The sequence below is a fragment of the Citrobacter koseri ATCC BAA-895 genome, from assembly GCF_000018045.1.
Lineage (GTDB): Bacteria > Pseudomonadota > Gammaproteobacteria > Enterobacterales > Enterobacteriaceae > Citrobacter_B > Citrobacter_B koseri.
Genome location: NC_009792.1, coordinates 1441784 through 1672469, shown reverse-complemented (window position 1 = coordinate 1672469; position 230686 = coordinate 1441784). Strand labels below are relative to the sequence as shown.

The 230686-nt window shown below is 53.4% G+C and carries 221 protein-coding genes, 2 tRNA genes, 1 other RNA gene, 1 pseudogene, 2 riboswitches and 1 other annotated feature (2 of these 228 cut by a window edge); of the genes and pseudogenes, 118 read left to right on the top strand and 107 right to left on the bottom strand.

The window, feature by feature from the left end:
- The 3 genes from CKO_RS07460 to pfkB all read right to left on the bottom strand — a co-directional run.
- A protein-coding gene (locus CKO_RS07460) for a fructosamine kinase family protein (protein ID WP_024130386.1) crosses the window boundary here: on the bottom strand, positions 1–188 show its 5' portion. Its footprint begins 673 nt before the window's first position; only the first 188 of its 861 coding nucleotides appear in the window; it begins with the start codon at positions 186–188; its stop codon lies beyond the left edge, outside the window.
- 110 nt (positions 189–298) lie between these two features.
- Positions 299–586: a type V toxin-antitoxin system endoribonuclease antitoxin GhoS gene (locus CKO_RS07455; protein WP_012132615.1), complete on the bottom strand. Its 288-nt coding sequence runs from the start codon at positions 584–586 to the stop codon at positions 299–301.
- Positions 587–691: 105 nt separating this feature from the next.
- Entirely contained in the window at positions 692–1621 is a 930-nt protein-coding gene (pfkB, locus tag CKO_RS07450; RefSeq protein ID WP_012132614.1) for a 6-phosphofructokinase II, read from the bottom strand.
- A 287-nt stretch (positions 1622–1908) separates the two neighbouring features.
- On the opposite strand from pfkB, the gene CKO_RS07445 reads away from it, so the two are divergent.
- Positions 1909–2667: a DUF481 domain-containing protein gene (locus tag CKO_RS07445; protein ID WP_012132613.1), complete on the top strand. Its 759-nt coding sequence runs from the start codon at positions 1909–1911 to the stop codon at positions 2665–2667.
- Positions 2668–2856: 189 nt separating this feature from the next.
- On the opposite strand, the gene yniD is transcribed toward CKO_RS07445, so the two are convergent.
- Positions 2857–2964 carry a small membrane protein YniD gene (yniD, locus tag CKO_RS23295; RefSeq protein ID WP_096753848.1) on the bottom strand — a complete coding sequence of 36 codons (108 nt, stop codon included), beginning with the start codon at positions 2962–2964 and terminating at the stop codon, positions 2857–2859.
- 304 nt (positions 2965–3268) lie between these two features.
- Here yniD and thrS point away from each other — a divergent pair, with 304 nt between their 5' ends.
- The 16 genes from thrS (at position 3269) to selO (ending at position 16945) form a co-directional block, all read left to right on the top strand.
- Positions 3269–5197, top strand: coding sequence for a threonine--tRNA ligase (gene thrS / locus CKO_RS07440; protein WP_024130385.1), 1929 nt, complete (start codon positions 3269–3271; stop codon positions 5195–5197).
- Positions 5198–5200: 3 nt separating this feature from the next.
- Positions 5201–5743, top strand: coding sequence for a translation initiation factor IF-3 (gene infC, locus CKO_RS07435; RefSeq protein WP_047457361.1), 543 nt, complete (start codon positions 5201–5203; stop codon positions 5741–5743).
- 96 nt (positions 5744–5839) lie between these two features.
- Positions 5840–6037, top strand: a complete 198-nt coding sequence (gene rpmI / locus CKO_RS07430; RefSeq protein ID WP_001124225.1) for a 50S ribosomal protein L35 — start codon at positions 5840–5842, stop codon at positions 6035–6037.
- A 118-nt stretch (positions 6038–6155) separates the two neighbouring features.
- Positions 6156–6512, top strand: a complete 357-nt coding sequence (gene rplT, locus CKO_RS07425; RefSeq protein WP_000124850.1) for a 50S ribosomal protein L20 — start codon at positions 6156–6158, stop codon at positions 6510–6512.
- Between the two features lie 119 nt (positions 6513–6631).
- Positions 6632–6755: a sequence feature (Phe leader region), on the top strand.
- Entirely contained in the window at positions 6637–6681 is a 45-nt protein-coding gene (pheM, locus tag CKO_RS23290) for a pheST operon leader peptide PheM (protein WP_001386830.1), read from the top strand. It overlaps the preceding feature by 45 nt.
- 62 nt (positions 6756–6817) lie before the next feature.
- Entirely contained in the window at positions 6818–7801 is a 984-nt protein-coding gene (gene pheS, locus CKO_RS07420) for a phenylalanine--tRNA ligase subunit alpha (RefSeq protein ID WP_024130384.1), read from the top strand.
- A gap of 15 nt (positions 7802–7816) precedes the next feature.
- The gene (gene pheT, locus CKO_RS07415) at positions 7817–10204 is read left to right on the top strand and encodes a phenylalanine--tRNA ligase subunit beta (protein ID WP_012132607.1); all 2388 of its coding nucleotides are present in this window, start codon (positions 7817–7819) and stop codon (positions 10202–10204) included.
- Positions 10205–10208: 4 nt separating this feature from the next.
- Positions 10209–10508 carry an integration host factor subunit alpha gene (gene ihfA, locus CKO_RS07410; RefSeq protein WP_001229266.1) on the top strand — a complete coding sequence of 100 codons (300 nt, stop codon included), beginning with the start codon at positions 10209–10211 and terminating at the stop codon, positions 10506–10508.
- Between the two features lie 100 nt (positions 10509–10608).
- Positions 10609–11589: a vitamin B12 ABC transporter permease BtuC gene (btuC, locus tag CKO_RS07405; RefSeq protein WP_024130383.1), complete on the top strand. Its 981-nt coding sequence runs from the start codon at positions 10609–10611 to the stop codon at positions 11587–11589.
- Positions 11590–11618: 29 nt separating this feature from the next.
- Positions 11619–12497 (top strand): class A beta-lactamase, encoded by an 879-nt coding sequence (gene bla, locus CKO_RS07400; RefSeq protein ID WP_048902390.1) that lies wholly within the window; start codon positions 11619–11621, stop codon positions 12495–12497.
- A 47-nt stretch (positions 12498–12544) separates the two neighbouring features.
- Complete coding sequence (locus CKO_RS07395; RefSeq protein WP_024130381.1) at positions 12545–13096, top strand: glutathione peroxidase; 552 nt, start codon at positions 12545–12547, stop codon at positions 13094–13096.
- Positions 13096–13845, top strand: coding sequence for a vitamin B12 ABC transporter ATP-binding protein BtuD (gene btuD / locus CKO_RS07390; protein ID WP_012132603.1), 750 nt, complete (start codon positions 13096–13098; stop codon positions 13843–13845). The genes CKO_RS07395 and btuD overlap by 1 nt, the downstream gene beginning before the upstream one ends.
- A gap of 78 nt (positions 13846–13923) precedes the next feature.
- Positions 13924–14388 (top strand): C40 family peptidase, encoded by a 465-nt coding sequence (locus tag CKO_RS07385; protein ID WP_012132602.1) that lies wholly within the window; start codon positions 13924–13926, stop codon positions 14386–14388.
- A 172-nt stretch (positions 14389–14560) separates the two neighbouring features.
- The gene (locus CKO_RS23285; protein WP_153257548.1) at positions 14561–14731 is read left to right on the top strand and encodes a hypothetical protein; all 171 of its coding nucleotides are present in this window, start codon (positions 14561–14563) and stop codon (positions 14729–14731) included.
- Entirely contained in the window at positions 14728–15441 is a 714-nt protein-coding gene (locus CKO_RS07380) for an EAL domain-containing protein (protein ID WP_012132600.1), read from the top strand. Before CKO_RS23285 ends, CKO_RS07380 begins: the two co-directional genes overlap by 4 nt.
- A 61-nt stretch (positions 15442–15502) precedes the next feature.
- Positions 15503–16945, top strand: a complete 1443-nt coding sequence (gene selO, locus CKO_RS07375; protein ID WP_024130380.1) for a protein adenylyltransferase SelO — start codon at positions 15503–15505, stop codon at positions 16943–16945.
- 3 nt (positions 16946–16948) lie between these two features.
- Here selO and hemP read toward each other — a convergent pair whose 3' ends face one another.
- The 3 genes from hemP to ppsR form a co-directional block, all read right to left on the bottom strand.
- A complete protein-coding gene (hemP, locus tag CKO_RS07370; protein WP_012132598.1) occupies positions 16949–17140 on the bottom strand; it encodes a hemin uptake protein HemP in 192 nt (63 codons plus the stop codon).
- Between the two features lie 153 nt (positions 17141–17293).
- Positions 17294–18340, bottom strand: a complete 1047-nt coding sequence (aroH, locus tag CKO_RS07365) for a 3-deoxy-7-phosphoheptulonate synthase AroH (protein WP_012132596.1) — start codon at positions 18338–18340, stop codon at positions 17294–17296.
- 165 nt (positions 18341–18505) lie between these two features.
- Positions 18506–19339, bottom strand: a complete 834-nt coding sequence (gene ppsR, locus CKO_RS07360) for a posphoenolpyruvate synthetase regulatory kinase/phosphorylase PpsR (protein ID WP_012132595.1) — start codon at positions 19337–19339, stop codon at positions 18506–18508.
- Positions 19340–19674: 335 nt separating this feature from the next.
- Between ppsR and ppsA the strand changes: the two genes are divergently transcribed.
- A complete protein-coding gene (gene ppsA / locus CKO_RS07355; protein ID WP_012132593.1) occupies positions 19675–22053 on the top strand; it encodes a phosphoenolpyruvate synthase in 2379 nt (792 codons plus the stop codon).
- Positions 22054–22193: 140 nt separating this feature from the next.
- On the opposite strand, the gene rprA is transcribed toward ppsA, so the two are convergent.
- Positions 22194–22301: antisense sRNA RprA (gene rprA / locus CKO_RS22355), an RNA gene on the bottom strand.
- Between the two features lie 191 nt (positions 22302–22492).
- Positions 22493–23605, bottom strand: coding sequence for an AI-2E family transporter YdiK (gene ydiK / locus CKO_RS07350; RefSeq protein ID WP_012132592.1), 1113 nt, complete (start codon positions 23603–23605; stop codon positions 22493–22495).
- Between the two features lie 213 nt (positions 23606–23818).
- Between ydiK and ydiJ the strand changes: the two genes are divergently transcribed.
- The 3 genes from ydiJ (at position 23819) to CKO_RS07335 (ending at position 27570) form a co-directional block, all read left to right on the top strand.
- Complete coding sequence (gene ydiJ / locus CKO_RS07345) at positions 23819–26875, top strand: D-2-hydroxyglutarate dehydrogenase YdiJ (RefSeq protein WP_012132591.1); 3057 nt, start codon at positions 23819–23821, stop codon at positions 26873–26875.
- A complete protein-coding gene (gene menI, locus CKO_RS07340) occupies positions 26872–27282 on the top strand; it encodes a 1,4-dihydroxy-2-naphthoyl-CoA hydrolase (RefSeq protein WP_012132590.1) in 411 nt (136 codons plus the stop codon). Before ydiJ ends, menI begins: the two co-directional genes overlap by 4 nt.
- 99 nt (positions 27283–27381) lie before the next feature.
- Positions 27382–27570: a YdiH family protein gene (locus tag CKO_RS07335; RefSeq protein WP_024130379.1), complete on the top strand. Its 189-nt coding sequence runs from the start codon at positions 27382–27384 to the stop codon at positions 27568–27570.
- 91 nt (positions 27571–27661) lie between these two features.
- Here CKO_RS07335 and CKO_RS07330 read toward each other — a convergent pair whose 3' ends face one another.
- Positions 27662–28513 carry a Vmh family MBL fold metallo-hydrolase gene (locus CKO_RS07330; RefSeq protein ID WP_012132588.1) on the bottom strand — a complete coding sequence of 284 codons (852 nt, stop codon included), beginning with the start codon at positions 28511–28513 and terminating at the stop codon, positions 27662–27664.
- A 125-nt stretch (positions 28514–28638) separates the two neighbouring features.
- Here CKO_RS07330 and CKO_RS07325 point away from each other — a divergent pair, with 125 nt between their 5' ends.
- From CKO_RS07325 to ldtE, 8 genes are all read left to right on the top strand, one after another.
- The gene (locus CKO_RS07325; RefSeq protein ID WP_012132587.1) at positions 28639–29532 is read left to right on the top strand and encodes a LysR family transcriptional regulator; all 894 of its coding nucleotides are present in this window, start codon (positions 28639–28641) and stop codon (positions 29530–29532) included.
- Between the two features lie 562 nt (positions 29533–30094).
- On the top strand, positions 30095–30463 hold the full coding sequence (sufA, locus tag CKO_RS07320) for a Fe-S cluster assembly scaffold SufA (RefSeq protein ID WP_012132586.1): 369 nt from the start codon (positions 30095–30097) through the stop codon (positions 30461–30463).
- 8 nt (positions 30464–30471) lie between these two features.
- Positions 30472–31959 (top strand): Fe-S cluster assembly protein SufB, encoded by a 1488-nt coding sequence (gene sufB, locus CKO_RS07315; protein ID WP_012132585.1) that lies wholly within the window; start codon positions 30472–30474, stop codon positions 31957–31959.
- Positions 31960–31975: 16 nt separating this feature from the next.
- On the top strand, positions 31976–32722 hold the full coding sequence (gene sufC / locus CKO_RS07310; protein ID WP_012132584.1) for a Fe-S cluster assembly ATPase SufC: 747 nt from the start codon (positions 31976–31978) through the stop codon (positions 32720–32722).
- The gene (sufD, locus tag CKO_RS07305) at positions 32697–33968 is read left to right on the top strand and encodes a Fe-S cluster assembly protein SufD (RefSeq protein ID WP_012132583.1); all 1272 of its coding nucleotides are present in this window, start codon (positions 32697–32699) and stop codon (positions 33966–33968) included. Before sufC ends, sufD begins: the two co-directional genes overlap by 26 nt.
- On the top strand, positions 33965–35185 hold the full coding sequence (sufS, locus tag CKO_RS07300; RefSeq protein WP_012132582.1) for a cysteine desulfurase SufS: 1221 nt from the start codon (positions 33965–33967) through the stop codon (positions 35183–35185). The genes sufD and sufS overlap by 4 nt, the downstream gene beginning before the upstream one ends.
- Positions 35186–35197: 12 nt before the next feature.
- On the top strand, positions 35198–35614 hold the full coding sequence (gene sufE, locus CKO_RS07295; RefSeq protein WP_012132581.1) for a cysteine desulfuration protein SufE: 417 nt from the start codon (positions 35198–35200) through the stop codon (positions 35612–35614).
- Between the two features lie 101 nt (positions 35615–35715).
- On the top strand, positions 35716–36720 hold the full coding sequence (ldtE, locus tag CKO_RS07290; RefSeq protein ID WP_012132580.1) for a L,D-transpeptidase LdtE: 1005 nt from the start codon (positions 35716–35718) through the stop codon (positions 36718–36720).
- A gap of 68 nt (positions 36721–36788) precedes the next feature.
- Here the strand turns inward: ldtE and lpp are convergent, their stop codons facing one another.
- From lpp to CKO_RS07265, 5 genes are all read right to left on the bottom strand, one after another.
- Entirely contained in the window at positions 36789–37025 is a 237-nt protein-coding gene (gene lpp / locus CKO_RS07285; protein ID WP_001082307.1) for a murein lipoprotein Lpp, read from the bottom strand.
- 311 nt (positions 37026–37336) lie between these two features.
- Positions 37337–38749, bottom strand: a complete 1413-nt coding sequence (pykF, locus tag CKO_RS07280; RefSeq protein ID WP_012132579.1) for a pyruvate kinase PykF — start codon at positions 38747–38749, stop codon at positions 37337–37339.
- 7 nt (positions 38750–38756) lie between these two features.
- A complete protein-coding gene (gene ynhH / locus CKO_RS23600) occupies positions 38757–38951 on the bottom strand; it encodes a protein YnhH (protein ID WP_244264181.1) in 195 nt (64 codons plus the stop codon).
- A gap of 174 nt (positions 38952–39125) precedes the next feature.
- Complete coding sequence (locus tag CKO_RS07270) at positions 39126–40271, bottom strand: trans-sulfuration enzyme family protein (protein ID WP_012132577.1); 1146 nt, start codon at positions 40269–40271, stop codon at positions 39126–39128.
- Positions 40272–40280: 9 nt separating this feature from the next.
- A complete protein-coding gene (locus CKO_RS07265; RefSeq protein ID WP_012132576.1) occupies positions 40281–41651 on the bottom strand; it encodes a pyridoxal-phosphate dependent enzyme in 1371 nt (456 codons plus the stop codon).
- 423 nt (positions 41652–42074) lie between these two features.
- Here CKO_RS07265 and CKO_RS07260 point away from each other — a divergent pair, with 423 nt between their 5' ends.
- From CKO_RS07260 to ydhT, 10 genes are all read left to right on the top strand, one after another.
- A complete protein-coding gene (locus CKO_RS07260) occupies positions 42075–43097 on the top strand; it encodes a methionine ABC transporter ATP-binding protein (protein ID WP_012132574.1) in 1023 nt (340 codons plus the stop codon).
- Positions 43090–43758, top strand: coding sequence for a methionine ABC transporter permease (locus CKO_RS07255; protein WP_012132573.1), 669 nt, complete (start codon positions 43090–43092; stop codon positions 43756–43758). The genes CKO_RS07260 and CKO_RS07255 overlap by 8 nt, the downstream gene beginning before the upstream one ends.
- 21 nt (positions 43759–43779) lie before the next feature.
- Entirely contained in the window at positions 43780–44592 is an 813-nt protein-coding gene (locus CKO_RS07250) for a MetQ/NlpA family ABC transporter substrate-binding protein (RefSeq protein ID WP_012132572.1), read from the top strand.
- Positions 44593–44795: 203 nt separating this feature from the next.
- The gene (fumD, locus tag CKO_RS07245) at positions 44796–45005 is read left to right on the top strand and encodes a fumarate hydratase FumD (RefSeq protein WP_012132570.1); all 210 of its coding nucleotides are present in this window, start codon (positions 44796–44798) and stop codon (positions 45003–45005) included.
- Between the two features lie 407 nt (positions 45006–45412).
- On the top strand, positions 45413–46039 hold the full coding sequence (locus tag CKO_RS07240; RefSeq protein WP_012132569.1) for a ferredoxin-like protein: 627 nt from the start codon (positions 45413–45415) through the stop codon (positions 46037–46039).
- A 20-nt stretch (positions 46040–46059) separates the two neighbouring features.
- Positions 46060–48162 (top strand): aldehyde ferredoxin oxidoreductase, encoded by a 2103-nt coding sequence (locus CKO_RS07235; protein ID WP_024130378.1) that lies wholly within the window; start codon positions 46060–46062, stop codon positions 48160–48162.
- A gap of 10 nt (positions 48163–48172) precedes the next feature.
- On the top strand, positions 48173–48817 hold the full coding sequence (locus tag CKO_RS07230) for a YdhW family putative oxidoreductase system protein (protein ID WP_012132567.1): 645 nt from the start codon (positions 48173–48175) through the stop codon (positions 48815–48817).
- A 63-nt stretch (positions 48818–48880) separates the two neighbouring features.
- The gene (locus tag CKO_RS07225; RefSeq protein ID WP_071818897.1) at positions 48881–49549 is read left to right on the top strand and encodes a 4Fe-4S dicluster domain-containing protein; all 669 of its coding nucleotides are present in this window, start codon (positions 48881–48883) and stop codon (positions 49547–49549) included.
- Positions 49546–50331 (top strand): thiosulfate reductase cytochrome B subunit, encoded by a 786-nt coding sequence (gene phsC / locus CKO_RS07220; RefSeq protein WP_012132565.1) that lies wholly within the window; start codon positions 49546–49548, stop codon positions 50329–50331. Before CKO_RS07225 ends, phsC begins: the two co-directional genes overlap by 4 nt.
- A gap of 3 nt (positions 50332–50334) precedes the next feature.
- Positions 50335–51147: a protein YdhT gene (gene ydhT / locus CKO_RS07215; protein WP_012132564.1), complete on the top strand. Its 813-nt coding sequence runs from the start codon at positions 50335–50337 to the stop codon at positions 51145–51147.
- A 5-nt stretch (positions 51148–51152) separates the two neighbouring features.
- Here the strand turns inward: ydhT and CKO_RS07210 are convergent, their stop codons facing one another.
- The 4 genes from CKO_RS07210 to CKO_RS07195 are packed head-to-tail and all read right to left on the bottom strand — an operon-like array spanning position 51153 to position 54252.
- On the bottom strand, positions 51153–51830 hold the full coding sequence (locus CKO_RS07210) for an amino acid ABC transporter permease (RefSeq protein ID WP_012132563.1): 678 nt from the start codon (positions 51828–51830) through the stop codon (positions 51153–51155).
- A complete protein-coding gene (locus tag CKO_RS07205) occupies positions 51820–52599 on the bottom strand; it encodes an amino acid ABC transporter permease (RefSeq protein ID WP_012132562.1) in 780 nt (259 codons plus the stop codon). The genes CKO_RS07210 and CKO_RS07205 overlap by 11 nt, the downstream gene beginning before the upstream one ends.
- Positions 52599–53417 carry an amino acid ABC transporter ATP-binding protein gene (locus tag CKO_RS07200; RefSeq protein ID WP_012132561.1) on the bottom strand — a complete coding sequence of 273 codons (819 nt, stop codon included), beginning with the start codon at positions 53415–53417 and terminating at the stop codon, positions 52599–52601. The genes CKO_RS07205 and CKO_RS07200 overlap by 1 nt, the downstream gene beginning before the upstream one ends.
- Before the next feature lies 1 nt (position 53418).
- Positions 53419–54252, bottom strand: coding sequence for an ABC transporter substrate-binding protein (locus CKO_RS07195; protein ID WP_012132560.1), 834 nt, complete (start codon positions 54250–54252; stop codon positions 53419–53421).
- A gap of 304 nt (positions 54253–54556) precedes the next feature.
- Between CKO_RS07195 and CKO_RS07190 the strand changes: the two genes are divergently transcribed.
- Entirely contained in the window at positions 54557–54736 is a 180-nt protein-coding gene (locus CKO_RS07190) for a hypothetical protein (protein WP_024130375.1), read from the top strand.
- Positions 54737–54833: 97 nt separating this feature from the next.
- Here the strand turns inward: CKO_RS07190 and CKO_RS23280 are convergent, their stop codons facing one another.
- Both CKO_RS23280 and CKO_RS07185 read right to left on the bottom strand, forming a co-directional pair.
- A complete protein-coding gene (locus tag CKO_RS23280) occupies positions 54834–54974 on the bottom strand; it encodes a hypothetical protein (protein WP_012132556.1) in 141 nt (46 codons plus the stop codon).
- Positions 54975–55109: 135 nt separating this feature from the next.
- Entirely contained in the window at positions 55110–56012 is a 903-nt protein-coding gene (locus tag CKO_RS07185) for an endonuclease/exonuclease/phosphatase family protein (protein ID WP_012132554.1), read from the bottom strand.
- Positions 56013–56255: 243 nt separating this feature from the next.
- Here CKO_RS07185 and CKO_RS07180 point away from each other — a divergent pair, with 243 nt between their 5' ends.
- Positions 56256–57194 carry an alpha/beta hydrolase gene (locus tag CKO_RS07180; protein ID WP_024130374.1) on the top strand — a complete coding sequence of 313 codons (939 nt, stop codon included), beginning with the start codon at positions 56256–56258 and terminating at the stop codon, positions 57192–57194.
- Positions 57195–57266: 72 nt separating this feature from the next.
- On the opposite strand, the gene CKO_RS07175 is transcribed toward CKO_RS07180, so the two are convergent.
- The 4 genes from CKO_RS07175 to mdtK form a co-directional block, all read right to left on the bottom strand.
- Complete coding sequence (locus tag CKO_RS07175) at positions 57267–59567, bottom strand: TonB-dependent siderophore receptor (RefSeq protein WP_012132552.1); 2301 nt, start codon at positions 59565–59567, stop codon at positions 57267–57269.
- 298 nt (positions 59568–59865) lie between these two features.
- Positions 59866–59942, bottom strand: a tRNA-Val gene (locus CKO_RS07170).
- Between the two features lie 4 nt (positions 59943–59946).
- Positions 59947–60023 (bottom strand) — tRNA-Val (locus CKO_RS07165).
- 151 nt (positions 60024–60174) lie between these two features.
- Positions 60175–61548, bottom strand: coding sequence for a multidrug efflux MATE transporter MdtK (gene mdtK, locus CKO_RS07160; protein ID WP_012132551.1), 1374 nt, complete (start codon positions 61546–61548; stop codon positions 60175–60177).
- A 217-nt stretch (positions 61549–61765) separates the two neighbouring features.
- Between mdtK and CKO_RS07155 the strand changes: the two genes are divergently transcribed.
- Complete coding sequence (locus CKO_RS07155) at positions 61766–62407, top strand: riboflavin synthase (RefSeq protein WP_012132549.1); 642 nt, start codon at positions 61766–61768, stop codon at positions 62405–62407.
- 39 nt (positions 62408–62446) lie between these two features.
- Here CKO_RS07155 and cfa read toward each other — a convergent pair whose 3' ends face one another.
- Both cfa and punC read right to left on the bottom strand, forming a co-directional pair.
- A complete protein-coding gene (cfa, locus tag CKO_RS07150; RefSeq protein ID WP_012132548.1) occupies positions 62447–63595 on the bottom strand; it encodes a cyclopropane fatty acyl phospholipid synthase in 1149 nt (382 codons plus the stop codon).
- Between the two features lie 290 nt (positions 63596–63885).
- Positions 63886–65091 carry a purine nucleoside transporter PunC gene (punC, locus tag CKO_RS07145; protein WP_024130373.1) on the bottom strand — a complete coding sequence of 402 codons (1206 nt, stop codon included), beginning with the start codon at positions 65089–65091 and terminating at the stop codon, positions 63886–63888.
- Between the two features lie 112 nt (positions 65092–65203).
- Here punC and punR point away from each other — a divergent pair, with 112 nt between their 5' ends.
- Positions 65204–66136: a DNA-binding transcriptional activator PunR gene (gene punR / locus CKO_RS07140; protein WP_012132545.1), complete on the top strand. Its 933-nt coding sequence runs from the start codon at positions 65204–65206 to the stop codon at positions 66134–66136.
- On the opposite strand, the gene purR is transcribed toward punR, so the two are convergent.
- Positions 66133–67158, bottom strand: coding sequence for an HTH-type transcriptional repressor PurR (purR, locus tag CKO_RS07135; protein WP_012132544.1), 1026 nt, complete (start codon positions 67156–67158; stop codon positions 66133–66135). The two genes, punR and purR, sit on opposite strands and share 4 nt — an antisense overlap.
- 297 nt (positions 67159–67455) lie before the next feature.
- Here purR and cydH point away from each other — a divergent pair, with 297 nt between their 5' ends.
- A complete protein-coding gene (gene cydH, locus CKO_RS23275) occupies positions 67456–67545 on the top strand; it encodes a cytochrome bd-I accessory subunit CydH (protein WP_096753851.1) in 90 nt (29 codons plus the stop codon).
- Between the two features lie 174 nt (positions 67546–67719).
- Complete coding sequence (locus tag CKO_RS07130) at positions 67720–68886, top strand: MFS transporter (RefSeq protein WP_012132541.1); 1167 nt, start codon at positions 67720–67722, stop codon at positions 68884–68886.
- Positions 68887–68932: 46 nt separating this feature from the next.
- On the opposite strand, the gene sodB is transcribed toward CKO_RS07130, so the two are convergent.
- Together sodB and CKO_RS07120 are read right to left on the bottom strand one after the other, a co-directional pair.
- Positions 68933–69514: a superoxide dismutase [Fe] gene (sodB, locus tag CKO_RS07125; protein ID WP_012132540.1), complete on the bottom strand. Its 582-nt coding sequence runs from the start codon at positions 69512–69514 to the stop codon at positions 68933–68935.
- 125 nt (positions 69515–69639) lie between these two features.
- Positions 69640–70452 carry a C40 family peptidase gene (locus CKO_RS07120; RefSeq protein ID WP_024130372.1) on the bottom strand — a complete coding sequence of 271 codons (813 nt, stop codon included), beginning with the start codon at positions 70450–70452 and terminating at the stop codon, positions 69640–69642.
- A gap of 337 nt (positions 70453–70789) precedes the next feature.
- Between CKO_RS07120 and grxD the strand changes: the two genes are divergently transcribed.
- The gene (gene grxD / locus CKO_RS07115) at positions 70790–71137 is read left to right on the top strand and encodes a monothiol glutaredoxin 4 (RefSeq protein WP_012132537.1); all 348 of its coding nucleotides are present in this window, start codon (positions 70790–70792) and stop codon (positions 71135–71137) included.
- 110 nt (positions 71138–71247) lie between these two features.
- Here grxD and rnt read toward each other — a convergent pair whose 3' ends face one another.
- The 4 genes from rnt to CKO_RS07095 form a co-directional block, all read right to left on the bottom strand.
- Positions 71248–71895 (bottom strand): ribonuclease T, encoded by a 648-nt coding sequence (gene rnt, locus CKO_RS07110; protein ID WP_012132536.1) that lies wholly within the window; start codon positions 71893–71895, stop codon positions 71248–71250.
- Positions 71896–71997: 102 nt separating this feature from the next.
- Positions 71998–72405: a lactoylglutathione lyase gene (gloA, locus tag CKO_RS07105; protein WP_024130371.1), complete on the bottom strand. Its 408-nt coding sequence runs from the start codon at positions 72403–72405 to the stop codon at positions 71998–72000.
- An 88-nt stretch (positions 72406–72493) separates the two neighbouring features.
- The gene (nemA, locus tag CKO_RS07100; protein WP_012132534.1) at positions 72494–73591 is read right to left on the bottom strand and encodes an alkene reductase; all 1098 of its coding nucleotides are present in this window, start codon (positions 73589–73591) and stop codon (positions 72494–72496) included.
- A 58-nt stretch (positions 73592–73649) separates the two neighbouring features.
- Positions 73650–74249, bottom strand: coding sequence for a TetR/AcrR family transcriptional regulator (locus tag CKO_RS07095; RefSeq protein ID WP_012132533.1), 600 nt, complete (start codon positions 74247–74249; stop codon positions 73650–73652).
- 101 nt (positions 74250–74350) lie between these two features.
- Here CKO_RS07095 and CKO_RS07090 point away from each other — a divergent pair, with 101 nt between their 5' ends.
- The 3 genes from CKO_RS07090 to sodC all read left to right on the top strand — a co-directional run bounded on the left by CKO_RS07090 (position 74351) and on the right by sodC (position 76137).
- The gene (locus tag CKO_RS07090; protein ID WP_012132532.1) at positions 74351–74590 is read left to right on the top strand and encodes a DUF1289 domain-containing protein; all 240 of its coding nucleotides are present in this window, start codon (positions 74351–74353) and stop codon (positions 74588–74590) included.
- A gap of 49 nt (positions 74591–74639) precedes the next feature.
- Entirely contained in the window at positions 74640–75536 is an 897-nt protein-coding gene (locus tag CKO_RS07085) for an aldo/keto reductase (protein WP_012132531.1), read from the top strand.
- A 79-nt stretch (positions 75537–75615) separates the two neighbouring features.
- Positions 75616–76137: a superoxide dismutase [Cu-Zn] SodC gene (gene sodC, locus CKO_RS07080; RefSeq protein ID WP_012132530.1), complete on the top strand. Its 522-nt coding sequence runs from the start codon at positions 75616–75618 to the stop codon at positions 76135–76137.
- On the opposite strand, the pseudogene CKO_RS07075 reads toward sodC, so the two are convergent.
- The 3 genes and pseudogenes from CKO_RS07075 to CKO_RS07065 all read right to left on the bottom strand — a co-directional run bounded on the left by CKO_RS07075 (position 76113) and on the right by CKO_RS07065 (position 79252).
- Positions 76113–78153, bottom strand: a pseudogene (locus tag CKO_RS07075) (FUSC family protein). The gene sodC and the pseudogene CKO_RS07075 sit on opposite strands and share 25 nt — an antisense overlap.
- The gene (locus CKO_RS07070; protein ID WP_024130369.1) at positions 78153–79013 is read right to left on the bottom strand and encodes an efflux RND transporter periplasmic adaptor subunit; all 861 of its coding nucleotides are present in this window, start codon (positions 79011–79013) and stop codon (positions 78153–78155) included. The pseudogene CKO_RS07075 and the gene CKO_RS07070 overlap by 1 nt, the downstream one beginning before the upstream one ends.
- Before the next feature lie 2 nt (positions 79014–79015).
- On the bottom strand, positions 79016–79252 hold the full coding sequence (locus CKO_RS07065; RefSeq protein ID WP_012132527.1) for a DUF1656 domain-containing protein: 237 nt from the start codon (positions 79250–79252) through the stop codon (positions 79016–79018).
- A gap of 194 nt (positions 79253–79446) precedes the next feature.
- Here CKO_RS07065 and slyA point away from each other — a divergent pair, with 194 nt between their 5' ends.
- Positions 79447–79887 (top strand): transcriptional regulator SlyA, encoded by a 441-nt coding sequence (gene slyA, locus CKO_RS07060; protein ID WP_012132526.1) that lies wholly within the window; start codon positions 79447–79449, stop codon positions 79885–79887.
- Positions 79888–79935: 48 nt separating this feature from the next.
- Here slyA and slyB read toward each other — a convergent pair whose 3' ends face one another.
- On the bottom strand, positions 79936–80403 hold the full coding sequence (gene slyB / locus CKO_RS07055) for an outer membrane lipoprotein SlyB (protein ID WP_012132525.1): 468 nt from the start codon (positions 80401–80403) through the stop codon (positions 79936–79938).
- 283 nt (positions 80404–80686) lie between these two features.
- Between slyB and anmK the strand changes: the two genes are divergently transcribed.
- From anmK to pdxY, 5 genes are all read left to right on the top strand, one after another.
- A complete protein-coding gene (anmK, locus tag CKO_RS07050; protein ID WP_024130367.1) occupies positions 80687–81808 on the top strand; it encodes an anhydro-N-acetylmuramic acid kinase in 1122 nt (373 codons plus the stop codon).
- 86 nt (positions 81809–81894) lie between these two features.
- Positions 81895–82224 (top strand): C-type lysozyme inhibitor, encoded by a 330-nt coding sequence (gene mliC, locus CKO_RS07045; RefSeq protein ID WP_012132523.1) that lies wholly within the window; start codon positions 81895–81897, stop codon positions 82222–82224.
- A 58-nt stretch (positions 82225–82282) separates the two neighbouring features.
- A complete protein-coding gene (pdxH, locus tag CKO_RS07040; protein WP_012132522.1) occupies positions 82283–82939 on the top strand; it encodes a pyridoxamine 5'-phosphate oxidase in 657 nt (218 codons plus the stop codon).
- A gap of 126 nt (positions 82940–83065) precedes the next feature.
- The gene (gene tyrS, locus CKO_RS07035; RefSeq protein WP_024130365.1) at positions 83066–84340 is read left to right on the top strand and encodes a tyrosine--tRNA ligase; all 1275 of its coding nucleotides are present in this window, start codon (positions 83066–83068) and stop codon (positions 84338–84340) included.
- 61 nt (positions 84341–84401) lie between these two features.
- Entirely contained in the window at positions 84402–85262 is an 861-nt protein-coding gene (gene pdxY / locus CKO_RS07030) for a pyridoxal kinase PdxY (RefSeq protein WP_024130364.1), read from the top strand.
- 252 nt (positions 85263–85514) lie between these two features.
- Here pdxY and gstA read toward each other — a convergent pair whose 3' ends face one another.
- The 12 genes from gstA to blr form a co-directional block, all read right to left on the bottom strand.
- Positions 85515–86120 (bottom strand): glutathione transferase GstA, encoded by a 606-nt coding sequence (gene gstA / locus CKO_RS07025; RefSeq protein ID WP_024130363.1) that lies wholly within the window; start codon positions 86118–86120, stop codon positions 85515–85517.
- 104 nt (positions 86121–86224) lie between these two features.
- A complete protein-coding gene (dtpA, locus tag CKO_RS07020) occupies positions 86225–87730 on the bottom strand; it encodes a dipeptide/tripeptide permease DtpA (protein WP_024130362.1) in 1506 nt (501 codons plus the stop codon).
- Between the two features lie 611 nt (positions 87731–88341).
- The gene (gene nth, locus CKO_RS07015) at positions 88342–88977 is read right to left on the bottom strand and encodes an endonuclease III (protein WP_012132517.1); all 636 of its coding nucleotides are present in this window, start codon (positions 88975–88977) and stop codon (positions 88342–88344) included.
- Positions 88977–89669, bottom strand: coding sequence for an electron transport complex subunit E (locus CKO_RS07010; protein WP_012132516.1), 693 nt, complete (start codon positions 89667–89669; stop codon positions 88977–88979). Before CKO_RS07010 ends, nth begins: the two co-directional genes overlap by 1 nt.
- A 3-nt stretch (positions 89670–89672) precedes the next feature.
- On the bottom strand, positions 89673–90293 hold the full coding sequence (rsxG, locus tag CKO_RS07005) for an electron transport complex subunit RsxG (RefSeq protein ID WP_012132515.1): 621 nt from the start codon (positions 90291–90293) through the stop codon (positions 89673–89675).
- Between the two features lie 9 nt (positions 90294–90302).
- Entirely contained in the window at positions 90303–91355 is a 1053-nt protein-coding gene (rsxD, locus tag CKO_RS07000; protein ID WP_012132514.1) for an electron transport complex subunit RsxD, read from the bottom strand.
- Entirely contained in the window at positions 91356–93473 is a 2118-nt protein-coding gene (rsxC, locus tag CKO_RS06995; protein WP_012132513.1) for an electron transport complex subunit RsxC, read from the bottom strand.
- The gene (gene rsxB, locus CKO_RS06990; RefSeq protein WP_012132512.1) at positions 93466–94044 is read right to left on the bottom strand and encodes an electron transport complex subunit RsxB; all 579 of its coding nucleotides are present in this window, start codon (positions 94042–94044) and stop codon (positions 93466–93468) included. The genes rsxC and rsxB overlap by 8 nt, the downstream gene beginning before the upstream one ends.
- On the bottom strand, positions 94044–94625 hold the full coding sequence (gene rsxA / locus CKO_RS06985) for an electron transport complex subunit RsxA (RefSeq protein ID WP_005121199.1): 582 nt from the start codon (positions 94623–94625) through the stop codon (positions 94044–94046). The genes rsxB and rsxA overlap by 1 nt, the downstream gene beginning before the upstream one ends.
- Before the next feature lie 76 nt (positions 94626–94701).
- On the bottom strand, positions 94702–95142 hold the full coding sequence (locus tag CKO_RS06980) for a DUF2569 domain-containing protein (protein WP_012132511.1): 441 nt from the start codon (positions 95140–95142) through the stop codon (positions 94702–94704).
- 89 nt (positions 95143–95231) lie between these two features.
- Positions 95232–95447 (bottom strand): transcription modulator YdgT, encoded by a 216-nt coding sequence (gene ydgT / locus CKO_RS06975; RefSeq protein WP_024130361.1) that lies wholly within the window; start codon positions 95445–95447, stop codon positions 95232–95234.
- A 306-nt stretch (positions 95448–95753) separates the two neighbouring features.
- Complete coding sequence (gene blr, locus CKO_RS23510) at positions 95754–95879, bottom strand: division septum protein Blr (RefSeq protein WP_048902389.1); 126 nt, start codon at positions 95877–95879, stop codon at positions 95754–95756.
- Positions 95880–96124: 245 nt separating this feature from the next.
- Between blr and CKO_RS06965 the strand changes: the two genes are divergently transcribed.
- Positions 96125–97165, top strand: coding sequence for an oxidoreductase (locus CKO_RS06965; protein WP_024130359.1), 1041 nt, complete (start codon positions 96125–96127; stop codon positions 97163–97165).
- A 202-nt stretch (positions 97166–97367) separates the two neighbouring features.
- Here the strand turns inward: CKO_RS06965 and add are convergent, their stop codons facing one another.
- The 3 genes from add to malX all read right to left on the bottom strand — a co-directional run bounded on the left by add (position 97368) and on the right by malX (position 101245).
- On the bottom strand, positions 97368–98369 hold the full coding sequence (add, locus tag CKO_RS06960; protein ID WP_024130358.1) for an adenosine deaminase: 1002 nt from the start codon (positions 98367–98369) through the stop codon (positions 97368–97370).
- A 100-nt stretch (positions 98370–98469) separates the two neighbouring features.
- Complete coding sequence (locus CKO_RS06955) at positions 98470–99642, bottom strand: MalY/PatB family protein (RefSeq protein ID WP_012132502.1); 1173 nt, start codon at positions 99640–99642, stop codon at positions 98470–98472.
- Between the two features lie 10 nt (positions 99643–99652).
- Positions 99653–101245, bottom strand: a complete 1593-nt coding sequence (malX, locus tag CKO_RS06950) for a maltose/glucose-specific PTS transporter subunit IIBC (protein ID WP_012132501.1) — start codon at positions 101243–101245, stop codon at positions 99653–99655.
- 176 nt (positions 101246–101421) lie between these two features.
- Here malX and CKO_RS06945 point away from each other — a divergent pair, with 176 nt between their 5' ends.
- Positions 101422–102450 carry a Mal regulon transcriptional regulator MalI gene (locus CKO_RS06945; RefSeq protein WP_012132499.1) on the top strand — a complete coding sequence of 343 codons (1029 nt, stop codon included), beginning with the start codon at positions 101422–101424 and terminating at the stop codon, positions 102448–102450.
- A gap of 70 nt (positions 102451–102520) precedes the next feature.
- On the opposite strand, the gene CKO_RS06940 is transcribed toward CKO_RS06945, so the two are convergent.
- Together CKO_RS06940 and manA are read right to left on the bottom strand one after the other, a co-directional pair.
- Positions 102521–104029 carry a YdgA family protein gene (locus CKO_RS06940; RefSeq protein WP_012132498.1) on the bottom strand — a complete coding sequence of 503 codons (1509 nt, stop codon included), beginning with the start codon at positions 104027–104029 and terminating at the stop codon, positions 102521–102523.
- 102 nt (positions 104030–104131) lie between these two features.
- Entirely contained in the window at positions 104132–105307 is a 1176-nt protein-coding gene (gene manA, locus CKO_RS06935; RefSeq protein WP_012132497.1) for a mannose-6-phosphate isomerase, read from the bottom strand.
- A 261-nt stretch (positions 105308–105568) separates the two neighbouring features.
- On the opposite strand from manA, the gene fumB reads away from it, so the two are divergent.
- Together fumB and fumC are read left to right on the top strand one after the other, a co-directional pair.
- The gene (gene fumB, locus CKO_RS06930; RefSeq protein WP_012132495.1) at positions 105569–107215 is read left to right on the top strand and encodes a class I fumarate hydratase; all 1647 of its coding nucleotides are present in this window, start codon (positions 105569–105571) and stop codon (positions 107213–107215) included.
- 159 nt (positions 107216–107374) lie between these two features.
- Entirely contained in the window at positions 107375–108778 is a 1404-nt protein-coding gene (fumC, locus tag CKO_RS06925; protein WP_024130357.1) for a class II fumarate hydratase, read from the top strand.
- Here the strand turns inward: fumC and tus are convergent.
- The 3 genes from tus to rstA all read right to left on the bottom strand — a co-directional run bounded on the left by tus (position 108775) and on the right by rstA (position 111850).
- A complete protein-coding gene (gene tus, locus CKO_RS06920; RefSeq protein WP_012132493.1) occupies positions 108775–109704 on the bottom strand; it encodes a DNA replication terminus site-binding protein in 930 nt (309 codons plus the stop codon). The two genes, fumC and tus, sit on opposite strands and share 4 nt — an antisense overlap.
- A 97-nt stretch (positions 109705–109801) precedes the next feature.
- Entirely contained in the window at positions 109802–111103 is a 1302-nt protein-coding gene (gene rstB / locus CKO_RS06915) for a two-component system sensor histidine kinase RstB (RefSeq protein ID WP_012132492.1), read from the bottom strand.
- A gap of 12 nt (positions 111104–111115) precedes the next feature.
- On the bottom strand, positions 111116–111850 hold the full coding sequence (gene rstA, locus CKO_RS06910; RefSeq protein WP_024130356.1) for a two-component system response regulator RstA: 735 nt from the start codon (positions 111848–111850) through the stop codon (positions 111116–111118).
- A 127-nt stretch (positions 111851–111977) separates the two neighbouring features.
- Between rstA and CKO_RS06905 the strand changes: the two genes are divergently transcribed.
- Positions 111978–112313 carry a GlpM family protein gene (locus tag CKO_RS06905; RefSeq protein WP_012132490.1) on the top strand — a complete coding sequence of 112 codons (336 nt, stop codon included), beginning with the start codon at positions 111978–111980 and terminating at the stop codon, positions 112311–112313.
- On the opposite strand, the gene folM is transcribed toward CKO_RS06905, so the two are convergent.
- The 3 genes from folM to ydgH form a co-directional block, all read right to left on the bottom strand.
- Positions 112310–113032, bottom strand: a complete 723-nt coding sequence (gene folM / locus CKO_RS06900; protein ID WP_024130355.1) for a dihydromonapterin reductase — start codon at positions 113030–113032, stop codon at positions 112310–112312. The two genes, CKO_RS06905 and folM, sit on opposite strands and share 4 nt — an antisense overlap.
- Before the next feature lie 36 nt (positions 113033–113068).
- Positions 113069–114451, bottom strand: coding sequence for an amino acid permease (locus tag CKO_RS06895; protein WP_012132487.1), 1383 nt, complete (start codon positions 114449–114451; stop codon positions 113069–113071).
- A gap of 289 nt (positions 114452–114740) precedes the next feature.
- Positions 114741–115685: a DUF1471 family protein YdgH gene (gene ydgH, locus CKO_RS06890; RefSeq protein ID WP_012132486.1), complete on the bottom strand. Its 945-nt coding sequence runs from the start codon at positions 115683–115685 to the stop codon at positions 114741–114743.
- 525 nt (positions 115686–116210) lie between these two features.
- Between ydgH and pntA the strand changes: the two genes are divergently transcribed.
- Both pntA and pntB read left to right on the top strand, forming a co-directional pair.
- On the top strand, positions 116211–117740 hold the full coding sequence (gene pntA / locus CKO_RS06885) for a Re/Si-specific NAD(P)(+) transhydrogenase subunit alpha (protein ID WP_024130353.1): 1530 nt from the start codon (positions 116211–116213) through the stop codon (positions 117738–117740).
- Positions 117741–117750: 10 nt separating this feature from the next.
- Positions 117751–119139, top strand: a complete 1389-nt coding sequence (gene pntB / locus CKO_RS06880) for a Re/Si-specific NAD(P)(+) transhydrogenase subunit beta (RefSeq protein ID WP_012132483.1) — start codon at positions 117751–117753, stop codon at positions 119137–119139.
- 60 nt (positions 119140–119199) lie between these two features.
- On the opposite strand, the gene CKO_RS06875 is transcribed toward pntB, so the two are convergent.
- Entirely contained in the window at positions 119200–120234 is a 1035-nt protein-coding gene (locus CKO_RS06875) for an AI-2E family transporter (RefSeq protein ID WP_024130352.1), read from the bottom strand.
- Between the two features lie 136 nt (positions 120235–120370).
- On the opposite strand from CKO_RS06875, the gene CKO_RS23795 reads away from it, so the two are divergent.
- The 3 genes from CKO_RS23795 (at position 120371) to mdtI (ending at position 121334) form a co-directional block, all read left to right on the top strand.
- On the top strand, positions 120371–120544 hold the full coding sequence (locus tag CKO_RS23795) for a protein YdgV (RefSeq protein ID WP_012132481.1): 174 nt from the start codon (positions 120371–120373) through the stop codon (positions 120542–120544).
- A 111-nt stretch (positions 120545–120655) separates the two neighbouring features.
- Entirely contained in the window at positions 120656–121018 is a 363-nt protein-coding gene (mdtJ, locus tag CKO_RS06870; RefSeq protein WP_012132479.1) for a multidrug/spermidine efflux SMR transporter subunit MdtJ, read from the top strand.
- A complete protein-coding gene (gene mdtI / locus CKO_RS06865; RefSeq protein WP_012132478.1) occupies positions 121005–121334 on the top strand; it encodes a multidrug/spermidine efflux SMR transporter subunit MdtI in 330 nt (109 codons plus the stop codon). The genes mdtJ and mdtI overlap by 14 nt, the downstream gene beginning before the upstream one ends.
- Before the next feature lie 45 nt (positions 121335–121379).
- On the opposite strand, the gene CKO_RS06860 is transcribed toward mdtI, so the two are convergent.
- The 4 genes from CKO_RS06860 to CKO_RS06850 form a co-directional block, all read right to left on the bottom strand.
- Positions 121380–122198, bottom strand: coding sequence for a trypsin-like serine peptidase (locus tag CKO_RS06860; protein ID WP_012132477.1), 819 nt, complete (start codon positions 122196–122198; stop codon positions 121380–121382).
- A 101-nt stretch (positions 122199–122299) separates the two neighbouring features.
- Positions 122300–122380 carry a small membrane protein YdgU gene (ydgU, locus tag CKO_RS23855; protein WP_455549893.1) on the bottom strand — a complete coding sequence of 27 codons (81 nt, stop codon included), beginning with the start codon at positions 122378–122380 and terminating at the stop codon, positions 122300–122302.
- 88 nt (positions 122381–122468) lie between these two features.
- The gene (gene asr / locus CKO_RS06855) at positions 122469–122717 is read right to left on the bottom strand and encodes an acid resistance repetitive basic protein Asr (protein ID WP_012132474.1); all 249 of its coding nucleotides are present in this window, start codon (positions 122715–122717) and stop codon (positions 122469–122471) included.
- A 160-nt stretch (positions 122718–122877) separates the two neighbouring features.
- Positions 122878–124368, bottom strand: coding sequence for a carboxypeptidase M32 (locus tag CKO_RS06850; RefSeq protein WP_024130351.1), 1491 nt, complete (start codon positions 124366–124368; stop codon positions 122878–122880).
- A 175-nt stretch (positions 124369–124543) separates the two neighbouring features.
- Between CKO_RS06850 and CKO_RS06845 the strand changes: the two genes are divergently transcribed.
- Both CKO_RS06845 and CKO_RS23505 read left to right on the top strand, forming a co-directional pair.
- Complete coding sequence (locus CKO_RS06845; protein ID WP_012132472.1) at positions 124544–125233, top strand: CPBP family intramembrane glutamic endopeptidase; 690 nt, start codon at positions 124544–124546, stop codon at positions 125231–125233.
- A 130-nt stretch (positions 125234–125363) separates the two neighbouring features.
- Positions 125364–125459, top strand: coding sequence for a KPN_01571 family protein (locus tag CKO_RS23505; protein ID WP_233609019.1), 96 nt, complete (start codon positions 125364–125366; stop codon positions 125457–125459).
- A 58-nt stretch (positions 125460–125517) separates the two neighbouring features.
- Here CKO_RS23505 and CKO_RS06840 read toward each other — a convergent pair whose 3' ends face one another.
- Complete coding sequence (locus CKO_RS06840) at positions 125518–126771, bottom strand: MFS transporter (protein ID WP_012132469.1); 1254 nt, start codon at positions 126769–126771, stop codon at positions 125518–125520.
- 120 nt (positions 126772–126891) lie between these two features.
- Between CKO_RS06840 and CKO_RS06835 the strand changes: the two genes are divergently transcribed.
- The 3 genes from CKO_RS06835 to bioD all read left to right on the top strand — a co-directional run bounded on the left by CKO_RS06835 (position 126892) and on the right by bioD (position 129961).
- Positions 126892–127791, top strand: coding sequence for a LysR family transcriptional regulator (locus CKO_RS06835; protein WP_012132468.1), 900 nt, complete (start codon positions 126892–126894; stop codon positions 127789–127791).
- Positions 127792–127919: 128 nt separating this feature from the next.
- A complete protein-coding gene (mlc, locus tag CKO_RS06830; protein WP_012132466.1) occupies positions 127920–129140 on the top strand; it encodes a sugar metabolism global transcriptional regulator Mlc in 1221 nt (406 codons plus the stop codon).
- A gap of 125 nt (positions 129141–129265) precedes the next feature.
- Complete coding sequence (bioD, locus tag CKO_RS06825) at positions 129266–129961, top strand: dethiobiotin synthase (protein WP_024130350.1); 696 nt, start codon at positions 129266–129268, stop codon at positions 129959–129961.
- On the opposite strand, the gene clcB is transcribed toward bioD, so the two are convergent.
- The 11 genes from clcB to CKO_RS06770 all read right to left on the bottom strand — a co-directional run bounded on the left by clcB (position 129917) and on the right by CKO_RS06770 (position 142752).
- Positions 129917–131206: a voltage-gated ClC-type chloride channel ClcB gene (gene clcB, locus CKO_RS06820; RefSeq protein WP_048902388.1), complete on the bottom strand. Its 1290-nt coding sequence runs from the start codon at positions 131204–131206 to the stop codon at positions 129917–129919. The genes bioD and clcB overlap by 45 nt on opposite strands.
- A gap of 164 nt (positions 131207–131370) precedes the next feature.
- On the bottom strand, positions 131371–132519 hold the full coding sequence (osmV, locus tag CKO_RS06815) for an osmoprotectant ABC transporter ATP-binding protein OsmV (RefSeq protein ID WP_012132462.1): 1149 nt from the start codon (positions 132517–132519) through the stop codon (positions 131371–131373).
- Entirely contained in the window at positions 132519–133166 is a 648-nt protein-coding gene (gene osmW, locus CKO_RS06810) for an osmoprotectant ABC transporter permease OsmW (protein WP_012132461.1), read from the bottom strand. Before osmW ends, osmV begins: the two co-directional genes overlap by 1 nt.
- 9 nt (positions 133167–133175) lie before the next feature.
- Positions 133176–134078 carry an osmoprotectant ABC transporter substrate-binding protein OsmX gene (gene osmX, locus CKO_RS06805; protein WP_012132460.1) on the bottom strand — a complete coding sequence of 301 codons (903 nt, stop codon included), beginning with the start codon at positions 134076–134078 and terminating at the stop codon, positions 133176–133178.
- 27 nt (positions 134079–134105) lie between these two features.
- The gene (gene osmY, locus CKO_RS06800) at positions 134106–134816 is read right to left on the bottom strand and encodes an osmoprotectant ABC transporter permease OsmY (RefSeq protein ID WP_012132459.1); all 711 of its coding nucleotides are present in this window, start codon (positions 134814–134816) and stop codon (positions 134106–134108) included.
- Between the two features lie 305 nt (positions 134817–135121).
- Entirely contained in the window at positions 135122–135736 is a 615-nt protein-coding gene (dmsD, locus tag CKO_RS06795) for a Tat proofreading chaperone DmsD (protein ID WP_024130349.1), read from the bottom strand.
- 41 nt (positions 135737–135777) lie between these two features.
- Positions 135778–136635 carry a dimethyl sulfoxide reductase anchor subunit family protein gene (locus CKO_RS06790; RefSeq protein WP_012132457.1) on the bottom strand — a complete coding sequence of 286 codons (858 nt, stop codon included), beginning with the start codon at positions 136633–136635 and terminating at the stop codon, positions 135778–135780.
- Position 136636: 1 nt separating this feature from the next.
- On the bottom strand, positions 136637–137254 hold the full coding sequence (gene dmsB / locus CKO_RS06785) for a dimethylsulfoxide reductase iron-sulfur subunit DmsB (protein WP_012132456.1): 618 nt from the start codon (positions 137252–137254) through the stop codon (positions 136637–136639).
- 10 nt (positions 137255–137264) lie between these two features.
- The gene (gene ynfF / locus CKO_RS06780) at positions 137265–139700 is read right to left on the bottom strand and encodes a selenate/tellurate reductase subunit YnfF (RefSeq protein WP_012132455.1); all 2436 of its coding nucleotides are present in this window, start codon (positions 139698–139700) and stop codon (positions 137265–137267) included.
- Positions 139701–139842: 142 nt separating this feature from the next.
- Positions 139843–142272 (bottom strand): selenate/tellurate reductase subunit YnfE, encoded by a 2430-nt coding sequence (gene ynfE / locus CKO_RS06775; protein WP_012132454.1) that lies wholly within the window; start codon positions 142270–142272, stop codon positions 139843–139845.
- A 171-nt stretch (positions 142273–142443) separates the two neighbouring features.
- Positions 142444–142752 (bottom strand): DUF1161 domain-containing protein, encoded by a 309-nt coding sequence (locus CKO_RS06770; protein ID WP_012132453.1) that lies wholly within the window; start codon positions 142750–142752, stop codon positions 142444–142446.
- Positions 142753–142855: 103 nt separating this feature from the next.
- On the opposite strand from CKO_RS06770, the gene CKO_RS06765 reads away from it, so the two are divergent.
- On the top strand, positions 142856–143590 hold the full coding sequence (locus tag CKO_RS06765) for a YnfC family lipoprotein (RefSeq protein WP_024130347.1): 735 nt from the start codon (positions 142856–142858) through the stop codon (positions 143588–143590).
- Positions 143591–143594: 4 nt separating this feature from the next.
- Here CKO_RS06765 and speG read toward each other — a convergent pair whose 3' ends face one another.
- Together speG and CKO_RS06755 are read right to left on the bottom strand one after the other, a co-directional pair.
- Positions 143595–144155 (bottom strand): spermidine N1-acetyltransferase, encoded by a 561-nt coding sequence (gene speG, locus CKO_RS06760; protein WP_012132451.1) that lies wholly within the window; start codon positions 144153–144155, stop codon positions 143595–143597.
- A 34-nt stretch (positions 144156–144189) separates the two neighbouring features.
- Entirely contained in the window at positions 144190–144531 is a 342-nt protein-coding gene (locus CKO_RS06755) for a DUF1283 family protein (protein ID WP_012132450.1), read from the bottom strand.
- A gap of 145 nt (positions 144532–144676) precedes the next feature.
- Between CKO_RS06755 and CKO_RS06750 the strand changes: the two genes are divergently transcribed.
- The 5 genes from CKO_RS06750 to CKO_RS06730 all read left to right on the top strand — a co-directional run bounded on the left by CKO_RS06750 (position 144677) and on the right by CKO_RS06730 (position 150441).
- A complete protein-coding gene (locus tag CKO_RS06750; RefSeq protein ID WP_024130346.1) occupies positions 144677–145003 on the top strand; it encodes a YnfA family protein in 327 nt (108 codons plus the stop codon).
- A gap of 109 nt (positions 145004–145112) precedes the next feature.
- Positions 145113–146327, top strand: coding sequence for a starvation-sensing protein RspA (rspA, locus tag CKO_RS06745; RefSeq protein WP_012132448.1), 1215 nt, complete (start codon positions 145113–145115; stop codon positions 146325–146327).
- A 13-nt stretch (positions 146328–146340) separates the two neighbouring features.
- Positions 146341–147360: a Zn-dependent oxidoreductase gene (locus tag CKO_RS06740; protein ID WP_012132447.1), complete on the top strand. Its 1020-nt coding sequence runs from the start codon at positions 146341–146343 to the stop codon at positions 147358–147360.
- Positions 147361–147413: 53 nt separating this feature from the next.
- Positions 147414–148793 carry an MFS transporter gene (locus CKO_RS06735; protein ID WP_012132446.1) on the top strand — a complete coding sequence of 460 codons (1380 nt, stop codon included), beginning with the start codon at positions 147414–147416 and terminating at the stop codon, positions 148791–148793.
- Between the two features lie 175 nt (positions 148794–148968).
- The gene (locus CKO_RS06730; RefSeq protein WP_012132445.1) at positions 148969–150441 is read left to right on the top strand and encodes a mannitol dehydrogenase family protein; all 1473 of its coding nucleotides are present in this window, start codon (positions 148969–148971) and stop codon (positions 150439–150441) included.
- 107 nt (positions 150442–150548) lie between these two features.
- Here the strand turns inward: CKO_RS06730 and CKO_RS06725 are convergent, their stop codons facing one another.
- Together CKO_RS06725 and ydfG are read right to left on the bottom strand one after the other, a co-directional pair.
- Positions 150549–151235, bottom strand: a complete 687-nt coding sequence (locus tag CKO_RS06725) for a GntR family transcriptional regulator (protein WP_012132443.1) — start codon at positions 151233–151235, stop codon at positions 150549–150551.
- Positions 151236–151322: 87 nt separating this feature from the next.
- Positions 151323–152069 carry a bifunctional NADP-dependent 3-hydroxy acid dehydrogenase/3-hydroxypropionate dehydrogenase YdfG gene (gene ydfG / locus CKO_RS06720; RefSeq protein WP_024130344.1) on the bottom strand — a complete coding sequence of 249 codons (747 nt, stop codon included), beginning with the start codon at positions 152067–152069 and terminating at the stop codon, positions 151323–151325.
- Between the two features lie 137 nt (positions 152070–152206).
- Between ydfG and dcp the strand changes: the two genes are divergently transcribed.
- From dcp to CKO_RS06705, 3 genes are all read left to right on the top strand, one after another.
- On the top strand, positions 152207–154252 hold the full coding sequence (gene dcp / locus CKO_RS06715) for a peptidyl-dipeptidase Dcp (RefSeq protein WP_012132441.1): 2046 nt from the start codon (positions 152207–152209) through the stop codon (positions 154250–154252).
- Positions 154253–154452: 200 nt separating this feature from the next.
- A complete protein-coding gene (locus tag CKO_RS06710) occupies positions 154453–155631 on the top strand; it encodes a serine hydrolase domain-containing protein (RefSeq protein WP_012132439.1) in 1179 nt (392 codons plus the stop codon).
- 182 nt (positions 155632–155813) lie between these two features.
- Positions 155814–156704 carry a diguanylate cyclase gene (locus tag CKO_RS06705; RefSeq protein WP_024130343.1) on the top strand — a complete coding sequence of 297 codons (891 nt, stop codon included), beginning with the start codon at positions 155814–155816 and terminating at the stop codon, positions 156702–156704.
- Positions 156705–157036: 332 nt separating this feature from the next.
- Here CKO_RS06705 and mgtS read toward each other — a convergent pair whose 3' ends face one another.
- A complete protein-coding gene (gene mgtS / locus CKO_RS23270) occupies positions 157037–157132 on the bottom strand; it encodes a protein MgtS (RefSeq protein ID WP_000901367.1) in 96 nt (31 codons plus the stop codon).
- 329 nt (positions 157133–157461) lie between these two features.
- Between mgtS and CKO_RS06690 the strand changes: the two genes are divergently transcribed.
- The 6 genes from CKO_RS06690 to urtE all read left to right on the top strand — a co-directional run bounded on the left by CKO_RS06690 (position 157462) and on the right by urtE (position 164297).
- Positions 157462–158565 (top strand): cobalamin-independent methionine synthase II family protein, encoded by a 1104-nt coding sequence (locus tag CKO_RS06690; RefSeq protein ID WP_012132436.1) that lies wholly within the window; start codon positions 157462–157464, stop codon positions 158563–158565.
- Between the two features lie 263 nt (positions 158566–158828).
- Positions 158829–160100, top strand: coding sequence for an urea ABC transporter substrate-binding protein (gene urtA / locus CKO_RS06685; protein WP_012132435.1), 1272 nt, complete (start codon positions 158829–158831; stop codon positions 160098–160100).
- Positions 160101–160144: 44 nt separating this feature from the next.
- Positions 160145–161719, top strand: coding sequence for an urea ABC transporter permease subunit UrtB (gene urtB / locus CKO_RS06680; RefSeq protein WP_012132434.1), 1575 nt, complete (start codon positions 160145–160147; stop codon positions 161717–161719).
- Positions 161719–162792, top strand: coding sequence for an urea ABC transporter permease subunit UrtC (gene urtC / locus CKO_RS06675; RefSeq protein WP_012132433.1), 1074 nt, complete (start codon positions 161719–161721; stop codon positions 162790–162792). The genes urtB and urtC overlap by 1 nt, the downstream gene beginning before the upstream one ends.
- Positions 162792–163589 (top strand): urea ABC transporter ATP-binding protein UrtD, encoded by a 798-nt coding sequence (gene urtD / locus CKO_RS06670; RefSeq protein ID WP_024130341.1) that lies wholly within the window; start codon positions 162792–162794, stop codon positions 163587–163589. Before urtC ends, urtD begins: the two co-directional genes overlap by 1 nt.
- A gap of 9 nt (positions 163590–163598) precedes the next feature.
- Positions 163599–164297: an urea ABC transporter ATP-binding subunit UrtE gene (gene urtE / locus CKO_RS06665; protein ID WP_012132431.1), complete on the top strand. Its 699-nt coding sequence runs from the start codon at positions 163599–163601 to the stop codon at positions 164295–164297.
- Positions 164298–164343: 46 nt separating this feature from the next.
- Here the strand turns inward: urtE and ydeE are convergent, their stop codons facing one another.
- Positions 164344–165531 carry an efflux MFS transporter YdeE gene (gene ydeE, locus CKO_RS06660; RefSeq protein WP_012132430.1) on the bottom strand — a complete coding sequence of 396 codons (1188 nt, stop codon included), beginning with the start codon at positions 165529–165531 and terminating at the stop codon, positions 164344–164346.
- A 195-nt stretch (positions 165532–165726) separates the two neighbouring features.
- Between ydeE and eamA the strand changes: the two genes are divergently transcribed.
- Complete coding sequence (gene eamA, locus CKO_RS06655) at positions 165727–166626, top strand: O-acetylserine/cysteine exporter (RefSeq protein ID WP_012132428.1); 900 nt, start codon at positions 165727–165729, stop codon at positions 166624–166626.
- A 32-nt stretch (positions 166627–166658) separates the two neighbouring features.
- On the opposite strand, the gene marB is transcribed toward eamA, so the two are convergent.
- The 3 genes from marB to marR are packed head-to-tail and all read right to left on the bottom strand — an operon-like array spanning position 166659 to position 167744.
- Positions 166659–166877: a multiple antibiotic resistance protein MarB gene (gene marB, locus CKO_RS06650; RefSeq protein ID WP_024130340.1), complete on the bottom strand. Its 219-nt coding sequence runs from the start codon at positions 166875–166877 to the stop codon at positions 166659–166661.
- Positions 166878–166907: 30 nt separating this feature from the next.
- Complete coding sequence (marA, locus tag CKO_RS06645; RefSeq protein WP_024130339.1) at positions 166908–167291, bottom strand: MDR efflux pump AcrAB transcriptional activator MarA; 384 nt, start codon at positions 167289–167291, stop codon at positions 166908–166910.
- A gap of 18 nt (positions 167292–167309) precedes the next feature.
- On the bottom strand, positions 167310–167744 hold the full coding sequence (marR, locus tag CKO_RS06640) for a multiple antibiotic resistance transcriptional regulator MarR (protein WP_012132424.1): 435 nt from the start codon (positions 167742–167744) through the stop codon (positions 167310–167312).
- Between the two features lie 250 nt (positions 167745–167994).
- Between marR and CKO_RS06635 the strand changes: the two genes are divergently transcribed.
- On the top strand, positions 167995–168660 hold the full coding sequence (locus CKO_RS06635) for a MarC family NAAT transporter (protein ID WP_012132423.1): 666 nt from the start codon (positions 167995–167997) through the stop codon (positions 168658–168660).
- A 658-nt stretch (positions 168661–169318) separates the two neighbouring features.
- Here the strand turns inward: CKO_RS06635 and CKO_RS06630 are convergent.
- The 3 genes from CKO_RS06630 to ptrR form a co-directional block, all read right to left on the bottom strand.
- On the bottom strand, positions 169319–170512 hold the full coding sequence (locus CKO_RS06630; protein WP_012132421.1) for a sugar transporter: 1194 nt from the start codon (positions 170510–170512) through the stop codon (positions 169319–169321).
- A 164-nt stretch (positions 170513–170676) separates the two neighbouring features.
- On the bottom strand, positions 170677–171621 hold the full coding sequence (locus CKO_RS06625) for an L-lactate dehydrogenase (RefSeq protein WP_024130338.1): 945 nt from the start codon (positions 171619–171621) through the stop codon (positions 170677–170679).
- A gap of 81 nt (positions 171622–171702) precedes the next feature.
- Positions 171703–172569, bottom strand: coding sequence for a putrescine utilization regulator PtrR (gene ptrR, locus CKO_RS06620; protein WP_012132419.1), 867 nt, complete (start codon positions 172567–172569; stop codon positions 171703–171705).
- A gap of 104 nt (positions 172570–172673) precedes the next feature.
- Between ptrR and sad the strand changes: the two genes are divergently transcribed.
- The 5 genes from sad to CKO_RS06595 all read left to right on the top strand — a co-directional run bounded on the left by sad (position 172674) and on the right by CKO_RS06595 (position 178704).
- Positions 172674–174062, top strand: a complete 1389-nt coding sequence (gene sad / locus CKO_RS06615) for a succinate-semialdehyde dehydrogenase (RefSeq protein ID WP_012132418.1) — start codon at positions 172674–172676, stop codon at positions 174060–174062.
- Positions 174063–174164: 102 nt separating this feature from the next.
- On the top strand, positions 174165–175754 hold the full coding sequence (locus tag CKO_RS06610) for a methyl-accepting chemotaxis protein (RefSeq protein WP_012132417.1): 1590 nt from the start codon (positions 174165–174167) through the stop codon (positions 175752–175754).
- Between the two features lie 63 nt (positions 175755–175817).
- Positions 175818–176744: a glutaminase B gene (gene glsB, locus CKO_RS06605; protein WP_024130337.1), complete on the top strand. Its 927-nt coding sequence runs from the start codon at positions 175818–175820 to the stop codon at positions 176742–176744.
- Complete coding sequence (locus CKO_RS06600) at positions 176744–177103, top strand: DUF4186 domain-containing protein (RefSeq protein ID WP_012132415.1); 360 nt, start codon at positions 176744–176746, stop codon at positions 177101–177103. Before glsB ends, CKO_RS06600 begins: the two co-directional genes overlap by 1 nt.
- Before the next feature lie 149 nt (positions 177104–177252).
- Positions 177253–178704 (top strand): tagaturonate reductase, encoded by a 1452-nt coding sequence (locus tag CKO_RS06595; RefSeq protein ID WP_012132414.1) that lies wholly within the window; start codon positions 177253–177255, stop codon positions 178702–178704.
- Positions 178705–178863: 159 nt separating this feature from the next.
- On the opposite strand, the gene CKO_RS06590 is transcribed toward CKO_RS06595, so the two are convergent.
- Together CKO_RS06590 and CKO_RS06585 are read right to left on the bottom strand one after the other, a co-directional pair.
- The gene (locus CKO_RS06590; protein ID WP_024130336.1) at positions 178864–179190 is read right to left on the bottom strand and encodes a GFA family protein; all 327 of its coding nucleotides are present in this window, start codon (positions 179188–179190) and stop codon (positions 178864–178866) included.
- Between the two features lie 286 nt (positions 179191–179476).
- Positions 179477–180190: a GNAT family N-acetyltransferase gene (locus CKO_RS06585; protein WP_012132412.1), complete on the bottom strand. Its 714-nt coding sequence runs from the start codon at positions 180188–180190 to the stop codon at positions 179477–179479.
- A gap of 243 nt (positions 180191–180433) precedes the next feature.
- Here CKO_RS06585 and CKO_RS06580 point away from each other — a divergent pair, with 243 nt between their 5' ends.
- Positions 180434–180946 (top strand): GNAT family N-acetyltransferase, encoded by a 513-nt coding sequence (locus CKO_RS06580; RefSeq protein ID WP_012132411.1) that lies wholly within the window; start codon positions 180434–180436, stop codon positions 180944–180946.
- 358 nt (positions 180947–181304) lie between these two features.
- Here the strand turns inward: CKO_RS06580 and CKO_RS06575 are convergent, their stop codons facing one another.
- Positions 181305–182084, bottom strand: coding sequence for an HAD-IIB family hydrolase (locus CKO_RS06575; protein ID WP_012132410.1), 780 nt, complete (start codon positions 182082–182084; stop codon positions 181305–181307).
- 202 nt (positions 182085–182286) lie between these two features.
- Positions 182287–182361: riboswitch (Fluoride riboswitch) on the top strand.
- 236 nt (positions 182362–182597) lie between these two features.
- On the opposite strand from CKO_RS06575, the gene CKO_RS06570 reads away from it, so the two are divergent.
- Together CKO_RS06570 and eno are read left to right on the top strand one after the other, a co-directional pair.
- Positions 182598–183026, top strand: coding sequence for a universal stress protein (locus CKO_RS06570; protein ID WP_012132409.1), 429 nt, complete (start codon positions 182598–182600; stop codon positions 183024–183026).
- Between the two features lie 15 nt (positions 183027–183041).
- Entirely contained in the window at positions 183042–184328 is a 1287-nt protein-coding gene (gene eno / locus CKO_RS06565; RefSeq protein ID WP_012132408.1) for a phosphopyruvate hydratase, read from the top strand.
- Here eno and CKO_RS06560 read toward each other — a convergent pair.
- Both CKO_RS06560 and CKO_RS06555 read right to left on the bottom strand, forming a co-directional pair.
- Positions 184325–185860: a MutS-related protein gene (locus CKO_RS06560; RefSeq protein WP_012132407.1), complete on the bottom strand. Its 1536-nt coding sequence runs from the start codon at positions 185858–185860 to the stop codon at positions 184325–184327. The two genes, eno and CKO_RS06560, sit on opposite strands and share 4 nt — an antisense overlap.
- Positions 185857–187416 (bottom strand): MutS-related protein, encoded by a 1560-nt coding sequence (locus CKO_RS06555; RefSeq protein WP_012132406.1) that lies wholly within the window; start codon positions 187414–187416, stop codon positions 185857–185859. Before CKO_RS06555 ends, CKO_RS06560 begins: the two co-directional genes overlap by 4 nt.
- A gap of 50 nt (positions 187417–187466) precedes the next feature.
- Positions 187467–187529, bottom strand: a riboswitch (Fluoride riboswitch).
- A 75-nt stretch (positions 187530–187604) separates the two neighbouring features.
- On the opposite strand from CKO_RS06555, the gene CKO_RS06550 reads away from it, so the two are divergent.
- Positions 187605–188927 (top strand): glycoside hydrolase family 10-like protein, encoded by a 1323-nt coding sequence (locus CKO_RS06550; protein ID WP_024130333.1) that lies wholly within the window; start codon positions 187605–187607, stop codon positions 188925–188927.
- Positions 188928–188967: 40 nt separating this feature from the next.
- Here CKO_RS06550 and CKO_RS06545 read toward each other — a convergent pair whose 3' ends face one another.
- The 3 genes from CKO_RS06545 to CKO_RS06535 all read right to left on the bottom strand — a co-directional run bounded on the left by CKO_RS06545 (position 188968) and on the right by CKO_RS06535 (position 192691).
- A complete protein-coding gene (locus CKO_RS06545) occupies positions 188968–190236 on the bottom strand; it encodes a type II toxin-antitoxin system HipA family toxin (RefSeq protein ID WP_012132404.1) in 1269 nt (422 codons plus the stop codon).
- Positions 190229–190543 carry a helix-turn-helix domain-containing protein gene (locus tag CKO_RS06540; protein ID WP_024130332.1) on the bottom strand — a complete coding sequence of 105 codons (315 nt, stop codon included), beginning with the start codon at positions 190541–190543 and terminating at the stop codon, positions 190229–190231. Before CKO_RS06540 ends, CKO_RS06545 begins: the two co-directional genes overlap by 8 nt.
- Before the next feature lie 204 nt (positions 190544–190747).
- Positions 190748–192691, bottom strand: coding sequence for a methyl-accepting chemotaxis protein (locus CKO_RS06535; RefSeq protein WP_012132402.1), 1944 nt, complete (start codon positions 192689–192691; stop codon positions 190748–190750).
- Between the two features lie 726 nt (positions 192692–193417).
- Between CKO_RS06535 and CKO_RS06530 the strand changes: the two genes are divergently transcribed.
- Genes CKO_RS06530 through CKO_RS06500 form a run of 7 tightly spaced genes read left to right on the top strand, consistent with a single transcriptional unit; the run spans position 193418 to position 200345 of the window.
- Positions 193418–194284, top strand: coding sequence for a MurR/RpiR family transcriptional regulator (locus tag CKO_RS06530; RefSeq protein ID WP_012132399.1), 867 nt, complete (start codon positions 193418–193420; stop codon positions 194282–194284).
- A 14-nt stretch (positions 194285–194298) separates the two neighbouring features.
- Positions 194299–194886 carry a D-alanyl-D-alanine dipeptidase gene (gene ddpX / locus CKO_RS06525; RefSeq protein WP_012132398.1) on the top strand — a complete coding sequence of 196 codons (588 nt, stop codon included), beginning with the start codon at positions 194299–194301 and terminating at the stop codon, positions 194884–194886.
- 16 nt (positions 194887–194902) lie between these two features.
- Positions 194903–196465, top strand: a complete 1563-nt coding sequence (locus CKO_RS06520; protein WP_012132397.1) for an ABC transporter substrate-binding protein — start codon at positions 194903–194905, stop codon at positions 196463–196465.
- Between the two features lie 44 nt (positions 196466–196509).
- Positions 196510–197532: an ABC transporter permease gene (locus CKO_RS06515; RefSeq protein ID WP_012132396.1), complete on the top strand. Its 1023-nt coding sequence runs from the start codon at positions 196510–196512 to the stop codon at positions 197530–197532.
- The gene (gene ddpC, locus CKO_RS06510) at positions 197529–198425 is read left to right on the top strand and encodes a D,D-dipeptide ABC transporter permease (protein WP_012132395.1); all 897 of its coding nucleotides are present in this window, start codon (positions 197529–197531) and stop codon (positions 198423–198425) included. Before CKO_RS06515 ends, ddpC begins: the two co-directional genes overlap by 4 nt.
- On the top strand, positions 198422–199408 hold the full coding sequence (locus tag CKO_RS06505) for an ABC transporter ATP-binding protein (protein ID WP_012132394.1): 987 nt from the start codon (positions 198422–198424) through the stop codon (positions 199406–199408). The genes ddpC and CKO_RS06505 overlap by 4 nt, the downstream gene beginning before the upstream one ends.
- A complete protein-coding gene (locus CKO_RS06500; RefSeq protein ID WP_012132393.1) occupies positions 199401–200345 on the top strand; it encodes an oligopeptide/dipeptide ABC transporter ATP-binding protein in 945 nt (314 codons plus the stop codon). Before CKO_RS06505 ends, CKO_RS06500 begins: the two co-directional genes overlap by 8 nt.
- 100 nt (positions 200346–200445) lie before the next feature.
- Here CKO_RS06500 and osmC read toward each other — a convergent pair whose 3' ends face one another.
- The gene (osmC, locus tag CKO_RS06495) at positions 200446–200877 is read right to left on the bottom strand and encodes a peroxiredoxin OsmC (protein WP_012132392.1); all 432 of its coding nucleotides are present in this window, start codon (positions 200875–200877) and stop codon (positions 200446–200448) included.
- 169 nt (positions 200878–201046) lie between these two features.
- On the opposite strand from osmC, the gene sra reads away from it, so the two are divergent.
- Both sra and maeA read left to right on the top strand, forming a co-directional pair.
- Positions 201047–201190 (top strand): stationary-phase-induced ribosome-associated protein, encoded by a 144-nt coding sequence (sra, locus tag CKO_RS06490; RefSeq protein ID WP_024130331.1) that lies wholly within the window; start codon positions 201047–201049, stop codon positions 201188–201190.
- Positions 201191–201363: 173 nt separating this feature from the next.
- Positions 201364–203061 carry a malate dehydrogenase gene (gene maeA / locus CKO_RS06485; protein WP_012132390.1) on the top strand — a complete coding sequence of 566 codons (1698 nt, stop codon included), beginning with the start codon at positions 201364–201366 and terminating at the stop codon, positions 203059–203061.
- Between the two features lie 136 nt (positions 203062–203197).
- On the opposite strand, the gene fdnI is transcribed toward maeA, so the two are convergent.
- Genes fdnI through fdnG form a run of 3 tightly spaced genes read right to left on the bottom strand, consistent with a single transcriptional unit; the run spans position 203198 to position 207792 of the window.
- Positions 203198–203854, bottom strand: a complete 657-nt coding sequence (fdnI, locus tag CKO_RS06480; protein ID WP_012132388.1) for a formate dehydrogenase-N subunit gamma — start codon at positions 203852–203854, stop codon at positions 203198–203200.
- Positions 203847–204731, bottom strand: a complete 885-nt coding sequence (gene fdxH, locus CKO_RS06475; protein ID WP_012132387.1) for a formate dehydrogenase subunit beta — start codon at positions 204729–204731, stop codon at positions 203847–203849. Before fdxH ends, fdnI begins: the two co-directional genes overlap by 8 nt.
- Positions 204732–204744: 13 nt before the next feature.
- Positions 204745–207792 (bottom strand): formate dehydrogenase-N subunit alpha, encoded by a 3048-nt coding sequence (gene fdnG, locus CKO_RS06470; protein ID WP_155116395.1) that lies wholly within the window; start codon positions 207790–207792, stop codon positions 204745–204747.
- Positions 207793–208026: 234 nt separating this feature from the next.
- Between fdnG and yddG the strand changes: the two genes are divergently transcribed.
- From yddG to CKO_RS06450, 3 genes are all read left to right on the top strand, one after another.
- Positions 208027–208908, top strand: a complete 882-nt coding sequence (gene yddG / locus CKO_RS06460) for an aromatic amino acid efflux DMT transporter YddG (protein ID WP_012132385.1) — start codon at positions 208027–208029, stop codon at positions 208906–208908.
- Between the two features lie 568 nt (positions 208909–209476).
- Positions 209477–210550 (top strand): porin OmpD, encoded by a 1074-nt coding sequence (ompD, locus tag CKO_RS06455; protein WP_012132382.1) that lies wholly within the window; start codon positions 209477–209479, stop codon positions 210548–210550.
- Positions 210551–210695: 145 nt separating this feature from the next.
- Positions 210696–211076 (top strand): GFA family protein, encoded by a 381-nt coding sequence (locus tag CKO_RS06450; RefSeq protein WP_077956901.1) that lies wholly within the window; start codon positions 210696–210698, stop codon positions 211074–211076.
- Position 211077: 1 nt separating this feature from the next.
- On the opposite strand, the gene CKO_RS06445 is transcribed toward CKO_RS06450, so the two are convergent.
- Complete coding sequence (locus tag CKO_RS06445) at positions 211078–212565, bottom strand: MFS transporter (protein WP_012132380.1); 1488 nt, start codon at positions 212563–212565, stop codon at positions 211078–211080.
- Positions 212566–212683: 118 nt separating this feature from the next.
- On the opposite strand from CKO_RS06445, the gene CKO_RS06440 reads away from it, so the two are divergent.
- The 6 genes from CKO_RS06440 to narI all read left to right on the top strand — a co-directional run bounded on the left by CKO_RS06440 (position 212684) and on the right by narI (position 221650).
- Positions 212684–213262, top strand: a complete 579-nt coding sequence (locus CKO_RS06440; RefSeq protein WP_012132379.1) for a TetR family transcriptional regulator — start codon at positions 212684–212686, stop codon at positions 213260–213262.
- 215 nt (positions 213263–213477) lie between these two features.
- Positions 213478–214872 (top strand): NarK family nitrate/nitrite MFS transporter, encoded by a 1395-nt coding sequence (locus CKO_RS06435; protein WP_012132378.1) that lies wholly within the window; start codon positions 213478–213480, stop codon positions 214870–214872.
- A gap of 124 nt (positions 214873–214996) precedes the next feature.
- On the top strand, positions 214997–218737 hold the full coding sequence (locus CKO_RS06430) for a nitrate reductase subunit alpha (protein WP_012132377.1): 3741 nt from the start codon (positions 214997–214999) through the stop codon (positions 218735–218737).
- The gene (narH, locus tag CKO_RS06425) at positions 218734–220278 is read left to right on the top strand and encodes a nitrate reductase subunit beta (RefSeq protein WP_012132376.1); all 1545 of its coding nucleotides are present in this window, start codon (positions 218734–218736) and stop codon (positions 220276–220278) included. The genes CKO_RS06430 and narH overlap by 4 nt, the downstream gene beginning before the upstream one ends.
- Complete coding sequence (narW, locus tag CKO_RS06420) at positions 220278–220973, top strand: nitrate reductase molybdenum cofactor assembly chaperone (protein ID WP_012132375.1); 696 nt, start codon at positions 220278–220280, stop codon at positions 220971–220973. The genes narH and narW overlap by 1 nt, the downstream gene beginning before the upstream one ends.
- On the top strand, positions 220970–221650 hold the full coding sequence (gene narI / locus CKO_RS06415) for a respiratory nitrate reductase subunit gamma (RefSeq protein ID WP_012132374.1): 681 nt from the start codon (positions 220970–220972) through the stop codon (positions 221648–221650). Before narW ends, narI begins: the two co-directional genes overlap by 4 nt.
- An 89-nt stretch (positions 221651–221739) precedes the next feature.
- Here the strand turns inward: narI and nhoA are convergent, their stop codons facing one another.
- Positions 221740–222585, bottom strand: a complete 846-nt coding sequence (gene nhoA, locus CKO_RS06410) for an N-hydroxyarylamine O-acetyltransferase (RefSeq protein WP_012132373.1) — start codon at positions 222583–222585, stop codon at positions 221740–221742.
- A 234-nt stretch (positions 222586–222819) separates the two neighbouring features.
- Between nhoA and CKO_RS06405 the strand changes: the two genes are divergently transcribed.
- Both CKO_RS06405 and CKO_RS06400 read left to right on the top strand, forming a co-directional pair.
- Positions 222820–223389 (top strand): flavin reductase family protein, encoded by a 570-nt coding sequence (locus CKO_RS06405; RefSeq protein ID WP_024130325.1) that lies wholly within the window; start codon positions 222820–222822, stop codon positions 223387–223389.
- A 107-nt stretch (positions 223390–223496) separates the two neighbouring features.
- Complete coding sequence (locus CKO_RS06400; protein ID WP_071818896.1) at positions 223497–224546, top strand: GGDEF domain-containing protein; 1050 nt, start codon at positions 223497–223499, stop codon at positions 224544–224546.
- 29 nt (positions 224547–224575) lie between these two features.
- Here the strand turns inward: CKO_RS06400 and CKO_RS06395 are convergent, their stop codons facing one another.
- A complete protein-coding gene (locus tag CKO_RS06395) occupies positions 224576–225193 on the bottom strand; it encodes a glutathione S-transferase family protein (protein ID WP_012132370.1) in 618 nt (205 codons plus the stop codon).
- Between the two features lie 296 nt (positions 225194–225489).
- Between CKO_RS06395 and ansP the strand changes: the two genes are divergently transcribed.
- The gene (gene ansP, locus CKO_RS06390) at positions 225490–226989 is read left to right on the top strand and encodes an L-asparagine permease (protein WP_024130324.1); all 1500 of its coding nucleotides are present in this window, start codon (positions 225490–225492) and stop codon (positions 226987–226989) included.
- 104 nt (positions 226990–227093) lie between these two features.
- Here the strand turns inward: ansP and yncE are convergent, their stop codons facing one another.
- Positions 227094–228155, bottom strand: a complete 1062-nt coding sequence (gene yncE / locus CKO_RS06385) for a 7-bladed beta-propeller protein YncE (protein WP_024130323.1) — start codon at positions 228153–228155, stop codon at positions 227094–227096.
- A 265-nt stretch (positions 228156–228420) separates the two neighbouring features.
- Here yncE and pqqU point away from each other — a divergent pair, with 265 nt between their 5' ends.
- Entirely contained in the window at positions 228421–230544 is a 2124-nt protein-coding gene (gene pqqU / locus CKO_RS06380) for a TonB-dependent receptor PqqU (protein ID WP_012132367.1), read from the top strand.
- Between the two features lie 76 nt (positions 230545–230620).
- Here pqqU and CKO_RS06375 read toward each other — a convergent pair whose 3' ends face one another.
- Positions 230621–230686, bottom strand: the 3' end of a protein-coding gene (locus tag CKO_RS06375) for an NADP-dependent oxidoreductase (protein ID WP_024130322.1). The gene runs 972 nt beyond the window's last position; 66 of the gene's 1038 nt are visible here — the last part of the coding sequence; the start codon falls outside the window, past its right edge; the stop codon is at positions 230621–230623.

Here is a 230686-nt window from a genome sequence, read left to right as displayed (position 1 = left end):
TCCAGTTGGTCAGCTTCCGCCGTAAAGCCGGGAAGGAGCTCTCTTTCATCACATTTGACGAAAAAATCGCGTCCCGCATAGCGTAAATGCCATGCGGCATGGATCTCTCCGCCGGGCAGTTCATTACGCAGTTCGATTTCGCCTTCACCTAATTGCTCGCTTAAAAGACGACTGATAGCCTGCCACATGATGTCTCTCCCCATGTTGTCTGCCAGATCATAAGGTTAGCGCATAAATGCGGTGAAAAAACACGAGCTAACGCACACCGTAGACGCGTTTTTGCACAATGGCACTGATATTATCGGTCTTTAGTCCACTCCTCCCATGTCATGACCGATATTTCTGGTTTCTTATCTAAAGCGCTTTCCGCCAGCCCGGCGGTAAGCGCGGCGATCTCATCTTCGCTCAGGGCGCTGATAAAACCAAATGTGTTGGTACCCAGTTCATGCACATGCCCTTGCTCGTCGGTCATGGTGAGCAGAAAACCGCACCGCGTCAGATGGTTGTTCAACTCGTTAATCTCTGTCAGCGAGTCTTCATGAAATTTCACGGTTATGACATAGCGGATGACATCACCACTGGCCATAAATCACCTCTTTGTAATCACATGATTTTTTAGCATAGTCGGTTAATTCGTATGCTGATAGCTTTGCTGCTGAAACCCCCTCGTAATAAGGAGGGGGATGGCCGATCACTGAGAAAGCCAGGCGTAGATTTTCTGCGTATCGTCCCGGGAACACAGACGTGTTCCTTGATTCAACGTCGCCGCGCTGCCTGCCGAGACGCCGAAACGCACCATCTCTTCCAGCGAGGCGTTTTCCGCCAGTTTTAGCGTCATTGCGCCAACCATGCTGTCGCCCGCGCCGACGGTACTTTGACTTCTGACGGGAGGGGGAACAACCTGGACGCAGCTTTCGCTATCCACCGCCAGCGCCCCCTGCGGCCCCAGAGAAACAACGACGCGGCGCGCTTTGCCGCTCTTCACGATTTCCTGCGCCGCTTGGCGCACATCGTCAGGCTGCGTGAGTTCGCGATTAACCAGCGCGCTCAGCTCTTTTTGGTTCGGTTTGACCAGTTCAATATTGCCGAGAGATAACGCCGCGTTGAGCGCATCGCCCGAACTATCAATAATGCAGCGGATGCCCTGTTTCTGCGCGGCGGCAATAAGCTGCGTCAGTTTTTCCAGCTTGACGCCGGGCGGCAGACTCCCGCTGATAACCAAAATGGCGCCGGATTCGATCTCCAGAACCTGTTCTTCAATCTGGCGAAATTCGTCATCGTCGAGTGCGGCGCCGGGCATGACAAAGCGATATTGCTCCCCGCTGGACTCCACATGAACATGCAGGTTTTGTCGCGTCCAGTCTTTGGCATCGATGGTGACGACGGGGACGTTTTCATCGGCCAGAAGTGCGACCAGATGTTCGCCGGTCGCGCCGCCAGCGGGGAAAATCGCGGTTGCGGTTCCGCCAAGATGGGCAATCGCGCGGGCAACGTTGATTCCGCCGCCGCCGGGTTCAAAAACAGGTGATGAACAGCGAAGTTTCCCTTCGGGATAGAGTTGTGGGGTGATTGTTGCGCTATCGAGAGAGGGCGCAAGTGTTAACGTATAGATACGTATCATCTTTACCTCCTGTTAGGCTGACTTCAGTCTGGCACTGAATGCCCGGAAAGGGAAGTAATTAACAATATGATTTACTGGATATTTATTTAAAATTACCGGGAGAAAGATATATAAATAAATATCTGCTTTGGGAACTCTCTTATTCAAAAAATGAAATAAGAATTCATTGCTATGTTATTCGAGCCTTTTTATAATTTGTTACCTTTCCTGGATCGTTTGTCATTGATCCTTATGAAAGTTTCCGGGACCGTAACGGTCTCTTTTTTTGTTGTACGGACTCTTTATAAATGAAGCTTTTGAAGACAGTACCCGCTGCATTAATGTTGGCAGGGGGCGTATTTGCGTCAATGCATGCCGCTGCTGATGATTCCGTTTTTACTGTCATGGATGATCCCGCCACTGCGAAGAAACCCTTCGAAGGTAACCTGAATGCGGGCTACCTTGCTCAGTCAGGCAACACGAAAAGTTCTTCTTTAACGGCTGACACCACGATGACCTGGTACGGTGCAACCACCGCCTGGTCGCTGTGGGGGAATGCCAGCAATACATCCTCCAACGATGAACGCTCTTCGGAGAAATACGCGGTAGGCGGCCGTAGCCGTTTCAATATGACCGACTACGATTACCTGTTTGGCCAGGCAAGCTGGCTGACAGACCGTTACAACGGTTATCGTGAGCGTGACACACTGACCGCCGGTTATGGTCGTCAGTTCCTCAACGGGCCGGTGCACAGCTTCCGTTTTGAATTCGGTCCTGGCGTACGCTATGACGAACATACCGATGGAAAAACCGAGACCCAACCGCTGGGCTACGCTTCCGGTAGCTACGCCTGGCAGATGACGGATAACACCAAATTTACGCAGGGCGTGTCCGTTTTCGGCGCTGAAGATACCACCCTCAACTCAGAGACGGCGCTAAATGTCGCGATCAACGAGCATTTTGGTTTAAAGGTAGCTTATAACCTGACCTGGAACTCCGAACCGCCCGCAACGGCGCCGGAACATACCGATCGCCGCACGACGGTATCGTTAGGGTATAAGATGTAATCGCCTGCCGGGTTGTTTTAAACACGACCCGGCTTTTTAAATTAGCGTTTTTATCGCGATTGCGCGCTAAGTGAAATTATATTTATATTTTCCGTGGCGAATGCCATTCATAAAAATGCGTTGAACGTGCATATTATTGATGCTTTCTATTCATTCGCAGGAATTAACTTTCGGCGAACGCTTCGGATATTAGCCCCAAATCATCGCCGCCCAGCGGAGCAGCAACATTGCGCCGCAAATGAGGAGCAATACGACAACCATCTTCCAGTGTTTTTTGGCAAAGCGGTTTGTTGGCATTTTCTCTCTTCCTGTCAAAATCGGACTGATGCTCCCAGTGTAACAAAAGCGATGGCGCGTCAGGGAATTGATTTACATCATACAGTTCGGCGTGATTGCGGCTTTGATCGGCAGTCAATGCCGTGTACACTGTCAAGCGGTGTTATCAAAAAACGGGTGTAGGTCCAGTCTCGCCATTCAGGCGGGCCGTGACATATTTCGCAGAGTGAAGCGGGAATCAGCCCATAACTTTTTGATAATTTTAAATATTGAAACTTTGTATGTGATCTTTCGTGTGGGTCACCACTGCAAATAAGGATATAACATGCCTGTTATTACTCTTCCTGATGGCAGCCAACGCCATTACGACCACGCTGTAAGCCCCATGGATGTTGCGCTGGACATTGGTCCAGGACTGGCGAAAGCCTGTATCGCAGGTCGCGTTAATGGCGAACTGGTTGACGCGTCCGATCTCATTGAAAACGACGCTCAGCTGGCAATCATCACCGCGAAAGATGAAGAAGGTCTGGAGATCATTCGTCACTCCTGCGCGCACCTGTTAGGGCACGCGATTAAACAACTTTGGCCGAACACCAAAATGGCTATCGGTCCGGTTGTCGATAACGGTTTTTACTATGATATTGATCTCGACCGTACGTTAACCCAGGAAGATGTCGACGCGCTCGAAAAACGGATGCACGAGCTTGCTGAGAAAAACTACGACGTCATTAAGAAGAAAGTGAGCTGGCACGAAGCGCGTGAAACCTTCGTGAAGCGTGGAGAAACCTATAAGGTTTCTATTCTTGATGAGAATATTGCGCATGATGACAAGCCGGGCTTGTATCATCATGAAGAATATGTCGATATGTGCCGTGGCCCGCACGTGCCGAACATGCGTTTCTGCCATCACTTCAAACTGATGAAAACCGCAGGGGCATACTGGCGTGGCGACAGCAACAACAAGATGCTGCAACGTATTTATGGTACGGCGTGGGCGGATAAAAAATCCCTGAACGCCTATCTGCAACGCCTTGAAGAAGCCGCCAAGCGCGACCACCGTAAAATCGGTAAGCAGCTTGACCTGTATCATATGCAGGAAGAAGCGCCGGGTATGGTGTTCTGGCATAACGACGGCTGGACTATCTTCCGTGAACTGGAAGTCTTTGTGCGTTCTAAGCTCAAAGAATATCAGTATCAGGAAGTTAAAGGCCCGTTCATGATGGACCGTGTGCTGTGGGAAAAAACCGGGCACTGGGAAAACTACAAAGATGCGATGTTCACTACCTCTTCAGAGAACCGTGAATACTGCATCAAGCCGATGAACTGCCCGGGCCACGTGCAGATCTTCAACCAGGGTCTGAAGTCCTACCGCGATCTGCCGCTGCGTATGGCGGAATTCGGTAGCTGCCACCGTAACGAACCGTCAGGCGCCTTGCATGGCCTGATGCGCGTACGTGGCTTCACCCAGGATGATGCGCATATCTTCTGTACTGAAGAACAGATTCGCGATGAAGTGAACGCCTGTATTCGTATGGTCTACGATATGTACAGCACCTTTGGCTTCGAGAAAATCGTCGTCAAACTTTCCACTCGCCCCGAAAAACGTATCGGTAGCGATGAAATGTGGGATCGTGCTGAGGCGGATCTGGCCGTTGCGCTGGAAGAAAACAACATCCCGTTTGAGTATCAACTGGGTGAGGGCGCATTCTACGGTCCGAAAATTGAATTTACCCTGTATGACTGCCTCGATCGTGCATGGCAGTGCGGTACGGTACAGCTGGACTTCTCTCTGCCGTCTCGTCTGAACGCCTCTTATGTTGGCGAAAACAACGAGCGTCAGGTGCCGGTGATGATTCACCGCGCGATTCTTGGGTCAATGGAACGTTTCATCGGTATCCTGACTGAAGAGTTCGCGGGCTTCTTCCCGACCTGGCTTGCGCCGGTTCAGGTAGTGGTGATGAACATTACCGATACTCAGTCTGAATACGTTAACGAATTGACGCAGAAACTACAAAATGCGGGCATTCGTGTAAAAGCAGACTTGAGAAATGAGAAGATAGGCTTTAAAATCCGCGAGCACACTTTACGTCGTGTCCCTTACATGTTGGTCTGTGGCGACAAAGAGGTAGAAGCAGGCAAAGTAGCCGTGCGTACCCGTCGTGGCAAAGACTTGGGCAGCCTGGACGTAAATGAAGTTATCGAGAAGCTGCAACAAGAGATTCGCAGCCGCAGTCTTCAACAACTGGAGGAATAAAGTATTAAAGGCGGAAAACGAGTTCAAACGGCGCGTCCTAACCGTATCAATGGCGAAATTCGCGCCCAGGAAGTTCGCTTAACAGGTCTGGAAGGGGAGCAGCTTGGTATTGTGAGTCTGAGAGAAGCTCTGGAAAAAGCTGAAGAAGCTGGAGTAGACTTAGTCGAAATCAGCCCTAACGCCGAGCCGCCGGTTTGTCGTATAATGGATTACGGCAAATTCCTCTATGAAAAGAGTAAGTCTTCTAAGGAACAGAAGAAAAAGCAAAAAGTTATCCAGGTTAAGGAAATTAAATTCCGTCCTGGTACAGATGAAGGCGACTATCAGGTAAAACTCCGCAGCCTGATTCGCTTTCTCGAAGAGGGCGATAAGGCCAAGATCACGCTGCGTTTCCGCGGTCGTGAGATGGCCCACCAACAGATCGGTATGGAAGTGCTTAATCGCGTGAAAGAAGATCTGGCTGAACTGGCAGTTGTCGAATCCTTCCCTACGAAGATCGAAGGCCGTCAGATGATTATGGTGCTCGCTCCTAAGAAGAAACAGTAAGGCCTTCAAGTAGCAATTCCTGTGGAGCCTTCGGGCTTCACAGATTTTGTTCGCCTGGGTTTCGTTTATTAACAATGCGAAGTGGAAGTTATTAAAATGCCAAAAATTAAGACCGTACGCGGTGCTGCTAAGCGCTTCAAAAAAACCGGTAAAGGTGGTTTTAAGCACAAGCACGCTAACCTGCGTCATATTCTGACCAAAAAAGCGACCAAGCGTAAACGTCACCTGCGCCCGAAAGCCATGGTTTCCAAAGGCGATCTGGGTCTGGTAATCGCGTGCCTGCCGTACGCATAAGCCGTTAACGTTTTTTTTAACTTTTTTATGCCCGATAGATTTCGCATGTCGCAAGGCGGTTAACGCCGCGAAAATGTGAAAGATGAAGGGCGAATCAGAATAGATACAGGAGAGCACTATGGCTCGCGTAAAACGTGGTGTAATTGCACGCGCACGTCACAAGAAAATTTTGAAACAAGCCAAAGGCTACTACGGTGCGCGTTCTCGCGTATACCGCGTTGCCTTCCAGGCAGTTATCAAAGCTGGTCAGTATGCTTACCGTGACCGTCGTCAACGTAAGCGTCAGTTCCGTCAACTGTGGATTGCGCGTATCAACGCAGCAGCACGTCAGAACGGTATTTCTTACAGCAAATTCATCAACGGCCTGAAAAAAGCCTCTGTTGAAATCGACCGTAAGATCCTGGCTGACATCGCAGTATTCGACAAAGTAGCGTTCACCGCTCTGGTTGAAAAAGCGAAAGCAGCTCTGGCATAAGCCAGTGAAAAGAGGGAGCCTGGCTCCCTCTCTTTTATTTGTAGTGCAATCAATCAGTTGACAATTTATCCGTAACCCTTTTCAATAAAGGTTGTCCGGTTTTACCACACAAGGTAACGCAAGCATGAATGCTGCTATTTTCCGCTTCTTTTTTTACTTTAGCACCTGACTCCAGGAGGCTAGCGCGTGAAAGAAGAAACGAAAAACAGCGCGAAAAAGCCTCCTGATGGAGGCTTTTTTTGTACCTGAAATCGAGAGATTAAGTCCAACGAACCGGTGTCTTCACCGACACAATGAGGAAAACCATGTCACATCTCGCAGAGCTGGTTGCCAGTGCGAAGGCAGCCATTAACCAGGCGTCAGATGTTGCCGCGTTAGACAATGTACGCGTCGAATATTTGGGCAAGAAAGGGCATTTAACCCTTCAGATGACGACCCTGCGTGAATTGCCGCCAGAAGAGCGTCCGGCAGCCGGCGCGGTTATCAATGAAGCAAAAGAGCAGGTACAACAAGCGCTGAACGCGCGCAAAGCGGATTTAGAAAACGCGGCGCTGAATGCACGTCTGGCGGCGGAAACCATCGACGTTTCTCTGCCTGGGCGTCGTATTGAGAACGGTGGTCTGCATCCGGTAACACGTACCATTGATCGTATTGAAAGTTTCTTCGGTGAGCTTGGTTTTACCGTGGCGACTGGCCCGGAGATCGAAGACGATTACCACAACTTCGATGCGCTGAACATTCCAGGCCATCACCCGGCCCGTGCTGACCACGACACTTTCTGGTTTGATGCCACCCGTCTGCTGCGTACGCAGACTTCCGGCGTGCAGATTCGTACTATGAAAGAACAGCAGCCGCCGATCCGTATTATTGCGCCGGGCCGAGTGTACCGTAACGACTACGATCAAACGCACACCCCGATGTTCCATCAGATGGAAGGGCTGATTGTTGACACCAACATCAGCTTCACCAACCTGAAAGGCACGCTGCACGACTTCCTGCGTAACTTCTTTGAAGAAGACCTGCAAATCCGTTTCCGTCCTTCTTACTTCCCGTTCACGGAACCGTCCGCAGAAGTGGATGTAATGGGCAAAAACGGCAAATGGCTGGAAGTGCTGGGTTGCGGGATGGTGCATCCGAACGTTCTGCGCAACGTGGGCATCGACCCGGAAATCTACTCTGGCTTCGCGTTTGGTATGGGGATGGAGCGTCTGACCATGCTGCGTTATGGCGTGACCGATCTGCGCTCATTCTTCGAAAACGATCTGCGTTTCCTCAAACAGTTTAAATAAAGGCAGGGTAAAACAATGAAATTCAGTGAACTGTGGTTACGCGAATGGGTGAACCCGGCAATCGACAGCGATGCGCTGTCGGATCAGATTACGATGGCGGGTCTGGAAGTGGATGGCGTTGACGCCGTCGCCGGTGAGTTCAACGGCGTGGTTGTGGGTGAAGTGGTGGAGTGCGGCCAGCACCCGAACGCAGATAAACTGCGCGTTACGAAAGTGAACGTGGGCGGCGAACGCCTGCTGGATATCGTCTGTGGCGCGCCTAACTGCCGTCAGGGGCTGAAAGTAGCCGTTGCAACTATCGGCGCGGTTCTGCCGGGCGATTTCAAAATCAAAGCCGCTAAACTGCGCGGCGAGCCGTCGGAAGGGATGCTGTGCTCCTTCTCCGAACTGGGGATTTCCGACGACCATAGCGGCATCATCGAATTACCGACGGATGCGCCGATCGGAACCGATATCCGTGAATACCTGAAGCTTGACGATAACACCATTGAAATCAGCGTGACGCCGAACCGCGCCGACTGCTTAGGGATCATCGGTGTGGCGCGTGATGTCGCTGTCCTGAACAAAATCGCGCTGGTTGAGCCGGAGATCGCACCTGTTGCAGCCACCATCAATGACACGCTGCCGATCGCGGTTGAAGCGCCGGATGCCTGCCCGCGCTACCTGGGTCGCGTGGTGAAAGGCATTAATGTTAAAGCGCCTACGCCGCTGTGGATGAAAGAGAAGCTGCGTCGCTGCGGCATTCGTTCCATTGATGCTGTCGTTGACGTCACCAACTATGTACTGCTTGAACTGGGTCAGCCGATGCATGCCTTTGACAAAGATCGTATTGAAGGCGGTATTGTCGTGCGTATGGCCAAAGAGGGCGAAACCCTGGTGCTGCTGGACGGCACAGAAGCGAAGCTGAGCACCGATACGCTGGTGATCGCGGATCACCACAAAGCGCTGGCGATGGGCGGTATCTTTGGCGGCGAGCATTCCGGCGTGAATGAGGAAACGCAAAACGTGCTGCTGGAATGCGCGTTCTTTAGCCCGCTGTCTATTACCGGTCGTGCGCGTCGCCACGGTCTGCATACGGATGCTTCCCACCGCTATGAGCGTGGTGTGGACCCGGCGTTGCAGTACAAAGCAATGGAGCGCGCCACCCGCCTGTTGATCGACATTTGCGGCGGCGAAGCCGGTCCGGTTATCGACGTCACGAATGACGCCACGCTGCCGAAACGCGCGACCATTACGCTTCGTCGTAGCAAGCTGGATCGTCTGATCGGGCATCACATTGCCGATGAGCAGGTGAGCGATATTCTGCGTCGTCTGGGCTGCGAAGTGACTGAAGGTCAGGACGAGTGGAAAGCGGTCGCGCCGAGCTGGCGTTTCGACATGGAGATTGAAGAAGATCTGGTCGAAGAAGTGGCCCGCGTGTATGGCTACAACAACATTCCTGATGAGCCGATTCAGGCGGGTTTAATCATGGGGACTCACCGTGAAGCCAACTTGTCGCTGAAGCGTGTGAAAACCATGCTCAATGACAAAGGCTACCAGGAAGTGATCACCTATAGCTTTGTCGATCCGAAGGTTCAGCAACTGCTGCATCCGGGCGAAGAAGCGCTGTTGCTGCCAAGCCCGATCTCCATTGAGATGTCGGCGATGCGTCTTTCACTGTGGACCGGCCTGCTGTCAACGGTGGTCTATAACCAGAACCGTCAGCAGAATCGCGTGCGTATCTTTGAAACCGGTCTGCGTTTCGTGCCGGATACCCAGGCAAATCTGGGCATTCGTCAGGATCTGATGCTGGCAGGGGTGATTTGCGGCAACCGTTATGACGAGCACTGGAATCTGGCGAAAGAGACCGTTGATTTCTATGATCTGAAAGGCGATCTGGAAGCGGTGCTGGATCTTACCGGCAAACTGGCCGACATTCAGTTCAGGGCGGAAGCGAATCCGGCGCTGCATCCTGGGCAGTCCGCGGCGATTTATCTGAAAGGTGAACGCATTGGTTTTATTGGGGTTGTTCATCCTGAGCTGGAACGTAAACTGGATCTGAACGGTCGCACTCTGGTGTTTGAACTGGAGTGGAATAAGCTCGCAGACCGCGTGGTGCCTCAGGCGCGCGAGATTTCGCGCTTCCCGGCTAACCGTCGCGACATCGCGGTGGTGGTCGCAGAAAACGTTCCCGCAGCGGATATTTTATCCGAGTGTAAGAAAGTTGGCGTAAATCAGGTAGTTGGCGTAAACTTATTTGACGTGTACCGCGGTAAGGGTGTTGCGGAGGGTTATAAGAGCCTCGCTATCAGCCTGATCCTTCAGGATACCAGCCGTACACTCGAAGAAGAGGAGATTGCCGCTACCGTCGCCAAATGTGTAGAGGCATTAAAAGAGCGATTCCAGGCATCATTGAGGGATTGAACCTATGGCGCTTACAAAAGCTGAAATGTCAGAATATCTGTTTGATAAGCTTGGGCTTAGCAAGCGGGATGCCAAAGAACTGGTCGAGCTGTTTTTCGAGGAGATTCGTCGTGCTCTGGAAAACGGTGAGCAGGTGAAACTCTCTGGTTTTGGTAACTTCGATCTGCGTGATAAGAATCAACGTCCGGGACGTAACCCGAAAACGGGCGAAGATATTCCCATTACAGCACGGCGCGTGGTGACCTTCAGACCCGGACAGAAGTTGAAAAGCCGGGTTGAAAACGCTTCGCCCAAAGAAGAGTAATCTGATCTAACTAAAAAGGCCGCTTTGCGGCCTTTTTTCTTTCCTGTGATGGTTACGCACCGTAAAATCAACATCATCCCTTTTCAGCTGAATGGAAAACATGCTGACTTTTGCCTGCCAACAACAGCGCCGCAATGTGCGCTGGTTATCCAGTCTGTCGGTGCTTATGCTGCTGGCAGTGGTATTAAGCCTGTGCGCCGGAGATCAGTGGATAGCCCCTGGCGACTGGTTCAGCGCCCGTGGTGAACTGTTTGTCTGGCAGATACGACTCCCTCGCACGCTTGCTGTTCTGCTGGTAGGTGCCGCGCTGGCGCTGTCAGGCGCGGTAATGCAGGCGTTATTTGAAAACCCGCTTGCCGAGCCCGGATTGCTTGGCGTCTCCAACGGCGCTGGCGTGGGCCTTATTGCCGCAGTGCTACTGGGGCAAGGTCAGTTACCCGGCTGGGCGCTGGGGTTCTGCGCCATTGCCGGCGCGCTTATCATCACACTTATTCTCCTGCGATTTGCCCGTCGACATTTATCAACCAGCCGCCTGCTGCTGGCGGGCGTTGCGCTTGGCATTATTTGCAGCGCGATGATGACGTGGGCCATCTATTTTTCAACCTCCTTCGACCTGCGCCAGTTGATGTACTGGATGATGGGCGGATTCGGCGGGGTGGACTGGCAGCAGGCCTGGCTGATGATTGCCCTGATCCCGGTTTCACTCTGGATTTGCTGCCAGTCGCAGCCGATGAATATTCTGGCGCTGGGCGAAACGTCCGCGCGTCAGTTGGGGCTGCCGCTGTGGTTCTGGCGCAATTTGCTGGTGGTCGCCACGGGCTGGATGGTCGGCGTTAGCGTTGCGCTCGCGGGTTCGATTGGGTTTATCGGCCTGGTGATCCCACATATATTACGGCTTTGCGGTCTGAGCGATCATCGCGCTTTGCTGCCGGGCTGTGCGCTGGCGGGGGCGATAGCTCTGCTGCTGGCGGATGTTATCGCCCGTCTGGCGCTGGCGTCGGCGGAACTGCCTATCGGTGTAGTGACGGCGACGATGGGGGCGCCGGTCTTCATCTGGCTATTATTAAAATCCAGGCGCTAGCCAAAATGAGAAATGAGGAAGTCATTAGTATGTGGCAACGGATGAAATGGGGTCTGTGTGTGCTGGCGGCACTCAGCGGTTCTGCGATGGCCGCACCGCTGACGGCGCAATACGTGTCGGCTATCGCGATGCAGGAAGAACAGCGTCTTCATGCCCGGATTGGCATTGCGGTACTTGATACGGCGACCAACAGTATCACCCATTATCGGGGAGAAGAACGGTTCCCGTTAAACAGTACGCATAAGCCGCTGTTATGCGCAGCGTTATTACGCGAAGTCGACAGGAAGGCGCTGGCGCTTTCTGCTTCAACGCAGTTTGAACCCTCACAACTGGTGGAGTATTCGCCGATTACTGAAAAACATGTGGCGCCAGACGCCATGAGCTGGGCGCAATTGTGCAGCGCGGCGGTAAGCTACAGCGATAACACGGCCGCCAATCTCATCGCCAGGAAGCTCAACGGACCGCAGGCCGTCACGCAGTTTTTGCGTGATTCGGGGGATACGATAACCCGCCTCGATCGCTATGAGCCTGAACTGAACAGCGCCATTCCCGGCGATGAACGCGACTCCACGACGCCTGTCGCGATAGCGCAGACGCTCAATACGCTACTGCTGGGGAACGTGTTGCAGCCATCCTCAAGAGAGCAGCTTATGCAATGGATGCGGGACGACAAAGTGGCTGACGGTCTGCTGCGTTCGGTCTTGCCGGACGGCTGGAAAATCGCGGATAAAACCGGGGCGGGCGACAATGGCTCGCGTTCTATTGTTAGCGTTGTCTGGCCGACATCACAAAAACCTCTGCTCGTGGTTATCTATATTACACAAACTCCGGCGACAATGGCGCAGCGTGACGCCGCGATTGTCCGCATCGGGGAGTCGCTGTTTTCAACACTCGCAGTCTATGATTAAAAGCTGATATTTGATCACTCACATCCGCCTGTTATATGGGAGACGCTATGCAAGATACCATTCTCAACACTGAAGTGACGACGATCGACGGGGATGTCACCACGCTTGAGAAGTACGCCGGAAACGTACTGCTGGTGGTTAATGTGGCCTCGAAATGTGGCTTAACGCCACAATACGAACAGCTGGAGAATATTCAGAAAGCCTGGGCCGATCAGGGCTTTACGGTGTTAGGTTTTCCCTGCAACCAGTTTCTTGGTCAGGAACCTGGCACTGAAGAGGAGATTAAAACCTATTGCAGCACCACCTGGGGCGTCACATTCCCGATGTTCAGCAAGGTTGACGTCAATGGTGAGAACCGCCATCCACTGTATCAGAAGTTGATTGCCGCAGCGCCTGCCGCCGTTGCGCCGGAAGGTAGCGGTTTCTATGAGCGCATGGCGAGTAAAGGCCGCGCGCCGCTTTACCCGGACGATATTTTGTGGAACTTTGAGAAGTTTTTAATCGGCAGGGATGGACAGGTCGTACAGCGTTTCTCACCGGACATGACGCCTGAAGATCCGGGGATGGTGGAAAGTATCAAAATCGCGTTGGCAAAATAATGATCTCGTTGATGCAGTTACAGGATGTTGCCGAAACGACGCGTCTGGGGCCGCTTTCCGGCGACGTTAAGCCTGGCGAGATTCTTCACCTCGTGGGGCCGAATGGGGCAGGGAAAAGTACGCTGCTGGCGCGTATGGCGGGCTTAACCTTCGGGGAAGGCACCGTCATATTCGACGGCGCGTCGCTGGAGACATGGCCTGCGGCGAAACTGGCTCAACATCGGGCCTATCTCGCGCAGCAGCAGAATCCCCCATTTTCAATGCCGGTCTGGCATTTCCTGACGCTGCATCAACCTGATAAAACGCAAACGAACCTGCTGAATGACGTTGCGCAGGCGCTTGGGCTGAGCGACAAGCTGGGGCGGAGCGCGAATCAACTCTCCGGCGGCGAGTGGCAGCGTGTACGTCTGGCGGCGGTGATATTGCAAATTCACCCTCACGCTAACCCGCACGGGCAGCTTCTGCTACTGGATGAACCGATGAACAGTCTGGACGTTGCGCAACAAAACGCGCTGGATAGGCTGCTGAGCCAGCTATGCAGCCAGGGTATCGCCATCGTGATGAGCAGCCATGACCTTAACCATACTCTGCGCCACGCGCATCGCGCCTGGTTGCTGAAACAGGGGAAATTGATCGCCAGCGGGCGGCGTGACGAGGTGCTGACGCCGCCAAATCTGGCCCAGGCATACGGTATGAACTTCCGTCGGCTGGACGTTGAAGGCCACAGAATGCTCATATCAACCACTTAAGTTAAATGGGTTCTTGAAAAACACATAATTTCCACGCTAAATAGAAGCAAGAATAAAAAGATAGAGGATTCGTCCTGAATGCGCTTTTGGCTTCTTCTTATCGCAGCACTGTTTTTGGCAGGGTGTAGCAGCCATCGTGCGCCAGCACCTAACGCCAGGCTTTCGGATTCCATTATGGTTATCGCGGGCCTGAACGATCAGCTACAGTCCTGGAGAGGTACACCGTATCGCTATGGCGGAATGAGCCGTAGCGGGGTGGACTGCTCGGGATTTGTGTTGATGACGATGCGCGACAAATTTGATTTACAACTGCCGCGTGAAACGCGCCAACAGTCAAAAATTGGTACGGAAATCGACAAAGATGAACTGCTGCCCGGCGACCTGGTCTTTTTTAAAACCGGATCGGGGGAAAGTGGTTTGCACGTCGGCATTTATGATACCAACAATCAATTTATTCATGCGTCTACCAGCCGCGGCGTGATGCGCTCATCGCTCGACAATGTCTACTGGCGGAAAAATTTCTGGCAGGCGAGACGTATTTAATGCTATCGATGGTAAAGCGGATACCCAGCGGCCGCTTCATCATCTATATTTAAGAAATTGATTTCTCATTGTCTGAATGCCAGGGCTATCGTGAGTTATCAGAAATAGTTTTAACCCTACATTTTGCAAAAGTATTTTTAGTCAAAATGATTTATCCGGTGTCTTGCGGAAAATGCAAAACTGGATATTGGTTTATAATCGAGATAAGCTAAAAAAAGGACCCGGTTTACCGGCTAAAAAGGAAAAAATGAAAGCACCTCCAGTCGTATCAGAAATGACATCTTTCTTCGTTCTTTCTTACAGGATGCCGGATTACACCCATGCAGCGGGGCTGGCACAATGATTGTTTCACTGGACAACTTTTATCATTCTCACCTTTATTTTGTTCCTGCCCGAACCGAGAAAGAGAAACTCGTCGGCCTGGAGATTGTTGCAAACTTTGTCACTGAAGACGGTAATGTCCGTATGCCGACGGAGCTGGTCATGCCGCGCCTGTCAGCAGAAGAACAGCGTTGTCTGTTCGAAGAAAAACTCGCATTGCTGGAAACGTGCCAACATTTTTTTATTCAACATAAACTTATTGCCTGGATTAATTTAACGCCAGCCGTCGTCGCATCATTATTATCAGACGGCGAGTTTGTATCCCATGTAAGGCGCTTTCCATTTTTGGAACTGATGATTAATGAGAATTATCCTGAATTAAGTCTTGGGAAAGAGAATCAAATTCTGGCTGAGTTAGCCGGACGATTTCCCCTCATCCTTGCCAATTTTGGCGCTGGCGATACATCGATAAAAGCGATCTTTGATGGTCTCTTCAAACGCGTCGCGCTGGATAAAAACTTTGTCCAGCAAAGATCCGCAAGTCTTTCTTTTGAACCCTTTATGCAGGCTATTATTTCGCAGATATCACCGTGCTGTGATTCGATAATGATTGCGGGTATTGATACTGAAGAGATGCTGGCGCGGATATCATCAATGGGATTTAGCGCGCTGCAAGGATGTTTATGGCCTGCCGTGCCAGCGAGCCAGGTTACGACGCTGGTTCAGGGATAACCTTTTTATTTGCTGGTGTTTAAGCGGGTATTAACCGTCTACACTACAGGCAGGAGGCTCTATGACCCTGTCTTTTACATCCCGCTGGCGTGACGAACTGCCAGCCACATATACAGCACTTTCTCCAACTCCTCTGAGTCATGCCCGCCTGATTTGGCATAACGATGCGCTGGCGCAGCAGCTGGCGATACCACCTTCGTTGTTTGATATGGAAAACGGCGCAGGCGTGTGGGGTGGCGAGTCATTACTGCCCGGCATGTCGCCTTTGGCTCAGGTTTATAGCGGCCATCAGTTTGGCGTCTGGGCCGGCCAGCTCGGTGATGGACGCGGTATTCTGTTAGGCGAACAACTGCTGGCGGACGGCAGTACGCTTGACTGGCACCTGAAAGGCGCCGGACTAACGCCATACTCCCGTATGGGCGACGGGCGAGCAGTGCTGCGCTCAACGATCCGTGAAAGTCTGGCCAGCGAGGCGATGCACTATCTTGGCATCCCCACAACGCGGGCGCTGTCTATCGTCACCAGCGACACGCCTGTTTACAGGGAAACGGTTGAATCCGGCGCGATGCTCATGCGTCTGGCGCAAAGCCATATGCGTTTCGGTCATTTCGAACATTTTTACTATCGACGTGAGCCGGATAAAGTCCGTCAGCTGGCCGATTTTGCGATTCGCCATTACTGGCCGCAATTTCAGGCGGAAGAGGACAAGTATGCGCTCTGGTTCCGGGACGTTGTGGCGCGCACGGCGAGGTTGATTGCTGACTGGCAAACGGTAGGTTTTGCGCATGGCGTGATGAACACCGATAACATGTCTGTACTGGGGCTGACGATAGATTATGGTCCTTTCGGTTTCCTGGATGATTATCAGCCAGGGTTTATCTGTAACCACTCCGATCACCAGGGGCGCTATAGCTTCGATAATCAACCGGCTGTCGGATTGTGGAATCTGCAACGCCTGGCGCAAACCCTGTCGCCGTTTATGCCGGTCGATACGCTGAATGATGCGCTGGATGGCTATCAGCTGGCGTTGCTCACGCACTATGGGCAGCGCATGCGGCAAAAACTGGGCTTCTTTACCGAACAAAAAGAGGACAACGCGCTTCTCAACGAGCTTTTCGCCCTGATGGCGCGCGAAGGCAGCGATTATAGCCGAACGTTCCGTATGTTGAGCCAGACTGAGCAACAGAGCGCGGCATCGCCGCTGCGTGATGAATTTATCGATCGCGCGGCCTTTGACGGGTGGTTCAGCCGTTACCGGGCGCGTTTACAGCAGGAGCAGATGGATGACGCAACGCGTCAACAGCACATGCAGCGCGTGAATCCTGCGGTGGTGCTGCGCAACTGGCTGGCGCAACGCGCGATAGCCAGCGCTGAGCAGGGGGATATGGGCGAATTACATCAACTGCATCAGGTTCTGCGCGACCCCTTTACCGACAGAAATGACGATTATGTCAGCCGTCCGCCGGACTGGGGTAAACGGCTGGAAGTCAGTTGCTCAAGCTGATTGCTACTTGGTCAACAGCAACTTACCTGCCTGCGTCTTGCGCAGCAGGTATTCCTGGCCGTCATGATCGATGATGACTTTGCCTTCAGGGCCTAACAATGTCTGGCTGCTGATACGCCGCTCGGCAGCAGGGGAAGGGGGCACGCTGTCTCTTTCCTTAAAATGAAGTAACTCAATGTCGTCCATAAGTGGCATATCGCTAATTAATAATAATCAGTTTAACAATGATTATTATTATCAATATTGTGTATGGCGACAGCAAGTGTTAATTCTGGTAGCAAATCAGGCGAGTGGGGAATGCGTGGAGGGGAAAGAAGCGCGCCCATCCCCGCGAGGATGGGCATGATGTCAAAAACGGCTATCAACCGCTGAGGCAAGTTTTTCTAACAGTAATTCAGTATCTTCCCAGTTCAGGCAAGGGTCGGTAATGGACTGACCGTACACCAGCGGCTGACCGCTGACGATTTTCTGCGTACCTTCACGCAGGAAACTTTCGGCCATGATCCCGGCAATTGCGGTAGAACCGTTACGGATTTGCTGGCAGATATCATCACAAACTTCTAACTGGCGGCGATGCTGCTTCTGGCAGTTACCGTGGCTGAAGTCCACCACCAGGTGTTCCGGCAGACCAAACTCATGCAGCGTATCGCAGGCGGCAGCGATGTCTTCCGCGTGGTAATTCGGTTTTTTACCGCCGCGCATGATGATATGGCCGTACGGATTCCCGCTGGTCTGATAAATCGTCATCTGGCCAGTTTTATCCGGCGAGAGGAACATATGGCTGGCGCGCGACGCGCGAATCGCATCAACGGCGATGCGCGTGTTGCCATCGGTCCCGTTTTTAAACCCAACCGGGCAGGAGAGCGCGGAAGCCATTTCACGGTGAATCTGGCTTTCCGTCGTGCGCGCGCCAATGGCGCCCCAGCTGATTAAATCGGCAATAAACTGGCCGGTGACCATGTCGAGAAATTCGGTGGCGGTGGGGACACCCAGCTCATTGACCTGCAACAGCAGCTTGCGCGCCAGTTCGAGGCCATGATTTACGCGGTAACTGCCATTTAAATCGGGATCGGAGATGAGGCCTTTCCAGCCCACAACCGTGCGCGGTTTTTCAAAATAGGTGCGCATAACGATTTCCAGACGCGCCTGATGCGTGTTGCGCAACGTTTGCAAGCGCGTTGCGTATTCCATCGCAGCGTCCAGATCGTGAATCGAGCAGGGGCCGATGATCACCAGCAGGCGGCGATCTTCACCGTTTAATATTTTTTCAATCCGGCGTCGGGAGTCAGTAACGTGGCTGGCGACGGAGGATGATACAGGATGACGTAGCGCTAGCTCAGCAGGGGTGACCAGGCTGTCAATACGCGCGGTACGCAGTTCGTCGGTTCTGTTCATTACAAGTCTCAGAAATTTGTTGCTTCAACGGCAGGACTACCGGGAAGTGATGGGCATCACAATAACACACTTCAACCTTCACCTGCTGATTTCAAATGCGAGGCGTTTCACACCTCGCAAGCAGAGCGGCATGATAGCAAAAAATTGAACTCTTGCACTAGTTTGTTAGTACATTCGACGATTCAGCCCCATGATGTCGAGAATCTTGGTGGCAATTTCTTCTACCGAATAGTTAGTACTGTTCAGGCAAGGGATCTGATTTTTACGATAGAGCGCTTCAACTTCCGCAACCTCCATCCGGCACTGGCGTAGCGATGCGTAGCGGCTGTTTTCACGGCGTTCCTCGCGGATTGCCGCCAGACGTTCCGGGTCAATGGTCAGTCCAAAAAGCTTATGCTGTAGCGGTTTAAGCGACGTGGGTAACACCAGGTTATCCATATCGTCAGCAATAAAGGGGTAGTTCGCCGCCCGGATGCCAAACTGCATCGCCAGATAGAGGCTGGTCGGCGTTTTTCCGCAGCGTGAAACCCCCAGCAGGATCACCTGCGCCTGATCCAGATTGCGCAAGGAGATCCCATCGTCGTGCGCAAGGGTATAGTCGATTGCCGCGATGCGCGCGTCATACTTGTTGAGGTTGCCGGGGTTAAGCCCGTGGGTGCGATGCGCGATTGGCGTTGGGTCGAGCTTCATTTCCTGCTGTAGCGGCGCCACCAGCGCCTGCACGATGTCCTGACAGAACCCTTCGCTTTGTAAGATGATGGCGCGAATTTCCGGCAGAACAATCGAATAGAACACCAGCGGACGCACGCCAGTTTGCTGATAAATCGCGTCGATCTGATCTTTCACGGCCCTGGCGCGACTCTCGTTTTCAACGAACGGCAGCGTAATGCTGCTAATGGTCACAGGGAATTGCGACATCACCGCATGACCCAAAACCTCGGCGGTGATGGCCGTACCATCGGAAATATAAAAAACATGGCGATCAACAACATTATCCATTTTGTTTATCCTGAGGAGCAAACATAATTATCTGAAAGCATAAATTAAAATTTGCCAGAAGCGTATATCACGATGCTTATTTTATAAAATGAAACGCTATTTTTATATTAAGTGAAAAGTGCATTTCATTTTTCGGAACTTATGTTTATACCGACAGTTTTTGGGGAGATCGCCCGTCGCCCGCGGGTTTGCGCAAATGCGTAAACAATCTGAAAAAATAAAAAATAAATCTGCTTGAACGATTCACCGTTTTTTTCAGGGGTTTAAATATGTAAAGATAAATACGCAATAATGTAGTTTCTAAACTCGTTCATTTATCACAAAAGGATTGTTCGATGTCCAACAATGGCTCGTCACCGCTGGTGCTTTGGTATAACCAACTCGGCATGAATGATGTAGACAGAGTTGGGGGCAAAAATGCCTCCCTGGGTGAAATGATTACTAACCTTTCCGGTATGGGTGTTTCCGTACCGAATGGTTTTGCAACGACCGCCGATGCGTTTAACCAGTTTCTGGATCAAAGCGGCGTAAACCAGCGTATTTATGAACTGCTGGATCAAACGGATATTGACGATGTCACCGCGCTGGCGAAGGCCGGCGCGCAGATCCGCCAGTGGATTATCGACACTCCTTTCCAGCCAGAGCTGGAAAACGCTATTCGCGATGCCTATGCACAGCTCTCTGCGGATGATGCGCAGGCGTCTTTCGCCGTGCGCTCGTCCGCAACGGCTGAAGATATGCCGGATGCCTCTTTCGCCGGCCAGCAGGAAACCTTCCTCAACGTGCAGGGTTTCGACGCGGTGCTGGTGGCGGTGAAACATGTTTTTGCCTCGCTGTTTAATGACCGCGCTATCTCTTATCGCGTTCACCAGGGGTATGACCATCGCGGCGTCGCGCTCTCCGCTGGCGTACAGCGGATGGTACGCTCCGACCTGGCCTCGTCCGGGGTTATGTTCTCTATTGATACCGAGTCCGGTTTCGATCAGGTGGTGTTTATCACTTCAGCCTGGGGTCTGGGCGAGATGGTGGTGCAGGGCGCAGTCAACCCGGATGAATTCTACGTGCATAAACCGACGCTGGCGGCGAATCGCCCGGCGATCGTTCGTCGCACGATGGGGTCGAAAAAAATCCGAATGGTTTACGCGCCAACCCAGGAGCACGGCAAGCAGGTCAAAATTGAAGATGTGCCGCAGGAACAGCGCGACATCTTCTCGCTGACCAACGAAGAAGTGCAGGAACTGGCGAAACAGGCCGTACAGATTGAGAAACACTACGGTCGCCCGATGGATATCGAATGGGCGAAAGACGGCCATACCGGCAAACTGTTTATTGTACAGGCCCGCCCGGAAACCGTCCGTTCTCGTGGTCAGGTAATGGAGCGCTACACGCTGCATGCGCAGGGGAAAGTGGTCGCGGAAGGCCGCGCCATCGGACATCGCATTGGCGCGGGGGCGGTTAAAGTCATCCACGACATTAGCGAAATGAACCGTATCCAGCCTGGTGACGTGCTGGTGACTGACATGACCGACCCGGACTGGGAACCGATCATGAAGAAAGCGGCGGCCATCGTGACCAACCGTGGCGGTCGTACCTGCCACGCGGCCATTATTGCCCGTGAGCTGGGGATTCCGGCGGTTGTCGGCTGCGGCGACGCGACGGAACGCATGAAGGATGATGAAAACGTCACCGTTTCTTGCGCCGAAGGCGATACCGGCTATGTCTATGCAGACCTGCTCGACTTCAGCGTCAAAAGTTCAAGCGTGGACACCATGCCCGATCTGCCGTTGAAAGTCATGATGAACGTCGGTAACCCGGATCGCGCCTTTGACTTCGCCTGCCTGCCGAATGAAGGCGTTGGCCTGGCGCGTCTCGAATTTATTATCAACCGAATGATTGGCGTGCATCCTCGCGCACTGCTGGAATTTGATGACCAGGACGCGAAACTGCAAAACGAAATCCGCGAGATGATGAAAGGCTTCGATTCACCGCGTGAGTTCTATGTTGGTCGTCTGACAGAGGGCATTGCGACGCTGGGCGCGGCATTTTATCCGAAACGCGTTATCGTGCGTCTGTCGGATTTCAAATCGAACGAATACGCCAACCTGGTGGGCGGCGAGCGTTACGAACCCGATGAAGAGAACCCGATGCTGGGCTTCCGTGGCGCCGGTCGCTATGTCTCCGACAGTTTCCGCGATTGCTTCGCGCTGGAATGTGAAGCGGTGAAACGCGTGCGCAACGATATGGGACTGACCAACGTGGAGATCATGATCCCGTTTGTACGTACCGTTGAGCAGGCGAAAGCGGTAGTTGACGAGCTGGCGCGTCAGGGGCTGAAGCGGGGTGAGAACGGGCTGAAGATCATCATGATGTGTGAGATTCCGTCCAACGCCCTGCTGGCTGAACAATTCCTGGAGCACTTTGACGGCTTCTCGATTGGTTCTAACGACATGACGCAGCTGGCGCTGGGTCTGGATCGCGACTCCGGCGTGGTTTCTGAACTGTTCGATGAGCGCAACGAGGCGGTGAAAGCGCTGCTGTCGATGGCGATCCGCGCGGCGAAGAAACAAGGCAAGTATGTCGGCATCTGTGGTCAGGGGCCGTCGGATCACGAAGACTTCGCCGCCTGGCTGATGGAAGAGGGAATCGACAGCCTGTCGCTGAACCCGGACACCGTCGTACAGACCTGGTTGAGTCTGGCTGAACTGAAAAAATAAGCGTCAGCGCTGATTCTAATCCGCAACGGCTCCCGTAAAAAGGAGCCGTTTTTTTTGCGATGCGCGCTATCCCACCCGACGTCATGCGTGGGCATATCAGAATTGTTGGCGGTGGAGAAAAGGTGTGTGAGGGCAGGCACTTAAAAAAAGGCCCATCGTGGGAGATGGGCAAAGACTACACACAGCAATTCGTTGTTTCACTCAGGGGATTTCCATGCTTATAAATCAAGGCGTTGATTTATAACCGTGCCCTAATAGTAGGCGTGGAGATTTTTTGCGTCGATCAGATTCGTCCCAATAGTTTAAAAACTATAAAGAATTTGCGACGTAAATGAATTACGTAAGGAGGATTACGCCATAAGGCAGGTTGGTCAGGATGCTAATTGATGAGCAATGCTAAAGTATCGGCCGACCGAATGCGTCGATAGGCCGATGGGGTTTATTTATGGTTGTCCTCAATCTCCCCCAGTTCTTCAAGGAGTTCGTCAGGGTCGTTTCCCGGCGCGGGCACTTCATGCACCCATGCGGAGAACAGACGCCAGGAAACCGCCAGCAATACCGGACCGATAAACAGACCTATCATTCCAAAGGCAATCAGCCCGCCGATAACGCCAGAGAGAATCAGGATCAGCGGCAGGTCAGCGCCCATACGAATCAATACCGGGCGAATCACGTTATCCAGCGTACCGACCACGCAGCTCCACACCAGCAGCACCGTGCCCCAGGTCGTATCGCCCGTCCAGTACAGCCAAATGATTGCCGGGATTAACACCGGTAACGGCCCCAGTTGCACCAGGCAGGAGAGGATCATGACGACCGTCAGCAGCGTTGCGTAAGGCACGCCGGAAATGGCGAGACCAATCCCGCCGAGAATTGCCTGAACCAGCGCGGTGACAACCACACCCAATGCAACGGCGCGGATGGCCTGAGCCGCCAGCAGCACGGCGGCATCGCCGCGTTTCGCGGCCAGACGACTGGCAAAGTGGCGGATGCCCAATGCCACCTGTTCGCCGCGCCAGTACAGCAGGGCGCTGAACAGCAGCATCAGACCACAGTGCATCATAAAGCGACCGATATGCGCGGCCTGACCCACAAACCAGGTCGTGGTGGTGCCAATATAAGGACGCACTTTCGCCATGATCGCCGTGCCGCCCATATCCAGCAGGTTGTGCCACCCGGCATACAATTTGGCGCCAATCAGCGGAATACTGTTTAACCAGGCCAGGTCGGGCAACGTCATGTCGCCAGCGGTGACGGCGTGGATGAGCGGGCCGCTACCGTCCACGATGCTGTTGACCAGCAGGGCGATGGGAATAATGAACAGCAGAACCAACAACAGCGTCATAACCAGAACGGCCAGAGAACGGCGGCCCCAGAGTATTTTCTGTAAACGTAACAAAACGGGCCAGGTCGCAATAACGATCGTACCCGCCCATGCAAAACCAAGGACAAAGGGACGCACAATCCACAAGCAGGCCACGATCATGATGGCTAAAAACAGCACCGACAGCAGCACTTGCGCGATATCCCTGGGCTGACGAAGATTTACCATAAATACCTTTTCACCTTTTCTGTGCGTCAGAACGTTGACGCGACGCGAACACGCGAACCTTACCCCATAATGATGAGCAATTTCAGCGGTTTTTAACAGGCGGATTCTGCCTGTAATTCTGCTGGGCGTGTAAGAAAAAAATGTGATACAACAAACAGAGCAACACGCAAACGATTAAATTCACAATACAGACCGCAGGAAAGGGTCACTATAATGATTCCACAGATTTCTCAGGCACCTGGCGTCGTTCAGCTGGTGCTCAATTTTTTGCAGGCGCTGGAGCAGCAAGGGTTTACCGGCGATACGGCAACGAATTACGCCGATCGTCTGACAATGTCGACAGATAACAGTATCTATCAGCTTCTTCCTGATGCTGTGGTTTTCCCGCGTTCAACGGCGGATGTGGCGCTTATCGCCCGTCTGGCGGCAGAGTCGCGCTTCGCCTCATTGATTTTTACCCCGCGCGGCGGCGGCACCGGCACCAATGGTCAGGCGCTGAACCAGGGCATTATCGTTGATATGTCCCGCTATATGAGCCGCATTATTGAAATTAACCCGGAAGAGGGCTGGGTGCGGGTCGAAGCCGGGGTGATCAAAGATCAACTCAATCAGTATCTGAAGCCGTATGGCTATTTCTTTGCCCCGGAGCTTTCGACCAGCAACCGTGCGACCCTCGGGGGGATGATCAATACCGATGCGTCCGGTCAGGGGTCGTTAGTTTACGGTAAGACATCCGATCATGTGCTGGGCGTTCGCGCGGTATTGCTGGGTGGCGATATTCTGGATACCCAGGCAATGCCGGTCGAACTTGCGGAAACGCTCGGTAAAAGCAACACCGCGATCGGTCGCATCTATAACACCGTATACCAGCGTTGTCGGGAAAACCGACAGCTGATTATTGATAAGTTTCCCAGACTCAACCGCTTCTTAACGGGCTACGACTTACGCCATGTCTTTAACGATGAGATGACGGAGTTCGACTTAACGCGCGTGCTGACCGGTTCTGAAGGCACGCTGGCGTTTATCACGGAAGCGCGTCTGGATATTACTCCGCTGCCTAAAGTTCGCCGTCTGGTGAACGTCAAATATGACTCTTTTGATTCCGCGTTGCGTAACGCGCCCTTTATGGTCGAAGCGCGGGCGCTCTCGGTGGAAACCGTCGATTCTAAAGTGCTTAATCTGGCGCGGGAGGACATCGTCTGGCACTCCGTCAGTGAGCTGATTACCGATGTGCCTGATAAAGAGATGCTGGGCCTGAACATCGTCGAGTTCGCCGGGGATGACGAAGCGGCTATTGATGCTCAGGTGAGCGCCTTGTGCCAGCGTCTGGATGAGCTGATTGCTCGCCAGGAAGCCGGAGTGATCGGCTGGCAGCTGTGCGCGGAGCTGGCGGGCGTGGAGCGTATCTATGCCATGCGGAAAAAAGCGGTTGGTCTGTTGGGTAATGCCAAAGGCGCGGCCAAACCGATTCCGTTTGCGGAAGATACCTGCGTGCCGCCGGAACATCTGGCCGACTATATTGCTGAATTCCGCGCGCTGCTCGACGGTCATGGCTTAAGTTATGGCATGTTCGGGCATGTTGATGCCGGGGTGCTGCACGTCAGACCCGCGCTGGATATGTGCGATCCGCAACAGGAAATTCTGATGAAGAGTCTTTCCGATGATGTGGTGGCGCTCACCGCGAAATATGGCGGTCTGCTGTGGGGCGAGCACGGCAAAGGTTTTCGCGCTGAATATAGCCCGGCGTTTTTTGGCGAGCAGCTTTATGGCGAACTACGCAAAGTGAAGGCGGCGTTCGACCCGCAAAACCGCCTGAACCCCGGAAAAATTTGTCCGCCGGAAGGCATTGATGCGCCGATGATGAAGGTCGATGCGGTGAAACGCGGTACTTACGATCGGCAGATTCCACTGGCGGTGCGTCAGGTCTGGCGCGGGGCGATGGAGTGTAACGGCAATGGCCTGTGCTTCAACTTTGACGCCAAAAGCCCGATGTGCCCGTCAATGAAAATCAGCCTGAATCGCATTCACTCTCCCAAAGGGCGCGCGACGCTGGTGCGTGAATGGTTACGCCTGCTGGCCGACCGTGGGGTTGATCCGCTACAGCTGGAAAAAGAGCTGCCGGAAAAACGCGCCAGTCTTCGGACGTTAATTGCCCGTACCCGCAACAGCTGGCACGCTCGTAAAGGCGAATATGATTTCTCCCATGAGGTGAAGGAGGCGATGTCGGGTTGCCTGGCGTGCAAAGCCTGCTCGACACAATGTCCGATTAAAATAGACGTGCCGGAGTTCCGCTCACGCTTCCTGGCGCTTTATCACACGCGCTACCTGCGTCCGCTGCGCGATCATATGGTGGCGACGGTCGAAAGCTATGCGCCATTAATGGCGCGGGCGCCGAAAACCTTTAACTTCTTTCTCAATCAGCCGTTGGTGCGAAACCTCGCGAAGAAACATATCGGCATGGTGGATTTACCGCTACTTTCGACGCCGTCGCTGCAACAGCAAATGATCGGGCACCGTTCCGCCAATATGACGCTGGAACAGCTTGAACTCCTGAGCCAGGAGCAAAAAGAGCGTATGGTGCTGGTGGTGCAGGACCCGTTTACCAGTTACTACGATGCGCAGGTGGTGGCGGATTTTATCCGGCTGGTGGAAAAGCTCGGCATTCAGCCTGTATTGCTGCCGTTCTCGCCAAATGGCAAGGCCCAGCACATTAAAGGGTTCCTTAACCGATTTGCGAAGACGGCGAAGAAAACGGCCGAATTTCTCAATCGGGTGGCGCAGTTGCGTATCCCGATGGTCGGTGTCGACCCGGCGCTGGTGCTTTGCTATCGTGATGAATACAAACAAACCCTCGGCGAACAGCGTGGTGATTTCCACGTACAGCTGGTGAATGAGTGGCTGCCGACGGTGCTGGCGTCCCGACAGCCTCTTGCCGTGAGCGGTGAGCCCTGGTATTTCTTTGGGCATTGTACCGAAGTGACGGCATTGCCTGGTGCACCGGCGCAGTGGGCGGCCATTTTTGCGCGCTTAGGGGCGAAGCTGGAGAGCGTCAGCGTAGGCTGCTGCGGCATGGCGGGTACTTACGGCCATGAAGTGAAAAATCATGAAAATTCGCTGGGGATCTATGCGCTGTCGTGGCAACAGGCGATGGCGCGACTGCCGCGCAATCGCTGCCTGGCGACCGGCTACTCTTGCCGCAGCCAGGTAAAACGCGTTGAAGGCACCGGGGTTCGCCATCCGTTACAGGCACTACTGGAGATTATTGGATGATCTGGAAACGTAAAGTCACGCTCGAAGCGCTGAACGCTCTGGGCGAAGGGAACATGGTGGGGCTACTGGATATTCGCTTTGAGCATATTAGCGACGATACGCTGGAAGCAACGATGCCGGTGGATAGCCGTACAAAGCAACCTTTTGGTCTGCTACACGGCGGCGCGTCCGTTGTGCTGGCTGAAAGTATCGGCTCGGTTGCGGGCTATCTGTGCACGCAGGGCGAACAGAAAGTCGTGGGGCTGGAGGTTAATGCCAACCACGTTCGCTCAGCGCGCGAAGGGCGCGTCAGAGGGGTGTGCAAAGCGCTGCATACCGGCTCTCGTCATCAGGTCTGGCAGATCGATATTTTTGATGAGCAGGGGCGGCTGTGCTGTTCTTCACGTCTGACAACCGCCGTTGTGTGACGTTGTCACAAAATATCTTTATCGCAGACTGCTTTTGGTCAAAATGTGTGCAGAAAAAAGTGTTATACTGTGCACGTTTTGAACATAAGCGAGGATGATATGTCTACCGATTTAGACCCAACCCAACTGGCAATTGAATTTTTACGCCGTGATAAAACCGAGCTTTCTCCAGCCCAGTATTTGAAGCGCTTAAAACAATTAGAGCTGGAATTTGCCGATTTACTCACGCTCTCTTCCTCTGAGCTAAAAGAAGAGATTTACTTTGCCTGGCGTCTGGGCGTTCATTGATTCCGCACTGTTTTATCGCTCGGTGAATTAACACCAACAGAAAACCCCGACACGCTCTGCCGGGGTTATTTTTTTGGCTATGAGCGGCGGTTTACCACTTCATTTCACCGGTATTCACTTTCGCGCTCAGCGTCAGGGAACTTTCGTCAGCGAGGCCAGGCCAGGCGGCGGTCATCGTTTTGATGACATACTCTGACCCTTTTTTAGCCTCAAGCGCTTGCTCAAAGGATTGCAGATAATCCTGCGTGAAGCGTATAGCGGCGTCGCCTGCTGGACGTTCACCGATATAGTGACCCGGAATCACCTGGGTCGGCTGCAAACTGTGCATCTCTGTCAACACATGACGCCAGGCCGCACGCTGCTCAGGAGACTGGGTATCCGCCGTCCAGACATGGATACCGGATGCGATTCCCGTTCCGCCAAGTATTGCGCGGTTAGCCGGGACCCAGACGTAAGCGGCGTAATCGTTCGGGTGGCGCAGTTCCAGCGTTTCCCCATCAATCGTAAATTGTGTCTCGGTGGTTGCCTGCGGGATGGTGAGCGCCGCTGGCGCGCCATCTTTCATTTGCGGGCCCCAGTATTGCAGTTTGGCGTCTTTCGTTGCGCGAATGTGTTCCACCACATGCGGCGTCGCCAGAACTTTCACGTTCGGGAAGGCTTTTACAATCGGTTCCAGACCAAAATAGAAATCTGGATCGCCGGAGGTAATCACGATGGCTTTCAGCGATTTGCCGCTCTTTTTAATCATCTCGACCAGCTTTTCCCCGTCTTTGGTACTGAACTGCGCGTCGAATAAAATGGCTTCTTTAGGGCCAGAGACCAGCGTGGAAGAGACCGGGAAAATCGCGTTTTCCTGCGGATTATAAACGTCGAGTTGCAGCGGGGCGGCGAACAATGGCGCGCTAGTCAGCGACAGCAGAAGTGCCAGCGTTTTGATTTTCATTCTGAGTGACCTTATCGGCAGATGATGTTGATTTATTTACGTGGCTTATTTTAAGCAAATCTCGATCTGTTAAAATTCCTCTATCAGGACATGCTGAGTTTCATAAAACGATCGGATGGAAGGTTATGGACAGAGTGATGGCGGCAACGGTGTTTAACCATATCTGTGATTTGGGTAGCCTGAGCGCGGCTGCGCGCGCATTAGGGATCTCCAGGCCGATGGTGAGCCGTTATCTGGATGAAATGGAGAAATGGGCCGGAGCCAGACTTATTCATCGTTCGTCGCGCCGCCTGACGATCACGCCTGCCGGAGAAGACGCGTTGATGAAAACGCGAACGCTGGCGCGGCTTTCCCTGGATATTGCGGGGGCGACCGGGCGAGAGGTGCCGTCCGGCACGTTGCGCGTCGCCTGCGCCCATTTCACCGCGATGCATATTCTTGCCCCGATGCTGCCCGCTTTTTTAGCGCGTTATCCTGAATTGCGCATTGAAGTGGAGATTAATAATCAGCCTGTCAGTTTAGTGGGGGAGCGTATTGATGTGGCGATACGCATTACCGATAACCCTGAGCCAGGGACAATTGCGCGTCGGCTTGGTGACTGTGAGTCTGTGCTCTGCGCGTCTCCTGACTATCTGCATCGCTATGGCACGCCGCAGACGCCGGAGGCGCTGGCGCAACACAATTGCCTCTATTACAGCGGATTTGCTGGAAAATCCTGGCATTTTCTGGATGAGCAGGGAGAACCTATCTCCGTTGCGATCAAGGGCAACCTGAGCGCCGGAATCTCTTCACTTTTGTGTGAAGCGGCGCTGGCAGGGATGGGGATTGCGCTGGTGCCGGAAAAAGAGGCGCGAGAGGGGCTGGCGCAGGAGAAACTGGTTCGTTTGTTGCCCCATCTACAACCGCGGCAATTAGCCGTATACGGGTTATACCTTTCCCGTGAGCATCAGCCCGCCGCGCTACGCCTGTTTCTTGAGGCGGTGCAGGGCGCGATGCGCGACGGAGAGGCCTGTTCCTGACGCAGCATAAGGCGTATAAAAATTGTGCAGAAAGCAAGATCTGTTAAATACGCGATGCAAACTTATGAGAATATTCTTACACCCCTTCAAGAGCTAAGCCTGAAATGAGTGCCGGAGATAAGCGCCGGGTGGGGCAACGAACGATCGGTGTTATTCATACAATACCGATCGTTCGTTGTTAATTACTCCGTTCTTTCCGTTCTTTCTTTTTCACGTTAGTGGATTTGCTAATCCGACGGCTGTTTGAGCTATTGTTTAGCACCGTCATCGTCCGCTTTTGACCCCCATTTTTATTGATAACCCTATCTCAAAAATAGGCATTTTCGATACATATTTAATTTTTTAACCTGCCGCGCTGTTTACTCTTCTTAAATGCTTTATCTATCAATGTATTGAATAAAATAATCCATCACTGATAACCCTCGAAACAGGGTCTATGCTTAGTAAAAGTGGTCAAAAAGGGCGGTTAACCCGAATGACCCTTCTGTCAGAGGGTTGAAGTGATAATCATTATCACTAACATGGTGTTATGCCCTGGTGGCTTATTACACGAGGTGGACCTATGGAATTGCATTCAGGAACATTTAATCCAGACGATTTTGCATGGCGTGGCCTGACGCTAACGCCTGAGGCGGCGGCACATATTCGTGACCTGGTTGCGAAGCAACCCGGCATGCTTGGCGTGCGTTTAGGCGTGAAGCAGACGGGGTGCGCGGGATTTGGTTACGTGCTGGATACCGTCAGCGAGCCAGAAAAGGACGATCTGTTGTTTGAAACGGAGGGCGCGAGGTTGTACGTGCCGCTTCAGGCCATGCCGTTTATTGACGGGACAGAGGTCGATTATGTGCGCGAAGGATTAAACCAGTTATTTAAATTTCATAACCCGAAAGCCCAGAACGAATGCGGCTGTGGCGAAAGCTTCGGGGTATAGGCGGTACTATGTCTCGTAATACTGAAGCAACTGACGATGTCAAAACCTGGACCGGTGGTCCACTGAATTATAAAGAAGGCTTCTTCACCCAGTTACAGACTGACGAGCTGGCAAAAGGCATCAGCGAAGAGGTCGTGCGTGCGATTTCCGCCAAGAGAAATGAGCCGGAGTGGATGCTGGAGTTTCGCCTTAATGCGTACAAAGCCTGGCTTGAGATGGAAGAGCCGCACTGGCTGAAAGCGCACTACGATAAGCTGAATTATCAGGATTACAGTTATTACTCTGCGCCATCGTGCGGTAACTGCGATGAGACGTGCGCGTCAGAACCGGGTGCAGTACAGCAAACCGGTGCGAATGCGTTTCTCAGCAAAGAGGTGGAAGACGCCTTCGAACAGCTTGGCGTACCGGTACGTGAGGGTAAAGAGGTGGCGGTGGATGCCATTTTCGACTCCGTTTCCGTTGCCACCACCTACCGGGAAAAGCTGGCGGAACAGGGCATTATCTTCTGTTCGTTTGGCGAGGCGATTCACGATCACCCTGAGCTGGTGAAGAAATATCTGGGCACCGTGGTGCCGGGTAATGACAACTTTTTTGCTGCGCTGAACGCTGCGGTAGCGTCTGACGGCACTTTCATTTATGTGCCGAAAGGCGTTCGTTGCCCGATGGAGCTGTCGACCTATTTCCGAATCAACGCGGAAAAAACAGGGCAGTTCGAACGCACCATTCTGGTGGCGGATGAGGGCAGCTACGTCAGCTACATCGAAGGGTGTTCTGCGCCAGTGCGCGACAGCTACCAGCTGCACGCGGCGGTGGTAGAGGTGATCATCCACAAAGATGCCGAAGTAAAATATTCCACCGTGCAAAACTGGTTCCCCGGCGATAACAACACCGGCGGGATTCTGAATTTCGTCACCAAGCGCGCGCTGTGCGAAGGTGAAAACAGCAAGATGTCGTGGACGCAGTCCGAAACGGGGTCGGCTATCACCTGGAAATACCCGAGCTGCATTCTGCGCGGCGATAACTCCATCGGTGAGTTTTACTCTGTGGCGCTGACCAGCGGTCATCAGCAGGCCGACACCGGCACCAAAATGATCCACATCGGTAAGAACACCAAATCAACCATTATTTCAAAAGGGATCTCCGCCGGGAATAGCCAGAACAGCTATCGCGGGCTGGTGAAGATTATGCCGACGGCAACCAACGCCCGTAACTTTACCCAGTGCGACTCAATGCTGATTGGCGCGGACTGCGGCGCGCACACCTTCCCGTATGTCGAGTGTCGTAATAACAGCGCCCAGCTTGAGCATGAGGCGACGACGTCGCGGATCGGTGAAGATCAGCTCTTTTACTGCCTGCAACGCGGCATCAGCGAAGAGGATGCCATCTCGATGATTGTTAATGGCTTCTGTAAAGACGTCTTCTCTGAACTGCCGCTGGAATTTGCCGTTGAAGCGCAAAAATTGCTGGCAATCAGCCTTGAACACAGCGTCGGTTAAGTATTAAGGAAAGCACATGTTAAGCATTAAAGATTTACAGGTCAGTGTGGAAGATAAAGCGATTCTGCGCGGTCTGGACCTCGACGTCAGACCCGGAGAAGTGCATGCCATTATGGGGCCGAACGGTTCCGGGAAGAGTACGCTTTCCGCGACGCTGGCGGGCCGTGAAGATTATGAAGTGGTTGGCGGCTCTGTCGAATTTAAAGGCAAAGATTTACTGGAACTGTCGCCAGAGGATCGGGCGGGCGAAGGCATCTTTATGGCGTTCCAGTATCCGGTAGAAATTCCTGGCGTCAGCAACCAGTTTTTCCTGCAAACAGCGCTGAATGCCGTGCGCAGCTATCGTGGTCAGGAGTCGCTGGATCGTTTTGATTTTCAGGATCTGATGGAAGAGAAAATCGCGCTTTTGAAGATGCCGGAAGATTTGCTGACCCGTTCGGTGAACGTGGGCTTCTCCGGCGGTGAGAAGAAACGTAACGATATTCTGCAAATGGCGGTGCTGGAGCCGGAACTGTGCATCCTTGATGAGTCTGACTCCGGGCTGGATATTGATGCGCTGAAAATTGTCGCGGAAGGCGTCAACTCGCTGCGTGACGGTAAACGTTCATTCATTATCGTGACGCACTATCAGCGCATTCTGGACTACATCAAACCTGATTACGTCCACGTCCTGTATCAGGGGCGGATTGTGAAGTCCGGCGATTTCACTCTGGTCAAACAACTGGAGGAGCAAGGATATGGCTGGCTTACCGAACAGCAGTAACGCGCTGCAACAATGGCACCATCTGTTTGAGGCGCAGGGCGAATCCCGCTCGGCGCACGCGCAGCAGCATTTACAACAGATGCTGCGCCTGGGGCTGCCGACGCGTAAGCATGAAAACTGGAAATACACGCCGCTGGAAGGGTTGGTCAGTAGCCAGTTTGTCAGCCGTTTTGCCGAGGTTACTCAGGAACAGCGCGACGCACTGGCGCTGGATATCGACGCTGTGCGTCTGGTGTTTGTTGACGGCAAGTTCAGCCCGCAGCTTAGCGACAGCGCTACAGCCAGCGGTTTCGACATTGCGATCAACGACGAACGTCAGGCACTGGGCGCACCGGTTCAGCCGGAGGTTTTCCTGCATCTGACGGAAAGCCTGGCGCAGAGCGTGACGCACATCAGAGTTAAGCGCAACCAGCGGCCCTCTAAGCCGTTGCTGCTGATGCATATCACGCAGGGGCTGGAAGGCGATGAGGTCAACACTGCGCACTACCGCCACCACCTGGAACTGGCGGAAGGAGCAGAGGCGACGGTGATAGAACACTATGTCAGCCTTAACGCGGCACGGCACTTTACCGGAGCGCGTCTGACCATGAACGTGGCGGCGAATGCGCATCTGCACCACATCAAACTGGCGTTTGAAAACCCGGTGAGCCACCACTTTGCCCATAACGACATTCTGCTGGCGGCGGATGCAAGCGCGCACAGCCACAGTTTCCTGTTGGGCGATGCCGTGCTGCGACATAACACCAGCACCCAGTTAAACGGTGAAAACACCACGCTGCGGATTAACAGCCTGGCGATGCCGGTGAAAAACGAAGTGTGTGATACCCGTACGTGGCTGGAGCACAATAAGGGTTACTGCAACAGCCGTCAGTTGCATAAAACCATTGTCAGCGATAAAGGTCGGGCGGTATTCAATGGCTTGATCAACGTGGCGCAGCACGCCATTAAAACCGACGGACAAATGACCAATAACAATCTGCTGCTCGGTAAACTTGCCGAGGTGGACACCAAACCGCAGCTGGAGATTTACGCCGATGACGTGAAATGCAGCCACGGGGCGACGGTAGGACGGATTGATGACGAGCAGATGTTCTACCTGCGTTCACGCGGGATTGGAGAGCAGGATGCCAGACAGATGATTCTCTACGCGTTTGCCGCTGAGTTGACGGAAGCCCTCGGCGATGACGCGCTTAAACAACAGGTGCTGGCGCGAATAGGGCTTCGCCTGCCGGGAGGCATAGCATGACATTTCCCATCGAAAAAGTGCGGGCTGATTTTCCCGTCCTGACGCGTGAAGTCAACGGGCTGCCGCTGGCGTATCTGGATAGCGCGGCCAGTGCGCAAAAGCCCAACCAGGTGATTGACGCTGAGGCGGAGTTTTACCGTCATGGCTATGCGGCGGTGCACCGGGGCATCCATACGCTGAGCGCACAGGCCACCGAGAAGATGGAAAATGTGCGTAAACAGGCATCGCTGTTCATTAACGCCCGTTCAGCGGAAGAGCTGGTGTTCGTGCGCGGGACGACAGAGGGCATCAACCTTGTTGCCAACAGCTGGGGGCCGGAGAATGTTCGGGCTGGCGATAACATCATCATCAGCGAGATGGAGCACCACGCCAATATCGTCCCCTGGCAGATGTTGTGCGCGCGTACAGGGGCGGAACTGCGCGTCATTCCGCTCAATACAGACGGCACGTTGCAGCTGGATACGCTCCCGTCGCTGTTTGATGAGCGTACCCGACTGCTGGCTATCGCGCATGTGTCGAACGTGCTGGGAACGGAAAACCCGCTTCCTGAAATGATCGCGCTGGCGCATCAGTATGGCGCGAAAGTGCTGGTCGATGGCGCGCAGGCGGTAATGCACCATGCGGTGGATGTTCAGGCGCTGGATTGTGATTTTTATGTTTTCTCCGGGCATAAGCTGTATGGCCCCACCGGTATCGGCGTGCTGTATGTCCGGGAGGAACTGCTTCAGGATATGCCGCCGTGGGAAGGCGGCGGTTCGATGATTGCGACCGTTAGTCTGACGGAAGGGACGACCTGGACCAAAGCGCCCTGGCGTTTTGAGGCGGGGACGCCGAACACGGGCGGAATTATCGGCCTTGGTGCCGCCATTGAATACGTTTGCGCGTTAGGGCTGGCGGAAATCAGCGAATATGAACAAAACCTGATGCACTATGCGCTGGAACAGCTGGCGGACGTGCCGGAGTTGACGCTATATGGCCCGGCTAACCGGCTGGGGGTCATCGCCTTTAATCTGGGCAAACACCACGCCTATGACGTGGGCAGCTTCCTCGACAATTACGGTATCGCCGTGCGAACCGGCCATCACTGCGCAATGCCGCTGATGACGTATTACAACGTTCCCGCCATGTGCCGGGCGTCGATAGCAATGTATAACACCCATGAAGAAGTGGATCGTCTGGCAACCGGGCTAAAACGTATTCATCGCTTACTGGGATAACAGGGAGACGCTATGGCTGCGCTACCAGATAAAGAAAGATTGCTGCGTAATTTTCAGCGTTGCGCCAATTGGGAAGAAAAGTATCTGTACATTATTGAACTGGGGCAGCGTCTGGCGGAATTAAATGAGCAGGATCGTCACTCGGAAAATAGTATTCAGGGATGTCAGAGTCAGGTATGGATTGTTATGCGTCAGAACGCTGACGGCGTTATTGAATTGCAGGGCGACAGCGATGCAGCAATAGTAAAAGGGTTAATTGCCATCGTCTTCATTTTGTATCATCAGATGACGCCACAGGATATTGTGAATTTTGATGTGCGGCCGTGGTTTGAAAAAATGGCGCTGACGCAACATCTCACGCCCTCCCGTTCACAAGGACTGGAAGCAATGATTCGCGCGATCCGCGCCAGAGCCGCAACTCTTAGCTAAACTGAAAAGACGTAGAACGCCAGATGGCGTACAGCTCTACGTGACTCGTCGGCCGGATAAGGCATTTAACCGCCATCCGGCAAAACGCCAGGGGGGTGGATATGAAACGTGCGTCTCTCATTGCAGTTACACTTTTCGGCGCTTACAGCGCATTTCAGGCGGCCTGGGCAGTGGATTACCCCTTGCCGCCAGCAAACAGTCGCCTTGTCGGGCAGAATCAAACCTATACCGTGCAAGCGGGGGATAAAAACTTACAGGCGATTGCCCGGCGTTTTGATACTGCCGCAATGTTGATCCTGGAGGCAAATAATACCATCGCGCCGGTCCCTAAACCGGGGACGCCGATTATCATTCCATCTCAACTGTTATTACCCGATGCGCCGCGTGAAGGCATTATTGTGAACCTGGCGGAGTTACGACTCTATTATTTCCCGCCGGGTGAAAATAGTGTTCAGGTTTACCCTATCGGTATTGGTTTAGAGGGGCTGGAAACGCCGGTGATGGCGACGCGCGTCGGGCAAAAAATCCCGAATCCGACCTGGACGCCGACGGCAGGTATCCGCAAACGCTCGCTTGAACGCGGCATTACGCTGCCGCCGGTGGTGCCCGCCGGGCCAAATAATCCGTTAGGACGCTTCGCCCTGCGCCTGGCATACGGCAACGGTGAGTATCTCATTCACGGCACCAATGCCCCGGACAGCGTCGGGTTACGCGTCAGTTCCGGCTGTATTCGGATGAACGCGCCGGACATTAAGGCGCTATTTGCACAGGTCAGAACGGGAACGCCGGTACGGGTGATTAACGAACCGGTGAAATTCGCCGTGGAACCAAATGGAATGCGCTACGTTGAAGTACACCGCCCGCTGTCGCCTGAAGAGGAGCAAAACGTACAGACGATGCCGTATGTGTTGCCAGCAGGCTTTACGCAGTTTAAGGCGACTCAGGAGGTGGATGAACGTCTGGTGGAAAACGCGCTGTATCGCCGGGCGGGATATCCGGTTGCCGTTACATCAGGGCAGGCGCCGGTAGCTTCTGGTCGCTCAGTGGTGGAGTCCGCGCAAAACAGCCAACCCGGGAGCGGCGCTGAAACCCAGGCAACGCAGTAGCAGAGAAGGGAAAACACAGGCAAAAAAAATGGCGCACAATGTGCGCCATTTTTATTACACAGGTACTATTACTTACGGTATTTAGTAGCCTGGTTGTCCAGACGCTGGTTAGCGCGAGCTGCGTCGTCTTTAGCAGCCTGAACGTCGGAACGCATTGCGTTCACGTCGTTGCTCAGCTGGTCAACTTTAGCGTTCAGAGTCTGAACGTCAGAAGACAGCTGATCGATTTTAGCGTTGCTGGAGCAACCAGCCAGCAGAGTAGAACCCAGGATTACCGCGCCCAGTACCAGTTTAGTACGATTCATTATTAATACCCTCTAGATTGAGTTAATCTCCATGTAGCGTTACAAGTATTACACAAACTTTTTTAGGTTGAGAATATTTTTTTGACGGGAATGCACTTATTTTTGATCGTTCGCTCAAAGAAGCATCGAATTGAGCTAAAATGGCTAAAAAACCGAGTGAAAACAGAATCCTTCCATCGGATTCGTCTTAGATAATCTGCGATTAGATAGTGAAATCCGATTTGATTTTTTATTAAGAGTGGCTATCGATTAAATAAAAAAAGCGCCGCGAGGGCGCTTTTTATTCAGAAAATTAATTCACACAGGAATTATTACAGGACGTGAACAGATGCGGTGTTGGTCGTGCCGCTCGGTACCAGCGCGCCGGAAACCATGACCACAACGTCGCCTTTCTGGCCCAGACCGCTCTGTAGAGCGACTTCTTTACCCAGACGGTAGAAGTCGTCAGTAGAGTTAATTTCTTTCACCAGCTGCGGCACAATGCCTTTGCTCAGCACCAGCTGACGCGCGGTCACTTCGTTGGTGGTCAGCGCCAGGATGGTAGCGTCCGGGAAGTATTTACGCACTGCGCGAGCAGATTTACCGCCCTGAGTTGCAACGACAATGACCGGCGCTTCCAGTTTTTCGGCAGTTTCAACCGCGCCGCGGCACACTGCTTCGGTGATGCGCAGTTTACGGCTGTCGTTATTGAAATCCAGACGGCTGGTCATTACGCGGTCAGTACGCTCGCAGATGGTCGCCATGATGGTGACGGCTTCCAGCGGGTATTTTCCTTTTGCGGATTCGCCGGACAGCATCACTGCGTCGGTGCCGTCGAGGATGGCGTTCGCCACGTCGCCAGCTTCTGCGCGGGTCGGACGCGGGTTCTTGATCATGGAATCCAGCATCTGGGTCGCGGTGATAACGACTTTACGTGCGCGGATACATTTTTCGATGATCATCTTCTGCGCGAAGATAACTTCTTCAACCGGGATCTCAACGCCCATGTCGCCACGAGCAACCATGATGCCGTCAGACGCTTCGAGGATCTCATCGAAGTTGTTCAGGCCTTCCTGGTTTTCGATCTTGGAGATGATCTGGATGTTCTCGCCGCCGTGCGCTTTCAGGTGCTCACGGATTTCAACAACGTCAGAACGCTTACGGATAAAGGACGCGGCAACAAAGTCAACGCCTTGTTCGCAGCCGAAGATCAGATCCTGTTTGTCTTTTTCAGCCAGTGCTGGCAGCGCGATGGAAACGCCCGGCAGGTTAACGCCTTTGTTTTCGCCCAGGTCGCCGTTGTTCAGCACTTTACAGATAACCTTGTTACCTTCGATCGCGGTGACTTCCATGCCGATCAGACCATCGTCAACCAGTACGGTGTTGCCTACGGACAGGTCAGAAGTGAAACCTTCATAAGTGACGGCAACCATTTCGCTGTTGCCGATAACGGATTTGTCCGTTGTGAAAGTGAAGGTCTGGCCCGCTTTCAGGGAGACGTCATTACCACCTTCCAGCTTAATGGTACGGATTTCCGGGCCTTTGGTATCGAGCAGGATTGCGGCTTTTTTACCGGTTTTGCTCATTACGTTGCGCAAATTCTTGATGCGCTGACCGTGTTCTGCATAGTCACCGTGAGAGAAGTTCAGACGCATAACGTTCATGCCTGCGTCCAGCATTTTGGTTAACATCTCTTCAGATTCGGTTTTCGGACCGATGGTGCAAACAATTTTCGTCTTTTTCATGACAGTCTTAGTCTTTAAGTTGAGAAGGATATGGAAATCTGGCTTCAGGGGCGCACGGCCTTGAAGCTAAACCTGTGTTGCGAAAGTGGTGTTGCCTCGCTCTAAGGATAGGTGACATCGAAAGAGCGTGCAGAGGAATGTGTGCTCGTGTTTCAGCCCAACGGGATGGCGTGTTTTTTAGTCGTTGAGTTTTGCAGTCCAATGCGCTGAAACCATTCAAGAGACAATTGGCGCGCATTATACGCTGAAATTTACACAAAAGGAAAATGAAAACAGCGTTTCAAAAAACATCTGTGCAGATTCACAACAAATTGTTATTAAAGCGTTAATTATGATCCTTGCGTTGTGCCGCCCGGGAAAGGGCGGCGTTGCGCAACTACCCGGCGAGCGCCTGAGCTAAATCGTCCTGCAAATCCTGAACATCTTCAATGCCCACTGACAGGCGAATCAATTGCGGAGTGATGCCATTCGCCAGACGCTGCTCAAGCGGAATAGAGGCGTGAGTCATGGTAAACGGCTGGCTGACGAGGCTTTCAACACCGCCCAGGCTTTCCGCCAGGGTGAATAATTTCAGCCGCGTGATAACGTCAGTGGCGCGCTGGTCATCGCCTTTTATGACGATGGAGATCATCCCGCCGAACTGTGACATCTGCTGGCGCGCAAGAGCGTGCTGAGGATGCGACGCCAGCCCCGGATACCAGACATGTTCTACCGCCGGATGTTTTTCCAGCCATTGCGCCAGCGTCAGCGCATTGCCGCTGTGCCGCTCAATTCGCAAGGCCAGCGTGCGAATACCGCGTAATGTCAGAAAACTGCTAAATGGGTCCAGTACGCCGCCGACGGCGTTTTGCAGATAACCCAGCTGTTGTGCGAGCGCCGGGTTGTCCCCGACGACCGCCAGTCCGGCGACGACGTCTGAATGGCCGTTCAGGTATTTCGTCGCGGAATGCACCACGATATCGAACCCCAGATCAAGAGGACGATGGATCAACGGCGAAGCGAAGGTGTTATCGGCCACGCTGATAAGCTGGTGGCGACGCGCGATATCGGCAATGGCCGCCAGATCGGCCAGTTTTAGTAACGGATTTGTCGGCGTTTCTACCCAGATCATGCGGGTATCAGGACGAATCGCGGCTTCAATACCGGCCAGATCGTCAGGTTTTACCCAGCTAACCTGTAGTCCGGCGCTGCGACGGCGCACATTTTCAATCAGTCGATAGGTGCCGCCATAGACATCGTCAATCGCCACCAGATGGCTGTCTTTATCGAGAAGTTCAAGCACGGTAGCGATGCCCGCCAGACCGGACGCGAAGGCATAACCTTGCGTACCGCCTTCCAGCTCGGCAATGGCGGTTTCCAGCGCATGGCGCGTTGGGTTGCCGCTGCGTGAATATTCATATCCGGTATGCTGACCCGGCGCGGGTTGCGCAAACGTCGATGTCGCATAAATCGGCGGCATAACGGCGCCGTGCGCGTCAGAAAAGGTTCCGCTATGGACGCTAAGTGTGGAATACGATTTCATGAGAGTTCCTTATTTATCCAGGCGGTTGCGCCAGTGGGTGAGCACATCGCTACGGGTGACCAGACCGAGGAACTGGTCGTTGTCGACAATCACAGCCACCTGGCCGCGATCAAAAATAGGTTTCAGCGCGCTTTCCGGTTCGCGTTTATCAAGCCGGACTACCTCGCGCGTCATCGCTTCTTTTACCGGGAGGGAAAAACGCGGGTTATCGCCCTGAATATGCGTAATCAGGTCCCATTCGTCGATAATGCCGATAAGCTGATCCTCCTGAAGAACCGGCAACTGCGAAATATCGTACAGGCGCATACGCGCCAGCACGGTCGCCAGCGTATCGTCCGGCGCGGCGGTTACGGTTGCCCCTTCGTCATGACGTAAGGCGATGAAGTCGCTCAGATCGCCAGCCTGTGGTCGGGTGATGAGCCCTTGCTGGCGCATCCAGTCATCGTTAAACATTTTCGAGAGATACTTATTGCCGCTATCGCAGGCGAAGGTCGCCACGCGCTTTGGCTGCGTCTGTGCCTGGCAGTAGCGCAGGGCGGCGGCGAGCAGCGTACCGGTCGATGAACCGGCAAGGATGCCTTCGGTTCTGAGCAACTCGCGCGCCGTGGCGAAGGCTTCTTTATCGCTGATGCGAAAGGCCTGTGAAACGGATTCGATGTGGGCGAGCGGCGGAATAAAATCCTCGCCAATCCCTTCAACCAGCCAGGAACCGGCGGTGCCGAATGTGCCTGTCTCGACCTGATCGGCAAGGATTGAACCGGCGGGGTCGGCCAGCACGAACTCCGTGTGCGGGGAGTGTTCGCGAAACCATGCCTGTAAACCGCCCAGCGTGCCGCCGGAACCGACGCCGACCACGATGGCGTCAATGCGGCCATCCATCTGGGCAAACAATTCGGGGGCGGTGGTGGAAGCATGCGCCAGCGGGTTCGCGGCGTTGTTGAACTGATCAATATAAAAGGCGCCGGGCGTCTCCTGCGCCAGACGGCGTGCGTAATCCTGATAATAGGCCGGATGACCTTTGTTGACGTCTGAGCGGGTTAATACCACCTGTGCGCCAAGCGCGCGCAAATGGAAGATCTTCTCACGGCTCATTTTGTCCGGCACGACCAGCGTCAGGGCATAACCTTTTTGCGCGGCGATCAGCGCCAGACCCAGCCCGGTGTTGCCCGCCGTCGCTTCAATAATCGTGCCGCCGGGCTTTAGCAGCCCCTGTCTTTCCGCTTCATTGATCATAGAAAGTGCGACGCGATCTTTAATCGAACCGCCCGGATTCTGGTTCTCCAGTTTCAAAAAGAGTTCGCTTACGCCGCTATTCAGCTTATGCAACTGAAGCAGCGGCGTATTGCCAATCAGTTCCGTTACGGAGTGAAACGTTGTCATGGTGAATATCCGTCAGTGAATAACATGACGAAATAATAGAGTTGCCAAAATGCACGCCTAAAGAATGTTTGTCTGTGAATAAGAACAGAATGGAATATAAAACGCTATTTGGATGGCAGGACGTTTAGCCGTGCGGTCGTCTGGCGGTGTTGATGGCCGAATTACCCTGTTTTTGTCGATTAATTCAACAGTTTACGCTGCTCGCGTTAAGGATAATGCCGCTCCCTGCATAAAGGTTGCCGAAATTGTACTAAAGCTATTTTCCCGCGCAGCGCCTCTCTTATTCCTTACGGATATATCAAATTCCTTTTTGGTCATTTAAAAGCAGAAACACCCTGATTACACTCATTTGGACATCCATACTGCTAAACAGCTAAAAGCACTGGCAGGATAACCATAAGCAGCAGCGGATACGATAACGATATGATCGTCCTGAAAAATATTTCGAAAGTTTTTACGCCCGGCAAGCTGTCTATTACCGCAGTGGATAACGTTAATCTGATGGTTGAACAGGGACAAATTTACGGGATTATTGGCTACAGCGGCGCCGGAAAGAGTACGTTGATTCGTTTGCTGAACGGTCTGGAAAAACCGACCGTGGGCAGCGTGACCATCAATGGTCACGATATTTCAGCGGCGACAGGAGAGTCCCTGCGCCAGGCGCGGCTGAAAATCAGCATGGTGTTTCAGCACTTCAATTTGCTGTGGTCGCGTACCGTCAGCGAAAACATCGCTTTTTCTATGCAAATCGCGGGCGCGCCAAAAGCAAAAATCAAGGCGCGGGTGGCGGAGTTGATCGACCTGGTGGGACTAACCGGGCGTGAGAATGCTTACCCATCCCAGCTGAGCGGCGGGCAAAAGCAACGTGTGGGGATTGCCCGTGCGCTGGCAAATAACCCGGATGTGCTGCTCTGCGACGAGGCGACTTCCGCGCTGGACCCGCAAACCACCGATCAGATTCTGGATCTGCTGCTCGATATTAATCGCCGCTTCCAGCTCACGATTGTGCTTATTACCCACGAGATGCATGTGGTGCGCAAAATCTGCGATCGCGTTGCGGTGATGGAAAACGGCAGAGTGGTGGAGGAAGGCGATGTGCTGAACGTCTTTACTCATCCGCAACAGCCGATTACCCGGCAGTTTGTCCGCCAGGTAAGTCAGTATGCCGAAGAGGAGGCGTTTAACCCGCAGCTGGCGAGCGAGCTGGGCGGGACGGTGATTAAGCTGACCTTCACCGGGCACAGTACGCATCAGCCGATCGTAGGGGAGCTTACCCTGCGTTACGGCCTGCCTTTCAATATTTTACACGGCAAGATGACGCAAACCGCACATGGCGTGTTTGGCCAACTGTGGCTGCACGTCGTGGCGACGGAAGAACAACTGAATAATATTCTGGCGGATTTGCGGCAGAGCGATATTGAAGGTGAGGTAGTACAACATGGTTGAGAATCTGTTTCCCCATCTGAAATGGGAACAACTTTTTGCGGCAACGCAGGAAACGCTCTATATGACGGCGCTTTCCGGTATCGCGACGTTTGTGCTGGGGATTGTACTGGGGCTGGCGCTGTTTTTGACCGCGCGCGGCGGGCTGTTTCAGAACCGCACGCTGTATAGCGTCATTTCGCTGGTGGTGAATATTTTTCGCTCGATCCCGTTCATCATTTTGATCGTCTTACTGATCCCGTTTACCAAAGCGCTGGTCGGCACCATTCTCGGGGCGAACGCTGCGCTGCCTGCGTTGATTGTCGGGGCGGCGCCGTTTTATGCGCGTCTGGTTGAAATCGCACTGCGCGAGGTTGACAGAGGCGTGATTGAAGCCACGCGTTCAATGGGCGCACGTCTCAGCACACTTATTTTTCGGGTTTTACTGCCTGAATCATCACCCGCACTGGTGTCCGGGATCACCGTGACGCTGATTGCGCTGGTCAGTTACAGCGCGATGGCCGGAGTGATTGGGGCAGGCGGTTTAGGGAACCTGGCTTATCTGGAAGGATTCCAGCGCAACCACAACGACGTCACGCTGGTGGCGACGGTGACTATCCTGATCATCGTCTTCATTATCCAGTTCTGCGGCGATGTGATCACCTCTCTGTTAGATAAACGCTAATAAAATACGGAAACCATTATCATGAAAAAATCACTGACATTACTCGCCGCAGCAACCTTAAGCGCCCTGAGCTTTGCCTCCTGGGCGGATACGCTGACCGTTGGCGCCTCTAACGTACCGCATGCGGAAATCCTTGAGCAGGCGAAACCGATTCTGGCGAAACAGGGGATCGATCTGGAGATTAAACCTTTCCAGGATTACATTCTGCCGAACACCGCGCTGGCCGGTCGTGAAATTGACGCCAACTACTTCCAGCATATCCCGTACCTGAATAGCGTGCTGAAAGATCATGCAGGTGATAAAACCTATGATTTCGTCAGCGCCGGGGCGATTCATATTGAGCCTATCGGCATCTACTCTAAAAAATACAAATCGCTGAAAGATCTGCCGGAAGGCGGCAGGATCATTATGCGTGACGCGGTCTCTGAAGAGGGACGTATTCTGTCGATCTTTGAAAAAGAGGGCGTGATCAAACTGAAGCCGGACGTGGATAAGGTCAGCGCGCGCATCAGCGACATCGTGGATAACCCGAAAAAACTGAAGTTCCTGCCGAACGTGGAAGCGGCGCTGTTACCACAGATGTACAACAACGATGAAGGCGATGCGGTGGTGATTAACGCCAACTACGCTATCGACGCAGGTCTGGACCCGGTTAACGATCCGATCGCCGTTGAGAGCGGAGAAAACAATCCGTACGCCAACATCATTACCGTACACCGTGGCGACGAGAAGAAAAAAGACATCGTGGCGCTGGTTGACGTTCTGCACTCAAAAGAGATTCAGGACTGGATCCGCACGAAGTACAAAGGCGCGGTGATTCCGGTCAATAACTAATACCACGTAGTGCCGGATAGCGTGACGCTTATCCGGCCTATAAAAGAGCCTGGCCGAACGGGTGAGCAAGTTACAGAGTGTGAGGTGACGGATATTGGTTAAGTTGAATAGTCACTCTGTTTATTTGTTTGATTTATTTGAGTTTTGTCTTCATCGTTAGAGTGATATATGCTGTTTGTTTGTGCTGGCGATGAGAGACAATAATGGGAAACCTGACAAAAGACGACGAACTGTACCGTGAGATGTGCAGAGTGGTTGGCAAAGTGGTTCTGGAGATGCGCGACCTGGGGCAAGAGCCGAAGCATATCGTGATTGCGGGAGTGTTACGAACCGCCATGGCGAACCAGCGACTCCAGCGCAGCGAACTTGAAAAACAGGCGATGGAAACGGTTATCAAAGCCCTGGCAGGATAATTCTCTCAGGGATGGCGCTCGCTTCGTCATCCCTTATTCCCGGTATTTAAATTCTTCACCTTGTAAATAATCAGATATCGCGTTTATATTAATATCGATATGTATATTAATATATAACGAAGGCGATTGATATTAATAATGGGAACGAGGTCACATTATTAATTATTAATAGGTTGCCGTGTTTTATATCCTCTAAATGATAATAAATATCACTCCGCTTTTATTATTTCACTTCCGGTTTTTAATTGATAACGATCAAAGTTAATAGCACTGAATAACCACATTATTTATGTGCCTAACTCTTTGGGATTAGTCTATTTGTATTTAATGATATGACGTATGCGATCCGGTTAGGGCAAAACATCGGGTGTTGTCAGCACTGTGTTTGCGAAGAGGATGCGAAATAAATGAACCAGGTCGAACGTCCAATATTAGATTTTGGCTTAACGCGGCTCGAATTTCTGCGTATATCAGGAAAGGGTCTGGCAGGATTAACTATCGCTCCCGCGCTGCTGTCACTTTTTGGCTGCAAACAGGAAGACGTTGATAGCGGTACGGTAGGACTGATAAACACGCCCAAAGGGGTCTTAGTGACTCAACGCGCCCGCTGCACAGGCTGCCATCGCTGCGAAATCTCCTGCACCAATTACAACGATGGCGCCGTGGGCTCGTTTTTCTCCCGCATTAAGATTCACCGTAATTACTTCTTTGGCGACAATGGCGTTGGCTCCGGCGGCGGCCTGTATGGCGATTTAAACTACACCGCAGATACCTGTCGCCAGTGTAAGGACCCGCAGTGCATGAAGGTCTGCCCAATCGGCGCAATTACCTGGAAACAGGACGATGGCTGCATCGCGGTTGATCATAAGCGGTGTATTGGCTGTAGCGCCTGCACCACTGCCTGCCCCTGGATGATGGCTACCGTAAACAGCGAAACGAAAAAATCGTCAAAATGTGTTTTATGCGGCGAGTGCGCCAGCGCCTGTCCAACAGGGGCGCTGAAAGTTATCGAGTGGAAAGATATTACTGTTTGAATCTTGCAAAGGAAAACATTATGGCTAACGGTTGGACAGGTAATATATTACGGGTCAATCTTACAACAGGCGATATTACCCTCGAAGATTCCAGTAAATATAAAAAATTTGTCGGCGGAATGGGGTTCGGCTACAAAATTATGTATGACGAAGTTCCGCCTGGCACGAAACCTTTCGATGAAGGAAATAAACTGGTATTTGCCACCGGCCCGCTGACCGGATCTGGCGCGCCCTGTAGTTCCCGCGTCAATATCACTTCGCTCTCTACGTTTACTAAAGGTAATTTGGTTGTCGATGCGCATATGGGCGGCTTCTTTGCGGCACAAATGAAATTTGCCGGGTACGACGCGATTATTATTGAGGGTAAATCCGCTTCGCCTGTGTGGATCAATATTAAAGATGACAAGGTCAGCCTCGAAAAAGCAGATTTTCTGTGGGGCAAAGGGACGCGCGCCACGACCGAAGAGATCTGCCGTATGACCAGCCCGGAGACCTGCGTGGCGGCCATTGGTCAGGCGGGTGAAAACCTGGTGCCGCTCTCCTGTATGCTCAACAGCCGTAACCACAGCGGCGGGGCGGGAACCGGCGCGGTGATGGGGGCGAAAAACCTCAAGGCCATTGCCGTTGAGGGCACCAAAGGGGTCAATATTGCCGATCGCAAAGAGATGAAGCGGCTGAATGACTACATGATGACGGAGCTGATTGGCGCCAATAATAATCATGTTGTGCCGAGCACCCCGCAGGCATGGGCGGAATTTTCCTCACCGGCCTCGCGCTGGACGGCGCGTAAAGGCTTGTTCTGGGGGGCCGCAGAAGGCGGGCCTGTTGAAACCGGCGAGATCCCGCCGGGTAATCAAAATACGGTCGGCTTTCGCACCTATAAATCCGTGTTTGACTTAGGTCCGGCGGCTGAAAAATACACCGTGAAAATGAGCGGTTGCCACTCATGTCCGATCCGCTGCATGTCGCAGCTCAATATTCCACGGGTAAAGGATTTTGGCGTACCGAGCACCGGGGGGAATACCTGCGTGGCAAACTTTGTCCATACCACGATCTTCCCGCACGGCCCGAAAGATTTTGACGACAAGGACGATGGCCGCGTTATCGGCAATCTGATCGGCCTGAACCTGTTTGACGACTACGGTATCTGGTGTAACTACGGGCAGTTGCACCGTGACTTCACGTATTGCTACAGCAAAGGCGTGTTCAAGCGCGTGCTGCCGGCTGAGGAATATGCGGAGATCCGCTGGGATCAACTGGAAGCGGGCGATCCCAACTTTATCAAGGATTTCTACTATCGGCTGGCGCATCGCAAAGGAGAGTTGAGCCATCTTGCGGATGGTTCATACGCCATTGCCGAGCGCTGGAATCTGGGTGAGGAATACTGGGCGTACGATAAAAACAAACTGTGGTCGCCGTTTGGCTATCCGGTACACCATGCTAACGAAGCGTCGGCGCAGGTGGGGGCAATTACCAACTGCATGTTTAACCGTGATTGCATGACCCACACCCACATCAACTTTATTGGTTCTGGTTTACCGCTGAAGCTACAGCGAGAGGTCGCGGCGGAACTGTTTGGTTCTGAAGACGCCTACGACGAGACTAAAAATTACACGCCGATCAACGCGGCGAAAATCAAGTATGCCAAATGGACGCTGCTCAAAGTTTGCCTGCATAACGCCGTGACGCTGTGCAACTGGGTCTGGCCGATGACCGTTTCGCCGTTAAAGAGCCGAAATTATCGTGGGGATCTGGACCTGGAAGCGAAATTTTTCCAGGCGGTGACCGGGGATGAAACCACCCAGGCGAGCCTTGATTTAGCCGCAGAACGTATCTTCACGCTCCATCGCGCCTATACCGTCAAACTGATGCAGACCAAAGACATGCGCAATGAACACGATCTCATCTGTTCGTGGGTTTTTGACAAGGACCCCAACATTCCGGTGTTCACTGAAGGGACTGACAAAATGGATCGCGACGATATGCGTGAATCCCTGACGCTCTTTTATACCGAGATGGGCTGGGACCCTGAACTGGGATGCCCGACGCGAGAAACGTTGCATCGCCTCGGTCTTGAGGATGTCGCCGCCGATCTGGCCGCGCAGAATCTGCTGCCAGCGTAAGGAAGGTGAGATGAGTCATTCAGAGGGCGAACACTCCACGCCTGAGGTGGATATTGAAAAGCGGCAGTGGCTGCAAGGCTTACATCAGCATGAAAGGCGAGTGGATGAATCGGCGCCTCCCGCGAGTCCGGCAGAGATCATGGCGGAGTTCATCCGCCAGCATTCTGCTTCAGGCCAGCTGGTGGCTCGCGCGCTTTTCCTGCAACCGCCGTATTCAGTGGAGGAAGAGGCGTTAACACCGCTGCTGGAGACGCTGCTTCAGAGCGAGACAGGGGCGGATATCGCCTGCGTGCGGGGTGCTCAGGATGATTATTACTACTCGACGCAAACCATGACCGCTAACTATGCCGACATGTGTGTGCAGGTGGTGGAGAACGATATTTGCCGGGCTATCGCACAGGCGGTGCGTTTTGATTGCCAGACCTATCCGCGACCCTACAAGGTCGCCATGCTGGAACAACCGCCATACCGCTTTGCGCCGCAGCAAATAGCGACAGCCCTTGCCGCGATCGACACGCACCCGGATTACGCGGATATTCGCCGTGTGGCGTCGTCCAACGATGTGCCGTATCTGTTTAGCGAACGTTTTATGAGCTACGGCAAGGCATATGGCTTATGCGAATGGCTTGAGGTTGAGCAGTTTCAGAATCCCTGATTGTTCAGGGTGATGTCATGGAAAGCGTGGGCGATCGCTGCCACCGGATTAGAGGATAACCAGATGTCCTTCACTCGACGAAAATTTGTGCTTGGTATGGGGACGGTGATTTTTTTCAGCGGGCCCGGTCAAAATTTGTTAGCGAACACGAAGAATAGCAACGCGGTGCGTTATGCCATGATTCATGATGAATCCCTGTGTAACGGCTGCAATCTCTGCGCCCGGGCGTGTCGCAAGACCAACCATGTTCCGGCTCAGGGCAGTCGTTTATCCATCGCGCATATTCCCGTTTCGGATAATGAAAACGAAACCGTTTATCACTATTTCCGCCAGTCCTGCCAGCACTGTGAAGATGCGCCCTGTATTGATGTTTGCCCGACCGGCGCCTCTTGGCGTGATGAGCGCGGTATTGTGCGGGTAGATGAATCGCGTTGTATCGGCTGTAGCTACTGTATAGGCGCTTGTCCGTATCAGGTGCGTTATCTCAATCCACAAACCAAAGTGGCGGATAAATGCGACTTTTGTGCCGAATCTCGCCTGGCAAAGGGGTTCCCGCCGATTTGCGTGAATGCCTGCCCGGAGCACGCATTGATTTTTGGTCGTGAAGACAGCCCGGAAATTCAGACCTGGCTGAAGGAGAACAAATTCTATCAACACCAACTCGCAGGCGCCGGAAAACCGCATCTGTATCGCCGGTTCGGTCAACATTTGATTAAAAAGGAAAATGTATGAACGCGTCGCAGAATGCTGAACAGTTCCATGCCCAACTGGCGAACTATGTCCCCGTGTTTTCTCCCGAATACTGGCCTGTCTGGTTAGTCATCGCCGGACTGATGCTGGTAGCGATGTGGCTGGTGTTGGGGCTGCATGCCATGCTGCGGTTTCGCGCCGCCAACAAAGCCGCGGCTGGTCACGGTGAAAAGGTTTACCTGTACTCAAAAGCGGTGAGATTGTGGCACTGGTCGAATGCGCTACTGTTTGTGCTCCTGCTTGGCAGCGGGCTGATCAATCATTTCTCGCTGGTTGGCGCGTCGGTGATGAAGAGTCTGCTGACGGTGCATGAGATCTGCGGTTTTCTGCTGCTGGCGTGTTGGCTGGGTTTTGTTTTGATCAACATGCTGGGCGGCAACGGACACCATTATATTATTCGCCGCGAGGGCTGGATTGGCCGGGCGATAAAGCAGACACGCTTCTATCTGTTCGGCATTATGCAGGGTGAGGAACATCCGTTTCCCGCCACCACGCAGTCTAAATTCAACCCGTTACAGCAGGCCGCTTATCTCGGGGTGATGTACGGCCTGGTGCCGCTGTTGCTGATAACCGGACTACTGTCGCTTTATCCGCAGGCGGCGGGCGATCTGTTCCCCGGCGTGCGTTACTGGCTGTTGCAGGCGCATTTCGCGCTGGCGATCGTTAGCCTCTTTTTTATCTTCGGTCATCTTTACCTTTGCACGACAGGTCGTACGCCCGGTGAGACCTTCCGCTGCATGGTTGATGGCTATCATCGGCACTAACGGATGATCATTACGCGAGAGGATTTACGTACCTGGCGAGTCGGGCCCGTCATGTATCGTTGGTTTGTCCGTCGCTTTCCGAATGGCGGCAGCTACGCCGACGTGCATCGGGCGCTGAGCGGTGAAGGCTATCTCGACTGGGCAAATAGTCTGGTGGAATATGCCTGGTCACGCTGGCTGGATGAGGAGAGCTTTGCGCGTCAGGATATCAGCGCGATGGACAGCCTGGTGAGTGCGCAGTCGCACCACGGTAATAGCGAACACATTGCCTGCGCGGACGATAACGTCCATCTGGGATGTGCGGGCGATAATGTCAAAATTGCCAGCGTGGGGTACGCTTCGCAGATTGCCAGCGCGGGGTACTGCGCGCGCATTGGCAGCGCAGGCTACAACACGCATATAGGCTGTTCCGGCGATCGCGCGCGGGTGGCGGTGGCAGGGAACTCAACCCGCGTAAGCTGCGCCGGTGACGGGAGTCGTATTGCTAGTGCGGGAATGCGGGTGCGCATCAGCACGCTGGGTGACAGGAGCAATATTGCCAGCAATGGCGATCTGGCACAGGTTGTCAGCTTTGGCGCCAATGCCAGAATTGCCAACAGCGGAGAGAATGTTCATCTCGTTACCAGCGGTGACAATGCGGTCATCGCCAGCACCGGGCACGTTGACTCCCTGATACTGGGGCCCGGCGGCTGTGCCGCGCTGGCGTATCACGATGGCGAACGTACCCGTTTCGCCGTTGCCATTGAAGGCGAGAACAACATACGCGCCGGGGTAAAATATCGCCTCAACGAACAACATCAGTTTGTTGAGTGTTGAGCCGTTTATCGGATGGCAAATCGTCGACGGGTGAATCTCTCCAGGCCAAAACAGAGCAGGTAATAGACCAGTCCGGTAAAGATAAAAATGGCCGCCGGGTAAATCTGTACCCGGTTATTCACCTGACCGGCGACGGTAGTCAGTTCAGGAACATTAACAATAAACGCCAGCGACGTGTCTTTCAGCAGGCCGATAAAAATGCCGGTCAATGACGGCATTACATTGCGTAGCACCTGGGGAAGCAGAATGAGCCATAATGCCTGAAACGGGCGAAATCCCTGCACTACCGAGGCGTCGTACTGCCCGGCAGGAAGCGCGTTTATGCCAGCATAAACGGAGTGCATCACCGATGCCGCAGTAAACCAGGCCAGCGCCAGCGTGACGGTAACGGCGCCGGGAAGATCGCTTCCGGTAAGCATTGGCAGCAAATACCACATCCAGAAGATCACGAAGATCAGCGGAATACCGCGAATAAATTCCGCCCAGAGAAACAGCCCATTACGGATAACGCCCGGAAATCGCCAGGCAAGACAGGCGAGAACCACCCCGCCGGGAAGCGCCAGCACGCCAGCACCCAGCGCCATCAACAATGTGAGAAGCACGCCGCCGGGTTGACCATCAGCAGCGCGTCCCCACAGCAGGTAATCCAGATTGTCGGTAATGACCGAAATATTAGCGATCATGGTGTGGACTCCTGAGGCTGAAAATACGCGTTTTGGGCTTCACTCTTTTGGTCGGGGCGGGGTTTAACCGCGTCAGTAGCAGACCCAATACAATGCCGGTCAGCAAATAGAGCGCGGTGCCGACGGCAAAGGCTTCCAGAGCATGGGCGTTATAGCTTTCAATTTGTCGCACCTGATAGGTCAGTTCGGCAAAGCCGATACCGCTGGCAAGCGATGAAAGTTTCATCAGGTTAAGGTATTGCCCCACGATGGGTTGCCAGGCGTTTGCCAGCCCCTGGGGGAGCAGAATATGGCGGAGGGTCGTCCACGCGGAAAAACCTTGCGATACCGCGGCCTCTCGCTGCCCGGCGGATACCGCCTGCAACCCCGAGGCGATCTCCTCAACCAGGAAGGCCGATGTGAATACCCCCAGCCCCCATGCGGAGCAGAGAAATTCTGGCGTCAGCCACCAGACATCGCCAGGCAGGATCGACCAAAAATGATCGGTATTAACGAAATCAATCACGTCACGGGGCAGAAAATTCCACGCTGCGAAGTACCAGAACATCAACTGCACAAGCAGAGGCGTATTGCGAAACAGCGAGACCCAGGCAGCGACCAGACGGCGACCGAATGCGTTGCCGGAGAGACGTAGCGCGAGCAGGATAATCGCCAGCAGTGTCGACAGCAAAACGCCTGCCAGCGTGACCCAGAGCGTGGTCAAAAAACCCGAGATGACCCATTGCAGAGGTTGCCCGCTCAGCACCCCCTGCCAGTCCAGAGTAAGCATTATAACGATGACTCCTGGTGTAACGGATCGAGCACTTTCTTCAGGAAGCGCTGGGTTCTGGGGTGCTGCGGACGGGTAAAAAATGCTTCAGGCGAGGCGACTTCCAGAATATCGCCGCCGTCGATAAACACGACACGGTCGGCAATTTCGCGCGCGAAGTGCATCTCGTGCGTAACGACGATCATGGTGATCCCGCTGTGGGCAAGATTTTTCATGACCTGTAAGACTTCGCCGATCATTTCCGGGTCCAGCGCGGATGTTGGCTCATCAAAAAGGATAATTTGCGGAGAGGAGGCCAGCGCGCGGGCAATGGCGACGCGCTGCTGCTGTCCGCCAGAGAGCTGGGCGGCAAATGCGTCGGCTTTTTCAGCCAGACCCACCTGGTCCAGCAACTCGCGGGCTCGCTGCCGGGCGGCCTCTTTATTCCAGCCATGCACATACTCCAGCGCCAGCGTAATGTTCTGCTGCGCCGTCAGATGGGCGTAAAGGTTGAATTGCTGGAATACGAATCCAATGCGGCTGCGTAACTGGCGCAGCGCTGCGCCCTTGAGCTGACCAATGGGCTTATCATCGATAAAAATATCGCCGCCGCTTAATGACTCAAGCTGGTTGATGAGTCGAATAAGCGTGGATTTTCCCGAACCGGATGGCCCAAGGATGGTAACGACTTCTCCGGGTTCCACCGTCAGATTGACACCGTTTAATACCCGGTGCCCGTCGTACTGTTTGATCACATCGCGCAGTTCAACGCGCGCCTGACGCAAATGCGTAAAATCCGCAGCCGAAGCTGCGGAGCGGGTAAACAAACCTGAGAGCATATTACTTCGCTTCTATTTTAAAGGCGCGCGGCTGTGGATTTTTGGTTTCGGGGCCGAACCAGACGTCATAGATTTTAGCCGCCTGTCCGGTGGACTCGAGCTTCAGCAGTTCATCGTTCACCGCCTTTAACAGCGCGGGTTCGCCTTTTTTCACCCCGACGCCGATTTCCTCTTTACTCAGCAGGTCGGGTAGGATTTTAAAGTTGGCTTTGTCCGGCGCCCCGCTTAACAGGCCCGCCAGAATGGTGCTGTCCTGGGTGATCGCCTGAACGTTGCCATTACGCAGCGCAGTCAGCGCCAGCGGGATATCATCATAGGCCAGCACGCGGGATTGCGGGAAACGCTGGTGCAGCGCCTGTTCCCCCGTTGTTCCTTTCACCGCGCCAATTCGCGCGCGGCTGTACTCATCCAGCTTGTCGGGGGAGGTCGCCGGAACCAGGAATTGTTGCCCGGTGATAAAATAGGGAACGGAAAAGTCGATAACCTGGGCGCGCTCCGGGGTGATGGTAATATCCGCGACGATCAGATCGGCCTTACCCGATTGCAGTAACGGGATACGGTTGGCTGGGTTGGTGGCGACCAGTTCCAGTTTGACTCCCAACGATTTGGCCAGCGCTTCGGCAAAATCAACGTCGTAGCCAACGATTTTATGCGTTTGCGGATCGACGGAGCCAAACGGCGGGTTCGCATCGAACGTGGCCACTTTCACTACGCCGGCGGCTTTAATATCCGCCAGTTGATCGGCCTGGGCGGGTAACGCGGCAATACCGGATGCGAATAGCGCACTTAATGCCAGTAATGTTTTTTTAGTGCTGTGAATTGTCGTTGCCATCATCTTCTTTGATATCCCTGTAGAGACGCTAAATAATTCATGTCGCGGTCAAAAAGGCCGCTGCATTCGCGACATGATTGGGTTTGTCTTTTTACGCTCCCACAACTCGCCGTCGTCACCAAATAAGAAAAGATTCTTATCTATATACAAAAAGATATTAGTAAAACAGATGTTAATGGTCGGTGAATTAAGATGGGATGGTCTAATGCAATAAATGCACAAGGATGGCAGGATTTCGTATTTCATTTTTTCACGCGAATGCGCTGCAATAAAACGCATCCAGCATACAGACAGAGGGGCGGAGAAGATGAATGGGTTTAAACGTCTTTGGCATACTGTGGTGAAGGCACGTCCACAGACCCGACAGTACGATGCGGAGCCTCATCTTCAGCGTATTGTTGAGTCTGTTCTTCCTGTCGCCAGCCTGTATGGCGTGGATATCGCCAACATTGATCCGGAGTGGTTCCGTGATAAAACAGAACGCTGAACATCGACAAACGCGCGAGGCATACTGGAACGAAATCTGCGCGCTTTCTGCGGCTTAATCCTGAATAAAAAAAACCGGCATTACGCCGGTTCTGTCGTTATATTTTGCAGGCATCGCCGCAGTCATCATCCGCAATAACCGCCTGGGCTTTTTTATCTGCGTCTTCCAGACGTTCAGCGTTACGCTCTTGCGCTTCCTCCAGCCCGTCAAAGACCAGATTGTCGAGATCAATATCCATCAATCACCTGTTTAGTTCAGTGTTTGCCAGCTTTCCAGTATAGGGCAAAATCTGTGATTGATGCACCTTGCGCTATTGGCGATCGGTGCGGTTGCCAGCAGGGAAAGCGGAAATCCCGCCATCCCTGCCAATAGGTTACTGCTCGGTGAGTTCCATATCCGCGATAAAGGGGAGATGATCGCTTGCCGACGACCAGGTGAAAGCAGGGGAGTTATGCGGAATGTCTATTTTCTTCACATCCCATTTTTGCCCCTTGAAAGTGAAGATGTGGTCAATATCAATCGCCGGGTTAACCGCAGGCCATGTACGATAATCCGTCCCCTGTTTCTCAACCGGATTAAAGAAATAGCCAATTTCTTTTAACGGCTGTTCGTCACGGGTAGAGTTGAAATCGCCAGCCAGAATTTTTATTGAAGAGGCGATATCTTTAAAATCGGATGACGCATCGCCAATACTGACATCCAGCAGATGGCGGACTTGCTCAATTCGCATGGTGGGATCTTTTTGCCAGTCAAGGTGGGTAACCATGACCAGTACCGGCGTATCGAAACCTGGAACCGCAATTTGCGCCAGTAATGCTACCCGTTGTTCTGCATCGCCTGAGGGTAAATTGATAACCTGAGTATGCTGAATTTTGTATTTCGATAAAATGCCGAGCCCGTATTCACCACCATCAAAATCCAGCGCCTTACCAAAGGCATAGTGATAGTTATTTGCATCAGCGATCGTTTTCAATTGATCAATCTTTTGGCTTCTTGCGGTTTTATTATCAACCTCTGGAACCGCAATGATATCGGCTGCAATTTTTTTGATAGCGGCATTAAGCGACGTGAAATCAGCTACATTTTCGGACGCTTCATTTTTGCCGATGTTATAGGTCGCAATTCTTAAATGAGGCTTGTTGTTTTCATAAATCTTATCCGGGACACCGCCTTTCTGAACGGCGAGAATTTCATTACCGGCAAGTTTTTCACTGGCTATAGCGTGTGTGGAAAGGCAGCTTAGCGCGAGGAATGTCAGTGTAAAGATGTTTTTCATAACGAATAGAGGCCTTGTTTATTTGCTGTTGTCGCCACTATAACGCGCATAAAAATAGGTTACTGTGAGACTTTGCACAAACTTATATTGTTTTGCGAAATAAGTGATTAAAGTACATTCACCAGAATTTTAAATGTGAATGAAGGCCGTAACGGTTTACTTGACCCGCAGAGCCTTTCGGGTAACTGTATGTAATGTTGCAAAAATCTGAATTTCACCTGTAAAAAAAGGAATAACGAAGAGATGTATGGCCGTGAGTATCGAAACGGGCGTCGTCGCATGGCACCGTTTTTAGCAATCTCTTGCATTACTCTGCTGTATGGCGCGAAAGGGTATGCCAGGCCGGATATGGAGCCGCTGGGACCGAATATCGCCGATCGGGGTTCCGCGTTTTACCATTTCAGGGTTGAAAATTTCGACTCCGCCGACGGAAAAAGGCACTACAAGGTCTGGACCGGCGTTCCTGATAAAACGCCGCCAGCGTCGGGTTATCCGGTTCTGTATATGCTGGATGGCAATGCGGTGATGGATCGCCTGACGGAGGACTTGCTGAAACAACTGGCGGAAAAAACGCCCCCCGTTATTGTCGCCATCGGCTACCAGACCCACTTACCCTTTGATCTGAACGGCAGAGCCTATGATTATACGCCCGCGCTGGAAGTGAAAAGCGGGGCGGAGGGGCGCTATCGTCGACCGGGTGGCGGCAGTGGGGACTTCCGTCGACTGCTGGAGACGCGTATCGCGCCGCAAACGGAACAAGGGATCAACATCGATCCTGAACGACGCGGCGTATGGGGACACTCCTACGGCGGCTTATTCGTCCTTGATTCGTGGCTGTCGTCGTCATTTTTTCAGTTTTACTACAGCGCCAGCCCATCGCTGGGAAGAGACAATTCCTCGTTGTTAACCCGGTTAACCACAATGGATGCCGCGAAAAATTGCCATAAGCGTTTATTTTTCATGGAAGGTTCCGCTTCACCGGGGAAAAATGCGCAGACTCCGGTTTCCGATATCCTGAATAAAACCCGCGACGCCGTTTCCGCCCTGCAAAAAGACGGGCTTGCGGTTGCCTGGTGGAATTACCCGGGATTGACGCACGGGCCGATGTTCACCGCCTCTTTTCAGAGCGCGTTACTGAATATGAGCGCGGAGGAGACTCCCGGGGCAGCGCGCTGCGATTAACCGGGCAGTGAGTGAAGAGGGCGGCGGGAAGCCGCCCTTAGCCATTACGCTATGATGCGAGTCTGGTGGTCGTCAGAAGTGTAGCCCCACCTGCATGTAGTAGGTGCGGCCAGGTTCGTTATAGGTGTTCGCACCGGCTCCCCACAGATACGCGCCCGTGGTGGCGTTACCGGTAGTCTGGGCATTTCCTTCACGGAAGTGGCGCTTGTCGAACAGGTTATCGATCCCTGCGGTTACATCCACATATTTCGTCACCGCGTAAGTCGCACTCATGCCCACCAGCGCATAAGGCGATACCTGTCGGGTTTCGCTGCCCGAAGTGGGGTTCCCTTGATAAGTGTATTTTTTCGGTTTCTGGCGGCCATACCACGTCAGCGTACCCTGCACCGACAGATCGTTAGCGGCCTGCCACTCCAGCGTTGAGTTGATGGTGTATTTGGGAATAACCGACAGGTAATCTCCACTCTTCTTATTCTTGTTCTCGATGATATAGGTGAAGTTATTTTTCATCTTCAGCGTATCGGCGAGCGGGAAATTGAACGTCCCTTCCAGCCCCTGAACGACGGCTTTTGGCACGTTTTCCCATTGATAAATATTTGCGGAGGTGGCTTTGCCCGCAACCGAGTCACCGGCTGCAATCTTGTCATGGTAGTCGTTGCGATACCAGGTCAGCCCGGCCTGCACTTCATCATGATTATATTCAATCCCTACCTCTTTATTGACGCTGGTTTCTGCTTTCAGGTCGCGGTTGCCTTGCAGATAGCAGGCGCCGCCGCCGTAGCATCCCTGGCCTTTACTGAACAACAGGTAATTGGGGTTGGTCTGATACAGATTTGGTGCTTTCCATGCGCGGGCAATACCCAGTTTCAACGTGAAGTCGCCGCCCAGTTCCTGGGAGAGGTTCAGTGACGGACTCCAGTTACTGCCGCTAATACTCTGGTGGTTGAAGCGAACGGCAGGAGTCAGACGAGTGCTGTCCGTCAGTTCAAGGTTATCTTCCGCAAAGATGCCGTAAATATCCGCTGAGCTGTATTTGCTGCGCCCGGTATCGGCAATCCCCGGAACCGAGCCCCCGCCGGTGGTGGATTCGGTATTCGACGACGGATCTTTCATCGCCTGGTGGTTAAATTCCGCACCAAAGGTCAGCGTCTGGCTAACCCACAGGTCAAGCGGGATATTCACTTCCGAGTGCAGGTTGGTGTCATACAACGAAATGGTCGAGAACCCTTCATTTGACGGGCTGAAAATCCCCGAGATGCCGCCAGAGAGGCCTTCATTGAGGCGGGTATTACGCGTTTTTTCAAACTGCACATAGTTATTGGTGGTGACGCCGCTGTCCCAGGCGCCGGTATATTTCAGGCTGAGCGTCTGGCGGTAGAGAACGTTTGTTTCTTTGCCATAATATTTTTTTACCAGCGCGTTGCTGTTGGTGTTTTGCGTATCACCGGCATACAGGTTGCCGTGGCGACTGTAGCCGGCCCCCAGTTCCAGCGCCTGCATCGGCATAAATTCCCAGCGCAGAGCTGAATTGATGTCTTTATTGATAAAACCTTCACGGCCAGCGGGGTAGCTACCGGCATAAGAACCGATACGCGGGGTCGTGTGGTTTTCGTTGATATCCTGGGCATCAGCCTGCGTTTTATTCCAGTTACCGTAGACTCGCAGGGTCAGATTATCCGCCAGCGCGCCGCTTAAACTGCCGTTATAGCGTTTGGTGCTGCCTTCGGATTTGTGCTGTGGAAAGTTGTAATAGGTATTTAAACTGCCGTGCCATTCGTCCGTCGCCGGTTTGGTGATGATATTGACGACCCCGCCCATTGCGCCACTGCCGTACATCGCGGCGGCCGGGCCACGGATGACCTCAATGCGCTCGATCATTTCTGGCGGCACCCAGTTGGTGTCGCCACGGGTATCGCGCTCATCGCTCCAGCCATAGCGCACCGAGTTGCGGCTGGAGACAGGCATACCGTCAATCAGAATCAGAGTGTTCTCCGGCCCCATGCCGCGGATATCAATCTGGCGGTTATTCCCGCGTTGTCCGCTGTTAGAGTTCCCGGTGAGATTGACGCCCGGCATGGTGCGAATGATCTCAGCGACGTCGCGCTGTATTGGCCGTTTTTTAATGGCCTCACTGTCAATGATAGAGACGCCGGGGGCCTGGAGCGTCTGTTCTTTGGCCGTCACGACCATGGTTTCGCCGCTGTTTATTTCTTTGTCGCGGGCAGCCTGTTTCTCAGGTGGGTTACTGGCGTTTGTTTGTTCTGCTTTCTGGTTTGCCGCTGTTTTGATGTCGTCAGCCTGTACCGCAGGAATTGCCAGACTCCCTGCAATAAGCGAACTCAAAAGCGATAATTTATATGCCTTTTTTATCATGATATTAATCACTTGCCATTGTTAAAAGAAAAATTGCGTGAAATAACTTATTAGCAATATTTCTCATTTGCAACACAATAATGATTATCATTTACATTTTTGGGCGTGCGAGCACGCTGCCGTTAGCGGCAATTTCAGGTTATTAAATAGAATAAAATCAGTAAGATAATTAATATCAGGGCAGCAGGCGTGAAGGGACAGTTGCGGTTGTTGGTCTGTACAACGGTCAAACCATGAATTCAGGAAAGATTTGTGGGAACAATGCGCTGTGGGAACAGTGTGCTGTGTGGATAAAGAATGGTGCGTCTGAATGGACTCGAACCATCGACCCCCACCATGTCAAGGTGGTGCTCTAACCAACTGAGCTACAGACGCAGGATGGTGCGTTCAATTGGACTCGAACCAACGACCCCCACCATGTCAAGGTGGTGCTCTAACCAACTGAGCTATGAACGCAATGTTGCAGGTGACAACGGGGACGAATATTAGCGGCAGAGCCGGAATGAGGCAAGAGGGAAAACGTAATTTTCTTCCTGATTTCACTCGATTGCAGAGGAAACGCGCAAAATGTCGAGAGAATAGCCGCCGTTCGGCGGCTATTGCTGATTTATCGCGCAGCGCGCTGCAAAATAATCGCTGATGACTGGCGTTGCAGGTATCGCATACGCAGCATCATCATAATAGCCGCAGACGTCAGGCCGATAATAAAGCCCATCCAGAACCCGGCCGGTCCCATGCGATCCACCACCAGATCGGTCAGCGCGAGGATATAACCGCTCGGTAATCCCAGCACCCAGTAAGCTGTAAAGGTAATAAAGAAAATCGACCGCGTATCTTTATAACCACGCAAAATACCGCTGCCGATAACCTGGATCGAATCGGAAATTTGATACACCGCCGCCAGCAGCATCAGTTGCGCGGCGAGCGTGACCACTTCAGGATTGTCGTTATAGAGCAGGGCGATAGGCTCACGCAGCGTCACGGTAAAAATTGCGGTGATAACGGCCATGCAAACCCCGACGCCCAGCCCGGTTCTGGCGGCTGTCTGGGCATCCAGCGTTGAGCCCTGGCCAAGTCGATAGCCCACGCGGATGGTAACCGCAGCCGCCAGCGACATCGGCAATACGAACATCAGCGAACTGAAGTTCAGGGCAATCTGGTGGCCTGCGACATCCACAATACCCAGCGGTGAAACCAACAGCGCCACCACGGCAAACAGGGTGACTTCAAAAAACAGCGCCAGGGCGATCGGCAAACCTAGCTGTACCAGACGTTTCATGACCGCCGTATCCGGCTTGCTGAATCCGCGCTCGTTGCGAATATCGCGCATTGAACGCGCACGTTTCACATACGAGGCCATCGCGATAAACATCACCCAATAGACCGCCGCCGTGGCAACGCCGCAGCCTACGCCGCCGAGTTCCGGCATACCGAAGTGACCGTAGATGAATATATAGTTCACCGGAATGTTGACCAGCAGGCCAAGGAAGCCTATGACCATGCCGGGTTTGGTTTTTGCCAGACCTTCGCACTGGTTACGCGCAACCTGAAAGAACAGGTATCCCGGCGCGCCCCACAGGAGCGCGCGAAGATAGCCCACGGCTTTATCCGCCAGCGCAGGATCAATGTTATGCATAGAACGGATAATGTATCCGGCATTCCATAGCACAAACATAATGAGAACGGACACACAGCCCGCCAGCCAGAAGCCTTGTCGCACCTGGTGAGCGATGCGTTCGCGGCGGCCAGATCCGTTGAGCTGCGCGATAACCGGGGTCAGAGCCAGTAACAGCCCATGACCAAACAGAATGGCGGGCAGCCAGATAGATGTGCCGATAGCGACGGCAGCCATATCCGTGGCGCTGTACCCGCCAGCCATCACGGTATCGACGAATCCCATCGCGGTTTGGGCGATTTGCGCAAGAATCACCGGTATTGCCAGAGCTAATAACTGACGCGCTTCACTGATATACTTCTGCACGTATACACCTATTATTTGTTGTTATTTGAGAGACTAAAAAAGCCGCCTTAAATGGCAGCAAGAAGAAAATGCAGGGGAAATTTCAGTCTATTGTAGCGAGGAATACGTAATTCTCCAGTGAAAAAACAGGTGCTTTTAGCGCTTTGCTGGCAACCTGATTTTCCACCTGCTATTGTGCTGGGCAGAGATGTATTAACTGATTTCAGGAGTTGCAGGTATGTTTACAGGTATTGTGCAGGGCACCGCGAAACTGGTGTCGATTGATGAAAAACCGAATTTCCGCACGCATGTCGTGGAATTACCTGAACACATGCTGGACGCGCTGGAGACGGGCGCATCGGTGGCGCACAACGGCTGTTGCCTGACCGTCACTGAAATAAACGGTAATCAGATCAGCTTTGACCTGATGAAAGAGACGTTACGCATTACCAATCTTGGCGATCTGAGCGTCGGCGATCTCGTTAACGTGGAGCGTGCGGCGAAATTCAGCGATGAGATTGGCGGGCATTTAATGTCGGGTCACATTATGACCACGGCTGAAATTTCGAAAATTCTGACCTCTGAGAATAATCGTCAGGTCTGGTTTAAAGTTCAGGACCCGCAGCTGATGAAATATATCCTGTATAAGGGATTCATCGGCATCGATGGCATCAGTCTGACGGTAGGGGAAGTGACGCCAACGCGCTTTTGCGTTCATCTGATCCCGGAAACGCTGGAACGCACCACGCTGGGTAAGAAAAAACTGGGTGCTCGCGTCAATATCGAAATTGATCCGCAAACCCAGGCGGTTGTTGACACCGTCGAGCGCGTGCTGGCGGCACGGGAAAGCGCGGCGAACCTGCATGCAGGCGACGCGTAACCCGACGTAAAAACCCCCGCAGCGCGGGGGTTATCAGGATTAGCGGGGAATACGCAGGCCGTGTTCGACGCCGCGAGAAAAAACCACCTGCCATAGCTGTATATCACGGGCGCGAAACGCCCCGGCGCATGCATTCAGATAATAACTGAACATGCGTTTAAACCGTTCGGTGTAATTATCTGCAATTTCCGGCCAGCCGTTGATAAAGCGAGAATACCAGGCCATCAGGGTGGTGTCGTAATCTGCGCCAAAGTTGTGCCAGTCTTCCATCACGAAATGCGATTCGCTGGCATTCGCAATCTGTCGAACAGACGGCAGACACCCGTTCGGAAAAATATACTTATTGATCCACGGGTCGACATTATTATCCGTCTTTTTGGAACCGATAGTGTGGAGCAGGAAAATACCGTCCGGTTTCAAATTACGGTCGACCACTTCAAAATAGGTTTTATAGTTCTTCGGCCCGACGTGTTCAAACATACCAACGGACACAATGCGATCAAACTGATCGTTAAGGTCGCGGTAATCCTGTAGCCGAATAGAAACGTCCAGACCAGCGCAACGTTCCTGGGCCATCTTTTGCTGCTCGGCGGAAATCGTGACGCCAACGACGCTGACGTCATAATTGGACGCCATAAACTGGGACAAGCCGCCCCAGCCACATCCGATATCCAGCACGCGCATACCCGGCTGCAACTGTAATTTTTCACAAATGAGCTTCAGCTTCGCTTGCTGGGCGGATTCCAGTGTGTCGGCATCTTTCCAGTAAGCGCAGGAATATTGCATATACGGGTCGAGCATGCGGGAGAAAAGATCGTTGCCGAGATCGTAATGTTCTTTCCCGACTATCCAGGCGCGTTTTTTACTTTGTAAGTTGAACAGGCGTGCGCCCGCGATACGCAGCGTATCTTTGAAATGGTGGGGGAGTTGGTTTTCGAGCCCGGCTCGTAAGACTTTACTAAAAAACATGTCCAGTCGGTCGCATTCCCACCAGCCATCCATATAACTTTCACCTAACCCCAGCGATCCTTCCTGTAATACACGTTTGAAAAAATCGGGGTTTTTAACACGAATATCCGCCGGGGCAGTGCCATTGATGGCGATACCCGCACGGCCCAGCAATTCGTTGGTGATACGATACCAGTCATCATCTGGTACGCTGACTTCTTCTATACACGATGAACTCATAGCTTCTCCATCACTTGGTCGGTGATCAGAACCTTAAAACAGCGTAGACGCTTTTTGGGCTTTGTGAGAAATCTCACGGAATAATTCCGCGAGTCTATTATCCGACGTAGAACAGAGGAAGGGAGGAACCCTTACCGAAAAGGCCATCCGTGGTGAAACGGGAACGCTCCGGTTCCCGTTAACGCATAATAATTATCGTAATATTAACAACCGAAATTTAGTATAGGCCTCAAAATTCGATGATACAACCGAAAATTGTTAGCGAGCTAATTACCTGTTGTTGAACATTTTTAGTGAGATTCGCTGTGCGCAACTTCGGTGTTTGCTGCGCGCGCGGCCGGTTCCTGCGCCTGAAGTTGCAGCCAGTATCCCAGTGCCGCCAGAGCCACCGTCGACAGCATTACGCTGGTGGTGGTAAGCAGCGGCGTGCTGATCAGCCACGAAACGACCAGGCTTGCCAGGAAACACAGACCCAGTTGCAGCGTGTTCTGTAAGGCTGCTGCGCGTCCGGTCGCTTGCGGGAAGGGGCGCAGCGCCTGGGCGACCACGATAGGGTAGATCGCGCCGTTCGCGATAGCCATCACACAGAATGGAATCAGGATCTCTGTCAGCGAAACATGGCTGATGAAGCTGGCGCCCCAGGTGGCGACCACGCTCAGCGCATAGAGAACCAGTAACCAGGGCAACAGCTGTTGACCCTGCCATTTTTGCAGCGCCGCGCGGCAACCGTAACCGCCCACCAGGAACGCGATGGTCTGCGGTACATAACTCAGGCCAATTACCGCCGGGCTATAGCCCATTTCGCTGAGGATAAACGGGGAACCCGTCAGCCAGGCAAAAAAGCTGGCGGAGCAGGCGGCGTAAATCAGGACGTTGCCGCGATAAGTTTGTGAACGCAGCAGGCTGGCGAAGGTCAGTTTTTCCTGGCTGTGGTCATGTGCTTTTGTTGTTGGCTTTAAGCGTAAGGCGGGCAGCATCAATATCAGCGTAATGATGAACAGCGTGGCAAAAATGGCCTGCCAGGAAAAATGCGTCAGGATCCAACTGCCGAGTAAAGGCGCAAGGGCGGGCGATAAACCGACCAGCGGCATAATGGTAGCGAAGATGCGATTAATTTTTTGCGTTGGATAATAATCCGTCACCAGTGCCTGCCAGATCACCGTAGCGGCACAAACCCCCACCGCCTGAATAAAACGCAGTACCAGCAGCCCAGTAGCGCTTTCGACCCACATCATCCCCAGACTGCCCAGCGCGAAGATGGAGAGACCCAGCAGCAAAATGGGTTTACGCCCGTAACGGTCTGACAGCGGCCCCCACAGCAGTTGCGCGACGGCGAAACCGGCCAGGAACAGACTGAGGCTGGCGCTGACAGCCGCCGCCGGTGTTTGCAGGTCGGCCTGAATTGCCGCGAACGCAGGCAGATACATATCTGTTGCCAGAAAGCCCAGCACGCTGAGACCCGCCAGCCAGACTAAAAAACCTTTTCCGGGTTGCATAATTGTTTCTCTTTTCCAGAAGTAAGACATTGCCGCTGAGTGTAGGGAGTGAAATTCTGCTTGTGAAACGCTAATATTTGGCTACTGGATTCAAAATTTTTGCAGGCAGAATATGTGGTCAGAATATTCACTCGAAGTGGTTGATGCCGTTGCCCGTAATGGCAGTTTTAGTTCTGCGGCGCAGGAGTTGCACCGCGTGCCTTCTGCGGTGAGCTACACCGTCCGTCAACTGGAAGAGTGGCTGGCGGTGCCGCTTTTCGAACGACGCCATCGGGATGTTGAACTGACCCCCGCCGGGGCATGGTTTTTAAAGGAAGGGCGCTCTGTTATCAAAAAAATGCAGATCACCCGACAGCAGTGCCAGCAGATCGCCAACGGCTGGCGGGGTCAACTGGCGATTGCGGTCGACAATATTGTTAAGCCGGAGCGCACCCGGCAGATGATTGTTGATTTTTATCGTCATTTTGATGATGTGGAATTGCTGGTCTTTCAGGAGGTATTTAACGGCGTCTGGGATGCGCTGTCGGACGGGCGCGTGGAGCTGGCTATCGGCGCGACGCAGGCCATTCCGGTTGGAGGACGCTACACCTTTCGCGATATGGGGATGCTGAGCTGGAGCTGCGTGGTCGCCCGCCATCATCCGCTGGCGTCAATGGCTGGCCCGCTCAGTGACGACACGTTGCGCAACTGGCCGTCGCTGGTCCGGGAGGATACCTCGCGTACGCTTCCGAAGCGCATCACCTGGCTGCTGGATAACCAAAAACGCGTGGTGGTGCCGGACTGGGAATCTTCAGCGACCTGCCTTTCCGCGGGACTGTGTGTGGGAATGGTGCCGACCCACTTTGCTAAGCCGTGGATCGACAGCGGGAAATGGGTGGCGCTACAGCTTGAGAATCCGTTTCCTGATGCGGCGTGCTGTCTGACGTGGCAGCAGAACGACACGTCGCCCGCGCTGGCCTGGTTACTGGACTATCTGGGCGACAGCGAAACGCTGAATAAAGAGTGGTTACGGGAGCCGGAAGAGGCTCCCGCAGAAGGGGATTAACGGCGATAGTCGCGGAATGGGCCATCGGCGACAGAGCGACGCTCAATCAGACGCGGATGCACCTCAATGGACTGCGACTCTTCGCGTTTATTGACGATACGGTCAAGCAGCATATTGAAGGCCGTTTCACCCAGAGAATCTTTCGGCTGGTGAATCGTCGTCAGCGCAGGCGTAAAGTAACGCGCGTTGCGTACGTTGTCGTAGCCGATGACCGAGATATCCTGCGGTACGCGCAGCCCCATCTCGTCAGCGGCGCACAACGCGCCCATCGCCATAATGTCGCCACCGCAGAATACGGCCGTCGGGCGGTGAGACTGGGAGATCATTTGCTGCATCGCGCGGTAGCCTGATTCCGGCTCGAAATCACCCTGAACGATCCAGTTTTCCGGCACGTTTATCAGCGCTTCTTCCATCGCTTTCATAAAGCCAGCCAGACGACCTGCGCCGGTGTTGCGTTCCATCGGGCCGGGGATCACGCCAATTTCACGGTGGCCGCGTTCAACCAGATAACGACCGGCCATATAGCCGCCTGCAAAGGCGTTATCAATGACCGTATCGGTAAAGTCCGCTTTGGCTTCGCCCCAGTCCATCACCACCATCGGGATATGGCGATACTCTTCAAGCATAGAGAGCAGGGACTCAGGGTATTCGGAACACATGACCAGCAGGCCATCCACGCGTTTTTGCGCCATCATGGAGAGGTACGCGCGCTGTTTTTCCAGGTTGTTCCAGGCGTTGCCCAGAATCAGCGTATATCCTTTCTGGAAACAGTTCTTTTCAACGGCTTCGATAATTTCAGCAAAATAGGCGGCTTCGCTGCTGGTCGCCAGCAAACCAATCGATTTGGTGTGGTTAACCTTCAGGCTGCGGGCAACCGCGCTGGGAGAGTAGTGCAGCTCTTTAATGGCTGCCCATACCGCGTTGCGCGTCTCTTCCGCAACGAAGCGCGTTTTGTTAATTACGTGTGATACGGTTGTAGTGGAAACGTTTGCTCGCTTCGCCACATCTTTAATTGTTGCCATTACATCTCACTCCAGACCATATCCTGAACTCCTGAAAATACTGTAAGTAAACGTTTGCCTTTACACACCTTGATCGCAACGTCAGGGTTGCGGCACGCCGGGAAAACGACACGGAACATCAGGAAGGGGGCAATGGCCGGTACGCTAATCAAGTAAGCGTGGAATTTTGTCTGATCTTGACGAAAAGGGGAAGAGTTAAAAGCGCTTATCAATATAAATCATGGGAGATTTTTGCATTCAAGTGTGTAAAAATGCGCAATATCACTTTTTGTGTGGGAATAAAAAGGAGAAAACTTGATGAGCACCGATCTGAAATTTTCGTTAGTGACCACCATTATTGTGCTGGGCCTGATTGTCGCAGGCGGTCTGACTGCCGCACTGAACTGATTTACCTCTGAGGGAGAGCATTCTCCCTCTGTCTTTCCTCTCTCTTCTTCCTCATTTTTAACCAAATCGTAAAAGTCTTTTGCTATTTTGCTTACTTTATTAGTTTTGTGATTGATGTCATGCTTTTGACTCTTTTGCGTGCCTCGTGACGGCACGAAGCTGCGGAGTCGATGTATGAAAATAAATTATCCCTTACTGGCGCTGGCAATTGGCGCATTTGGTATTGGAACCACCGAGTTCTCTCCTATGGGCTTGTTGCCTGTTATCGCTCGCGGCGTGGATGTCTCGATTCCTGCGGCCGGAATGCTAATCAGCGCGTATGCCGTTGGTGTGATGGTCGGCGCACCGTTGATGACGCTGCTGCTTTCCCATCGCGCACGTCGTAATGCGCTTATTTTTTTGATGGCGATTTTTACCCTCGGAAATGTGCTGTCGGCCATCTCGCCGGATTACACTACGTTGATGCTGTCGCGGATTCTGACCAGCCTGAATCACGGCGCTTTCTTCGGTCTGGGGTCGGTGGTGGCGGCCAGCGTCGTCCCCAAACATAAACAGGCCAGTGCGGTCGCCACCATGTTTATGGGGCTGACAATCGCCAATATTGGCGGTGTTCCTGCGGCGACCTGGCTGGGGGAAACCATTGGCTGGCGTATGTCCTTCATGGCGACGGCGGGGCTGGGCGTAATTTCAATGATTAGCCTCTTTTTCTCGTTGCCGAAAGGCGGGGCGGGAGAGCGCCCTGAGGTGCGCAAAGAGCTGGCGGTGCTGTTGCGACCACAGGTGTTATCGGCATTACTGACCACCGTTCTGGGCGCAGGCGCGATGTTTACACTCTATACCTATATCGCCCCAGTGCTGCACAGCATTACGCATGCAACGCCTGCTTTCGTTACCGGTATGCTGGTACTGATTGGCGTTGGCTTTTCTATCGGCAACTATCTGGGGGGAAAACTGGCGGATCGTTCGGTTAACGGCACCCTGAAAGGATTTTTGCTGCTGCTGATGGTGATTATGCTGGCGATCCCGTTCCTGGCGCGCAACGAAGTGGGTGCTGCTATCAGCATGGTGGTATGGGGGGCGGCGACATTCGCGGTGGTTCCGCCTTTACAAATGCGCGTTATGCGGGTTGCCAGCGAAGCGCCAGGCCTCTCTTCATCGGTCAATATCGGTGCCTTTAATCTCGGTAATGCGCTTGGCGCAGCGGCGGGGGGCGCAGTGATTTCCGGTGGTTTGGGCTACAGCTTCGTACCGGTGATGGGGGCGATTGTGGCAGGGCTTGCGCTGTTGCTGGTCTTTGTCTCTGCGCGCAGACAGCCTGAAGACGTTTGCGTGGCGAACTAAGCGCAGCATTAAAACGCAGAAGGGACTCCCTTCTGCGTTATTCTCTTTATGCCGCGAAGTTTTTCGCCACAAAGTCCCAGTTTACCAGCGCCCAGAAGTGCTCCAGGTAGCCAGGACGGGCATTGCGGTAGTCGATATAGTAGGCATGTTCCCACACATCAACGGTCATCAACGGCGTGGCGTCGGTGGTCAGCGGCGTACCGGCATTCGACGTAGAGACGATAGCCAGTTTCCCATCCGTCCCTTTCACCAGCCAGGTCCAGCCGGAACCGAAGTTCTTAATTGCGGCGTCGGTGAACTGCGCTTTGAAATCGGCAACGCTGCCGAAGGACGCGACAATGGCGTCAGCCAGTTTACCCGTTGGTTCGCCGCCAGCATCTGGCGCCAGGCAGTTCCAGTAGAAGGTGTGGTTCCAGACCTGGGCCGCGTTATTGAAGACGCCGCCTTCAGCGCTGCGAACGATCTCTTCCAGTGATTTCCCCTCAAACGGCGTGCCTTTGATCAGGTTGTTAAGGTTGGTCACATAGGTCTGATGATGTTTGCCGTAATGATATTCCAGCGTCTCAGCAGAAATGTGCGGTGCAAGAGCATCTTTGGCATACGGTAATGCAGGTAATTCAAACGACATTGCTTCTCTCCTTATATTTATATTAGGTGCGCACAATAACCTTATTGTACGTAAGGATAGGGTAGCAAATTGAAAGGTGATACAAAAGAAGAACTTACCCTGTAGCCATACTACAGGGTAACGTTTTATCGAATGGTTTTCGGCGTCATGACCCGGCGTGCGCCCACGTAATGGCGCTGCCAGTAATCTTCGCTAAGAGAGGTAATCTGTATTTCCTGACCGCTGCGCGGAGACTGAATAAATTTGCCGTTGCCAACGTAAACGCCAACGTGATCGGCAGTACCGCGACCCTGAGTACGGAAGAACACGAGATCGCCATTTTTCAGTTCGCCACGTTCAATCGGCGCGGCATCACGCAAATGATACATTTCATTTGCAGTACGCGGGATGCGGAATTTCACCAGATCCTTATACGCGTAATAAACCAGACCGCTGCAATCAAAACCGGTTCGTGGAGACGTTCCGCCCCAACGATACGGTTTGCCAATCTGATTCATTAATTTATTCATCGCCGTGTTGGTGGCTTTCTGCATTTTCGCTTTATGCGCATCGGCAATGGCAAGCGGGGCGCCTTTTACTTTGACACAATGCGGCTTACGACCCTTGCGCGGCGTACATTTTTCCGTCCAGGTTACGGCGGCGGTTTGTGTGGTGGCGGGTTTGCTACGACGGCTTGCAGTTTTGCTGGTTTTCGCAGGGGAGGCAATGCGTTTTTTCGATGTGGAGGCCGTTTTACTTTGGGTTTTACTCACGGCTTTTTTTGCAGTCTTCGTTTTTTTCTTGCTGGTCGCGGTGTTCTTCTGCTTATCTGCCGTTTTCGTGACATGCGCGGCAGGCGTCGCCCTGGCTTGCCGGGAGGCATGCGCCATTGACGTAAAAGGGAGCGTGGTAAAAAGCAAAGCACAGAGCGTGATCGAGATCCGGTTTATCCGCGCCACTGAGCAATCCTCTGGTTAAGGGCAGGTCGAATTCATGCCTGCGTATGATTTACAAAACGCATCGATTCTAATCTATAAAATCCCCGGAAGTTAATAGCTTTTGTCATCTAAAATCGCGTTTCGTTATTGAGTGCAAAAAAAAGCAGCAACAAAAGCGGAAACGGGTCAACAGATAAACAATTCCATACTGTTTAAGTGGATAAGAGATATTTAGAATGCAACTTCAGGCTTCAGACGATAAAATAGTAAAGCGTGATGAAAATGTTATTTTCCGTTGCCAGCCTGACCCGCTACAATGTCAGACTACTGCCGTAAAGAAGTTTAAGGAAGCAAGACAATGAGCACCACTATCGAAAAAATCCAGCGCCAGATCGCTGAAAACCCGATTCTCCTGTACATGAAAGGCTCTCCAAAACTGCCAAGCTGCGGTTTTTCCGCACAGGCTGTTCAGGCGCTTTCTGCCTGTGGTGAACGTTTTGCCTATGTCGATATTCTGCAAAACCCGGACATCCGCGCCGAGCTGCCGAAATATGCAAACTGGCCGACCTTCCCGCAACTGTGGGTGGACGGTGAGCTGGTTGGCGGCTGCGATATCTTAATTGAAATGTACCAGCGCGGTGAGTTGCAGCAGTTGATCAACGAGACTGCGGCAAAATACAAAACCGAAGAGCCTGACGCTGAGTAATTCAGCCGAAATAAAAAAGCGACCATCTGGTCGCTTTTTTTTTGCTGAAAACGCGGTTGCCTGATGGCGCGTCGCTTATCAGGACGCGCGGGCATCGCCACCCGACACGATTATGCCTCTTCTGGTACTGGCAACGGCCAGCCGCCAAGACGCTTCCAGCGGTTAACGATTTCGCAAAACAGAACGGCCGTTCGTTCGGTGTCGTATAGCGCAGAGTGCGCCTGCGTTCCATCAAACTCCATTCCCGCCGCCAGACACGCTTTTGACAGCACGGTCTGTCCCAGCGCCAGGCCGCTCAGGGCCGCAGTGTCAAAGGTCACGAAGGGGTGGAAGGGGTTACGTTTCAGCGAAGCGCGCTCAGCGGCGGCCATCATAAAACTGTGATCGAACGTGGCGTTATGGGCGACCATGATCGCACGATTGCAACCGCTGTCTTTAATTCCCTTGCGCACCATTTTGAAAATAGCATGCAGCGCATCGTACTCGCTGACCGCGCCGCGCAGCGGGTTAGAAGGATCGATTCCGTTAAAGGCAAGCGCTTCAGGCTGTAAGTTTGCGCCTTCGAACGGCTCAACATGGAAATGCAGCGTCGTGTCCGGCATCAGCCAGCCTTGTTCATCCATTTTCAGCGTGATGGCGGCAACCTCAAGCAGCGCATCGGTTTTGGCATTGAATCCCGCCGTTTCGACATCAATGACGACAGGATAAAAACCACGAAAACGGTCGCACAGACCGGAAAGTTGAGCGTTATCGGACATCTGGGTCTCTTAATACGGAAAAATTGCAGCGCGCATTATGGCAAATTTTACGCTGAGATGCAGTAAAACAACGGGCACAGAGAGTCTGTGCCCGGCGGGAGATTAGTTGCCCAGACCGCGACCGGCGTCTTTGGCTTCAATCAGCTCAATTTTGTAGCCATCAGGATCTTCAACAAACGCGATGACGGTGGAGCCACCTTTTACCGGACCCGCTTCACGCGTGACGTTACCGCCGTTCTGGCGAATGCGTTCGCAGGCTTCGGCAGCATTGTCGACGCTCAGGGCGATATGGCCATAGGCCGTGCCCAGCTCGTACTTATCAACGCCCCAGTTGTAAGTTAACTCGATCACCGCTTCTTCGCTTTCCGGGCCGTAACCCACGAATGCCAGAGAGTATTTGTATTCCGGGTTTTCGCTGGTGCGCAGCAGCTTCATGCCCAGTACGTTGGTGTAGAATTCGATGGAACGCTGCAAGTCGCCAACACGCAGCATGGTATGAAGTAAACGCATCTTTTTCCCCTCAAAAGTGCTGAATGGTCAATACATTCAAAATGTTGTTCTAGTATAGCGGCGTTTTTACGCCGCTACCAACGCAGGATTACAGGGTAGGATAGTCCGTGTAACCTTCCGCGCCGCCGCCGTAGAAGCTTTCTGCGCGTTGTGGATTCAGTTCTGCTTTGCGTTGCAGACGAGCCACCAGGTCCGGGTTAGCAATATATGCCCGGCCAAACGCGACGGCGTCGATCAGGCCCTTATTGAGCAGGTCTTCCGCTTTTTCCGGCGTATAGGCGCCTGCGCCAATGATCGGGCCGTGGAAGCGGGCGCGAACTTTCTCACGGAAGGCGTCAGTATACGGTTCGCCGCCAGCCCAGTCAGGTTCGGACATGTGCAGATAGGCAATGCCGCGTTTACCCAGTTCCTCAATCAGATAGAGCGCATCGGCTTCTTCATTCGGGCCATTGCCGACATTCTGGAATGTGCCGATAGGGGAAACACGAATACCAATTCGATCTGCCCCCCATTCCTGAATACCAGCATCGACGACTTCCAGCACCAGACGCGCGCGGTTCTCAACGCTGCCGCCGTACTGGTCAGTACGATGGTTTGACGTCGGGGAAAGGAACTGGTGCAGCAGATAGCCGTGGGCGGAATGCAGTTCTACCAGGTCGAAACCGGCTTCACGCGCATTGGCGATAGCCTGACGGAAATCGTTGACGATGCCTGGGATCTCGTCGGTTTCCAGCGCACGCGGCATTGAGGTGTCGACACGAATGGCCTGGCCGTTTTCATCGCGCAGCGAGGTACGGGTGCCAGCGCCGATCGCAGATGCGGAGACGGGAGGCTGGCCACCGGGTTGCAGGCTGGAATGAGAGATTCGACCGGTATGCCAGAGTTGAACAGCAATGTGCCCCTGTTCGGCATGAACGCCAGCGGTAATTTTTTTCCATGCCTCGATCTGCTCCGCGCTGTGCAGACCCGGCGCGCCCGCATAGCCTTTCGCCTGTGCGGAGATCTGCGTCGCTTCACTGATGATTAGCCCGGCGCTGGCGCGTTGACGATAATACTCGGCCATTAACGGGGTGGGAATGTCGCCCGGTTCAATGCTGCGCAAACGCGTCAGAGGGGCCATGAACACACGGTTTGCTGCCGTAATTGCGCCCACTTTCAGCGGGGTAAACAGTTTCTCAGATGACATAATGGCTCCTGGTATAAGTAGACCGGTCGTCTAGTGATAAGGAAAATAAAAACGCCCGTTAAGCCGCAGGCGTTGCGATAATCGTTTTTACATGTGCCAGCGCGCTTTCAAGCGGGGCGGCACTGCGAGAAATTTTGGCGTGCAGATTCGCGCCTAACCACAGCGCATACAGGATCTGCGCCTGTTGCAGCGACTCGCCAGCAAAAGAGAGACAGCGGGCTTCGCGTCCTTTTTCCAGCGCTTGCGCTAACAGCGTAATAATATGCCGCGCGCCTTTGTCCATCGCAGTGCGCATATCTTCTGAGAGATCGCACACTTCGGCGGACAGCTTTACGGTCAAACAGCCGCTGATAGTGCCTTGCTGGCAAAACTGATTCAGGGTTTCCTGATAGTAAGCCAGAATGCGGTCACGGTAGTTGCCCGCTCCGGCGTCAAAATGCGTTGCCAGCCGCTGATGATATCCGGCGTAATGCCGTTCCAGCATGGCGACGCCAAACGCTTCTTTGGAACGAAAATAGTGATAAAACGACCCCTTCGGCACTTCGGCGGTTTTGAGCAGCTCGCTCAATCCCATTCCGGTGAAGCCACGCTGCATACAAAGCTGCTCGCCGGTAGCCAGAAGATGTTCGCGGGTATCATGTTCAGTCTGTTTGTTCATGCCGCAGAGTGTAATAGACCAATCGGTCTAATGCAAGTCAGGTTGCCAGAAAGCCAGTTAGCGTCTTCAATAAGCATAAGTGCTTTCGTTGAGGAGAGAGTGTGGCCGAGCAGTTAGAGTTTTTTCCCGTCCCAAGCCCGTGCAGGGGGATCTGTCAGTCGGATGAGCGCGGATTTTGTCGCGGCTGTCTGCGCAGTCGGGATGAGCGTTTCAACTGGCAAAAAATGAGCGACGCCGAGAAGCAGGACGTGTTGCGGCTTTGTCGTCAGCGTCTTATGCGCAAATTACGCGCAAACAAACCGAACCCGCAGGAAGAACCTCAACAACCCTCACTCTTTTGAAACCGTAATTGCGTATACTCGCTAAACATCTATATATGAGGAAGCGGTTATGGTTCAGCGTATCACTATTGCCCCGCAAGGCCCGGAATTTTCGCGCTTCGTGATGGGTTACTGGCGTCTGATGGACTGGAATATGTCTGCGCGTCAGCTGGTCAGCTTTATTGAAGAGCATCTTGATCTGGGCGTCACGACCGTTGACCATGCGGATATCTACGGCGGTTATCAATGTGAGGCCGCGTTTGGCGAAGCGTTGAAACTGGCGCCGCACCTGCGTGAGCGGATGCAGATCGTAACGAAGTGTGGTATCGCCACGACCGCCCGGGCTGAAAATGTACTCGGCCATTACATCACTGACCGCGACCACATTGTTGCCAGCGCTGAACAGTCCCTGAAAAATCTGGCGACTGACCGCCTTGATCTGCTGCTCATCCATCGTCCCGACCCGCTAATGGATGCGGACGACGTCGCGGAAGCATTCCAGCATCTCCACCAGAGCGGAAAAGTGCGCCACTTTGGCGTCTCTAACTTTACCCCGGCCCAGTTTACGCTACTGCAATCGCGTCTGCCGTTTACCCTTGCCACGAACCAGGTTGAGATTTCACCGGTTCATCAGCCGCTGCTACTGGACGGCACGCTGGATCAGCTACAGCAACTGCGTATTCGACCGATGGCGTGGTCCTGTCTTGGCGGCGGTCGTCTGTTTAATGATGATGAATTCGCGCCGCTGCGCAACGAACTTGCCGCGATCGCGGAAGAGCTGAACGCGACCACGATAGAGCAGGTGGTATATGCGTGGATTTTACGTCTGCCGTCTCAGCCGTTGCCGATTATCGGCTCCGGTAAAATTGAGCGCGTACGCGCAGCGATTGAGGCGGAGTCTCTGACGATGTCGCGTCAGCAATGGTTCCGTATCCGCAAAGCGGCGTTAGGTTACGACGTACCATAATGCTGCATTTTCGGCTTTCCGTTCAAAATTGTGTCACTGGTTTACACTTAACCGGGTAAACACATTTGACGGAGGTCTTATGAAGCGTTTGAGTCTGGCAATGTTAACCCTGCTGGCCTGTGCGGGCGCACAGGCCGCCAGTGAAGAAGTGACGATGAATCTGGTGACTTCGCAAGGCGTCGGGCAGTCGATTGGCAGCGTAACCATTGCCGAAACGGATAAAGGGCTGGAGTTTACTCCCGACCTGAAAGCGCTGCCGCCGGGTGAACATGGTTTTCATATCCATGCTAACGGCAGTTGCCAGCCTGCGATTAAAGAGGGTAAAGCCTCGGCGGCAGAGGCGGCGGGCGGGCATTTCGACCCGCACAATACCGGGAAGCACGAGGGGCCGGAAGGCGCCGGGCATATGGGCGATCTTCCCGTGCTGGTGGTCAATAATGACGGGATAGCCACCACGCCTGTTACTGCGCCGCGCCTGAAATCTCTTGATGAAATCAAAGATAAAGCGCTGATGATCCACGTCGGCGGCGATAACATGTCCGATCAGCCGAAACCGCTTGGCGGTGGTGGCGAGCGTTACGCCTGCGGCGTCATCAAATAGTCAGGACGTCAGTGAACCCTGCGGCGGCGCTTGCTCAAGCTGTGACAGCGAGCAGTGTAATCGCCAGATGAGCGCCGCCAGTTCCTGAGCCGCAGGTTGATGATGATGCGACAGCGTGTTGCAAATACGCTGTAGCTCCTGGAGCGTGGCCGCCAGCGGTCGTTGCTGTACGCCGCGCTCGCTCATCACGTCGCGCAACAAGGCAATACAGATATCCCGGACGCGCGAAAGCGGGTCGGAGCGGGTTTCCCAGGCACGCAGTTGCCACACCACATGTGAACAATTCAGCAGTACCACTCCCCAGCGTAACAGCCAGCGTCGCGCCAGCGCATCCTGGCTATTGCTGAGTTGACTGACGTGATGATAGGTCAGCGATTCAAACTCATTCTCGCTGTGTGATGGATGACGACTGAGCTGATCGACAAAATCTCTGCGCAATGCGCGGATATGGCGACGGCTTTTGCGGGCATCCGAACCCGGACGCAGGATCGCAAAGGCCAGCCACGACAGCGCGACCCCGGCAATTTTAGCCGTATTGTCATTAAGAAAATCAGCAAAGTCATACACGGGGGGATTGGTGACGGCGATAAACGATCCCATAAAAACGATCAACTGCCCCCAAAGCCCGGCGAGTTTCGGCATTTGCAGCTTCAGCAGTTGCATCGTGGCCAGCAAAGGAAACAGAAACAGCAAAAACTGCCAGAGATCGGTTATCTGCACCATCAAACCGAATTTGACGACGAAGCTGAACAACGAAAGCAGAATCAGCGTGCGCATCAGTAAAGAGAGTGATTTAAACGGCGTGGCGACGGCGGAATAGAGCACGCAACTGATGGCCGCCAGCGTTAACGCCCCTGAACCGGATTCCCATTGTGAACCGATACTCCACGCGCCAATCACCATGAGGGTGGTAAATGTGCGCAATCCGCTCCATATCGCTTCGGCGTTGTCCGTATGGCGGGCCAGACCGGGGCTGTGCGTTACTTTGATCTTATCGACTGCGGCGCCGTTTTCCAGCAACCGTAGCTGATGGCTGTTGTGTAAGTAGAGCTGGCAGAAATAGCGCAATCGCTGCCAGAAGGCGACGTGGCGGTAATCCTGTCGGTTTTTCGGATGTAGCGGGGCAATAATGCGCGCGACGGTATAACTGTCGGTACGCGGATTAGCCAGCGCGGCCAACAGTTGTTCAATCACATCGCGGGTCTGCTCCGGCGGGTTGGGCCAGTTCAGCAACATCCTGCGGAGGCTGGAAATGACGCTGGTCAGGCGAAGCTGCTGATGCAGCAGAGCGTTAAGCAGCGCGTTCTGGCGACGAAAACGGTAGTGACTCCAGAATGCCTGAATGCGCAGCAGGTTCATCGTCAAAATTTGGCCGATAACCCCTTCATGGGCGGAACGTATCGCATCGGTGGTTTCCGGCTGCCAGAGCAGGCTGGCGTGCTCCAGCAGCCGTGCGTGCATATTTTTCAGCGCGGTCAACAGCGCCGTGCCGTCAGAGGTGCTGGGCAGGATCATCATCATCATGCCGCCGCAAAGAATACCAACGATCACCTCGCAGACCCTGGCCTGGGCGATATCCCACAACTGTGTGACCTCGATGATGTTGACCATGGGAAAGGCGATGATGGCGGCCGTGTAACCCGCCAGCTGGAAGGCGTAGGCGACGTTATTGGTGAAATGGGCGCAGGCCCAGGTGCAAAAGCCAATCCAGGCCGCCATGCTTAATAAAAAGAGCCAGGGTTCGTTTAGCGTGTGACCTGCGATGATGAGCGCGGCGGTGGCGCCAAGTAAACTCCCGGCAATACGCCCCAGACTTTTACTGATCACGCCGCCTACCGTCGGAAAACTTACCACGGCGGCAGAGGTCATCGCCCAGTATGGCTCATCCAGGTTGATGTAGTAGGCGAACGTCAGCGCCAGGCACATGGCGAGGGTATTGCGCAATGCATAGCGCCATTGCCCAGAGGTTGCTTTGAACCAGGGTGTATCGCGCCAGGCCAGGTGAGGGAGCTTCATTAGCGCTGACCGATAGCCACGCTGCATGTTGTGCCCGAAACCAGCGTGACATCATGGGGTAACGCATCAAATTCGATACGCACCGGCACGCGCTGCGCCAGACGAACCCAGGGAACGTTAGGTTTAATGTCAGGGACCAGGCCGGAATCGCTCTCCACGCTTTGATCATAAATCGCCCGGCCAATACTGGAGACGTGACCCTGTAACTTTACGTTGCCGCTGTAGAGGGTGATCTGCGCCGGAGCGCCTTCGCGAATATGGCGCAGTTTCGTCTCTTCGAAATATCCCATGACGTAGAACGAGTGGCTGTCGACCAGCGCAAACAGCGGTTGGCCGGTGGAGGCGTAATCCCCCGTGCGCGTTGAGAGGTTTGTCACCCAGCCCGCGACCGGCGCGCGAACGTCGGTCTGGGCTAATTGCCATTGCGCCTGTTTTAATGACGCTTCCGCCGCTTCGACGCTGGCCTGCATCGCTTTAACGTTCAGGTTTGCGGTGTCCATATCTTCGGCAGAGATGTAATTTTGTGATAAATGGCGACGACGGTTGGCTTCATTATTGGCTTTCGCTAAATCGGAGCGGGCTTTAGCCAGTTCTGCCTGCGCATTAAGCTCAGCGATGTGAAAAGGGGTCTTATCGATAGAAAAGAGCAGATCGCCTGCATTCACGAACTGGTTATCTTTTATATTGAGTTCGGTGATGCTGCCGGAGACCTGAGGCGTAATGCTCACCTGTTCCGCCCGTACTTTACCGTCGCGCGTCCACGGAGACTGCATGTAGTAATTCCATAGCCACCAACCGGCCAGAACCGCGATGGCCGCAACCACAATCGTTGAAAAGTATTTCATTGTTTTAAGCGACATAATCACCACGCAATCAGCAAAATAAGGCTCAGGCACACGCAAAGTGCAAATATCGACAGATCCATCAGCAGGGGATGCCAGATTTCACCCGAGTAAATCCAGTCGCGTAGCAGGCGATGCGCCAGCAGCCAGATAACAAATCCAAGCGCGAATGCTTTGAAAAGCGGAGGGAAATAGACAGATGCGCCGATCACCAGATCTTGTAGGGGCAATCCTGTTGCAGTGGGTATAAACGTCACAAGCAAGAATCCTTTGCGTTAAACAGCGTTGCTATAGGTTTAGTAAAAACCGAGGTACAGCACGTCTTTTCCGCATAATGTCTGAAAAAATGTCTACCTGTAAGCAAATTTAGCAATACATTTGTTTTGAGCATATAAATGCTGCACACTATTCTAAAATCAGTATAATATCTTAGCAAGCTAATTATAAGGAGATGAAATTGGAATCGCCACTAGGTTCTGATCTGGCACGGTTGGTGCGCATTTGGCGTGCTCTGATTGACCATCGCCTGAAACCTCTGGAGTTGACGCAGACACACTGGGTAACGCTGCATAATATTCACCAACTTCCGCCGGATCAGTCGCAAATACAGTTAGCCAAAGCGATCGGCATTGAACAACCGTCTCTGGTGCGTACGCTGGATCAGCTTGAAGACAAAGGGCTTATCTCACGACAAACCTGCGCCAGCGATCGTCGCGCCAAGCGAATTAAGCTGACGGAGAAGGCGGAACCGCTCATCACAGAGATGGAAGCCGTGATCAATAAAACGCGTGGAGAGATTCTGGAAGGGATTTCGCCGCAGGAACTTGAGCTGTTAATTAAGCTGATTGCGAAACTTGAGCACAATATTATTGAGTTGCAGTCTCAGAACTAAGAGCAGAAGAAAGGCGTGTGGCCAGAGGCTGACCACACGTCTGTTGGATTAGCGCGGAGAAACAGTAACCTGGCTGCCGTTGCTGGCCAGAACAACACGCTGACCTGCGGAGAAACGGGTATCGCCCTGTTTCTGTACCACCATGATGGTGTTGCCGTCATCCTTACGGATTTCCAGTTCCACACCCTGAGTTTTGTTCATCGCGCCCTGGACGCCTTGTCCCGCTACGCCGCCTGCGACTGCGCCAGCGGCCGTCGCCAGTGAACGCCCCGTCCCGCCACCGATGGTATTACCGAGGAAACCACCGAGCACTGCACCACCGATAGCGCCGATCACGTTGGAGTCATCACCGCCCTGGATTTGCACCGGACGAACGTTAACGACAGTGCCGTATGTGACATTCTGCACTTGTTTCGCCTCGGACGCGGTATAGACATCACCGGACAGGCTATCGTTATTCACACAACCCGCTAAAGATAAGCCCATCAGTGAAACGATCAGCACACGTTTAATCATCTATAAATCTCCTGTTCACCATGAAACGCCACAAAGCATCCCTCATGGTTAAATTATATGGCATATACGACCGTAAAGGCACATGTTCTGCTGGAACAATGTGAAAATCATAATCAGATTTGGGTTAACCAAGTATAAACGAATCATCCATGAGATTTATCAGAACAGAGTGTCAGCGTCTGCATCGAAGGGTAAAAATGCTTAATGAAGCATGGTATTAGCGGAAACTTTGTGGTTGAGTGGTAACGCTAAAATCATGCTTAACACGCTAAAAGGAAGATGTATGAAATCGGGCCGTTTTATCGGCGTTATGTCTGGAACCAGCCTTGATGGCGTCGATGTTGTGCTGGCGGCAATTGATGAAACGATGGTCGCACAGCAGGCGAGCCTGACCTGGCCCATCCCCGTTCATCTTAAACAAGCCATTCTGGATATTTGCCAGGGGCAACAACTCACGCTTTCCCAGTTTGGCCAGTTGGATACGCAGCTCGGGCAGCTTTTTGCCGACGCGGTGAACGCGCTGCTGGCGCAGGAAAAACTGCGGCCGCGAGATATTGTCGCCATCGGCTGTCATGGTCAGACGGTCTGGCATGAACCTACCGGCGCTGCGCCGCATACCTTACAAATCGGTGATAACAACCAAATTGTCGCGCGAACCGGGATAACGGTTGTCGGTGATTTTCGTCGTCGCGATATTGCGCTGGGCGGGCAAGGCGCGCCGCTGGTTCCCGCGTTTCACCAGGCGTTGCTGGCGCACCCGACAGAGCGTCGGATGGTGCTGAACATTGGCGGTATCGCCAACCTGTCTTTGCTCATACCGGGTCAACCGGTAAGAGGGTACGATACCGGGCCAGGCAATATGCTCATGGATGCCTGGATCTGGCGGCAGTGCGGTAAGCCTTATGATAAAGACGCGCAATGGGCCAGTGAAGGGAAAGTGATAATTCCGCTACTGCAAAATATGTTGAGCGATCCCTATTTTTCAGCGCCCGCGCCGAAAAGCACCGGGCGTGAGTATTTCAACTATGGCTGGATAGAACGCCACCTTTCGGCCTTTCCTGGCCTCGCTCCCCGCGATATTCAGGCAACGCTGGCTGAGCTGACCGCAGTGACAATTTCTGAACAGGTTCTGTTAAGCGGCGGCTGCGAGCGGCTGATGGTGTGCGGCGGCGGGAGTCGTAACCCTTTGCTGATGGCGCGTCTGGCCGGGTTGCTGCCGGGTACGGAAGTTACCAGCACGGATGAAGCCGGGATCAGTGGCGATGATATGGAAGCGCTGGCGTTTGCCTGGCTGGCGTGGCGCACGCTCGCCGGGTTGCCGGGGAACCTCCCTTCGGTGACGGGGGCCACAGAATCCAGCATTCTGGGGGCCATTTTCCCGGCGAACCCGCGAACTCAGAGTTAACTGAATTTTTCCGGGCCTGTCTGCCGTTAAACTGAAAGGGTTAGGAAGGGCGTATTTGCCCTTCGGACCAGGAAAGTCTTCGGGATATGTCTATGAAAAAACTGCTCATTGTATGTCTGCCTGTGCTCCTGAGCGGTTGTAGCGTCTACAACCAATTGCTTGAGCGTATGCAAACGGACACGCTGGAATATCAGTGTGATGAAAAACCGCTTACCGTAAAAATGAACAATACCCGGCAAGAGGTGAATTTTGTTTACGACAATAAACTGCTGAACCTCAAACAGGGCATGTCTGCGTCGGGAGCACGTTACACGGACGGCATCTACGTCTTTTGGTCAAAAGGCGATGGCGCAACGGTCTATAAACGCGACAGAATTGTGCTGAATAACTGCCAGTTACAAAACCCGAAGCGTTGAGATTTTCACCTGGGCGGCGCACAATAGCGCCACCCACTGACAATCCGTAGCGAACACCATGTCTGATAACGACGAATTGCAGCAAATCGCGCATCTGCGCCGTGAATACACCAGAGGCGGCCTGCGTCGCAACGATCTTCCCGCTGAACCGTTAACCCTTTTCGAACGCTGGCTGGGTCAGGCATGTGATGCCAGACTGGCGGACCCGACCGCGATGGTGGTCGCCACCGTCGATGAAAACGGTCAGCCTTATCAACGCATTGTGCTGCTTAAACATTACGATGAAAAAGGGATGGTGTTTTACACCAACCTGGGCAGCCGTAAGGCGCATCACCTCGAAAATAATCCGCGCATCAGTCTGTTGTTCCCGTGGCATATGCTGGAACGGCAGGTGATGGTGACTGGCAAAGCGGAACGCCTTTCCACGCTTGAAGTGGTGAAATACTTCCACAGCCGCCCGCGCGACAGCCAGATTGGCGCCTGGGTGTCTAAACAATCCAGCCGAATCTCTGCGCGCGGCATTCTGGAAAGCAAGTTCCTTGAGCTGAAGCAGAAGTTCCAGCAAGGGGAAGTCCCGTTGCCCAGCTTCTGGGGCGGATTCCGCGTCAATATTGAACAGATGGAGTTCTGGCAGGGTGGCGAACACCGTTTACACGACCGCTTTTTATACCAGCGCGAAAACAACGCGTGGAAAATTGACCGGCTTGCTCCTTAAACCCCGAAATTTGTTGTGTTAAGCGCTAGCGCTGCGTGCGTCAGCGCTTTATTCTATATACCTTTCGCGTCTGGCGAAAAGTCGTGTACCGGCAAAGGTGCAGTCGTTTTATACATGGAGATTTTGATGGCAAGCAGTAACTTGATTAAACAATTGCAAGAGCGGGGGCTGGTGGCCCAGGTAACGGACGAGGAAGCGTTAGCAGAGCGACTGGCGCAAGGCCCGATCGCGCTCTATTGCGGCTTCGACCCTACCGCTGACAGCTTGCATTTGGGGCATCTTGTTCCATTGTTATGCCTGAAACGCTTCCAGCAGGCAGGTCACAAGCCTGTTGCGCTGGTAGGCGGCGCGACCGGTCTGATTGGCGACCCGAGCTTTAAAGCCGCTGAGCGTAAACTGAACACCGAAGATACTGTGCAGGAGTGGGTGGATAAAATCCGCAAGCAGGTTGCACCGTTCCTCGATTTTGACTGTGGTGACAATTCCGCCATTGCCGCGAATAACTACGACTGGTTTGGCGGCATGAATGTGCTGACCTTCCTGCGCGACATCGGCAAGCACTTCTCCGTCAATCAGATGATCAACAAAGAAGCGGTGAAGCAACGTCTGAACCGTGACGATCAGGGCATCTCCTTTACCGAGTTCTCCTATAACCTGTTGCAGGGTTATGACTTTGCCTGCCTGAATAAACTGCACGGCGTTACGCTGCAAATCGGCGGCTCTGACCAGTGGGGCAACATCACCTCCGGTATTGATCTGACCCGTCGTCTGCATCAGAACCAGGTGTTCGGCCTGACCGTACCGCTGATCACCAAAGCGGATGGCACCAAGTTCGGTAAAACCGAAGGCGGCGCGGTATGGCTGGACCCGAAAAAGACCAGTCCGTACAAGTTCTACCAGTTCTGGATCAACACCGCAGATGCTGACGTGTACCGCTTCCTGAAATTCTTCACCTTCATGGACATTGCCGAGATCAATGCGCTGGAAGAAGAAGATAAGAACAGCGGTAAAGCGCCGCGTGCCCAGTATGTGCTGGCAGAGCAGGTCACGCGCCTGGTGCATGGCGAAGAAGGTCTGGTTGCGGCGAAACGTATCACTGAAAGCCTGTTCAACGGTAATCTGAGCGATCTCAGCGAGGCCGATTTCGAACAACTGGCTCAGGATGGCGTGCCGATGATCGAGATGGAAAAAGGCGCCGATCTGATGCAGGCGCTGGTGGATTCCGAACTGCAACCGTCTCGTGGTCAGGCACGTAAAACCATCGCCTCTAATGCGGTGACCATCAACGGTGAAAAACAGTCAGACCCGGAATATTTCTTCCAGGACAGCGACATTTTATTCGGGCGCTACACGCTGTTGCGCCGCGGTAAAAAGAATTACTGTCTGATTTGCTGGAAATAATAAAAAGTCAGCAGGGGCGTGGGAAACCACGCCCCTTTATTATTTTAGGGTTATGGTAAACATGAAGAATATCCTCGCCATCCAGTCGCATGTTGTGTTCGGCCATGCGGGCAACAGTGCTGCTGAATTTCCGATGCGCCGTCTTGGCGCGAATGTCTGGCCGCTCAACACCGTTCAGTTTTCTAACCACACGCAATATGGCAAATGGACAGGATGTGTTATGCCGCCCGAACATTTGACTGAAATTGTTCAGGGTATTGCGGATATTGATAAACTTCAGACGTGCGATGCGGTTCTTAGCGGCTATCTGGGTTCCGCAGAGCAGGGTGAGCATATTCTGGGGATTGTTCGTAAAGTAAAAGTGGCGAATCCACAGGCGAAATATTTCTGCGATCCGGTCATGGGGCATCCTGAAAAAGGGTGCATCGTGGCGCCTGGCGTCGCTGAGTTCCACGTTCGCCATGCGCTCCCGGCCAGCGACATTATCGCGCCCAATCTGGTGGAGCTGGAAATTCTCTGTGAACATGCGGTCAATAATGTTAATGAAGCCGTACTGGCTGCCAGGGAACTGATCGCTGAAGGGCCGCAAGTCGTGCTGGTTAAACATCTCGCCCGGGCGGGATACAGCCCCGACCGCTTTGAGATGTTGCTGGTGACGGCGGATGAAGCCTGGCATATTAGCCGTCCGCTTGTTGATTTCGGGATGCGTCAGCCGGTGGGTGTCGGGGATGTGACCAGCGGTTTGTTGCTGGTAAAACTGTTGCAGGGCGCAACGTTGCAGCAAGCGCTTGAACACGTTACTGCGGCGGTATATGAAATTATGATCGCCACGAAAAATATGCAGGAATACGAGTTGCAGGTGGTGGCCGCGCAGGATCGCATTGCTAAACCTGAACACTATTTCAGCGCGACGCAGCTGTGAGTTTTCCCGAAGCGCCCGGAGGCGCTAACGCTTACCGGGCCTACGGGCTGTTTTATAGGCCGGATAAGGCGTAGCCGTCATCCGGCAAAGTGCCCGGAGGCGCTAACGCTTACCGGGCCTACGAGCTGTTTTGTAGGCCGGATAAGGCGCAGCCGTCATCCGGCAAAGCGCCCGGAGGCGCTAATGCTTACCGGGCCTACGGGTTATTTTACAGGCAGGATAAGGCGCAGCCGCCATCCGGCGCAACAACCATTAGTTCAAACCTTCCGCCTTCAGCGCCGCCGCCACGCAGGGGCGTTCAGCGACCCGCGCCATATAAACGTCGATATGGCTTAATCCTTCCATATTCAGCTTCACCGCTTTCGCCCAACGCAACACGGTAAAAAGGTAGGCATCTGCGATCGTGAAACGCTGGCCGCAAAGACACTGGCCTTCCTGGAGCGCATCATTCACGTAGTGCAATTTTTTCTCCAGCTGCGTACGGACAATCGGTTTATATTCCTCTGGCGTATCCGGGCGGAAGAGTGGCGTAAAACCTTTGTGCAGCTCCGTGGCAATATAGTTGAGCCATTCCAGCGTTTTGTAGCGGGAGATGGTGCCTGTCGGTGCCAACAGCTGACGATCGGGCACGCTATCTGCCAGATATTGCATAATCGCAACGCCTTCGGTCAGTAAGGTGCCATCGTCCAGCAGCAGAGCCGGAACCTGTCCTTTTGGGTTTACCGCGAAATAATCATCGCCGTTTTCCAGACGCTTTTTCGCCAGATCAACGCCATCCAGCGTGAAGTCAATACCGCTTTCCCGCAGGGTGATGTGAGAAGCAAGAGAACAGGCGCCCGGTTTGTAGAACAGTTTCATCGGTAACTCCTTTTTGCTGAGGTTTAACGTATGGTAGTGCGGCATCAGGCAAAAAAAAAGCCGCTAACGCACGTTAGCGGCCTGAATATCAGTTTCCCTGAAAATTACGCGGTAGCGGTTTTGGCGGCCTTCGCGTTTTCTTCATCATCCTGAGTCATGCGATTCAGTTTCGGCGCGGTGATGAGCATCAGCGCGGCGATAACCGCAGTGGCGACACCGATTTGCAGGAATACGCGACCGTAAACTTCCAGAGACATCAGCGGGTCAGTAACGTTTTCCGGCACCGCCATCATGCCAGCCACGTAGCCACCAATCAGGTTGGCGCCCGCCGTAGTCAGGAACCAGCTACCCATGATGAAGCCCATCAGACGCTGCGGAACCAGTTGGGCAACCATTGCCAGACCCAGACCGGAGATCATCAGCTCACCGATACTTTGCAGACCGTAGCTGAGGATGAGCCAGTTAACAGACACAATGCCTGCATCTGTAGCGAATTTCGCGCCCAGCGGCAGAACGAGGAACGCGCCAGAGCACAGAACCATACCGATAGCGAATTTGGTCGGCATCGGCAGCGTATCACCCATCTTGTTATAGATGGCCGCCAGAATCGGGCTACCAATGATGATCCAGAACGGGTTCAGCGCCTGATACTGCTCCGGTTCAACCGCGATACCGAGGATTGTGTGTTCAACGTTACGGATTGCGAAGAAGTTCAGTGACGTCGGCATCTGGCTGTACAGCACAAAGAAGATAATCGCTTCCAGCATCAGGATGAATGCGACGATCATTTTACGACGTGCCGCGCCCTGCATCGCGAACGCTTCTTTACCAAAGATAATCACGATACCCAGAGCGATCACGCCCAGAACCATACGTGCAATGCCCTGGTTGTGCAGCAGCCAGGTCGCGATAGCGATCAGCACGATAACGCCTGCGATAGTCGCCAGCAATTTACCGAAATGTACCGCTTCGAAGTCTGGTTTTGAGCCGTAATCTTTAACCCAACTGCGGCAGAACAGGAAGTTAACCACCGTGATGAGCATGCCGACGAAGCTCAGGGCAAACGCCACGCTCCAGCCGAATTTTGCGGCAAGCCACGGCGTCGCCAGCATAGAGAAGAAGGAACCGATGTTGATGGACATGTAGTACATGGTGAATGCACCGTCCAGACGCGGGTCATCTTTGGCATAGCAGGTCGACAGCAGAGAAGACGGGTTCGCTTTGAACAGACCGTTACCTACGGCGATGGTCGCCATACCCATATAGACGATTGCAACATCATGACCGGACCAGGCGACCAGGCCATAACCAATCGCCAGTACGATAGCACCCAGCATAATGACGCGTTTGGTGCCCAGAACTTTATCCCCTAACCAGCCGCCAATGGCGACCAGACCATACACCAGGGCGCTAAAGGAAGAGAAAAGGGTGATGGAATCCGCTTCTGACATACCCAGTTGTTTAACCAGGTAGACGGCCATAATTCCTTGCAGGCCGTAATAACCAAAACGCTCCCATAACTCAATAGAGAAAATGAGATAGAACGATTTCGGTTGTTTGAAAGCGTTCAAACTGACGCTTTCAGTTGGTTTATTGTTTGCAGTAGACACTTTTACCTCTTTTTTTACATCCCATATTAACGGGGGTGTTCTGGCGCGTGATGAGTCAAGTTCATCCGTCCGATTGTTATAGTGGGAGGGGAAACGGCAAGTAATGTTCACTATCTTTCCCTTCCATACAAGGGGTTTGTAATACTCTGTTACATATATCTTGCATGGTGGAATCATCGGGACTGAGAAATGTTATGTAGCGTTAAATTTCTTCATTTGTAAAATGGCAGTTTTTTACACTACAGGGAGGGGCGAAAGAGCGGATGCTGGCGATATGTTCTGCTATTTGAGGTTTAAAGTAGTGATATAGGCCATTATCTGAAAAATAGCCAGTGTAATGTTTTGTATTGAAAAGGCATCATCAGGTCATCTGGTTGTAATTTTAACCGTATTTGATAAAAAATTTTACACGAAGTTATCAACGTGATCTGGATCACGTATAGATAGAAATTTCAGTTTCTAAAAAAACGATTAACCTGGTGAAGTGTTAAATCAAAAGAACATTGCATTAAGAAAGTGAAGCGGGCCGGTATCATAGTCGGGTAAACAGGTGAGTCGAAGTGGATAACAAATTGTTATGCGTCGGGGCGTACGGCGTCGCCCCTGGCGCATCAGATATCGACTTTCTCTTTGTATTCGCAAAGATCTTCAATAATGCAGGAGCCGCAGCGTGGTTTACGGGCAATGCAGGTGTAGCGGCCATGCAGAATTAACCAGTGGTGACAATCGACTTTAAATTCCGCTGGAACGACCTTGAGCAGTTTTTCTTCCACCTGCTCGACGTTTTTACCGGGGGCGAACTGTGTCCGGTTACAGACGCGGAAAATATGCGTATCGACGGCGATAGTTGGCCAGCCAAATGCGGTATTGAGCACCACGTTGGCTGTTTTACGCCCGACGCCGGGCAGCGCTTCCAGAGCCGCCCGATCCTCTGGAACCTCGCCATTGTGCAGTTCAAGCAACATCCGGCAGGTCTTAATCACATTCTCCGCTTTGCTGTTGAACAGGCCGATAGTCTTGATATACGACTTTACGCCCTCGACGCCAAGCTCCAGCATGGCCGCCGGGGTATTGGCGATGGGATAAAGCTTTGCGGTTGCTTTATTCACGCTGACGTCCGTGGCCTGTGCTGACAGCAATACGGCGATGAGTAGCTCAAACGGCGAGGTGAAATTTAACTCCGTTGTGGGGTGCGGATTGTTGTCACGCAGGCGCGTTAATATTTCCAGTCGTTTTGTTTTGTTCATTACACATTCCCTGTTTCACCTGACGGAAGCTCAGCGGCAACGGCTTCGGCGCGGCGTTTTTTCATTTTCTCGTCAATAAGGTACTTCACGGCCAGCATCAGCCCCAGACCAATAAAAGCGCCGGGCGGCAGCATCGCCAGCAGGAAAGGCGAGTCGGTATGAAAAATCTCCACGCGCAGCACTTTCGCCCAGTCGCCCAGCAGACCGTCAGCGCCATCAAACAACGTGCCATTGCCGATGATTTCACGCATGGAGCCGAGGACAAACATGGCACCGGTCGCCCCCATGCCAATGGAAAAACCGTCCAGCGCGGACAGCGCCGGGCCTTTTTTCGCGGCAAAAGCCTCTGCGCGCCCCACAACGATGCAGTTGGTCACAATCAGCGGAATGAAGATCCCCAGCGACTGATACAAGCCGAAGGCATAAGCGTTGATCAGCATCTGTACTGCACTGACCACGGACGCGATGATCATTACGTAGATTGGGATGCGGATTTCCGCTGGCGTCCAGCGGCGCAGGGCGGAAATTGTCAGGTTGGTCAGCGTCAACACCAGCGTGGTGGCGAGGCCGAGGCCTAATGCATTCGTGGCGGTGGAGGTCACAGCCAGTAGCGGGCACATGCCAAGCAGCTGTACAAGCGCTGAGTTGTTTTTCCACAAGCCCTGAACGATAACGTCTTTAATTTCGCTCATGGTTTATTCTCCACAGGCGGTAAGTTGAGGAAGTTGCGCCGGTAAGGTCTGCGCGTACAGACCCGCACGTTTCACCGCGTTGACCACTGCCCGAGGGGTAATGGTTGCGCCGGTAAACTGGTCAAAATCACCGCCGTCTTTTTTCACGGCCCAGTGAGCATCGTTCTCAGCGCCGATGGTCTTCCCGCTGAAGTGGGTGATCCAGTCGGATAAGCGCAGCTCAATTTTATCGCCCAGGCCAGGCGTCTCATGATGTTCTGTCACGCGTGTACCCAGCACCGTGCCGCTGAAATCAGCGCCAACCAGGAGCTGTATGGCGCCAGAATAGCCGTCCGGCGCCGTGGCTTCAAGAATGGCGGCGACGGGCTTATCGTCCTGACGGGCGATATAGATGCGGTGCGTGCCTTTGCCCAGTGCCGGAGCATTCACCAGAAAGCAGCTGTCCTGCAAGGTATTATTGTAGCGATCGGCAGGCAGAACCTGATCAAATAACGCTTTTTGCTGGAGAACCGCCTGCTCGGCAATCGTCGATTTAGTGACCAGGTTAATAGCCGCCGTCAGCCCCGTCGAGCCTGCGGCAAACAGCGCCAGCGTGATACCGTGTTTACGAATCGTTTTTAGCATGGGGTGTCCTTAGCGATGCCCGTAGACGCGAGGTCGGGTGTAGTAATCAATCAAAGGCACCGTGATATTCGCCAACAGTACGGCGAACGCCACACCGTCCGGGTATCCCCCGAAGCTGCGAATCAACCACACTAACAACCCCGCCAGCGCGCCAAAAATCAGACGACCACGATTGGTTGTCGAGGCGGTGACGGGATCGGTCAGAATAAAGAACGCGCCCAGCATTGTCGCGCCAGAAAGCAGATGCAACTGCGGAGACGCCAGTGAATCCCCGGCGAATGCCCATCCCAGAGTGGAGCAGACAGCCAGCGTCACTAAAAAGCTGACCGGAATGTGCCAGCGGATCGCTTTTTGCCAGAGCAGCCACACGCCACCAATAAGCCAGGCGATGTTTACCCACTGCCAGCCCGCACCGGCCAGCATGCCGCTGTAGATGGGGTACTGCATAATCTGTTCAACGGCGTGCCCGGCATGTAACGAGGTTTTGAACGTATCGAGCGGCGTAGCCTGGCTGATGCCGTCAATGCCCATGCGTAACGTATTCATGTCGCCGCCGCTGGCGGTGTGTCCGGTGAAGATGACCTGCAACGCATCCAGAAGGCCTGGCGCCGTTGCGGCGATGTCATGCGGCGGGAGCCAGCTTGTCATCTGTACCGGGAATGAAATCAACAGAACGACATAACCAATCATCGCTGGGTTGAATGGGTTTTGCCCCAGACCGCCGTAAAGCTGCTTGGCGATAATGACGGCAAATACGGTACCCAATACCACCATCCACCACGGGGCGAGAGGCGGTATGCTCACAGCGAGCAGTAAACCGGTCAGCAATGCTGAATTGTCTTTTAAGATAGCGGCGATCGGCTGTTTACGCAGTTGAAGCACGGCGGCTTCTGCGGCCAGCGCGCTGACTGCGGCCAGTATAATCTGGAACAATGTGCCCCAACCGAAAAACCATAGCTGAGTGGCAATCCCCGGCAGCGCAGCGATTAACACCAGCATCATGATACGCGATGTCTGGCGCTGGTTATGGGTATAAGGCGAGCTTGCGATTCTGAATACCATTTATTCCTCGTTAACAACCTGCTGCTGTGCTGCTTTTTTTGCCTGAACGCGGGCGATCGCCGCTGCGACGGCGGCTTTGCGCGGGTCTACCGGTTCAGCAGGTTCCGCAGCGGCCTGCTGTTCCTGCTTGCGCGCTTTGGCGCGGGCAATTGCCGCTTCGACAGCGGCTTTGCGCGGGTCGACCGGTTCGGTGGGTTCCGCAGCGGCCTGCTGTTCCTGCTTGCGCGCTTTGGCGCGGGCAATTGCCGCTTCGACAGCGGCTTTGCGCGGGTCGACCGGTTCGGTGGGTTCCGCTGCGGTCTGCTGTTCCTGCTTACGCGCTTTGGCGCGGGCGATTGCCGCTTCGACGGCGGCTTTACGCGGGTCGACCGGTTCGGTAGGTTCCGCAGCGGTCTGCTGTTCCTGCTTGCGCGCTTTGGCGCGGGCAATTGCCGCTTCGACGGCGGCTTTGCGCGGGTCGACCGGCTCGACGGGTTCTGTAGCGGCCGGTATGTTCTCCGCCTGTCTGGCGCGCGCCTGCGCTTTACGCGCTTCACGGGCAGCAATAACCGCGCTGTTATCCGGCTTCTCTCCCGCGTTGATGACAACAGGCTGAGTCGCCTGTGCCTGTTTCTCTTTTACGCGCGCCAGCGCTGCGGCGATGGCATCCTGATCTTTTGCCGCAGGTTGTGCGGCCGCATTTTTATGGCGCTCAAGGCGTGCGGCTTTCTCACGCTCCAGTCGCGCCTGTCTGGCCTCAAAACGCGCTTTCGCTTCAGCCGCGCGTTTTTCTTCTTGCGCGATCGCGTAAATCTCCGCTTTTTCCTGACGGAAATACTGCACAAGCGGAATGCTGCTGGGGCATACCCAGGCGCAAGCGCCGCACTCAATGCAGTCGGCAATGTTATGTGCGGTGGCTTTATCGTGCTGTTGGCCTTTGCTGAACCAGTACAACTGCTGGGGCAACAAATCGGCGGGACAGGCATCGGCACAGGCGCTACAGCGGATACAACCTTGCTCTTCCGGCGTTTCGCCCATTTCCGTGGCGGAAGGCGCGAGAAGGCAGTTAGTGATCTTCACGACGGGAACATCAAGCCAGGGCAGGGTAAAGCCCATCAGCGGGCCGCCCATAATCACCATTTGATCGGCTGAAGAACAGAAGCCCGCATCATTAAGCAGGTGGCTGACAGGCGTCCCCAGCCTGGCCCAGACGTTACCGGGACGGCTGACGGACTCTCCGGTCAAGGTCACAACGCGCTCGGTGATCGGTTCCCCGTCAATCACTGCGCGTTTGACGGCATAAGCCGTACCAACGTTTTGCATCAGCACGCCGATATCAGAAGAGCGGCCGCCGTGCGGAACCTGTTTCCCGGTCAGGATCTGGGTAAGTTGTTTTGCGCCGCCGGAAGGGTATTTCGTTGGGATAACGCGTAACGCGATATCATGCGCATCGGCCAGAACGGCACGCAGCATTGAAATGGCCTGCGGCTTGTTATCTTCGATGCCTATCAGGACCTCACGCGGTTGCAGAATATGGGCAAGGATACGGATGCCTTCCACCACCTGCGCGGCGCAATCCTGCATTAAGCGGTCATCAGCGGTGATATAAGGTTCACACTCCGCCGCGTTGATGATCAGCGTTTCAATCTTATCGCCGCCGCCCTGTAATTTGACGCCGGTCGGGAACCCCGCGCCGCCGAGCCCGGCAACGCCGAACTGGTGAATTCGGGTAATTAGCTCTTCGCGGCTGCGGCGCTGATAATCCGCCCAGCCGTCGCGTTCGATCCAGCGATCTTCGCCATCGGCATCAATCATCACGCTAAGCTCAGCCAGGGCCGACGGGTGCGCGGTAGAGTGGGGCGTAATCGCGATAACTTTCCCGGACGTCGGCGCATGGACGGGCAGCATGCGGCCGCGACCACGGGTCAGCGGCTGGCCTCGCAGGACGCGATCGCCCACGTTAACGCACAGCTCGCCCTCAGCGCCAATATGCTGCTTAAGAGGAATGATAAAGCGCGGCGCCAGTGGAACCTGTCGCAGAGGCGTACCGTTTGACTGGGTTTTCATTTCCGGCGGATGAATGCCGCCATCGAAATCCCAGATTTTATCTTTTCTGAATGCAGAGAATAACTTAAGCATGTTGTTCCACGGGAATGATACGAACGGGGATGGTGTTCAAATCCCACTTCCAACTGTCAGGTGTTTCCGCGACCGGGCGTAATTCAATGCATTGCGTCGGGCACGGGTCAACGCACAGGTTACAGCCGGTGCAGAGATCGCTCATGACCGTATGCATCGCGCGCGTGGCGCCCACAATGGCATCCACCGGGCATGCCTGAATACATTTAGTGCAGCCGATGCAATTGTTTTCATCGATGACCGCCAGCATACGCACTGGCGCAACTTCTTGTTCATCACCATCGATAGGTTGCGGATCGACGTTCAGTAACGTTGCGATTTTCAACATCACCGCTTCGCCGCCCGGCGCACAGCGGTTAATTTTTTCACCCTGACTACCGATGGCTTCAGCATAAGGGCGGCAGCCAGGATAGCCGCACTGCCCACACTGGCTCTGCGGTAAAATTTCGTCGATTTTCTCGACAACGGGGTCGTCTTCCACGGCAAACCGGCGGGAGGCATACCCCAGGATGGCGCCGAATGCCAGGCCCAGCAGGCTCACGGCGACTACGGCAATCCAGATAGCATTCATTACAACTTCACCAAACCACTAAAGCCCATAAAGGCCAGAGACATTAAACCTGCGGTAATCAGCGCAATCGCGTTACCGCGAAAAGGGGCAGGAACGTCTGCCACGGCGAGGCGCTCGCGAATTGCCGCGAACAGCACCATCACCAGAGAGAAGCCGACGGCGGCGGAGAAACCGTACAACGCCGACTGCAAAAAATTATGACCGAGGTTAATGTTCAACAGCGCCACGCCGAGCACCGCGCAGTTGGTGGTGATGAGCGGCAGGAAGATCCCCAGCAGACGGTACAATGCCGGACTGGTTTTACGCACCACCATCTCAGTAAATTGCACTACCACCGCGATGACCAGAATAAACGCCAGCGTCCGCAGGTAGATGAGATCGAGCGGAATCAAAATCCAGGTGTCAATCAGCCAGGCGCAGATAGACGCCAGCGTCATCACAAACGTGGTGGCGAGCCCCATACCCATTGCGGTTTCCAGCTTTTTGGAAACCCCCATAAACGGGCAAAGACCCAGAAACTTGACCAGTACAAAGTTATTGACCAGTACAGTTCCGACAAAGAGCAGTAGGTAATCAGTCATTTTTCGGCCTGAAATAAAAAAGCCGCCTATTATCTGTCAATCTACAGCAGGCGACAACAGGTTAACTGTAAGGGTATTACGGGTTCACAAACGTTGCTTTAACACGCGCCGAGCGTTTGAAATAGGGTACGATCAGCGCGGCCGCCAGTAACGGGAACAACAGCTGGCGAACCGCAAACGCGTCTGAGACTGGCGAAAAGGCGAAGGCTTTAATTGCCAGCAAGACCGACACCAGCAGCCAGATAATATAATGTTTAGGCACGCAGTGGCGGCGCTTGAAGAAGGCGATGGTCAACCATAAGGTGTAATACCACATTGCGATGGCGGTAATAAACGAAACGCCCCACAACAACAGGTTGCCGGTACTTTGCTCACTGAGCATATGGAATGTCTGCGGCGTAGCCAGCGCAGTAGCATAGAGCAATAACGCGAGCGAGGCGCTCAGTAACGCGACTAACAGCCAGGCCAGTGGGCCAAGCAACCAGCCCCCGATGCGTTGTGCCGGTGTTGTGGTCATATCTTCTCCAGATTTGCCAGCGCGAACAGGCAGACTATTTCATTTTGGGGCCAGCATTATAAAGCTTTTAACGCCGATCGCTACTTTCTTTATTGTACGTAATGCCAGACTGATTTTGGCACCTGACCGACATCATACAGACGACCGCCCGAGACCAGTTCCGCGCGACGATGATCTGCGGCGCGATACATATTGATGATCTCCCGATCGTCAGAGAGGGTGTAGTTAAGGTGATCAAACAGTTTTTCCAGGCTCTCAAGCGAACTGATTTTGCGGAATTTTAATAAATAATCCTGAACTGTCATAAATAGCGATCCATATTAAACAAATAACACCAACGGAGTAGTGAATATAAAAATAAACAAAACGACACCGAAAAGAATAATCGGCGCGCAAGGGTAAATAAGCGTATTCTTACGTGTCATGAATCAGGTGAGCAGAGCACCTGCCGGAAGGGTAACGCGCTTCATGACAACTGGCAATAAGCGTGCGGCCAGCAGACGGCATATTTCGCTTTTTTTGCCGCTTTTCATCTTTTCCTGATTTTTCTGGCTGTAAACCGAAACCATTTCTGACGATATGCCGCTATGCCGAAACTGGCCAGGACACGCTTATTTTTTCTGAACGGAGGCCGTCGGTTCAGGGGGCTGGTAATTATCGATATGGCTGGCGACGCCTAAGAGGATCACTGAGACAACGAGAACAATCCAACCGGTTAATTCAATAAGGCGATTCATTACTGACGACATTTTTTTGCTTTGATTTATCCATAAACACAGGATGCAAATGTTACTCATCAATAAATAAGACGGCAAGGGTGTCGGGAACGATTTCAGCGACTTTTTCGCCGCAGGAGAGCCCAAAGTCACTGATGTTTGACTTAAGTTAAGCAACAACCTTTATAACCTGGCGGTTATTAAACTATTGTGAGTGGTTAAGGGATAGTGTGAAATGACTCCGTTCTGACATGAGAGGCAAAGACATGAGTGACAACATCCGGGTAGGGCTAATTGGTTATGGTTATGCCAGCAAGACTTTCCATGCGCCCTTAATCGTGGGGACGCCGGGTCTGGAACTGGCGGCGGTTTCCAGTAGTGATGAAACAAAAGTGAAGGCGGACTGGCCTTCTGTGGCGGTTGTCTCAGAGCCTAAGCATCTTTTTAACGATCCGAATATCGACCTTATCGTCATTCCTACGCCCAACGACACCCATTTTCCGCTGGCGAAAGCCGCGCTTGAAGCGGGAAAACATGTGGTTGTGGATAAACCCTTTACCGTGACACTGTCACAAGCCCGTGAGCTCGACGCCCTGGCGCGCAGCCTGGGACGCGTGCTTTCTGTGTTCCATAACCGCCGTTGGGACAGTGATTTCCTGACGCTGAAAGGATTGCTGGCCGATGGCGTTCTGGGGGAAGTGGCTTACTTTGAATCCCATTTCGACCGTTTCCGCCCGCAGGTCCGCGATCGCTGGCGCGAACAGGGCGGCCCTGGCAGCGGTATCTGGTACGATCTGGCGCCGCATCTGCTGGATCAGGCGATCAATCTGTTCGGTTTGCCGGTCAGCATGACGGTGGATCTGGCGCAGCTTCGTCCTGGCGCGCAGTCGACGGATTATTTCCACGCGATATTATCCTACCCGCAGCGTCGGGTGATTCTGCACGGTACGATGCTGGCGGCGGCAGAATCAGCACGTTATATCGTGCACGGCTCGCGCGGCAGCTACGTGAAATATGGCCTCGATCCACAAGAGGAGCGGTTGAAAAACGGTGAGCGACTGCCGCAGGAAGACTGGGGTTACGACATGCGTGACGGCGTGTTGACGCGCGTGGAAGGCGAAGACCGTGTGGAAGAGACGTGGCTGACGGTGCCGGGTAATTATCCGGCTTATTATGCGGGCATCCGTGACGCGTTGAATGGCAACGGTGAAAACCCGGTTCCGGCGAGCCAGGCGATCCAGATTATGGAGTTGATTGAGCTGGGGATTGAATCAGCGAAGCATCGCTCTACGCTGTGCCTCGCGTGATGACGGTGTACTCTTCTGGCGCCGGGTGTTGCCGGATGACGGCGTAAACGCCTTATCCGGCCTACGGTTGTGCAGTTGTAGGCCTGATAAGCGCAGCGCCATCAGGCGTAGGTGCTGCCGGATGACGGCGTAAACGTCTTATCCGGCCTACGGTTGTGTCGCTGTCGGCCTGATAAGCGCAGCGCCATCAGGCGTTGCGTGCTTAAACCGCTGCGACTTTCTCACGCAATGCGCGTTTTTCCGCTTTGCTTAAAAACGCCATTTCCAGGCCATTGATCTGCGCCTGACGAATCTGCTCGCGGGTTAATCCTGCCGCTGGCGCCGCTACCGTGTATTCGTGAATAATATCCACACCCTGTACCGCGGGATCATCCGTATTCAAACTTGCCAGCACGCCATGCTCAAGGAACGTTTTCAGCGGATGCGCAGCCAGCGAGGCAACGGTGCTGGTCTGAATATTAGACGTCAGACAGGATTCGATACCGATTCGCTGTTCGACCAGAAAATCCATCAGCGCGCGATCTTCCACGGCCTTCACGCCATGACCGATACGCTCGGCGCCCAGTTCGCGAATGGCCTGCCAGATGCTCTCCGGTCCCGCCGCTTCGCCAGCATGTACGGTAATATGCCAGCCCGCATCACGCGCGCGGTTAAAGTGAGAGAGGAACAGACTGCCCGGGAAGCCAAGTTCATCGCCCGCTAAGTCAAGCGCGGTAATGTGATCGCGGTGCGCCAGCAGCGCTTCCAGTTCCTGCTGACAGGCAGCCTCGCCGAAAGTACGGCTCATGATGCCGATCAGACGAGCTTCAACGCCAAAAGTCTGGCACCCTTCACGTACGCCAGCGATGACCGCTTCGACCACGCCTGCAACAGGCAACTGGTGCGTCATCGCCATATAACCCGGAGAAAAACGCAGTTCGACATAATGCAGGCCGTTGCGGGCGGCATCTTCAATATTTTCAAAGGCCACGCGACGACAGGCATCCAGCGACGCCAGAACTTTAACGCCCCAGTCGAGCTTTGCCAGAAAACTGACCAGGTCAGGCTCCGTTGAGGTGATCTGCACATGCGGAATGAGCGCGTCAAGCGTTTGTGCCGGAAGGGCTAAATTGAACTGGCGGCCAAGATCAAGAATAGTTTGGGCACGAATGTTGCCATCAAGGTGGCGATGAACGTCAGTTAACGGAAGGGAAGTATCAATCATGGTCGCACTCTTTTTTAATATAAAAGTGCTCGCCATTATAAAAATAAAACGGGCGTAAAATCTATGTTGCGCAATAAATAATTTTATTGCGCAATCATTGTCAGCGTATAGCGCGGATCGCGTTGATCAGGCCGTTAACGCCTTTTTCGAGTTTCGAACGTGGACAACCGGCATTTAGACGAACAAACCCGCAACCTTCTTCGCCATAAGTATACCCGGGCATGATGGCCACTTTCTGCTGATGAATCAGCGCATCCTGTAAGGTGTGGTCGTCAATATTTAGCGCGCGCAGATCAATCCAGGCCAGATAGGTCGATTGCGGAACCTGCCAGTTTAGCGTCGGGAACGCGGTGTTTAACGCATGCGCGATATAATTCAGGTTATCAGCAAGATACTCGCGCAGGGCATCCAGCCACGGCGCGCCCTGTTGATAAGCGGCAATATGCGCGCTAAGCGCCAGAACGGCGGGTGACGACAGCCCGTCACGCCCCTTCAATACGCTGAGGTAACGATTGCGGCTTTCCTCATCGCCGATAAGCCCGTAGGCGCCGGTCAGCGCCGGAATGTTGAAGCTTTTTGACCCGGAGGTCAGCAGCGCCCAACTATCACGCGCCACATTGCTCCAGGGGATATGCGGCTGCGCGCTCCATACCATATCCATGTGGATTTCATCGGAGATGACCCGCACGCCGTGACGATGGCATAGCTCAGCCATCGTCTCCAGTTCATCGCGCGTCCATACCTTTCCGGTAGGGTTCTGCGGGCTGCACAGCAGGAGAATTTTACTCTCTGGCCGGGCGAGCACCGCGTCCAGCGCGGCCATATCGCAGTGCCAGCCGTCCGCGTTTTTCTGTAGCGCAACCGGCATGACGGTGCGCTGGTTGCCTTCGATGGCGTTATAGAACGCATCGTAAGCGGGGGTGTGAATCACAACCCCTTCACCGACGGATGACCACTGGCGGATCAGCTCCGACACCATGTAGATCACGGAGGGGCCGTACACGATCGACTGTGGGTCGATCGTAGTGTGGTGACGGGTTGCGAACCAGTGGGCGATCGCCCCTAAAAACTCATCGTTTTTCCAGCGGCTGTAACCCAGCACGCCGTGCGCCAGACGCTGGTTGATGGCCTCCAGGATGCACGGCGCGGTAGCGAAATCCATATCCGAGATCGTAAACGGAAGCAGGTCAGGGGCGCCAAAGCGATCGGCGACATAATCCCACTGCGTGCACCACGTACCGTGACGATCCACCACCTTTGAAAAATCGAACATATCGTTGTCCTTATGCCTCAACCGTGTTCATCAGACCCGCCATTTCATCCTTAACGGACTGTACCTGAGGGCCAATAACCACCTGTAAGTTATGTTGATTCAGCTGTACTACGCCGATAGCGCGATTGTCCTTCAGCGCCTGTACATTCACAAGCGACATATCCTTCACCGACAGGCGCAGACGGGTAATGCAGTTATCCAGGCTGACGATATTTTCACTGCCGCCAAGCGCGGCCAGAATCGCCGGGACGTTATAGCCTGATTTCCCTGGCGCGCCCGCCATGACTTTTTCAATATTGCTGGCGATTTCGGTATCGCGGCCCGGCGTTTTCAGATTAAAGCGCGTAATGGCGAAACGGAAGATGACGTAGTACACCGCGAACCAGATGGCGGCGACCACCGGAACCAGATACCACTTGGTTGACAGACCGTGCAGGATCCCGAATACCACAAAGTCGATGATGTTGCCGTCGGTGTTGCCGATGGTGACGCCGAGGATCGCCATGATGGTGAATCCCAGACCTGTCAGCAGGGCGTGAATCACATACAGCACAGGCGCGACGAACAGGAACAGGAATTCCAGCGGCTCTGTGGTACCGCCAACGACACAGGCGATAAGGCCTGAAATCAGCAGCCCCTTAATTTTGTGACGATTTTCAGGACGCGCGCAGTGGTACATCGCCAACGCAGCGCCCGGCAAGCCGCCGAGGAAGGCAGGCATTTTCCCCTGAGACAGGAAGCGGGTCGCACTTTCAGAGAAGCCGTGCGTTGTCGGGCAGCTCAGCTGCGCCTGGAAAATGGTCAACGCGCCGCTCACGCTATGGCCGCAGACTTCCTGCGTACCGCCCGCTTCGGTAAAGCGAATCAACGCGACCAGAATGTGGTGCAGGCCGAACGGCAGCAGCAGGCGCTCACCCGTACCAAAGATCATCGGACCGAAATCACCCGCGCTATTGATAATGTGGCCCAGACCGCTGATGCCCATTGCAAAAACAGGCCATACCAGCGGAATGACCAGCCCGACCAGTCCCATCACCACGGAAGAGACGATCGGCACGAAACGCGTACCGCCAAAGAAAGCCAGCGCATCGGGCAGACGAATATTGTGGAAACGTTCATGCAGCATCCAGACAACGATACCGGCGATCACCGCCCCCAGAATCCCCGTGTCGATAGACTGAATCCCGAGGATATTCTGTACGTTATTGGCTTTCAGAATGGCGGCGTCAGTCGTCGGCAGAATGCCTTTCGCCGTTAACCAGAAGTTCACGGCAAGGTTCATTACGGCGTAACCGACGAAACCGGCAAACGCGGCGACACCTTTGTTTTCACGCGCCAGACCGAGCGGAATCGCGATACAAAACATCACCGGGAGGAAGCTAAAAGCGAACGAGCCGACTTTACTCATCCAGGTAAAGATGGCCTGTAGCACCGGGTTGCCCAGCGCCGGGAGCAGGGTGACGACATCGTGGCTGCTTAACGAGCTGCCGATCCCCAGCATGATCCCGCAGAAAGAGAGCAGCGCCACGGGCAGCATAAACGTTTTACCCAACTGCTGGAAAAATTCCCATAATGTTATTTTTGGTGTTGTCTTCGTCGTCATCTAACGACTCCTCGTGAAAAAGAAGGCTGTGGTCAATTATTTGAGCGAGAAGATAAAACGTTTTACCTAATTTTAGTGCGGCGCAAATCACATTATCGAACGATAATAAAGCGTATAAATATAAGTGATTGATAAAACGTTTTATCTGTCACGTTATCAGGGAGCTTTCTTTTTTCATGGCTATAGCCAAAAAAACCACCATCCATGATGTCGCGTTGGCGGCTGGCGTTTCCGTCAGTACCGTCTCATTAGTGCTCAGTGGCAAAGGGCGGATTTCGTCAGCCACCGGCGAGCGGGTTAACGCGGCGATTGAACAACTGGGCTTTGTGCGTAACCGCCAGGCATCGGCGCTTCGCGGTGGGCAGAGCGGCGTCATTGGGCTGATTGTGCGCGATCTGTCTGCGCCTTTTTATGCGGAACTCACGGCCGGGTTGACAGAGGCGCTGGAAGCGCAGGGGCGCATGGTCTTTTTGTTGCACGGCGGTCAGGATGGCGAACAGCTGAGTCAGCGTTTCGCTATGCTCCTTAATCAGGGTGTGGATGGCGTGGTGATCGCCGGAGCGGCGGGTAACAGCGATGCGCTCCGGGAACGGGCAGAAGAAAAAGGGATTCCGGTGGTGTTTGCCTCGCGCGCCAGTTATCTGGAAGAGGTGGATACTGTCCGGCCGGATAACATGCAGGCGGCGCAGCTACTGACGGAACATCTGATTCGCCTTGGGCATCAGCGGATCGCGTGGCTGGGAGGGCAAAGCTCCTCATTAACGCGCGCGGAGCGCGTCGGCGGCTATTGCGCGACGCTGCTGAAGTTTGGGTTGCCTTTTCACAGCGACTGGGTACTGGAGTGCGCATCCAGCCAGAAGCAGGCCGCCGAAGCCATTACCGCATTACTGCGGCATAACCCGACCATCAGCGCAGTGGTGTGCTACAACGAAACCATTGCGATGGGAGCATGGTTTGGCCTGATGAAAGCGGGGCGTCAGAGTGGTGAAATTGGCGTTGATCGCTATTTTGAACAACAGATCTCGCTGGCGGCGTTTGCTGATGTGGCGGAAAACGCGCTGGACGATCTGCCAATTATCTGGGCCAGCACGCCAGCCCGCGAAATTGGCTATACCCTTGCGGAGCGCATCCTGCAACGGATTGGTCATGAAGAGAGCCATTCGCGCAGCCAGACCATTTCCGCTCGTCTGGTGACGCAAAAATAGCGTGGCGGGACAGGTGTTTGAATAGCGGCCCAACGGGAAAGTCCCGCCGGGCGCGGGACGTACAGGAAACTTACTGCTGAGGAATCGCCGGAGCGTCCGGCACGGAGAGCGCAGGCATACCAAACATGCCGACAAACTCTTCCAGCGTCATTTTTTGCCCGTTGAGCGTTACCTGACCATTGGCATACTGTAGGTTGGTGGCGATGGTATTATCCTGCAACGTGGTGATGCGGAACATTTGCCCCATCGCGGCTAACCCTTTGACTTGTTGATTCGCCAGCTTATCGGCATCTTCCTGCTGATAACCTTCCAGTCTGGCGGCCTGAGTCATAAACTCAACGGCCATATCCATCGGGATCGTCAGCTTCGCATCGAGAGATTTAACGGAACGATCCACTTCCTGAGTCAGCGTTTGCGGTTCTTCAGTGGTCGCGGCCGGATCTTTCAGGAACAAGGAGAGGTTCAGCGCGGTCTCGCCTTTAGCGTTTTTCCAGCTTAACGGCGCGACGGTAATCACCGGTTCGCCCTTCATCAGCAGCGGCAGGGCGCCAAAGAACGCTTCGGTCACTTTCTCCTGATAAAGTTCAGGATTTTGCACCACCTCGGGTTGCGTCATCAGCGCCTGAGTCTGAGCGTTATACTGGCGGCTAAACTGGTGCCATGCTTCGCCATCGATCTGTCCCACTTTCAGCGTCAGCTTGCCGCTACCCAGATCCTGATTCTGCACTTTAAGGCTGTTCAGCGAGTAATCCAGCTGGCTATTGATGGTTTTGCCGTCGTTGACGAGATCGGACTTACCGTCGATCACCATGCCTTCCAGCACGGCCATCTCTTTACCTTCTACCGATACCGTCATTTTTTCCAGCGACAGCGTCTGGTTGCCAATACGCTCGCCGAAGCTGGCCAGAGTGCTGGAACCGTCGGTTTTCAGGTTATTAAAAGTAATCTGGACTTTCTGGTTATATTCGTTGACGGCATCCACCAGGCCGCTTTGCGCTTCGCCTGACAGTGAAACAACATTGCCGTCTTTATCGGCATTCAGCTGAAATTCCCCGCCGCTAAAGGCGACTTTTTCACCGTTATTTTCATAATTCAACGGCTTGAGGGAGATATCTGAGCGGGTATCGCCGCCATAACCAATCCGGGAATTAATCTCGACCGGCGTCTCGCCCTTTGCGATATCAAACAACGGTCTGGTGACGTCGTTGTTGACCAGGGTCGTCTTCACCGAGGCCATCGCAGGGATAAGGTTAAACGATTTCAACTGTGCGAACGGGAAAGGGCCATGATCCACCGCTTCGTTCAGTACGACGCTTTGTCCTGGTTTCAGCCAGGGGTTTTCCTTGCCTTCGACAGGCTTCGCCACCAGCTGTAACTGGCTGCTGAAAATGCCGCGCTGGTAGTTTTGATAGCTCAGCTCAATGGCGGCTTCAGGCGCCGTGCGTTTAAGCTGCTCATTTGCCTGATTCACCATCTGTGCGAGATGCGTTTCCAGTTTTTTCCCGGTGTACCAGGCCCCGCCTGTCCAGACCACGCCCAGGGCGACGATCACACCTGTAGCTACCAGCGATTTTTTCATATCGATTATCCATAAAAATGAAACCAGGCGGATTAAACCGCCTGGAGAAGTTGTGAGCCTTTAACTAGCTTAGCAAGAGTTGTTAAAAAATTCAGTATGTTGCTACAGCTTGTTGTAAACCCTGGCCAAACGGCCCACGCCGCTGGCGTTAACCGGAGACTCATCAGCGCCGATAAACGCGGATTCGCCGGGTTTCAGCACCAGACGCTGCTCGCCCTTGCTCAGCACTGCTTCGCCTTCCACGCAGAACAGAATGGCGGCGCTCTGCTGGCTGATGGCCGTTTCCTGAGCGGAGAGGTCATGCAGCGAAAACGCGAAATCTTCCACCGGAATCGGGAAGTCCAGTTCCGTACCGTGTTTTACCGGCGTTGTCAGCAGCTGATCGGCAGGTTTGGCAACGAATTTGACGTTTGCGACCAGTTCAGGAATGTCGATATATTTCGGCGTCAGCCCGGCGCGCAGGACGTTATCGGAGTTCGCCATCACTTCCAGCGCCACGCCCTGCAAATAGGCATGAGGCGTTTCGGCAAACAGGAACATGGCTTCGCCAGGGTTCAGCTTGACCACGTTCAGCAGCAGTGGAGAGAAGAGGCCGCTGTCATCCGGGTAAAATTCGGATATGACGCGGATCGTCTGCCACGGTTCACCCTGTTGGCTGTTCAGCGCCGCTTTCAGTACCGCCAGCGCGCGGGATTTTTCATCGCCCTGCATATTAAGCAGGCTGGCGAACAGCTGGCTCAGGCGTTCGGCATTCGGCTCTTGCAGGAAGTGGGCAATGGCGGTATGCGCGCCGGAAACAGGTTGCAGCAGGGAGACAACCTCAGAGAACTCGCGGAATGCGTTCATCGCCAGGAACGGCGTCAGGGCAAAGACCAGTTCAGGCTTGTGGTTCGGATCTTTATAGTTACGCTCGGCGGCATCCATCGGAATACCGGCCGCATTCTCTTTCGCGAAACCCATTTCTGAGTTGTGTTTATTCGGATGAACCTGGATGGAAAGCGGCTGCGCGGCACACAGCACTTTAAACAGGAAGGGCAGCTCGCCAAAACGTTTTGCGACAGACTCGCCCAGCAGTGTGGCTTTATCGTGCTCAATCACGTCGCGTAACGAGACGGCTTTCCCGTCAGCGCCTTCAATTCGGGAGCTGCTCTTGGGATGGGCGCCCATCCAGAGCTCTGCCATTGGCTGCTGAGACGGATTCGCAATGCCGTAGAGTTCCGTTAACGCAGTTTTACTACCCCATGCATAGTTTTGCACTGAGTTGATGAGTTTTTGCATTATCAAGCCCTGTTTCAATATGGAAATTAATTCGCGTATTAAACCAAGAAACCCGCGGGAAGTAACCTCTGCGCGCAAAAAGTCGTACTTGTCTCAGTTTTTGTTAAAAAATTGTGTAGGATAGTGTAACTCGCTTTTTACACCCTGACGCATTCGGGTTGCAGGACAATAACATGTCTGCCGCTGGAGGCGTGACGGGTAAGCAGGGCAATGGAACATCTGCCCAGAGAATAACCAGACCGAGCAGTAAGTGAGAGAACAATGTCGAACAAACCCTTCCATTATCAGGCTCCTTTTCCCCTCAAAAAGGACGATACCGAATATTACCTGCTGACCAGTGAACACGTTTCCGTTGCCGAATTTGAAGGGCAGGAAGTGCTTAAGGTCGCTCCTGAAGCGCTGACGCTGATGGCGCGTCAGGCATTCCACGATGCTTCCTTTATGCTGCGCCCTGCGCATCAACAGCAGGTCGCTGATATCCTGCGCGACCCGGACGCCAGTGAAAACGATAAATATGTCGCGCTGCAATTCCTGCGCAACTCGGACATTGCCGCAAAAGGGATTTTACCAACCTGCCAGGACACTGGTACGGCCATTATCGTTGGTAAAAAAGGCCAGCGCGTCTGGACTGGCGGCGGTGATGAGGCTGCGCTGGCGCGCGGCGTTTATAACACTTACATCGAAGATAACCTGCGCTATTCGCAAAATGCTCCGCTGGATATGTATAAAGAGGTCAATACCGGCACCAACCTGCCCGCGCAGATTGATCTCTACAGCGTTGATGGCGATGAATACAAATTCCTGTGTATCGCCAAAGGCGGCGGTTCCGCCAACAAAACCTATCTGTATCAGGAAACCAAAGCGCTGCTGACGCCGGGCAAACTGAAAAATTACCTGGTCGATAAAATGCGCACTCTGGGGACGGCGGCCTGTCCTCCGTATCACATCGCCTTCGTGATCGGCGGGACGTCGGCGGAAGCAACGCTGAAAACGGTTAAGCTGGCCTCCGCAAAATACTATGACGAACTGCCGACGGAAGGGAACGAACACGGTCAGGCATTCCGCGACGTGGAACTGGAAAAAGAGTTGCTGACGGAAGCGCAGAATCTCGGGTTAGGCGCCCAGTTTGGCGGTAAATATTTTGCCCATGATATCCGCGTCATTCGTTTACCGCGTCACGGCGCGTCCTGTCCGGTCGGGATGGGCGTCTCCTGCTCTGCGGATCGCAACATTAAAGCGAAGATCAACCGCAAAGGTATCTGGATCGAGAAACTGGAACATAATCCGGGTAAATATATTCCTGAAGAATTGCGCCAGGCAGGCGAAGGCGAGGCGGTTCGCGTTGACCTCAATCAGCCAATGAAAGCGATCCTGCAACAGTTGTCGCAGTATCCGGTTTCGACTCGTCTGTCGCTGAACGGGACGATTATTGTGGGGCGTGATATCGCGCACGCCAAACTGAAAGAACGGATGGACCGTGGCGAAGGGTTGCCGCAGTATGTTAAAGATCATCCGATCTACTACGCGGGGCCGGCAAAAACGCCTGAAGGATACGCGTCCGGTTCGCTGGGGCCAACGACCGCAGGACGTATGGACTCTTACGTCGATCAGCTTCAGTCGCAGGGCGGCAGTATGATTATGCTGGCCAAAGGCAACCGTAGCCAACAGGTGACCGATGCCTGCCATAAACACGGCGGTTTCTATCTGGGCAGCATTGGCGGGCCTGCCGCCGTGCTGGCGCAGGGCAGCATCAGGAGTCTGGAATGCGTGGAATACCCTGAACTGGGGATGGAAGCGATCTGGAAAATTGAAGTGGAAGATTTTCCGGCCTTTATCCTGGTGGATGACAAAGGCAATGATTTCTTCCAGCAAATTCAGACTTCGCAGTGCACGCGCTGCGTAAAGTAAGATAATAAGAAGGTACATTTGCAGGCCGGGTAAGGCGCTGTGCCGCCCGGCATTTCAGAAGCGCACAAAGCGCCATGCAGTATTTATGAAGCAATCAATACTTAATCCTGACAGGTGTGTGAGCATGTCCTCAACTTCATTGTTAACAAGGAGAAAGTAATGACGACGGTACGCTGCGAGAAAGATTCGATGGGCGGGATTGATGTTCCGGCAGATAAACTTTGGGGAGCGCAAACCCAACGATCGCTGGAGCATTTTCGTATCTCCACGGAGAAAATGCCCGTCTCGCTGATCCATGCGCTGGCGCTGACCAAGCGTGCGGCAGCCAAAGTTAACGAGGACTTAGGGCTGCTGTCGGCGGAAAAAGCCTCCGCCATTATGCAGGCGGCTGATGAAGTGCTGGCCGATAAACATCCCGACGAATTTCCGCTGGCGATCTGGCAGACCGGGTCGGGCACGCAAAGCAACATGAACATGAACGAAGTGCTGGCGAACCGCGCGAGCGAACTGCTGGGCGGCGTTCGCGGCATGGAGCGCAAAGTTCACCCGAACGATGACGTCAATAAAAGCCAAAGTTCGAACGACGTCTTCCCAACCGCGATGCACGTTGCGGCGCTGCTGGCGCTACGCAAGCATCTCATCCCGCAGCTTAATGTCCTGACCGATACGCTGTGCAAAAAGTCCCATGCGTTTGCCGACATTGTGAAAATTGGCCGCACGCACTTGCAGGATGCGACGCCGCTGACGCTCGGTCAGGAAATTTCCGGCTGGGTGGCGATGCTGGAGCACAATCTCAAACATATTGAAAATAGCCTGCCGCATGTGGCGGAGCTGGCGCTGGGCGGTACGGCGGTGGGCACAGGGTTGAACACCCATCCTGAATATGCCCGCCGCGTGGCGGATGAGCTGGCGGTGATCACCTGCGCGCCATTTGTGACGGCGCCGAACAAGTTTGAAGCGCTGGCGACCTGTGATGCGCTGGTTCATGCGCACGGCGCGCTAAAAGGGCTGGCGGCGTCGCTGATGAAAATCGCCAATGACGTTCGCTGGCTGGCCTCTGGCCCTCGATGCGGCATTGGTGAAATTGCCATTCCTGAGAACGAGCCGGGCAGTTCGATTATGCCAGGTAAAGTGAACCCGACCCAGTGCGAGGCGCTGACCATGCTCTGCTGTCAGGTGATGGGCAACGATGTGGCTATCAATATGGGCGGGGCGTCGGGAAATTTCGAGCTTAACGTCTATCGCCCGATGGTTATCCATAATTTCCTGCAATCGGTACGCCTGCTGGCGGATGGGATGGAAAGCTTTAATGCGCACTGTGCGGTCGGTATTGAGCCAAACCGTGAGCGTATTAATCAACTGCTCAATGAATCGCTGATGCTGGTCACCGCGCTCAACACGCACATCGGCTATGACAAAGCGGCGGAGATCGCCAAAAAAGCGCACAAGGAAGGGCTGACCTTAAAAGCCTCCGCCCTGGCGCTGGGGTATCTCACTGAAGCCGAGTTTGATAGCTGGGTGCGCCCGGAACTGATGGTGGGCAGCATGAAGCCAGGCCGTTAATCCGCCACATACAGGTGCAACCGGGGGATGATAAGTCGCAACGGTTGCGCCTGAGGCTTAAAGCGGTGCTGAACATTGTCCGCATCGTAATTCAGTAGTTCGCCGATATCCGGCACGGTCATGCCTTTATCGGTATTGATCAGCGCGATAAGCGGCGTCGGGCAGGCGTGCTGAACCTGTTTCTGCTGCCCTTTGTACCAGACGCGGGCAATCGGCTGTACCTTCACCGGTCTTTTAATCTTCAGCCGCGCCTGTTGCGGCAGGGCGGCGATATCCTGATATTCGCGCTCCAGCCTGGCCTGCCACTCTTCGCGCGTCCAGGGATGCACGCTGCGCGGCGTGTTCAGGCTTTTCTCCAGTTGTGCCAGCACCTCATCCCGGCGCAGATTCTTAATAATGTGCTTGTTGGCCCAGCCAAAGCGGAGGGTGGCGGGATTCTTGATCACCGTTAACGCGCGGTAGGCATTCAACGTGATAAGACCGGGCAGATGGCGATGCACCCACTCAAAACGCGCCGCTGACGGCAATCCTGATTCCACCGTCACAATACGCTCAAATGTCGTTTTTAACTGATTGATGTGCTGGATCTGGTTTTCCAGCGCGGCCTGCGTGGCATCATCAACCTGATAGCACAATACGCCGGGCAGGCGAACCGCCGCTTTGCTGCTGCGATTTTCAGACTGTTGCTGAATAAACAGGTGGCGATAGTGGCGCAGCGCCAGCGATTCGGCCTCTTTTCCCAGATGCTGCTCCACCGCAATGGTCGCCAGAGGGTTGTGCTCCGCCTCTTTGGTCACTTCGGGGAGGGAGAAGACGCGGGCAATCAGCAGCGGTTGCTGTTCGAGATTTTCTGTCAGGGTTGCCAGGGCGTGTTCTGTCTGGCGAAAAGTACCATTCAGGCGTTCGACAAGATCGTAACGGGCCATATCACCACCATTTCAGTGTCGCAGAAAGAAGGAAATTAGTTACAACATACTTACTGTATATCACATCATACCCGCCCTGACCATCGTGCGCTATCCGTCAGGCAGGGGGAAATTCGGGGATGTTGTGCCAGACGGGCCAGTTGAAGGTGAATCTGGCGCCGCCCAGTTCACTTTCGCGACAGTTTACCGTTCCACCCATCGCCAGGGCGATGGAGCGCACGATGGCTAATCCCAGCCCGCAGCCTCCGGTAGCGCGGTCGCGGCTGGGATCGAGGCGCACAAAGGGTTCGAACACATGTTCGCGCGCGTCTGGCGCGATGCCGGGGCCGTCGTCTTCAACAATCAGGGTCGCCTGATTGCCGCTTAACAACAGGCTGGCCTGAACGGTGGAATGGGAATAACGCAGCGCGTTATTGAGCAGATTATCCAGCACACGCTCCATTAGCCGCATATCCAGCGCGCCGTAATCGCCAGGCGTAAGCTGGCTGAGCCGCACCGTGCGCCCGGGGTTGACGCTCTGTACGTCTTCCAGGTGGCTTGCCAGCCACACGGGGAGGTCGGGAACGGTGAGCGTTAACGCAGTCTGCGGCCTGTCCAGCCGCGCATAGGTCAGTAACTCTTCGATTAACGCTTCCAGTTGGCCGATATCGCGATTCAGCGCCTGCGACTCCTGTGCGCTGAGATTTTCACTCATCTCCAGCCGGTAACGCAGACGCACCAGCGGTGTACGCAGTTCGTGGGCGATGCCGTCAATAAGCTGTTTTTTACTGGCGATCAGCGCGTTGATGTTATCTGCCATCTGGTTAAAGGCAATGCCGAGACGTTCAAAACTGGAACCGTTGTCAAAGTGAAGGCGCTCTGCGAGGTGCCCTTCGCCAAAACGCTGAGCGGCGGCCTCCAGGCGCAGCATCTCCTGCCAGTGCGGGCGCATCCAGATAAACACTGGAAAGGCGAGGGAGATGGCGATAAAGGCCATCAGCGCGATATCCAGTAGCCGCATCTGGTGAAGAAAATAGAGATAAGGGACCGGCCCGACGGCCAGCACGTAATGGCTGCGGGGGATGCGCTGGATAAACGTATACTGATCGTCCAGCGCGACGATGTCGCCTTCGCGCAGCCGCTGTGTGGTAAGCGCGTCGAGTTTGTATTTATTGAGCGGCTCTACGCGCAAATCGAAAGAGAGATTAAGATCCATCTCTTTGAGGGTTTTCCCCCAGTCGCGCGGAGGGATCTCCCGCAATTCGCTGCGCATTAAATACAGCGAGCTTTTCATCAAATCATCCAGCGACTGTCTGCCTGCGCGTTCTGCGGTGAACTTATACACCAGCCCGACCAACAGGGTCATGACCAGAAAGCAGACAAACAGCAGCAGATAAAACTGAACGAACAGTTTTTTCATTGATGCACCCGGTTAATCACGCTGACTCTCTTCCCACGCATGGGGGGCAAACAGATACCCTTTGTTGCGAACCGTTTTGATTCGATAGGGCTCGGTGGCGTTATCCTGCAATTTCTTACGCAGCCTTGAGATAGCGACATCCACGCTGCGGTCCATGCCGTCGTAGCTGACGCCGCGCAAGTTTTTCAGCAGCGCGTCGCGATCCATAATCTGCCCGGCATGGGTTGCCAGTTCCCAGAGTAATTCGAAATCGGCGGTGGAAAGCGAAACCGGTTCGCCGGAGAGCGCGACTGAACGATTGACCGGGTCAATAATCAACGCGCCAAAACGCAGCGTTTTATGCGGGGTCATTGCCGTATCCTGAATGCCTTTTGCCTGCGCGGTGAGTTCATTCTGCCGTAAATGCAGGCGCAGACGAGCGAGGAGCACGGCAGGGGGCGTGGTTTTCAGGATGTAGTCACAGGCGCCCATTTCCAGCGCCAGGATGTGGTTCATGTCGCTGTCCAGCGAGGTCAGCAGGACAATCGGCCCTTGCCAGCGGCCTCGCAAATCGCGGCAAATGGTCATACCGTCTTTGCCCGGCAGCATGATATCCAGTAACACCAGCTCGGGTTGCGTGCGAAGGATCGTCTCTTCAGCCAGATCGCCGCGAGGTTCAATCAGCACCTCAATATCGTGTTTCGCCAGATAAGCGGCAATCAGCGAGCCAACTTCAGGGTCATCCTCAACAAATACGATGGTGTTCATAACGTTCATTACGCGGAGAAAACGCCAACATACACCGCCTCCGTTTTCCCTTCCATTAATCTTTTCTAAACGAGAGCGCTTCCGTTATGCTACAGCCTCAATGTTATTGATGTGTTAAGGCATCGAAATGGGACTCGTGATAAAAGCCGCACTGGGTGCGCTGGTGGTGGTATTGATTGGTTTGCTGGCAAAAACAAAAAATTACTATATCGCCGGATTAATTCCGCTTTTTCCGACATTTGCACTGATTGCCCACTATATTGTCGCCAGCGAGCGCGGAATTGACGCGTTACGCACGACCATTGTATTCAGTATGTGGTCGATCATCCCTTATTTTGTCTACCTCGCCACGCTTTGGTATTTCACCGGTTTTCTGCGTTTGCCCGTTGCGCTCGGCGGGGCGGTGGTGTGCTGGGGCCTGAGCGCATGGCTGCTGATATTTTGCTGGATCAAATTGCATTAACGCAGGTGCCGGCCGCCATCCACGGCGAAACTGCGGCCGGTAACGAAGCAGCTGGTGAGAAGGTAATCCACCAGGTCGATTACCTCTTTCTCGCCGGGCGCTGTCTTCATCAGGGATTTATTGAGCGCCTGCTGACGGTACTCGGCGTCGTCGTTTTCGTTAAACAGGATCAGCGACGGGGCGATGGCGTTGACTTTCACTTCCGGGGCCAGTTTGCGGGCAAAGGAGCGGGTCATATTATCCAGCGCTGCTTTACTGGCGGCATAGGCGATGTGTTTGTCGCTGCCGCGTTCCACAACATAGTCCGTAAAATGGATGATATCGGTGGCCGCATGTCCGTGGCCGCGCAACAGTCTTTCCAGCGCATGGTTTAACAGATAGGGCGTATTGACGTGAATCTGCATCATGCATGCCAGCACGTCAGAGAGCGGGGTGCCAGGCGCCTCGGCCATCCAGGCGCTGGCGTTATGCAAAATAGCCCGCAGGCCTGGCGTATGGGTCTTTATCTTCTCAGCAAATGCCAGGACGCCGTCATCGGTGGAAAAATCGGCCTGAATGCACAGCGCGCCCGCTTGCGTCAGGCCGTCGATGGCTGGATAGTGCGTCCGGTAGCTGACAATCACCGGCTGTTTTTGATTGAGAAAGTGCCACGCGATCGCGAGGCCGATGCGGCGGCCTCCTCCCGTGATAAGGATGGGCAAGGGCTGGTTTTTACCCATTGTAGTCTCCTTTGGCATCAAACAATGGGGCGACGATTACCCCACCAACATCCACGTAGCCGGAACAGCGGCGATGAGTAGCAGACCGATCAACATCACTTCCTGACGATTCAGGACATTATCGTGCGTATGCGTCTTGCGTGCGTAGAGGAAAACTAACAATCCCGGCGCATACAGCACCACCGACAGCAACAGGTGCATCGGGCCGGACGCATACAATAACCATAAGCCATAAATGCAGGCCCCGACACCTACCGCCTGATGAAGAGGGCGCGCGGCGATTTTCAGCAGGAACGCGCCGACCAGGAAATAGGGTACCAGAATCATCTCTGAAGCAATCGTCAACAGCGTGTTGTAATCCGAACCTGTGAGCCAGATCAGCACCAGGCAGATCTGAACGCACGCGTTGGTGAGCCACAGCGAAGCCGATGGCGCGCCTTGCGCATTCTGGCGGGCGAAAATGCGTGGGAAGGCTTTATGCGTTGAGGCCAGAAACGGCACTTCTGCCGCCATAATGGTCCAGCTCAGATAAGCGCCGCAGACTGAAACGATAAGACCCGCCGCGATAATGATTTCGCCCCACGGCCCCATCATTTTCACCATCAAACCCGCCATTGACGGATTGCGAATCTCCGCCAGTTCCGGGCGGGCGACGACGCCTAAAGAGAGCAGCGTCACCAGCAGGTAGACGCCCAATGCGGCGAGAACCGCCAGCAGCGTCGCACGTCCGACATCACGCTTATTTCTCGCCCGGGCGGAGACGACAACCGCGCCTTCCACGCCGATAAACACCCACAGCGTGATGAGCATCGTGTTTTTAACCTGCTCCCAGACGGGAACGCCCAGCGCCAGACCGGTGAAATCCAGGCTGAACGTATCGAGCTTAAACATGATGATAGCCAGGACGATGAATAACCCCAGCGGCAACAGCTTCGCCAGCGTCGCGACCAGGTTGATGCTGGCGGCGGTTTGCACACCGCGCAGCACCAGGAAGTGCACCACCCAAAGCAGCACCGACGCGCCGATGATGGACTGCCAGGTGTTGCCGTCGCCAAACAGGCGGAGTTCCGGCGTATCGGTAAAGAAGCTCAGGGCAGAAAAAACGATAACCAGATAAGAGACGTTGGCGATAACGGCACAGAGCCAGTATCCCCAGGCGGAGCAGAAACCGATCAGTTCGCCGAAACCTTCGCGCGCGTAGGTGAAAATCCCGCCATCCAGTTCCGGGCGAACGCGCGTCAGGATCAGCATAGCGAAAGCCAGTAGCAGTATCCCGACGCCCGTAATCGCCCAGCCAATCAGCAGCGCTGCCGGGCTGGCCACCGCTGCCATGTTCTGTGGCAGACTAAACACACCTGCGCCAAGCATTGAGCTTAAAACCAGCGCGGTCAGCGCGCTCAGTCCCAGTTTCTTTTCCATCGGTATCCAGTTATAAAAACGAGAGTGGGAGAATAATTATTTTGGCAAAACGCATAAAAATGGTGAAAGCCACTAAGGCGCGGGATTTTACGGAGAGAAGAGACCGCATGCAATGATCTCTGAAACATTTGTGACTAAAAATGCTAAAGGTGGGTAGATTTCACATAGGGCAGCATCGTATTGGCGCCTGATGGCGCTACGCTCATCAGGCCTACTAACACGTAGGCCGGATAAGATGCCTGGTCTCGCCATCAGGCGTTATGACAACACCGGATGGCGGGAGCGTACTTTACTTATACAGGTCGGCGCTGATCGTCATGTTGTTACCACGTTCCTGCCACTGGCGGGTGATGTGATAATATTTCGCGCCTTTCTTCGCCGCACGCTTGGCAACCTGGTAGGAGACTTCCGTCATGTTGCCGTAGTTGCCGGTGAATTTGATGCTGTCAAACGGCACCATCATCGCAGCGGTCGCTTTGTTCAGCTCTTCGACTTTCGTTCCGTCAGGCAGAGTGACAGTGTAACGTCCACCTTTTGAGGATTGCGTTTCGAAGAAGCGTCCGACTTCAGCGCTTGGAGAAGCGGTCGTCGCGACGCCCGGAATCTCCACTTTCTTCGCCGCTTCACCGCCGGCGGCCAGCGCTGCGCGACCCGCATCGGAATCAGCAGGAATAACGTCCGGGCTCTGGACAACGCGTTTCTTCGCATCTTCTTTATAGATAAACGCGGTAATACGCTGGTTGCCGCCCTGGTTGGCATCGACCTGACGCACAATGTAGAACGAGTAGGCGCCTTTCGCTTTTGCAGCTTTGGTGATGGCGTCATTCACTTCCGGCTGGCTACGGTAGAAACCCTGCACCGTTACGGTGTCGTAAGGTTCCAGCAGCACGGCCTGATCTTTCGGTAATTCGACGATACCGTTAATTACACGGTTTTGAGGCGCGTCGGATTTTGGCGCGTCTGATTTATAAACGTCAGCCACGACACGCCAGTTACCGCTGTTGCCAAAATCGGACGTATCAACAACATAAAAAGAGGCTGCACCTTCTTTATCTGCGCGGCGGGATACGGCATTTACCGCATCGCCAATGGCATTAAAACGCCCGGTGACCACAATGCGGTCATAAGGTTTTAGTGCTGCCGCTTGCTCCGGCGTCAGTTCTGTCGCTGCATTTACGGAAAAAGCAGTCGCAGAAAGCAGTGCGGACGCCAGGAGAGTGTTCTTAAGCTTCATAAAAATAATCCTTCGCCTTGCGCAAACCAGGTACTGGTATTGTTATTGACTAGAAACGTGGCTGATTATTGCATTTAAACCCTGCAAATGTCTGCGTCATTTTTCACTCATCGTACCGCCTGAAGTGACAAGAATGATAACATTTGGTGATATGTCTAAAAAACAGGCGCTTGACCGGCAAAACTGATAAAGCATACGCATTTTATAAGTTAATTTAATGTTAAACGATTGAATGTCGATGGCGCTAAATCATGTTTTGCCGCTTCGCTTGAGCGAATTATCGGTCACTGAAGGCGATTTCAAGGTCATTATTCCTGTTTGTGGGCTGAATCGTTCATATTTTGCAAATTTCATAATAAATACTGTTTTTTGGCGCTAGATCACAGGCGCTATTTTCAGTAGGTTATAGAGAGTTTGTTACTGTTTTATTTTTCCGGGGTAGCACTTACCTCTTACGCAGGCGTGCGTATGCATCCTGCGATCACTGACAAACCATCATCAAAAAAACCGATGGAAGGGAACATTATGCGAATTGGCATACCAAAAGAGCGGTTAACCAATGAAACCCGAGTCGCAGCAACGCCAAAAACGGTTGAGCAACTGCTGAAACTGGGTTTTACCGTCGCGGTTGAAAGCGGCGCGGGTCAACTGGCAAGTTTTGACGATAAGGCATTTACAGAAGCGGGCGCAGAAATTGTAGAGGGAAATGCGGTCTGGCAGTCAGAGATCATCCTGAAGGTCAATGCGCCGGAAGACGATGAAATTCCTTTACTGAATGCGGGCACGACGCTGGTGAGTTTCCTCTGGCCGGCGCAGAATCCTGAGCTATTGCAAAAACTCGCGGAACGCAATGTAACCGTGATGGCGATGGATTCCGTGCCGCGTATTTCGCGCGCGCAGTCGCTGGATGCCCTGAGCTCAATGGCCAACATCGCCGGTTATCGCGCGATTGTGGAAGCCGCACATGAATTCGGTCGTTTCTTTACCGGGCAAATTACCGCTGCGGGCAAAGTGCCGCCAGCGAAAGTGATGGTGATTGGCGCGGGCGTCGCAGGTCTGGCGGCCATTGGCGCGGCAAACAGCCTTGGCGCCATTGTACGTGCGTTTGATACCCGTCCAGAGGTAAAAGAGCAGGTTCAGAGTATGGGCGCTGAATTCCTCGAACTGGATTTTAAAGAGGAAGCGGGCAGCGGCGATGGCTATGCCAAAGTGATGTCCGAAGCGTTTATTAAAGCGGAAATGGAACTCTTTGCCGCGCAGGCGAAAGAGGTCGATATTATCGTCACGACCGCGCTAATCCCGGGTAAACCTGCGCCGACGCTGATCACGCGCGAGATGGTTGATTCCATGAAGTCCGGCAGCGTGATTGTCGATCTGGCCGCGCAAAACGGCGGTAACTGTGAATACACCGTCGCCGGTCAGGTGAGCACGACCGACAATGGCGTGAAGGTTATCGGTTACACCGATCTGCCGGGCCGTCTGCCGACGCAATCCTCCCAGCTTTACGGCACCAACCTGGTCAACTTGCTCAAACTGCTGTGCAAAGAGAAAGACGGCAATATCGACGTCGACTTTGACGACGTGGTTGTGCGCGGCGTAACGGTCGTGCGTGACGGTGAAATTACCTGGCCCGCGCCGCCGATTCAGGTGTCTGCTCAGCCGCAGGCTGCGCCGCAAGCGGCTCCTGCGCCGAAAGAAGCGGAAAAACCGGCTTCACCGTGGCGTAAATATGCGCTGATGGCGCTGGCGATCATTCTGTTTGGCTGGCTGGCTGACGTGGCACCGAAAGAGTTCCTCGGCCACTTCACCGTTTTCGCACTTGCTTGCGTGGTGGGTTACTACGTGGTGTGGAACGTTTCGCACGCGCTGCATACGCCGTTGATGTCTGTGACTAACGCCATCTCAGGGATTATTGTTGTCGGGGCATTGTTACAGATTGGCCAGGGAGGCTGGGTGAGTTTCCTGAGCTTTATCGCGGTGCTTATCGCCAGCATTAATATTTTCGGTGGCTTCACCGTGACTCAGCGTATGCTGAAAATGTTCAGGAAAAACTAAGGGGTAACACATGTCTGGAGGATTAGTTACAGCTGCATACATTGTTGCCGCGATCCTGTTTATCTTCAGTCTGGCCGGGCTCTCTAAGCATGAGACGTCCCGACAGGGTAACAACTTTGGTATCGCCGGGATGGCGATTGCGCTGGTGGCGACGATCTTCGGCCCGGATACCGGCAACGTTGCCTGGATTCTGGTGGCGATGATTATCGGTGGGGCGATCGGTATCCGTCTGGCGAAACGCGTTGAAATGACCGAAATGCCGGAGCTGGTGGCGATTCTGCACAGCTTTGTCGGCCTGGCGGCGGTGCTGGTGGGCTTTAACAGCTACCTGTACCACGAGGCGGGTCTGGAACCGATTCTGGTGAATATTCACCTGACGGAAGTGTTCCTCGGCATCTTCATTGGCGCGGTTACCTTCACCGGTTCCGTGGTGGCGTTTGGCAAGCTGTGCGGTAAGATTTCGTCCAAACCGCTGATGCTGCCGAATCGTCACAAAATGAACCTGGCGGCGCTGGTGGTTTCTTTCCTGCTGCTGGTGGTGTTTGTACGTACCGAAAGCGTTGGCTTGCAGGTTCTGGCGCTGCTGGTGATGACCATTATTGCGCTGGCTTTCGGCTGGCACCTGGTGGCGTCCATTGGCGGGGCGGATATGCCGGTTGTGGTATCCATGCTGAACTCCTATTCCGGCTGGGCAGCGGCGGCGGCGGGCTTTATGCTGGGTAACGACCTGCTGATCGTCACCGGCGCGCTGGTCGGTTCTTCGGGTGCGATTCTGTCTTACATCATGTGTAAGGCGATGAACCGCTCTTTCATCAGCGTTATCGCGGGTGGTTTCGGCAGCGATGGATCTTCTACTGGTGACGATCAGGTCGCGGGCGAGCACCGTGAGATCACGGCGGAAGATACGGCTGACATGCTGAAAAATTCGCACTCGGTCATCATTACCCCTGGCTATGGCATGGCGGTTGCGCAGGCGCAGTACCCGGTGGCGGAAATCACCGAGAAACTGCGCGCGCGCGGTATCAAGGTACGTTTTGGCATCCACCCGGTTGCGGGGCGCTTGCCTGGTCACATGAACGTACTGCTGGCGGAAGCGAAAGTGCCATATGACATCGTGCTGGAAATGGACGAAATCAACGACGACTTCGCTGACACCGATACGGTGCTGGTTATCGGCGCGAACGACACGGTGAACCCGGCGGCGCAGGACGATCCGCGTAGCCCGATTGCCGGTATGCCGGTTCTGGAAGTCTGGAAAGCGCAAAACGTTATCGTGTTTAAACGCTCGATGAATACCGGCTATGCCGGGGTGCAGAACCCGCTGTTCTTTAAAGACAACACGCATATGCTGTTTGGCGATGCGAAAGCCAGCGTGGATGCGATTCTGAAAGCGCTTTAATCTTTACTGGCGCAAGTCATAAAACGGCCTCTCAGGAGGCCGTTTTTGCATCTGAAGAGATCAGGTTTTATTCAAGTCACTGAGCAGGACGGCAATGCTTTGCCCGCCGGAGGTTTGCTCCAGCGCGATCTTAACGATGATCGTCAACGGTACGGAAAGCAGCATGCCGACAGGGCCTAATAACCACCCCCAGAAGATCAGGGAGAGAAAAACCACCAGCGTGGAAAGGCCCAATCCACGCCCCATGATGCGGGGCTCAAGGATGTTCCCGAACACCAGATTGATAATCAGATACCCCGTCAGCACCACCAGCGCGTCATAAAGACCGCTGAACACCAGAACCTGCGCAATAGGCGGGATTGCGGCCAGAACCGAGCCAATATTGGGGATATAGTTAAGTGCGAAAGCCAGCAGTCCCCAGACGAATGCGAAACGAACTTCCAGCAGCGCCAGCATTCCCCAGACCACAACGCCCGTGATAATGCTGATCGCCGTTTTCAGCACCAGATAATGCGACACGCTGTCGATTGCGCGCTGAATCGCGGCCATACCTTCAACCGGCCTGGCCATCATCTGCTGGAGTTTACCGGGCAATTGCGGAACTTCCAGCAGCATAAAGACCACGGTTAACAAGAGCAGGAAAATGGATGACATGGCGTTAGACAGCTGCGCCAGCAAATTTGTCACCAGCGTCATGGCGGCGTTAGGGTCGATATATTTTACCAGCTCATCCACCGAGACGCCGATACCCAGGCGCTGTAGCCACGGTTCAATGTTTTTCAGCGGCACAACCAATGATGAGCGGTATTGTGGCAGCGTGCGGGCTAACTCATTTAGCGATGTGCCGAGATAGGCCAGCAGCAACACCATGCCCATCACGATAATCCCGATCAGTATCGATACGGCCAAAACCCGCGGGATGCGGAGCCTGACCATGCGCTGCACCAGCGGACTCAGTACCACCGCAATAAATAACGCCAGAATAAACGGCACAATAATATCGGCAGAGAAGCGAATACCGGTGAGAATGATGACCAGCATTCCCAGCATGATTACGAGTTTCAGGCCGTTAAGCGTGATGATCGGTTTTGCCATGATAATTCCTGAATTTTTGTTCTTACTCTTTATAATAATGTGATTTTTGTCGGGCTGTGCTAACAAAAATCAAACGGCGCGGGTAAAGAAGTGAAAAGGTTTTGAGTTAATTCTAAGGCTGTGGTACAAATCAGACGTGTTTAACTACCGAGGACAATTTTCATCCGCGATGACGAGAAGCAACACTGCGGATAATTGTAATATTATGGACAATATGTTCAGGACGTTTTTTTCTACACAGACCGTACTTCTTCGCACTTCTTCCTCTTTCCTGCTTGCTGGTGAGCAGCACTGGCGCAACGCGCTTTAGTCCCTTACTTCTGCCTGATCTGGCGTTATGCGCCTGGCTAATTCATTTTATTTTTTGGTTTGCTGCATACAGCAGGCCCGAAGGACTATATTCTCAAGCAGGAGAAGCACCATGTTTTACTGGATTTTATTAGCCCTTGCCATTGCGGCTGAAATTACCGGAACGCTGTCGATGAAATGGGCAAGCGTAAGCAATGGCAACACGGGTTTTATTTTAATGCTGGTCATGATTACGCTGTCGTATATTTTTCTCTCTTTTGCCGTAAAAAAAATTGCGCTTGGCGTGGCGTATGCCTTGTGGGAAGGCATCGGTATTTTATTTATTACGCTGTTTAGCGTGCTGTTATTTGACGAAGCCTTATCGGCCATGAAAATTGCGGGTCTGGTTACGCTGGTATTCGGGATCGCGCTGATTAAATCGGGTACGCGCAAGCCAGTAAATGCCGCGAAGGAGGCGACGCATGCCGCAGTTTGAGTGGGTTCATGCCGCGTGGCTGGCGATGGCGATCGTTCTGGAAATCGTCGCTAACGTGTTCCTGAAGTTTTCTGACGGCTTTCGTCGCAAGTTCTATGGCATTCTGTCGCTGGCCGCGGTGCTGGCGGCCTTCAGCGCGCTCTCTCAGGCGGTGAAAGGCATTGATCTTTCGGTGGCATATGCGTTGTGGGGCGGATTTGGTATCGCCGCCACGCTGGCAGCCGGGTGGGTGCTTTTTGGACAGCGTCTGAACAACAAAGGCTGGGTAGGCGTGGTATTGCTGCTTATCGGCATGATCATGATAAAACTGGCCTGACAGCTATGCTGCCCGTTACGGCGGGCAGCGCACGGGAACCATCATCTATTCCTGAGCCAGCGCTTCCAGCTTGTCGCGAAAGCCGGTGACGGAAATCGCGCGGTTGTCAGCCCGCCAGCGATCTTTTGCCGCCGGAGCGGAACTTTGCACGCCAATCAACTGCCAGCCAGCGTCGGTATGCAGCATTAACGGAGAACCGCTGTCGCCGGGCAGCGTGTCGCACTGGTGAGAGAGCACCGCGTTTTGCGCCCAGCCGGTAATCAGGCAATCCTGATGCGAGTAAAGCGTATCAAGATGATCTTCCGGGTAACCTGACTGCGTCACTTTGCGGTCGGCGGTTTTCAGGGCAGCGGTTAGCGCGGCTTTATCGCCTTCAAATAAGGGCAGTGGGGTAATGCCGGACGGCGGATAACGCAACACAATCAAACCAAAATCCCACGGCGCGGCGGCCGGAGGGACAATCCAGCCATCGCCATCAGGCTTTAAGCTCTTTCCCAGCGACGGATCGACCCGACCTTCAATACCGTGAATTTCATAACGCCAGAGACCTTTTTGCGATACGAAACGCAAAGCCACGGCTTTATCTGGCTTCCCTTTCGGCGGCGTTAACAAGCAGTGTCCGGCGGTGAGCGCCAGATGAGATGAAATGAGCGTGGCGGTACACAGGTTGCCGCTGGCGGTTTCCAGTTGACCAATAGCGTCCCACGGCGACTGCGTCGGATCTTCAACCTTGACCCGATCGTCATGGTCAAAAAATAACGTTTTGGCTTCACGGGTATCCGTGGTGGTATCAGCCTCATCCGCATGAGCAACGACAGGGGAAAGACAAATTACGCCCAGTAATACCGCAATGGTTTTATGCATATCACACTCTGTGTGGGTAATTATGATTATTAAAAGCAAACCCTCAGTGAATACTATAGACGTGACGGCAGGAAAGTGGGAGTAAAATCAGATAACTACATTCAGGAAATATAAAAATGCGTGGCAATAAGGGCGCATAATATAAGCATGGTGAGAATCAACTCAAAGCGGTAACGAAACACGTTAACCCTCCGAAGAAACGGCGCTAAACCCGATGATTTAGCGCCGTGTGTTATGGCGCGGGGGAGCGCCATAGAACTCGCCAGTGCCTTATGCCGCCGGTTTAGCCGCAGTATGTTTTACCGCTTTTTTGGTGTGTTTTTTCGCTGCCTGCGCTTTTTGTTCAGGCGCTTTCTGAGCCGCTGCTTTGTGGTGTTTTTTGTGATGCGTGGTTTTTGCCGGTGCGGTTTTAGCGGGTGCCGCAGCCGGAGCCGTCGTGGACGTTGCCGTTTCAGCAGCAAATGCAGCAGAAGACAGACCCATAGCAGCGGCAACAACCAGAGCTAATACTTTTTTCATTCTGATACCCTCGATTTGGTTTTTTATTCAACCCCACTGCGGGGCCGGTGAAATCACTATATCGCTGTAAATCGAGGGCTTCCGTGAGTCATTGGTATCGGTGTGTAACGGTATGTACAACCGGCCCGACAGATTGACGCTATCGGGCAAACAAGAGACATCATGACAAATAGCGTGATTCCAGATGCGCCCGGAAGTAACGGCTGCTCAACGGTTCTCCGGTGGCCTGAGCGATCAGCTGCGCGGTAGTAAAGCGACTGCCGTGCTGCCAGATATTTTGTCGCAGCCAGTCAAACAAGGCGCTGAGATCGCCTTGCGCAATCTGATTATGCAGATCCGGCAATGCGCGACGGGCAGCGCTAAACAGCTGTGCGGCATACATGGCGCCCAGCGTATAAGACGGGAAGTAGCCAAAGCCGCCGTCGGTCCAGTGGATGTCCTGCATACAGCCGTTACGGTAATCTCCCACGGTTGACAGCCCCAGCCAGGCCTGCATTTTTTCATCCCACAGCGCGGGAATATCATCCACTTCGATGTCGCCGTTAATCAGCGCCTGTTCAATGTCATAGCGCAAGATAACATGGGCAGGATAACTCACTTCGTCGGCATCCACGCGGATAAAGCCCGGTTTCACCCGCTGATTCCAGGCAATGAAATTCGCTTCTTCAAAAGCGGGCTGATCGCCAAAGTGACGTTTAACGGCGGGAATGAGCCGTTTAAGGAACGCCGTGCTGCGACCCAGTTGCATCTCGAAAAACAGACTCTGGGATTCATGGATGGCCGTGGAGCGGGCAAATGCGATCGGCTGACCCTGCCAGGCGTGGGGCAGATTCTGTTCATAGCGGGCGTGCCCCGTTTCGTGGATCACGCCAAAGAGCGCGCTGAGTAATTCATTTTCATCATAGCGCGTGGTGATGCGCACATCTTCCGGCACGCCGCCGCAGAAGGGGTGGGCGCTGATGTCCAGCCGACCGGCGTTAAAATCAAACCCTAACTGCGACATGGTTTCCAGTCCCAGTTCACGCTGTAGCGCCGTCGGGAACGGGCCGACCGGCGCAATCAGCGGCTGATGCGACTGTTTTGACACCGCGCGGTTTAACAGATCGGGAAGCCAGGTTTTGACATCCGCAAACAGAACATCCAGTTGGGCGCTGGTCATATCGGGCTCAAAAATATCCAGCAGGGCATCGTAGGGCGAACATCCTTTAGCTTCGGCGCGAAGTTTTGCCTCTTCACGGCTGTATTTCACAACCTCTTTCAGATTCTGCGCAAATCCTTGCCAGTCATTCGCCGGACGCTGACTCCGCCATGCGTGTTCACACCGGCTCCCCGCCAGTGATTTCGCCTCCACCAGTGACTCAGGCAGCAGGGCCGCCTGATGGTGCCGCCTCGCCATTTCACGCAGGTTCGCCTGCTCAACATCGTTCAAATCTTCCTGCCCGGCGGCGGCTATCCACTGCGCAACCTTCGGGTCAGTCAGTAACTGATGTTCCAGCACGTTCAGCTCGGCCAGCGCTTCGCCTCGCGCGGTGCTTCCACCGGGAGGCATCATGGTGAACATATCCCAACTGGCGATAGCGGAGAGATGCGAAAAGCGGGAGAGGCGCTGGAAAGTGCGGGTGAGTTGTTGGTAGTGGCTCTTGTTGGACATTGTTGTGTTCCCGTCGTGTTCTGCGAATGTGAGGAGTTTACCCTGATTCATACATGTTTATGCGCTGATGGCAACGATGGCAGAAATGTTGGTAGGTTGTAAGTGATAATGATACTTCTTATCATAAATGGCGGTGTCGTGAAGCACACTGGTGAAATATTAACAGGGAACAGGGATGCAACAGGAAATCGATAACGCCTATATTGTCAGGACAAAAGCAGTGTCAGGCTGCTTTTCTATGTTTATGCTGATGTTTGGTATTACATTTACGCCACTGTTTTTTACCCGCAGTGCGCAATTAATGGAAAGTGGGTTACTTTTACCGCTGATGTTTGTGCTGGAATTTCTTATTCTGGTCCCGCTGTATTATCTCTTTTTTAGAAAAAGAGACGGTCTGGGAAAAGGCACATTGAGTGCAAAGTGGTTTGTTATTTTGTTTGGCGCCATTCTGATCATCCAGTTTCTTTTACCTGCTATGTTGGGGATGAGAAAAACAGAAGCGTGGGTCATGACGCAGGTTTCATTGCATAACTACGCTTTCTGGCTGACCAACCTGTCACTGATTTTCCTCGTCCCGGTCTACGAGGAAATCGTCTTCAGAGGGTGTCTGTTCAACGCATTTCAGTACTGGTTCAATGATAAGGTGTGGGCGACGTCGCTTGTCGTTTCAACGCTGTTTGCGCTGATGCATACGCAGTACGCCGATATCAGAACATTATTGATGTTATTTTTAATATCGCAGGTGCTTATTGTCGCCAGAGTCAAATCTAAAGGGTTATTAATGCCTGTTACCCTGCATATATTAATGAATGCGACGGTGATCGGGATACAATATGGCGTTCAGGTCTTATTATCCTCCGGGTGATATTTACGGCATTCGGAAACGATATCGTCAGTGTTGCCCACCATTACAGGTAGTTTTATCTTCCGGTCTCGCTTTTGGCTATCGCGCGGGGTAAAGTCAAACCTCAACAATAAAAATAAATACACACAGCATGATGAATCCAATTATCTGGGTTATCTTTGCTCTTCTGGCACTGGATGCCGTCAGGGAATTGATGGGGGCTTCTTCCATCCTGGGATTGTGGTAATCCAAAGCGCTGGTTGAGCTGTAAAGAATGCCCGGGCTCGACCCGGGCATTCTCTTTATCAAACGTGCAGACGATGATGCAGGCGGGAGCCAACCAGCAGCGCCAGAAGCAGCATCAGCGCGATAAAACCGCCCACACCGTTCCAGCCATAGCTGTGCCAGAATACCCCGCCTAACGTCCCGGCAATGCTGGAACCCAGGTAATAGCTGAAGAGATACAGGGAAGATGCCTGGCCTTTGGCGCGTTTCGCGCGTGGGCCAATCCAGCTGCTTGCCACCGAATGCGCGGCAAAAAATCCGGCGGAGAAGAGCAGCATTCCGGCGAAAATCAGCCATAGCGACGTGAACAGCGTCATTAACAGCCCGAACAACATCACGCCGGTTGAGAACAACATCACCGGCCCGCGACCATAACGCGTCGTCATGGCGCCTGCTTTAGGCGAGCTCCAGGTGCCCGTCAGGTAAGCCACCGATAAAAGCCCCACAATGGCCTGGCTGAGTTCCCAGGGCGAAAGCATCAACCGATAGCCGATATAGTTAAATAGCGTGACAAACGACCCCATTAACAAAAAGCCTTCTGCGAATAACAGCGGCAGACCCCTGTCGCGCCAGTGAAGGCGGAAGTTGATGAACAGCGTTTTGGGGCGTAATGAGGTCGGTCGGAAATGGCGGGATTCCGGCAAGATTTTCCAGAACATCAATGCGGACGCCAGCGCGAAACAGCCGATCGCCGCCAGTGCGATGCGCCAGTTAAAAAAGTCGGTAAATACGCCGCTGATCAGACGCCCGCTCATGCCGCCAATCGAGTTGCCGCTAATGTACAACCCCATTGAGAAGGCGACGAAACTGGGATGGATCTCTTCACTTAAATAGGTCATGCCTACCGCAGCGACGCCGCTTAACGACAGGCCAATCAGCGCGCGCATGATTAAAATGCCATGCCAGCTGGTCATCATGGTGGAAAGCAGCGTACAGCAGGAGGCCAGCAGTAGCGCCGTCACCATTACAGGTTTGCGGCCGATCGCGTCGGACAACGGGCCGGTAAACAGCAGCCCGATGGCTAACATGCCGGTGGAGATGGAAAGCGAGATACTGCTGCTGGCGGGAGAGACGCCAAATTCATGGGACAACACAGGCAGTATCGGTTGTACGCAATAGAGAAGGGCGAACGTCGCCAGCCCGGCGGAGAATAGCGCCAGCGTAACGCGCATAAACTGGGATGTACCACGTTTTATATATTGAACCGGCTGGGAAATAATGTGTTCATCAACATCGCTCGCCGTTGCGGTGTCGACAGCAGTAATACGACTCACTTGAAATCCTTGCTCAACATCCCCGTGATTATGGTGACGGGTATGACCTCAGTGCTAAGAGTAGGAAAATCAAAATATTCTGTCTAATATATTAATAATCTCAAATAATATTTATAAAATATGAATATTGAACTTCGTCATCTACGTTACTTTGTGGCGGTTGCGGAAGAGTTGCATTTTGGCCGGGCGGCTGCGCGGCTGAACATCTCTCAACCTCCGCTAAGCCAGCAGATCCAGACCCTTGAGCAGCAGATTGGCGCGCGGCTGCTGGCGCGAACCAACCGGAGCGTTGCGCTGACGGCGGCGGGTAAGCAGTTTCTGGCAGACAGTCGGCAGATCCTTGGGCTGGTGAATGAGGCCGCCGCCCGCGCGGAACGCTTGCATCAGGGGGAGACCGGCGAGCTGCGCATTGGCTTCACCTCATCCGCGCCGTTTATTAAAGCCGTCTCGGATACGCTGTCTCTGTTTCGCCAGGACTACCCGGATGTGCATATGCAGACCCGCGAAATGAACACCCGCGAGCAGATTGCGCCGCTTAATGAAGGCGCGCTGGATATGGGGTTACTGCGCAATACCTCATTGCCGGATACGCTGGACTGGGAAGTGATTCTGCATGAACCATTGCTGGCGATGATCCCCCGTGAACATCCGCTGGCGCAAAAGCCGGTCGTGACGCTGGCGGAGCTGGCGAAAGAACCGTTTGTCTTTTTTGATCCGCATGTCGGAACGGGGTTGTATGACGATATTCTCGGCCTGATGCGCCGTTACCATCTCACTCCGGCGATCACTCAGGAGGTTGGAGAGGCGATGACGATTATCGGGCTGGTAGCCGCAGGACTGGGGGTGTCGATTCTGCCCGCCTCGTTTAAACGGGTACAGCTTGATGAAATGCGTTGGGTGCCCATTGCCGAAGCGGACGCCGTGTCGGAAATGTGGCTGGTATGGCCGAAACATCATGAACAAAGTCACGCTGCGCAACGATTTCGCCATCAACTTTTAACGGCCGCAAAGCGCGCTTAATTTAGTTTAAAAAGGGATGAAAATGTGCAGTAAATCACACGGCTAAGTAAAAAGTTGACGACAACTATTGAAGTCATTCACCATAGCCCACAGATTATTTCGGAGCGCGAAAATAAAGGGAGTCAGAGGTGGTTGCTGATAGTCAGCCAGGGCATATCGATCAAATCAAGCAGACCAATGCTGGCGCGGTATATCGCCTGATTGATCAGCTGGGCCCCGTGTCGCGAATTGATCTTTCTCGTCTGGCGCAACTGGCGCCTGCCAGTATCACTAAAATTGTTCGCGAAATGCTCGAAGCGCATTTAGTTCAGGAGCTGGAGATCAAAGAGGCGGGAAGCCGTGGTCGCCCGGCGGTCGGGCTGGTGGTGGAAACCGAGGCCTGGCACTATTTGTCTATTCGTATCAGCCGTGGCGAGATTTTTCTCGCCCTGCGCGACCTGAGCAGCAAGCTGGTGGTGGAGGAGTGCCTTGAGCTACCGCTGGTTTCTGAGACTCCGCTGCTTGAACGCATCATTTTTATGGTCGATCAGTTTTTTATCCGTCACCAGCAAAAACTCGAACGCCTGACCTCTATCGCCATCACCTTACCCGGTATTATTGATACTGAGAATGGCATTGTGCACCGCATGCCGTTTTACGACGATGTCAAAGAGATGCCGCTGGGGGAAACCCTCGAACACCACACCGGCGTACCGGTCTACATTCAGCATGATATCAGCGCCTGGACGATGGCCGAGGCGCTTTTTGGCGCATCGCGCGGCGCGCGTGATGTTATTCAGGTGGTGATTGATCACAACGTTGGGGCTGGCGTGATTACCGACGGCCACTTACTGCATGCGGGCAGCAGCAGCCTGGTGGAGATCGGCCATACGCAGGTCGACCCCTACGGTAAACGTTGTTACTGCGGGAACCACGGCTGTCTGGAAACGATCGCCAGCGTGGACAGCGTGCTTGAACTGGCGCAGCTGCGACTCAATCAGTCAATGAGTTCTTCGCTGCACGGGCAGCCGCTGACGGTGGATTCGCTGTGCCAGGCGGCGGTGCAGGGGGATTTGCTGGCGAAAGATATCATTAGCGGCGTCGGGATGCATGTTGGCCGCATTCTGGCGATCATGGTGAATTTATTTAATCCGCAAAAAATTCTGATCGGTTCGCCGCTGAGCAAAGCGGCGGAAATCCTTTTTCCGGCAATTGCGGACAGCATCCGTCAACAGGCGCTGCCGGCGTATAGCAAACATATCGCCGTCGAAAGCACGCAGTTTTCCAATCAAGGGACGATGGCGGGCGCCGCACTGGTAAAAGACGCGATGTATAACGGTTCTTTGTTGATTCGTCTATTACAGGGTTAACATTTTTTAACTGTCGTACGAAAATTTGCGCTAACGCAAGCTGATCGCGATTGTCATACCTTAGACTTTCTCCACTGTATTATTTTCCTGGCTTATATTTTCGAAGCATAACGGTGGAGTTAGTGATGCTGAAGCGTTTCTTTATTACAGGTACAGACACTTCTGTTGGGAAGACAGTGGTTTCCCGCGCATTACTACAAGCGTTAGCGTCAGGGAACAAAAGCGTCGCAGGTTATAAACCCGTTGCGAAAGGCAGCAAAGAGACGCCGGAAGGCATGCGCAATAAAGATGCGCTGGTGTTGCAGAGCGTCTCTTCTATTGAGCTGCCTTATGAGGCGATCAATCCGATTGCGCTGAGCGAAGACGAAAGCAGCGTGGCGCATAGCTGCCCGATCAATTACACCCTGTTATCCAACGGGCTTGCCAGCCTGAGCGAAAAGGTTGACCACGTCGTGGTGGAAGGCACCGGCGGCTGGCGAAGCCTGATGAACGACCTGCGTCCGTTATCTGAATGGGTCGTGCAGGAGCAGTTACCGGTGCTGATGGTGGTGGGGATTCAGGAAGGCTGCATTAACCATGCGCTGCTGACCGCACAGGCTATCGCCAATGACGGATTACCGCTGATCGGCTGGGTGGCGAACCGCATCAATCCCGGACTGGCGCATTATGCCGAAATCATTGATGTGTTAAGCAAAAAACTGCCTGCGCCGCTGATTGGCGAACTGCCTTATTTGCCGCGTGCCGAACAACGCGAGCTGGGGCAATATATCCGTCTGTCAATGCTCGGCAGTGTGCTGTCGGTAGACCGAGTCCTCGCGTAACGTTCGCGATAAGACCGACGCCACCACGCAGGCAATCAGTAATCCGGGGAGTAGTCGATACTCCCCGGTCATTTCACAGATCATCAGCGTCGACATCATCGGCGCGTGTGTTGTTGCCGCCAGCAGCGTCGCCATTCCTGTTAATCCCAGCAATATTGCCATCTCATCCGCTCCCGGAAGCCAGAATCCCCACATCCGACCGTATAACATACCAATCGACAAGCCGATGAACAGCGTGGGGGTAAAGACGCCGCCGGGCGCACCGGAACCGCTGCTGGCGAGTACGGCGAGTAATTTGCAGATGAAGATCCCGGCGATCACGGAGAGCAGCGGCGGAGAGAGCAAAAATGACTGCACGACGCTGTAGCCATTTCCCCAGACGGCCGGCGTCAGCAGGGATAGTAAGCCAACGATGAATCCGCCCAGCGCCAGTTGCCACGGAGGCGATAATTTCAGCCGAATAAAACCGTTATGAGTGGTGGTCATTAACCACATAAACAGCGGCCCGCAGACGCCAGCCACCAGCCCGGTGCTGATAATCATCGCATATTCCCGCACATGTAAATCCAGTGACAGGTGAACCGTATAGAGCAGGGCATTACCGCCGCTGAGCAAATGGGTGGTCAGTAATGCCACGACGGCGGAAATCACAACGGGGCCCAGCGACGCCAGCATCAGCGTGCCAAACAGGATTTCCGCGATAAAGAGGCTGCCCGCCAGCGGGGCGTGATACGCGCTGGCCATCCCTGCCGCAGCGCCGCAGGCGATCCACAATTTCCACTCTTCACGCGGGGTGCAACGCTGAGCAAAACAGGATGCCGCCAGCGCTGCCAGTAAGATCATGGCTCCTTCGCGCCCGATGGCGCTACCGCTGGCGACGACCAGCAGCGAAGCAAGGGACTTCACCAGACTTGCCCCGTAATCGAATTGCCCATCTGTTTGCAGGGCTTCCATGTAGTCGGTGGGGGCATGGGGGCGTTGTTGATTCATTTTCTGCCAGCCCCAGAGCAGCGCACCTGCCGCGAGACCGCCCACGGCGGGGGTGATCAGCCGTCGCCAGGGAGAAAGGTTTGTCGCGGCATTCACCAGGCTTCCCGTATCGTTACGTAAAAAAAGCCATTCCAGCACCAGCATGGCGTGACGAAACCCGGCTACCGCCAGTGCGGCAAGGATGCCAATTATTGTCGCGATTAACAGGCGGCGAAACATCGCTCGCAGATCAGGGTATGTATGTAGGCGGTGCATGGGCAGACCACACAGGCATTTTCAGGAGTGTCTATTTTGCGGGTAAACAGCGCGGGACGCAAAAGCACTGCGTGCGCAGGGGGAACTGCCCGATGGCGCTTCGCTTACCGGGCCGACAAGAATGTGCTCCGTAGGCCGGGTAAAGCGTAGCTGCCATCCGGCGTTTAGCTACTTTCGTGAATATTCAGCGCCCGACGGGTACGGCCTGAACTGAGATAATCGGCAATGTAATCCTGCGAGATTTCGCCGTTATAGCGTCCTTCCTCATCGACAATGGGCATCCAGCTGGTGTTACTCTCGTACAGTTTCGACAGCACAATACGCAGGTTGTCTTCCGCTTTTCCGGTGACGCGAAACGGGTGGATTATATCCGCGCAGGTGCCGTTGGCGTTTCTGGCTTCACGACGCTTCACAAAGCCAAGCGGCTTGCCGTCGCTATCGACAACGGTGATCGCGCGAATATCATTATCGTCCATGATGCAAAATGCCTCTGCCAGCGAGGTGGCGGTGCGGGCGGTCAGGGTGGGTTGTTGGTCGGTTACGTCGCCCGCCGAAACCAGCAGAAGACGTTTTAGCGTACGATCCTGACCGACAAATGAGCCGACAAATTCATTCGCCGGTTTTGCCAGCAATTCATCCGGGCTGGCGCACTGTATAATGCGGCCCTGGCGGAATACGGCAATCCTGTCGCCCAGTTTCAGCGCTTCATCAATATCATGGCTGACCAGCATCACCGTCTTTTTCAGCGCCCGCTGCATATCAAGAAACTGATTCTGAATCACCTCGCGGTTAATCGGGTCCACCGCACCGAAAGGTTCATCCATCAACAGTACCGGAGGATCGGCCGCCAGCGCGCGGATCACGCCGATGCGCTGTTGTTGACCGCCAGACATCTCTTTCGGGTAGCGATGCAGAAACTTTTTCGCATCCATTGCCACCATGTCCATTAACTCTTCCGCGCGACGTTTGCAGCGGGTTTTATCCCAGCCCAGCATACGTGGGACAACCGTGATGTTCTCTTCGATGGTCATGTTGGGAAACAGGCCAATTTGCTGGATCACGTAGCCAATGTTGCGCCGTAGCGTGACGGTATCCATCGCACTGGTGTTTTGTCCGTTAATGAAAATATTGCCGCTGCTGGGCGCGATCAGCCGGTTGATCATCTTCAGGGTGGTGGTCTTGCCGCAGCCTGACGGCCCAAGCAGCACGCACATTTCACCTTCCGGCACGTTCAGATTGATGTTATCAACGGCGTTAAGCGGTTGGCCATTCTTCTGTGAAAAGCGTTTGGTGAGGTTTTCCAGTTTTATCATTATCGTATCCCCTTAGGTGTCAGTACGACTTGCAGGCGATGCAGCAACCAGTCGAGCACAATGGCCAACAGACAAATCATCAGCGCACCGGCGATTAACATGCGGATATCACTCCCGCCGATGCCGTTCAGTAACAGTAACCCCAGGCCGCCAGCGCCAATGACGGCGGCGATGGCCATCACGCCGATATTCATGACGACGGCAGTGCGAATCCCGCCAAAAATCACCGGCAGGGCCATCGGAATTTCTACCCAGCGCAGACGCTGCCAGAACGTCATGCCAATTCCGCGTCCCGCTTCGCGCAAGCCCGGCGGTAAACTGTCGAGCGCGGTGTGCGTGTTGCGCACAATCGGCAGCAGCGAGTAAAGAAAAACGGCGGTAATTGCGGGAAGGGCGCCAATCCCCTGACCGATCAGCGAAAACAGCGGGATCATCAAACCAAATAATGCGATGGAGGGGATAGTGAGCAGCAGCGTTGCCGCCCCTAACACCGGCGTAGCCAGCCATTTATGACGAACAATCAGAATGCCCAGCGGCACGCCAATGATAATCGCCAGACCGACGGCCAGCGCAACCAGCCACAAATGCTGAAGAGTGAGGCTCGTCAGATAACCCGCGTTATCCATCATGTAATGAATCGTATCCATAAGCGCTCCTTACAGCAGACCTTTTTGTTGCAGGAATGTGCGCGCAACCTGCTGGGGGGACTGGTGATCGATGTCGACCTGCGCATTAAGCGTCGAGATGACGTCGTTATTGAGCAGCCCGGAAAGGGTATTCAGCGCATCATCCAGCCCCGGATGAGCATCCAGTATCTCTTTACGGACGACAGGCGTGACAGCGTAACCTGGGAAGAAGCCTTTATCATCTTCCAGCACCTTGAGGTCAAAACCCTTCACCCGGCCATCAGTGGTGTACACCAGACCGGCGTCCACAAAGCCATCGCGCACGGCGTTATAGACCAGACCCGGGTCCATTTGCCGAATCTGCGGACGGTCAAGCTGCATCTGGTAGGCATCCTGCAACGGCTTCATCCCGTCGCTGCGCCCGGAAAACTCAAGGTCGAGACCTAACATCCAGTTATTGTCAGGGTCGGTCTGGCGGATGTGTTCGATTTTCGCCACCATTTCCGACAGGGTGTTGATGTTCTCTGCTTCGGCGCGTTTGCGCTGCATGGCGAACGCGTAGGTGTTATTCATATTCGCCGGGTTTAGCCATACCAGTCCGAGCTTCGCATCCAGGCGTTTGACGGTATCGTAGGATTCCTGCGGGCTCATCCGTTTATCAATGTGGTTAAAAATGATCAGGGACGTGCCGGTGTATTCCCAGGTGATATCAATCTGCTTATTCACCATGGCATTACGTGAAATCACCGCCGCAATGTTGGTGCGTGGCTGAACCTGAAAACCCTTTTTTTGCAGGTACTGCACGGTCATGGCGGAAAGGATGTGTTGTTCGGTAAAACCTTTGGTTGCAAGGATCAACGGGGCCGCCTGAGCCTGTCCGGTAACGAGCAACGCGGCGGCAAGCCATCCCAGCAGATGTTTTTTTAATGTCATTCAGCGCTCCTTATTCTTATCGTTGTATCAGGCCGTATGCGGACTGAGGATGCGGCCAAGCAGGGCAAGCAGGCTGTCGAGAATCAGCGCCACCAGAGCGGTTGCCGTTGCGCCCAGAATCAGCGTCGGGAAGTCATTGAGGTAAATGCCGGGGAAAATCAGCTCGCCGTAGCTGCTGGCCCCAATCAGGAACGCCAGCGGGGCCGTACCCACATTAATCGCCGTCGCGATCCGAATCCCTGCAAGCATCACCGGCCAGGCATTGGGCAGCTCAACCTGACGCAGACGCTGCCATTTCGTCATACCGATGCCGTTTGCGGCTTCAATCAGGGAGGCGGGAACAGAACAGAGCCCGGCGTAGGTATTGCGCACGACGGGAAGAAGCGAGGCGAGGAACAGCGCGAAAATCGCCGGAACGTCGCCAATGCCGATGATCACCATCGCCAGTGCCAGCACGGCCAGAGGCGGCAGAGTATTGCCTACATTAAAGAGCTGCATTACGTATTCGGCGAATCCTTTGGCTGCCGGACGGCTCAGTAAAATGCCGCTGGGAATACCGATAACTAAGGCGAAGAACATGGAGGTAAAGACGAGGAGTAAATGCTGTTTGCCCAAATAAAGCAGATCAACCTGACGCGCTTTAATGGTTTCCAGACCCACTCCCCAGACCAGCAGCGCCAGCACAAGAGCGATCGCGCCAGTAAACCCGAGCACGCGTTTTAACGTAAAGGTGTGCATTGCGGTGTGTCTCCCTGTTTGCATGCGTTATGGCAACGAAAGAGACGTTGCGTGTTGTTATGCCATGTAGCGGCAGGGTGTTTTGAGCTATAGCAACACGTCGGGAAGGATTCCAGCGAGACAGGTATTTAAATTAGCAGGCTATGCATGCCCGTTGCTCATTTGCCCTTACAGGGCGAAGGATGTGCGCGAATGTGAAGAATTATCTTAAAAACGGAAAGTTAAAGTGACGCTGTCACTTATTGATAAGAGGAAACAACCGGTTTTTGACGATAAAGGCAGGGCGTACCCTGCCTGAAAAAGCGTTAGCGAAACAGCGGTTTTACGGCGACGGGGATCAGCAACTGAGATTGCCACTGCGCCAGCGTTTGCTGTGCCAGCTCACCTGCCGCCTGGTAAAATGGATGGTTTGCGCCTTCGATGAAAACCGCCAGGAAGCGCGCAGACCACGGTAACAGATGCCAGGCCAGCAGTTGTTCGCATTCGCTATGACGGCCATTTTCCGCAAGCCAGGCAGCCAACAGCAGCAGGGAACCAAAATGATCTTCCGGTTCATTTTGCTGGATCTCAAACTGGATGCCGTTGTCCCGCATCCACTGGCGTAATGCCAGCGTAGATTCGCCAAACAACACGCTTTCACGGTCCAGCCAGACCGATCCCCAGGGAGGCGACGGAAGCGCCCAGGGACCGACAAACAGACGTTGCCAGGCTTGCGGGAGCGGCTCCTCGATGTCGGCCTGAAAAACCGCCGCAATCGGCGCCAGAACCTCCGGTGAAAGTGGCCACTGCGCCTGCCAGCCGTCGGTTTTTAACGCTGAAACCAACGGGGCGGCTTCGGTACTGTCTGGCGCATAATAAAACAACGCGCCCAGCACGCGTGCAGCCATAGAAAAATCGTCACGTTGTGAAAAAGAAGTCATGAAACCATCCTGAAAGGTGCGGGTTTCCCCGCACACGTAAGTTAACCTGCAATGGCCATTCCGACGGTCATATGCAGGCCGTAAAACAATCCGCGACCTATGATTTCGCCGCCAAGCACCAGGATTAACCCCAGCAACAATCCGGCGACGTGCGGTTCTTTGCGGCGCACTAACGGGCATATCCAGCAACCCAGCCCGGCAGCAAGTAGCACTACGCGCCAGACCTGTAAGCGGCCATAGTCTGGAACCAGCGCGCTCGCCTGTTGCACGGAGCTGTGGATCGCCCCAAGCGACATGCCTTGCATGATGATTACGGCCGCGCAGACTAACAGCGCCAGCACGCTGATGCTTGCGAACGTCGTGCCGTTGAATCTGGCGCGCGCGGCGCGCAATATCAGCGCCGCAAATAGCGGCCCGCTCAGGAACACCGTCAGGAAGAATGCCAGCGTCGTGTAGCCATTATACCAGGTCGGAACGGTATCGATCTGATAGACTCGCGTCATTGCCCAGACAAATACCACCCCGAGTACCATGCTGACCAGCAGCCAGATTTTGCCCAGTGCTTCCGGTATTTTGCCGAGCACAGCCACCAGCCACCAGAAACCGCCTACGGCAAAAAAGACAGAGCCAGCGGCAATTTCATTACTCAGCGCGGAAGCGCCTACCCGGTTAAGCGAGTTAAACGCGCGGAACGGCGAGCCGAGGTGCATGATCGACGCCAGAAAACCCAGCCCCATGACGACCCATAAAAAGAACATGCCGCGCACAATACGCTGTCTGCTGGCCGCATCGTCTTTCGCCGCAAACCAGCCCAGACCGCTGACAATCAATGCGCCGACAACGCATTGACCGAACACCGTAAACAGCACCAGCGGCCATTCATGCCATCCATTTCCCATTTTATACCTCCTTCGGATTTGCCAGATAACCCGTGGTATCCCCGGTCGGGCGGCTGTTGGCGTTGGGTTTAATCACAATGTTCGGTCTGGTGAAGTGCGCACCCGGCAGCGGCGCAACGGCCGCCAGCGTGCCATGTTTCTTCCGCAGCTCTTCTATCGGGCCAAAGTCCAGCGCGCGCAGCGGGCAGGACTCGACGCAGATCGGTTTTTTGCCGTCGGCAACGCGGTCATGACAGCCGTCGCATTTGGTCATGTGGCCTTTGGCGGCGTTGTACTGCGGCGCACCGTACGGGCAGGCCATATGGCAGTAGCGACAGCCGATGCAGACGTCCTCATCCACCACCACAAAACCGTCCTCGCGTTTGTGCATCGCGCCGCTCGGGCATACTTTCGTGCAGGCCGGGTCTTCGCAGTGGTTGCAGGAGATGGAGAGATAGTAGGCAAAGACGTTCTGGTGCCAGACGCCGTTATCCTCCTGCCAGTCGCCGCCCGCATATTCATAGATGCGGCGGAAACTGACGTCCGGGGTTAAATCTTTGTAGTCTTTGCAGGCCAGTTCGCAGGTTTTGCAACCGGTGCAACGACTGGAGTCAATAAAAAATCCATATTGGGTTGTCATCGGTTACTCCTTATACCTTCTCAACCTGAACGAGATTGCTGTGAGACGGGTTCCCCTTCGCCAGCGGAGAAGGACGATGTGATGTCAGAATGTTGATGGAACCGCCGTGATCGACCTGGTCGCCAAACATATCCGCCTTGAGCCAGGCGCCTTGTCCGATGGCGGTAACGCCCGGCAAAATGCGTGGCGTAACTTTTGCCGGGATCAGCATCTGCCCGTTATTGTTAAATACGCGCACCGTGTCGCCCTGTTGGATGTTGCGCGCTTTCGCGTCAATGGGGTTAATCCAGATCTCTTGCGGGCACGCTTGCTGCAACACGTCAATATTGCCGTAGCTGGAGTGGGTGCGGGCTTTATAGTGGAAGCCGGTCAATTGCAGCGGATAGGTTATTCGGATGGGATCGTCCCAGCCATCAAACCCTGGCGCATAGGCGGGCAGCGGATGAACGATCTCATCGTTTTCCAGCTCCCAGGTGTCGGCGATGGTCGCCAGCCGCTCGGAGTAGATTTCAATCTTCCCTGATGGCGTTTTCAGCGGACTGGAGGCAGGATCTTCGCGGAATGCACGGAAGGCGACATAGTGTTCCTCCGGGCATTTTTTCTTGAAGATGCCGGTGGTTTTCATCTCTTCGTAGTCCGGCATTTCCGGGTTACGCGCTTTGGTTTTGGCATGCAGGTATTTCACCCACTCGTGCTGGGTACGGCCTTCCGTAAATGTCTGGTAGACGTCCGGGCCGAGACGTCTGGCGATTTCACTCAGCGTCCAGTAGATCGGCTTTCTTTCAAATTTTGGTGAGGTGGCCGGTTGCCCCAGGATGACATAACCCATGTTGCCTGCGGATTCGTGCGAAATAAGATCTTCCTGTTCCGTTGGCATCAGGTCCGGCAGCAGAATGTCGCAGTATTTGGCGGACGCCGTCATGAAGTGCTCAATCCCGACGATCATTTCGCACTTGCTGTCGTCCTGTAATACGTCATGGGTGTGGGCGATGTTGCCATGCTGGTTAATCAGCGTATTGCTGGCGTAGCACCACATAAATTTGATCGGGACATCAAGCTTATCTTTACCGCGCACGCCGTCGCGTGTGGCGGTCATTTCCGCGCCATGATCGATGGCGTCTGTCCAGGTAAAAACGGAGATCTGCGTTTTTACCGGGTTATCCAGCATAGAAAACCACTCTACGCCGAGGTCCCAGGTGCCTTCACGCACGCCGGAGTTGCCGCCGTTGATCCCGACGTTGCCGGTCAGGATAGAGAGCATGGCGATCGCGCGCGCAGTCTGTTCGCCATTGGAGTGACGCTGCGGCCCCCAGCCCTGACAGATATACGCCGGTTTTGCTGAGCCGATTTCCCGTGCCAGCTGGATGATTTTTTCCGCCGGGATACTGGTGATATGCGCGGCCCATTCCGGTGTTTTGGCAATACCGTCCGGGCCATCGCCCAGAATATAGGCTTTATAGTGCGCATTACGCGGCGCGCTGGCGGGTAAGGTCGTTTCGTCGTAACCGACGCAGTATTTATCGAGGAAAGGCTTGTCGATCAGATTTTCGGTGATGAGTACCCAGGCGATCCCCGCCGCCAGCGCGGCATCAGTACCGGGACGAATAGGGAGCCATTCATCTTCGCGACCCGCCGCCGTATCGTTATAACGCGGATCGATGACGATCATTCTGGCGTTGGAGCGTTCGCGAGCCTGTTCCACATAGTAGGTCACGCCGCCACCGCTCATGCGCGTTTCTGCCGGGTTGTTGCCGAACATTACCACCAGTTTACTGTTGGCGATGTCATCCGGGCTGTTGCCGTCATTCGTGCCGAACATATAACTCATTGCGGCGCTGATTTGTGCGGTACTGTAGCTGCCGTAACGGCTGAGATAACCACCGCATGAGTTCATCAGACGATAAGGCACGTTGGAGTTCGTGATGTTCCCGCCATCCACGCCGGTGCCATACAGCACATGTACGGCTTCGTTGCCGTAGTCTTTCAGAATACGCTTCAGGTTGTCGCCAATGGTATCCAGCGCTTCATCCCAGCTGATACGTTCAAATTTGCCTTCGCCGCGTTTACCGACGCGTTTCATCGGGTATTTAAGGCGATCCGGGTGATTCATACGGCGACGGATCGAGCGTCCGCGCAGGCAGGCCCGCACCTGATGATTGCCGTAGACGTCATCGCCGGTGGTGTCGGACTCGACCCAGTACACCGCATCATCTTTCACATGCAGCCGTAGCAGACAGCGACTCCCGCAGTTGACGGTACAGGAACTCCAGACCGCTTTTTCTTCCACTGGCGCAGGCGAAAGGCCGTCAGCGGCGTGGGCGATTCGGGAGAAAGGAAGCGTGAAGGCGCTACTGGCGAGCGCGAGACCACTAATGGCGGATGTTTTCACCAGACTACGACGGCTGATAGTGGCCGTCATGAGCGCCTCAGGCGTGGTGATTTTCATAGTTACTCACTTTGCTTATTGATTAAAAAAAAGAAACGCGATTTATAAAATTTGTTTTTACAGGACGTTGGTTTGTTCACATGACCGATGGACGTGCGAACACATCCCCCGAAACGCCTGTAATCGTTTCAGGAGATGGGGGTTACACTTTCTCGATTTCGACCAGATTGGTGTGCTGCGGATTTCCTTTCGCCAGCGGAGAGGGGCGCTGCGTCGTTAACGTATTCACGCAGGCGCCATGATCGATGCGATCGCCCGACATATCGGCATCATGCCAGGCGCCCTGGCCCATCGCGCTCACACCGGGGAGAATGCGTGGCGTGACTTTCGCCGAAATGCGGACTTCGCCGCGATCGTTAAATACCCGCACCATATCCCCGTTGGCGATACCGCGTTTTTGCGCATCCACGGGGTTAATCCAGACTTCCTGACGGCAGGCGGATTTGAGAACATCAATGTTGCCGTAAGAGGAGTGCGTGCGTGATTTATAATGAAAACCAAAGAGTTGCAGTGGGAATACGCTGCGCTTAGGATCGTCCCATCCTTCGAACGTTGAAGCATAAATGGGAAGCGGGCTGATGACGTCGTCTTTTTCCAGCTCCCAGGTTTGGGCGATTTTAGCCAGGCGGCTGGAGTAAATTTCTATCTTGCCGGACGGCGTTTTCAGCGGGTTTGCCTGTGGGTCTTCACGGAATTTTTTATAGGCCACGAAATGGCCGTTGGGATCTTTACGCTTGTAGATCCCTATTTTTTTCAGCTCGTCATAGCCCGGTAATTCCGGGTCTTTAGCCAGCATTTTGGCGTACAGATATTGCAGCCACTGTTCCTGGGTTCGCCCCTCGGTAAACCTCTGGTGCACGTCCGGGCCCAGCCGCTTCGCGACTTCGCTCATTATCCAGTAAATGGGCTTACGCTCGAATTTAGGGGCGGTCGCGGGCTGGATGAAGATTAAATAACCCATATTGCCCGCATAGTCGTTAGGAATGATGTCTTCCTGTTCGACTGTCATCAGGTCCGGCAACAGAATATCGGCGTATTTCGCGGAAGAGGTCATAAAGTTGTCGATGACCACGATCATTTCGCACTTTGATTCGTCTTGCAGGATCTCGTGTGTTTTATTGATATCCGAATGCTGGTTGGTGATGGTATTGCCCGCGTAATTCCAGATGAACTTGATCGGCACATCCAGCTTTTCTTTACCGCGCACGCCGTCGCGCAGGGCGGTCATTTCCGGGCCGCGGGCAATGGCGTCCGTCCAGGTAAACACGGAGATCTGCGTTTTTACCGGGTTTTCCGGTAACGGCATGCGTTCAATGGTGATGGTGTAGGTGGATTCACGCGCGCCGCTGTTCCCGCCGTGAATACCGACATTGCCCGTCAGAATCGCAATCGCGCGTGCGGTGAGTTCACCGTTCGCCTGACGCTGCGGGCCCCATCCCTGACAAATACAGGCCGGTTTAGCCGCGCCAATCTCTCTGGCGAGCTTAATGATGCGATCCGCCGGAATACCGGTAATACGCGACGCCCACTCAGGCGTTTTGGCCGTGCCGTCTTCGCCCTGACCCAGAATATAGGCTTTATAGTGGCCATTCGCTGGCGCATCGGCCGGTAGCGTTTTTTCGTCGTAACCCACGCAGTAGTTGTCGAGGAAAGGCTGGTCGACAAGATCTTCGGTGATGAGCACCCAGGCCAGTCCGGCGACCAGCGCGGCATCGGTGCCGGGACGAATAGGTATCCATTCGTCTTCACGTCCTGCCGCGGTATCGGTATAGCGTGGATCGATAACGATCATGCGCGCATTTGAACGTTCCCTGGCCTGTTCCAGGAACCAGGTAATTCCGCCGCCGCTCATACGGGTTTCTGCCGGGTTATTACCGAACATCACCACCAGTTTGGTGTTTTCGATATCGGAGGTGCTGTTACCCTCGTTCGAACCATAGGTGTAGGGCATGGCCGCCGCGATTTGCGCGGTGCTGTAGGTGCCATAGTGGCTAAGAAAACCGCCGTAACAGTTCATCAGGCGGGCCACCAGAGAAGCATAAGGCGAGGAGCGGGTGATGTTGCCGCCGACGATACCGGAGGTGTAGTTAATGTACACCGCCTCGTTACCGTATTTATCGACCGTGTTTTTCAGGCTGTTGCTGATGGTATCCAGCGCTTCTTCCCAACTGATGCGCTCAAATTTCCCCTCGCCGCGTTTGCCTGTGCGTTTCATCGGGTAGTTGAGGCGATCAGGATGGTTAATTCGCCGACGGATTGAACGTCCGCGCAGGCAGGCGCGCACCTGGTGATTGCCATAGACATCTTCGCCGGTGTTGTCGGTTTCCACCCACCAGACTTCATCATCTTTGACGTGGAGACGCAGGGCGCAGCGGCTACCGCAGTTGACCGAACATGCTCCCCAGACCACTTTGTCTTCAACGGGCTGGATTGCCTGCTGCACGGCAGCCGCCGCGGTACGCATCCCGAAAGGCAAGGAGACCCCTCCGGCAGCGAGCGCCAGCGATCCTATCGCGGTGGATTTCACTAACGTCCTGCGGCTGATGCCTCCCTGTTGTTCAACATCGGACATAATTCACTCCATTATAGTTATCGTTATATAATTATGTTTATAACGAAATTAATAGGATACTAATGAAAGAGTGATTTTAACCCCTTATAGGTAGGGGTTATTAATCCATGTCAAAATTGAGGGAATCTTTCTAAGAGGGAGTAAGAGCCTGGTATATCAGGCTCTTATCTGTTACTGAGGTTCGACAGCATGCCCGTCCTGAGAAGGACTGGTACTGGCGGGGGCGTTTCCGCTGCTGGTGCGGGTATACAAAATTTTATGGGTATCGTTTGCACAGTGGCCTACGACCTGGGAATCGGGCTGATCCGCCTGGTCATTAGGAACAATAGTTAACGTAAAACTGGACTCCGCCACACCATTGTTAATGATGCGCTGTTCGATGTCGCTTTTGACTCTTTCACATGACTCCGGCGCCGCCAGTACCTGCGGGGAGGCGACGATGAGCAGACACGCTGCAATTCCTGCTGAGATTTTCATCATTCACTCCTTTTATGAACACGATAATGAAAGCTTAGCATTTCTAGTGTAAACAACTGTATTTGCTAATATGATTGAGAATCATCTCCTTATCCTGGTGAATAACGTGAAGAAACAGACCCTGGTGAGCTTTCTGTGTGTGCTGCTTGTTGGATGTGATAACGCCACTGTTCTGGTCTCCTTTACCCCGGAAATGGCCAGCTTTTCCAATGAGTTCGATTTTGATCCGTTGCGCGGCCCGGTTAAAGATTTCAGCCAGACGTTGATGAACGACAAAGGGGAAGTGACGAAGCGCATCAGCGGAACGCTTTCGCAGGAAGGCTGCTTTGATACGCTGGAACTGCACGATCTGGAAAACAATACCGGGCTGGCGTTGGTACTGGATGCAAACTACTACCGCGATGCCGAGACGATGGAGAAAAGAGTGCGCTTGCAGGGGAAATGTCAGTTGGCGGAGTTGCCCTCGGCAGGCGTGGTCTGGGATACGGACGATAACGGTTTTGTTGTTTCCGCAACGGGAAGAGAGACGAAGGTACAATACCGCTATGATGCGGAAGGGTATCCGTTGGGTAAGACCACCATCAGTAAAGACAAAACGTTATCTATTGATGCAAAACCGTCGGCGGACCCGCTTAAAAAGCTCGACTATACGGCGGTCAGCCTGCTGAACGATCGCCCGTTAGGCAATGTGAAGCAGACGTGTGAATATGATAATTACGCCAATCCGATCAACTGCCAGCTTGTGATCGTTGATGAAAGCGTCGAACCCGCCGTTGCGCGGAGCTATACCATTAAAAATACGATTGATTATTACCCGGCTGCGTCTGACACAGCCGGGTAGCGGCTTACTGTGCGGTAGGCTTCAGCAGGCTTGAGCCTGGCGTTTTGTGATCGTCCAGATATTGCTGCTGGAAAATGCACATACGAATGGTGTTGCGGTATTGGCCATTGATAAAGAACTCATGAATCAGTTCACCTTCAACCATAAAACCTAACTTACGGTAAATGTGAATGGCTTTTTCGTTTTCTTTATCAACGATCAGATACAGCTTATAAAGGTTGAGTACGGTGAATCCGTAGTCCATCGCCAGCTTCGCTGCGCGCGAAGCCAGCCCTTTTCCCTGGTATTCCGGCGAGATGATGATTTGAAACTCAGCCCGGCGGTGAACGTGATTAATTTCTACCAGTTCGACCAGACCGGCTTTTTCGCCGTTGCACTCCACGACAAAGCGCCGTTCGCTCTGGTCATGAATGTGCTTATCATACAGGTCAGACAGCTCGACAAACGCTTCGTACGGCTCTTCAAACCAGTAACGCATTACGCTGGCGTTGTTATCAAGCTGGTGGACGAATCGTAAATCTTCGCGCTCCAGCGGGCGCAACTTAACACTGTTGGCGTGGGTCATTTTGTGTCCTTACCGTCTGTCGCTCAACGCACTGTTATGGCGCAACGGTACGGCCAGTACGACGATCCAGGCAACGCAGCGTATTTGGTTCCCAGTACGCGTTAAGGTTGGCGCTCTGCTCGCACTTGTCGCGGTTATCAAACGCGGCGTCGGCTTTGTCCCACTCTTTCTCCGTGCGCGTGTTCACTTTCTGGCGCAGGCTGCGGGTATCATTCCATTGTTCCTTTTCCATGGCTGCGTGTTGGCGGCTTTGCGCGCTGTCTCCAGATTCAATGATCAGTTTGCTGGTATTCGCGAATGCGGAGGTGGTATACACGACAGCACCCAGCGCAAGCATTGCCGTCAGGCACAGGCGTTTGCTAAGTGTATTGTTCATGGTTAATTCCTTTCATGATAGAGGGATAAAACTTGTTTAAATTCTACACCATTCCTGGCGCAGGGCATACCCATCCTGCGGGTATGGATACGAAGGCGCTATTCTGGCGTATCATGCTTAAACCTGACGTAACGCAATGATGATGATGCTAAAAACAACACTTCTTTTTTTCATGACCGCACTGTGCGAAATCGTGGGCTGTTTTCTGCCCTGGCTATGGTTGAAGCGGGGCGCGACGGCCTGGCTGCTGGTTCCGGCGGGAGTCTCACTGGCATTATTCGTCTGGCTGCTGACGTTGCATCCGGCCGCCAGCGGCCGCGTCTATGCGGCTTATGGCGGGGTCTATGTCTGTACTGCGCTGTTATGGTTACGCTTTGTTGACGGCGTCAGACTCAGTCTTTATGACTGGTCAGGCGCACTGATCGCACTCTGTGGAATGCTGATTATCGTTGCCGGGTGGGGGCGCGCTTAAGCGCCTTATTTTGTGATCGATGAGCGATTTTTTGATCATTATACTTGTATGGTAGTAGTTCAGGTGTGTAAATTTCCTGCATCGCACAGAAGAGATGTAAGGAACAACAATGAAGATTGTAGGGGCTGAAGTTTTTGTCACATGTCCGGGACGTAACTTTGTCACGCTGAAAATCACCACCGAGGACGGTATCACCGGCCTGGGCGACGCTACCCTGAATGGCCGTGAGCTGTCGGTGGCATCCTATCTGAAAGATCACCTTTGTCCGCAGCTTATTGGCCGCGATGCGCACCGTATCGAAGATATCTGGCAGTTCTTTTATAAAGGCGCCTACTGGCGTCGCGGGCCGGTCACGATGTCTGCTATTTCTGCCGTTGACATGGCACTGTGGGATATCAAAGCGAAAGCCGCCAACATGCCGCTGTATCAGTTGCTGGGCGGCGCATCCCGCGAAGGCGTGATGGTCTATTGCCACACGACGGGTCACACCATTGATGATGTGCTGGAAGATTATGCGCGTCACAAAGAGATGGGGTTTAAAGCGATTCGCGTGCAGTGCGGCGTGCCGGGTATGAAAACCACCTACGGCATGTCTAAAGGCAAAGGTCTGGCCTACGAACCCGCAACGAAAGGCCAGTGGCCGGAAGAGCAACTCTGGTCAACCGAGAAATACCTCGATTTCACGCCGAAACTGTTTGACGCCGTACGTGCTGAATTTGGTTTTGAAGAGCATTTGCTTCACGACATGCACCACCGCCTGACGCCGATTGAAGCCGCCCGTTTTGGTAAGCGCGTTGAGGATTATCGTCTGTTCTGGATGGAAGACCCGACGCCTGCGGAAAACCAGGAATGCTTCCGTCTGATTCGTCAGCATACGGTGACGCCGATTGCCGTCGGGGAAGTGTTCAACAGCATCTGGGACTGCAAGCAGCTCATTGAAGAGCAACTGATTGATTATATCCGCACCACCATTACCCATGCCGGCGGCATTACGGGGATGCGCCGCATTGCGGATTTTGCCTCGCTTTACCAGGTGCGCACAGGGTCTCATGGGCCTTCTGATTTGTCGCCGGTTTGCATGGCCGCAGCGCTTCACTTTGATCTGTGGGTGCCTAACTTTGGCGTTCAGGAATACATGGGGTACTCCGAACAAATGCTTGATGTCTTCCCGCATAGCTGGACGTTCGATAACGGCTATATGCACCCAGGCGACAAGCCGGGTCTTGGTATTGAGTTTGATGAAAAACTGGCGGCGAAATATCCGTATGACCCTGCGTATTTGCCGGTCGCCCGTCTGGAAGATGGCACGTTGTGGAACTGGTAAGGAGTGATATGACATGAAAAGTATAGTGATTGAAAAACCTGACACGCTGGTTTTAGCGGAGCGTCCTATCCCTGAGCCTGCGGCCGGGGACGTTCGGGTTAAAGTGAAACTGGCGGGGATCTGCGGTTCTGATAGCCATATCTATCGTGGACATAATCCTTTTGCAAAGTATCCGCGTGTTATCGGGCATGAATTTTTTGGTGTGATTGACGCCGTGGGCGAAGGTGTTAGCCACGCCAGAGTGGGGGAACGCGTATCGGTCGATCCCGTCATCAGTTGCGGGCATTGCTATCCCTGTTCAATAGGCAAGCCCAATGTATGTACCTCGCTGGTTGTTCTGGGCGTACACCGTGACGGCGGATTTAGTGAATATGCGGTCGTTCCGGCAAAAAACGCGTTTACGATCCCGGATGCCATTGCTGATAAGCACGCGGTGATGGTTGAACCTTTCACCATTGCGGCGAACGTCACCGGGCAGGTTAATCCGACAGAGAACGATATTGCGCTGATTTATGGCGCAGGGCCGATGGGACTGACGACGGTTCAGGCGCTGAAGGGCGTTTATAACGTTAAAGAGGTGATTGTTGCCGATCGTATTGATGAACGACTGGAGATGGCGAAAGAAAGCGGCGCCGACTGGGTTATCAATAATGGACAGCAATCTCTGCAAGATTTCCTGGATGAAAAAGGGTTAAAACCGACGCTGATCGTCGATGCGGCGTGTCATCCGTCCATTTTACAAGAAGCTATCTCGCTGGCGTCGCCCGCCGCGCGCATTGTACTGATGGGGTTCTCCAGCGATCCTTGCCAGATTGTGCAGCAGGGGATTACCGGCAAGGAGCTGTCAATTTATTCGTCCCGTTTGAATGCGAATAAATTCCCGGTCGTTATTGGCTGGCTGGAAAAAGGTCTGATCGATCCCGATAAGCTCGTCACGCATACGTTTAATTATCACCATGTCACTGACGCGATTGAATTGTTTGAGAAAGACCAACGGCACTGCTGCAAGGTTTTACTCACATTCTCTGAATAATATTAATAAATGCGAGAGAGTGGTACGCATCTTACCTCTTAGAGATTGCCAATATGACTCAACAAAAACATGAACGGTCAACAAAAGATTTAATCAGAGCCGCCGTATCCGGTTGGCTGGGAACCGCCCTTGAGTTTATGGATTTCCAGTTATATTCTCTGGGCGCTGCATTAGTTTTCCATGAGATATTTTTCCCGGAACAGTCCGCCGCAATGGCGCTTATTCTGGCGATGGGAACCTATGGCGCAGGATATATCGCACGTATTGTCGGCGCGTTTATTTTCGGCAAAATGGGCGACAGTATTGGGCGTAAAAAGGTCTTGTTTATCACTATCACCATGATGGGGATTTGTACAACCCTCATTGGGGTTCTGCCGACCTATGCGCAAATTGGTATATTTGCGCCTGTTTTACTGGTGACGTTACGTATTGTTCAGGGGTTAGGCGCCGGGGCGGAGATCTCCGGGGCGGGAACGATGCTGGCTGAGTATGCGCCTAAAGGGAAACGCGGCATTATTTCCTCGCTTGTCGCAATGGGAACAAACTGCGGTACGCTGAGCGCAACGGCAATCTGGGCAGTGATGTTCTTTGCGCTTGACAGAGAACAGCTTCTGGCCTGGGGATGGCGTATCCCATTCCTGGCGAGCGTTGTTGTCATGATCTTCGCTATCTGGCTGCGTATGAACCTCAAAGAAAGCCCGGTATTTGAAAAGGTCAATGAAAGCGAAAATGCGCCAGCGTTAAACAACGCATCAGAAAACACATTGGGTGCCATGTTTAGCAGTAAATCCTTCTGGCTGGCAACCGGTTTACGTTTCGGTCAGGCGGGCAATTCTGGATTAATTCAGACATTCCTTGCAGGATATTTAGTGCAGACGTTATTATTCAATAAGGCGATTCCTACCGACGCGTTAATGATTAGCTCTGTCATTGGTTTTATTACTATTCCACTTTTGGGATGGTTATCTGATAAATATGGCCGCCGCCTGCCTTATATTTTATTGAATATATCTGCGATTATTCTTGCGTACCCGATGTTGTCTATCATCGTGGATAAAACCTATAGCCCCGGCGTGATTATGACCGCGCTTATTGTTATTCATAACTTTGCCGTGTTGGGTCTCTTCGCGCTGGAAAACATTACGATGGCCGAGATGTTTGGTTCGCGTAATCGCTTTACCCGGATGGCGATTTCAAAAGAAGCCGGTGGCTTAGTCGCCGTTGGATTTGGTCCTGTACTGGCAGGTATTTTCTGTAATATGACCGATTCCTGGTTGCCTATATTAGCGATGATCATTGCCTATTCTCTTATCGGCTTAATTTCAGCGATTTTGATGCCGGAAGTGAGAGATCGCGATCTGAGCGTGCTGGAGGATGCAGCGGACCTAAAGGCGGCAAGTAGCGTTCAGGGTTCGGCAACACAGGTAGGGTAACGTCGCACAGGGCATGACCGGAATGGACAGGGAATGTTGAATTTCGGTCATGTTGTCACATAACTTTAAAATGATGTCATACCAATTGCAAAAAGCTTAATTCAAATCAAATCATACAACCCTACAGGCGTTACTCTGAGACGGTCCTGAATTCATTCATACAATAGGTCATACCATGCAAAACAAGCTCTTAACGGCTAAGGCTTCGCTTCCTCATTACGATCGCGCCAGACTGGTTCCTCGCATTGTGCATTTGGGCTTTGGCGCATTCCATCGCGCGCATCAGGGTGTCTACGCGGATATCCTCGCGGCGGAACACAACAGCGACTGGGGATACTGTGAAGTCAACCTGATTGGCGGCGAGCAGCAGATTGCCGACCTGAAACAGCAAGACAACCTGTATACCGTGGCGGAAATGTCAGCGGATGCCTGGACCGCAAGGGTTGTTGGGGTGGTAAAAAACGCGCTGCACGCGCAGGTTGACGGTCTGGAAACCGTCCTGGCCGCCATGTGCGAGCCGCAGGTGGCGATTGTTTCCCTGACGATTACAGAAAAAGGGTACTGCCACTCTCCGGCGACCGGTCAGTTGATGCTGGATCACCCGATGATCGCCGCCGATCTGCAAAACCCGCAGCAGCCGAAGTCCGCGCCTGGCGTGGTGGTGGAAGCGCTGGCGCGTCGTAAAGCGGCTGGCCTGGCGCCATTTACCGTGATGTCCTGCGATAACATGCCTGAAAATGGACACGTCATGCGCAATGTGGTTACTGCCTATGCCCGTGCGGTAGATGCAGAACTGGCCGCGTGGATTGAGCAACATGTGACGTTCCCGTCCACGATGGTTGATCGTATTGTACCGGCGGTGACGGCTGACACGCTGGATAAGATCGAACAGTTAACCGGCGTACGCGACCCTGCGGGTGTGGCGTGTGAACCGTTCCGCCAGTGGGTGATTGAGGATAATTTTGTCGCGGGTCGCCCTGAATGGGAAAAAGCGGGCGCTGAACTGGTGGCAGATGTTATCCCGTTCGAAGAGATGAAACTGCGTATGCTTAATGGCAGTCACTCATTCCTGGCGTACCTCGGGTATCTGGCGGGCTATCAGCACATTAATGACTGCATGGAAGATGAAAATTACCGCCTGGCCGCGCATGCGTTGATGTTGCAGGAACAGGCGCCGACGCTGAAAGTGAAGGGGGTGGATCTGAAGCGTTATGCCGATTTGCTGATCGCGCGCTACAGCAACCCGGCGTTGCGTCACCGTACCTGGCAAATTGCGATGGACGGTAGCCAGAAACTGCCGCAGCGTATGCTGGACTCCGTTCGCTGGCATATCGCGCATAACAGCCGTTTCGACCTGCTGGCCTTAGGCGTGGCGGGCTGGATGCGTTACGTTGGCGGCGTTGATGAGCAGGGGAATCCGATTGAAATTAGCGATCCGCTGCTGCCGGTTATTCAGCAAGCGGTTCAGGGCAGTGAAGAAGGGGAAAGTCGCGTTCAGGCGCTGCTGGCCATTGATGCGATTTTCGGTAACGAATTGCCGCACGTTGAGCTGTTTGCGAATAAGGTGAAAGAAGCGTATCTGTCGCTGCTTGCCAACGGTGCGAAAGCAACCGTTGCAAAATATGCGGCGAATATCGCATCAGCGTAATCTCTGCATGGTTGTAGGCCGGATAAGGCCTGCAACGTTCAACATCATTGACTATTGTAGACCGGATAAGGCGGTTACGCCGCCATCCGGCTTGTTTGTCAGCGGGATTACTCTTCGCTGAACCAGTCGCTGTTTTCCTGGCGGATAAGCTGAACGGACTCGCCAATCTCCTGTAGATGCACAGTCATCGCGCGTTCCACCGCGTCGGCGTCATGCTTTTCCAGGGCGGCAAAAATATCATGATGCTGGCGCAGCAACATTTCAGGCGGCGACACATGATCCAGACTCATATAACGCACGCGGTCAATGGTGGCTTTAATATTTTCAACCGTATCCCACGCCAGCTGGCAATCGGCAATTAATGCCAGTTTCTGGTGAAATTCATCATCAAGCTGGAAGAAATCGTTGAGCTGCTTGCGGTCAATGGCGATCCGCTGCTGGTGAAGGTTCTGCTCCAGCTGATAGCACTGGCTGTCGGTGATCATCAACGCCGCGCGACGAACGACCGCACATTCGATGGCCTGTCGAACAAAGCACCCATTCTGCACCTGCGATAATGAAATCTTATTCACATAGCTGCCGCGCTGAGGGCGGATTTGAATCAAACCGTTTTCCGCCAGCTTAATAAACGCTTCACGTACAGGCTGGCGCGACACGTTAAAGCGCACGGAAACCTCTTTCTCGGAAAGCGGTGTGCCTGGCGCAATCAGACAGTGCACGATGTCACGTCGGAGAATGCGGTAAATTTGCTGATTTACAGGCTGCGTAGGATTGAGTTGGGTTTCGACGGTCATTCGTTCTTACTTTTTAGAGAGTTAACCAGAATACTCTACCACTTTTTTGTCACTATCTATACCCGACCCGCAGGCCGGGTATAAAAATTAACCCCGATGAACGCTCAGTCCGGCAAAAGACTGCGTAACCGGCATCATTTCCAGCGTATTAATGTTCACATGCGCAGGCAGATTAGCGACCCACCATACCGCTTCTGTGACATCATCCGGCGTGAGCGCGGTTGTGTTCTCGTAGGTTTTACCCGCTTTGTCGTCATCGCCTTTAAAGCGGACGTTAGAAAACTCCGTGCCGCCGACCAGACCGGGTTCAATATCGGTAACGCGTACTGCCGTACCGTGTAAATCCGTGCGCAGATTCAGACTGAACTGGCGCACAAACGCTTTGGTTGCGCCATATACGTTGCCACCCGCGTATGGCCAGCTACCTGCGGTAGAGCCAATATTGATGATGTGGCCGCGATTGCGCTCCACCATGCCAGGCAGAACCGCGCGGGTCATGTAAATAAGACCTTTGTTGTTCGTGTCGATCATGGTTTCCCAGTCTTCCACGCTGGCTTTATGCGCGGGCTCAAGCCCCAGCGCCAGCCCGGCGTTGTTGACCAGCACATCAATGTTGCGCCACTCTGCGGGTAATGACGCCAGCATATCTTCAATGGATGCACGGTTACGCACATCTAAACGAGCGATAAACAGATTGTCGCCCAGCTCATCTTTCAATTCTTGCAGGCGTTCCTGGCGACGGCCAGTGGCAATCACTTTGTGTCCATTCTCAATAAAACGACGTGTAATGCATTCGCCGAAACCTGCGGTCGCACCGGTGACTAAAACGATCATCTCACTGTTCCTCAACGCTTTTTGTGTTGTATTACCATAGCACGCCATCTCTGTTCAGGGGTAATCCTCGTTAATGGGATTGCGGTCATTTCAAGGGAGACCTACTCTAATGAACAAATCGTTTGCAGGAGTGAAAAATGTCGTTAACGAATCCATTCTTTAGCCAGAGCGTATTGCCTTACCAGGCCCCGCGTTTTGATCTGATTGAAGACCGCCATTACCGCCCGGCGTTTGACGAAGGGATGCGGCAAAAGCGCGCTGAAATTGATGCGATTGTCCAAAACCCGCAAGCGCCTGATTTTGAGAACACGTATCTGGCGCTGGAGCAAAGCGGCGCGTTGCTCACCCGTGTGACAAGCGTGTTTTTCGCCATGACAGCGGCGCATACCAATGACGAATTACAGCGCCTTGATGAAGCCTTTTCCGCTGAACTGGCGGCGCTGGCAAATGATATTTATCTCAACAGTACGCTCTTTGCGCGTGTGGATGCGGTCTGGCGACAGCGGGAGACGCTGGCGCTGGATGCCGAGTCGTTGCGTCTTGTGGAGGTTATCCACCAGCGTTTTGTACTTTCCGGCGCGCAGCTTGGCGATGACGATAAAGCGCAGCTCAGGAGCCTGAATACCGAATCCGCCACGCTGACCAGCCAGTTTAATCAGCGGCTGTTGGCGGCGAATAAATCCGGTGGGATGGTGGTTGATTATCGCCATCAACTGGACGGATTGAGTCAGGAGGAGGTCGCTCTTGCCGCTGATGCCGCCAGAGAAAAAGGGCTGGCGGATCGCTGGCTTATTCCGCTTCTCAATACCACACAACAACCGACACTGGCCGTTTTACGCGATCGCCAGACCCGTGAAAATCTGTTCAACGCCGCATGGACTCGTGCGGAAAAGAACGACGCCAACGACACGCGTGCGATTGTTCAGCGTCTGGTGGACATCCGTACCCGGCAGGCAACATTACTCGGGTTTGCCAGTTATGCCGCCTGGAAAACCGCCGATCAGATGGCGAAAACGCCTGACGCGGCGCTCGCTTTTATGCGCGCCATTGTTCCGGCCGCGCGTCAGCGCGCGCTGGATGAGCAGGCTGAGATCCAGAAAGTGATCGATGATGAGCAGGGAGGATTCACGACCCAGGCGTGGGACTGGGCGTACTATGCTGAGCAGGTACGCCGTGGAAAATACGCGCTGGATGAAGCGCAGCTCAAACCTTACTTTGCGTTAGATACGGTACTGAACGACGGGGTGTTCTGGACGGCAAACCAGCTGTTCGGCATTAAATTTATCGAGCGCTTTGATATCCCGGTTTACCATCCTGATGTCCGCGTCTGGGAAATTTTCGATCATGATGGCGTCGGCCTGGCGTTGTTTTATGGTGATTTCTTTGCCCGCGAGTCAAAAAGCGGCGGCGCATGGATGGGCAATTTTATTGAACAATCCACGCTTAACGAAACCAGACCGGTTATCTACAACGTCTGTAATTACCAGAAGCCAGCGGCAGGGCAGCCCGCATTGCTGCTTTGGGATGATGTGATCACCTTGTTCCATGAATTTGGTCATACGCTGCACGGCCTGTTTGCGACACAGCGCTATGCGACGCTGTCGGGGACGAACACCCCGCGCGATTTTGTCGAATTTCCTTCGCAGATTAATGAGCACTGGGCAAGTCATCCGCAGGTGTTCGAACGCTATGCACGCCACGTCGGGACGGGTGAAAAAATGCCTGAAGCGTTGCAGGAAAAAATGCGGCGGGCAAGCCTGTTTAACAAAGGCTATGACATGACGGAACTGCTCAGCGCCGCATTGCTGGATATGCGCTGGCACAGTCTTGAAACCTTTTCGGCATCGCAGTCGGTCGATCTCTTTGAACAGCAGGCGCTGGCGGCGGAAGAACTCGATCTTCCGGCAGTGCCGCCGCGCTACCGGAGCAGCTATTTCGCCCATATCTTCGGTGGCGGGTATGCGGCAGGCTATTACGCCTATTTGTGGACGCAAATGCTGGCGGACGACGGCTACCAGTGGTTTGTTGAACAGGGAGGGTTAACGCGTGAGAACGGACAGCGTTTCCGTGATGCCATCTTGTCACGCGGCAACAGTACGGACCTGGAACGCCTCTACCCGGCGTGGCGGGGTCATGAACCGCGTATCGAACCCATGTTAAAACACCGGGGTTTAGACCGCTAAGCGCAAGGGCGCTGCCTGAATGTTTATCAGGCAACGCTCTGATTTTTTGTCAATGTTAAGTAAGCTGCCGGGATACTGGTGTACAATGCGGGCTTCTTTTTATCCGGGGCCCCTGTTTTCATGTGTTCGTATTCTCTTCCGCTTTTCTCTTTGTTTGAGAAAAAACCTGTTGTGTCTGTGAATCAGAACTGATGCGAACAATGAAAATTAAACACCAGATGCTCTGCGTATCCTTATTTGCGCTCATCGGGTGTGGCAACAGTACGCTTTCACAGCTGGATATGCCTGCGCAAAAAAGCGCGCAAGTTGTGGTGGGATACTACGGGCGCGGTATTGATCCGATGATTCGGCAATATATGCGGGAAAAAGAGGTGACTGGCGTCGTTGTTGCTGTTATTCAGAATAATGGCCCGGCAGAATTTCACAGTTACGGGATAACCGATGATAAAAATCGTTATCCCATCACGCCAGATACGCTGTTCGCTTTAGGCTCGCTGAGTAAAGGCGTGACGGCAGAAGTGACGACGATGCTGGTGGATGAAGGTGTGTTTAACTGGACGGATACACTGGAAACGTTGCTTCCACAGAATACGCCTTTAAGCCCTGACGCCAAAAATATTACGCTCCTCCAGTTGGTGACTCACACTTCCGGTTTGCCCCGGCAGCCTATGGATTTGCTGACGCTGGAAAACTTAATGCGCTATTTCAGTAACGGTGAGAACTTTTATACGCAGCTGGACAGCGACGCCGTGCTGGGTTATCTCAGTGATTTTACTGCGCCGGACGCGCGCGTTCCGCAGTATTCCAACATCGGCTACGCCATCCTGGGGTATATTTTGCAGCGCAGAACGGGAGAGCCGATCCAGGCGCTGGCGCAACGCATGATATTTGAACCACTGGCGATGACAAACAGCAGTTATACGCCCACCTTATTGAAGGCATACCCGCGAAGAGCGCTGGGCCATGCTGGCGATCAGCCTAAGCTCATTACCCGTGGTCATCTGACGCCAGACTGGGTTTTTAACAAAAATATGATGGGGGCGGCCAGTTTATACAGTAGCGCCCGCGATCTGGCTAATTATGCCCGCGCGCATTTTACATCCACAACCGTTTCGGCCATCGATCAGGCTTTTGCTGAAGCCACACAGACTTATTATTATCGACAGAAAGAAGCAGCGAATATTGCGTGGGTGAGTGATGAGTTTTCTGCGCAAAAGATCACCTATCAGGTCGGATATATTGGTGGGTATTCCAGCTATATTGGGTTTGATAAAAGAAATCGCAACGCGGTAGTGGTTTTGCAAAATAGTTTCAACTGGAGTAATTATATCGGTCAGACGATCCTGACTCGCCTGGCGCAGCAGGGGAAGGGCGATTAAAGATGTTAAGTGCATTGCAAATATTCCAGGATTATTCACTTTTTTCCTTTATTACCACTTTAAAATCATAGCGTTATAGATTCTCCATTTCCTGGTTCGGCCTTCTATTAATAAATTGACATAAATTTGCTTTTGTACCGCTAGACTACGGTACATCAAGGATGTATGCCCAAGGAGCGGCAATGATTAAAAAAACGATAGAAATCGATACCATCTTGTTAGATCTGAACCAGTCTATTGATGCCCACTATCAGTGGCTGGTGAAAATGTTTCGTTGCACAGTGTCTGGCGATGTCAATCAACCCGATATTTTCGATATCAACTCTCACTGTCTGTGTCAGTTCAGCCAATGGCTAAATAATCATCCGGTACACGAACCTGAAGAAAAGGGCTTTGTTATCAAGATTATTATTGCTCATGAACACATGCACACACGAGGTCGGGAATTACTGCGGGCGATCGCGGAGAAACGTTCGGAAGATCACCATTTTGACCGTTTTCAGGAAGCGTTATTAGCATTTACCTCGGCGGTGATGGACTACAAAATATATCTGCTCAATATTCGCAGCAATATGGATATATTAACCGGATTACCCGGGCGCAGAGTCCTTGATGAATCTTTCGATCGTCAGCTTATTGATGCACAACCGCTTAATTTATATTTGCTGCTTTTTGATATTGACCGCTTTAAATTGGTCAATGACAACTATGGTCATCTGGTCGGTGATAGCGTGCTGCGCACCCTGGCGTCGAATTTATCCGTCTGGACGCGCTACGATGAAACGCCTTACCGCTATGGCGGGGAGGAGTTTGTGATTATCATCCGTACAAAAACGGATGAACAGGCCTGTCGGGCAGGGTTACGTATCTGCCAGCTAGTGGCGGATAATCCGATTAACTACCCTGACGGAGAACTTTCGATAACGGTAACTGCGGGCATTACCCAGGCGCAGCAGGGAGAGCCGCTGGATGTCGTCATCGGACGCGCAGACAGGGCAATGTACCGGGGTAAACAAACCGGAAGGAATCGCTGCATGTTTATGGATAAAGATCAGCAAATCACGCGTGTGTAGCATGAGCCGAACGGCACGCTCTTTACATAACCGGTTATTCACTGACATAAGTGTGCAAAGGGATGGAAGCGCGAAACGCCGGTTTTGCTGGTTTAGTTCTATGTTGTTTAACCTTCATTGATATTGTCTGTGTCAGGATGGTAAACGATCCGTTATCTGCGCAGGGAATTGCCTGATAACGCATAAGGTAAAAACACAAATCTATCCATGCAAGCATTCACCGCTGGTTTATCCGGCGGTTTTTTTTGTCTGTCTGCCGGGCGGGTAAAAAAATGGCCCCTTGTGCAGTTACGCTACAAGGGGCCTTGTCGGTGAGGAGCTATCTCCGTTCATTAATCATCCCATTTATGACTGAAATACGCGGCCAGAAAACCAGAAAATAAAATAATTCCCAGAACGGCCATGAAAACGTTCATATTACCCAGCATATAATGCCTCCTTTTATTTGTGTGTTTCCTCTCTTACCTTAATTCACCTCATGAGCACCCATAGTAGCAGATTAAATCTAAACAAATGCTGAATTAGGTGATTATTTCAACGTTAACGTCAGGATTTTTCCGGCATGGGATTTCAGACTATGAAAAAGCGTCACAAAACGATGAGGCAATGTGAATTTATTTCAAGGGTGATGAATTTTTCTCGGTTGTCAGTGAGCAGGTTGCATGTCATTTTTAGACGCATAGCCATCCAGAAGTCTAAACTTCAAATAATAAATTATCACGTCAGGCAACTAATGCCGGGTGAATGAGGAGATCACATGCAAAAACAACAGGCCCCGTTTCGCGCAGACATCGTCGGCAGTTTTTTACGCCCGGACACGATCAAACAAGCTCGTTTGCAATTTGCATGCGGTGAGATAACGGCGCAACAATTGCGCGCGGTAGAAGATGACGCTATCCGCACCGTTGTGGAGCAGCAGTGTGCCTGCGGGCTGCATGTCGTCACGGATGGCGAGTTTCGCCGCGCCTGGTGGCATTTTGATTTCTTTGATGGACTGCAAGGCGTTGAACGCTATGACGCTGAGAAGGGGATCCAGTTTAATGGCGTGCAGACAAAAGCGCACGGCGTGCGCGTTACCGGAAAACTGGGGTTTGGCGATCACCCTATGCTGGAAGACTTCCGCTATCTGAAAAGCATTAGCGGTGCAGCCGAGCCCAAAATGACCATTCCATCCCCCAGCGTGCTGCATTTCCGTGGCGGGCGCAAAGATATCGATGCTACCGTTTATCCGCATCTGGACGCTTATTTTGATGATTTGGCTACCACCTGGCGCGATGCGATTCATGCTTTTTATGAAGCTGGCTGTCGTTATCTGCAATTGGATGACACCGTCTGGGCTTACTTGTGCTCCGACCAGCAACGTCAGCAGATTCGTGAGCGGGGTGACGATCCTGACGAGCTGGCGCAGATTTATGCCCGCGTGATTAACCGTGCGCTGGAGGATAAACCAGCCGATCTGACGGTCGGGCTGCATGTTTGCAGGGGAAATTTCCGTTCGACGTGGATCTCTGAAGGGGGCTATGAACCGGTGGCGGAAGTGTTGTTCGGCACGGTGAACGTTGATGCGTTTTTCCTGGAATATGATAACGATCGCTCCGGTGATTTCGCGCCGCTGCGCTTTGTTCGGCCCGGACGTCAGCAGGTGGTTCTGGGTCTGGTGACCACGAAAAACGGCGAGCTGGAAAACCCGGAAGGGGTGAAAGCCCGCTTGCAGGAGGCAGAGCGCTATGTCGCAAAAGAGCAGATCTGCCTTAGCCCACAGTGTGGATTTGCCTCCACGGAAGAGGGGAATACGCTGACGGAAGCCCAGCAATGGGGCAAAGTACGCCTCATCACCGAAATCGCCAGTCAGGTCTGGTAAGTTGCCTCTCTTTGTTACACAGCGTTGCACATTCGTAATGCAACGCTGTTTCATTCTGGATCATTTTCCTCGTTGTATTTCCCGCCTTGTGGTTTCCGATTTTCTTTTTTCAGCCCTGTTGCCGGTTAATAAATTGATATTTATAGACATTTAAAAATCTGGCATCGATTTTGCCTTATCACTTCTGAACATCCTTAATTTGCACCATTTGCCCGTCCGGTTGCACCGGGACTTCCAGCAAGCTTAATTTCAGGAGTGAAACTATGCAGCGTCGTACATTATTAAAAGCCTTTGCACTGTCCGCCTCGGTGGTTGCGATGGGGCTGAGCTTTAGCGTTCAGGCGGCCGATACGATTAAGGTCGGCATCATGCATTCGCTATCCGGCACGATGGCCATTTCGGAAACCCCGCTTAAAGATATGGCGTTGATGACGATTGATGAGATCAATGCTAAAGGCGGCGTGCTGGGCAAAAAGCTGGAACCGGTGGTGGTTGACCCGGCCTCAAACTGGCCGTTGTTTGCAGAGAAAGCGCGTCAGCTGCTGAGCCAGGATAAAGTCGCGGTCGTGTTTGGCTGCTGGACGTCGGTATCGCGTAAATCGGTGTTGCCGGTATTTGAAGAGTTAAACGGGCTGCTGTTTTACCCTGTGCAATACGAAGGGGAAGAGTTATCGCCGAATGTTTTCTATACCGGCGCAGCGCCAAATCAGCAGGCTATTCCGGCTGTCGAATATCTGATGAGTGAAGACGGCGGCAGCGCGAAACGCTTTTTCCTGCTGGGAACCGATTATGTCTACCCTCGTACCACCAATAAGATCCTTCGCGCCTGGCTGCATGCCAAAGGCGTCGAGGATAAAGATATTGAAGAGGTGTATACCCCGTTCGGACACAGCGATTACCAGACTATTGTCGCCAATATCAAAAAATTCTCTGCGGGCGGTAAAACGGCGGTGGTCTCCACCATTAACGGCGACTCAAATGTTCCGTTCTACAAAGAGCTGGCGAATCAGGGGATAAAAGCGACAGACGTGCCGGTCGTGGCATTCTCGGTCGGTGAAGAGGAGTTGCGCGGTATCGATACCAGACCGCTGGTGGGCAACCTGGCGGCGTGGAACTATTTTGAATCTGTCGACAACCCCACTAACCAGAAATTCGTTGCGGATTACCGGGCATACGCCAAAGCGCATAAGCTGCCGAATGCCGACACCGTCGTGACCAACGATCCGATGGAAGCGACCTATGTGGGCCTGCATATGTGGGCGCAGGCAGTAGAAAAAGCCGGTACGACCGACGTCGATAAAGTCCGCGAGGCGATGGCGGGGCAATCCTTCGCTGCGCCGTCTGGCTTTACCCTGACGATGGACGCCACCAACCACCATCTGCATAAACCCGTCATGATTGGCGAAATTGAAGATAACGGCCAGTTCAATGTGGTATGGCAAACCGACGAACCGGTTCGCGCCCAGCCCTGGAGCCCGTTTATCGCCGGTAACGATAAAAAATCAGACCAGCCTGTTAAAACCGCCAGCAACTGATCTTTTGCCCTCCTGCGGGAGGGCACATTCTGGAGAACACTTTCATGAAAGCCATGCGCTTTATTCGGGGTGTGTTGCTAATGACGTGGCTGGTGCCGTGGATCGTGCAGGCAACCGATGCCGATGTATTTGTTGGCGCCAGCCGGGCGCAACAGGCGACGTTATTAGAACAATGGGCCATCACGCCTGAGGCGCAGCGTTTGCCTTTGTTGAACGCATTAGCGCGTGAGAATGTGCTGACTGATAGCGCAAAGCACGCTTTCATTCGGCAGGGTACGCAGGTTCTGCCGCTCGGCGCTGTCGCCGCGCCCGATGGCGAACTGAAAAAAGTTCGTCTGACTAACCGTCTGCGAAACCTGGTCAGCGGGGCGTTAGCCACGCATCAACTATTAAGTGACAATGTCACGGAAAGAGCCGCTGCCGCCAGCCTGTTACAGCGGGAGGCCACGCCCGCGATGCTGCCGCTTTTACAGCAGCGGCTGGCGCAGGAAACGGAAAGCGAAGTGACATCACGTCTGGAGATTGCGCTGGCTAACCTGCAACTGGTGAGTCCTTCCGCTGACGTCCGGCGTCAGGCGATTGTCTTACTGGGGCAGTCGGGCGACCCGGAAACGCAATCACGCCTGCAACCCTTTACGGATGCTGAACATGAACCGGATGCGCGTGTTCGCGAGGCCGCGACAGAAAGCCTGAACGCAATCGCGCAGCGGATGGTGATTGGCGATCTCCTGGGGCAGGCATTTATGGGGCTGTCGCTGGGATCGATTCTGCTGCTGGCGGCCCTGGGGCTGGCGATCACCTATGGATTACTGGGCGTAATCAATATGGCGCACGGTGAAATGCTGATGCTTGGCGCGTACAGCACATGGATGGTTCAGCAGTTTATGGGGCAGTTCATGCCACAGTGGCTGGCGTTTTATCCCGTTGTGGCGTTGCCGGTTGCCTTCCTGATCGCCGCCGGAACTGGAATGGCGCTGGAGCGCGGCATTATTCGCCATCTTTATGGTCGTCCTCTCGAAACGCTGCTGGCGACCTGGGGGATTAGTCTGATGCTGATCCAACTGGTACGCATGACCTTTGGCGCGCAAAACCTGGAGGTTGCCAACCCTGCGTGGCTTTCTGGCGGGGTGCAGGTCTATGCCAACCTGACGTTGCCCTGGAACCGTATCGTGGTGCTGGGGTTCGCCATGCTGGTGCTGTTTTTCACCTGGCTATTGCTGAATAAAACCCGCCTCGGGATGCGCGTTCGCGCGGTAACGCAGAACCGCAGTATGGCGGCGTGTTGCGGCGTGCCGACGGGGCGCGTGGACATGCTGGCGTTTGGCCTCGGCTCGGGGATCGCCGGATTGGGCGGCGTGGCCTTGTCGCAACTGGGCAACGTCGGGCCGGAACTGGGTCAGGGATACATTATTGATTCATTTTTAGTGGTGGTGCTCGGTGGCGTCGGACAACTGGCGGGGAGCGTGGCCGCCGCATTTGGGTTGGGTATCTTCAATAAGATTCTGGAACCGCAAATGGGCGCGGTGCTGGGCAAAATCGTCATTCTGATTGCGATCGTTCTGTTTATCCAGAAACGGCCTCAGGGATTGTTTGCGCTGAAAGGGAGGGTTATTGATTAATGACCATGCCAATGACATTAACACTGGCGCGTAGAGCGCCGCGTACTGTCCAGGTTTTTGGCCTCTGCCTGCTGGCGGCGCTGCTGATTCTGCCTTTTCTGGCGCTGCTGCCTGCGGATCACCCGCTGGCTGTCCCGGTCTGGGTGTTAACGCTGGCCGGGAAGATCCTCTGTTACGCCATTGTCGCTGTGGCGCTGGATCTGGTGTGGGGGTATGCCGGAATGCTGTCGCTGGGGCACGGTATTTTCTTCGCGCTGGGCGGGTATGCGATGGGAATGTATCTGATGCGTCAGGCCTCTGGCGACGGACTTCCCGCGTTTATGTCTTTCCTCTCCTGGAGTGAATTACCGTGGTTCTGGTGGGGAACGCAGCACTTCGCCTGGGCGATGCTGCTGGTTGTGCTGGTTCCGGGGCTGCTGGCGCTGGTGTTCGGCTATTTTGCCTTCCGCTCAAAAATCAAAGGCGTCTATTTTTCCATTATGACCCAGGCGCTGACGTTCGCAGGCATGCTGCTGTTTTTCCGTAACGAAACCGGGTTTGGCGGCAATAACGGGTTTACGGGGTTTACCACGTTGCTGGGCTTTCCTGTTGCGGCGACCTCCACGCGCGTTGCGCTGTTTCTCGCGACCGTCATATTACTGGTGCTGGCGTTGTGGCTGGGGTATCTCCTTGCGCGCAGTAAGTTTGGCCGCGTTCTGACCGCCGTGCGCGATGCGGAAAATCGCCTGATGTTTTGTGGGTACGATCCGCGTGGCTTCAAACTGCTGGTATGGACGCTCTCCGCTGTTCTGTGCGGTCTGGCGGGCGCTCTGTACGTTCCTCAGGTCGGCATCATTAACCCCAGCGAAATGTCGCCGACCAACTCTATTGAAGCGGCCATCTGGGTCGCGCTGGGCGGGCGCGGCACCTTAATTGGCCCGGTGTTTGGCGCAGTGCTGGTGAACGGCGCTAAAAGTCTGTTTACGGTGATTATGCCGGAGTACTGGCAGCTGTTTCTCGGCCTGATCTTTATTGGCGTTACGCTGTTTTTACCGCGCGGCGTCATTGGTCTGTTTCGCAAAGGAGAAAAATGATGCAACCGGATGACGGACTTTTTACCCGCCAGTTGCCGGGGGATCGTTTTCGCGATCAAACAGACCCGGTTCTGCAACTGGAAGGGATCAACGTCAATTTTGACGGCTTCCAGGCGCTGACGGATTTAACCCTGAACATTGGCGTTGGGGAATTGCGCTGCGTTATTGGCCCTAATGGCGCCGGAAAAACCACCTTAATGGATGTGATTACCGGTAAAACCCGGCCGCAAAGCGGACGCGCGATTTACGATCAGTCCACGGACTTAACTTCGCTCGATCCTATCGCGATTGCCCGCCAGGGCATTGGGCGTAAATTTCAGAAACCGACCGTGTTTGAGGCCCTGACGGTGGAGGAGAATCTGGAACTGGCGATGAAAGAGGATAAATCCGTCTGGGCCACGTTAAGAGCGCGCCTCTCGGGCGAGCAGCGGGATCGCATTGACGAGATGCTCGGGCTATTGCGCCTGGGCGCGGAGCGTGGGCGTCGCGCCGGGCTGCTTTCGCACGGACAAAAGCAGTTTCTGGAAATCGGTATGCTGCTGGTACAGGAGCCGCATCTGCTGCTACTGGATGAACCTGCGGCGGGGATGACGGACGCGGAAACGGAGTATACCGCTGAGCTGTTTCGCACTCTGGCGGGGAAACACTCGCTGATGGTGGTGGAGCATGACATGGGGTTTGTCGAAACCATTGCCGACCATGTTACCGTTTTGCATCAGGGACGCGTGCTGGCGGAAGGGAGCCTGCGCGACGTCCAGGCCAATGAACAGGTTATTGAAGTTTACCTCGGGCGATAGGGAGGACGGATGTTACAGGTGAATGAACTGAATCAATATTACGGCGGCAGTCATATCCTGCGCGGGGTAAGTTTTGAGGCCCGCATTGGCGAAGTAACCTGTTTGCTTGGGCGTAACGGCGTGGGAAAAACCACCTTACTGAAGTGTCTGATGGGGTTAATCCCGGCACGCACCGGCAATGTGATCTGGCAGGGGAAGAACATCACCCAGCGTAAACCGCATCAGCGCGTGCGGGCTGGTGTCGCCTATGTGCCGCAAGGGCGGGAGATTTTTCCTCGCCTGACGGTAGAAGAAAACCTGCTGTTGGGGCTGTCGCGTTTTTCCGCCCGCGATGCAAAACAGGTGCCGGATGATATTTACGCGCTTTTCCCGGTGCTTAAAGAGATGAAGCACCGGCGAGGGGGCGATCTTTCTGGGGGGCAACAGCAGCAGCTGGCAATTGGCCGGGCGCTGGCCTGCCGTCCTCAGCTGTTAATTCTGGATGAACCGACCGAAGGGATACAGCCGTCGGTGATCAAAGAGATTGGGCAGGTGATTTCACATCTGGCGCGTCAGGGGGATATGGCGATTTTGCTGGTGGAGCAGTTCTATGATTTTGCCGCCCAACTGGCGGATCACTACTTACTGATGTCGCGGGGAAGCATTATTCAGAGCGGCAGGGGCGAGAATATGGAAGCGGAGGGCGTTCGCGGGCTGGTCGCGATCTGAGTTCCGGGACTGCACCGGACGTTATCCGGCACAGTCTGGCGTGCCGTCAGCACATTGCGGGCTGCCCCCAGGGTCTGGCCCGCATCCCTTTTAGCATCAGCGCCCAGGCAAGAATAATCGCAACGATCAGCACCGCAAACAGGGACCAGGCGGGCAAAGTGGTGAGGATCACGCCGCTGACCAGCGGGTTGACCGCCGCGCCGAGCCAGCCAAGCGACTGCGCTGAGAAGTAGCTTGCTTTCATCCCCGCCGGAGCAATGTTATCGATCAGCATATATTCGCCCGGGGCGTAAATAACCTCGCCAATGGTAAATACGGCGGCAGAGAGCCCCCAGAGCAGCAGGCTGTTTCCTGAAATCATAAAACCAACCAGCCCAGCCACGAAACAGATTGTGCCGGCCGCCATCGAGGGTCTGATATTTGCGGTCGTTAACCGACGGCCTACGGCATATTGCAGACTAACAACAATCGCCGCGTTGACGGGGAGTACGACAGCCACCACTTTTTCGGCAAAATTACCGTTCGCGACGACCATGACATACTGGGAAATACATGAGGCGAACGCGCCGCTGACAAATGACGCCAGGAAGGCCGACAGGGTAAACCAGAGCAGGGCTTTATCGCGTAACAGCACCGATGGCGACCAGACTGACGCCGTTGTTCCTTCAACGGGCGTCTCTGCGCGCTTCACCCAGGTCTGGATAAACACCAGCGGGAAAGCAGAGCAAATGGCTGCAAGCCAGAACGGCAGGTTGATGCTTTGCATGACCAGCAGGGTGCCAAGCGGCGGCCCGACGGTCCAGCCAATATTGAGCACGGTATAGTTGAGGGAAAATATTTTGCTCCTGGTTGTGGCGGAAAGATTGTCGGCAAACCAGGCTTTCAACACGGTGGCAAAGACGGAGTAGGCGCAGTTTATCAGGGCGAAAAGCAGCACCACCAGCGTGACGCTGTGTACCAGGGGGATGGCGATAAAGCCCAGCAAGAACGCCGAAATTGCCAGAAGCATATAGCGCTTTTTATCGAACTTATCCGCGAGGATGCCGAAACCCAGGCTGAAAATCACGCCGATGGTTAACGCTACCGTCATGGCATAGCCGATCAGATCGACGCTCAGATCGTACTGGCGGTTAAGATAGATCGTCATGAACGGAAGCGTGGCGCCGCGCCCAATGGTCAATAACAGTGATGAGGCGAGTAAAGCGAGGGTGGAGCGTCTCAGCGTTGTGTTCATTTTCCTGCCCGACAATGCGTTTCATTATATTTATTGGTGATTTAAAGCAATAGCACGGCAAAAGTGTGATGTATACCCGGGATGTTGTTCGAAAGTGCTCGTCCCGCCCTACCTGAATTAATGATCTGTTCCGGGGCGATGATTTCCGTTAACTTAACTTGTTTACAAAAATTTAATATTTGCAGGGGCCGTGGTATGTCGCGTAAAGACGGGTTATTGGCGTTACTGGTCGTGGTGGTGTGGGGGCTTAACTTTGTCGTCATCAAAGTCGGGCTGCACAATATGCCGCCGCTGATGCTGGCGGGATTACGTTTTTTGTTGGTCGCGTTTCCGGCCATCTTCTTCGTTGCGCGTCCGAAAATCCCGCTGCCGCTGTTACTCGGCTACGGCCTGACCATCAGTTTTGGTCAATTCGCGTTTCTCTTTTGTGCGATTAAATTCGGAATGCCTGCCGGGCTGGCGTCACTGGTGCTACAGGCGCAGGCGTTTTTTACCATCGTACTGGGCGCGTTTGCGTTCGGCGAGCGCTTGCAGGGCAAACAGGTGGCCGGTATCGCGCTGGCGGTGTTTGGCGTTCTGCTGCTGATAGAAGCCAGCCTCAATGGGCAACATATTGCGATGCTCGGGTTTATGTTAACGCTGGCGGCGGCGTTCTGCTGGGCGTGCGGGAATATTTTCAATAAGAAGATCATGCAACATGCCACTCGCCCGGCGGTGATGTCGCTGGTGGTCTGGAGTGCGCTGATCCCGATTATTCCCTTCTTTCTGGCCTCTTTGATTCTGGACGGTTCTGCGCAGATAGTTCAGAGCCTGATCGCGATTGATATGACGACGATTTTATCGCTGGTGTATCTGGCGTTTGTCGCCACGATTGTCGGTTACGGGATCTGGGGAACGTTGCTCGGACGCTATGAAACCTGGCGTGTGGCGCCGCTGTCTTTGCTGGTGCCGGTTGTGGGGTTGGCCAGCGCGGCCGTGTTGCTTAATGAGACGCTTACCGGGTTACAGTTTCTTGGCGCGGTGCTGATTATGGCGGGTTTGTACATCAACGTGTTTGGTTTTCGGCTGCGCAAAGCGGCGCAGGTAAGGGGATAAAAAAAGCCCCGCAGTGGCGGGGCAAAAACGAATTACAGGCTGTGTCCGTTGTAATACGGTACGCCTAATTCGTCGGATTTATCGCTTCCCGCACCCATATGATTGAAATCGAATGGCGACTGATCATGCGCAGACGGCATGACCATCGCATCGCGATCATTTTGTGTTCCAGGTTGTGCGGTTTGCTCCGCAATGCTTTGGCCAGAGACGACAAGCAGCACAGCCAGCATTGCGGAAGACAGAGATTTCATGATTTCCTCGATTACGTCATTAACAGGCGATTAGCAATTACAATGGTTGAGTGGATGCAAATACCGGGATTCGCCATGCATATTGGTAATACGGTACTTATGCGGTGGAACGTCGAAATAGTTTTTAAATGTCCGGGTCAGCGTCTGCTGTGACTCAAAGCCATAACGTTCCGCCAGGTACAGGATCGGCTCGTTACTTTCTTTTAATTTCTGGGCTATTTCAGTCATTTTGCGACTGCGGATGTACTGGCCTAATGAGTGACCGGTCTCTTTTTTAAACATCCGTTGCAGGTGCCATTTGGAGTAACCTGAACGCTCTGACACTTTTTCCAGTGAGAGCGGCGATTCCAGGTTATCTTCGATCCAGTCCAAAATGCTATGAATGGTAATAGCGTCAGTATTGCGTCTGGACATCGTCATACCTCTTTCTGTTTACGGCAGGATTTTCTTAAGCAAAAGCTCAAGTGTTGCCACTTCATCCGCCGTTAAGTTTTTTGTTAGTTCCTGGTGCAGGTCTTGTCCTACTAACTGATGACATTGCTCACAAATTGCCGCGCCGTGTTCGGTGAGCTTCACCAGCACGCCGCGTTTGTCATGTGGATTTGGCAGTCTTTCGATCCAGCCTTTACAGACCAGCCGATCAAGCATGCGCGTCAATGCGCCGAGATCGACAGACAGCACTTTCTTCAGCTCGACCGGGGTAATGCATACCGCGCAACGGATAGAACAGAGCACCTTAAACTGCGATGCGGTGATATCCAGCGGCGACAGATAGTCGTTCAACAGACGATCTTTTTTCTGATTGACCATGTAGATCAAGCGACCCAGCGGGATGATTTCGTTGAATAGGTCACTGGTGCTTTTCACAATGGTTGCCCCGGCAAGTAGTTAGTCACGGCAGATACTATTGCCCAGGCAAATATAAGTCAATCGAATGAATAAGGGGATGCCACGATTTGCTAAAACGCGTCAGTGCAGGGGCTGCATCACGGGGTAATTTATTAATAATAATTACTGGTTATGCTTATTCGGCATAATGAATGCTTAATGGCGAAACGCCGCGTTTTCCCTTTATACTTGCCGCTTACAACGAGCTTGATGGGGAAGAGATGGCATTATGATGGATTTGTTTAAAGCGATAGGGCTTGGGCTGGTTGTCCTGCTGCCTTTGGCGAACCCGCTAACCACGGTGGCGTTGTTTTTAGGCCTGGCCGGTAATATGAACAGCGCGGAGCGTAACCGTCAGTCGCTGATGGCCTCCGTGTATGTGTTCGCCATCATGATGGTTGCGTATTACGCCGGTCAACTGGTGATGAACACCTTTGGAATTTCCATCCCCGGTTTGCGCATTGCGGGTGGGCTGATTGTCGCCTTTATCGGCTTTCGGATGTTGTTCCCGCAGCAGAAGGCGCACGAATCGCCGGAGGCGAAAAGCAAGTCAGAAGAGCTGGAGGATGAGCCTTCCGCCAATATTGCTTTTGTTCCGCTGGCGATGCCGAGCACCGCTGGGCCGGGGACGATCGCGATGATCATCAGTTCGGCCTCTACCGTACGTCACGGCGTCGATTTTCCCGGCTGGGTTATTCTGGTGGCGCCACCGCTTATTTTTCTGGCGGTGTCAGTGATTCTGTGGGGTTCTCTGCGCAGCTCAGGGGCGATTATGCGCCTGGTCGGCAAGGGGGGAATTGAAGCTATTTCCCGCCTGATGGGCTTCTTACTGGTCTGTATGGGCGTGCAGTTTATCATTAACGGCGTGCTGGAAATTATTAAGACTTACCATTAAGTGACATGTGTTGCCCTGAAAAAATAAAAACCACCGTTGGTAGCGGTGGTTTTTATTTTTGAAGCCAGTCATTAATTAAGGAAAGGCTTCAGCACTTATAAAAAGTGCGATAAACCAAACTTAACACGCGCATTATCTTACGCCACATCAGGCCATCATACAAATCTAACCGTTAATGATTACATCGCTAAGCCGTCTTATATTCGGTGCTGAATTATTTATGTTTTTATATACACCCTGTGAATTAATGTATAAAAATCATTGTGTTGATGCGTTTTTCGGGGAAGGTTATACTGCGCAGGTGTGTTGATTATCGTTTTACTGGCTTTTGCTCCTGTGCAAAAAAAGTTTCTAAGTCCTGGCTTACGGGGTGGTACCTGCGAGCGCCTGGGCCAGGAATGCGATAAACCAAACTTAACACACTTGATCTTCGGTGGACGGGCAAGGAGAGGCTAAGCCGGAGTAATCGCATTCCTCTTTAAGAGGAAGAAAGCGTGGTGAATATCTTAAGCACGATTATTGTGGTTCTTGAGTTCATCGTTGCATCATTGCAACTGATCTTATCGTTCATTAAGTAACATTGATAAGAAACGAGTAAAGGGCCAGAACTTACCTGCTCTGGCCCTTTATAAAAAAGTCATTTTATTGGGGTTTTACTTCAATGCTGCGGCTGCTCTTCCAGCGAAACAGGCCAGCGGCGAAAGATAATGATCGACCACACCAGCGCCGCCAGGGCTGGCACTGCGCCGACGTAGCCAATAGTGGACATCGACCAGTGTAAACTCACCTGATTCCCCACCAATGCGCCAGCGCCAATGCCAATATTAAAAATGCCTGAGAACAGCGCCATTGCCACATCGGTGGCGTCCGGCGCCAGTGCCAGGACTTTCACCTGCATCCCCAGGCCTATCACCATAATGGCGATGCCCCAGAAAATACTCAGCACGGCAAGATGGCTTTCGCTGTCTGCTGCGGGCAGCAGGAGCATCAGGCAAATCACCAGCAGCATAATGGCAATGCTGATAAGCGGCGAGGCGTACTGATTACCCAGTTTGCCGAATACCACGCTGCCGATAATCCCGGCGCCGCCGAGGATCAGCAGTAATACCGTGGCAAAGTTTGCGCTCAGACCCGCCACCGTTTGTACAAACGGTTCAATATAGCTGTATGCCGTATAGTGTGCGGTGACCACTACGACCGTCAGTAAATAAATACTCATTAGCGCCGGGCGACGGAACAGCAGCGGCAGACTTTTTAGTGACCCAGAATGTTCGCTGGGCAATTTCGGCAGCAGTTTGATCAGGCATACCAGCGTGATTAACGCCCCTATACCAATGGCGAAGAACGTTGTTCGCCAGCCGAAGTATTGACCAACGATACGCCCGATAGGCAGCCCCAGAACCATCGCCAGCGCGGTTCCGGTGGCGATCAGACTCAGTGCCTGCGCACGTTTGCCTGGCGGCGCAAGGCGAATGGCCAGCGAAGCGGTAATAGACCAGAAGACGGCGTGTGCAAACGCGATCCCGATGCGGCTGATTACCAGCACGGTAAAATTCCATGCCAGGAAGGAGAGCACATGGCTGGCAATGAAGAGAACAAACAGGCAGATTAGCAGCTTACGCCGCTCAACCTGGCTGGTCAGCAACATAAAGGGCAACGACATCAGCGCCACAACCCAGGCATAGATCGTCAGCATAATCCCGACCTGTGCGGTCGGCATAGCAAAGCTCCGGGCGATGTCCGACAGTAAGCCAACAGGGACAAACTCTGTGGTATTGAAAATAAAAGCGGCAATAGCAAGCGTAACTACCCGTAGCCACGCGACCTTGCGGGAAACAGTGTTTGTTGTCATAAGAGTAAATCGGGTTAGTTGCGAAAAGGCGAGGTCACGATCTTAAAACGTTTGCTGGCGAAAATACAATCATTTTGTGATGTATGTCTCATTATCGTTGATGAGCCGATTGATGAAACAAACGAAATGGCGTCCGGGTATGGAAATCATCCCGGACACCGTATTCAGGGGAGTTTTGCGATATTCGCTTTGATGACTTCGGCAGAGTATCTGAATTTCGCCAGCTCATCATCGGCTAACTGTAATTCGATAATTTGTTGAACACCGCTTTGAGTCAGCACCGCCGGTACGCCGATGGCGACGCCGTCAACGCCGTATTCCCCCTCCAGTACGCAGGAGATGGCCAGCGCCCGATGGCTTCCGGTGAAGACGTTCCGGCAAATTTCCGCAATGGTTCCGGCAATACCATATTCAGTGCAGCCTTTGCGGTTATAGATTTCAAACCCATGTTTGCGCACTTTTTCCGCCATCGCCTCGACGTCCAGGATTTTACCCGTACGACGTTGATAAACGTCCGCAATCGGAGAACCGTAGACGGAGGAGTGGGACCAGACCGGGAATTGCGTATCGCCATGCTCTCCCAGAATAAAGGCATCGATGCTTTGCGCGCCGATATCCAGTTCCTGCGCCAGCGCGCGCCGTAAACGGGTGGTGTCCAGCCAGACGCCAGTGCCGATTACCTGGCTGCGCGGCAGGCCTGATAGCGTCCATACCTGCCAGGTAATGATATCGCAAGGATTGGTGGCGATAAGAAAGATGCCGTTAAAGCCGCCATCCATCATTTCCGGCACGATCTTTTGGACGATCCGCGCGGTGTTGTTCAGCTCATCAAGCCGTGTTTGCCCTGGTTTTAATGCGCCGCCGGAAACGGTAATCACGGCGATATCGACATCGGCGCATTCATGCGCCTCCCGGGTGGAAATGGTCATCATCCCCGGCATGTAGGCCGCTGCATCAGCGAGATCCAAAGCATGGCCTTCCGAACGATCTCTGTTTAAATCGACCAGAATCAGCTCTTCACAAATATTCTGATTGAGCAGAGCGTAAGCTGCTGATGCGCCAACATTACCTGCCCCAATGATCATCACTTTACGCGCTTTGGTGTTCATGACTGTTCCATATCCGTTTTCGTCTTGCGCAGTATAAAACGCTTCTCCCGGCAGGCGTAGCCCCAAACCCATAGGATAATGCTATGGCTGCGAGGACGGATTCAGCAGGGCGATAAACGTGTCCAGTTGACGGGTCATTGCTCCGCGACGCCACACAAGCCAGGTGTCCAGCCATCGCCACTCTTCGCTCAACGGCCAGGCTTCAACCTGATGATGCCCGGGCATACTTTCCAGCATGGTACGAGGGATCAGCGCGATGCCCGCTCCGGCGATAACGCACGCCAGCATGCCGTGGTACGACTCCATTTCATGAATGGTGCCGGGCATCGCGCGATCGGCATGAAACCAGCTTTCAAAGTGACGGCGATAAGAGCAGTTTGCGCGAAAGGCGTAGATATTGCTGCCATTCACGTCTTTTGCCCGCCGTACGGGGGAATGCCCATGAGGGGCGACAATCATCATCTCTTCACGGTATACCGGCATACCTTCAAGACCCGGATGAGTAATCGGGCCATCAACAAACGCTGCGTTAAGTCTGCCTTCCAGAACGCCTTCGAGCATTGTCCCGGAAGGCCCGGTAGAGAGGGCGAACTGGATTTTGGGGTAACGCTGATTGTACCCGGCAAGCGTGGCCGGGATGCGTACCGCTGCGGTGCTTTCCAGCGCGCCGAGTGAAAACAGTCCCTGAGGTTCATCACCGGCGACCACCATTCGCGCTTCATCAACCAGCGCCAGGATCTGCTGGCTGTAGCGCAGAAAGTTATGTCCGGCGGGAGAAAGGCGCAGCCGCTGACTTTCACGAATAAACAGATCCACGCCAAGATCGGCCTCAAGCTGGCGGATTCGCGTAGTGAGGTTCGACGGGACGCGATGCACCTTCGCCGCCGCCTGCGTAATACTGCCGGTTTCGGCCACGGCATTGAACATTTCCAGCTGAGTCAGATCCATAGTTTTCTCTTTTTGTGAACGCAGTGCTTAATATTATTCATTTTTCAGAAAGAGTAAATGCGCCCATTATGCAGGCATATCCCGCAACGTAGAGAGACAAACCGATGACGATGACACCTGCTACACATGCGATTTCCGTGGACCCGACAACCGGTGAAACACTGGCGATGATGCCGTGGGCCAGCGCTGATGATATTGAAAATGCACTCACTCTGGCTGCCCGTGGATTTGAGGAATGGAAACGCACGACGGTGGCGTACCGGGCGCAGAAACTTCGCGATATCGGGCAAGCGCTGCGTAATCATACAGACGAGATGGCGCACAGTATTTCCCGTGAGATGGGAAAACCGATCCGGCAGGCGCGCGCCGAGGTGGCGAAATCTGCGGCGCTCTGTGACTGGTATGCAGAACATGGCCCCGCGATGCTTAACCCGGAACCGACGCTGGTGGAAAATCAGCAGGCGGTGATTGCATATCGTCCGCTGGGGACAATACTGGCGGTCATGCCGTGGAACTTTCCGCTCTGGCAGGTATTACGCGGGGCGATTCCCATCCTGCTGGCGGGTAACGGCTATTTACTAAAACATGCGCCGAATGTGATCGGTTGCGCTGAACGTATTGCGCAGATCTTCGCCGATGCCGATATTCCGGCGGGCGTTTATGGCTGGGTAAATGCCAGTAACGACGGCGTTAGCCAGATGATTAACGATCCCCGTATTGCCGCCGTGACGGTAACGGGCAGCGTGCGTGCCGGGGCCGCGATTGGTGCGCAGGCCGGGGCTGCGCTGAAAAAATGCGTGCTTGAACTGGGCGGTTCCGATCCGTTTATCGTTCTTAACGATGCCGACCTGGATCTGGCTGTTAAAGCCGCTGTCGCCGGTCGCTATCAAAATACCGGGCAGGTATGCGCGGCGGCGAAGCGCTTTATTGTTGAAGAGGGGATTGCCGGGGAATTTACTGAACGGTTTGTTGCCGCCGCCAGCGCACTGAAAATGGGCGATCCGCTGGCGGAAGAGAACGATCTCGGTCCTATGGCGCGTTTTGATCTACGGGATGAGCTGCATCAGCAAGTGGAGGCATCAATAGCAGAAGGCGCGCGTTTATTACTGGGCGGTGAAAAGCTCGCCGGGGAAGGCAACTATTATGCCATTACGGTTCTGGGCGATGTGACGCCTGAGATGACGGCGTTTCGTCAGGAGTTGTTTGGGCCCGTGGCGGCGATTACCGTGGCGAAGAACGCCGAACATGCCTTGCAACTGGCTAATGACAGCGACTTTGGGTTGTCGGCGACGCTGTTCACTGCGCGTGATGCACTGGCTCAGGAGATGGCATCGCGCCTGGAATGTGGCGGGGTGTTTATCAATGGATACAGCGCCAGCGATCCGCGTGTGGCATTTGGCGGCGTGAAGAAAAGCGGCTTTGGTCGCGAGCTCTCCCATTTTGGCCTGCATGAGTTTTGCAACGTACAAACTGTCTGGAAAAACCGTCTGTGATCATTCTGGCGTCTTCTTGAGGCGCCATGTCACATTACTGCAATAGTTCTGTCATTTTCTCTCCGTACACTCGCGCATAACGCATTGATACAGAAGAATATCATGAACTTAACGCAAATTTTTCGAGGCTTAATTCGTCGTTTCACTCCCCGCCAGTTTGGTCTGTTAACGGGAATATTTTGCATTATCGCGCTGTTTTCTATTTTGCAGGTTGCGTCATCCCTGATGCTGTCGTTTTCCGTGCGAGACGCTCAGCGTAACGAACAACGCAACCAGCAGGCACTGCTGCAACAAACGAAGGTGGATGAGGCGAGGGTAGCGCTGTTGTCCGCAAGCGATCTGCTGAACCGGGCGGGCGTTTACTTTATGCAGGATGCCGCAACGGGATCAGAAGGCAGCTGGCGCCCGTTGATGGATGAAGCTCAGCAGGCGCTGGTACAGTCAAAAACGGCCTGGGATGCCTGGCTTGCAATGGCCCCTCATAAAGACGACGGCCTGATTGAGAGTTATCAGCGTTTTTATAGCGGTATTCAGGAACAGGCGGATGGTTTGAGCCAGACTAACGCCATCGACGCGTTCTTTGCTGTTCCTGTTCAGGCGTTTCAGACAGATTTCAATGAAAACTATGCTCGCTTTCAGCAAGAGAGCGGGCGTCAGACAGAGGGTGGCAGGCAGCAGCTGATTGCCAGCCTGGAAGGGTTGCAGCACCTCTTTTTGTTCATCCCGTTTGTGCTGGTGGTGATTGCCCTGCTGGTCTGGAGCGGCATGTCTCGTTGGGTTATTTCTCCGCTGCGCCGCCTGATCGCCCATATTAATATTCTGGCCGCAGGCGATCTGTCCGAACCGATGCCGAAGGTGAGCGGGTTTAACCGCGAGGTCGCGCAACTCAGTTCACGCATTGATGCGATGCAACAGGGGCTGAGGCAGCTGGTGCAGCAGGTGAGCGATGCCACCACCGCAATGGTCGGCAACATCGATCAGCTTGCGCAGAGCAACAAACAGCTTTATCAGCAATCGGCGAAACAGAGCGAAGAGTTAAGTAGTGTCACCTCGCATATCTCGTTTCTGGAAACACATGTCGAGGACAATAGCGGCTTTGCCAGACTGGCTAATCAACGTGCAGCCGAGGCGCGTCAGGTAGCGGCTGGCGGCGATCGTATGATGGAGACCGTTAACCGTTCGATGCAGGCGATTGTTGAGCGATCGTCAGAAATGCGCGGGATCATCTCTCTGATTGACAGCGTCGCGTTCCAGACCAATATCCTGGCGCTGAACGCGGCTATCGAAGCGGCCCATGCCGGAGAACAAGGTCGCGGATTTGCCGTGGTGGCAAAAGAAGTGGGGCTGCTGGCCCGTAAAAGCAGTCAGTCCACGCAGAACATACAGGAACTTATCCACCACTCCTTGCAGGGAATCGAGGAGGGTTCACATGCGGTTAATCGGCTGGAAGAGAATTTACAGCAGGTGATTTCGTTAGTAGACAATCTGGGCATACTGTTGAATGACATCTCTGGCGCCACGTTAAGCCAGGGGGACAGCATCCACCAGATGACGGGGCAGCTACAGGCGCTTAACCGTGCGGCGCAAGAGACCAGCAGCCTGGTGAATACCGCATCGGCATCATCGCTGCAACTGCATCATGAATCTCATCAGCTTCTGAACGCGGTGGCGCGATTTCGTCTTTCTGCCTGACGCCGCACATTCAGCTCTGTTATACTCGCAGGCCTTTTCAGACCTGCGAGCAAGGAGCACATTGTGGCCAGGGCCATGGACAATTCAATTTTAGAGACCATCCTTCAGCAGGTGCGCCCGTTGATTGGACAGGGGAAAGTGGCTGATTACATCCCTGCGCTGGCTTCTGTCGATGGGTCAAAACTGGGGATCGCCATTTGCACCGTTGACGGGCAATACTATCAGGCTGGCGATGCGCAGGAACGCTTCTCAATACAATCCATATCAAAGGTGCTGAGTCTGGTGGTGGCGATGCGTCACTACCCGGAAGAGGAAATCTGGCAACGTGTCGGAAAAGATCCCTCCGGGTCGCCATTCAATTCCTTGGTGCAGCTGGAACTGGAGCAAGGGATACCGCGTAACCCCTTCATTAATGCCGGCGCGCTGGTGGTTTGCGATATGCTGCAAGGGCGACTGAGCGCGCCGCGCCAGCGTATGCTGGAAGTGGTTCGGGCGCTTAGCGGCGTGTCGGATATTGCGTATGACGTCACGGTTGCCCGTTCTGAATTTGAGCACTCCGCACGCAATGCCGCTATTGCCTGGCTGATGAAGTCATTTGGTAATTTCCAGCATGATGTCACTACCGTTTTGCAAAATTACTTTCACTACTGCGCGTTGAAAATGAGCTGTGCGGAACTGGCGCGTACATTTGTTTTTCTGGCCAGACAGGGGCAGGCGTTTCACCTTGATGAACCGGTTGTCACGTCGATGCAGGCCCGACAAATCAACGCGCTGATGGCGACCAGTGGAATGTACCAAAACGCAGGCGAATTTGCCTGGCGAGTAGGATTACCTGCCAAGTCAGGCGTTGGCGGCGGGATTGTGGCGATTGTCCCGCATGAAATGGCGATTGCGGTATGGAGCCCTGAACTGGACCCGGCGGGCAACTCCCTGGCGGGTATTGCGGTACTCGAACAACTCACCCAACAATTAGGTCGTTCGGTTTACTGATGAACGCGCTTGATCCACTTTTTTCTCGCCTGTCACGTTCGCCATTTCGCACGCGGTTTCGTCTTGGCGCAAAAGAAAGGCAGTATTGCTGGGATAAAGGCGCGCAGGTTATTGATCAACATGCCGCCGAGTTTATTGCTAAGCGGCTGGCCCCGGCTTTTCCGCGCAACGATGGTAAACAAACGCCGATGCGCGGCCACCCCGTATTTATTGCCCAACACGCGACGGCGACCTGCTGCCGTGGTTGTCTGGCGAAATGGCACAACATTCCCCAGGGAGAACCGCTGAGTGAAGAACAGCAGCAGTATGTTGTTGCCGTCATTCACCACTGGCTGGTTATCCAGATGAATCAGCCGTAAATCTCCGCGTCGTGAGAGATGTTAAAGCATAAAACAGTTTTGATTAATCGTGACTACTTGATCAAAACAGGGTTTCAATATCATAAAGTTTGCTAACCTGTTCTACCAATTCAAACAGGTTGTATGACTAATTAAGAAGGGAACCCATTGTGAAAACTCTAAACCGTCGCGATTTTCCCGGTGCCAGCTATCCTGAGCGCATCATTCAGTTTGGTGAGGGAAACTTCCTGCGCGCCTTTGTTGACTGGCAAGTTGATCTGCTGAATGAACATACCGATTTGAACGCCGGAGTGGTCATTGTTCGCCCTATCGAAAGCACGTTTCCGCCGTCATTGAGTACCCAGGATGGGCTCTATACCACGATTATTCGTGGTTTGAATGAAAAGGGCGAGGCGGTTAGCGACGCGCGTTTGATCCGTTCTGTTAACCGTGAAATCAGCGTCTATGATAATTACGATGAATTCCTGAAACTGGCGCATAACCCGGACATGCGTTTTGTTTTCTCTAATACCACAGAAGCCGGTATTAGCTACCATGCCGGTGACGCATTTGATGACGCGCCCGCGGTCAGCTACCCCGCGAAGCTGACGCGCCTGCTGTTTGAACGTTATACCTGTTTTGACGGCGCGCTTGATAAAGGATGGATCATCATTCCTTGTGAACTGATTGATTACAATGGCGAGGCGTTGCGCGAGCTGGTTCTGCGTTACGCTCAGGAGTGGAACTTGTCCGCTGCGTTTGTGCAGTGGCTGGATCAGGCGAACACCTTTTGCTCCACGCTGGTTGACCGGATCGTGACCGGATATCCGCGTGATGAAGTGACGCAACTTGAAGCGGAACTTGGCTATCACGATGCTTTTCTCGATACTGCGGAACATTTTTATCTGTTTGTGATTCAGGGGCCAAAAAAGGTAGCGTCTGAGCTGCGTCTTGATAAGTATCCGCTCAACGTGCTGATTGTTGATGACATCAAGCCGTACAAAGAGCGTAAGGTCGCGATCCTGAATGGTGCGCATACGGCGCTGGTGCCCGTTGCGTTCCAGGCCGGGCTGGATACCGTTGGTGAAGCCATGAATGACCGCGACATTTGCGCCTTTGTTGAAAAAGCCATCTATGAAGAGATTATTCCGGTGCTGGACTTACCTCGCGACGAGCTAATGTCGTTCGCCAGTGCGGTGACAGGGCGTTTCCAGAATCCGTATATTAAACACCAGTTGTTGTCGATTGCGTTAAATGGCATGACTAAGTTTCGCACCCGTATTTTACCGCAGCTACTGGCAGGGCAGCAGGTCAGCGGCGTTTTACCGGCGCGCCTGACGTTTGCGCTTGCGGCGCTGACCGCATTTTATCGTGGTGAACGTCGCGGCGAGACGTATCCGCTCCAGGATGATGCGCACTGGATTGAGCGCTATCAACAGTTGTGGCATCAACATAGCGACGGTCTTATCAGCACACAGGATCTGGTTCATGCCGTGCTGGCCGTGGACGCGCATTGGGGGCAGAACCTGACGCACGTTGCAGGTCTGGTCGAACAGGTCACGACCGACCTGGATGCAATCCTGACGAAAGGGATGCGTGAAGCGGTAAAACCGCTGTGCTAATCATCTGACCCGGCTGCGGCCGGGTTTTGTTTTCATGTTATTTAGTTACAACATACTTTTGAAGGGAAATTAATCGCTGTCTGAAACTTCCGTGCGTTTACCCGTCAGACAGAAAAGGAAGGGCTGGCGAAACAGGCAGACAGGGTGAGGGCGATGCGCTTAATGCGCATGAAGATCTTCATCCTGAGGCTCGTCAAATACGCCAGTTAACAACGCAACGGTAGGCGCATCATCAATTGCGCCTACTGAACTTCCGCAGTGAGAACAAAATGCCCGACTGGAGATATCCGAAGAGCGCCAGACCGCAGGCTTGTCTCCTTGTCCTGTCCACGTCACATCCTGAGCGTCGAACTCAACCCAACTGACCGAATATGCACCTGTATGTTTTTGGCAAATCGAGCAGGAACAGGTATGTGGATTTTTCGGCGCTACCGCCGAAAAACGGATAAAACCGCACAGACAGCCGCCAGTATAGACTTTGCTCATCGTCATTTCCGTTAAACATTCATTTCCCGACACTATCAGATGATCCCACACTCAACCAGTGATGAATGGCAGAAAGGAGAACAGACGCAGGATCATAATGACAAAGCGGGATCTGTGTTGCAACGGAGGCTAAACAGATATCTCAATGGCGGGAAAACCGTGTCTATCTGTCTATTGGAATTTGCCAGCGACAGCGCATTTGTTGCGTTCTTCCGTCAATACACGGGATTAACGCCAACGCGTTATCCACAGAAAGTTTTGGACGGAATGAGTGGATAACTCAGTATTACACTTCAGGCTCCGCCAGATAGTGCCGTAAAGGGTGGATCTGATGTCCACGTTCGTCGAGATTTTCCGTTCTTAGCCAGACAGATATCGCACTGGATATCTTCGGCCACTCGGCGCTAATAATTGAATATGTTGCGATATCCACGCTCCTTGATTTTATGATTTGCTTATCACGTAAGATGCCTTCTTTCCGAAACCCAATTCTTTCAGCAGCATTCATTCCAGCATGATTAAGCGTGTCTGTCTGCCACTCACAACGACGATATTTAAGGACATCAAAAACATACATCAGTAAAAGATAAATTGCTTCCGTGCTTAAAAAGGTGCGTTTTATCGCTGGCGTGAGATGTACATATCCGATTTCCGCAACGCCATTATTCTTGTCTATATTAAAAAGGGCGAGGGTGCCTCGGGCTTTCGCGGATTTATTTTCTATTATGGCATAATATGAAATTCCGCCCTGACTGATGATGCGTTTGATATAGTCAAAGGTTGCTTGCCTTGTCTCGGGGCGTTCATCAGGAAGATAAGTCCAGTCCCGTGGGTCCTCTATGCTATGCCAGCCCTGATAAAGATCATCACAGTGGTAAGTCGCAAGGGGTTGTAAGTGACAGTAACGGCCTGACAACTGGCGCGTGTCAGGTAAAATAAAATCAAGGTTACCCTCAAGATGTCTGCCTACATATTGACCGAAGATATTAAGCTCTTTCATACTCTTCTCCTTAAAATAATAACGACAAGGATTTAAACGAGTAATATCGGTATGTTTATGTGAGTAAGCGACAGGTTCCTTAGTATGTTAACAACAACTGATGGATGTACCCGATGAAAACATTATATATTAACCATAGCATATTTTAATCTTGCTACAGCACTTCTGAGCGCTTTGTGATAAATATCATATTCAGCATTATGTTGTGCGTTAACTTAAATTTAAGCCATTTCAGGAGAGTGTATGAACTTGACCATACGTTATGCTGTACCTGCCGATACCCCGATATTGCAAACGCTGGGGAAGTCAAGTTATTACCATCATTTCAAAGAGTTATGGGATTGTCCTGTAGAGCTTCGACAATTTATTGACAGTGAGTACGCGCCGGACCAACTTGAAAATAGTTTAAATGATCCGTCAGTTACCTGGCTCATTGCGGAAAGCGATAAGCCAGTAGGTTTTGCAAAGATAAGCTGGGACCGTCCAGTTAGCGGTGGTAATCACTCAGGTGCGCTCTTAAACAAACTGTATTTTGCACCCGGAGAAACCGGTAAAGGATATGGCCGAATTCTTTTCGAAAAAGCTATCGAGATAGCAAGGCATAAGGAGCAGCATTTTTTCTGGTTGCAGGTTCTTAAGGGTAACGACAGCGGGCGTCGGTTTTATGAATCCCTGGGGATGCAGCATCTTGCGGATGAGGAATTCACAACGCCTAAGCAAAAAAGCGTGTTACATGTATTTGGAAAATGTATTTAGACATCGCGGGAAGTGCCGGAGATGTGAAACAGAGCCCCAGAATCAACGGAGTCGTGCTGGAGAAAGTGCTTCAGAGACTATAGCGGCCAGCACAAGGATGACTACAAAACCACAGATTCTCCCTTTATCCTCTTTAGTGCGCATAATGTATATTATGTTAAATTGAATTTATGACGCCCAATACAGGCTTACTCCCTTGACTCATAATGCATCCCTCGCCTTTTCTGCATACCTTCCATCGTGTCCTGTGTGAATTCTGCAAACTGTTGGCGGTTATCCTGCGTCAGATTTCATGTAGCGCACGCATTAAAAACCCGGCCACTGTGACCGGATAAGCCGATGGGACCTGCGTTTCTCATTACCTGGCGGCAATAACCGCATCTGCAATTTCCACAAAACCAGCACCTCCCGGGCCACGGGTAATCCACTGCGGAGGTTTCGGGATTTGATCAAGGTAATCTGATACCGTGCTCACTCCAACCGTATGTTCAAAGAATGAAAACATCGGCGCATCATTCGTCGAGTCGCCGCTATACAATACGGCAGAACGTTCGGCATCAATGTCGAGATCGTAAAAATCCCTGAGCACTCGTCGGGCCATAGATAACTTGTCATATTCTCCAGACCAGCCAAGAATCCAGAGATTGTTTACGGTGGTTGTAGCGCCTGCTTGCGTCAATGCGTTAAGTATTAATGAACACTGATGGGCTTCTGGCGGTTTAGCAAAGGCAATGGACGTCATCCTGAAAGGTTGATCGTCGGTAAAATGAGCGGCAGGAATTTCCCTTTTTATCTGTTCCCCAATTTGCGTCAGGCGCTCAGCGACGTCAGGATATTTTTCTGTGCCGTGCCAGAAGAAACGCTCAATGCCATGACCGTCATTTCGCCTTCTGAAAAACACACCTCCATTTTCACCAATGACGCCATCAACTGGCCACATCCGTGCCATCTGGTCGCACCAGCCTGCGGGCGCGGCTGTGACCGGTATCACTTTTACTCCCGCGTTCTGCAACCGTTCCAGCGCCAGATAGGTTTCAGCCGCAAGGCGCCCCTTGTAAGTCAGCGTTTCATCCATGTCTGTGAGAACAAAACGCACATGTTTAAATGTTGACGAATCTGCGGAACAGATCTCTTTCATAAGCACACTCGAAGACTTGTAGATACAATAACTGTCTATAATTAAACGACTTATGGAATTGTTAAAGTCAAAATCGTACTAAGTTATAATTTTTATTGCGTTATTTCCGCCGCAGATTTCGTTGACTACCCTCTCCTTCTTCGCGATCCATGCGTAACAGATTTACTTCTCATTGATTTCCGCCTGAACCTGCTATACGCTTAGTTCACAAGGTGATGGTGTTCCACCTTTCCCAACCGCCGGTTCGCTCGAATCGGATGATGACGCCTGATATACAACTGTTGCTGTTTTTCTTAGGCATGTATGTCGGGTATCGCTATGAATAGTAAAACAACTACTTCATTACTTCCTGAATCTCATCTTTTTGAAAAGAAAGATGTTATCCATGCCTTTGACTATCACAACATCAGCAACAACGTAGCGCTCACCGGCTCTTGTTATGTCCATCGGCCCGTCTGCAACACATTGTTCATTTGCGATGCTGAACGTTTCTCATTACTTGAGAGGTGGCGTATGCATATGTACAAACACGCATTATTACTGGTCCAGAATGAAATCGATGGTGTGCTGTTGCTGCACCATGCTGAACGTCTGGCAAAAGAAATGGGGACTCAGATCACCCTCGGGCATATCAGTTCTGATTACCGGGAGCTGGATTACACGAGTGATGCTTTAACCCGGGATCGGCAATCACATGAAGTGATCGAGGCCAAAGCGATGCTCAGTCGCCTGGCGGAATCCAGCAGTATTCATGTGCAAGTGAAATCAATTATCAGCATTCAACGTTTCAAAGATGTTGAAGCGGTTATCCAACATGAGGATATCGACCTGGTCATGCTGGGTCATAAGAATCGCCTGTTTGGGGTTTTTTCCTCGTTCTCTTTTGAGTTCATCAATCATCTCTCGGTTGATGTGCTGATTAAACATATATCCACTCCATAAAATAAGGTCATTTCTATGAGCTATGAAATTGAACGTGTGATCGCAAGAGAAATTCTGGACTCCCGAGGTAATCCGACCGTTGAAGTCGAAGTCTCCGCCATCGGCGGCGGTGTTGCGCGCGCGTCAGTCCCTTCCGGTGCCAGTACCGGTTCGCGCGAAGCCATTGAGCGCCGTGATGGAGATAAGTCGCGTTTTGGCGGCAAAGGTGTATTGGGCGCGGTTCAGAGTATCAATACTGAAATCGATAATGCGCTGCGGGGATATGATGTCCGCCGCCAGAAAGATATCGATAACCGCCTGATAACTCTTGATGGTACGGAAAATAAAAGTCGTCTCGGGGCTAATGCTATTCTCGGGGTATCGCTTGCCGTGGCGCGTCTGGCCGCGCAGCTATCAAACATTCCGCTGTATCGTTACCTCGGCGGCGTTGGCGCTAACCTCCTCCCGGTTCCTTGTATGAATATCATCAATGGCGGCGTTCACGCTCGCTGGCAAGGCGCCGATTTTCAGGAGTTCATGATTGCTCCCTGGGGCGCAAGCTCTGTTCGGGAAGCCATTCGCTGGGGTAGCGAGGTGTATCAGAATTTACGTCAGGTCTTACTGGAGAAAGGCTTGTCTACTGGCGTGGGTGATGAAGGTGGATTCGCGCCAGCCGTTTCGTCAAACCGGCAACCGCTGGAATTGATTGTCGAAGCGATCGAAAAAGCCGGTTATAAACCTGGCGAGGATATTGTTATTTGCATGGACCCTGCATCCAGCGAATTTTATTCAGACGGAAAATACACCCTGCGCAGCGAAAATGCGCAATTCAGTGCGGAAGAGATGACGCGCTATTATGAGCGGCTGGTCAACGAATTCCCCATTGTTCTGATCGAAGATGGCCTGGCCGAAGATGACTGGGCTGGCTGGCGAATTCTGAGCGATACGCTTGGCAATAAGATTGAACTGGTGGGTGACGATCTTTTTGTGACTAACGTAAAATATATCCAGCGAGGAATTGATGAAAATCTGGCGAATGCCGCACTGATCAAATTGAACCAGATTGGTACGTTAAGCGAGACAATCGAAGCGGTTCAATTGTGTCATGATCATCACTGGGGCAGCTTTATCTCACACCGTAGCGGAGAAACAATAGACAGTTTCATTGCTGATATGACGGTAGGCTTACGCGCCGGACACCTCAAAACGGGAGCGCCAAGCCGTGGAGAACGCATCGAGAAATACAATCAGCTAATGCGTATTGAAGATGAACTTGGCGATGCCGCCGTTTTCGCCGGTAAATCTGCCTTCAGAAAAGGTTAACGCTCTGAATCCTCTCCCGTATTCCGGTATACGGGAGAGGCATCAAAAACATCCCGGTACAGATCTTCGCCATAACTGATATCCAGAGGCACGCCTTCTGCTATTTTGTATGTCCTTTCTCCATCGTCGCGTCGTTCGGCGCACAGGTATACCGTGTCCTGGCGATCCTCCTGATAAAACGAACATGCAAATTCCGCAGTATGCGTAACAAAAAAGAGCTTCACGTTGCTTTCTGCCAGTGCGGTTACCACGCCTCTGATGATTTCGGCCCCTTCCCGACTGTTTGTTGCAGAGAACGATTCGTTAAACAGCACCAGGTCATCACGTTGTAGAGCATCAACAATGTCACTCATTCGTCGGAGCTCTTCATCCAGCTTTCCGCTGACCATATGGCTGTCTTCTTCACATTTGTAATGCGTGAATATCTGCCGACAAAGATCTGCGCTATAACATTCAGCAGAAACGAACATCCCTGTCTGCATCATTATCTGCGCCAGCCCGATACTGCGTAAAAACGTGGATTTCCCTCCCTGGTTTGCGCCAGTGATGATAAAAGTATTTTTATTATCCGTTCTTAATGTGTTGCTAACGATTTCCCGATCCGATGTCAGTGCAAGGCAGGGATCAAAGAGTGCCTCAAACACATGATGGCGTTCTCTTTGATATATCGGGACAGGAAAGCACAGTGGAATATTGCGTTTGTTTAAGGCCTGCGCAAGATTAAGGCATGAAATATAAAATCCTAATTCAGTGCGCAGTGACTTTAGAAAATTAAGCAAATGCGCGGTGGATTGCGCCATTGCGTTGGCGATCAATACGAGCCCTTCGTCCTTTAAGTCGCTTAATGCCCTGAAGCCATTTTCATCACGCGCGGCTAGCTGTACGGTGTAATGCGCTGGCCTTTTTGTCCAAAGACGCCGAAACCATCCTTTTTGCGGGGGATTGGGCCGCCTGAGTACATAGTCTTTGCCCTGATTACCCTGCCCTAATCGCGCGCTGATTAATACGCCTTTTTTGAAAGTCATCTGCTTCAGATGTCTTTCAATAGTGCTCATATAATCATCGTTTAACTCCTGAACAAGCATCGAGAAAAGACGAACCATCCCCGGAGATTCAACGTGATGGATATTTTCTTGTGCGATAATTTTTATTTTCTGTAAATATGTCATCAGGAATTGGGTAAACGAAAGAGACTGATGCAGCACAGCGGAAGGATAATGACCAAAAACGCCGTAGTGAAGTTTCTCCTTTTCCATTTGCAGACATTCAACCACCACGTTATAGAATGTTCTGATAACGTCCTCGTTATACAGGCAATCCCGCAGAATAGCCTGCCTGTACTCAATGTCAGGAATGCCCGATAGCAGCACGGAACATGCCTTCCTGACGACGGAATAAAGAAAATCATCTCCATCAGACAACGCATGAAACAACACCGCCAGTTCCAGATCTTTCATGGCAAATTTGATGTTCTCTGGAATATTATCGTCAACGATAAAATCGTTATCTTTATACATCAGATATGCGTTCATCCGTTTAACCTCGTTTTTATCTGCTCATATGTCAGCCCATGCTTTATCACCAGCGTCGTTGACCATGCGATACCATCGGCCGGTTTTCTGGTGATTTTATAGGTTCTTAATGCCGCATTATTATGCTCAACCGTACTCATTAAGCTGACGATGGACGGGTCTAATGCCGTAAGCTCGTCGATAAACGTTACGCAGACACAAAGCGCATCGAGCATGACTATTTTCTTGATTACCCGTGTTCCCAGATAAATGGCGTCCCGCGATGTGGTTGACGTAAAAATCTCATTCATGATAATCAAACTGTGTGATGTGGCAGCATCAAGGATCGCTTTTATTCTCACCAGGTCGTCATACAGTTTTCCCCGGAGGTTATAAATATTTTCGCTTTTCTCAAAATGCGTAAAAATAGTGTCTGTCAGAAAGAGCTTTGCCTGCCTGGCAGGGACATAAATGCCCAGCAAGGCAAGAAAATGCAGTTGCCCTATCATGCGGGCAAAGGTGGTTTTCCCGCCCTGGTTGGGGCCCGATATGACGAAAATACGTTCATGCTTCTGGAAGCTGAAATCATTGCAGACAACCTTCTCCTTTTTCTCAAGGATGACCTCTGCAAGCGCGAGATCGAAAGCCGCAACAGCCGAAATAGCTTTTTCATCTCGTTGTACCTCCGGGATACAAAACGGCAGCCCTTTCTGCCGAAATTTTTCAATGTATTCCACAACAGCCAGATAAAACTGCACTTCACGTTCAAAAAGATCCAGCGTGTTATCTCTGTAGCGCTTGTTGGCATCTATAAACACATCAAGTTGATGAAACTCGGCGGAAAATAGTCTGGCAACACAATCCAGAACTTGTGCTTCAATATGGTTCATCCCGAAGCTGTGATGTCTACTCTCCACCTCGACATTCACATCATGCTGCTTAAACTTTGAGAACACATCGAGGATCTCATCGCTATAGTTTTTCTCCTGGTGATACCGTTCAACAATAATGGCGTCGCCTTTAATTTTCAGGCCGTACTGAACCGCCTCCAGACTTTTTCTTATCATAGTGGCGGTTGAATATAACCCGGTAAAATTTTCACTCTCAATATACTGATGAAGATAATGCCTGAAATTAATCATACCGTCGGAAGACAAAGACAGCGGCGCTATACGCTCATACAGCGCCGTAACGGCCTGGCAATACAACAAAATGCACTCAAGTTCCCAGCGCCGCTGTTGATAGAAGTAAAACCGGTTTGTTTTTTCTTCTGAAATCTCCCTGATATTCTTCATATCTGTGGAATATGCCATTAGCGCCTTATAGAGCGCATGTATTGTCACATCCTGAATAATTTCCTGTCGATAGAGGATATCCTCCAGACATTCAAGTGGTGAATAAAAGAAAGCGCTGATGCCGTACTCTTCCCGTCCCTGAACAATGCGATCGACGATTTTATCAAGATTCAGATCGACAAAATATGCAGGAGCACGATCGCCCGAAGGGGGTGTATGACGACGACCAGAGGCATATAAAACGGTAATAAATTGCAGCGATGTTGTTGAGGTACGGCGCATAATGACTCCTACACAATACACGTTGACTTGTCCACGCGGGGCAACGTCCAGAATGTGCAGGCATCATCAGCCAGAGGGCGGTTATGAGGAGGAATGCCATCTCCTGTAAAAAACGTAGCAATGAACTCTGTAATTAGCCAGATCTCGTGTAAGATTTTTTGGATTAACCAAACGGAAAATTGGCAAATATGATCATCAGCTCTCGTCACGCTCGTCTTGTCAGCAAAGTAAAAAAACGGGCTACGCTTGTCGCCTCCGCGTTTTTACTTGCCAGTTGCGCCTCAAAACCTCCCGTTTCGCTGGTTACGCCCCCTTCTTCCGCGACGCCAGCCCCATCCCAGAAAAATCAGCAGCCGGTTCGTGGTATCTGGCTGGCAACCGTTTCGCGCCTTGACTGGCCTCCGGTCAGTTCCGTGAATACGAGTAATGCGGCGGTTCGGGTGCGTCAACAACAGAACGCGTTGATCGAAAAGCTGGATAAGCTAAAAAGTCTGGGAATCAATACCGTGTTTTTCCAGGTCAAGCCGGATGGAACGGCGCTCTGGCCGTCAAAAATTTTACCGTGGTCAGATATGCTGACCGGAAAGATTGGTGAAGATCCGGGCTACGATCCGCTACAGTTTATGCTTGATGAAGCGCATAAGCGGGGAATGAAAGTACACGCCTGGTTTAACCCCTACCGCGTATCAGTAAACACCAAACCAGCAACGGTAGCGCAGTTAAACGCGACGGTGACGTCAAATCCGGCGAGCGTGTTTGTGCTGCATCGCGACTGGGTGCGCATCTCTGGAGACCGTTTTGTTCTTGATCCCGGCATTCCTGACGTCCGGGACTGGATCACCAGTATCGTGGCGGAAGTAGTCACACGTTATCCCATCGATGGCGTACAGTTTGATGACTATTTCTATACCGAAACGCCAGGCTCCACGCTTAACGACAATTCGACCTTTGCCCGATATGGTCAGGCGTTTGCCTCAAAAGCGGACTGGCGGCGACACAATACGCAACTGCTGATTGAGCAGGTGTCCCGCACGGTCAAAAACCTGAAACCGGATGTTGAATTTGGCGTCAGCCCCGCTGGCGTATGGCGTAACCGCTCGCATGATCCGGCAGGTTCGGATACGAGGGGCGCGGCGGCGTATGATGAATCCTATGCCGATACTCGCCGCTGGGTGCAACTGGGATTACTGGATTACATTGCGCCGCAGCTCTACTGGCCCTTTGCGCGTGACGCGGCCCGTTATGATGTGCTGGCGAAATGGTGGGCGGATGTGGTGAAACCCACGAATACCCATCTCTATATTGGTGTGGCGTTGTATAAAGTCGGCGAACCGTCAAAGAATGAACCGGACTGGATGATTAATGGCGGCGTCCCGGAGCTTAAGAAGCAACTGGATCTGAATGAATCCGTCTCACAAATCAAAGGCACAATTCTGTTCAGAGAAAGCTATCTTGATCGGCCGCAAACCCAGCAAGCGGTGAACTATCTGAAAAGCCGGTGGGGAAGCTAACCTCCCCACACCCTCTTGCTCCGTGAGACTGACTCAGCCGTCATCCCTTCAGGCGGCTGATATTCCCATCAATCTGTTTTTGGATATAGTTCAGCGTATCGCTCGTGATTTGCCCCGGGTAGAGGTCGGTAGCAATTGCGCTGAACGTCGCCGCAACGTCGCAAATAGTCGCGATGATCTCCGCGACTCTGGTGGCTGGCAATTCGGCTTCCTGTTCACCCAGCGCCTGAAGATGCTTTCTTTCAATATCCAGAGCTTCACCCATCACATCCATCTGATGATAGCCGCCAGGCCCATCGCAATAGGTCACATCATAGGCGGGCGCCAGGGTCCATTGCCCATCTGCGGACATCAAATAAGCGAAGTTCTTAGGATGATCGTCCCGGTTGTTGAACACGACATTAAAGACCACTCGCTCGAAGGCAAGCGCTTTTTCCCGAATATCGTTGGTGCATATTTGCGTCGCACGTAAAAAACTTCGGTAGTCGAGCGAACCAGGCGTCTGGTAATTCGCGCCAGTGAAGGCGGCCAGACTTTGCATGGGCACGCGCATTCCTTGTTCACGATCAAAACGGCGGGTGGCGAATGCCGCTTGCCCTTCCGGCAAGGCGAAATACGTAACGTCAGGCGTCTGGATGCCGCATTTGCGCAGACACGCTGAATAGATGGCTTCGATGGCGCAGACCTCGGCATGTTCCTGTCTGGCCGGGAATTTGACCAGCCAGCTTTCCGCGCCGGCTAACGGCGAGGTTGTGAATTTTGACATGACAGTGTCACGGTAAAGTAATGCTTTTGGCCGTGCCCCCTGTGGTGAACCGCCCATTTGCAATAATTTTTGCAGGAACTCCCCGCCTTCTCCGCTCAGAACCTCCTGCACCTCTGCGGCCAGCTGCACCAGCGGGATCTCTTCTTGCGAGGTAAGTTCGGCCTCAGCCTGTACCGGCTGGAATGTCATTGCCCCCATTGCGTTGCCGCCCACCCAGGTAAGCCGCTCCAGGGGGCCAATCCGGGCGGCATTGAGTCCCCTGCGTTTGAATAAGCGATCCATCAGCAACATTCCCCAGCCATCAGGCAGAGCGTCGTAAACCGGCCCCGGAAGATGTAATTGATGAGCCGGAAAGTCCCTGCGTAATCGCGGCCCCTCAAGCGGTAATGTTAAGCGGGACAGCTCAAAACCTTTGCGAACGGCCTCGTCACTGTATTCAAAGGCGATGACTGGCCGACCGGTCAATGCCGTTGATGAGACCAGCTTGCCCCAGAGCCATCGTTCCCCCCATCCTTCATAGAAGACGTCTATCTGCTCAGGCATCGCTATTTTTCCTCTTCACCCGCTGACGCGTCGCGCTCTTCTCATAACGTAAGATATCATCCAGGCTATCAATTTTGGGCTTGAACAGCGCTTTCAACGCGTCGCCATAACCTAATACCACCGCTACTCTGACCAGATTCTCGAAGCCCACATTTTTGCCTGCTTCAAGGTTTGAAACCGTATTGACGCCAACTCCCGCCCGGGCGGCCACGTCAGCCTGAGTCATCTGTTTTGCCTGGCGTTCTTTGCGTAACCGGTCGCACAGCAGCGTAACAATCTCGGCTGGAGAACTAAGGGTTAAATCCATCATAGTGTCCCTTATCGCAATATTTCTGACGTAATACACAATATTATAGAGTTAATGTGCAACGAAGGCAAAAAGCATAAGCCACTATATAATGGAGTTATTGGCTATTCATGGAGATAAAACACTAAATAATGGATTTAGTTATCTGACTGACACAAGCAGAACGTCTGCAATTTGCAGACGTTCTGTGAGGGAGAGAGAAAATTATGCCGCAGTGGGTTCAGGCAATCTGAATGAAGAGACCAGCAGCGCCAGTTGTTCAGCCTCCTCTTTCAGGACCTGGGTTCGCGCAGCGGCATCATCAATCAGCGACGCGTTCTGCTGAACCGTACTGTCCATTTCGGTTACTGCCAGCGTAACCTCAGAGACACCTTTACGCTGTTCTTCACCCGCCACGCGAATTTCACCCATCAGTTGTCTGACCTGACGTACGTTGCCGACCAACTCGCCAAGACGATCCCCGGCGTTATGGATCTGCTGACTGCTGCTGTCTACGTGTGAGACCGACTCATCGATTAACGCCTTGATCTCCTGCGCGGCAGTGGCGCTGCGTTGTGCCAGCGTGCGCACTTCAGAGGCGACGACGGCAAATCCGCGACCGGCATCACCCGCTCGTGCGGCTTCCACCGCCGCATTCAGCGCGAGAATGTTGGTCTGAAACGCGATGCTGTCGATAACGGCGACAATTTCCACCATCCTGCCGGACGACGCGCTGACGTTATCCATCGTGGAAATCACGCCCTGCATGACATCGCCACAGCGGTTAGCCGTTTGCGCCGTGTTTTCGGAAAGCTCATCGGCTAACTGTGTATTCCCGGTATTTTGATGAACGGTCGCATTTAATTGCTCCATCGCCGACGCGCTTTCCTCCAGCGCGGCAGCCTGCTGCGTTACGCGGGAGGATAACTCCATATTACTGTCAGCCAGACTGACGGCGTTATTCGCAACCACCACGCTACTGCTGCGAACGGTAATCAGGATCGCGGATATTTTGTCCACAAAGAGGTTAAAGGCCTGAGCAATATCGGAAATCTCATCTTTACCCCGGACGTCCAGGCGGCGAGTCAGGTCGCCTTCACCCTGGGCGATATCATCCAGCGCGCGACGCGTATCGTCCAGACGAGAGATAAGACGGCGCACCACCAGCCAGGAACCCACCAGCAGAATGGCCATGATCGGAATCAGCACTTCCAGTACATCCTTCATCATCACTTTTGCCAGTCCGACAACGCGTTCTTCAGGCGTCACCAGCCCAACGATCCACCCGGTATCCGCCATCGGGAAAAGCATCACCCGGGAAGGCCCGTCCAGTATGCCGTCGTGTGCAAGGGGAATGGTGGCGACATCGGCCGAGGCATTCAGCGTTTTCAGCGATCCGGCTACCGGGGCGAGCCAGTCAGAGGCTTTGACCAGGTCAGTAAACGTTTTAAACTGCGCGTGATCGGCCTGCGGGAAATAGAGGATTTGCCCCTGTTTATCCACCACAAAGGCATAACCGCCTGTGCTGTTCCCCTGCTGTTGCATAAAGGTGGCGACGTTATCCAGTCGGATATCGGTTGTGGCGACGCCGGCAAATTTCCCTGCCAGTTGATAAGGAATGCTACAGGTCACCATGTTAACCCCGGAAATCGTATCCTGGTAAACATCAGACCAGACGCAACTGTTCTGTGAGTGCCCTTTCGCCTGGAGATACCAGCTTTCGTTATGATAACCGCTTCCACCGGCAACGTTGTAGTCGTCGGAAAAGATCAATTTCCCTTCTGCATCACGCGCCCAGAAGAAACTGCGTCGTTCAATGCCGGGCGTAAAGGCATCCGGCTCCGGCCAGATGCCGCCGCCGGTAATGATGGAATCATTCTGTTCGCCAATAAGATGCGGAACGACATGCTGGTATAGCGATTCGTCGTTTGGCAGCACTTCGGCAAGGCGCGACAGGCTTACCGTTTCACCTTCAATACGCGATAAAACAGTACCTAACTGGCGAGTCAGTCCTTGCCCTGTCTCCTCTATCAGGGCGGAGTTGATCTCAACAACGCGCGGCTGACCGCGCCAGAGCATAATGGCAACAATAACCAGCGTGGTCACTGCAAGCAGCGCAATCCCCCCAATCGTCAGACGGGTGGAAATGCGTGATGGATACCAGACCATACAAACCCCTTATGTAAACGACTCTCTTTTATTCAGTATCGGCACACAAATTTATATCTTTATGCGGTTTTATGGTTCGTTAAGAAATATTAATACGCCCTTAAATGTGACGTTGTCACTAATAACAAAATCCTGCACTTTCACCTGATTTAAATAGCGTGATAAGTTTATTTTGAATATTATTTTTAATGCGTTGTTTTAATCACTTACGCGCCAGGCCTTGTGTTCTCCTGGTTGTGCCGCACTTCATAAGTCAGGGGGGTTTACACTTCGCCTGCCTTCATACGTTGCTACAAACCTGTCTGTTATAAAAGAATAATTAATATCGCGTTGTATTTTAATGCGTAAAATGAACAGATTACTTGCCTGATGAATATTTATTAAATCTACAAAAATAATACACCGTTCTTTCCGCCGATAAATAATGTGTCTCGCGCTTTTATATTTCTCTGCTATCCACGTTGGCGTTTGCCATTTTTGACCCTGCAATTTCTGGCATCACAATGTGATCCCTGCGACGGATTCGACACATTCATGCCCTCTCTGACGATCGCTGCACCAAAAGTGAACTAATCTGCACAAATGTTGATCATTCGTTAATTAAATATCACCTTAATTTAACAAAAAAGACGGCGATGCCGTGGTTTCCAGGTTGGCATGCGTCCTGCATTGTTAATTCAGTAACAGCGGAACGCTCTCTGACAGCTCACTAACAGCGAGACGGTAATGACATCAAAACCTGAGTTATTTGCCCGAATTGAGAAGAGTTTTAGCCAGCATACGCCCAGCGAAAAGCGCGTTGCAGGCTGGCTGTTAGCGCACGCGGCGCAGATACCGTTTGAAACGGCAGACGGTATCGCCAGAGCGACAGGCACCAGCGGCATCACGGTAGGACGTTATTTACGGAAGCTTGGTTTTCGTAATCTTGAGGATGCCAAGGCCAGCCTGCGGGAACTGCCATCCGTGCCCTATCAGCCCTGGGGGATGAATGAACGCCTTGACTCCTGGCAACAGCAACAGCGACTGCCCGACAGAGCGCGTCAGTCGCTGTCGCTGGAAATTGATGCCATCACCCACGTCTATCAGCTGGCGCAAAGTGAAACGTTCTTGCGAATCGCTCAGCAACTGGCGCATGCGGAGGCCGTGTATGTTCTGGGGATTCAGTCCACGCGCGGCATTGCTAACGCCTTTTTCAGCCATCTGGAATACCTGCGGCCCAAAGTCAGTTATTCCGAAGGGCTATCCGGGAGCTGGGTCGAGTCGCTGAATTCCGGGTTCGCACGGCCATATGTGGTGATCACGGATACCCGCGCCTATTCCGCCGCTGCCCGTCAGTATTGTCGCGTTGCCAGCGAGCGGCGCATTCCGCTGGCGTTAATCACTGATGTCTGGTGTCCGTGGGCCAGAGACTACGCCATCGACTTATTGCAGGTAAAAACCGACACCGGGCACTTCTGGGATTCACTCGCCCCCGTGAGCTGCTTGTTCAACTTATTGCTGTCAGGCGTGGTGGATCAACTGGGCGATACGCTTGCTGAACGGCTGCGAACCAATCGCCAGCTGCAACAAGAGTTTGGTCAATTCGAACAATAAACAGGAAACGTGCTATGTCAGAAACCCCTGAACTGGTCGATCTGTCAGTGATTTTCCCCTCGCTGCATATCGATCTCAAATACGCCACCGCCGATAACCTCACCGGCGCGCCCATTTACCGGGAGGCCCGTTGCCTGCTGCATACGGATGCCGTCACCGCGCTGGCGAAAAGTATCAGCATCGCGCAGCTGGCAGGGCTGTCTCTGGTGGTATACGACGCCTATCGTCCCCAGCAGGCGCAGTCGGTTCTATGGCATGTCTGTCCCGATCCGCAATACGTGGTGGATGTGGCCATCGGTTCAAACCATAGCCGTGGTACGGCAATTGACGTCACTCTGATGGATGAGCATGGCAACGTACTTGATATGGGGGCCGGTTTTGATGAAATGCACGATCGCTCGCACTCGTATCACCCTTCTGTTCCACCCGCAGCGCAACGTAATCGATTGTTATTGAACGCTATTATGTTTGGCGGTGGTTTTGTCGGCATCACCAGTGAATGGTGGCATTTTGAATTGCCGGACGCGGCCAGCTACCCCTTGCTCGACGACTGCATTGCCTGTTTCCCGGCATCACGCACAACAACACAACCCTCCCTGTAAATGATGGAGCACGGTCATGAAGACAACACACACTTTAACTTCGCTGTTTCGTCCCGCCCTGATTGCCGTGGCACTGGCTGTTGCCCTGCCCGCCGCTCAGGCGGCTGTACCCAAAGATATGCTGGTGATTGGTAAAGCGGCCGATCCGCAAACGCTTGATCCTGCCGTCACTATTGATAACAACGACTGGACGGTGACCTACCCGTCTTATCAACGCCTTGTGCAGTACAAAACCGAGGGAGGTAAAGGTTCCACGGAGGTTGAAGGCGATCTGGCGAGCGACTGGAAGGCCTCTGACGATCAGAAAGAGTGGACGTTTACCCTTAATAAAGATGCCCGATTCGCTGATGGCTCGCCCGTTACGGCAGATGCGGTGCAACAATCTTTTGCGCGTCTGCTGAAAATTGGGCAAGGCCCGGCAGAAGCCTTTCCAAAAGATTTGAAAGTCGAAGCCGTCGATGACTATACGGTGAAATTTACGCTGAGCCAGCCGTTTGCGCCCTTCCTGTACACGCTGGCGAATGACGGCGCCTCCATTATTAACCCGGCGGTTCTGAAAGAACATGCCGCAGATGATGCGCGCGGTTTTCTGGCGCAGAACACCGCAGGTTCTGGCCCGTTTATGCTGAAAAGCTGGCAGAAAGGACAGCAGCTGATTCTGGTGCCGAATCCGCATTATGCGGGAGCCAAACCTGCCTTTAAGCGCGTGTCGGTAAAAATTATTGGTGAGAGCGCTTCCCGCCGCCTGCAATTGTCGCGGGGAGACATCGACATTGCCGATGCTCTCCCGGTAGACCAGCTCAACGCGTTAAAACAGGAAGGGAAAGTCAACGTGGCGGATTACCCTTCGCTGCGCGTGACTTACCTCTATCTGAACAACAGTAAAGCGCCGCTGAATCAGGTGGATTTGCGCCGGGCCATTTCATGGTCAACGGACTATCAGGGCATGGTGACGGGTATCCTCAGCGGTAACGGCAAGCAGATGCGCGGCCCGATTCCTGAAGGTATGTGGGGCTATGACGCGAAGGCGATGCAGTACAGTTTTGATGAAGCGAAAGCTAAAGCCGCCTGGGAGCAAGTCGCGACCAAGCCCGACAGCCTGAGCTTCCTCTACTCTGATAACGATCCAAACTGGGAGCCGATTGCGCTTTCCACGCAGGCCAGCCTCAGCAAGCTGGGCATTAAGGTGAAGCTGGAAAAACTGGCGAATGCCACCATGCGTGACCGGATCGGCAAAGGTGATTACGACATTGCCATCGGCAACTGGAGCCCGGACTTCGCCGACCCGTACATGTTCATGAACTACTGGTTTGAGTCTGATAAGAAAGGCCTGCCGGGTAACCGTTCGTTTTATGAAAACGCCGGGGTCGATAAACTTCTGCGCAGCGCGCTGACCACCACCGATCAGGCGGCCAGAACGAAGGATTACCAGCAGGCGCAAACCATCGTGATTGATGAGGCCGCCTACGTCTATCTCTTCCAGAAAAACTACCAGCTGGCGATGAACAAAGAGGTCAAAGGCTTTGTCTTCAACCCCATGCTGGAACAGGTCTTTAACATTGGCGCCATGAGTAAATAAGCCACGTTGATGCGGGGCCGTTATGGCTCCGCAAGGGGAAGCCTATGACGTTCTGGAGCATTTTACGCCAGCGATGCTGGGGACTTATTCTGGTGGTCGCCGGTGTTTGCGTAATTACGTTTATTATTTCTCACCTGATTCCTGGCGACCCTGCGCGACTGCTGGCCGGCGATCGCGCCAGCGATGAGATTGTCGAAAACATTCGCCAACAGCTGGGGCTGGATCAGCCGCTGTATGTGCAATTTTTTCGCTATGTCAGCGACGTTTTTCACGGTGATCTGGGCACGTCTATACGCACTGGCCGCCCGGTAATGGAAGAGTTGCGCGTGTTTTTCCCCGCCACGCTTGAACTGGCCTTCTGTTCCCTGCTGCTGGCGTTGGTGATCGGGATTCCGCTGGGGATTTTATCCGCCGTATGGCGAAACCGCTGGCTGGACCATCTGGTGCGGCTGATGGCGATAACCGGCATTTCCACCCCGGCGTTCTGGCTGGGGCTGGGCGTTATTGTTCTGTTTTACGGGCATCTGCAAATTCTGCCCGGCGGTGGAAGGCTTGATGACTGGCTGGACCCGCCCGCCCACGTCACCGGGTTCTACCTGATTGACGCGCTGCTGGAGGGGAATGGCGAGGTCTTTTTCAACGCGTTACAACACCTTATTTTACCGGCGCTGACCCTGGCGTTTGTCCACCTGGGAATTGTCGCCCGTCAGATTCGTTCCGCCATGCTGGAGCAACTCAGTGAGGACTACATTCGCACCGCGCGTGCCAGCGGTCTGCCTGGCTGGTACATCGTGCTCTGCTATGCCTTGCCTAACGCCCTGATTCCGTCGATTACCGTTCTGGGGCTGGCGCTGGGCGATTTGCTGTATGGCGCCGTGCTTACCGAGACGGTCTTTGCCTGGCCGGGAATGGGGGCCTGGGTGGTCACCTCTATTCAGGCGCTGGATTTTCCGGCGGTGATGGGATTCGCCGTAGTGGTCTCTTTGGCTTATGTGCTGGTAAACCTGGTCGTCGATTTACTCTATTTGTGGATCGATCCCCGAATCGGTCGCGGAGGTGCTGAATGATGTTAACGCAAGAGACGCCCGCCCCGTCGCAGACCGCCCGCCGCCGGATCGACTGGGCAAAACTCTTCTGGCTGATGAAAAGCAGCCCGCTGACGCTGACTGGCGGCGTGATTATCATCCTGATGTTGCTACTGATGGTGCTGTCGCCCTGGATAACGCCTTACGATCCCAATGCCATCGATTTGACCGCGCGCCTGCTTGCGCCCTCTGCGACGCACTGGTTCGGCACTGACGAAGTGGGACGCGATCTGTTCAGCCGCGTACTGGTCGGCAGCCAGCAATCCATTGTCGCCGGGCTGGTCGTCGTGGGGATTGCCGGTGGAATCGGCTCCTTGCTTGGCTGTCTGTCCGGCGTCATGGGCGGGCGCGCCGACGCCATTATTATGCGCCTGATGGATATTATGCTGTCGATTCCTTCGCTGGTGCTGACGATGGCGCTGGCCGCCGCGCTGGGGCCGAGCCTGTTTAACGCCATGATGGCGATCGCCATTGTCCGTATTCCTTTTTATGTGCGCCTGGCGCGGGGGCAAACGCTGGTCGTGCGCCAGTTTACCTATGTACAGGCTGCCCGAACGTATGGCGCTTCTCGCTGGCACCTTATCAGCTGGCATATCTTACGTAATTCGCTGCCGCCGCTTATCGTGCAGGCGTCGCTGGATATTGGCAGCGCGATCCTGATGGCCGCCACGCTGGGCTTTATTGGCCTTGGCGCACAACAGCCCTCCGCTGAATGGGGCGCAATGGTGGCTATTGGTCGTAACTATGTCCTCGACCAGTGGTGGTATTGCGCCTTTCCTGGGGCGGCGATCCTGATTACCGCTGTCGGGTTTAACCTGTTTGGCGATGGTATTCGCGATCTGCTTGACCCTAAAGCCGGAGGAAAACAGTCATGACCCAACCCGTGCTGGAAATTGAGGATTTACACCTGAGCTTTCCGGGTTACAAAGCCGATGTTCACGCCCTTAACCACGTATCGTTGCGTATCGACCGGGGCGAAATCGTCGGCGTGGTCGGCGAGTCCGGGTCAGGTAAATCCGTCACCGCCATGCTGGCAATGCGGCTGCTGCCGGAAGGCAGCTATCACATTCATCAGGGCCGCGTATCGCTGCTGGGCGAGGACGTGCTGAATGCCAGCGAAAAGCAGATGCGTAAATGGCGCGGCGCGCGCGTGTCGATGATCTTCCAGGAGCCAATGACGGCGCTGAATCCCACCCGGCGCATTGGGCAACAAATGGTGGAAGTCATTCGCCATCATCAGGCGGTGAGCCGCCAGACGGCGTGGGAAAAAGCCATCGCCCTGCTGGAAGAGATGCAAATTCCCGATGCGGCGCAGGTTATGGCGCGATTTCCGTTTGAGCTTTCCGGCGGGATGCGCCAGCGGGTGATGATCGCGCTGGCATTCTCCTGCGAGCCGGAGCTGATTATTGCCGACGAACCCACTACCGCTCTGGACGTCACGGTGCAGCTACAGGTTCTGCGTTTGCTGAAACTAAAAGCGCGAGCCAGCGGTACTGCGGTGCTGTTTATCAGTCATGATATGGCGGTGGTATCGCAGTTGTGCGATCGGCTGTATGTCATGTACGCCGGAAGCGTGATTGAGAGCGGCCCCACGCAGACGGTTATTCGCCGCCCCACGCATCCCTATTCCATTGGTTTGTTGAAATGCGCGCCGGAACACGGCGAACCTCGCGCGCCGCTGCCCGCGATTCCAGGGACGGTGCCTAACCTGACCTGTCTGCCAACCGGATGCGCCTTCCGCGAACGCTGTTTTGCCGCCGGGACGCTGTGCGAGGCTGTCCCGGCGCTGGAGAATCATGGCGAACCTGAACAACAATCCGCCTGCTGGTATCCACAACAGGAGATGACGCATGTCTGACATATTGCTCTCGTTACGGGATGTCCATATCACCTTCCCCGCCCGTAAAAACTGGTTGGGGCGGGTGACGGAGCGCGTTCATGCCCTGAACGGTATGGATTTGCAGATTCGCCAGGGAGAAACGCTTGGCATCGTGGGGGAATCTGGCTGCGGGAAAAGTACGCTGGCGCAACTGCTGATGGGAATGTTAAAACCCAGCCACGGCGAGTGCTCGCGGCCTGGCGTTGCGCGCACCGGTGCCAACAGCGGGATGCAAATGGTCTTTCAGGACCCGCTCTCTTCGCTGGACCCCCGATTACCCGTCTGGCGGATTATCACCGAGCCCGTCTGGCTCCAGAAGCATAACAGCGAACGTGAACGGCGGACGCTGGCGGAAGAACTGGCCTTACAGGTTGGCATCCGGCCTGAGTACCTCGACAGGCTTCCCCATGCGTTTTCCGGCGGACAACGCCAGCGCATCGCCATCGCCCGCGCCTTATCGTCAGAGCCGGACGTTATCGTGCTTGATGAACCGACTTCCGCGCTGGATATCTCCGTGCAGGCGCAGATCCTGAATTTGCTGGTTGCGCTACAGACGCGCCGTAAACTGACGTATGTGCTGATTTCACACAACGTGTCGGTTGTGCGATACATGAGCGATCGGGTGGCGGTGATGTATCTCGGGCAAATTGTTGAACTGGGCGACGCGCAACAGGTGTTGACCACGCCTGCGCATCCCTATACCCGGCTGTTGCTGGATTCCGTGCCGAAAACGGGGGCGCCGCTGGCAGAAGACCTGGTGCTGCGCAAAACGGAATTACCGGGGAACCGCCACCTGCCGCAAGGGTGTTATTTTCGCGATCGCTGTCTGCTGGCAACCCGTGGCTGTGAAAAACCGCAGGCATTATTGACGCGGGGATCGGAGAGCGACGTTCGCTGCTGGCGAGCGGTGGAGTAAAAGTCAGACAATCGCCCGGTGGCGCTGTCGCTTACCGGGCCTACAGGGTGTTGTGGGGCCGACCCGACGCTCAATCACCGGGCCGTTGAGATTGATGCCGTTATGACGTCAACTGATAATCCAGCGTGATTTCCGCTTTCAGCACCTGCGAAACCGGGCATCCGGCTTTCGCTTTCTGAATAATGCCGTCAAAGGTGGACGCATCAATGCCAGGTACGGCCACTTCACTGTGCAACGCAATTTTCGTGATCGCAAAACCCGCGTCGACTTTATCCAGCGAGACATCGGCTGTCGTGTCGATTGACGATGGGGTAAAACCCGCCTCGCCCAGCATCAGCGAAAGCGCCATCGAGAAACAGGCCGCGTGGGCCGCGCCGATCAACTCTTCCGGGTTGGTTCCTTTTACGCCTTCAAAGCGTGTATTAAAGCCATAGGGTTGTTGATTCAACACGCCGCTTTCGGTCGATACCGTACCTTTTCCACCTTTAATATCGCCTTCCCAGTGTGCCTGACCTTTCTTATGGATTGTCATTCTTGCTCTCCTGTTGGCTCAAAACAGAAAGTATAGACCAACTCTGTTACACGCGTTCGGTCGCCTTCCCGGGAAAACCTGCTATGCTGTACCAGCAACCTAAGGGGTTACGTTTCTTTCGCAATTGCGAATTTGTCCTTAAAACTAGCAACAGGATTGAGGAGTTAAAATGAAATCGAACCGTCAGGCCCGTCATATTCTTGGACTGGACCATAAAATTTCCAACCAACGCAAGCTCGTGACCGAAGGCGATAAAGTCAGTGTGGTCAACAACCCTACTGGCAGAAAACGTCACGCTGACAGCCAAAAGTAAGCGCCCTGTTCTGATATGACGATAAACACCATTGCAACCGCAATGGTGTTTTTGCTTACAAAAGCCTGGATTCATTCACAATGCTTTATACTCTTTGCCCGACGCCCTGGTGAAAACCTAAGTACGCCCATAAAACAGCACCAGGAACGGATATTCGAAAAAGAGTGAGTGACATGGAAACCAAAATCAAGAAACAGCGTTCCCTTTATATTCCTTACGCTGGCCCTGTGCTGCTGGAATTTCCTCTCCTGAATAAAGGAAGCGCTTTCAGTATAGAAGAACGTCGTAACTTCAACCTGCTGGGGTTACTGCCGGAAGTGGTCGAATCGATTGAAGAACAGGCGGAGCGCGCCTGGATCCAGTATCAGGGATTCAAAACGGAAATCGATAAACATATCTATCTGCGCAACATTCAGGATACCAACGAAACCCTGTTCTACCGACTGGTGCAAAACCATCTCGATGAGATGATGCCGGTTATCTATACCCCAACGGTGGGCGCCGCCTGTGAGCGCTTCTCTGAGATCTACCGTCGCGCGCGCGGCGTGTTCATCTCTTATCAGAACCGCCACAACATGGACGATATCCTGCAAAACGTGCCTAACCACAATATCAAAGTGATTGTGGTGACGGACGGGGAACGCATCCTCGGTCTTGGCGACCAGGGCATTGGCGGAATGGGGATTCCAATCGGAAAACTGTCGCTGTACACCGCCTGTGGCGGCATCAGCCCGGCCTATACCCTGCCGGTGGTACTGGACGTCGGCACCAACAATCAGCAGTTGCTGAACGATCCGCTCTATATGGGCTGGCGTAACCCGCGCATCACCGATGACGAATACTATGAATTCGTCGATGAGTTTATTCAGGCGGTGAAACAGCGCTGGCCGGACGTCTTGCTGCAATTCGAAGATTTCGCGCAGAAAAACGCGATGCCGCTGCTTAATCGCTATCGCGATGAAATCTGCTCTTTCAACGATGATATTCAGGGAACGGCAGCCGTGACCGTCGGTACTCTGATTGCCGCCAGCCGTGCGGCGGGCAGCCAGTTGAGCGAGCAGAAAATCGTCTTCCTTGGCGCAGGTTCTGCCGGTTGCGGGATCGCTGAACAGATCATCGCGCAGACCCAACGCGAAGGGCTCAGCGAAGAAGCCGCTCGCCAGAAAGTGTTTATGGTGGATCGCTTTGGTCTGTTGACGGACCAGATGCCTAACCTGCTCTCATTCCAGACGAAGCTGGTGCAAAAACGCGAGAACCTGCAACACTGGGACAGCGAAAGCGAAGTGCTCTCCCTGCTTGATGTCGTGCGCAACGTGAAGCCGGACATTCTGATCGGCGTGTCGGGGCAAACTGGGCTCTTTACTGAAGAGATCATTCGCGAGATGCACAAGCACTGCCCACGTCCGATCGTGATGCCGCTGTCTAACCCGACGTCCCGCGTTGAAGCCACGCCTCAGGACATCATCGCCTGGACCGAAGGTAATGCGCTGGTCGCGACCGGCAGTCCTTTCGCGCCGGTGGCCTGGAAAGATAAAATTTACCCTATTGCGCAATGTAATAATGCCTACATCTTCCCGGGGATCGGCCTGGGCGTGATTGCGTCCGGCGCGTCGCGTATTACCGACGAAATGCTGATGTCGGCAAGCGAAACGCTGGCGAAATACTCTCCGCTGGTGCTCAACGGCGAAGGTCTGGTATTGCCGGAGCTGAAAGATATTCAGACCGTGTCGCGAGCGATTGCCTTTGCCGTGGGTAAAATGGCGCAGCAACAGGGCGTGGCGGTAAAAACGTCCGCAGAAGCGCTACAGCAAGCCATCGACGAGAATTTCTGGCAAGCGGAATACCGCGATTACCGCCGTACCTCTATCTGAGTGTTTGCCCGGTGGCGCTACGCTTACCGGGCCTGTGTTTTATACGGTTGTCGGCCGGATAAGCGCAGCGCCATCCGGCATTCTGTTGGCAAAAAAAAGCGCTACAGACGTAGCGCTTTTGTCTTTTGAAAGCGGGTTATTGTAATCCCTCTTTGCTTTCCTTTTTCGCTTCGACCTTCTCGACGTCGCGATACCAGCGCGGGTGGTGTTTCTTCGCCCAGCGACGACTCACCTTACCTTCGATCATCCCTTTAATCGATCCTTTCACCCAGAATGCCATATACATATGGATGAGGATGGCGTGCATCAGGATGATGCCTGCCGCCGCATGGATCAGCAGGCTGTAACGCACGACCTGCATCGGGAAGAACTGCGCAAAGTACGGACGCCAGATAATCACGCCCGTCACCAGCAGCACGAAAATCATGCTCATAATCGACCAGAACATCATTTTCTGCCCGGCATTGTACTTACCGACATCGGCGACTTTGTGTTCATTGCCCTTCAGAACTTCCACAATATTTTTCAGCCACGGAAGATCCTTCTTGTCCGGGATGTTGTGGTGTACAAAGCGCACAAACATGAACATCAGTGCGACAAAAATCGCTACGCCGAAGAACGGGTGCAAAATACGCCCCATCTGCGGCGTCCCGAAGGTTTGCGTCAGCCATTGCAGCGTCGGGAAGAAAAACGCAATTCCCGACAGCGACACCAGGAAGAAGCAAATCACCACCGTCCAGTGACAGGCGCGATCGATAAATTTCGTGCGCACAATCATTTTCGACTTACTCATGATGGTCCTCCTCTTCATCGTCCACTTCCTTGTTCGGGCCAATACCAATGTAGTGATAGATAAGCCCGGCGAAGGTGGCGATAAACCCGGCGGCAGCCAGAGGTTTCAGCGCCCCTTTCCACAAGTTGATAGAGGTATCGATCTGTGGATCTTTCGGTAAGCCGTGATACAGCTCCGGCTGGTTCGCGTGATGCAGAACGTACATGACGTGCGTACCGCCCACACCTTGTGGGTTGTAAACACCGGCATGTTCGAAACCGCGCGCTTTGAGTTTCTCCACGCGCTGCTCCCCCATCTCCAGCATCTCTTTCTTGGTGCCGAAATGGATTGCCCCGGTCGGGCAAGTTTTCACGCAAGCCGGTTCCTGACCGATACTGACGCGATCCACACACAGCGTACATTTATAGACGCGGTTGTCCTCTTTATTGAGGCGCGGAACATTAAATGGACACCCGGCGATGCAGTAGCCACAGCCAATACAATGTTCGGACTGGAAATCAACAATCCCGTTAGCGTACTGAATGATCGCGCCGGCAGACGGGCATGCTTTCAGGCAGCCCGGATCTTCACAGTGCATACAGCCGTCTTTACGAATCAGCCATTCCAGCTTGCCGTTCTGTTCAGTTTCGCTAAAACGCATTACCGTCCAGGATTTCGCGCTGAGATCGGCCGGGTTGTCATACACCCCGACGCAATGACCTACCTCGTCACGAATGTCATTCCACTCGGAACAAGCCACCTGGCAGGCTTTACAGCCTACGCAGGAGGAGACGTCGATCAGTTTTGCGACTTCCGCTTTATAATCACGCGCCTGGGGAGGCGGCGTGATCGGGTTTGTTGCAGACCGTTTGATGATGTCCTGCGTTTCCAAAGACATATGTTCGCCTCCCTTACGCCTTCTCGATGTTAACTAAAAACGCTTTATATTCCGGCGTTTGCGAGTTGGAATCACCGACATTTGGCGTCAGGGTGTTCGCGATATAGCCTTTACGCGCAACCCCTTCAAAGCCCCAGTGCAGCGGAATACCCACGGTTTCAACCTGCTGACCATTGACGTTCAGCGTTTGCAGACGTCGGGTCACCACGGCAACCGCCCGGATGAATCCACGTTTGCTGCTGACTTTCACTGCGTCGCCGTTGGCAATCCCTTTCGAGGCCGCCAGGTTTTCGCTGATTTCCACAAACTGCTCTGGCTGAGCAATCGCGTTCAGCAATGCGTGCTTGGTCCAGGTGTGGAAATGTTCGGTCAGACGATAGGTTGTACCGACATACGGGAACTGATCTTTCTTGCCCATACGCCGCGCATCTTCTTCGTACAGACGAACGACCGGGCTGGAGATCACGTTCGGGTGCAGCGGGTTGGTGCCCAGCGGCGTTTCCATCGGCTCGTAGTGTTCCGGGAACGGCCCTTCCGCCAGCTTATCGATGGCGAACAGACGTCCCAACCCTTCCGGCTGCATGATAAACGGCCCGGTTGCGCTACCCGGTGCGGCGGTGTTGAAGTCCGGGATATCGTTCCCCGTCCACTTCGACCCGTTCCACTGAATCAGCATCCGTTTCGGGTCCCACGGTTTACCCTGTGGATCTGCCGAGGCGCGGTTATACAGTACGCGGCGGTTCAGCGGCCATGCCCATGCCCAACCCAACGTATTGCCGAGACCTGACGGGTCGGCGTTGTCACGGTTAGCCATCTGGTTGCCCTGCTCGGTCCAGCTGCCGGTATAAATCCAGCAGGAGGACGACGTCGTTCCGTCCTCGCGTAACTGGGCAAAACTGCTCAGTAACTGACCTTTCTTCGCCAGCAGGACGCCGTTGGCGTCATAGAGATCTTCCAGCGCGTAGCCGTTGTTCTCTTTCGCAATCTCTTCAGACTCAGGATGATCCGGCTGTTTGTAGTCCCAGCTCATCTTCAGTAGCGGTTCAACGCCTTTACCCCCTTCGCTGCGATACATCTCACGCAGACGGTGGTAAATACCGGCCAGAATTTGGCCGTCGTTGCGGGCTTCGCCCGGCGCATCCTGACCTTTCCAGTGCCACTGCAACCAGCGGCCAGAGTTGGCGATAGAGCCATCTTCTTCGGCAAAACAGGTTGACGGCAGACGGAAGACTTCAGTCTGGATCGACGTCGGATCGACGTCGTTAGACTCGCCGTGGTTCTGCCAGAACGTGGAGGTTTCCGTCACCAGCGGATCAATGACCACCATGTACTTCAACTTGCTCAGCGACTGCACCACTTTGTTTTTGTCCGGGAAGGACGCAACCGGGTTAAAGCCCTGACAGATGTAGCCGGTCACTTTACCGCTATCCATCATGTTGAAGTATTTAATGACGTCGTAGGCCTGATCCCACTTCGGCAGCCATTCAAAGCCCCAGTCATTCTCTTTCTGCGCCGCATCGCCGTAGAACGATTTCATCAGACTGACGAAGAACTTCGGATAGTTGCCCCAGTAGTTCACCTGGTCGGCCAGCGTGGCTTTCGGCGTGTTTGCGCTCAGATAGGTTTGCAGATCCGCCTGCTTCTCGGACGGCAGAGTCAGATAACCGCTCAGGCTGGTGGAAAGCAGACCTAAATCCGTTAACCCCTGGATGTTAGAGTGGCCGCGTAAGGCGTTGACGCCGCCGCCTGCCATCCCCATGTTGCCGAGCAGCAACTGGATCATCGCCATCGTACGGATGTTCTGCGCACCAACGGTATGTTGCGTCCAGCCCAGCGCGTACAGGAAGGTAGTGGTACGATCGGCGGCGCTGGTGGAGGCCAGCACTTCACACACTTTCAGGAAATCGGCTTTTGGCGTACCGCAGATGTTTTCGACAACATCTGGCGTATAGCGGGAAACGTGTTGTTTCAGCAGATTCCATACGCAGCGCGGATGGCTCAGCGTCTCATCACGTTTTGCGTAGCCGTTTTCGTCGAACTGATAGTTCCAGGATGACTTGTCATACTGGCGTTTTTTGGCGTCGTAGCCGCTAAACAGACCATCATCGAAAGCAAAATCGTCCCGCACCAGCAGGCTGGCGTTGGTGTAATGCTTAACGTATTCGGCATTGATTTTATTGTTTTCAATCAGATACAGCAGTACGCCGGACAGGAAGGTAATGTCTGTACCGGAACGAATAGGCGCGTAAATATCCGCGACCGAGGCTGTACGTGTAAAACGTGGATCGACGACAATCAGCGTGGCGTCGTTGTTGTTTTTCGCTTCTATCGCCCAGCGGAATCCCACCGGATGTGCTTCAGCGGCGTTACCGCCCATCACCATAACGACGTTGGCGTTTTTGATATCAACCCAGTGGTTGGTCATCGCACCGCGACCAAATGTTGGAGCAAGACTTGCTACCGTTGGTCCGTGTCAGACGCGTGCCTGGTTGTCTACTGCCAGCATGCCGAGGGAACGCGCGAACTTCTGCGTCAACATGCCTGTTTCGTTACTGGCGGCGGAGGCGCAAAGCATCCCCGTGGAAAGCCAGCGGTTTACCGTTACGCCCTGTTCGTTCTTTTCAATAAAGTTGGCGTCACGGTCGGCTTTCATCAGCTTTGCGATGCGGGTGAACGCGTCATCCCAGCTAATGCGTTGCCATTTATCTGAACCGGGCGCGCGATACTCCGGGTAACGCAAGCGGTTTTCACTGTGTACATAGTCCAGCAAACCTGCGCCCTTCGGACACAATGCGCCACGGCTGACCGGATGATCCGGGTCCCCTTCGATGTGATAAATTGCTTCTTTTGCGTTTTTTGCTCCATCGCCCAGGCTATACATTAATAGCCCGCAACCTACGGAACAGTATGTGCAGGTGTTTCGGATCTCTTTAGCGCGTAACAGCTTATAATTTCGCGCTTGAGCCAGTGCCATTTTGGGTGCAAAACCCAGAGCAGCGACTGTTGTTCCCGCCATACCGCCCGCGCAGATTTTAAAAAATTGTCTGCGGCTGACGTCCATTGCTTTCCTCTTTTTTCCAGGGATGTAACTTCGCGAGGAAACTAACAGCAATATCCATAACTTTTTTGCGTCAAATCAATAACGAATCGGTTCCGCTACTAAATAGTTCTTTTTGTCGAGTTTATATACCACCAAAGGAGTATCAGAAAGACAATGAATTAGCGCGGGAAGGTGTAAAAGTGCTATAAATTTCAGCGATATTTTTTTGACCAGGAATGGGGATAAACGGAGAGAATGACGACACAAAAAGCAACGTTAATTGGACTTATTGCTATCGTACTCTGGAGCACGATGGTCGGGCTTATTCGTGGGGTAAGTGAAGGACTTGGGCCTGTTGGCGGCGCCGCCGCTATTTATTCGCTAAGCGGATTATTGCTCATCTTTACCGTTGGGTTCCCCAATATTCGTCGTTTTCCTGTTCGTTATTTAATCGCTGGCAGCGTACTGTTTGTCAGTTATGAAATATGTCTGGCGCTCTCGCTGGGATATGCAGCAACGCGTCACCAGGCGATTGAAGTCGGCATGGTCAACTATTTATGGCCCAGTCTGACGATTCTTTTTGCTATTTTGTTCAATGGACAAAAAACAACCTGGCTGGTTGTTCCTGGATTAATTGTCGCGTTAACCGGCGTCTGTTGGGTTTTAGGCGGTGAACATGGACTCCATGCTGATGAAATTATCAGCAATATTGCAACCAGCCCATTAAGCTATTTTCTCGCTTTTCTCGGCGCATTTATCTGGGCAACCTACTGTACCGTCACTAACAAATATGCCAGAGGGTTTAATGGCATTACGATATTTGTCCTCCTCACTGCTGCAAGTTTATGGGTACATTATTTTCTGACGCCGCAGCCGGAGATGATTTTTAGCACGCCTGTCGTTATCAAACTGTTTTCTGCTGCCCTGACGTTAGGATTTGCTTATGCAGCATGGAACGTGGGTATTTTGCATGGCAACGTCACGATTATGGCTGTGGGGTCCTATTTTACCCCGGTACTGTCATCTGCGCTGGCCGCTGTCCTGTTAAGCGCGCCGCTGTCATTTTCATTCTGGCAAGGTGCGGTTATGGTGTGTGCGGGTTCCCTGCTTTGTTGGTTAGCGACGCGTCGCGCCTGAAGTCAGTGGTCGGGGCGGATTATCTTTCGAGTTCTGTGGTTGCCCCGACTCTCTTCCTGCTGTATTAATTTCGGTTAAATGAATATTGCGATCGGCGTTATTTCTTCGAAAATTCTTATTTGCTTTTTTTCTGGCTTCTTGCCATATAGTTATTTAAATGAAAATTTGTTGTTGCTGATGAATGGCGAACGGAGTGTATAATACTTCATCACTTGTTTTGTTTTTGTTAAAATTATGATATTCAATTGATAAAATAAAGCATTTTATGTTCATTTGTAACTGTATTTTCGTATATAGTCAGCAAGCGTGACTAGAGACAATAAAACCATCACCCGCAAAACAATTCCTATTGAAAATATATTATCTCAGGATATACCCATCTAAAATTAATACCATGAGATCTATTATGTAGATCTGGATCACACAACTTCAAATAATTTGTAATCTTATGAAACTTATTATTGAATTAGTGCCACGACGTCTATTAAAAATAGTCTGCCATTGACAAGCGGCCTCGTTTAGAAATGGTTTAGGAAACACGCTAAGAAAATTATAAGGATTAATTAAAATGAAACTTAAATTAGTTGCAGTGGCAGTGACTACCCTGTTGGCAGCAGGTGCGGTAAACGCAGCTGAGGTATATAACAAAGACGGCAACAAACTGGACCTGTACGGTAAAGTTCACGCTCAGCATTACTTCTCTGATGATACCGGTAGTGATGGTGATAAAACTTATGCGCGTCTGGGCTTCAAAGGTGAAACTCAGATTAACGACCAACTGACCGGTTTCGGCCAGTGGGAATATGAATTTAAAGGCAACCGTTCTGAAAACCAGGGTTCTGACAAAGACAAAACTCGTCTGGCATTTGCAGGCCTGAAATTCGCTGAATTTGGTTCCTTCGATTACGGTCGTAACTACGGTGTTGCATATGACATCGGCGCATGGACCGACGTTCTGCCTGAGTTCGGTGGCGATACCTGGACCCAGACTGACGTGTTCATGACTGGCCGTACTACCGGCGTTGCAACTTACCGTAATACTGACTTCTTCGGTCTGGTTGAAGGTCTGAACTTTGCTGCTCAGTACCAGGGCAAAAACGACCGTGACGGTGTTCAAGAAGCTAATGGTGATGGTTTCGGTCTGTCTGCAACTTATGAATACGAAGGCTTCGGTGTAGGTGCTACCTATGCGAAATCTGACCGTACTGACAAACAAGTCAATGCAGCAAGCAATTTTAACGCTAACGGTAAAAATGCAGAAGTATGGGCAGCAGGTCTGAAATATGATGCAAACGACATCTATTTGGCTGCAACTTACTCTGAAACGCTGAACATGACCACTTTCGGTGACGATCATATTGCTAACAAGACTCAGAACTTTGAAGCTGTTGCTCAGTACCAGTTCGACTTCGGTCTGCGTCCGTCCATCGCTTACCTGAAATCCAAAGGTAAAGACATCGGTAGCTGGGGCGACCAGGATCTGGTTGAATACATTGATTTAGGTGCGACCTACTACTTCAATAAAAACATGTCTACCTTCGTTGATTACAAAATCAACCTGCTGGACGATACCAACTTCACTAAAGATGCTCGTGTGAGCACTGACAACGTGGTTGCTGTTGGTCTGAACTACCAGTTCTAAGTCTGTTGTAGCGTAATTCTAAGCCAGTCCATAGCGGGCTGGCTTTTTATCTTGTTTTGTATGCCTCGGTCATAAGGAGTATGCCGTGCAAACGTTCACAGGACGTTGCCTCTGTGGGCAGAGTCATTTTACCGTTGACGTTGAAATGCTCGATGTTTATGCCTGTCACTGCACGCTGTGTCAAAAATGGTCTGGTGGTATTGCGATGTACCTGGAAGCCTGCGGTCGTCCGCTTATGGCTCCCCATTCACCAGAGCCCTCTCACTTCTCTTCTTCTTTGCGTGGCGAACGCTACTTCTGTTCAGGTTGTGGGTGTCCGCTGTGGTTCCGGCTGACGGAAAGCGACCGCTATTTTATGCCCTGGACGCTGTTGGAATTAACCGAAGATGAGCGGCGTCGTCTGATCCTGGCAGCCGAAATCTATACCGAAACGCAACCTGCGTTCTGGCGGTTGACGGGGCAATACGCTCGCCTGAGCGGTAAAGAGATCGAAGCGATGGATTACCCCTGTCAATTAGCACATTAGGTTAGCCGCGTTTTACTTTTGCCAGACTAAACCACATCCCTACCGCTAACAGAATTAACATGCTTCCGGCACTGCTCAGCGCCACGCTGTGCGACCAGGTAAACGCCTGTCTGGCGGCGTCCAGTATCGCCTCACCAAGTGAAGGCGAGAGCGTATCCGCCAGCTGCACCGCTTCTCCCATTGACGACGATGCGCGTTCGATTTCCTCTGCGTTCAGGCCGGAAGGAAGCAGGATAGATGCGGAAAAGCTGCGGCTTAACAACAAGCCAAAGATCGCAATGCCAAGCCCGGCGCCCAGTTCATAGGCCATGGTTTCTATTGCCCCGGCCGCCGCCGCTTTTTCTGCGGGCGCAGCGGCCATAATGGCGGCAGTAGAGGCGAGCAACGCGCTGGCGGCGCTAAAACCCAGCAGCGCCATCAGGCACCAGGCCTGCCATTGCTGCGTGCTGAAATCCGTCATTGCCAGGCCATAAAAGCTCAGCGCACTTAGCGCCATGCCGCCAGTCGCCACTGTTCGCAATCCCAGTCGTGAAACCAGCATCCCGGCAAGGGGGCCGCTGAATCCACTTGCGAGCATCACTGGCAGCATAAACAGCCCTGCTTCATACGGCGTTAAGCCATGAACAAACTGAAGCTCCTGCGCCATCAGCAACTCGAAGCCGACCAGCGTGATCATCGCCGTCATCGCCATCACAACGCCGCTCAGAATGATGCGATGCGTAAACAGACGCATATCGATCATCGGGCGCGCTGCCGCGAGCTGCGTGCGGATAAACATGCCCAACAACAGCGCGCCGATCATCAGCGTCAGGGCGATAACGCCGCTGGCCAGTTGCCCTTTCAGCGCGGTTTTCGCGCTGTATACCAGCAGCAGGATGGCGATAATCAGCATGACCGCATGGCTAAAGTTCAATGGCTGATCGCGGCGACCGGACTGGCGAGGCACAAAGCGCGCCGTTAACGCCATCACCACCAGGACAATGGGCACATTGATCAGGAAGACCGATCCCCAGTAAAAGTGCTCCAGTAACATACCGCCGACCAGCGGGCCGAACGCGGCGCCGCCCGACCCTACGGCCGCCCAGACGCCAAGCGCCATATTACGGTGACGGGCCTCAGAAAACGTGGCGCGGATACCGGCCAGCGTCGCCGGAACAATCATCGCCGCGCCAATAGCCAGAATCGCGCGGGTAGCAATCAGCCAACTGGCGCTGTGGGCGAACGCTGCCGCCAGCGACGCAAGACCGAATAAGCCTCCCCCCAGCAACAGCAGGCGTTTAAAGCCGATTCGATCGCCCAGCGCGCCCATCGGCAATACCATCCCTGCCATCACCAGAGAATAAATATCAATGATCCACAACAGCTCGTTGCCACTGGCGCCCAACGTCATGCTCAGCGTGGGTGCGGCAACGTGCAGCACCGTTGCATCAATCGCAACAGGGATGTAGACCAGTACAATAATCATTAACGTTAACCACTGACGAAACATAAAACGTCCTTTGAAAGCAAAAACTGAACACGTGTTCAACTCTCGCGATCCTACGGAAAGTTGAACGCATGTCCAGCTTTTTGTTACACTGCGCCAACTGCGAAAATGGGAGAAAGCCATGAGTTATCTGAATCGGGATGAGCGCCGTGAGGTGATCCTGCAAGCGGCAATGCGCGTCGCGCTGGAAGAGGGATTGAGCGGCATGACGGTAAGGCGAATCGCGCAGGAAGCCGGCGTCGCGACCGGGCAACTCCACCACCATTTCAGCAGTTCGGGCGAGCTTAAATCTCAGGTATTCGTTCGTCTGATTCGCACCTTGCTGGATGCCAGCCTGGTGCCCGAGCACTGCACCTGGCGCATGCGGCTGCACGCCATGCTGGGGAGTGACGATGGTGGATTAGAGCCCTACATTAAACTCTGGCGGGAAGCGCAGATCCTGGCGGATAACGACCCGGAAATTAAAAGCGCCTACCTGCTGACCATGCAAATGTGGCATGAAGAAACGACCGCCATCATTGAAGGCGGTCAGGAGGCAGGAGAATTTTCATTGGCCTCAGCCGCCGCTGATGTCGCCTGGCGATTAATCGCATTAGCCTGCGGGCTGGACGGCATGTACGCCCTCGGTATGTCTGAAATGACCGATCCTGCCTACCAGCAGCATCTGGACCGCATGATTACACTGGAGTTATTTCGCTGATGTTATACGCCAGTTAACAATGCATCTTTTGTGTTTACATTTGGTAACACTTAAGCAACTTATTAACCGCCCTTCACTCCTCGTGGTCTCGCTTTTTTATCTATCCTTTCAATCAATATTCTTAAAAGTCTTCAATAAATTCTAAAAAGGGCTCGCGCGCCCTTCCTGGACTTATTTCTTTTTTTTCATGAACGACGTGTGCGTGTGAGGGCAATATGGCGCTACAAAATGAGAAAAATAATCGTTATCTTTTGAGTGACTGGAGGCCAGAACAACCCGCTTTCTGGGAAAACAAAGGTAAACACATTGCCCGAAGAAATCTTTGGATATCAGTGGCTTGTTTATTGCTCGCATTCTGCGTCTGGATGTTATTTAGCGCCGTCGCCGTTAATTTGAATAAAATTGGTTTTAATTTCACCACTGACCAGCTCTTTTTATTAACCGCTTTACCTTCGCTGTCCGGGGCTATATTACGCGTGCCCTACTCCTTTATGGTACCTATATTTGGCGGGCGTCGCTGGACGATTTTTAGCACAGTTATTCTGATTATTCCCTGTATCTGGCTCGGTTTTGCGGTGCAAAACACATCCACCCCTTTTGGAGTATTTATTATCATTGCGCTGCTGTGCGGTTTTGCTGGCGCTAACTTTGCCTCCAGTATGGGCAACATCAGCTTTTTCTTCCCGAAAGCAAAGCAAGGTAGCGCCCTCGGCGTGAACGGCGGTTTAGGCAACCTTGGCGTCAGCGTGATGCAACTTGTCGCCCCGCTGGTGATTTTCCTGCCCATGTTCACTTTTCTGGGCGTACAAGGTGTGCCGCAGCCCGATGGCTCGCTGCTTTCGCTGACGAATGCCGCGTGGATCTGGGTGCCGTTATTGCTTATCGCGACCCTCGCAGCCTGGACCGGGATGAATGATATCGCCAGTTCGAAAGCCTCTGTCGCGTCTCAACTGCCGGTGCTGAAACGCTTTCACCTTTGGCTGCTCAGCCTGCTCTATCTCGCCACCTTTGGTTCTTTTATCGGTTTCTCCGCAGGATTCGCCATGCTGGCGAAAACCCAGTTTCCCGACGTCAATATTCTGCAACTGGCCTTCTTTGGCCCGTTTATCGGCGCGCTTGCGCGTTCTGCGGGCGGCGTTATTTCTGACAAGTTCGGCGGCGTTCGCGTCACGCTGATTAACTTCGTTTTCATGGCGCTGTTTACCGCCCTGCTGTTTCTGACATTACCGGGCTCCGGCTCAGGAAGTTTTATCGCCTTCTATCTGGTGTTTATGGGGCTTTTCCTGACGGCGGGCCTGGGAAGCGGCTCGACCTTCCAGATGATTGCGGTCATTTTCCGCCAGATCACGATCTACAGAGTGAAACTGCGCGGCGGCTCAGATGCGCAGGCCCAGCGTGAAGCCGTGACCGATACGGCCGCTGCCCTCGGTTTTATCTCTGCGATTGGCGCAGTCGGCGGTTTCTTTATCCCTAAAGCTTTTGGTTCTTCTCTGGCGTTGACCGGCTCGCCGGTTGGCGCAATGAAAATCTTTCTGGTGTTTTACATCGTTTGCGTACTGGTGACCTGGCTGGTTTATGGTCGCCGTAAACCGGCAGCAACAAAAAAATAAAACATATTCATCACAGGTTCGGACGTAGGCCGGATAAGACGCCGGGCGTCGCCATCAGGCAATCGCGCAGCGCCTTATCCGGCCTACAAGACCGCCTGACACATTATGGAGCAGGAGAAATGTCATGAGTAAACTGTTGGATCGCTTTCGCTATTTTAAGCAAAAAGGCGACACTTTTGCGGACGGTCACGGGCAGGTGATGCACACCAACCGGGACTGGGAGGACAGTTATCGTCAGCGCTGGCAGTTCGATAAAATCGTGCGCTCCACGCATGGCGTGAACTGCACCGGCTCCTGTAGCTGGAAAATCTACGTTAAAAATGGTCTGGTGACCTGGGAAACGCAGCAGACGGACTACCCCCGAACCCGCCCGGATCTGCCTAATCATGAACCGCGCGGCTGCCCACGCGGCGCCAGTTATTCCTGGTATCTCTATAGCGCTAACCGCCTGAAGTATCCGCTGGTGCGTAAACGCCTGATTGAACTGTGGCGTGACGCCCTTTCCCGCCAGCCTGATCCGGTACTGGCGTGGGAGTCGATCATGAACGATCCGCAAAAGTGCCAAAGCTACAAGCAGGTGCGTGGACGCGGTGGGTTTATTCGTTCTAACTGGAAAGAACTTAATCAACTGATCGCGGCGGCCAACGTCTGGACCGTCAAAAATTATGGCCCTGACCGTGTCGCCGGGTTCTCGCCGATTCCGGCGATGTCGATGGTCTCCTACGCCGCCGGGACTCGTTATCTCTCGTTGCTCGGCGGAACCTGTCTGAGTTTCTATGACTGGTACTGCGATCTGCCGCCCGCATCGCCGATGACGTGGGGCGAGCAAACCGATGTCCCGGAATCCGCAGACTGGTACAATTCCAGCTATATCATCGCCTGGGGCTCTAACGTGCCGCAAACGCGCACGCCGGACGCACACTTCTTCACAGAAGTGCGTTACAAAGGCACCAAGACGATTGCCATTACGCCGGACTACTCAGAAGTCGCCAAGCTGTGCGACCAGTGGCTGGCGCCGAAGCAAGGTACTGACAGCGCGCTGGCGATGGCAATGGGCCACGTCATCCTCAAAGAGTTTCATCTCGATAACCCCAGCGACTATTTCCTGAATTACTGTCGCCGCTATACCGACATGCCGATGCTGGTCATGCTTGAAGCGCGCGAAGACGGCAGCTATGTGCCAGGTCGCATGATGCGGGCGTCCGATCTGGTCGACGGGCTGGGTGAAACCAATAACCCGGAATGGAAAACCGTCGCTTATAATCGTGCGGGTGAACTGGTGGTGCCGAACGGCTCCATCGGCTTTCGCTGGGGCGAGAAAGGCAAGTGGAATCTTGAGCCGCTGGCGGCAGGCAACGAAACGGAACTGACCCTCTCCTTGCTGGGCCAGCATGATGATGTCGCTGGCGTGGCGTTCCCTTACTTTGGCGGTAATGAGAACCCGCATTTTCGCAGCGTGAAGCAAGAACCGGTTCTGGTGCGCCAGTTGCCGGTGAAGCGTCTTACCCTGGCCGATGGCAGCCTCTGCCCGGTCGTCAGCGTCTACGACCTGGTGCTGGCGAATTATGGCCTGGACCGTGGTCTGGATGACGATCACAGCGCCAAAGATTACGCGGAAATTAAGGCCTACACTCCCGCCTGGGGCGAACAGATTACCGGCGTACCGCGTCGTCACATCGAAACGATCGCCAGGGAATTTGCCGATACCGCGCATAAAACGCATGGCCGTTCCATGATCATCCTCGGCGCCGGTGTGAACCACTGGTATCACATGGATATGAACTATCGCGGGATGATTAACATCCTCGTGTTCTGCGGCTGCGTGGGGCAAAGCGGTGGTGGCTGGGCGCACTACGTGGGGCAGGAAAAGTTACGCCCACAAACCGGCTGGCTGCCGCTGGCGTTTGCGCTGGACTGGAACCGCCCGCCGCGTCAGATGAACAGCACGTCGTTTTTCTATAATCACGCCAGCCAGTGGCGTTATGAAAAACTGACCGCGCAGGAACTGCTGTCGCCGCTGGCTGATTCCTCACGCTTTACCGGCCATTTAATTGATTTCAACGTGCGAGCTGAACGTATGGGCTGGCTGCCCTCCGCGCCTCAGCTCAATCTCAACCCGCTCACGCTGAAAAGCAAAGCGGAACAGGCCGGATTATCCCCTGCCGATTACACCGTACAGGCGCTGAAATCGGGGGATATTCGTTTTGCCTGCGAGCAGCCGGACAGCGGTAAAAACCACCCGCGCAACCTCTTCGTCTGGCGCTCGAATTTGCTGGGTTCATCCGGCAAGGGGCATGAATACATGCTCAAATACCTGCTGGGCACCGAAAGCGGCATTCAGGGAGAAGCGCTGGGGTCCAGTGACGGCGTCAAACCGGAAGATGTGGAGTGGCAAACGGACGCCATTGAAGGCAAGCTCGACCTGCTGGTGACGCTGGATTTCCGTATGTCCAGCACCTGCCTGTTCTCAGATATTGTGCTGCCGACCGCCACCTGGTATGAAAAAGACGACATGAATACCTCGGATATGCATCCGTTTATTCATCCGCTGTCTGCTGCCGTTGACCCGGCGTGGGAATCGAAAAGCGACTGGGAAATCTACAAAGGGATCGCCAAAGTGTTCTCCGACGTCTGCGTGGGGCATCTTGGCAAAGAAACCGATGTGGTGCTGCAACCGCTACAGCATGACTCCCCGGCAGAGCTGTCGCAGCCGTTTGATATTCTCGACTGGCGCAAAGGCGAATGCGATCTGATCCCCGGTAAAACCGCGCCGAACATCGCGGTGGTGGAACGCGACTATCCGGCGACGTATGAGCGGTTCACCTCCCTCGGCCCGTTGATGGATACGCTGGGCAACGGCGGGAAAGGCATTTCCTGGAATACGGAAAACGAAGTCGATTTCCTCGGTAAACTCAATTACACCAAACGCGAAGGCCCGGCGAAAGGTCGCCCGCTGATTGACACCGCGCTGGACGCCTCTGAGGTCATCCTTGCGCTGGCGCCGGAAACCAACGGTCAGGTGGCAGTCAAAGCCTGGGAGGCGCTGGGCGCGATTACCGGGCGCGATCATACTCATCTGGCGCTGAACAAAGAAGACGAGAAAATCCGCTTCCGGGATATTCAGGCCCAGCCGCGCAAAATTATCTCCAGCCCGACCTGGTCCGGTCTTGAAAGCGAGCATGTCTCTTACAATGCCGGGTACACCAACGTCCATGAGCTGATCCCGTGGCGCACGCTGTCCGGTCGTCAGCAGCTCTATCAGGATCACGCCTGGATGCGCGCCTTCGGGGAAAGTCTGGTGGCCTACCGTCCGCCGATTGACACCCGTAGCGTCAGCGAAATGCGCGAAATCCCGCCGAACGGTTTCCCGGAAAAAGCGCTGAACTTCCTCACGCCGCACCAGAAATGGGGCATTCACTCCACCTATAGCGAAAACCTGCTCATGCTGACGCTGTCGCGCGGCGGGCCGATTGTCTGGATCAGTGAAACTGATGCCCGTGAGCTGGGCATTGAGGATAACGACTGGATCGAGGCCTTCAACGCCAACGGCGCCCTCACCGCGCGTGCGGTGGTCAGCCAGCGCGTGCCGCCGGGTATGACCATGATGTACCACGCTCAGGAACGCATCATGAATATCCCGGGTTCTGAAGTCACAGGGATGCGCGGCGGGATCCACAACTCCGTTACGCGCGTCTGCCCGAAACCGACCCATATGATCGGCGGCTATGCGCAGCTGGCTTACAGCTTTAACTACTACGGTACGGTCGGATCGAACCGCGACGAGTTCATCATGATTAGAAAAATGAAAAATATTAACTGGCTGGATGATGAAGGTCGGGATCAGGTACAGGAGGCGAAAAAATGAAAATACGCTCACAGGTAGGCATGGTTCTCAACCTTGATAAGTGCATCGGCTGCCACACCTGCTCCGTCACCTGTAAAAACGTCTGGACCGGGCGTGAAGGTATGGAGTACGCGTGGTTTAACAACGTTGAGACAAAACCTGGTATCGGCTATCCGAAAAACTGGGAAGATCAGGAGGAGTGGCAAGGCGGCTGGGTTCGCGATGTCAACGGCAAGATAAGACCGCGTCTGGGCGGCAAGATGGGCGTTATCACCAAAATCTTCGCCAACCCGGTGATCCCGCAAATCGATGATTACTACGAACCGTTTACCTACGATTATCAGCATCTGCACAGCGCGCCGGAGAGCAAAAACCAGCCCACCGCCCGCCCGCGTTCGCTGATTGACGGCAAAAGGATGGACAAAATTGTCTGGGGGCCAAACTGGGAAGAATTGCTCGGCGGCGAATTTTCAAAACGTGCCCGCGATCGTAACTTCGAGAAGATGCAAAAGGAGATGTACGGCCAGTTCGAAAACACCTTCATGATGTATCTGCCGCGTCTGTGCGAGCACTGCCTTAACCCAAGCTGTGTGGCGACCTGCCCGAGCGGCGCGATTTATAAGCGTGAAGAAGATGGCATTGTGCTGATCGACCAGGACAAATGTCGCGGCTGGCGTCTGTGCATCAGCGGTTGTCCGTACAAAAAAATCTACTTCAACTGGAAAAGCGGCAAATCAGAAAAATGCATTTTCTGTTATCCGCGTATCGAATCCGGTCAGCCGACCGTCTGCTCGGAAACCTGTGTTGGCCGTATTCGCTATCTCGGCGTGTTGTTGTATGACGCGGACCGCATTGAAGAAGCGGCCAGCACCGAACACGAAACCGATCTCTATGAGCGTCAGTGCGACGTGTTCCTTGACCCGAACGATCCGGCGGTGATTGAAGAAGCGCTGAAACAGGGTATTCCGCAAAACGTGATTGAGGCCGCTCAGCGTTCCCCGGTCTACAAAATGGCGATGGACTGGAAGCTGGCGCTGCCGTTACACCCGGAATACCGCACCCTGCCGATGGTCTGGTACGTGCCACCGCTGTCGCCAATTCAGTCTTATGCCGATGCTGGCGGCCTGCCGCAAACCGAAGGTGTGCTTCCGGCAATCGAAAGCCTGCGTATTCCGGTGCAGTACCTTGCCAATATGCTGAGCGCAGGCGATACCGGCCCGGTGCTGCGCGCCCTGAAACGGATGATGGCGATGCGCCACTATATGCGTTCGCAGACGGTGGAAGGCGTTACGGACACCCGCGCTATTGAGGAAGTCGGCTTAAGTGTGGAACAGGTGGAAGAGATGTATCGCTACCTGGCGATCGCCAATTACGAAGACCGTTTCGTGATCCCAACCAGTCACCGCGAAATGGCGCGTGACGCCTTCCCTGAGCGTAACGGCTGCGGCTTCACCTTCGGCGATGGCTGCCACGGTTCCGACACCAAATTTAACCTGTTTAACAGCAGCCGCATTGACGCCATCAACATCACCGAAGTACGCGATAAGGCGGAGGGCGAATAATGCAGATCCTCAAGATTATTGGCTTGCTGATGGAGTACCCGGATGAGCTGTTGTGGGAGTGCCGTGACGACGCCATCGCGCTTATTCGCCATGATGCGCCAATGCTCACCGACTTCACCACTGAGCTGCTAAACGCCCCGCTGCTGGATAAGCAGGCGCAGTGGTGTGAAGTCTTTGATCGCGGGCGCGCGACGTCGCTGTTGCTGTTTGAACACGTTCATGCGGAATCGCGCGATCGGGGCCAGGCGATGGTCGATCTGCTGGCCCAGTATGAAAAGGTGGGACTGCAACTCGACTGCCGCGAGTTACCCGACCATCTGCCGCTCTATCTGGAGTATTTGAGCGTGCTGCCGGAAGCAGAAGCGCGGGAGGGATTGCAGAACATCGCGCCGATCCTCGCGCTGCTGGGTGGGCGTTTAAAACAACGGGAAACGCCGTGGTATCAGCTGTTTGACGCCCTGCTGTCGCTGGCGGGCAGCCCACTTTCCAGTGACAGTGTCACGCAGCAGATCGGCGGCGAGGCGCGTGACGATACCCGTCAGGCGCTGGATGCCGTCTGGGAAGAGGAACAGGTGAAGTTTATCGAAGATAACGCCACCGCCTGTGACAGTTCTCCGTTACAACACTATCAACGACGCTTTAGCCAGGACGTGGCGCCACAGTATGTCGACGTCAGCGCGGGAGGCCCGAAATGATACAGTACCTGAACGTCTTTTTTTACGACATCTACCCCTACCTCTGCGGCACGGTGTTTATTCTCGGCAGTTGGTTGCGCTATGACTACGGGCAATACACCTGGCGCGCCTCGTCCAGCCAGATGCTGGACAAACGCGGCATGGTGCTATGGTCAAACCTGTTCCATATCGGCATCCTGGGGATCTTCTTCGGCCATCTGTTCGGTATGTTAACGCCCCACTGGATGTACGCCTGGTTCCTGCCCATTGCGGTGAAACAGCAAATGGCGATGATTCTTGGCGGGGTCTGCGGTGTGCTGACGCTGGTCGGCGGCGCAGGTCTGCTGATTCGGCGTCTGTTTAATCAGCGCGTGCGCGCCAGCTCATCCACGGCGGATATTTTGATCCTCTGTATCCTGCTGATCCAGTGCATCCTCGGGCTGACGACAATACCGTTCTCCGCGCAACACCCGGACGGAAGCGAGATGCTGAAACTGGTCGGTTGGGCGCAGGCGGTTGTGACGTTCCAGGGCGGCGCTTCGGCGCATCTGGACGGCGTGGCGCCAATTTTCCGCGCGCATCTGGTGTTGGGAATGACCATCTTCCTGATTTTCCCGTTCACGCGTCTGGTGCATGTCTGGAGCGCGCCGTTTGAGTATTTCACTCGCCGCTACCAGATTGTCCGCTCACGTCGCTGACCCCATGCCCGGTGGCGCGACGCTTACCGGGCCTACAAAATACTCCCTGTAGGCCGGATCAGGCGTAAGCCGCCATCCGGCGCAAAACGTTATTTCCCTGCCTCCGGGTGGGTATCAAACGCCGCCATGACGGCCGCTAATTCCGCCTCGGTAAACCCGTGCTTCGCATCATCGATCCCCAGCCCAAACTGCTCCTGCAATAGCGCGTAAAGAGACGCCACATCCGGCACATTACGCTGTTCTATCGCATGGCCTTCCTGATAATGGGTGAAATGGAAATTGGTCAACGTCAGCTTACCGCCATCCGGTAAATGGCGGCACATCAGCAGGTGATGGCGAAAATGCGACTGCGGCCAGTGCGCTGACCAGAAGTTGCCCATCACGTAATCGCTCTGCTGCTGAACTCCCAGATCGAAGCAATACATCGACTGCCAGTGATCGTGATGGCGGAACTGCAAAATCCAGTTATTCCCCTCTTGTCGCAAACGGTATTCGCCATGCGGCGTCTGTTGTTCACATTCTGCCTGCAAACGGATGGGCGCGGTCAATGTCTGCCCGCCAAATCCGACGTCGGCAATCCACGGCTCGCCTTGCAGTTCGACCAGTAACAGCCGGTGCGTACGTGGCGGCAAGCTGGTCGGGTTTGTCAGTACGACGCGCCCCAGCAGGCTGCGCACGGTAAAGCCTGTCTCCCGTAAAGCACGCTCAAACAGCCCATTTTGTTCGAAGCAATAGCCGCCGCGACGGGCGGTCAGCAATTTTTCTTCCAGCGACAGATCGTCGAGCTGAATTTCGCGCGGCAGTAAGACATCCAGATTTTCAAACGGAATGGTGCTGTTATGCTGCAAATGCAGCGCTCGTAAAGTGTCAAGGTTAGCTTCGGCAGCGCCCGACCAATTTATGCGGGCAAAATAGGCGGTCAAAAAAGACGTCATAAGGCATTCCTGTCTGTAGGGGTTCACGCAAAAAAGCTGATTCTACGCTGATGGCGGCAATCTGTTACCCCGCCGCCTGACGTAATATGTCACGGATGCGGTTCTCAACCTGGAGTATGATTGATTTTTGGCGGTATTACGTACAATAACGTGCGTTGCACATGTATCCTTTAGCCACTATTTTCAATAGTGTCGTTACGATAAGACGATAATCCCCCTGAACGAGGCATACCTATGAGTCGTTTTCGTCCTGTAGAGCTACATCATGCCAGCCGTCTGTTAAATCACGGCCCGACGGTTCTGATCACCAGCCGGGACGATCGCACGGAGCGGCGGAATGTTATGGCGGCGGCGTGGTCTATGCCCGTCGAGTTTGAGCCTCCCCGTCTTGCCATTGTGCTGGATAAAACCACCTGGTCGCGCGAGCTTATAGAGCGCAGCGGTATGTTTGGCATCGTGATTCCCGGCGTAGCGGCAACGAACTGGACGTATGCGGTAGGCAGCGTCTCTGGCCGCGAAGAAGATAAATTCAACTGCTATGGCATCCCGGTGATAAAAGGCCCGGTGCTCGGTTTACCCATGATCGAAGAGAAATGCCTCGCCTGGATGGAATGCCGACTGCTGCCCGCAACGTCGGCACAGGAAAAATATGACACGCTTTTTGGCGAAGTGGTTTCGGCGGCGGCGGATGAACGTGTTTTTATTGAAGGCCGCTGGCAGTTTGATGACGATAAACTGAATACCCTGCATCATTTAGGTGCGGGAACCTTCGTTACCTCGGGCAAAAAAATTACCGCGGGCTGAAGGCGAAATGCCCCCCGGCGTCCCCGTTTATCATCCACTTTTCAGATAACGCTATGGCTCAGGATAACAGAAAAGCGAAACATACCATCTGGACCACTCGCGAGGATATGGTGAGACGAGGAATGGCTCTCAGCCTGCCGTGGTTTGCTTTTGTGAATATCAGTTTTGCGCTGATGATCTTTTTTCGTGACGCGTTATTCCACGATACCCACGCGCGCTATCTGGCAGAGATGCGTATTGTCCGCACTATTGATGACGCCGTTATCGGCATTATGCTGGTCTGTGCCCTGCTGTTGATTACCTCCCGGCGGCAATCCTGGCTGACGCAGGGATTATTAATCACCCTTAGCCTGTTCTGGTCCTGGTGCAGTTATTATTTCATCAGCCACTGGCAATTAACGTTCGCCTATCCTCTCTGTGCGGTGTTATTACTCAGCGCCGTGATCGCACTCTATTTTCATACGCCGAGCGTACTCGCTTTTCTGCTCCCGCTATGGCTGACCGTCCCCGTCGCCAGCGTTGTTTTGAATCAGAAAGTGAATATTCATTTCGCGGTGATCTGGGGCATTTTCTCGCTTATTTTGCTGGGCGGCCGTTTTATGCTGATTCGCTGGTTTGATGAAGCCTGGCGACAAAATCAACACAACAACCTGCTTATTTCGCGCCTGGATAACCTTGCGCATCGCGACCCGCTCACCGGTACGGCAAACCGGCGCGCAATGGAAAAACTGCTGCATAACGCAATGGCGCAGCAAAATGCGTTTGCGCTGATCATGCTCGATGTCGATTTTTTTAAACGCTATAACGACGCCTACGGGCACCCGGCCGGTGATGCCTGCTTGAGTCAGGTCGCGGATATACTCGCTCAGTCGGTGCGTAGCCCGGAAGATGTGGCCGCCCGCTATGGCGGCGAAGAGTTCGCTGTTATTTTGTTTGACGCGACGTTGCAAGATGCAGAGCGCGTGGCGGCGAGAATACAAAAAGCGCTGGAAGCGGCGGCGATCCCTCACCCGGCGTCAACGGTAAGTGACAGCGTCACGGTAAGTCAGGGTATCGCCTGCTCAGAGAAAGGAAAAACCGCTGAACAGACGATTGCGGATGCCGATGCTGCGCTGTACCGGGCCAAAGAGGCCGGACGGAATCGTTGGGCGCGCTGAAGGCCATCATCGGCACCGCCCGTGCTAAATTAAATGATGTCGTTATTTTTCAGCACCGTCTGGAGCGGTGGATGCTGGCAGACCGCATCGGCAATCGCGCTAATGTTCGGGGCGTTGTCCTGAAACCAGTCATGGCCCGGCCCCCAGGTGCGCATCACGCACAGATAACAGTCCAGCAGCGTTAGCTGTCCGCCAAAGGCGTAGGGTTCCGCTATCAGCCGATCGTTGAGCCACATATACAGCGCCTTACGGTATTCAAGGCAGCTTTTCTTCAACTGCTCCGGGGTATTTTGCACCCAGCGTTCAGGGTAATCAGCATACGTGAATGTGGGATAAACGTTCGCTACCAGCCAGATTAACAAACGCTGGAACTGCTGACGCTCGGCGTGTCCGACCGGCGGCGCGAGATCGGGACGGCGATCGAGGATCATCAGCGCAATGGCGGCGCTCTCCGTCATGATTTCTCCGTTTTCCAGTGCCAGCGTTGGAACCTGGCACAGCGGGTTGAGCTTCTGGAGCAGATCCCGCTGCGGCCCCTCGGCATCAAACCCCTTCACATCGATAAATTGATACGGAATCTCCGCCAGAGTCAGCATGACTTCGCTAATTGCCGAGCCCCAGCCGGGTACGCCATAAACTTTGATCATGCGGCCTCCACAACGTGTAAAACGCTAAGTGTAGTTGATTCACCGTGCTACTGGCTGAATCGTGACCACAGCGCGGCTGAGCTGACCACACGTAAAAGCACGACGTCTTAACGCTGTGCTTCCGGGTATGTTTTGCGTCGTTTAACAATTGCAGGTAGGATGCTCCGCCGATGGTTTTATCCCTACCACAGAATGATGGGAAAAACCGTTTCAGCGTTAGCCAGGCAATCGTTTGGTTAGCAAAAGGTGCGGCACAAAAAGTATCTCTTCTGTCCGACAGGTCAACAGGTAACACAATGAAAACACACAATACAAACGCGCTTGAACAACATGCCGCGAAACGACGCTGGTTGAACGCCCATGAAGAGGGTTATCACAAGGCGATGGGCAACCGACAGGTACAAATGATTGCCATTGGCGGCGCAATTGGCACCGGATTGTTTTTAGGGGCTGGCGCACGACTACAAATGGCTGGCCCTGCCCTGGCGCTGGTTTATCTGGTATGCGGTATTTTCTCATTCTTTATTCTTCGCGCGCTCGGCGAGCTGGTTTTGCATCGCCCTTCCAGCGGCAGCTTCGTCTCCTACGCCCGTGAATTTTTAGGCGAGAAAGCGGCATACGTCGCAGGCTGGATGTACTTCATCAACTGGGCGATGACCGGGATCGTCGATATCACCGCAGTGGCGCTGTATATGCACTACTGGGGCGCATTCGGTGACGTTCCGCAATGGGTGTTTGCCCTGGGCGCGCTGGCGATTGTGGGCACAATGAACATGATTGGCGTGAAGTGGTTCGCCGAGATGGAGTTCTGGTTCGCGCTGGTAAAAGTGCTGGCGATTGTCCTGTTTCTGGTTGTCGGCACAATCTTTTTAGGAAGCGGTAAACCGCTGGATGGCAACACAACAGGCTTCCATCTGATCACCGATAACGGCGGGTTCTTCCCGCATGGCCTGTTGCCTGCTCTGGTGCTGGTTCAGGGCGTTGTCTTCGCCTTCGCGTCGATTGAGCTTGTTGGTACGGCGGCCGGAGAGTGCAAAGATCCGCAAACGATGGTGCCAAAAGCGATCAACAGCGTGATCTGGCGTATTGGTCTGTTCTATGTCGGTTCCGTTGTCCTGTTGGTGTTGCTGCTGCCGTGGAACGCGTATCAGGCCGGTCAGAGCCCCTTCGTGACCTTCTTCTCAAAACTGGGCGTGCCTTACATCGGCAGCATTATGAACATTGTGGTGCTGACGGCGGCCCTCTCCAGTCTGAATTCAGGCCTGTACTGCACCGGCCGTATTTTACGTTCGATGTCGATGGGCGGTTCCGCGCCGAAATTTATGGCGAAAATGAGCCGTCAACAGGTGCCGTACGCCGGCATTCTGGCGACGCTGGGCGTGTATGTCATCGGGGTGTTGCTCAACTATCTGGTGCCTTCTCAGGTTTTCGAAATTGTCCTTAACTTCGCATCGCTGGGTATTATCGCCTCCTGGGGCTTCATCGTGGTGTGCCAGATGCGTTTGCGTAAGGCGATTAAAGAAGGCAAAGCGGCAGACGTCAGCTTTAAGTTACCGGGCGCGCCGTTTACCTCCTGGCTCACCCTGCTGTTCCTGCTGAGCGTTCTGGTGCTGATGGCGTTTGATTACCCTAACGGCACCTATACCATCGCTTCACTTCCGCTGATTGCCATTCTGCTGGTCGCTGGCTGGTTTGGCGTGCGCAACCGCGTGGCGGAAATTCACCGTACCGCGCCGGTTGTGCCGCAGGAAGAGAGTAAACAGGACATGGTATTACGAGAAGAGACGGCGAGTTAACACTGGCAGCCCGGTGGCGTGACGTTTATCGGGATGTTGTTACGCAGTAAAAAGGAGGGGCTTGCCCCTCCTTTTTACTTAATGCTTACAGCGTTATTTCACCGTTACAGCGCGATGCGGATAACATCATCTGGCTGAGTGGCTTCCTGCTCACGGGTTGACTTCTGCTTCACGCTCACGAACAGCGTTTGCCCGTCCGCAGACAGCGCCAGGCTATTCGGGAATGTCGGCGTGTCGTAAGTTTTCACGACCTTATAGCTTTTCGCGTCAATCACGCTCACTTTACCGGCCTGGCGGTGCGTCACATAGGCTTCGTTGCGGGTCGGGTTGAACAGCACGGCCAGTGATTCCGGCGCGGCTACTTTTGCCAGCACATTGCCATTACGGGTATCCACCACCAGAACTTCAGCCGCTTTGGAGTCGGTGATAAAAGCGCGATGGCCTGCGGTGTCGAGGCTCAGGTTGATAAAGAAGTGCTCTTTCCCGTCATCCAGCAATGTCTTGCGGCTCAGGATCTTGTTGTCCGCAGTATCGATGGTGATGAACTCGCCGTCTGCGTTAGTGGTGTAAAGACGCTTCGCTTGACTGTCAATGGCCAGACCCGTGCTCATTTTACCGGTATTCTGGATGGTCGTTTTCAGGGCGATTTTTTCACCGTCAACCACCCAAATCACGCTCTCTTTACCGATACCGCTGATATATACGGTGTTGGTCGCATCATCGCTGACCAGTTCGCGTGGTTGCAGCGGACGGACATCTTCGGAACGCTTGCGCTCATCCAGCACCAGACGCCCTTTTACATCACCTGTTTTGGCATCGATTGCCGTCAGCGCGCTATTTACGGTGTTACCAAACCACAGCGTTTGCGTCGCGTTGTTGATGGTCGCGCCAAACGGTTTGAGATCGTTATGGATGGCCTGCGTCACCTCAAGGGTAACCGGGTCGAGGCGATAAACCACCCCACCTTTGTCCGTTTTGCGGCTTTGCGAAGTAGCCAGCCACAGCGCATTTTCCTGCTGGCTATAGGCCATTTCATAAGCGCCCTTGCCGACGGCTTTACGCAGCATTTCTTCTGCCGCCTGCGTGCTAAATGAAGACGCGACCAGCAGTGAACCTAACAGTAAAGAACCACGCAGGCGCGGCGAAAACAGATGACGTAAATGCATGACGACTCCCTTTGATAAACACGTTTGTAGCTGCTTCACATGGCTTCGGCGAGTGAATCCGTGTCCCACTCGCTGTACGTAGATGCGAATAGTAATCATTATTTAGTGCAAAGTGGAGCGTTTCTTTGCAGGCAGTCTACAATTTCTTTAATTTTTTCATGTTCCATTAACGCATCGTGCTATTAAATTTTTCATATATTTACAAAGTAATTAAAGTATTCATCAAATTTCATTTGGCACGTTTACTCGTGATTGGTTTTTTTTCATGAAGATCATTACCGCTCGTCAGGCCGCATTTCCCGCCCTTTTATTCCCTTTCGTTTTCTCGCCGGTGAGCCAGGCGGCCACGGCTGAAGATGAACAAACGATGATTGTTAGCGCGACGCCGCAAACGGTGTCTGAACTGGACACACCCGCCGCCGTCACCGTGGTTGAAGGGGAAGATATGCGACTGGCGACGCCGCGTATTAATCTGTCTGAATCCTTAAACGGCGTGCCCGGTTTGCAGGTGCAAAACCGTCAGAACTATGCACAGGATTTACAGTTGTCAATTCGCGGATTTGGCTCCCGTTCTGCGTACGGCATTCGCGGTATTCGTCTGTATGTTGACGGCATCCCGGCCACCATGCCGGACGGACAAGGGCAGACGTCCAATATCGATCTGAGCAGCGTCCAGAATGTGGAAGTGCTGCGCGGCCCCTTCTCCGCGCTGTACGGCAACTCTTCCGGCGGCGTGATGAACGTGACGACGGAAACCGGACGCCAGCCGCCGACGATTGAAGCCAGCAGCTATTACGGCAGTTTCGGTAGCTGGCGCTATGGCATGAAAGCCACGGGGGCGATGGGTGACGGAACGCAGGCGGGTGACGTGGATTACACCGTCTCCACGACCCGATTCACCACCCACGGTTTTCGCGATCGCAGCAGCGCGCAAAAGAATCTGGCTAACGCAAAACTGGGGGTGCGTCTGGACGATGCCAGTAAGTTAAGCCTGATTTTCAATAGCGTAGACATTCACGCGAATGACCCCGGCGGCCTGACCGAATCCGAATGGAAAGCCAACCCGCAGCAGTCGCCGCGTGCCGAACAGTTCAACACGCGAAAAACCATCAAGCAGACTCAGGCAGGCCTGCGCTATGAGCGTCAGCTCAGCGAACACGACGATCTGAGCGTAATGATGTATGCCGGTGAACGTGAAACCACACAATACCAGTCCATACCGATGGCGCCGCAGCGGGATAACCCCGCGCATGCAGGCGGCGTAATCGTGCTTCAGCGGCATTATCAGGGTATCGACACCCGCTGGACGCACCGGGGCGAGCTGGGCGTACCTGTGACGTTCACCACCGGCCTGAACTATGAAAATATGAGCGAAAATCGCAAGGGTTACGAGAACTACCGCCTGAATAACGGCGTGCCGCAGTTTGGCGTGAAAGGCGATTTGCGTCGTAATGAGCGCAACCTGATGTGGAACGCCGATCCCTACCTGCAAACGCAGTGGCAACTGACCGAAAAACTTTCGCTTGATGCCGGCGTGCGGTACAGCTCAGTCTGGTTTGACTCTAACGATCATTACGTTACGCCTGGAAACAGAGATGACAGCGGCGAGGCCAGCTACCATCAATGGCTCCCTGCCGGGGCGCTCAAGTATGCGTTCACCGATGCGTGGAACGTTTATCTGGCCGCAGGGCGCGGTTTTGAAACGCCGACCATCAATGAACTCTCCTATCGCCCGGACGGACAAAGCGGCCTGAACTTCGGCCTGAAACCCGCCACCAATGACACGGTGGAAATTGGCAGTAAAACGCGTATTGGCGATGGTTTACTGACGGCGGCGCTCTTCCAGACGGATACGGATGATGAAATTGTCGTCGCCACCAGCGGCGGCGGGCGCACCACATATAAAAACGCCGGTAAAACCCGCCGCCAGGGTGCGGAATTATCGTGGGATCAGCGTTTCGCCGGTAACTGGCGGGTAAACGCCTCCTGGACCTGGCTGGATGCGACCTACCGCAGCAACGTCTGCAAAAGTGGCGATTGCAACGGTAACCGCATGCCGGGCATTGCGCGTAATATGGGGTTCGCCTCGCTGGGATATGTACCGGATGAAGGCTGGTATGCCGGCACCGATGCCCGCTATATGGGGGACATTATGGCAGACGATCACAACACGGCAAAAGCGCCCTCGTATACCGTGGTTGGTCTGAACACCGGGTATAAGTTTAACTACAGCAACTTAACGGTCGATGTGTTTGGCCGGGTCGATAACCTGTTTGATAAAGAGTATGTCGGTTCGGTGATCGTCAACGAATCAAACGGACGCTATTACGAACCGGCGCCGGGGAGAAACTACGGCGTTGGCGTCAATCTGGCATGGCGTTTTGAGTAAGCACCAGAGCTAAAAAAGCTAAAAAAAATAGCGGGGAATCGCCCCGCTATTTTTTAATGTCATGCAGCGTCAATTCTCAGGCATCATCCGCCAGGCGAATCACGACCTTGCCGAAGTTCTTCCCGGTCAGCAGACCGATAAA

Bases quoted from the DNA above. Each gene is read 5' to 3' on its own strand.
- CKO_RS07455 (WP_012132615.1), bottom strand. From the start codon at position 586: ATGGCCAGTGGTGATGTCATCCGCTATGTCATAACCGTGAAATTTCAT.
- pfkB (WP_012132614.1), bottom strand. From the start codon at position 1,621: ATGATACGTATCTATACGTTAACACTTGCGCCCTCTCTCGATAGCGCA.
- CKO_RS07445 (WP_012132613.1), top strand. From the start codon at position 1,909: ATGAAGCTTTTGAAGACAGTACCCGCTGCATTAATGTTGGCAGGGGGC.
- yniD (WP_096753848.1), bottom strand. From the start codon at position 2,964: ATGCCAACAAACCGCTTTGCCAAAAAACACTGGAAGATGGTTGTCGTA.
- thrS (WP_024130385.1), top strand. From the start codon at position 3,269: ATGCCTGTTATTACTCTTCCTGATGGCAGCCAACGCCATTACGACCAC.
- rpmI (WP_001124225.1), top strand. From the start codon at position 5,840: ATGCCAAAAATTAAGACCGTACGCGGTGCTGCTAAGCGCTTCAAAAAA.
- rplT (WP_000124850.1), top strand. From the start codon at position 6,156: ATGGCTCGCGTAAAACGTGGTGTAATTGCACGCGCACGTCACAAGAAA.
- pheS (WP_024130384.1), top strand. From the start codon at position 6,818: ATGTCACATCTCGCAGAGCTGGTTGCCAGTGCGAAGGCAGCCATTAAC.
- pheT (WP_012132607.1), top strand. From the start codon at position 7,817: ATGAAATTCAGTGAACTGTGGTTACGCGAATGGGTGAACCCGGCAATC.
- ihfA (WP_001229266.1), top strand. From the start codon at position 10,209: ATGGCGCTTACAAAAGCTGAAATGTCAGAATATCTGTTTGATAAGCTT.
- btuC (WP_024130383.1), top strand. From the start codon at position 10,609: ATGCTGACTTTTGCCTGCCAACAACAGCGCCGCAATGTGCGCTGGTTA.
- bla (WP_048902390.1), top strand. From the start codon at position 11,619: ATGTGGCAACGGATGAAATGGGGTCTGTGTGTGCTGGCGGCACTCAGC.
- CKO_RS07395 (WP_024130381.1), top strand. From the start codon at position 12,545: ATGCAAGATACCATTCTCAACACTGAAGTGACGACGATCGACGGGGAT.
- btuD (WP_012132603.1), top strand. From the start codon at position 13,096: ATGATCTCGTTGATGCAGTTACAGGATGTTGCCGAAACGACGCGTCTG.
- CKO_RS07385 (WP_012132602.1), top strand. From the start codon at position 13,924: ATGCGCTTTTGGCTTCTTCTTATCGCAGCACTGTTTTTGGCAGGGTGT.
- CKO_RS23285 (WP_153257548.1), top strand. From the start codon at position 14,561: ATGCAAAACTGGATATTGGTTTATAATCGAGATAAGCTAAAAAAAGGA.
- CKO_RS07380 (WP_012132600.1), top strand. From the start codon at position 14,728: ATGATTGTTTCACTGGACAACTTTTATCATTCTCACCTTTATTTTGTT.
- selO (WP_024130380.1), top strand. From the start codon at position 15,503: ATGACCCTGTCTTTTACATCCCGCTGGCGTGACGAACTGCCAGCCACA.
- hemP (WP_012132598.1), bottom strand. From the start codon at position 17,140: ATGCCACTTATGGACGACATTGAGTTACTTCATTTTAAGGAAAGAGAC.
- aroH (WP_012132596.1), bottom strand. From the start codon at position 18,340: ATGAACAGAACCGACGAACTGCGTACCGCGCGTATTGACAGCCTGGTC.
- ppsR (WP_012132595.1), bottom strand. From the start codon at position 19,339: ATGGATAATGTTGTTGATCGCCATGTTTTTTATATTTCCGATGGTACG.
- ppsA (WP_012132593.1), top strand. From the start codon at position 19,675: ATGTCCAACAATGGCTCGTCACCGCTGGTGCTTTGGTATAACCAACTC.
- ydiK (WP_012132592.1), bottom strand. From the start codon at position 23,605: ATGGTAAATCTTCGTCAGCCCAGGGATATCGCGCAAGTGCTGCTGTCG.
- ydiJ (WP_012132591.1), top strand. From the start codon at position 23,819: ATGATTCCACAGATTTCTCAGGCACCTGGCGTCGTTCAGCTGGTGCTC.
- menI (WP_012132590.1), top strand. From the start codon at position 26,872: ATGATCTGGAAACGTAAAGTCACGCTCGAAGCGCTGAACGCTCTGGGC.
- CKO_RS07335 (WP_024130379.1), top strand. From the start codon at position 27,382: ATGTCTACCGATTTAGACCCAACCCAACTGGCAATTGAATTTTTACGC.
- CKO_RS07330 (WP_012132588.1), bottom strand. From the start codon at position 28,513: ATGAAAATCAAAACGCTGGCACTTCTGCTGTCGCTGACTAGCGCGCCA.
- CKO_RS07325 (WP_012132587.1), top strand. From the start codon at position 28,639: ATGGACAGAGTGATGGCGGCAACGGTGTTTAACCATATCTGTGATTTG.
- sufA (WP_012132586.1), top strand. From the start codon at position 30,095: ATGGAATTGCATTCAGGAACATTTAATCCAGACGATTTTGCATGGCGT.
- sufB (WP_012132585.1), top strand. From the start codon at position 30,472: ATGTCTCGTAATACTGAAGCAACTGACGATGTCAAAACCTGGACCGGT.
- sufC (WP_012132584.1), top strand. From the start codon at position 31,976: ATGTTAAGCATTAAAGATTTACAGGTCAGTGTGGAAGATAAAGCGATT.
- sufD (WP_012132583.1), top strand. From the start codon at position 32,697: ATGGCTGGCTTACCGAACAGCAGTAACGCGCTGCAACAATGGCACCAT.
- sufS (WP_012132582.1), top strand. From the start codon at position 33,965: ATGACATTTCCCATCGAAAAAGTGCGGGCTGATTTTCCCGTCCTGACG.
- sufE (WP_012132581.1), top strand. From the start codon at position 35,198: ATGGCTGCGCTACCAGATAAAGAAAGATTGCTGCGTAATTTTCAGCGT.
- ldtE (WP_012132580.1), top strand. From the start codon at position 35,716: ATGAAACGTGCGTCTCTCATTGCAGTTACACTTTTCGGCGCTTACAGC.
- lpp (WP_001082307.1), bottom strand. From the start codon at position 37,025: ATGAATCGTACTAAACTGGTACTGGGCGCGGTAATCCTGGGTTCTACT.
- pykF (WP_012132579.1), bottom strand. From the start codon at position 38,749: ATGAAAAAGACGAAAATTGTTTGCACCATCGGTCCGAAAACCGAATCT.
- CKO_RS07270 (WP_012132577.1), bottom strand. From the start codon at position 40,271: ATGAAATCGTATTCCACACTTAGCGTCCATAGCGGAACCTTTTCTGAC.
- CKO_RS07265 (WP_012132576.1), bottom strand. From the start codon at position 41,651: ATGACAACGTTTCACTCCGTAACGGAACTGATTGGCAATACGCCGCTG.
- CKO_RS07260 (WP_012132574.1), top strand. From the start codon at position 42,075: ATGATCGTCCTGAAAAATATTTCGAAAGTTTTTACGCCCGGCAAGCTG.
- CKO_RS07255 (WP_012132573.1), top strand. From the start codon at position 43,090: ATGGTTGAGAATCTGTTTCCCCATCTGAAATGGGAACAACTTTTTGCG.
- CKO_RS07250 (WP_012132572.1), top strand. From the start codon at position 43,780: ATGAAAAAATCACTGACATTACTCGCCGCAGCAACCTTAAGCGCCCTG.
- fumD (WP_012132570.1), top strand. From the start codon at position 44,796: ATGGGAAACCTGACAAAAGACGACGAACTGTACCGTGAGATGTGCAGA.
- CKO_RS07240 (WP_012132569.1), top strand. From the start codon at position 45,413: ATGAACCAGGTCGAACGTCCAATATTAGATTTTGGCTTAACGCGGCTC.
- CKO_RS07235 (WP_024130378.1), top strand. From the start codon at position 46,060: ATGGCTAACGGTTGGACAGGTAATATATTACGGGTCAATCTTACAACA.
- CKO_RS07230 (WP_012132567.1), top strand. From the start codon at position 48,173: ATGAGTCATTCAGAGGGCGAACACTCCACGCCTGAGGTGGATATTGAA.
- CKO_RS07225 (WP_071818897.1), top strand. From the start codon at position 48,881: ATGTCCTTCACTCGACGAAAATTTGTGCTTGGTATGGGGACGGTGATT.
- phsC (WP_012132565.1), top strand. From the start codon at position 49,546: ATGAACGCGTCGCAGAATGCTGAACAGTTCCATGCCCAACTGGCGAAC.
- ydhT (WP_012132564.1), top strand. From the start codon at position 50,335: ATGATCATTACGCGAGAGGATTTACGTACCTGGCGAGTCGGGCCCGTC.
- CKO_RS07210 (WP_012132563.1), bottom strand. From the start codon at position 51,830: ATGATCGCTAATATTTCGGTCATTACCGACAATCTGGATTACCTGCTG.
- CKO_RS07205 (WP_012132562.1), bottom strand. From the start codon at position 52,599: ATGCTTACTCTGGACTGGCAGGGGGTGCTGAGCGGGCAACCTCTGCAA.
- CKO_RS07200 (WP_012132561.1), bottom strand. From the start codon at position 53,417: ATGCTCTCAGGTTTGTTTACCCGCTCCGCAGCTTCGGCTGCGGATTTT.
- CKO_RS07195 (WP_012132560.1), bottom strand. From the start codon at position 54,252: ATGATGGCAACGACAATTCACAGCACTAAAAAAACATTACTGGCATTA.
- CKO_RS07190 (WP_024130375.1), top strand. From the start codon at position 54,557: ATGAATGGGTTTAAACGTCTTTGGCATACTGTGGTGAAGGCACGTCCA.
- CKO_RS23280 (WP_012132556.1), bottom strand. From the start codon at position 54,974: ATGGATATTGATCTCGACAATCTGGTCTTTGACGGGCTGGAGGAAGCG.
- CKO_RS07185 (WP_012132554.1), bottom strand. From the start codon at position 56,012: ATGAAAAACATCTTTACACTGACATTCCTCGCGCTAAGCTGCCTTTCC.
- CKO_RS07180 (WP_024130374.1), top strand. From the start codon at position 56,256: ATGTATGGCCGTGAGTATCGAAACGGGCGTCGTCGCATGGCACCGTTT.
- CKO_RS07175 (WP_012132552.1), bottom strand. From the start codon at position 59,567: ATGATAAAAAAGGCATATAAATTATCGCTTTTGAGTTCGCTTATTGCA.
- CKO_RS07155 (WP_012132549.1), top strand. From the start codon at position 61,766: ATGTTTACAGGTATTGTGCAGGGCACCGCGAAACTGGTGTCGATTGAT.
- cfa (WP_012132548.1), bottom strand. From the start codon at position 63,595: ATGAGTTCATCGTGTATAGAAGAAGTCAGCGTACCAGATGATGACTGG.
- punC (WP_024130373.1), bottom strand. From the start codon at position 65,091: ATGCAACCCGGAAAAGGTTTTTTAGTCTGGCTGGCGGGTCTCAGCGTG.
- punR (WP_012132545.1), top strand. From the start codon at position 65,204: ATGTGGTCAGAATATTCACTCGAAGTGGTTGATGCCGTTGCCCGTAAT.
- purR (WP_012132544.1), bottom strand. From the start codon at position 67,158: ATGGCAACAATTAAAGATGTGGCGAAGCGAGCAAACGTTTCCACTACA.
- cydH (WP_096753851.1), top strand. From the start codon at position 67,456: ATGAGCACCGATCTGAAATTTTCGTTAGTGACCACCATTATTGTGCTG.
- CKO_RS07130 (WP_012132541.1), top strand. From the start codon at position 67,720: ATGAAAATAAATTATCCCTTACTGGCGCTGGCAATTGGCGCATTTGGT.
- sodB (WP_012132540.1), bottom strand. From the start codon at position 69,514: ATGTCGTTTGAATTACCTGCATTACCGTATGCCAAAGATGCTCTTGCA.
- grxD (WP_012132537.1), top strand. From the start codon at position 70,790: ATGAGCACCACTATCGAAAAAATCCAGCGCCAGATCGCTGAAAACCCG.
- rnt (WP_012132536.1), bottom strand. From the start codon at position 71,895: ATGTCCGATAACGCTCAACTTTCCGGTCTGTGCGACCGTTTTCGTGGT.
- gloA (WP_024130371.1), bottom strand. From the start codon at position 72,405: ATGCGTTTACTTCATACCATGCTGCGTGTTGGCGACTTGCAGCGTTCC.
- nemA (WP_012132534.1), bottom strand. From the start codon at position 73,591: ATGTCATCTGAGAAACTGTTTACCCCGCTGAAAGTGGGCGCAATTACG.
- CKO_RS07095 (WP_012132533.1), bottom strand. From the start codon at position 74,249: ATGAACAAACAGACTGAACATGATACCCGCGAACATCTTCTGGCTACC.
- CKO_RS07085 (WP_012132531.1), top strand. From the start codon at position 74,640: ATGGTTCAGCGTATCACTATTGCCCCGCAAGGCCCGGAATTTTCGCGC.
- sodC (WP_012132530.1), top strand. From the start codon at position 75,616: ATGAAGCGTTTGAGTCTGGCAATGTTAACCCTGCTGGCCTGTGCGGGC.
- CKO_RS07070 (WP_024130369.1), bottom strand. From the start codon at position 79,013: ATGTCGCTTAAAACAATGAAATACTTTTCAACGATTGTGGTTGCGGCC.
- slyA (WP_012132526.1), top strand. From the start codon at position 79,447: ATGAAATTGGAATCGCCACTAGGTTCTGATCTGGCACGGTTGGTGCGC.
- slyB (WP_012132525.1), bottom strand. From the start codon at position 80,403: ATGATTAAACGTGTGCTGATCGTTTCACTGATGGGCTTATCTTTAGCG.
- anmK (WP_024130367.1), top strand. From the start codon at position 80,687: ATGAAATCGGGCCGTTTTATCGGCGTTATGTCTGGAACCAGCCTTGAT.
- mliC (WP_012132523.1), top strand. From the start codon at position 81,895: ATGTCTATGAAAAAACTGCTCATTGTATGTCTGCCTGTGCTCCTGAGC.
- pdxH (WP_012132522.1), top strand. From the start codon at position 82,283: ATGTCTGATAACGACGAATTGCAGCAAATCGCGCATCTGCGCCGTGAA.
- tyrS (WP_024130365.1), top strand. From the start codon at position 83,066: ATGGCAAGCAGTAACTTGATTAAACAATTGCAAGAGCGGGGGCTGGTG.
- pdxY (WP_024130364.1), top strand. From the start codon at position 84,402: ATGAAGAATATCCTCGCCATCCAGTCGCATGTTGTGTTCGGCCATGCG.
- gstA (WP_024130363.1), bottom strand. From the start codon at position 86,120: ATGAAACTGTTCTACAAACCGGGCGCCTGTTCTCTTGCTTCTCACATC.
- nth (WP_012132517.1), bottom strand. From the start codon at position 88,977: ATGAACAAAACAAAACGACTGGAAATATTAACGCGCCTGCGTGACAAC.
- CKO_RS07010 (WP_012132516.1), bottom strand. From the start codon at position 89,669: ATGAGCGAAATTAAAGACGTTATCGTTCAGGGCTTGTGGAAAAACAAC.
- rsxG (WP_012132515.1), bottom strand. From the start codon at position 90,293: ATGCTAAAAACGATTCGTAAACACGGTATCACGCTGGCGCTGTTTGCC.
- rsxD (WP_012132514.1), bottom strand. From the start codon at position 91,355: ATGGTATTCAGAATCGCAAGCTCGCCTTATACCCATAACCAGCGCCAG.
- rsxC (WP_012132513.1), bottom strand. From the start codon at position 93,473: ATGCTTAAGTTATTCTCTGCATTCAGAAAAGATAAAATCTGGGATTTC.
- rsxB (WP_012132512.1), bottom strand. From the start codon at position 94,044: ATGAATGCTATCTGGATTGCCGTAGTCGCCGTGAGCCTGCTGGGCCTG.
- rsxA (WP_005121199.1), bottom strand. From the start codon at position 94,625: ATGACTGATTACCTACTGCTCTTTGTCGGAACTGTACTGGTCAATAAC.
- CKO_RS06980 (WP_012132511.1), bottom strand. From the start codon at position 95,142: ATGACCACAACACCGGCACAACGCATCGGGGGCTGGTTGCTTGGCCCA.
- ydgT (WP_024130361.1), bottom strand. From the start codon at position 95,447: ATGACAGTTCAGGATTATTTATTAAAATTCCGCAAAATCAGTTCGCTT.
- blr (WP_048902389.1), bottom strand. From the start codon at position 95,879: ATGAATCGCCTTATTGAATTAACCGGTTGGATTGTTCTCGTTGTCTCA.
- CKO_RS06965 (WP_024130359.1), top strand. From the start codon at position 96,125: ATGAGTGACAACATCCGGGTAGGGCTAATTGGTTATGGTTATGCCAGC.
- add (WP_024130358.1), bottom strand. From the start codon at position 98,369: ATGATTGATACTTCCCTTCCGTTAACTGACGTTCATCGCCACCTTGAT.
- CKO_RS06955 (WP_012132502.1), bottom strand. From the start codon at position 99,642: ATGTTCGATTTTTCAAAGGTGGTGGATCGTCACGGTACGTGGTGCACG.
- malX (WP_012132501.1), bottom strand. From the start codon at position 101,245: ATGACGACGAAGACAACACCAAAAATAACATTATGGGAATTTTTCCAG.
- CKO_RS06945 (WP_012132499.1), top strand. From the start codon at position 101,422: ATGGCTATAGCCAAAAAAACCACCATCCATGATGTCGCGTTGGCGGCT.
- CKO_RS06940 (WP_012132498.1), bottom strand. From the start codon at position 104,029: ATGAAAAAATCGCTGGTAGCTACAGGTGTGATCGTCGCCCTGGGCGTG.
- manA (WP_012132497.1), bottom strand. From the start codon at position 105,307: ATGCAAAAACTCATCAACTCAGTGCAAAACTATGCATGGGGTAGTAAA.
- fumB (WP_012132495.1), top strand. From the start codon at position 105,569: ATGTCGAACAAACCCTTCCATTATCAGGCTCCTTTTCCCCTCAAAAAG.
- fumC (WP_024130357.1), top strand. From the start codon at position 107,375: ATGACGACGGTACGCTGCGAGAAAGATTCGATGGGCGGGATTGATGTT.
- tus (WP_012132493.1), bottom strand. From the start codon at position 109,704: ATGGCCCGTTACGATCTTGTCGAACGCCTGAATGGTACTTTTCGCCAG.
- rstB (WP_012132492.1), bottom strand. From the start codon at position 111,103: ATGAAAAAACTGTTCGTTCAGTTTTATCTGCTGCTGTTTGTCTGCTTT.
- rstA (WP_024130356.1), bottom strand. From the start codon at position 111,850: ATGAACACCATCGTATTTGTTGAGGATGACCCTGAAGTTGGCTCGCTG.
- CKO_RS06905 (WP_012132490.1), top strand. From the start codon at position 111,978: ATGGGACTCGTGATAAAAGCCGCACTGGGTGCGCTGGTGGTGGTATTG.
- folM (WP_024130355.1), bottom strand. From the start codon at position 113,032: ATGGGTAAAAACCAGCCCTTGCCCATCCTTATCACGGGAGGAGGCCGC.
- CKO_RS06895 (WP_012132487.1), bottom strand. From the start codon at position 114,451: ATGGAAAAGAAACTGGGACTGAGCGCGCTGACCGCGCTGGTTTTAAGC.
- ydgH (WP_012132486.1), bottom strand. From the start codon at position 115,685: ATGAAGCTTAAGAACACTCTCCTGGCGTCCGCACTGCTTTCTGCGACT.
- pntA (WP_024130353.1), top strand. From the start codon at position 116,211: ATGCGAATTGGCATACCAAAAGAGCGGTTAACCAATGAAACCCGAGTC.
- pntB (WP_012132483.1), top strand. From the start codon at position 117,751: ATGTCTGGAGGATTAGTTACAGCTGCATACATTGTTGCCGCGATCCTG.
- CKO_RS06875 (WP_024130352.1), bottom strand. From the start codon at position 120,234: ATGGCAAAACCGATCATCACGCTTAACGGCCTGAAACTCGTAATCATG.
- mdtJ (WP_012132479.1), top strand. From the start codon at position 120,656: ATGTTTTACTGGATTTTATTAGCCCTTGCCATTGCGGCTGAAATTACC.
- mdtI (WP_012132478.1), top strand. From the start codon at position 121,005: ATGCCGCAGTTTGAGTGGGTTCATGCCGCGTGGCTGGCGATGGCGATC.
- CKO_RS06860 (WP_012132477.1), bottom strand. From the start codon at position 122,198: ATGCATAAAACCATTGCGGTATTACTGGGCGTAATTTGTCTTTCCCCT.
- asr (WP_012132474.1), bottom strand. From the start codon at position 122,717: ATGAAAAAAGTATTAGCTCTGGTTGTTGCCGCTGCTATGGGTCTGTCT.
- CKO_RS06850 (WP_024130351.1), bottom strand. From the start codon at position 124,368: ATGTCCAACAAGAGCCACTACCAACAACTCACCCGCACTTTCCAGCGC.
- CKO_RS06845 (WP_012132472.1), top strand. From the start codon at position 124,544: ATGCAACAGGAAATCGATAACGCCTATATTGTCAGGACAAAAGCAGTG.
- CKO_RS23505 (WP_233609019.1), top strand. From the start codon at position 125,364: ATGATGAATCCAATTATCTGGGTTATCTTTGCTCTTCTGGCACTGGAT.
- CKO_RS06835 (WP_012132468.1), top strand. From the start codon at position 126,892: ATGAATATTGAACTTCGTCATCTACGTTACTTTGTGGCGGTTGCGGAA.
- bioD (WP_024130350.1), top strand. From the start codon at position 129,266: ATGCTGAAGCGTTTCTTTATTACAGGTACAGACACTTCTGTTGGGAAG.
- clcB (WP_048902388.1), bottom strand. From the start codon at position 131,206: ATGCACCGCCTACATACATACCCTGATCTGCGAGCGATGTTTCGCCGC.
- osmV (WP_012132462.1), bottom strand. From the start codon at position 132,519: ATGATAAAACTGGAAAACCTCACCAAACGCTTTTCACAGAAGAATGGC.
- osmW (WP_012132461.1), bottom strand. From the start codon at position 133,166: ATGGATACGATTCATTACATGATGGATAACGCGGGTTATCTGACGAGC.
- osmX (WP_012132460.1), bottom strand. From the start codon at position 134,078: ATGACATTAAAAAAACATCTGCTGGGATGGCTTGCCGCCGCGTTGCTC.
- osmY (WP_012132459.1), bottom strand. From the start codon at position 134,816: ATGCACACCTTTACGTTAAAACGCGTGCTCGGGTTTACTGGCGCGATC.
- dmsD (WP_024130349.1), bottom strand. From the start codon at position 135,736: ATGACTTCTTTTTCACAACGTGACGATTTTTCTATGGCTGCACGCGTG.
- CKO_RS06790 (WP_012132457.1), bottom strand. From the start codon at position 136,635: ATGGGAAATGGATGGCATGAATGGCCGCTGGTGCTGTTTACGGTGTTC.
- dmsB (WP_012132456.1), bottom strand. From the start codon at position 137,254: ATGACAACCCAATATGGATTTTTTATTGACTCCAGTCGTTGCACCGGT.
- ynfF (WP_012132455.1), bottom strand. From the start codon at position 139,700: ATGAAAATCACCACGCCTGAGGCGCTCATGACGGCCACTATCAGCCGT.
- ynfE (WP_012132454.1), bottom strand. From the start codon at position 142,272: ATGTCCGATGTTGAACAACAGGGAGGCATCAGCCGCAGGACGTTAGTG.
- CKO_RS06770 (WP_012132453.1), bottom strand. From the start codon at position 142,752: ATGATGAAAATCTCAGCAGGAATTGCAGCGTGTCTGCTCATCGTCGCC.
- speG (WP_012132451.1), bottom strand. From the start codon at position 144,155: ATGACCCACGCCAACAGTGTTAAGTTGCGCCCGCTGGAGCGCGAAGAT.
- CKO_RS06755 (WP_012132450.1), bottom strand. From the start codon at position 144,531: ATGAACAATACACTTAGCAAACGCCTGTGCCTGACGGCAATGCTTGCG.
- CKO_RS06750 (WP_024130346.1), top strand. From the start codon at position 144,677: ATGCTAAAAACAACACTTCTTTTTTTCATGACCGCACTGTGCGAAATC.
- rspA (WP_012132448.1), top strand. From the start codon at position 145,113: ATGAAGATTGTAGGGGCTGAAGTTTTTGTCACATGTCCGGGACGTAAC.
- CKO_RS06740 (WP_012132447.1), top strand. From the start codon at position 146,341: ATGAAAAGTATAGTGATTGAAAAACCTGACACGCTGGTTTTAGCGGAG.
- CKO_RS06735 (WP_012132446.1), top strand. From the start codon at position 147,414: ATGACTCAACAAAAACATGAACGGTCAACAAAAGATTTAATCAGAGCC.
- CKO_RS06730 (WP_012132445.1), top strand. From the start codon at position 148,969: ATGCAAAACAAGCTCTTAACGGCTAAGGCTTCGCTTCCTCATTACGAT.
- CKO_RS06725 (WP_012132443.1), bottom strand. From the start codon at position 151,235: ATGACCGTCGAAACCCAACTCAATCCTACGCAGCCTGTAAATCAGCAA.
- ydfG (WP_024130344.1), bottom strand. From the start codon at position 152,069: ATGATCGTTTTAGTCACCGGTGCGACCGCAGGTTTCGGCGAATGCATT.
- dcp (WP_012132441.1), top strand. From the start codon at position 152,207: ATGTCGTTAACGAATCCATTCTTTAGCCAGAGCGTATTGCCTTACCAG.
- CKO_RS06710 (WP_012132439.1), top strand. From the start codon at position 154,453: ATGAAAATTAAACACCAGATGCTCTGCGTATCCTTATTTGCGCTCATC.
- CKO_RS06705 (WP_024130343.1), top strand. From the start codon at position 155,814: ATGATTAAAAAAACGATAGAAATCGATACCATCTTGTTAGATCTGAAC.
- mgtS (WP_000901367.1), bottom strand. From the start codon at position 157,132: ATGCTGGGTAATATGAACGTTTTCATGGCCGTTCTGGGAATTATTTTA.
- CKO_RS06690 (WP_012132436.1), top strand. From the start codon at position 157,462: ATGCAAAAACAACAGGCCCCGTTTCGCGCAGACATCGTCGGCAGTTTT.
- urtA (WP_012132435.1), top strand. From the start codon at position 158,829: ATGCAGCGTCGTACATTATTAAAAGCCTTTGCACTGTCCGCCTCGGTG.
- urtB (WP_012132434.1), top strand. From the start codon at position 160,145: ATGAAAGCCATGCGCTTTATTCGGGGTGTGTTGCTAATGACGTGGCTG.
- urtC (WP_012132433.1), top strand. From the start codon at position 161,719: ATGACCATGCCAATGACATTAACACTGGCGCGTAGAGCGCCGCGTACT.
- urtD (WP_024130341.1), top strand. From the start codon at position 162,792: ATGCAACCGGATGACGGACTTTTTACCCGCCAGTTGCCGGGGGATCGT.
- urtE (WP_012132431.1), top strand. From the start codon at position 163,599: ATGTTACAGGTGAATGAACTGAATCAATATTACGGCGGCAGTCATATC.
- ydeE (WP_012132430.1), bottom strand. From the start codon at position 165,531: ATGAACACAACGCTGAGACGCTCCACCCTCGCTTTACTCGCCTCATCA.
- eamA (WP_012132428.1), top strand. From the start codon at position 165,727: ATGTCGCGTAAAGACGGGTTATTGGCGTTACTGGTCGTGGTGGTGTGG.
- marB (WP_024130340.1), bottom strand. From the start codon at position 166,877: ATGAAATCTCTGTCTTCCGCAATGCTGGCTGTGCTGCTTGTCGTCTCT.
- marA (WP_024130339.1), bottom strand. From the start codon at position 167,291: ATGTCCAGACGCAATACTGACGCTATTACCATTCATAGCATTTTGGAC.
- CKO_RS06635 (WP_012132423.1), top strand. From the start codon at position 167,995: ATGATGGATTTGTTTAAAGCGATAGGGCTTGGGCTGGTTGTCCTGCTG.
- CKO_RS06630 (WP_012132421.1), bottom strand. From the start codon at position 170,512: ATGACAACAAACACTGTTTCCCGCAAGGTCGCGTGGCTACGGGTAGTT.
- CKO_RS06625 (WP_024130338.1), bottom strand. From the start codon at position 171,621: ATGAACACCAAAGCGCGTAAAGTGATGATCATTGGGGCAGGTAATGTT.
- ptrR (WP_012132419.1), bottom strand. From the start codon at position 172,569: ATGGATCTGACTCAGCTGGAAATGTTCAATGCCGTGGCCGAAACCGGC.
- sad (WP_012132418.1), top strand. From the start codon at position 172,674: ATGACGATGACACCTGCTACACATGCGATTTCCGTGGACCCGACAACC.
- CKO_RS06610 (WP_012132417.1), top strand. From the start codon at position 174,165: ATGAACTTAACGCAAATTTTTCGAGGCTTAATTCGTCGTTTCACTCCC.
- CKO_RS06600 (WP_012132415.1), top strand. From the start codon at position 176,744: ATGAACGCGCTTGATCCACTTTTTTCTCGCCTGTCACGTTCGCCATTT.
- CKO_RS06590 (WP_024130336.1), bottom strand. From the start codon at position 179,190: ATGAGCAAAGTCTATACTGGCGGCTGTCTGTGCGGTTTTATCCGTTTT.
- CKO_RS06585 (WP_012132412.1), bottom strand. From the start codon at position 180,190: ATGAAAGAGCTTAATATCTTCGGTCAATATGTAGGCAGACATCTTGAG.
- CKO_RS06580 (WP_012132411.1), top strand. From the start codon at position 180,434: ATGAACTTGACCATACGTTATGCTGTACCTGCCGATACCCCGATATTG.
- CKO_RS06575 (WP_012132410.1), bottom strand. From the start codon at position 182,084: ATGAAAGAGATCTGTTCCGCAGATTCGTCAACATTTAAACATGTGCGT.
- CKO_RS06570 (WP_012132409.1), top strand. From the start codon at position 182,598: ATGCATATGTACAAACACGCATTATTACTGGTCCAGAATGAAATCGAT.
- eno (WP_012132408.1), top strand. From the start codon at position 183,042: ATGAGCTATGAAATTGAACGTGTGATCGCAAGAGAAATTCTGGACTCC.
- CKO_RS06560 (WP_012132407.1), bottom strand. From the start codon at position 185,860: ATGAACGCATATCTGATGTATAAAGATAACGATTTTATCGTTGACGAT.
- CKO_RS06555 (WP_012132406.1), bottom strand. From the start codon at position 187,416: ATGCGCCGTACCTCAACAACATCGCTGCAATTTATTACCGTTTTATAT.
- CKO_RS06550 (WP_024130333.1), top strand. From the start codon at position 187,605: ATGATCATCAGCTCTCGTCACGCTCGTCTTGTCAGCAAAGTAAAAAAA.
- CKO_RS06545 (WP_012132404.1), bottom strand. From the start codon at position 190,236: ATGCCTGAGCAGATAGACGTCTTCTATGAAGGATGGGGGGAACGATGG.
- CKO_RS06540 (WP_024130332.1), bottom strand. From the start codon at position 190,543: ATGGATTTAACCCTTAGTTCTCCAGCCGAGATTGTTACGCTGCTGTGC.
- CKO_RS06535 (WP_012132402.1), bottom strand. From the start codon at position 192,691: ATGGTCTGGTATCCATCACGCATTTCCACCCGTCTGACGATTGGGGGG.
- CKO_RS06530 (WP_012132399.1), top strand. From the start codon at position 193,418: ATGACATCAAAACCTGAGTTATTTGCCCGAATTGAGAAGAGTTTTAGC.
- ddpX (WP_012132398.1), top strand. From the start codon at position 194,299: ATGTCAGAAACCCCTGAACTGGTCGATCTGTCAGTGATTTTCCCCTCG.
- CKO_RS06520 (WP_012132397.1), top strand. From the start codon at position 194,903: ATGAAGACAACACACACTTTAACTTCGCTGTTTCGTCCCGCCCTGATT.
- CKO_RS06515 (WP_012132396.1), top strand. From the start codon at position 196,510: ATGACGTTCTGGAGCATTTTACGCCAGCGATGCTGGGGACTTATTCTG.
- ddpC (WP_012132395.1), top strand. From the start codon at position 197,529: ATGATGTTAACGCAAGAGACGCCCGCCCCGTCGCAGACCGCCCGCCGC.
- CKO_RS06505 (WP_012132394.1), top strand. From the start codon at position 198,422: ATGACCCAACCCGTGCTGGAAATTGAGGATTTACACCTGAGCTTTCCG.
- CKO_RS06500 (WP_012132393.1), top strand. From the start codon at position 199,401: ATGTCTGACATATTGCTCTCGTTACGGGATGTCCATATCACCTTCCCC.
- osmC (WP_012132392.1), bottom strand. From the start codon at position 200,877: ATGACAATCCATAAGAAAGGTCAGGCACACTGGGAAGGCGATATTAAA.
- sra (WP_024130331.1), top strand. From the start codon at position 201,047: ATGAAATCGAACCGTCAGGCCCGTCATATTCTTGGACTGGACCATAAA.
- maeA (WP_012132390.1), top strand. From the start codon at position 201,364: ATGGAAACCAAAATCAAGAAACAGCGTTCCCTTTATATTCCTTACGCT.
- fdnI (WP_012132388.1), bottom strand. From the start codon at position 203,854: ATGAGTAAGTCGAAAATGATTGTGCGCACGAAATTTATCGATCGCGCC.
- fdxH (WP_012132387.1), bottom strand. From the start codon at position 204,731: ATGTCTTTGGAAACGCAGGACATCATCAAACGGTCTGCAACAAACCCG.
- yddG (WP_012132385.1), top strand. From the start codon at position 208,027: ATGACGACACAAAAAGCAACGTTAATTGGACTTATTGCTATCGTACTC.
- ompD (WP_012132382.1), top strand. From the start codon at position 209,477: ATGAAACTTAAATTAGTTGCAGTGGCAGTGACTACCCTGTTGGCAGCA.
- CKO_RS06450 (WP_077956901.1), top strand. From the start codon at position 210,696: ATGCTCGATGTTTATGCCTGTCACTGCACGCTGTGTCAAAAATGGTCT.
- CKO_RS06445 (WP_012132380.1), bottom strand. From the start codon at position 212,565: ATGTTTCGTCAGTGGTTAACGTTAATGATTATTGTACTGGTCTACATC.
- CKO_RS06440 (WP_012132379.1), top strand. From the start codon at position 212,684: ATGAGTTATCTGAATCGGGATGAGCGCCGTGAGGTGATCCTGCAAGCG.
- CKO_RS06435 (WP_012132378.1), top strand. From the start codon at position 213,478: ATGGCGCTACAAAATGAGAAAAATAATCGTTATCTTTTGAGTGACTGG.
- CKO_RS06430 (WP_012132377.1), top strand. From the start codon at position 214,997: ATGAGTAAACTGTTGGATCGCTTTCGCTATTTTAAGCAAAAAGGCGAC.
- narH (WP_012132376.1), top strand. From the start codon at position 218,734: ATGAAAATACGCTCACAGGTAGGCATGGTTCTCAACCTTGATAAGTGC.
- narW (WP_012132375.1), top strand. From the start codon at position 220,278: ATGCAGATCCTCAAGATTATTGGCTTGCTGATGGAGTACCCGGATGAG.
- narI (WP_012132374.1), top strand. From the start codon at position 220,970: ATGATACAGTACCTGAACGTCTTTTTTTACGACATCTACCCCTACCTC.
- nhoA (WP_012132373.1), bottom strand. From the start codon at position 222,585: ATGACGTCTTTTTTGACCGCCTATTTTGCCCGCATAAATTGGTCGGGC.
- CKO_RS06405 (WP_024130325.1), top strand. From the start codon at position 222,820: ATGAGTCGTTTTCGTCCTGTAGAGCTACATCATGCCAGCCGTCTGTTA.
- CKO_RS06400 (WP_071818896.1), top strand. From the start codon at position 223,497: ATGGTGAGACGAGGAATGGCTCTCAGCCTGCCGTGGTTTGCTTTTGTG.
- CKO_RS06395 (WP_012132370.1), bottom strand. From the start codon at position 225,193: ATGATCAAAGTTTATGGCGTACCCGGCTGGGGCTCGGCAATTAGCGAA.
- ansP (WP_024130324.1), top strand. From the start codon at position 225,490: ATGAAAACACACAATACAAACGCGCTTGAACAACATGCCGCGAAACGA.
- yncE (WP_024130323.1), bottom strand. From the start codon at position 228,155: ATGCATTTACGTCATCTGTTTTCGCCGCGCCTGCGTGGTTCTTTACTG.
- pqqU (WP_012132367.1), top strand. From the start codon at position 228,421: ATGAAGATCATTACCGCTCGTCAGGCCGCATTTCCCGCCCTTTTATTC.